Here is a 190,056-nt window from a genome sequence, read left to right on the forward strand (position 1 = left end):
GCGAGCCCGACGCCGACTTCACGAAGCGCGTGCAGGCGCGTGCGCTCGAGCGCGGTCTGCTGCTGCTCGTGTGCGGCGTGTACTCGAACGTCGTGCGCTTCCTGTTCCCGCTGACGATTCCGCAGGCCGTGTTCGACGAAGCGCTCACGATCCTCGAGGAAGTGCTGAAGGAAACGGTCGGCGTACCGGCCTGAGTTCCCGTCAACCGAATGCGCCGCTGCCGTCGTACCGACGGCAGCGGCCGTTTCATCTTCAACGCAGGCTATTCAATATGAGCACGGAAAACCTGGCACTGAAAGATCCGTCGCTGCTGCGCCAGCAGGCGTACATCAACGGCGAATGGCAATCCGCGGCGAACGGCGAGTCGTTCGAGGTCCGCAATCCGGCCACCGGCGGCCTGCTCGGCACCGTGCCGGCGATGGGCGCGGCCGAGACGCGTCAGGCGATCGACGCCGCGAACGCCGCCTGGCCGGCGTGGCGCAAGAAGACCGCGAAGGAACGCGCGGCGATCCTGCGCAAGTGGCACGACCTGATGATGGAGAACGCCGACGATCTCGCGCTGATCCTGACGACCGAACAGGGCAAGTCGCTGGCCGAAGCGAAGGGTGAGATCGGCTACGCGGCGTCGTTCCTCGAGTGGTTCGCCGAGGAAGGCAAGCGCGTGTACGGCGACACGATCCCGACGCCGGCGAGCGACAAGCGCATCGTCGTGACGAAGGAAGCGATCGGCGTGTGCGCGGCGATCACGCCGTGGAACTTCCCGGCGGCGATGATCACGCGCAAGGTCGGCCCGGCGCTCGCCGCAGGCTGCCCGATCGTCGTGAAGCCGGCCGAGGCGACGCCGTTCTCGGCGCTCGCGATGGCCGTGCTGGCCGAGCGCGCGGGCGTGCCGGCCGGCGTGTTCAGCGTGGTCACCGGCGACCCGAAGGCGATCGGCGGCGAACTGACGTCGAACCCGATCGTGCGCAAGCTGTCGTTCACCGGCTCGACGCCGGTCGGCCGCCTGCTGATGTCGCAATGCGCGGCGACGGTCAAGAAGGTGTCGCTCGAGCTCGGCGGCAACGCGCCGTTCATCGTGTTCGACGATGCCGATCTCGACGCGGCCGTGCAGGGCGCGATCGCATCGAAGTACCGCAACAGCGGCCAGACCTGCGTCTGCACGAACCGCTTCTACGTGCACGAAGCCGTGTACGACGCGTTCGCGCAGAAGCTCGCGGCGGCGGTCGGCCAGCTGAAGGTCGGGCGCGGCACGGAGCCGGGCGTCACGCAGGGGCCGCTGATCAACGAAGCGGCCGTGCTGAAGGTCGAGGCGCACATCGAGGACGCGCTCGCGAAGGGCGCCACCGTCGTCACGGGCGGCAAGCGCCATGCGCTCGGCCACGGCTTCTTCGAGCCGACCGTGCTGACCGGCGTCACGCCGGCGATGAAGGTCGCGAAGGAAGAAACCTTCGGGCCGCTCGCGCCGCTGTTCAAGTTCGGCAGCGACGACGAGGTGATCCGCCTCGCGAACGACACCGAATTCGGCCTGGCCGCGTACTTCTACAGCCGTGACATCGGCCGCGTGTGGAAGGTCGCCGAAGCGCTCGAATACGGGATGGTCGGCGTGAACACGGGCCTCATCTCGAACGAGGTCGCGCCGTTCGGCGGCGTCAAGCAGTCGGGCCTCGGCCGCGAAGGCTCGCACTACGGCATCGACGACTACGTGGTCATCAAGTACCTCTGCCTGGCCGTCTGACGGTTCGGGCCTGTCGCGCAAGCGGCAGGCCCTGACCGCCCGGCCGGAACCGGGCGGTCACGACGCGGGCCGGCGTCCCCTCTCCGCCGTGCCCGCGTCACCTCCTCGTGCGCGCCTGCGCGCTCAACGAAACACGTTCACCGCATCCACCAGCCGCGTCGCCTGCTGCTTCAGGCTCTCCGACGCCGCCGCGCTCTGCTCCACCAGCGCCGCGTTCTGCTGCGTGATGTTGTCCAGATGCACGACCGCCTGATCGACCTGCGCGACGCCCGTGCTTTGCTCGGCCGTCGACGAGCTGATCTCCGCGATCAGGTCCGACACGCGTTTGACCTGCGCGACGATGTCCTCCATCGTCTTGCCCGCGCCGTCGACGATGCGCGAGCCCGACTCCACCCGCTCGACGCTCGCGCCGATCAGCGCCTTGATCTCCTTCGCCGCGTTCGCGCTGCGCTGCGCAAGCGCGCGCACCTCGCCCGCGACGACCGCGAAGCCGCGGCCCTGATCGCCGGCACGCGCCGCTTCGACGGCCGCGTTCAGCGCGAGGATGTTGGTCTGGAACGCGATCCCGTCGATCACGCCGATGATGTCGGCGATCTTGTGCGAACTCGCGGTGATGTCGTTCATCGTCGCGACCACTTCGTTGACCGCCTGCCCGCCGCGCATGGCCGCCTCGCTCGCCGACACCGACAGCTGGTTGGCCTGCAGCGCCGTCTCCGCGTTGCTCGACACGGTGGCCGTCATCTCGGCCATCGACGCGGCCGTCTGCTGGACGCTGGTCGACGCCTGTTCGGTGCGCGCGCTCAAGTCGTTGTTGCCCTGCGCGATCTCGTTGCTCGCGCGCTGCACGTTGTGCACCTGCTCGCTGACGTCGTCCACCAGCCAGCGGAACATCAGCCCGAGCTGGTTGATCGTGCGCAGCGTCATGCCGATCTCGTCGACGCGGTTCATCGCCACGCCGCTACGGCTCTCGCCGGTCGCCACCCGCAGCGCCTGGTCGCGCAACTGGATCAGCGGACGCGCGATCTGCGCGTCGAGCCACAGCCCGGCGGCCAGCGACGCGCCGGCCGTCACCGCCGCAAACCCGGCCAGCGCGCCGCCGCCGAGGCCGCACGCCCAGCCGGCGCCGACCACGACGGGCGCCAGCACGCCGAGCGTCGCATGCAGCCGCGCGCGCACCGACATCGTCTGGAACAGCGACGCGACGCGCATCAGCCCGGTGCGCACGACCAGGCCCTTATGGAAACGCCGACTGCCGGCCTTGCCTTCGCGGAACGCGCGGTACAGCGCATCGGCAGCCGCGATCTCGTCGCGCGACGCCTTCGTGCGCACCGACATGTAGCCGGTCGCCTGGCCGTTGCGCATCACCGGCACCGTATTCGAACGCACCCAGTAGTGATCGCCGTTCTTGCGGCGGTTCTTCACGAGCGCCGTCCATGGCTCGCCGTTCTTCAGCGTCGCCCACATGTCGGCGAATGCCTCCTTCGGCATGTCCGGATGGCGCACGACGTTGTGCGGCTGACCTTCGATTTCTTCCGGAGAAAATCCGCTGACCTGAATGAACGCCGCGTTCGCGTACTGGATGTAGCTGTTGGCGTCGGTGGTCGACATCAGCGTCGCGTCATCGGGAAACTCGAATTCGCGTTGCGTGACAGGCTGGTTATTGCGCATGGTATGAGGTTCCTGGTGGCGGATCTTGCGTCCGCTCGTGAATAGGATCGAGGCCGGATGCAGCGCGCTCGCGCCGCATTCGGTCAATCAGACTCCTGCGCTTTCGGCAAATCTGGCGAAAACCTTATGCCGCCCAAGGGTAAATTCGCATTAATTCCGCTTCACGCGCCTTTGCCGAATCCTTGATTCATACGTAAATCGAAAAATTCGTCAGGCAAATCGTTCGGAGCCCAATCATCCGATTATTCGATAATCGCCGGTCACGCGAATCGACGAATCGATTCGATATCCAGAATGCGAATCTCTCTCATTTTTCGCACTGGATCGAATCGCATGACCGCGGCCGGAGCGGGCCGACGGCCATACGATGCACATGCACCGGCAAGCGCGCCTGCCCGATCAGCGGAACACGTTCACCGCATCCACCAGCCGCGTCGCCTGCTGCTTCAGGCTCTCCGACGCCGCCGTGCTCTGCTCGACCAGCGCCGCGTTCTGCTGCGTGATGTTGTCCAGATGCACGACCGCCTGATCGACCTGCGCGACGCCCGTGCTTTGCTCGGCCGTCGACGAGCTGATCTCCGCGATCAGGTCCGACACGCGTTTGACCTGCGCGACGATGTCTTCCATCGTCTTGCCCGCGCCGTCTACGATGCGCGAGCCCGACTCGACGCGCTCGACGCTCGCGCCGATCAGCGTCTTGATTTCCTTCGCCGCGTTCGCGCTGCGCTGTGCGAGCGCCCGCACCTCGCCCGCCACCACCGCGAAGCCGCGCCCCTGCTCGCCGGCGCGCGCCGCTTCGACGGCCGCGTTCAGCGCGAGGATGTTGGTCTGGAACGCGATCCCGTCGATCACGCCGATGATGTCGGCGATCTTGCGCGAACTCGCGGTAATGTCGTTCATCGTCATGACGACTTCGCTGACCGCTTGCCCGCCGCGCTCGGCCGCCTCGCTCGCCGACACCGACAGCTGGTTCGCCTGCAGCGCCGTCTCCGCGTTACTCGACACGGTGGCCGTCATCTCGGCCATCGACGCGGCGGTCTCCTGCACGCTCGACGCGGCCTGCTCGGTGCGTGCGCTCAAGTCGTTGTTGCCTTGCGCGATCTCGTTGCTCGCGCGCTGCACGTTGTGCACCTGCTCGCTGACGTCGTCGACCAGCCAGCGGAACATCAGCCCCAACTGGTTGATCGTGCGCAGCGTCATGCCGATCTCGTCGACGCGGTTCATCGCCACGCCGCGGCGGCTTGCGCCGGTCGCGACGTTCAGCGCCTGATCGTGCAGCCGCTTCAGCGGCTGCACGATCTGCGCATCGAGCCACAGCCCGGCGGCCACCGACGCGCCGGCCGTCACGGCCGCAAGCGCCGCCAGCGCGCCGCCACCGAGCCCGCACGCCCAGCCCGTGCCGATCACGACCGGCGCCAGCACGGCCAACGCCGAGTGAACGCGCGCGCGCACCGACATCGTTTGCGGCAGCGAGACGATGCGCATCAGCCCGGTGCGCACGATCAGCCCCTTATGGAAACGGCGGCTGCCGGCCTTGCCTTCGCGGAATGCGCGATACAGCGCCTCGGTGCCCGCGATCTCGTCGCGCGGCGCCTTCGTGCGCACCGACATGTAGCCGTGCGGCGCGCCGTTGCGCATCACCGGCACCGCGTTCGCGCGCACCCAATAGTGGTCGCCGTTGTTGCGGCGATTCTTGACGAGCGCGGTCCACGGCTCGCCGTTCTTCAGCGTCGCCCACATGTCGGCGAACGCTTCCTTCGGCATATCGGGGTGGCGCACGATGTTGTGCGGCTGGCCGACGAGTTCGTCGGTGGAGAAACCGCTCACATACGCAAACGTTGTGTTCGCATATGTGATGATGCTGTCGGCATCGGTCGTCGACATCAGCGTGACGTCGTCGGGGAAATCGAATTCTTGTTGGGTGACGGGCTGGTTGTTGCGCATGGAAGGCTCCGAAGAGCGGGTCCGGGTTGGGGGCCCGCGCGGGCGCGGAATCGCGCTCAGTAGCCGGAAAACGGTTGATCGCTTTACGACGGTATCGTCCCCTGCTGACGGCAACTAGCGGCAAAACCTTAGGCCTGATCGACACAAAATATCGAATTCGACGCTAAATATGATTTCAATCAAACAATCTGGAAATAACCGGCGCCGAGGCGATGCCTAAACGGTGTGCACGCAGCGCCGTCAATGCAGCGGTCCCATCGACCATTGCAAACCGCAAAACGATGCGGACGTGCGCGCAGCGCTCGACGCGAACCTGGAGAACGACCGTGCAGCACACGGAGCAACAAGCGGCCACGCCGAAGATCCTCGTCAGCATGTGCCTGCTCGGGCATCCCGTCCGCTACGACGGCGCAGCCAAGCGCAGCGCGCATGACGCGCTCGCGCGCTGGCAGCGCGACGGGCGGCTGGTGCTCGTCTGCCCGGAGCTCGCCGGCGGGCTGGGCGTGCCGCGGCCGCCCGCCGAGATCGCCGACGGCGCATCGGGCCAGCGCGTGCTCGCCGGCGCCGCACGGATCGTCGACGTGCATGGGACCGATCTGACCGCGCAGTTCGTCTGCGGCGCGCAAGCCGCGCTCGCGCTGGCCCGCGCGCACGATTGCCGCTTCGCGCTGCTCGCGGACGGCAGTCCGTCGTGCGGCAGCCGCTTCATTCATGACGGGAATTTTGCGGGGCGTCGGCATCCGGGCGCCGGCGTGACGGCGGCCTTGCTGCGCGAGCATGGCTTCGAGGTATTCGCGGACACCGAGATCGACGCGCTCACCGCGCGCATCGCGCAGCATTCGCCGGCCGAATGACGATGTGGCCGGCACGCGCGCGTCGTGCCGGCCACATCGTCGAGGAAAGGCTACGCGCGCGGCGGGCCGCGCCGCGCCGCATTGCGCGCTTAGACGCGCTCGATCGCGATCGCGATGCCCTGGCCGACGCCGATGCACATCGTGCACAGCGCGAAGCGGCCGTTGGTGCGATGCAGCTGGTACATCGCGGTCGTCACGAGGCGCGCGCCCGATGCGCCGAGCGGATGGCCGAGCGCGATCGCGCCGCCGTTCGGATTCACGCGCGGATCGTCGTCGGAGACGCCGAGCATGCGCAGCACCGCGAGCCCCTGCGACGCGAACGCCTCGTTCAGCTCGATCACGTCGAACTGGCCGATCGTCATCCCGAGTCGCGCGAGCAGCTTCTGCGTGGCGGGCGCCGGGCCGATGCCCATCACGCGCGGCGCCACGCCGGCCGTCGCGATGCCGAGCACGCGGGCGCGCGGCGTCAGCCCGAAGCGCTTCGCGCTCGCTTCGTTGGCGAGCAGCAGCGCGGCCGCGCCGTCGTTGACGCCCGACGCGTTGCCGGCCGTCACCGAGCCGTCGGGACGCACGACGCCCTTCAGCTTGGCGAGCACGTCGAGCGACGTTTCGCGCGGATGCTCGTCGCGCGAAAACACGACCGGATCGCCCTTCTTCTGCGGAATCGTCACCGGGACGATTTCCGCGGCGAGCGTGCCGTCCTGCTGCGCACGCGCGGCCTTCTGCTGGCTGCGCAGCGCGAACAGATCCTGGTCGGCGCGGCTGACGTTGTAATCGACCGCGACGTTCTCGGCCGTCTCCGGCATCGAATCGACACCGTGCAGCTGCTTCATCAGCGGATTGACGAAGCGCCACCCGATCGTCGTGTCGTAGATGTCGGCCTGGCGCGCGAACGCGCTGGCGGCCTTGCCCATCACGAACGGCGCACGCGTCATGCTTTCGACGCCGCCCGCCACCATCAGCGCGGCCTCGCCCGACTTGATCGCGCGCGCAGCCACGCCGACCGCGTCCATGCCCGATCCGCACAGCCGGTTGATCGTCGAACCGGGCACGCCGTCGGGCAGGCCGGCCAGCAGCGCCGACATGCGCGCGACGTTGCGGTTGTCCTCGCCGGCCTGGTTCGCGCAGCCGTAGATCACGTCGTCGAGCGCCGTCCAGTCGACGTCGCGGTTGCGCTCGACGAGCGCCTTCAGCGGCACCGCGCCGAGGTCGTCGGCACGCACGCCCGACAGCGCGCCGCCGTAACGGCCGATCGGGGTACGGATCGCATCACACAAAAAAGCTTCGGTCATCGGTGTCTCCGGTCTCATGCAACGCTGGGAAATAACTGCAACGCGCCCCTTGCCTTGCCCGCCGGGATGCGCTTAAATGTTCTTTATACGAACATAAGATCGTGTATCGAACGATTTCCGCATCATAGGGAGTGCGGGGATGCGCTGTCAAGCGCGCGCGCCGCGGTGCGGTTGGCGTGCCGGGCCCCATGCGCTATCTTCTCGGCTGCACGACAATCCGACCGTTCATGACCACCGAAGACATCCAGACGAAACCCGGCGACTCCTATGTGCAGTCGTTTGCGCGCGGCCTCGCGGTGATCCGCGCCTTCGATGCGCAGCGCCCCGAGCAGACGCTCACCGAGGTCGCGGCGGCCGCCGGGCTCACGCGCGCGGGCGCGCGCCGCATCCTGCTGACGCTGCAGACGCTCGGTTACGTCGAGGCCGACGGCCGGCTGTTCCGGCTCACGCCGAAGATCCTCGAGCTAGGCTTCGCGTACCTGACGTCGATGCCGTTCTGGAATCTCGCCGATCCGGTGATGGAGCAGTTGTCCGCACAGATCCACGAGAGCTGCTCGGCAGCGGTGCTCGATCGCACCGAGATCGTCTACGTGCTGCGCGTGCCGACCCACAAGATCATGACCATCAACCTGTCGATCGGCAGCCGCCTGCCCGCGTACTGCACGTCGATGGGCCGCGTGCTGTTGTCCGCGCTCGACGATGCGACGCTCGACGACACGCTCGCGCAGAGCAACATTCGCGCGCACACGCCGCGCACACTCACCGACCTCGGCGAACTGAAGGCCGCGATCGCGCAGGTGCGCCAGCAGGGCTGGGCCGTGGTCGACCAGGAGCTCGAGGTCGGGCTGATGTCGATTTCCGCGCCGATCCGCAACCGCCGCGGGCAGGTGATCGCCGCGATGAACATCAGCGGCAACGCGCAGCGGCATACCGCGAAGCAGATGGTGAAGGAGTTTCTGGGGCCGCTGCAGCAGGCGGCGCAGACGGTGTCGGAACTCGTCGCGAGGCGCGGTTAGACGCAATGCGCGCACCTCACGCGCGATGCCGTCCGAACCGAAGACCATCGCACGACATGGCGCGACATCGCGCGGCCCGAGCGGCCGCGCGCCGCCTCAGTCCATCGACTCGCGCGCGGTTTCGCGCAGCATCGCGACCGCGATCAGCGACAGCACCACACAAGCGGCCACATAGCCGGCCGGCGCGAGCTTGCTGCCGGTCGTCTTCACGAGCCAGGTCGCGACCAGTTGCGCGGTGCCGCCGAAAATCGTCACCGCCAGCGCATACGCGATCGAAATGCCGGTCGCGCGCACATGGCGCGGCAGCGATTCGCACATCAGCGCCATTTCCGATGCCGAGCCCAGCGAATAGAACAGCAGCATCAGCGCGGTCAGCGGCAGGATCACCGACAGCGTCGGATGGTGGTTCATCAGCCAGAACGCGGGGAACAGCAGCAGCACCAGCACGCCGCGCCCGACGAAGATCGGCATGCGCCGGCTGCCGAGGCGGTCCGACAGCCAACCGAACAGCGGGCACGTGACGAGCATCACGCAGCCCGACGCGACGCCGACGAACATCGACAGCTTCATCGGCACGCCGAGCGTATGGATCGCATAGGTCGGCATGTAGAAGGTCAGGATGTAGGTCGACACCGTGCCGCCCATCACCGTCAGCATCAGCAGCAGCACCGTGCGCGCGTGCTTCGAGAACAGCTCGCGCAGCACGCCGCGCTCGATCGCGTGGTGGTGGTCGCCCGGCGCGTCGTCGGCGAGGCGGCGGCGCAGGTACATCCCCACCGGCGCGATCAGCAAGCCGGCGAAGAACGGCAGACGCCAGCCCCAGCCTTCGAGCGCGTCCTTCGTCAGCGTGTTCGACAGCAGCGCCGCGAAGCCCGAGCCCATCAGCGCCGCGCCGCCTTGCGTCGCGAGCTGCCAGCTGGCGCGAAACGCGCGGCGCGACGTGCCGCCGTGCTCGATCAGCGTCGACGTCGCCGCGCCGAACTCGCCGCCCTGCGAGAAGCCCTGCATCAGCCGCGCGACGACGATCAGCAGCGGCGCGGCGACGCCGGCCTGCGCGTAGGTCGGCGCGATCGCGATCAGGCCGGTGCCGAGCGCCATCAGCATGATCGTCAGGTTCAGTGCGGCCTTACGGCCCTTGCGGTCCGCATAGACGCCGAGCACGACGCTGCCCAGCGGCCGCGTGAAGAAGCCGGCGGCGAACGTCGCGACCGACAGCAGCAGCGACGTGGTCGGATCGCTCGACGGGAAGAACAGCCTGCCGATCAGCACCGCGAAGAAGCCGTACACGGTGAAGTCGAAGAATTCGAGCCAGTTGCCGATCACCGCCGCCGCGATCGCGCCGCGCTGCGTGACGGCCGGTGCATCGTGCGTGTGGACCGCGGCGGCGCCGGCCGCTCCGGCGTGCAGCGCGAGAGGATCTTTCTGCATCGTTCAATCTCCTGACAATGCGGCCGAAAGCGCCGCGCGGCCACCGCGGCCGGGATCACTGCGCGAGGTAACGCTCGACGAGGCGCGTCCAGAAGGCCGCGCCGATCGGCAGGTTGCGATCGTTGAAGTCGTACTTCGGGTTGTGCACCATGCAGCCGTCTTCGCCTTCGCCGTTGCCGAGCCGCACGAACGAGCCCGGCCGCTGCTGCAGCATGAACGCGAAGTCCTCGCTGCCCATCAGCAGGTCGGCCTGCTCGACGACGTGCGCGTCGCCGACCAGCTCGCGCGCGACCTGCGCCGCGAAGTCCGTTTCGGCGTCCGTATTGACGACGACCGGATAGCCTTCGATGTACTCGACGTCGGCCGTCGCGCCGTAGCTCGCCGCCTGCGTCTCGGCCAGCTCGACGATGCGGCGCTTGAGCAGCGCGCGCACGTCGGGGCTGAACGAACGCACGCTCAGTTCGAGCCGCGCGCCGCTCGGAATCACGTTGTTGGCGGTGCCCGCGTGCATCGAGCCGACCGTGACGACCGCCGGCTGCGACGGATCGACGTTGCGCGCGACGATCGTCTGCAGCGCCATCACGATGCTCGCCGCGACCACCACCGGGTCGACCGTCAGATGCGGGCGCGCCGCATGGCCGCCGACGCCCTCGATCTTGATGATCGCCTTGTCGCCGGCCGACATGAACGGGCCGCGCCGCGTGAGGAACACGCCGGGCGCAGCGCCCGGATGGTTGTGCATGCCGAACACCGCATCGCACGGAAAGCGCTCGAACAGGCCGTCGTCGATCATCTTCTTCGCGCCGCTGTCGACGCCGTGCTCCTCCGCCGGCTGGAAATACAGATGCACCGTGCCGCGGAAGTTGCGCGTCTTCGCGAGCTGCTGCGCGGCGCCGAGCAGCATCGTCGTGTGGCCGTCATGGCCGCATGCGTGCATCTTGCCGTGCGTGCCGCTCGCATACGGCAGGCCGGTGGCCTCGACGATCGGCAGCGCGTCCATGTCCGCGCGGATGCCGATGCTGCGCGCGCCGTCGCCGACGCGCAGCGTGCCGACCACACCCGTCCCGCCGACGCCGCGCGTCACTTGCCAGCCCCACTGCTCGAGCTTGTGCGCGACCAGCGCGGCCGTCTCGTGCTCCTCGTAAGCAAGCTCGGGATGATGGTGGATGTGATGGCGGATCTCGCGCAGCGCGGCGGCTGCGGGCATCAGGTCGTCGATTTCGGTGAAGCGGACATCGGTGGTCATCAAGCGGGCTCCTGCTGAGCGTCTGCGTGTCAGCCCGCACGCGGCGAGCGGCATGCGGGAAAGCGAGCCACTATAACGAGCCGATATCGGTTCAATAAGATGCGGAATTTTTCACCCCGATAAAGTTTATTAATCAGGGTAAACACGGCTCTCGGCGGCCGACACGTGCACGCCGTTGACGCCGCGGCCCAACGGTTTATCGTTCACGTTCCGGCCGGCGGCACGCGCAGCGCGCCCGACCGCGCCACTATCAAGGAGACCCCATGACCGCTGCCGACCACGCGCCCATCAGCCGCTTCCCCGTGCCCGCGCTCGACGATCTGCCCGACGACATTCGCGCACGCATCGCCGCCGTTCAGGAGAAGTCGGGCTTCATCCCGAACGTGTTCGTCACGCTCGCGCATCGCCCGGACGAGTTTCGCGCGTTCTTCGCGTACCACGACGCACTGATGGACAAGCCCGGCAATCTCAGCAAGGCCGAACGGGAGATGATCGTCGTCGCGACCAGCAGCGCGAACCAGTGCCAGTATTGCGTGATCGCGCACGGCGCGATCCTGCGCATCCGCGCGAAGGATCCGCTGATCGCCGACCAGATCGCGACGAACTACCGCAAGGCCGACATCACCGCGCGGCAGAAGGCGATGCTCGACTTCGCGATGAAGGTCTCGCAGGCCGCGCATGAAGTGGGCGAAGCGGACTTCGACACGCTGAAGTCGCACGGCTTCAGCGACGACGACGCGTGGGACATCGCGGCGATCGCCGCGTTCTTCGGCATGTCGAACCGCCTCGCGAACGTGACCAACATGCGCCCGAACGCGCAGTTCTACGCGCTCGGGCGTTGACGGCGCGGGCCGTCGCGGGCGCAGCCTGCCTCGTGCTGCCGCGCCGTTCGCCGCATGCGCCGGCCGGCAGCGGCGCAGCCGCAGAACGCGCGGCCGAAACCCGCGCTTGCCCGCCTACCCGACCTGCTTCAACGTGTGCAGCCCCTCTGGCAGCTTCGCGTCGGGGAACATCGTCGACAACGTCGTATCGCGCCACCGCGCCGCCTCCTGTGCGCGCTGCGTTTCGGCCTGCTCGCAGACGAACAGCGCGTCGGCGCCGAGCAGCAGGCGCAACGGCACGTCGTCGCGGCGCGACAACTCGACGATCAGCGCCGCGATCCGGGCCGGGTCGCCGACTTCGCGGCCGCCATACGAGCCCAGCATGTCCAGCATTTTCCCGACCGACGGCTGATAGTCGGGCAGCAGCGCGTCGACTTCGCGCTTCGCCTGCGCGGCCCACTCGGTTCGCATCCCGCCCGGCTCCAGCGTGCACACGCGCACGCCGAACGGCGCAACTTCCTTCGCGAGCACATCGCTGAACCCGCCGACCGCCCACTTGGCGGCCTGATACGCCGAGAGGCCCGGCGTGGCCGTCCGCCCGCCCACCGACGACACCTGGAAGATGTGGCCCGAACGCTGCGCGCGCATCGTCGGCAGCACCGCGCGCGTGAGGTTGATCACGCCGAACAGGTTCGTGTCGATCTGGTCGCGGAACCGCTCGGCGCTCATCTGCTCGAACGGCGCCGTATGGCCGTAGCCCGCGTTGTTCACCAGCACGTCGATACGACCGAACGCGTCGCGCGCGACAGCGGCCGCATGCGCGGCCGCGGCTTCGTCCGTCACGTCGAGCTCGACCGTTCGCAAGCGGTCGCCGTAACGTTCCGCCAAATCGGCAAGCCGCGCGGGATCGCGCGCCCCGGCCACCAATCGATCGCCCGCCGCCAGCACCGCGCCCGCGATCGAGCGCCCCAGGCCGCGCGCGGCCCCCGTCACAATCCAGACCTTCGACATATTCGACTCCCGTCCAACGTTGAACCGCTCACAATGAATGATTACTCACTCATTAATATCGACGCTACATCGGGCGCTTGCATCCTGTGTCACGCTGCTTGAGCCCGTGTTCGTCCCTGCGGCGGCGTCCGGTCCGAACCGAACCGGGCGCGCCGTATTGCTTCACCCGCACGTTGCGCACGCCGATCCGGCGCGCCGCGCGAGCGCTCACACCGCGTGCAATACCGCCCAGAGCGCGCGAAACCCGGCCTCCCGGTACGCATCGGCCGCGGCCGGCTCGCGCGCGATCGACTCCATCGCCGTTTCGGCGATGGCCGTAAACAACGACGCGCGAAACGCATGCGCATGCTCGGCCTGCAAGCCACCCGACGCGGCGGCGTGCTCGTGCAACAGCGCATGCACCGCGCCGAAGCCTTCGGCGCCTGCCGCACGATGAGCGTCGTCGATACGCCCGCTCACGATCAACTGCTGCAGCGCGCGCCGCCCGTCCGGGTTCGCGACGCCCCACGACACATAGCCGTTCCAGGCATGGCGCATCGCCTGCTCGGCCGATGCCTGCTCCGGAAAGCCGGTCATCATCGCGTCGCGCATGCCGGCCTTCAGGTCGAGATACAGCGCGTTCAGCAATGCATCCTTGCTGTCGAAATAGGTGAACACCGTGCCTTCCGCGACGCCGGCGAGCCGGGCGATGCGCGCCGTCGTCGCACTCGCGCCGTCCTCCGCGAGCGCGCGCGCCGCGGCGGCAAGGATGGCCTCCTGTTTGTCGGGACTGCGGGGACGGGCCACGTTCGGATCCTTTAATGAGTGAGCACTCAATCATAATCAAGACGACGAATGAAACGCAAGCGCTGTTACAAGCGCGCCCACTGCAGACATCCCGCAGCAAAAACGTGCACTATTAGCGTTTCCACGTATCGGCGTGCCAACCCACCGGCGCCGGTGCTTCGATGTCCGTTCCAACGCTCACCCGTTTCAGACCGCGAATCCTCCATGACGAACAAGCCCAACCAGACCGAAGCCGAGCAGCCCGTCGACATGATCATCTTCGGCGGCGGCGGCGACCTGGCCGCCCGCAAACTGCTGCCCGCGCTCTACATGGCGCATCTGCACTGCAACCTGCCGCCGGACACGCGCATCATCGCGGTCGGCCGCCGCGACTGGGGCATCGACGGCTACCGCCAGTTCATGGACGAGCAGTCGCGCCCGTTCATCGACGCGAAGGCGTTCGACGCCGATGCCTGGGCGCGTTTCCTGGACCTCTTCAAGTACGTGCTGATCGACGTGAACGCGCCGCAGGACTACGCGCGGCTCGGCGAAGCGGCGCGTAGCGACGCGATCCGCGTGTTCTACCTGTCGACGTCGCCGGAGCTGTTCACGACGATCTGCGACAACCTGTCGGCCGCGCATCTGGTCGATGCGCGCTCGCGCGTCGTCCTCGAAAAGCCGCTCGGCCACGACCTCGCATCGGCGCAGGCGATCAACGATGCAGTCGGCAAGCATTTCGCGGAATCGCAGATCTACCGGATCGACCATTACCTCGGCAAGGAGACGGTGCAGAACCTGATGGTGCTGCGCTTCGGCAATCCGATCTTCGGGCCGCTGTGGCAGGCGCCGAGCATCCGCAGCGTGCAGATCACGGTCGCGGAAACGGTCGGCGTGGGCAGCCGCGCGGGCTTCTACGACCACACCGGCGCGCTGCGCGACATGGTGCAGAACCACCTGCTGCAGCTGCTGTGCATCGTCGCGATGGAGCCGCCCGTGTCGCTCGACCCGGACGCGGTGCGCGACGAGAAGCTCAAGGTGCTGCGCTCGCTGCGGCCGATGGCGCTGTCGGACGTCGCGCGCGACACGGTGCGCGGCCAGTACACGGCCGGCGCCGTCGACGGCCAGCCGGTCAAGGGCTATCTCGAGGAAGACAACGTGCCGGCCGACAGCCACGCCGAGACGTTCGTGGCGCTGCGCGCGTACGTCAACAACTGGCGCTGGGCGAACGTGCCGTTCTTCCTGCGCACCGGCAAGCGGCTGCAGCGCCGCCAGTCGGAGATCGTGATCGAATTCGCGGACATGCCGTTCTCGATCATCCCGAGCGGCCCGCGCCACTACAGCAACCGCCTCGTGATCCAGCTGCAGCCGGAGGAATCGATCCAGCTGCAGATGCTCGCGAAGGAACCGGGCAGCGGAATGAAGATGGTGCCCGTGAGCCTGAACCTCGACCTGCAGCAGGCGATTCCGGAACGGCGCGCGGAAGCATACGAGCGGCTGCTGATCGACGTGATCCGCGGCCGCCTCACGCACTTCATGCGCCGCGACGAGCTCGAAGCCGCGTGGTCGTGGGTCGAGCCCATCCTCGACGGCTGGAAGCAGCTCGGCGACCGCCCGCGCCTCTATACGGCCGGCACGTTCGGGCCGGCCGCGTCGTCGGCGCTGCTCGCGCGCGACAACATGTCGTGGTCCGAAGAGGCGTAAGCCGCCCGCCGGCAGGCCCGCCGCGCACGCGCGCGGCGCGCCGTCACAGCGGCCCCATCCAGGCGGCCTTGCGCCGCGCGGGCGCTTCGCTGCCGGTGCCGCTGCCGCCGCGCAGCGCATCGATCAGGTAATCGACGAACGACGCGATCCGCGACGAAATCGCGGTGTTGCGGTAATACACCGCATTGATCGGCTGGTCGACGTCGAGCGTGTGGCGCGTCAGCACCTGCACGAGCCGCCCGGCCTCGCGATCCTGCGCGGTCATGAAGTCCGACAGGCAGACGATGCCCGCGCCGTCGAGCGCGAGCTGTCGCAGCGTCTCGCCGCTCGACGACCAGATCGCCGGCTCGATGCGGGCCGGCTCGCCGTCCGCGCCGAGGATCGGCCACACGTTCAGCGATTCCGGCTGCGTGAAGCCGAGCAGCGTGTGCTTGCGCAGCTCGTCGGCCTTGCGCGGCTGCCCATGCGCGTCGAGGTACGCGGGGCTCGCGAGCATCCGCAGCCGGCTGTTGCCGATGCGCCGGCTGTGCAGCGTCGAATCCTTGAGCCGGCCGATCCGGATCGCGACGTCGGTGCGCCGCTCGAGCAGGTCGATGATCCCCTCGTTGCTGTTCAACTCCAGTTCGACCTTCGGAAAGCGTTCGCGGTAGCCGCGCACGAGCGGCACGATCACGTGCAGCATGAACGGCGTCGCCGCGTCGACGCGTAAGCGCCCCGACGGCATCTCGCGCCGCGCGAGCATCTGCTCCTCGGCATTCTCGACGGACTCGATGATCGCGCGCGCGTCCTGCAGGAACGCCCGCCCTTCCTCGGTCAGTTCGAGCCGGCGCGTGGTCCGGCGCAGCAGCGTGGTCTTGAGCTTCTCCTCGAGCCGCGCGAGCGTACGGCTCGCGGCCGACACGGTCAGGTCGAGCCGCTGCGCGGCAGCGGTGATCGAGCCGGTGTCGACCATGGCAGCAAAGGCCTGGAGTTCGTCGAGCGTGATCTTCATTATTGATCTCAAATCAAAACAATTTGGTTTATAGACGAGTTTTTCCGCAAAAGTAAAGCCGGCACACTGCGATCCGTCCTCACCGGAACCAGGATCCCGTCATGCCACTCGCCCTACTTGCGCTGACCATCAGCGCGTTTGCCATCGGCACCACCGAGTTCGTGATCGTCGGGCTGATCCCGACCATCGGCGCCGATCTCGGCGTCAGCCTGCCGTCGGCCGGCCTGCTCGTCAGCCTCTATGCCTTGAGCGTCGCGATCGGCGCGCCGCTGCTCACCGCGCTCACCGCCCGCGTGCCGCGCAAGACGCTGCTCGCCGCGCTGATGGCGCTGTTCACGATCGGCAATCTCGTCGCGTGGCAGGCGCCCGGCTACGAATCGCTGATCGTCGCGCGCATCCTCACCGGCCTCGCGCACGGCGTGTTCTTCTCGGTCGGCTCGATCATCGCGACCACGCTGGTGCCGAAGGAGAAGGCCGCCAGCGCGATCGCGACGATGTTCAGCGGGATGACCGTCGCGTTCGTCGCGGGCATTCCGCTCGGCACCTTCATCGGCCAGCACTTCGGCTGGCGCGCGACGTTCCTGATCGTCGCGCTGTTCGGCGTCGTCGCGTTCGCGGGCGCGGTGGCGTTCGTGCCGCGCGGCCTGCCGCAGACGGCGCCCGCGCCGCTCGCCCGCCAGTTCCGCGTGCTCGCGCAGCCGCGCCTGCTGCTCGTCTATGCGATGACGGCGGTCGGCTACGGCGGTTCGCTGATCGCATTCACCTACATGGCGCCGCTGCTCGAACGGATCGCCGGCTTCACGCCGTCGCAGATCAGCCTCGTGCTGGTCGGCTACGGCGTGTCGGTCGCGTTCGGCAACGTGTGGGGCGGCAAGCTCGCCGACCGCGTCGGCCCCGTCGGCGCGCTCAAGCGGATCTTCCTGCTGCTCGCCGTCGTGCTGCTCGCGCTGACCTTCACCGTGCACGTGAAATGGCTCGCGGTGCTGACGATGCTCGCGTGGGGCGCGGTCGCGTTCGGCAACGTGCCGGGCCTGCAGGTGTACGTCGTCAAGCAGGCGCGCCACTTCGCGCCGGACGCCACCGACGTCGCCTCGGGCTTCAACATCGCCGCGTTCAACCTCGGCGTCGCGGGCGGCTCGTCGCTCGGCGGGCTGATCGTCGCGAACGTGGGCCTCGGCCATACGCCGTGGATCGCCGCGCTGGTCACGCTCGGCGCGTTCGCGCTGACCGCGCTCAGCGGCCGCCTCGACCGCAGCGCCGGGCTGCCGGAACGCACGGCCGAACCCGTCGAACTCGCCCATTGAACGTCACCCTTTTTGCAGGAGCGACCCAGCATGAATGCATCGACCCGACGGCCGCCGTTCGCCGGCAAGACGTTCGAAGTCCGTTACGACGGCCTGACCGCCCTCAACGCCTATGACGAAGACGGCCGCCACATGCGCTACGCGATCACCGAAGGCCCGTACGCGGGTGCGACGGGCGAAGTCGAATACACGTGGCAGCCCGTCGCCGCCGACACCTGCGCGATCGCGTGGCAGGAAGCCGATCGCGCGACCGTCGTGCACATCGACGATTTCGCGGCCGGCACGTCGCGCACGTTCTTCACCGCGGCGTCGCTCGATTTCCACCGGCTCGACGGCAGCCTGCGCGCGGTCTGAACGGAGACGTCCATCATGTCCACGTCACTTCAAGCGCTCGCCGCCGGCTGCTTCAGCATCGGCATCGAGCTGCCGCTCGACAACGACTGGTCGCCGGCCGGCGACGCGAAGCGCCAGCACGACGGCCGCCGCCCCGGCGTGCCGGATCTGGCCAGGCACGCGGAACTCGCGCGACTGGCCGACACGCTCGGCTTCCGCGCGCTCTGGGTGCGCGACGTGCCGGTGTACGACCCGTCGTTCGGCGATGCCGCGCAGGTGTTCGAGGCGTTCTCGTATCTCGGCTACCTCGCGGGCATCACGCGCGACATCCTGCTCGGCACGGCGGCCGTCGTGCTGCCGCTGCGCGAGCCGCTGCTGACGCTCAAATCGGCCGCGACGATCGACGCGCTGAGCGGCGGCCGCCTGCTGCTCGGCGTCGCGAGCGGCGACCGGCCGGTCGAATATCCGCTGTTCGGCCGCGATTTCGCGTCGCGCGGCGCGAATTTCCGCGCACAGATCGCGTTGCTGCGCGACGGCGCGCGCGGCCACCTGCCGCCGGGGCTCGAGGTCCTGCCGCACGTCGCCGCGCCGCTGCCGCTGCTCGTCGCGGGCCTCGCGCAGCAGACCCCCGCGTGGATCGGCGAACACCTGGACGGCTGCCTCGCGTACCCCGGCACGCCGGACGACCACCGGCAGCGCGCCGCGAACTGGCGCGCGGTGGCCGGCAACAAGCCGTACGTGAGCTTCATCCACCTCGATCTCGCCGAGGACCCGCACGAACCGCTGCAGCGCCACCGCTTCGGCGCGCGCGCCGGGCGCATCGCGCTGGCCGAGGAACTCGCGGCGATGCGCGACGCAGGCGTGCAGCACATCGGGCTGCACTTCCGGCGCAACCGCCGGCCGCTCGACGAGACAATGTCCGAGATCGCGACGCACGTGCTGCCCGCGTTCCATGCGCCCGCAACGACCCGCGCCGCATAGCGCCGCACGATCCTTGATCTGAAATCAAATATTTTTGACCTCTGACGGCGTTTATCTCATCAGTTGCACCCGCCAGAATGACCCCATACCGCAACCGTTCCACCTCTTCCAGGAGCACACGATGAGCAAGATTCCCGCATTCGGCCTCGGCACGTTCCGACTGCAGGGCCAGGTCGTCATCGACTCGGTCCGCAACGGCCTCGAGCTCGGCTATCGCGCGATCGACACCGCGCAGATCTACGGCAACGAAGCGGAAGTCGGCGCGGCGATCGCGGCATCGGGCGTGCGTCGCGAGGACCTGTTCGTCACGACCAAGATCTGGGTCGACAACTACGCGCCGGACAAGCTCGCGGCGAGCCTCGAGGACAGCCTGCGCAAGCTGCGCACCGACTACGTCGACCTGACATTGATCCACTGGCCGGCGCCCGACAACGGCGTGTCGGTCGACGCGTTCATGACCGCGCTGGCCGACGCGAAGGCGAAGGGCCTCACGCGCGAGATCGGCGTGTCGAACTTCAACATCGCGCTGACGAAGGAAGCGATCGCGGCCGTCGGCAGCGACGCGATCGCGACGAACCAGATCGAGCTGAGCCCGTATCTGCAGAACCGCAAGCTCGTCGAGTTTCTGCAGAGCGAAGGCATCCACGTGACGTCGTACATGACGCTCGCCTACGGCAAGGTGCTCGGCGACCCGGTGCTCGACGCGATCGCGCGACGCCACCGCGCGACGCCGGCGCAGGTCGCGCTCGCGTGGGCGCTGCAGCTCGGCTACTCCGTCATTCCGTCGTCGACCAAGCGCGAGCATCTCGCGAGCAACCTGCTCGCGCAGACGCTGCGCCTGACCGACGAAGACCTCGCGCAGATCGCCACGCTCGAGCGCAACGGCCGCGAAGTGGATCCGGCCGGCCTCGCGCCGCAGTGGGACTGAGCGCGCCCATCCGTCGATCGACCCATCCGCGGCCAGCCGGCCGCGGCACTCAAAGGACACCAGCATGAACCACGACCCGCTGTTCCAACCGCTGCAATTCGGCGCGCTGACGCTGCCGAACCGTATCGTGATGCCGCCGATGACGCGCTCACGCGCGACCCAGCCCGGCGACGAAGCGAACGAACTGATGGCCGAGTATTACGCGCAACGCGCGAGCGCCGGCCTGATCGTCAGCGAAGGCACCTACATCGCGCCGCTCGGCAAGGGCTACGCGTGGACGCCCGGCATTCATACGCGCTCGCAGGTCGCCGGCTGGCGCAAGGTGACCGACGCCGTGCATGCCGCGCACGGCCGCATCTTCGCGCAGCTGTGGCACGTCGGCCGCCTGAGCCACACGAGCCTGCTCGGCGGCGCGCAGCCGGTGTCGTCGTCGCCGCTCCAGGCGAAAGGCGTGAACGTGTTCATCGCCGGCGACGACGGCAGCACGCCGGGCTTCGTGCAGGCGTCCGAGCCGCGCGCGCTGACGGTCGCCGAGATCGGCGAGATCGTCGCGCAATACCGCGCCGCCGCGCGCAACGCGATGGAAGCCGGCTTCGACGGCGTCGAGCTGCACGGCGCGAACGGCTACCTCGTGAACCAGTTCATCGACTCGAACGCGAACACGCGCACCGACGCGTACGGCGGCTCGCTGGAGAACCGTCTGCGCTTCCTGCGCGAGGTCGCGCAGGCGCTGATCGAAGGCACCGGCGACGCGTCGCGCGTCGGCATCCGCCTCGCGCCGCTGACCACGCTGAACGGTTGCGTCGACGACGATCCCGAAACGACCTACCTCGCGGCCGCGACGCTGCTCGGCGAACTGGGCGTCGGCTATCTGCACATCGCCGAAGCCGACTGGGACGACGCGCCGCTGATGCCGCCGGCATTCAAGCAGAAGCTGCGCGCAGCGTTCGGCGGCGTGCTGATCTATGCGGGCAAGTACACCGCCGAGCGCGCACGCGAAGCGATCGCCGCCGGCTGGGCCGACCTCATCGCCTTCGGCCGCCCGTTCGTCGCGAACCCCGACCTGCCCGAACGCCTGCGCAGCGGCGCCGCGCTCGCGCCGCACGATCGCAACACGCTGTTCGGCGGCGGCGCCAAGGGCCTCACCGACTACCCGGCGCTCGCGCAGGCTTGCGCGTGAACGTGAAAGTGAGCGCCCGCGCGATGGCGCGCCGATGTCAGACGAGCCGCATCGACAGCTCGACGTCGGCGCCGAACGGCACCGACAGGTAGCCGTTCGCCGGCGCGCGCACGTAGTCGAGGTAGTCGGGGCTGTGCTCGGCGTTGTCGGCGACGATGAATGCGCCGCGCCGCAGCCGCGGCTCGACGCGCGCGAGTATCTCCGGATACAGCGCCTTCGCGCCGTCGAGCAGCAGCAGGTCGACGGTGGCCGGCAGGTCGGTCGCGAGCGTCTGCAGCGCATCGCCTGCGCGGATCTCGACCAGATCCGCGAGCCCGGCCGCCGCGAGGTTCGCGCTCGCGCGCGCCACCTTCGACGCCTCGAATTCGCTCGTGATCACGCGGCCGCCGCCGTTGTCGCGCAGCGCGGCCGCCAGATGCAGCGTCGAGATGCCGAACGACGTGCCGAACTCGACGATCGAGCGCGCGCCGCAACCGCGCGCGAGCATGTACAGCAGCGTGCCCGTCTCGCGCGACACCGCGAGCGGATAGTCCTTCAGACCTGCATAGAAATCGGCGTAATCGGTCTTGCTGCGCATCAGCCGCGCCAGCTCGTCGCGCGACACGCCGGCGAACGCCGGGTCCGACGCGGGCGACGACGCGTCGGCTTCGTCGAACAGGCGCGCGAGCAGCGATGCGAGCGGATCTTGAATCAGGGTGGTCATGCAAATCTCCGGGTCAGGTTGAGCGCGTCAGGGCGCCCGACTAGAATATGACGAACTATTCACGTTTTACTATTCGCATTCCCGGAGCCGCCATGACCGACCGCCGCACCACCCGGATCGCCTCACGCAGACTGCCTCGGCAGGCCCGCTCGACCCAACTCGTCGACGCCGTGCTGCAGGCCGCTGTTCAGGTTCTGGCGGCCGAAGGCGCGCAGCGCTTCACGATGGCGCGCGTCGCCGAGCGGGCCGGCGTGAGCGTCGGCTCGCTGTATCAGTACTTCCCGAACAAGGCCGCCGTGCTGTTCCGCCTGCAGCACGACGAATGGCGGCAAACCTCCGGCATGCTGTGCGCGATGCTGCAGGACGGCGCGAAGACGCCGCTCGAGCGCCTGCGCACTGCCGTCCATGCGTTCGTGCGCTCGGAGTGCGACGAGGCGCCGATGCGCACCGCACTCGACGACGCCGCGCCGCTCTATCGCGATGCGCCCGAGGCGCGCGAACTGAAAGCCGAAAGCGAGCGCGTGTTCGGCGCGTTCATGCGCGAAGCGCTGCCGGACGTGCCGGACGCCGCGCGCACGCTCGCGGGCGACCTGATCGTGACCACGCTCACGGCGGGCGGCAAGGCGTTTTCCGAGACCGAACGCAGCGCGGCCGAGATCGACGCGTACTCGAACGCGATGGCCGACATGTTCTGCGCATATCTCGAGCATCTGGTCCGTGGCGCGCATCCCGCGCGCGACTGAGGCAGCGCGGCCGCGCTGCGCTGCCGCTGCAGTGCCACTGCCGCCCATCCCGCCTACGAATAGTCGCCTTAACGGATTCGAACTAGGCGTATACGCGCGTTTCTCGTCGACGAAGCCCCGCGGCACGCGGATATAAGCGCGCCGACATGCGCTGCATGCCGTTCCTCCAATGGGACGCGCCGGGCCGTTCGCCTAACCTTCGCTACGGCAAAGCACGCGGACCGGGTCCACCTCGCCGCGCGTGGTGCGACGCGACGCACGCGCGCCGGTTGGCGCGCGGCCGGCGACACCCGCCGCGCATCATGCGTGCGCACGACGATGCCGATCATTCCAACCAGATTCGAGACACCCTGACGACGGTCCGCCGCGGCCGTTTCAGCATGCTGATAAAGGAGCAAGCTCATGAGTGATACCCCGGTGCAGCCGACGGTCGGCGTCGGCGCGGAAGAAACGGACTTCGGCACCAAGGGAGTCATCGACCGGTACTTCGACATCTCGTCGCGCGGCAGCACGCAGCGCCGCGAAATCGTCGCGGGCGTGACCACGTTCCTCGCGATGGTCTATTCGGTGTTCGTCGTGCCCGGCATGTTGGGCAAGGCCGGTTTCGACACGAGCGCCGTGTTCGTCGCGGTCTGCCTGACCACGGCGTTCGGCTCGCTGCTGATGGGCCTGTGGGCGAAGCTGCCGATCGCCATCGGCTGCGCGATCTCGCTGACCGCATTCACAGCGTTCGGCCTCGTGCTCGGCAAGGGCCTGCACCCGAGCGTCGCGCTCGGCGCCGTGTTCGTGATGGGCGTCGTGTTCACCGGCATCTCGGTCACCGGCGTGCGCTCGTGGATCCTGCGCAATCTGCCCGCGGGCGTCGCGCACGGCACCGGGATCGGCATCGGCCTGTTCCTGCTGCTGATCGCGTCGAACGACGTCGGCCTCGTCGTGAAGAATCCGGGCGCGGGGCTGCCGGTGTCGCTCGGCCAGATCACCGCGTTCCCGGCGATCATGTCGATCGTCGGGCTCGCCGCGATCTTCGGGCTCGAGAAGCGGCGCGTGCCGGGCGGCATCCTGCTCGTGGTGGTGGCCGTGTCGGCGATTGGCCTCGCGTTCGATCCCGCGGTGAAGTACCGCGGCATCTTCGCGCTGCCGTCGCTCAGTGCGCCGGGCCACGCGTCGCTGATCGGCGCGATGGACATCAAGGGCGCGCTGTCGATGGCCGTGCTGCCGAGCGTGCTGGCGCTCGTGATGACCGCCGTGTTCGACGCGACGGGCACGATTCGCGCGGTGGCGGGACAAGCCGGCCAGCTCGATGCGCACGGCCGCATCGTCAACGGCGGCCGCGCGCTGACCGCCGATTCGGTCAGCTCGATCTTCTCCGGCTTCCTCGGCGGCGCACCGGCGGCGGCCTACATCGAGTCGAGCGTCGGCGTGGCCGCCGGCGCGAAGACGGGCCTCGCGGCAGCGGTGGTCGGCGTGCTGTTTCTCGTCGTGATGTTCTTCTCGCCGCTCGCGGCGCTCGTGCCGTCGTATGCGACGGCGCCCGCGCTGATGTACGTCGGCCTGCTGATGCTCGGCAGCGTGAACAAGCTGCACATGGACGACGTCGTCGACGCGATGTCGGGCCTCGTGTGCGCCGTCTTCATCGTGCTGACCGCGAACATCGTGACGGGCATCATGCTCGGCTTTTCGACGCTCGTGATCGGCCGCGTCGCGAGCGGCGAATGGCGCAAGCTGAACGTCGGCACCGTGCTGATCGCGGCCGTGCTCGTGACGTTCTATCTCGGCGGCTGGGCGATCTGAAGCCGGTGCGCAGCGGGACGGGAATGTTTGCGTTCACGCTCACCGGCGAGCGCTCTGCAGGCCCGGAAGCGGATGTTTCCAGGCTTTTTTGCCCGTACGGGCGTGGTGCTTCGCAGATGCGGCGAGCGCGTGCTGGCGCGTCGAATCACGATTGCGCACGCGGTGCTACGATCGCGCTTTGTGTTCCGGAACCGTCATGAATCCGTTCGGTATCGTCTCCGAATCAGATACGCGGACCGCGCCGCGCAAGCCGCCGTTCATCCCGTCGTTCGGCTTCGTCGAAACGCACGAATCGCAGCCGATCGACGCGCCGTCGGCTCGCATCATCGATGCCGTCGCCGCGCTCGACATGCGCGCCGATCCGGTGATCGATGCGCTGCTCGCCGTGCGCGAAGCGCCGGCGGCCGTCGCTCGTTTGGTGGGCCGCCGCAGCGGCGGCGCTGCGCGTGAACGCTTCGGCTTCGATACGTTCACGCTGCTGCATCGCGACGATACGTCGCTGTCGCTTGGCCTCGTCGGCCGCTTCTGGCGTCCGACGCCCGACGTCCGGCCAATCGACGACGCCGCGGCGTTCGTGCGGCACGCCGATCCCCACGACGCGAAGCTGGTGCTCAGGTTCGAGGTCGTCGGGCTGCCGAGCGGCGCGCGGTTCTTGCGCACGGAAACCTTCGTTCATTGCCCGAGCAAGCGCACGCGCGCGCTGTTCGTGCCGTACTGGCTCGCGATCCGGCTCGCGAGCGGCTGGATTCGGCGGCGGACGCTCGCGGCTGTGGAGCTTGCGGTGGGGTGAGGTGGATAGATAGCGTTGGATCAAGGGGGGCGGTTGGGCCGCCACCCGTCATCGGCAGGCTGCTTCTGCTTCTCTCACTCCGGTTGCCCAGCGGAAACGAACCATAGGCACCGAAACCATCGGGTATTGAGATTACTGACTGAACGGCTGAACCGGCGCGCTATCCGACCTACCGAGATCGGCAAAATTGAGCGTCCTGGCACCGCAGCCTTCTACCAGCTTGGGATCGTGGCTCGAAAAGAACACGACTCGATCTTTCGCCAGCGTGCGGAACAAGTCCATCAGGACACCGCGCGCAGCGGCGTCGAGCCCGTCGCCAGGTTCGTCCGCCACTACGACTGAGGATTCCCCTAGCGTGATGGCGCTCAAATAAATCTTCTTGCGGGTGCCGAGTGACATCTGTTCAAAACGCTTTTCCAGGTGCGACGCCAACCCGAAGCGATGTGCCAGATCGAGAGTGTCGCGACCGACTACCGTCCTTTTGATCGAGGCGACGAATTCGAGAAACTCGCGTCCAGTCTGGAACGGATACGCCATGCAGTCGTCCGGCACGTATGCTAGTGAAGACTTTGCCTTGAGCGGCGCGTCACGTAGTGAATGACCATTGATCCACACGTTACCTTCGTCGGCATCGATGGTCCCGGCGAGGATGCCAAGCAGCGTCGACTTGCCGCTGCCGTTCTCATCACAAAGCGCCACGCACCCTGCCCCGGTCACGTGGTGCAGCCCTTGGAATACGACGTACTCACCATAGCGCTTGCTGATGTTTTCGATTCGAAGCATTGTGAAGTCCATCAGATGAAGATTTGCCATGCGGCGACGATCCAGCTCACGGCGAGTGTTACGCCGAGCAAAACGGATTCTCTCGGAGCATAGCGTTGTGGCAAGCGCAGCAGCGCAAGCAGAGGCGCGCCTGCCGATACGATCGCAACGGCGACGTGGACCGACAGGGCTCCGTGCGCTACCAGAAGCACCGGCGCGACGGCGGCAAATGGCAGTGCGAGCATGACGACCGTCAGTACATCCGCACGAACCTGCACCATCGAGCCTAGCGGGAGCGATCGCACAAAATGGGCCGCCCGAACGTGACTCGCACGCAAATCGCGATAGGTCGTTGACGCGATCAGCGCGATCACGGCCTGTGCGATCAGCGTCAACGGCACGGCGCGCGTGTCGAAACCCCAAAGGTCAACCATGTAACAGGTAGAAGCGGCGACCGCGCCCATGACTGCGCAGCGGCTGACGGTCTCTGCGAAGTGACGCCCTAGAATACCGAGCTGCAGGTTGACGAAAACCGGAAGCCGATGTGCCGTATTTGCGGACATGCGACCGACTACTCGACGCCACGTCGGACCAAACTGCCTCGCACGCGGAGAGGATGCCGCAGGCGCATGGGCCAACGCGAACGCAGCAAGGATCAGCGACGCTGCTAGCAGTAGCGTCCGCACGGCGTTATCCGTCTGCAGCGCGCCGATCAGAACGAGATTGGCAACCACCAACGGAATTCCGTTACTGATATTGCGCGACAACGCGGCCAATTGCCATCCAAGCGTAATCATCGTCAGAGCGATAACGTACAGATAGTTCGAGGCCTTATCCGGCAAATAAGCGAACGCGATCGCTGCGGAAATGACGGGGAACAGCAGCGGCGTACTGGCAATCAGCACGACGGCTGCATCGAGGGCACGGCGATGCCGATCAGAAACAGGCAACGATTTGACGAAGACGGCAAACGGGCCGCCGCTAATGGCCGTACGTTGGATTAGCACCCAAAGCATGCCGATGGCTTCGAGCATATGCACCCAGACGAACCGCCATTCGAAGCCATGCTCCGGGGCCAAAGGTGCGAGTACCGGCGCACCCAGGAGGCGGGACTGTGCGAATACGGGCATTGTGGGCAGCAGCAGCAGGACAGTAAGGGATAGCGCCTGCCAGTGCCTATGCAGCACCCGGGCCGTCGCCAGTACGTACCAACGCAATCGCCACGAAAGCATCATTCTTATTCCCGTAATGCGCCACGCGGCCCCGCATGATCGAAGCGGTATCCTGCCATGTCGGCCGGCACGGCACAACTCGTACGCCACTGCCGCGCAGGCTGGATGAGCGTCGGGCAACTGTGTCGAAGGAAGCATATGGGGCGTTTGTCGGAATAGCGCATATAGGTTGGATCCGCAGCCACTTTGAGCATTCACCGATGTCCGCGCGGGTGTCGCGGATGAGAGCGGATAACGCCCTATACCGGGCTGTTAAACTGGCCGGCACCGGCGAACTCTCACTCCATGACTACTCTCGAACGAAACCGCCCATTGGCCGCATCCGAGATGTCTCTCGCTCGTTGGATGCTTGAGCACGGTGAGCCGAAGGCGCGAGATTTTTTGGAACAACTCGCAGAGGCCGAGGTTACGCCATGGCGCTGTCCTTGCGGCTGTGGGTCCATCAATTTCCAGATCAAGGGCCGCGACCCTGCGCCTCCCGGCGTACACGTCCTCGGCGATTTTATTTTCGGTCCACACGATGAAGCAGCCGGGATATTCATATTCGAGAGCGGCGGTTTGCTGAGTGGTATCGAGGTCTACGGGCTGGCAGGCAATGCTCCTGCAGAACTCCCCCGAGAAGATGCGCTTCGGCCTTTCTCTCCCAGTGGCGGCGAGTCATCGTAGATGCTGGGCCGAAGGATAGCTACACAAGTGGCGCGGGCCGCCTCGGCTGGCCGCGCCGCCGCCGCGAGCCTCGTATGGTCTACGCCCGCTCCAGGTCGGCTACAGCCGAACGCATCGGGTGCCGCCGACCACGAGCGGCTATTCAGCAGCGGGATCGCGATTGTCCACGATGTCGGTCCGGTATCGGATCATTCGCTACTGGACCTCTAAAGAACGTCGTTTCCAAGCCGATAATCGACATATCGCCGCAATCGATTCCGTATCTACGATGCCGTCAACCTTAATCATCCATCCGATAATGCCGGAGCGGCGCGTGAAGCTCGGTTTCAACTGGTCTGCCCTGATATTCGGCACAATCTGGGCATACTCGGAAGGGTTGGTTGTTCAAGGAGGGCGGATGGCCGCTGTCGATGCTGGCTCCGGTCTTCTCAGTTCCTCCGACCGTCCGGCCCTTTTGATTGCGGCGTTGATACCCTTCGTGGCAAAGAACATCTACAGTGCTCGCAATGGCGCCGTCTGGGTATGTCAGCGATTGCTGAATCAAGGCTACCGAGCGCTTTAGTAGTCGTACATGCGATGTGCGGCGACGAGCACCCTCGACCAGAAGCGGACACTCAAGTTGCCCTATATAACCCACGACGAACGTGGTCGCCATCGCCTGCGACATTAACTCGTTGGGCGCGGACGAAACGAACGGAAAGAAGAACGATTTAATTTAACGCCCCAATCTTGACCATATAGATAGCAAGCGATCGATGAAAAAGAAGAACTACCTATTCCCCCCGCAGCTCCACTGGCTTGGAAATGAGCACGGCTGCCCACCCTTCGATACGCTGAATACAATGCTATATTCAGCCGTGAAAGCTCACCCTAGCAATACCGATAAATCACAAATCATCGGAAAGCTAATGTTAATCGGACGCACCTACTCTGCTTCGGTGGAGCGGAGAAAGACCAAAGGGCTTGGCAAGGATGAAAGACGCGCGCTTGAAGTCGTCATCGAGGCCGCCACTGCTATTGCCGGGTCAAAATGTGCCACGCTATTAGATGCTATCGGATTGGACGACAAGCTCACCCTTGACCGCGTGCCCGAAGCCGCTGCTATTCATCTTGAACTTTGTCAGGCATTGGCGACCGCCAACAATCGCGAAAACAGCAGCCTAGCATCTAAATACCTGCACTTTCATCGGCCAACCTTTTTCCCCATTGTGGACTCGATTGTCCGTGAAGGTTGGTCGTGGGTTATGGACGATTTGGAAGGCAGCTATAAGGGTTGGCGCGACTTCGGAAAAGTCGCTCGCTATAAGGACTGGTGTGCGCGTGTTCTGGAACTCCGCGATTTGATGGAGGACAACCTTCGGCACGCCGTCAGTCTCCGGCAAATCGATAGCTATTTGTTGTCGATAATGTCTGTCGATGGGCAAGGTGGTTTGGGGTTACCACAGTAGACGTCGCGCTCAGTGAGAGACGGCGATCGCAAAGGGCAAGTCCGAGCGGCGCAGGTGGTTCGACCCGGAGCCCCTCGCTGCCGTGCTGTGATCCGCCAAGACTCAGGCTCCGGCAGGGCGTGATAGCGACGCCTGATGCCATCGAGCGTCCGATTCCGCTGAGATTGAACGTTTCTCGTGGGGCGATCTGCGACAGTCACCCGCCGCAGGACGGTAGCCGCCCGACGAGAGCACAAACGACGCCTCTTCCCCACGACGAACCGCACGACGCGATTCGAGGGTTTTCTATAAACTAAGCCCTCCCTTGAATCTTCGACCACCGACTTCGTCATGCATCGAATTGGATTTTTCGTTTGCCGCGGCCATGATGCTCTCGATCTCGGTGGCCCACTTTCCGCCTTTAATCAAGTAGCCACAGCCGCTGGCCATACTCCGTACGATCTCCATGTCGTCTCGCAGTCTGGAGGTCCGGTTCCCGGTAATACGGGCATTGCGATCGAGACAAAGCCGATCGGAAAGCGCACATTCGATACCGTCGTTTTCGTGGGCGGCGATTTAGATCCGATGCAGACACCGGAGAACATCGCAGCTGCCACGAAATTGGCCGCCCGGGCCTCGCGAGTGGCAAGCGTGTGCACAGGAGCGTTTCTGCTGGCGGAAACCGGCTTGCTGGACGGATTGAAAGCAACGACACACTGGCGATACGCTGCTCTATTGCAGTCGCGCTTCCCCCGCACCAGGGTCGAGGGCAATAGCATCTATGTCGTGGACGGCCGTATTTGGACGTCGGCGGGAATCGCCTCCGGAATAGATCTGGCGCTCGGCATGATCGATAGAGATCTGGGTTCGAATGTTGCGCGCGCTGTCTCCAGGCTTTTGGTCGTTCCGTATCGTCGACCAGGCGGGCAGTCCCAGTTTTCCGCCATGTCGCAAATGGAGCCGGAATCGGATCGTATCCGCATCGCCCTGAACTTTGCCCGGGAACATCTGGCTGAAGCGTTACCTGTGGAACGACTCGCCGATGCAGCGAGATTAAGCCTGCGACAGTTCGGACGAGCATTTCGCCGGGAAACGGGTGAAACGCCTGCCAAGGCCGTCGAACGTTTGCGGGTCGAAGCTGCGAGGCTGCGCCTGCAGGAGGGCAGCGAACCGATCGAACAAATTGCTCTGGCGGTAGGGTTCACTGATCCGGAAAGAATGCGGAGGGCCTTCATCAAACTGCATGGCCACCCTCCGCAGGCGATCCGACGCGAGAGCAGATTGAATAAAGCGCGCTGATCGAGCGCCGGCCGGATGGCGCTTGCGGTCGGTGTTTGCCTATATCACCCGCGCTCAACGGCTATCGGATTTCCGGGTAGCGTAATCATTCCAGATATCGCGATGCAATTTCCACGCACCGCCCTCCTTCAGAAAAAGGAGGATCTGCTTGCCACGGTATTTAACGGCTCCAGCATGGTCACGGATTTCCGCATCCGAAACCTCCGTCACGGCCCGGTCGTTACCGTAGAGCTCGTAATTGCTGAACGATACGGTGTCGGGCTTTGCCCCGGCATACTGCTTGGCGAAGTATGCGGCAATCGCGCTGCCACCCGTCACCCTGTTGCCGCCGGGCGGCAGCAGTGCGCCGTCGTGCGTATACAAGCGGCCTATCGCCTCGTAATCCCCTCGCGCAAAGGCATCGGCCCACCGCGCGTTTTCGGTATTGATGGCCGCTTCGATTCGAGGCTGCGGGCCACTGGCAACTGCCGGCACGGCAAAGGCGAAAAAAGCAAAGCAGGCCGCAACGGGGGCGGCAAGACGACGAATCTGTTGCATTTGAGATTTTTCCGATCAGATTTCAAATAGACGGGCCTGCGCCAGATCGCGCAGGTGAGGCAAGCAATGTTGGTTGCGGCTTCATCGAGAGCCGTGCGAGTCCTCGCAGACATTGCCCGCGGGAATTTCAGCGAACGCCCGGGATTCGTGCGAGTCCCTTGGATGCACCGGGCAGTTCTTTGTCGACCATCGCGATGACTTCTTGCCGTGCGTCTCTGGGGTGGCCGGAATGGAACGGCGGAGCGGGATCGTATTCGATTACGAGTTGCGTGAATTCGGCAGCCTGTTGACCGCGCAGCTTCGCCGCGACGCGAAGTGCGAAATCGATGCCGGCCGTCACGCCGCCGCCGCTCATGAAGCGGCCGTTGTCGTCTTCGACGAATCGATCCGGCACGGGGATGGCGCCATATTCGGACAGCTTGTTGACGAACGCCCAATGGCAGGCGCTACGCTTGCCATTGAGAATGCCCGTCGCAGCGAGCACCAACGATCCGTTGCAAACCGAGGTCACATGTTTGGCACTTTGGGCCAAACGCCGGATCTGCGCCTGATACTCGGGCCGCATCGGCGCCGTCAAATCGGAGCCACCGGGCACCAGAATCAGATCGGTTCGCTCGATATCGGCCAGCCGTTCGGTCTTGCCGTACACGACTCCGAATTCGAGCGTCACGTTGCCCCCATTGAGGCTCGCATAGCGAACGTTCGTATTCGGTAATCGGTGGAAAATCTCGCTGGGGCCGGCGAAGTCGAGCAGTGTCCCGCCGTCGTAATTGACAATCAAAATGTCGAGCGGGTCATTCGGAGCGAGTTCTCCTTTGCTGGCTGCCTGCGCAAGAGCAGGCGCGGTATGGCCAAGCAGTGCTCCGCCACCCAGTACGGCGCCGAGCGTGGCGATGCTTCCGAATTTGAGAATATCGCGGCGCGAACGACCGGCTTCGGTGAGTGGCTTCCCGGTGCGATTGTTTTCGCTAGTGTCGGTCAAGATCGTTTCTCCTTGCGCTTCGGCCGCTCCACTTTTGCAACGAGGCTGGGCCGGATTGAACACCACCGCGCGAATAACGCGCAGTGGACATGTGATCAGGTATGGATGAATCGGAAGGTCGTGCCGGGCTCGTGAACCCGAGTGCTCTGGCTTAAAGCTGCGAGGCGCCGCCATCGACAACCAGTTCGCTGCCGACCACGTAGGAGGATTCGTCGCTGGCGAGATAGAGCGCTGCGTAGGCAATGTCCTCTGCCTTTGCCAGACGGCCAACCGGGATGGTCTTCGCGAACTCGCTTTTGAAGTTGCGGACGTCCTCGTCCGACATCCCCCACTTGCTGAGCAGGGGCGTGTCCGTGCCACCGGGCGCGATCGCGTTGAACCGGATCTTGCGATCGAGAAACTCGTAGGACCAACTACGGGCAAGCGATCGCACGGCGGCCTTGGCTGCCGCGGTCAACGATATGCCGTGCTTGCCGGTCTGGGCGACGAACGAGGTGTTGAGGATGACCGAGGCGCCCTCTCGCAACTCCGGCAGCATCGCCTGAAGCGTGTAGACCACGCCCTTGACGTTGATGTCCATGATCTCGTTGTAGAGGTCATCGTCGATGTCATTCACTGCGGACGGGAAAGCCCAGCCAGCGTTGGCGAATACGACATCCAGGCCGCCGAACCGTTCTTTTAACTGGGCGGCAACGGCACGCATGTCGTCGATCGAACGCACATCGGCCCTGAAAACCAATGCATCGTCGCCAAGCTCGGCCTTCACACGCTCGAATGCAGCGACATCGCGACCGGTCACCGCGACCCGAGCGCCTTCTGCAATAAAGAGCTTCGCGGTCGCGAGACCGATTCCGCTAGTGCCGCCGGTAATCAAAGCCGATTTGTTCTTAAGCCTCATTCTCTGTTCCTTTCGTTTGCGCGAAATTGATCAAACCGGGAGCTCAATGGGCAATCGCATTTGTGCTCTTGATCCGGCTTGATTGCTGCGCAAATTATGGAACTGGAGCCGAATGGCTCAAAGGTCGTATAACCCTCACAATACGCCACACGACCCAGCTTGATGAATGACGCATTTCGGCGCTTACTGGCGGGCCGCGCGCAAGGAAGACGCGCTCGCGGCTAACCCTCGGCTCACGAGGCAGCGTGCTCGTACCAGTTGCTGGCTAAAACGGATGAATCACGGGCCTCGATGAAGTAACGGCGAGCAAACGAAGCCACCCCCGCGCTACCCTATCGATCCCCGCGTCAACGCCACCGCGCCACCGCGCCGCCGCGCCGCCGCCAGCCTCGAACCGATCGATGACCCGCATCCGCAACCACCTGAACACCGCGCAGCTCCACGCGTTCGTCTGCGTCGCGCATCACAAGAGCCTGCGCGCCGCCGCGCGCGAGCTCGGCGTCACGCAGCCCGCCATCACGCATACGATCCGCGAACTCGAAACCGCGCTGAACGCCGAGCTGCTCGTGCGCAGCGTGCGCGGCGTCGACCTGACCGCGTGCGGCCATGCGCTGCTGCCGCGCGCCGAGCAGCTGCTCGGCGACATGCGCCGCACCGTCGAAGCCGTCGAGCAGGTAAAAGGCGAGATGTCGGGCCGCGTCGCCGTCGGCACGATGCCGTCGATCGCGCTGACCGCGCTGCCGCACGCGGTCACCGCGTTCCGCCGCGCGATGCCGAACGTCAGCCTTCATCTCGAGGAAGTGACGGTGCCCGACGCGCTCGCGCAGCTGCACAACGGCACGCTCGACATCGCTGCGATGCACCATGTGCCCGCGCTCGACCGCGAATTCACGCAGACGCCGCTGCTGTCCACCGAGTTCACCGTGGTGATGCGCGACGGCCACCCGCTCGCGCACGCGCGCCGTTTAGAGGATTTACTCGACGCGGAATGGATCGTCACCGTCGGCGCCGAGCAGTTCCCGCACAGCGTGATGATGGCGATGTTCGAGGCGCGCGGCCTGCCGCTGCCGAAGCGCCTGCTGCGTTCGCCGATGTCGTTCGCGGTGACGCTCGGCCTGGTCGCACGCTCCGACGTGATCGGCTGCTTCACGCGCCCGCTGGCCGCCATGGTCGCGCCGCTCGGCATCCGCACGGCCGATCTCGACGAAACCATGCCGCGCTTCGACCTGTCGATCATCGCCCGCCGCGACCTGCTGCCGACGCCCGCCGTGTCGCAATTCGTCACATGCCTGCAGCGCGCGGTCAACGAAACGCTAGGCTGAATCGTTCCTTGCTTTGAAACGGCCGCATCGCGCGAGCGCGGCCGTCCGGGCCGGTATCGGGGCATGTCCTAGGCGCCCTGCCGGTATTTTGTCTTGATAATCTTGCGCACGTCGCGCGCCCGCATCGGGCATGCGAAACGGACCGTCCGACGCGAAGCCGCGCCGGGGCGAACGCTTACGGCGCGGCACAACCGCGCACCCATCGAACAAAACGAGGAGTCACCGAGTGAAAAAGATTCTTGCGGCTGTGACCGTGGCCCTGCTGGCCGTATCGGCCGGCACTGCATACGCGAAGGACTGGTCGACCGTACGCTTCGGCGTCGACGCAAGCTACCCGCCTTTCGAATCGAAAGGCGCCGACGGCAAGGTGGTCGGCTTCGACGTCGACCTCGGCAACGAGATCTGCCGCCGCATCGCCGCGAAATGCGTGTGGATCGAGAACGACTTCGACGGGATGATCCCGGCGCTGAAGGCCCGCAAGTTCGACGGCGTGCTGTCGTCGATGTCGATGACCCCGGCCCGCGAAGAACAGATCGCCTTCTCGGCGAAGCTGTTCAACACGCCGACGCGCCTCGTCACGAAGAAGGGCGCGGGCCTGCTGCCGACGGCCGAATCGCTGAAGGGCAAGACGATCGGCGTCGAGCAAGGCACGATCCAGGAAACCTACGCGAAGACGTACTGGGCGCCGAAGGGCGTCACCGTCGTCCCGTACCAGAACCAGGACCAGGTCTACGCCGACCTGATCTCGGGCCGCCTGAACGGCGCACTGCAGGACGCCGTGCAAGCCGAGATCGGCTTCCTGAAGACGCCGCGCGGCGCCGGCTTCGATTTCGCAGGCAAGGACCTCGACGATCCGAAGACGCTCGGCAACGGCGCGGGCATCGGCCTGCGCAAGGAAGACACCGACCTGAAGACGAAGATCGACGGCGCGATCGCCGCGATGCGCAAGGACGGCACGTACGACAAGATTGCGAAGAAGTACTTCGATTTCGACGTGTACGGCAAGTAACAGCGCGCAACGCGCGCTTTGCAGCCGCACTAACGGGCTCCGCAAGGAGCCCGTTTTTTTTGCGCCGGCGCGGCGCAAGGCTGCGCGAACGCTCGCGCGGGACGCGCCCCGCGGGCGATTGTTTTCGCGCCAAGCCGATGATTCGCAACGGAAAACGCGATACCGCCGACGCGGTTTGATAGCTTCGCGCAAGGCAACGTACAATCGACCTTCCACGCATACCGGATCATTCGCGGCTGCGCCGCCTTCCCCCATCATGCAAACGCAGACCCATCCGCTGATTTCCCCCGCCATCGGCACCGAACGTCAGATCACGAGCTTCCACTACGGCCCGCGCGGCGGCAAGAAGGTCTACATCCAGTCGTCGCTGCATGCGGACGAACTGCCCGGCATGCTGGTCGCCACGCTGCTGCGCCGCAAGATCGCCGCGCTCGAGACGGCGGGCAAGCTGCGCGGCGAAGTCGTGATCGTGCCGGTGCCGAACCCGATCGGCCTCGCGCAACACGTGTTCGGCGATCACCTGGGCCGCTTCGAGCTCGGCTCGATGCAGAACTTCAACCGCAATTTCCACGATCTCGCCGCGCTCGTGCTGCCGCGCATCGAAGGCCGGCTGACGGGCGACGCGCAGCGCAACGTCGCCGCGGTGCGCACCGCGATGCGCGAAGCGCTCGACGAGCAGAAGCCGCGCACCGAGCTGGAGTCGCAGCGGCTCGCGCTGCAGAAGCTGTCGTTCGACGCCGACATCGTGCTCGACCTGCACTGCGACAACGACGCGGTCATGCACCTGTACACGAACCCCGACCTCTGGCAGGACGTCGAGCCGCTGGCGCGCTATCTGAATGCGCAGGCGTCGCTGCTGGCGCTGAATTCGGTCGGCAATCCGTTCGATGAAATCCACAGCTTCTGCTGGTCGGATCTGCGCGACCGGTTCGGCGATCGCTTCCCGATCCCGAACGGCGCGATCTCGGTCACGGTCGAGTTGCGCAGCGAACGCGACGTGTCGTACGAGTTGGCCGAGCATGACGCGCAAGCGATCGTCGACTATCTGACCGAACGCGACTTGATCGACGGCACGCCGGCGCCGCTGCCGCCGCTCGCGCACCCGGCCACGCCGCTCGCGGGCACCGATCCGCTGGTCGCGCCGGTGTCGGGCGTGATCGTGTTCCGCACACCGGTCGGCGCGTGGATCGAGGCCGGCCAGGAAGTGGCCGACATCGTCGATCCGCTGACCGATCGCGTGATCACGCTGAAGAGCAGCGTGTCGGGCGTGCTGTACGCGCGGCAGGTCGTGCGGTTCGCCACCGCCGGAATGGAAGTCGCGCGCATCGCCGGCGCGACGCCGATCCGCAGCGGCTCGCTGCTGTCTGCCTGAGCGAACGGCCCGCGGCGCTATCGCCGCGTGCATCAACGAAATCGCCCGCTTGCGCGGGCGATTTGCTTTTCGGCTCAGGGGAATGCGACCGATGCGCCGGCGCAGCGGCCGGGCAGCGGCCCGGCAGCGGCCGACGTGCTGTCGACGCTCAGAACGCCGGCACGATCGCGCCGCCGAAGGTCCGGTCGATGAACTTGCGCACGTCGTCCGATTCATAGGCCGCGACGAGCTTCTTCACCCACGGCTTGTCCTTGTCCTGCGCGCGCACCGCGATCAGGTTCGCATACGGGCCGCGCAGGTCCTCGATCGCGATCGCGTCCTTCACCGGCGTGAGCCCGGCCTTCACTGCATAGTCGGTGTTGATCGACGCGGCATCGAGGTCGGGCAGCGCGCGCGGCAGTTGCGCGGCATCGAGCTCGACGATCCTGATTTTCTTCGGATTCTCGGCGACGTCGAGCGGCGTCGCGTTGACGCCGTTCGTGCCGACGCCCGGCTTCAGCTTGATCACCCCGTACTTCTGCAGCAACAGCAACGCGCGGTTGCCGTTCGACGGATCGTTCTGGATGCCGACCTTCCCACCTGCCGGCAAGTCCTTCAGCGCTTTCAGCTTCTTCGAATAGAAGCCCATCGGCGCGGTGTAGGTGAGCCCGACGTTGACGATCCGGTAGCCGCGCTGCTTGATCTGGCTGTCGAGAAACGGCTGGTGCTGGAAGCCGTTCGCGTCGAGGTCGCCGGCGTCGAGCGCCGCGTTCGGCTGCACGTAGTCGTTGAACTCGATCACCTTGATCGCGAGGCCCTCGCGTGCGGCGACTTTGGTCACCTCGCTCCAGATCTGCGCATCGGGGCCGCTCATCGTGCCGATCTTCAAGGTCTGCGAATCGGCGTGCGCGCCGGATGAGGCAAAGGCCAGCGCCGCGGCAAGCGCGCCGAGGCCGGTCAGGATCGAACGTCGCATGGTGTGCTCTTGTCCCGTTTCGTGATGGAGCGCGCATCGTGGCACGCCCGCTCAGCGGCACCAACCAAGCTTATTTCATGTGCATATTCCGGACAGCGATGGAATGACGCGCGCGTTCGGCATAACCCGTGGCGCGATCGCGCGGGAGCGACTGTGGCATCAGAACCACATATTCGTCAGATGACAACGCTGTCACATTCATTAAGTGGTCCGTCGATAAAGTTGCCGCCGGTCCGTGAGAGCGCCCATAGAGAGCGCCGGAGCCGCAACTGTAAAAGCCCTTTACTCGCTCGGAGAATCCTTTGAACAAGAAACTGTTGACCATCGCCATCCTGGCAGCAACGGCCGGTACCGCCCACGCGCAAAGCAGCGTCACGCTGTACGGCGTGATCGACGCCGGCATCAGCTACGTGAACCACAGCACCAAGAGCTCGACCGCGGCCGGCAGCAAGCTGTTCAAGTTCGACGACGGCATCGCGCAAGGCAGCCGCTGGGGCCTGCGCGGTACGGAAGACCTGGGCGGCGGCCTGAAGGCGATCTTCGTGCTCGAAAACGGCTTCAGCGTCGGCACCGGCGCGGCCGGTCAGGGCGGCGCGATGTTCGGCCGCCAGGCTTACGTCGGTCTGAGCCAGACGCAGTACGGCACGCTGACGTTCGGCCGTCAGTATTCGTTCTCGACCGACATCCTCGGCTCGTCCTACTCGACGGGCGGCAACACGGTCGCGGGCAACTACGCATACCACGTCAACGACGTCGACCAGCTCACGTCGAGCCGCATCAACAACGCCGTGAAGTTCCAGAGTGCGAACTACTCGGGCTTCACGTTCGGCGCGTTGTACGGCTTCTCGAACTCGACCGACTTCGCGGGCGCACCGGGCACGGGCACCACGAACACGGGCGGCTCGTCGCGTGCCTACAGCTTCGGCATGAACTATGCGAACGGCCCGTTCGCGATCGGTGCGGCGTACACGGACATCCGTTACCCGAGCCAGTCGGCGCCGGCGTTCTCGACGACGATCGCGAACCTCGCGCTGTCGAACATCCGCGACCTGCGCACCTACGGCGTGGGCGGCCGCTACGTGTGGGGCCCGGCAACGGCATGGCTGCTGTGGACGCGTACGCAGTTCTCGACGATCTCGGGCGCGGGCGGCACGTTCTTCAACGCATATGAAGGCGGCCTGAAGTATGCATTCACGCCGGCGCTGTCGGCAGCGGCGGGCTATACGTACACGAACGCGACGCGCAACGGCGGCTCGGCTCACTGGAACCAGGGCAACCTCGCGCTCGACTACGCGCTCAGCAAGCGTACGGACGTGTATGGCCTGGTGATCTACCAGGACGCGTCGGGCGACGGCGCGCAAGCGGCGATCGGCTCGAGCACGAGCAGCTACTTCGGCACGTCGGGCACGAACTCGCAGAACCAGCTCGCGGTGCGCGTCGGTATCCGCCACAAGTTCTAAGGCACCCGGCCGACGGTCCGCGCGGTTCGCGGACCCCGCCGGCAAGCAGCGCCCCGCGTGCGGGGCGCTTTTTTATGCGCTTTTAAGTTTCGCTTAATTCTGGGCTGAGAGGATGCTCTCACCCCCCCTGTTGGCCGCCTGAGCATCGGCGGCTTCTTTTTTTTGAGAACCACTACGGCACCGCCAGCAACTGCTCACAAGACAGGATCGGAGGCCATGATGATCGAAGATACCGTTTTCAGCCATCTGCACGCGATTCTGACGCGCCAGCATTCGCTCCCGGTCCAGAGCTGCCGCGTGTCGGTGGAAATGCTGCGGCCGTGGGGTCGCCCGTACCGGCTCGTCGAATGGACGATGCACCTCGACGCGCCCGCGCGGCGCCAGATCGTGCCGGCCGAATCGACCGACGAACAGATCGCCGAAGTCGTCGCGTCGCACGTGCCGGGCCGCCTGTACGGCGACGGCCGGCTGCAGTTCTGACGCCCGCCGAGGCCGGTTGCGCCGCGCGCTTGGGTCGTGCGGCACTCGGTCCCGTTTGACGGGGCAGCGAAGTCTGCTACGCTGCGCGTTTTCGTCCACGCAACACACGATGGAAAACGCATTCAACGAACGCGGCGTGACGATCACGCGCAACGGCCTGTCGGCCGCCGGGCAGGTCTTTCCGCTGCGTGACATTCGCAACGTCGACGTCGTCAAGATTCCGAAAAATCGTCTCGTACCGTGGCTGATCTCGCTGATCGGCGCGGCCGTCGCCGTGGCCGGCGGTATCGGCGCATCGAGCGCCGCGCTGGTGGTCGGCGTGATGCTGGTCGTGGTCGGCTATCTCGCCTGGACCACGCAGGACGTCACGTACCGGCTGATGGTCGAGACGCCCGACGGCAAGCGCGAAGCGCTGTCGAGCGTCGATGTCGAATTCGTCGAGCGCGTCGCCCGCACGGTGCGCGACGCACGCGCCGCCACGGCCGCCGGCTGATTTCCGTTGGGCGCGCCGAGCGCCTACTATGAAACGAGCGGCACGCCGCCGCATCGTTCGAGGAGGTCGGCATGAACGCCCAATCGCTGTCCGGCATGTTGCGCGCGCAGGAGCTGCTGCTCGTGTCGATGATCCGCGCGCTGCCGCCGGATACACGCAGCGCCGTCGTCGATCTCTATGCGGAGCAGCTCGCGTTCGCCGAGCAAGGCGGGTTCGAAGGTCATGGGGATCGTGCGACGCACGAGGCGTTCATCGCGCATGCGCGCAACCTGTTGATTCGGATCGAATCGTTGGCGTAGTGGGGCGGGCGGATGGTGGGGCAGGCTTCGTGCGGGGCGGTTGGGCCGTGGGGGCGGGTTCGCCCGGTTCGCCCGGTTCGCCCGGTTCGCCCGGTTCGCCCGGTTCGCCCGGTTCGCCTCGTTCGCCTCGTTCGCCTCGTTCGCCTCGTTCGCCTCGTTCGCCTCGTTCGCCTCGTTCGCCTCGTTCGCCTCGTTCGCCTCGTTCGCCTCGTTCGCCTCGTTCGCCTCGTTCGCCTCGTTCGCCTCGTTCGCCTCGTTCGCCTCGTTCGCCTCGTTCTCCCCGTTCTCCCCGTTCTCCCGGTTTGCCGGCCCCCGGTCCGCCGGGTTGCCGGGTTGCCGGGTTGCCGGGTTGCCGGGTTGCCGGGTTGCCGGGTTGCCGGGTTGCCGGGTTGCCGGGTTGCCGGGTTGCCGGTGCGAGCCAAGCGAACCCCGCCGCCTATGCAGCACGCCGGCGAATCGGCCGTTTTCCGTCCATTTGTCGTGAACGCTCCTCATCTGTAGCGATGTAGGCCATCGTTCGCCGCCTGTTGCGTCGATGACCGCATGTCCAGGGCGCTCGCCATGCCCTCCCCGTATTCAGGCTCCGGCGTGTAATCGGCACGACCGGCACCACCAGCGCGCCGCATCTCCGCATGTCAGCCCCGCTGCCCGAGCAGCGCGCCAAGGTTCGCGCCGGCACGATTGCTCAGCGCTCGACATCCGCGACGGCGAAAGTCCGCAATTTCCATCCGAGTCGCACGGCGAGCATCCGCGTCGCGAAGCCTGCCACGAGCGCGACGATCGTCGCCGGCCCCGCGCCGATACCCAGATACTGCATGCCGACGTACAACCCGCCCGTGAACAATGCGACGCTCGCGTACAGTTCGTCGCGCAGGACCAGCGGCATCTCGTTGCACAGCAGGTCGCGCAGCATCCCGCCGCACACGCCGGTGATCGCACCTGCCAGCACGACGATGATCGGCGCCGCGCCGGTCGACGCGCCGATGTCGCAGCCGATGATCGTGAACGCCGCGAGGCCGATCGCGTCGACGGTCACGAACAGCGTCTTCATCCGTGACAGGTGCCGCGCAGCCCACGACGCGGCGGTCGCGGCCGCGAGCGTGATCAGCAGATAGGCCGGATGCGCGATCCAGCCGAGCGGATAGTGTCCGAGCAGCACATCGCGCACGGTGCCGCCGCCGAGCGCCGTCACCGCGCCGACCAGCGCGAGGCCGAACCGGTCCATCCCGCGCCGCATGCCCATCAGCGCGCCCGACATCGCTTCCGCAACGATCGCAATCAGATATAGCGTATGCATCGTGCGCGCCTCAGCTTTCGATACGAAACAGGCCGCGCACACGCGCGCGCCCGGCTGCGTCGATCGCGGGCAGCGGCGTTGCCGGCTTGCGTTGCGCGTGGCGCTCGATGGTTCCCGAAGCGCCGAGCGCGACGACGCGGCGGATCAAAGGCGCGAAGTCGTCGCTGCGCGTACTGCGCGCGGATCGCGCATGTGCGAAATCGCGTCGGCCGACGCGCGCCACGTACGGCGGCTTCACGGCCACCGATAGGGTTCCGTCGTCGGTAGTCTTCATGTAGTCGGGCGAGACGGTCACCGCGAGCGGGATGCGCCGAACACAGCGGCGCGGCAATGCCGCACACACGGGTGGTCGCGACGATGGGTCGGCGGTGCGATGGATCATGCAGGCTCCTGATTCGATGTGGCGACCGCGCGCGCCGCAGCGGCGTTCGTCGATTGCGAAACGCGCGCATTGTCGAAGGGATGCCGCGATACCGGAACATTCTTTAGCCAAACTTTGACTGGCTAAATTTTATTTAGGAAAGGCCGATGCACGGGCCTCAGCCCCGGGCGCCGCGCCCTGCGCGCGGGCGGCTTCGCCTGTACCATCGTCTGCATGTTCGACACTTATCTGCGCCGATGGGATCTCGTTCCCGACGGCGGCCCGATCCTCAGCGCGAGCGGCGGCGTGCTGCCGGTCACCCGGCATGCGCAGCCCGCGATGCTGAAGGTCGCGACCTGCGACGAAGAGCGGCGCGGCAACGCGCTGATGACGTGGTGGAACGGCAACGGCGCCGCGCGGGTATGGCTGCACGATCGCGACGCGGTGCTGCTCGAACGCGCATGCGCGACGCCGACGCTGGGCGAGCTGTCGGCCGCCGGCCATGACGACGATGCGATCCGCATCGCGTGCGACGCCGTCGCGCGGCTGCATGCGCATCGCGCGCCGCAGCCGCCCGCGACGGTGCCGCTGCGCAACTGGTTCCACGCATTGCTCGCGCACGCGCGCGACGACGGCCACGACGAAGTGCTGCGCGTGTCGGCCGAGATAGCCCAGCGGCTGCTGGCCGCCCCCGTCGACGAAGCCGTGCTGCACGGCGACATCCATCACGGCAACGTGCTGAACTTCGGCGATCGCGGCTGGCTCGCGATCGACCCGAAGGGCCTGCACGGCGAGCGCGCATTCGACTATGCGAACCTGTTCTGCAATCCCGCGCACGACCTCGCGGTCGATCGCGCGCGCTTCGAGCGCCGTGTGGCGCTCGTCGCCGACGCCGCCAGATCGACCGGCAACGGCTGTTGCAATGGATCGTCGCGTGGGCCGGGCTGTCCGCGGTGTGGTCGATCGACGACGGACGGACGGCCGATACGCCGCTGCAGGTCGCGATGCTGGCCGCGCGTTCGCTCGGGCTGAAGTAGCACGGGGCGTCGCGCGGCCACGCGACGCACACGCCCCGTATCACCCAAAAAGACGCCGGCATGCGCCGGCGTTTCCTCCGATCCAACGCGCGATGCTCAGCGCGCGGGATTCAGCGTCAGGTTCATGTGGCGGTTCACGTCCTTGTACAGCAGATAGCGGAAGCGGCCGGGCCCGCCCGAATAGCACGCCTGCGGGCAGAACGCGCGCAGCCACATGAAGTCGCCCGCCTCCACCTCGACCCAGTCCTGGTTCAGGCGATAGACGGCCTTGCCTTCGAGCACGTACAAACCGTGCTCCATCACGTGCGTCTCGGCGAACGGAATCACGCCGCCCGGCTCGAACGTCACGATGTTCACGTGCATGTCGTGACGCATGTCGCTCATGTCGACGAAACGCGTCGTCACCCATGCGCCGTTGGTGCCCGGCATCGGAATCGGCTCGACCTCCTGCTCGTTGGTCACGAACGCGTCCGGCAGTGCGATGCCGTCGACGGCCTGATAGTGCTTGCGAATCCAGTGGAAACGCACCGCGGCATCGCTGACGTTGTGCAGCGTCCAGTCGGCGCCCGGCGGAATGAACGCATAGCCGCCCGGCTTCAGCGTGTGCTGCTTGCCCTGCAGCGTCAGCTCGGCCTCGCCCTCGACGACGAACAGCACGGCTTCGGCGTTGCGGTCCTGCTCGGGCTTGTCGCTGCCGCCGCCCGGATTCACTTCGACGATGTACTGCGAGAAGGTCTCGGCGAAACCCGACAGCGGGCGCGCGATCACCCACAGGCGCGTGTGGGTCCAGAACGGCAGCCAGCTCGTCACGATGTCGCGCATCACTCCCTTCGGAATGACCGCGTACGCCTCGGTGAACATCGCGCGATCGGTCAGCAGATCGGTCTGCGGCGGGTGGCCGCCGTGCGGCGCGTAATACGTAGTCTTCGACATAAGGCATCCAGGCAATGGGTTGGTCCGACGTCCGCTGCGCAACGCGGCCGCGTCGCACGACAGCGCCTTCGTTCGGTCGGACAGGCTTCGCGACGGGGCCGTGCGCGGATCCGGGCGCGCGCCGATGCTTGCCGCTCCGCACACGCTCGGCGTCACGCGGGACGGGATCGGGACGGCAACGCTCGATTCCGTACGCGGGCAGCGCTGACGATAGCGAAGTCGATTGCGATCGACCAATTAAATGTTGCGATGCCTTTCATTCGATTCCGCACTACCGGTGCCGAGGCTCGGCGAGCGCGAGTTGTGCGCGTCGGGGGGAATCGTGACGGTGTCGGCGGACATCGGGCTCTGTGCCGAGCAGCTGCATGGATCTACGCGCGTATGCCGAACGGCTACAAGGGAACGTAGCGCGCGATGTCGTCGAAGAGGAGAAGGTACGGCAGGAGGGAATGCGCCGGCCAATCGAGCGTTGGCGGGGAAGGACTGCGGAGGAACGACAAGACTGCAGGTTTCGTCGGCGACGGCGGCCTCTGCGAGGCCGCCGCGCCTGCCGGATCGGGCGCGCCGGTGCGCGCGTCGCGCACCGTGCGAGGCCCGTCGCGATCAGTCCCAGTCGCGGTGATGACGGTGCTTGCGATGGCGATAGCCGCGATCGCCATGGTCGCGGTCGTACGAGCTGCGCGACAGGTTGCCGCCGAGCGCCGCGCCGGCGCCGCCGCCGACCGCCGCGCCCAGCAGGCCGCCCGTGCGGCCGCCCATTGCGTTGCCCGCCGCGGTGCCTGCGCCGCCGCCGAGCGCGCCGCCGATGATCGCGCCGGTGCGCTCGCGACGGTTCGACGTCACCGCGCCACCCGCGCCGCCGCCGATCGCGCCGCCGATCACGGAACCCGTGCTGCCGCCGACTGCGCCGCCGACCGCTGCGCCGGCAACCCCGCCGAGCGCGCCGCCAAGCGCATTGTTCAGGTCACCGGCCATTGCCGGCACTGCAGTCGCGCCGGTCAGCACGGCGACGACGAGAGCGGGGGCGATTTTCTTCCACATTCCCGTATTCTTCCTTGTTCGCAATCTGGTTATTGAAGGTCCGCTCGCTACCACGATCCGAACCGGTCGGCGTCGACTCCGGCATTGTGCGGAACCGCGACCAATTCATTTCAATGAGCTTGCGGCGAAGAATAGCACCGCTCGCAGGTCCTTGCCGCCGTCATTCGGTAACAAGTTGTTCGCCGAAACGGAACCGGAAAAGCTTGCCGGAAATCGGCCGCGAAGGCCCGTCGGCCGGGGCTCCGCCGGCGGCCGCCCACGGTTTCCGCGCGGGCCGGAACGGGCGCGAGGCATCGCTTCGGACACACGTGGCAACACATCGGCGCAGCCGCACGCGGCGGCAACGATCGCGCGACACGCGGAGTCCGATCGACGCGCGCGATGCGCTACGCATGCATTGCGGGTTCGTCGCAGCGGCTGCCTGCGGCGGGCGGAATCCACGTGAAGAATAGGACGAGGCGCAGCCGGCTCGATGAACGAGCAAGCCGTCGATGGCTCGGGCGACAGAGTTGGGATGGATGGCGCGACGTACGGAGAACGCGGCGTCACGACGCGCAGCAATGCGGCAACGCCGGCTCGACACGGCCGCGCGGCGCGCATGCTGCACGCGCCGCGCGTACCGCGCGATCAGCGGATGCGGAAGTGGCCGCCGATGCCGACGCTGACCGCCGGCGCGTAATAGGCCGGCGCATAACCGTAGTAGGCGGGCGCATAGCCGTACGCGGGCGCGGGCGCGTAGCCGTAAGGCGGCGCGACATAGCAGCCGGACAGGCCGGCGATCAGCGCAAACGAGATGAGGACTTTGTACATGGCTCGACTCCGGCGAAAAGAACGCATCGCACCGCGCGAGCGCCGTGCCGTCGCGGCGTGCGACCGTACGGCCGCATGCGGCGATCCGCGTTGCCGTCGCCCGGTGTAGCGATGCGCGGAGTCTAGCGCCGGCCTCCGCGGGAGGCGTTTCGCTGGCCGTTACAGGTGTTACCGGGCGTCACCGCGGAAACAGTCGCGGCGGGCGCCGCGGCGCGCGCGTGCTCGCGCGCTGGCCGGAGCGAGCCGCGCGGCCGTTACACGAAACGTGCGCGGATGCGCTGCGCGAGGGCTTCCAGCGTCGCCGCATCGGCGAAGTCGCGCGCGTGCATCCGCAACTCGACGCCTTCCCAGCGCGGAATCACGTGGAAATGCACGTGCGGGACCGTCTGGCCCGCAGCAGCACCGTTGAACTGGCCGATGAACATGCCGTCCGGGCCGAGCGCGTCACGCACGGCCGCCGCGACGCGCTGCGTCATGCGGATGCTCGCCGCGGCCGCGTCGCCGGACAGCTCGAAGAGCTGCGCGGCCGGCTCCTTCGGGATCACGAGCACGTGCCCGTCGGCCTGCGGCATGACGTCCATGATCGCGACGGTGGCGTCGTCTTCGGCGATCTTCACGCACGGCAATTCGCCGCGCAGGATCCTGGCAAACGGGTTGTTGTTGTCGTAGGACATGGCGTTTTCCGGTTTCTGGATTGGGTTCGAGGGGTAACGATGCCGGTCGATTATCGACCGGCCGCCGTCCGCAGTTCAACCCGCGCATCTCCGGCGCGCGTTTGCCGGCTTGCCGGTCGCGCCGTCGCACGGGCAGCGACGCGCGATGCACGCTGCCGCCGTTCGTCACGCGAGCGCGATTGCGCCGCGTCGCCCGAACCTGCGACACTGCCGGATCGTTGCCGGCCGGCACGCCACCGAGGACGCTCGCGCATGACGCTCCCGTTCAAATCGCTGATCCTGCGCGGCGCCGCCGTCGCAGTCGCCGTCACGCTCGGCTATGCGGGCTACATGCTGTCGCGGCTCGCGCCGATCGCCACCGGCTATGCGGCCAAGGCGCTGTGTTCGGGCGTGTTCGTGTCGGGCCGTCCGGCCGCATCGGTGATCGACGTCGACATCATGGCCGGCGTTCATCCGCTGCTGAAGCTCGTGCGTCCGTCGCTCGATCCGGAGCATCGGCGCGCGGTCGCGACGTTCGCCGGTTTCGCGCGACGCGAGGCCGACTTCCGGCCAGGGCTCGGCTGCACGCTCGCGCTCGGGCCGGCGCACGATGTACTGCCGGCCGCGCTGCCGCCCGTTGCCGATCCGCCGCACGCCGTGGCCGTAGCCGCGCCGGCCGCCCTATCGGGCATCGACACCGGCAAGCTGCAGCACGCGCTCGACCGCGCCTTCGACGAACCCGATCCGGCCCGGCCGCGGCGCACGCGCGCGGTCGTCGTGATGTGGCGCGGCCAGGTGATCGCCGAACGTTATGCGCCCGGCTTCACCGCCGACACGCCGCTGCCCGGCTGGTCGATGACGAAAACCGTGACGGCCGCGCTGGTCGGCATGCTGGTCGCGCAGCACCGGCTGTCGCCGCAGGCGGCGGCGCTGCTGCCCGAATGGCGCGGCAGCGGCGACCCGCGCGCGGCGATCACGCTCGACGAGCTGCTGCGCATGACGAGCGGCCTGCGATTCAACGAGGACTACGACGACCCGCTGTCCGACGTCGCGGTGATGCTGTTCACGCAGCCCGACACCGCGCGCTTCGCATCCGCGATGCCGCTCGCCGCGCGACCGGGCACGCAGTGGCAGTACTCGAGCGGCACGAGCGCGATCGTCGCGCGCGTGATGCGCGAAGCGATGGGCGGCAGCGACGCCGATTACCTCGCCTTTCCGCGCCGCGCGCTGTTCGCGCCGCTCGGGATGCGCAGCGCAGTGTTCGAGCCCGATGCGGCCGGCACGCTCGGCAGCGCGTCGTTCATGTATGCGAGCGCGCGCGACTGGGCGCGCTTCGGCCAGCTGCTGCTGCAGGACGGCGTATGGGACGGCCGGCGGCTGTTGCCGGAAGGCTGGGTGCGCTACCTGACGCGCCCGACGCCGCTGTCGACGCGCGGCGAATTCGGCGCGCACCTGTGGGTCAAGGTGCCGGAGCCGTTCGACGCTCACGATGGAGCCGCGCGCGCGCTGCCGGCCGACGCGTTTCATGCGGTCGGCCATGAAGGCCAGTTCGTGAGCGTGGTGCCGAGCCGCCAGCTGGTGGTCGTGCGGCTCGGGCTGTCGCGGCCGGAATCGGCGTGGAATCACGACGCGTTTCTCGCGCGCGTGCTGGAGGCGGTGCCGGCGGCGGCCCGGTGACGATGCAATGCCGCAGCGCCGGCCGCGCATGCGCGCGACGCCGCGTGCGTCGTTACGGGTTCGCGCTGCCCGCGTACTTCTTGAAGCCCTCGCGCGTCGCCAGACGCTCGACGTAGCGCTGCACCGCCGGCAGATCGGGACGCTCGAACGGCGTGCCGAACCAGCGGTTCACCGACAGGCCGATCGGAATGTCGGCGAGCGTGAAGTGCTCGCCGGCAACGAACGCATCGGTCGCGTCGAGGTGCGCGTTCAGCACCTGCATGTGGTTGGTCCAGCCGGCGATCGACTGCGCGATCGCGGCCGGGTCCTGATGCTGCGGCGACTTGCGCACGAGGCCGAGGAACGCGCCGACCCACGAACGGTTCAGGTCCGACGCCTGCCAGTCGATCCACTGATCGACCCGCGCGCGGGCGCGCGGGTCGGCCGGATACAGCGCGTCGTCGCCGTAGCGGTTCGCCAGATAGCGGATGATCGCGTTCGATTCCCACAGCACGAAATCGTCGTCCTTGATGACCGGGACGAGGCCGTTCGGATTCAGCGCCAGATAGGCCGGGTCGTTGGTCGAGCGAAAGCCCGAGCCCCAGTCTTCCTGCTCGAACGGCAGGTCGAGTTCGGTGCACAGCCACAGCACCTTGCGCACGTTGATGGACGGAATCTTGCCGAGGATCTGCAGCATGCGGGCTCCTTGTGAGGGTCGAGAGCGGAGCGTTCGGCCGGCACGGCGCGGCCGAACGCGGTCACGTCGGATTTATACACGAGCGCGCGGAAATCGACAGCGCGCGCTCGTGAAATCGGCGTTCCCGCCGCCGTCGCGCCGCCCGCATCGGCCCGGCCACGCGCCGCGGCACGCACGCGCCGCGGCGGTCCGACCCGACGCTCGCAAGCGCCGCCCTGCTCCCACCGCGCCCGCCGCGCCCGCCGCTTCCATTACAATGCGCGGGATTTTTCCGTTTTCAGGCCGTCCCTGCCTTTCTGACAAGAGGATTTCATGATCATCAAACCGCGCGTGCGTGGCTTCATCTGCGTGACCACTCATCCGGTCGGCTGCGAGGCCAACGTCAAGGAACAGATCGACTACGTGACTTCGCACGGCCCGATCGCCAACGGCCCGAAGAAGGTGCTCGTGATCGGCGCGTCGACCGGCTACGGCCTCGCGGCCCGGATCTCGGCCGCCTTCGGCTCGGGCGCGGACACGCTCGGCGTGTTCTTCGAGCGCGCCGGCAGCGACACCAAGCCGGGCACCGCCGGCTGGTACAACAGCGCCGCGTTCGAGAAATTCGCCGCCGAAAAGGGGCTCTATGCGCGCAGCATCAACGGCGACGCGTTCTCCGACAAGGTCAAGCAGATCACGATCGACACCATCAAGCAGGACCTCGGCAAGGTCGATCTGGTCGTCTACAGCCTGGCCGCGCCGCGCCGCACGCATCCGAAGACGGGCGAGACGATCAGCTCGACGCTGAAGCCGGTCGGCAAGTCGGTGACGTTCCGCGGCCTCGACACCGACAAGGAAACGATCCGCGAGGTGACGCTCGAGCCGGCGACGCAGGAAGAGATCGACGGCACCGTCGCCGTGATGGGCGGCGAGGACTGGCAGATGTGGATCGACGCGCTCGCCGACGCCGGCGTGCTGGCCGACGGCGCGAAGACCACCGCGTTCACGTATCTCGGCGAGCAGATCACGCACGACATCTACTGGAACGGCTCGATCGGCGAGGCGAAAAAGGATCTCGACAAGAAGGTCGTGTCGATCCGCGAGAAGCTCGCCGTGCATGGCGGCGACGCGCGCGTGTCGGTGCTGAAGGCCGTCGTCACGCAGGCGAGCTCGGCGATCCCGATGATGCCGCTGTACCTGTCGCTGCTGTTCAAGGTGATGAAGGAAAAGGGCACGCACGAAGGCTGCATCGAGCAGGTGTACGGGCTGCTGAAGGACAGCATGTACGGCGCGACGCCGCACATCGACGACGAAGGCCGGCTGCGCGCGGACTACAAGGAGCTCGATCCGCAGGTGCAGGCGCAGGTCGTCGCGATGTGGGACAAGGTCACGAACGACAACCTGTACGAGATGACCGACTTCGCCGGTTACAAGACCGAGTTCCTGCGTCTGTTCGGCTTCGAGATCGCCGGCGTCGACTACGACGCGGACGTGAACCCGGACGTGAAGATCCCCGGCATCATCGACACGACGGCCTGACGGCCGATGCCCGCCGCGTGCGCATGCGTGCGGCGGGCCGTGTCGGCGCGGACGTCATCGCGTTCGCCGCCGCAGCGCGGTCGCTTCACTGGACGGCCGCTGCGGCATCCCACAGCGGCTGCCGGCCGAGCGCCGCATGCCATGCATCGAAACGCGTGCGCCACGATTCGAACGGCTCGGTCAGCGGGTGACGCGGATCGCCGCTGAGCGAATACGCCATTCCCTCGATCAGCCAGCGCGGCTTGGTCGCGACCGCCAGATTGCCGAGCGCTTCCGCCTGCCGATGGTGGATCAGCTCGTGCGCCACGAAGTAGGTCTGCCAGCCGCGCGGCGCGAAGACCACGCCGAAGTCTCCCAGCGTCAATGCCGCGCGTTCGCCGAGGCCGAACCGGTCGGCACACGCGCGCGTCGAGCAGAACACGACGCGCGGCGCCGAGCGGAATGCGCCGGTCACCGCCGCCGCGCGCGCGTAACCGTCGCGATAGAGCTGCCGCGCCTCGCCGAGCTTCGCGGGATCGTCGATGCAGATGTCGGCGCCCGCGCACGACACGCCGGGAACCAGCGCGGGCGCGATCACGCGCAACGGCTTGACGAGCGCCCATGCGGCGACGGGCAACGCGACGAGCAGGCCCGCGAGGGCAACGGCGATGGGGGTGCGTTTCATCGGGGCGGGGTTCCTTGGTGGGAAGGGGAATGTTCTCTGCATCACGAAACAAGCTGCTTGTGAAAATACGTGGTCGCGCACGGCGTGCCGTCGGGCATCAGCGCGTAGTTCGGCACGACGCCGACGCGCTGCCAGCCGGCTCGCTCGTACAGGCGTTCGGCATCGCCGCCCGTCACCGTGTCGAGCACGAGCACGGTCTTGCCGGCTTCGCGTGCGGCGTGGTCGGCGGCGGCCAGCAGCTTCGCGGCGATGCCCTGCCGACGCGCGCGGCGGGACACGAGCATCTTCGCGACGTCGGCGCGATGCGGCTGGTTCTCCGCTTGCGCGGTCACGATCTGCACGGTGCCGACGATGCGCGCGGCCGCGTCCTCGGCGACGAGCAGGATGCGCTCGCCGCGCGCCACGCCTTCGGCAACCTGCTTCCAGAATGCAACGGCCGTCGCGCGCGCGATCGGCAGCATGAAGCTCACGGACGCGCCGCCCTCGACGCAGTCGATCAGCACGTCGGCCAGCGCATCGACGCACGCATGTGCTTCGCGCGCGTCGACGCGACGCACGGTGACAGGTTCGGTCATTCCTTCTCTCTCCGGAAGTCAGGCGGGCGGCATGCGCCCGATCGAAGCCGACGACGGCATGCGCGCGAAGGCGCGCACGGGACGGCCCGCGTCCGCCAATACGGCGCCGAGCCGGGCCGCCGAGTGATGCCGCCCCGTCATGCTACGCGAACCGACGATGCATCGCCTATGCTCGCTGCACGGCCCACTTTCAGCGATGTATCGCAGGCGCTGGCCGCACCGTTCGATATGACGCGACCGTCGTCCTGACGCGTGTCGTCGCGCCGCCGCCCTGGCGGGATCCGCGAATCGGAACGCTCGCGGCCTTGGGAGCGGCTCGTCATTGCGAGACGCCTGCCGCGCGCCTACGATGCGTGAAAGAAGCACGACGACACGCCGTCGCCGGCGTGCACCGTCACGCGCTTCGCAGGAGGCGACATGCTGCACATGCACACGCATTCGACCCGGGTCAGCCGGCACCTGAACGCACCGCGCGGACGCGTCTACCGCGCATTGCTCGATCCGCACGCGGTCGAACGATGGAAGGTGCCCGACGGCATGACGTGCCGCGTGCACGCCTACGACGCGCGCGAAGGCGGTGCGCTGCGCGTGTCGCTCAGCTACGACGCGCCGTCGGACGGCACCGGCAAGACCACCGCGCACACCGACACTTATCACGGCCGCTTCGTGACGCTCGTGCCCGACGAGCGGATCGTCGAGATCGACGTGTTCGAAACCGACGATCCGCTGCTGCGCGGCGCGATGACGGTCACGATCACGCTGTCCGACGAAGCGGGCGGCACGCGCGTCGAGGCCGTGCACGACGGCGTGCCGCCCGGCGTGCCGGCCGCCGACAACGAGATCGGCTGGCGGATGGCGCTCGCGAAGCTCGCGGCGCTCGTCGAGCACGGTTGAGCCGGCCCGCAGCGCACACACTGCCAGCCGGCAGCGCGAAAGCCCGCCGCATGCGACACTGGCCGCCGCTGCGTGCAGCGCGCCGCCCGCCGGCGCGCTGCACGTGCCCGCCTTCCGACTCCGCACAAGGGACCGACGATGAACGCCACGCGCACCGCCACCTGGTATTTCGATTTCGTTTCGCCGTTCGCCTATCTGCAGCAGGAACGCTTCGACACGTTGCCGCCCGACATCGCCTTCGAGCCCAAGCCGATCGTGCTCGGCGCGCTGCTCGCGCACTGGGGACAGAAAGCGCCGGCCGAGATTGCGGCGAAGCGCGTGTTCACCTACCGCCACGCGCAATACCGCGCGGACAAGCTCGGCATTGCGTTCCGGATGCCGCCCGCGCATCCGTTCAACCCGATCCGGCCGCTGCGGCTCGCGATCGCGATGGGCGGCTCGCCCGACGCGATCCGGCGCATCTTCCGGCACATCTGGCGCGACGGCAACGACGTGTCGACACCGGACGGCTTCGCCGCGCTGTGCGAGGCGGTCGGCTTCCCGGACGGCGTGACGGCCGTCGACGCGCAACCGGTGAAGGACGCGCTGCGCGCGAACACCGACCGGGCGATCGCGCACGGCGTGTTCGGCGTGCCGACCTTCGAACTCGACGGCGACCTGTTCTGGGGCGAGGACGCGACCGACATGTTCGTCGACTGCGCGACGTCGCGCGCGTGGCTCGACTCGCCCGAAGTGCGCCGCATCAGCACGCTGCCGGAAGGCCTCCGGCGCGGCTGACGGCGCGCCCGGCGCCTACGCGCCGCGGTCTTCGACGAGCGGCGGCACCGCGTCGCGCATCATCGCGACGAAGCGCACGAGCCGCGACGGATAGAACTGCGCATGCGGATAGGTCAGGTACACCGGCAGCGGCGACGCCTGCCAGTCGGGCGCGAGATGCACGAGTTCGCCGCGTGCGAGATGATCGGCGAGCAGCCACGACGAGCCGACGCATGCGCCGACGCCGAGCAGCGCAGCGCTGCGCAGCGCGTACAGGTTCTCGGTCGTGACGCGCGGACGGATCGCGATGCGTCGCGTGTCGCCGGTGACGGCGTGCGTCAGCGTGAGTTCGTTCCGGTAATAGGTGCGCAGCGCGAGCCACGGCAACGCGGCGAGCGCGTCGGGATCGGCCGGCACGGCCGCGCGATCGAGCACCGACGGCGCGGCCACCACGAAGCGCGGCACCTTCGTCAGCCGGATCGCGACGACGCCCGGGTCGCTCGGCTCACCCACCTGGATCGCGCAGTCGATGCCGCTGCCGACGAAGTCGCGCACCTCGTCCTGCAGCAACCATTCCACCGAGACGCGCGGATAGTCGCGCAGGAACTGCGCTAGCGGCGCGACGAAGCGCTCCTGCCCGAACGCATGCGGCACCGCGACCCGCAGCAGCCCGTCCGGCTCCTCCTGCGCGCCGCGCAGGTCGGCCTCGAAGGCGGCCCAGCCGGCCAGCAGCTCCTTTGCGCGCGTGAAGCAGCGTTCGCCGTCGACGGTCAGCCGCATCGCATGCGTCGTGCGCTGCAGCAGCCGCATGCCGAGCGAGCGCTCGAGCGCCTGCAGCCGCCGGCTGACGGTCGGCTGCGTCGTGTGCAACTGCGCGGCGGCCGCCGACAGGCTGCCGGCTTCGACTATGCGCACGAACGTTTCCATCAGCTCGAAACGGTAGCCTGCGCCGTCGACCGGAACCGTCTCGAGGCGCGGAGACCGGCCAGCAGCGGGCGAATCGGAGATTTCGTCTGTCATTCGCGCAGCGTATAACAAATGTGCGCCGCGCGGTACTACCCACGCCTGGCGGCAATCGGCACACTGCGTTCCATCCGTTACCCGAACCAGGATGCACGCGATGTCCACCCCCACCCATCTCGCCGCCGCGCCCCGCGCGGCTCACGCGCCGGCCCATGCGGCCGCTGCGTCTCTGCCCGACCGCCGGCTCGTGATGCTGCTGGCCGCGGCGGCCGGCCTCGGCGTTGCGCCGCTCTATTACGCTCAGCCGATGCTCGCCGCGCTCGGCGCCGACGTCGGCGCATCGGCCCGCGCGATCGGCTTCGTGCCGACGCTGACGCAGCTCGGCTATGCGCTCGGCATCCTGCTGCTCGCGCCGCTCGGCGACCGCTTCGACCGGCGCCGCGTGATCGTGTCGAAGGCCGCCGCGCTGGTCGTCGCCCTGTTGCTCGCCGCGTTCGCGCCGTCGCTCGGGCTGCTGCTGGCCGCCAGCTTCGCGATCGGCCTGACCGCGACGATGGCGCAGGACGTCGTGCCGGCCGCCGCGACGCTAGCGCACGACGCCCATCGCGGCCGCATCGTCGGCACGGTGATGACGGGGCTGCTGCTCGGCATCCTGCTGTCGCGCGTCGTCGCCGGCTTCGTCGCCGAAACGATCGGCTGGCGCGCGATGTTCGCGCTCGCGGCCGCGAGCGTCGCCGCGATCGGCGTGATCGCCGCACGCGGGTTGCCGCGCTTCGAGCCAGCCACGCAGCTGTCCTACCGCGCGCTGATCGCGTCGCTCGGCGAACTGTGGCGCCGTCATCCCGCGCTGCGCCGTGCGGCGCTCGCGCAAGGGCTGCTGGCCGTCGGCTTCAGCGCGTTCTGGTCGACGCTCGCGGTGATGCTGCACGGCGCGCCGTTCCATCTCGGCAGCGCGGCCGCCGGCGCATTCGGCCTCGCCGGCGCGGCGGGCGCACTGGCCGCGCCGATCGCCGGACGCCTGGCCGATCATCATGGCCCCGAGCGCGTCACGCGGATCGGCATCGCGATCGCGACGGTGTCGTTCGCCGCGATGGGCGCCGCGCCGCTGATGACGCCGCATGCACAGCTCGCGCTGCTCGCCGCGGCGACGATCGGCTTCGACCTCGGCGTGCAGGCCACGCTGATCGCGCATCAGGCGATCGTCTACCGGATCGATCCCGCGTCGCGCAGCCGCCTGAACGCCGTGCTGTTCGTCGGCATGTTCATCGGGATGGCGGCCGGCGCCGCGGCGGGCAGCGCGTTGCTCGCACAGTTCGGCTGGAATGCGGTGATCGTGCTGGCCGTCGCGACGTCGGTCGCGGCGCTCGCCGTGCGGATGTGGCGCCGGTAATTCTTCCGCCCAGCGCGGATATGAAGCGGGCAGGCTCGACGGCCTGCCCGCTTTTTTTTATTTTCTTTCGCGGATCGCACGGGGCGCCGCCGCGCGACAGCCGGGCGCGGCCGGCGCGACCGGTCCGCTCATCCGGTGCAAGGTCGACGGCACGTCGCCCGCTCGGCAGTCCGGCCGATTATTTTTCCGCACGCCCCGATGGTTGCTCCTGCAACCGTATGACGATTTCGCGGAGCCGCGCCGCACGGCGTCGAGCAATCCGGCCCCATCGAAAAACCGCATTTTCTCCGGGAATTCCCGGTATTTTTTCCCATTTTCTTCAACATTACCGATGACATACTTGCCCCCCGTCGTGCTCCGTTGCGAGCGCGCTTTCTGATTCCGCCGGTCGCAGCCGATGGGTTGCCGTGCCGTCGGGCCGCATGACATGAATGATTTCGACACCACGATCCAGGTCTTCCTCACGCACATCACGTTCGGGCCGCTGATGAATCACGCGATCCGCGTGATCGCCGGCCTCTATACGTTCAAGGGCTTCGTCCTGATCCCCGTGCTGTGCTGGCTATGGTTTCAGCCGGGGCCGCGGCGCGAACGGCAACGCGAGCTGGTCGTCGCGACGGTGGCGAGCGGGCTCGTCGCGCTCGCGGTCGGGCGGCTGCTCGCGAAAACGCTGCCGTTCCGCGTGCGGCCGATCTACAACCCCGAGCTGCATCTGCACTTCCCGTCCGACACGCTGCGCGCGGCCACGCTGCAAGCGTGGAGCTCGTTCCCGAGCGACCACGCGATGCTGTGGATGGCGATCGCGACGGGCATCTTCATCATCGCGCGGCGCGCCGGCGTGTTCGCGCTGCTGTATGCGGTCGTGTTCATCTGCGTGCCGCGCGCGTATCTCGGCTATCACTATCCGACCGACCTGATCGCCGGCGCCGCGATCGGCATCGCGATCGCGTGGCTGCTCACGCGCGATGCGGTCCGCTCGCGCTTCGCGCCGCACGCGCTCGCCGCGATCCGGCGCTTTCCCGCGCCGGCCTATACGCTCGCGTTCCTGCTGTGCTTCGAGCTGATCACGCAGTTCGACGAACTGCTCACGCTCGCGCAGTCGGTCACGCATACGACGTTGTAACGGCGTGGTCGGCGGATGCGTTCGGTGCGGTCGTCGCGACGCGCGCGCATACGCCGTGGGCCGCGGGCGATCGCATCGCGCAGCTCGCATGGAGGTGGATGCGGTGCCGATGCCGAGCCGGTGCCGGCGCGAGTAAGGCTGCGTCCACGTGCGTCAGTCGCGATCGGACGCGCCGAGCGGAAAGGACGCACGATACGATCGTGCTTCATCAACCGCGCATGCAAACGACGAACGCGCAAGCAACCGCGTGCGCGTCCGGCCAATTCGACATCGGCCCGCGATGTTTTTACGCTCGCCCGTCCGCCACGATGCGCCCTTCGCTGCGCCAGCGCAGCATCCCGCCGCCGAGGTTCGCCACCGCGTCGAAGCCGGCCTTTCGCAGGATCACGGTCGCCTGCGCGGAGCGGCCGCCCGCGCGGCACACGGTCACGATCGGCCGCGTGTGCTCGAGCTCGCCGGTGCGCGCGGCGAGTTCGCCGAGCGGAATCGGCGTCGCGCCGGGCAGATGGCCGAGCGGGCCGGTGAATTCGTCCGGTTCGCGCACGTCGACGACCTGCACCGTGCGCAGATGATCTTCGAGCCACTGCGGATCGATTTCCCAGAACCCGGCGAACGTGTAGACGAGCGGCGCCCAATCCGGCGCGGCCTGCACATCGGGCGCGTTCGCGGCGACGCCGCACTGCAGGTTCGCGGGCACCGCGACGTCGATCTGCCGCGGATGCGCGAGCCCGAGGTTGCGCATGTAGCCGGCGAAATCGTCTTCGCTGAGATCGCCGCCGAGGCGCGGGTTGAAGCGCCGCTCCTCGCCGACGCTCGTCACCGTCAGTCCGCGGTAGTCGTGCGCCGGATACAGCAGGCACGCGGCCGGCAGCGTGAACAGCCGGCCGTGCACCGCGCGATACAGCGCACGCGGGTCGCCCTGCTGGAAATCGGTGCGGCCGGTGCCGCGAATCAGCAGGCAATCGCCGGTGAAGGCCATCGATTCGTCGTCGAGCACGAGGCTGATGCAGCCGCTCGTATGGCCGGGCGTCGCTCGCACGGTCAGGTAGCGGCCGCCGAACCGGCAGCGCTCGCCGTCGTTCAGATAGCGGTCGGCGCCTTGCGCGCCGCTCGCGGCCGAGATCGCGATCGTGCTGCCGGCGCGCTGCTTGAGCAGCCACGCGCCCGTCACGTGATCGGCGTGCACGTGCGTATCGATCGTCGCGACGAGCCGCAGCCCGAGCTCGTCGACGAGCGCCGCGTCGCGACGCACCTGTTCGAACACGGGATCGATCAGCAGCGCTTCGCGCGATGCCGGGTCGGCGAGCAGATAGGTGTAGGTCGACGATTGCGGGTCGAACAGTTGGCGGAAGATCATGGCGATGTTGCTCCGTCGGCGGAGTGTGGCGGTCGCGCGGAAGGCGGCATGGATGCCGCCGATGCGGGGCGATATGCGCACGTGTACCCACAAGCGTAGTGCAAAACGCGGCGGCCATTGGCGGCTTCGTACGGGAGACGCGTGACGCTGCGGGCAGTCGCATGCGGCCTTACACTGGCGGGCCTCATCTCACGTCACCGGAGTTGCGTCGCATGTCTCTGACGATCGACCCCAAGCAGGCCGCCGCGCTGCTCGCCGTCGCCGACACCGGCAGCTTCGAGCAGGCCGCCGTCCGGCTGCACGTGACCGCATCGGCCGTCACGCAGCGCGTGCGCGCGCTCGAGGCGAGCCTCGGCACGCCGCTCGTGCTGCGCACGCGGCCATGCCGACCGACGATCGCGGGCCAGCGCGTGCTGCAGCATCTGCGCCGCGTGGCGCTGCTGCAAGCCGACCTGCAAAGCACGCTCGCGGCCGAGCGTGCATCGCCGATCTCGGTCACGATCGCGCTGAACTCCGACAGCCTCGGCACGTGGTTCCTGCCCGCGCTGACGTCGGTGCTGGCCGGCGAGCGCATCCTGTTCGAGCTGATCGTCGAGGATCAGGACCACACGTTCGCGCTGCTCGAAAGCGGCATGGCCGTCGGCTGCGTGACGACCGAGTCGAAGCCGATGCGCGGCTGCGTCGCGACGCCGCTCGGCACGATGCGCTATCGGCTGCTCGCGGCGGCCGCGTTCGCCGCGCGGTGGTTTCCGCGCGGGCTGAACCGCGCGAGCGCGCGCGCGGCGCCCGTCGTCGCGTATTCGCGCCGCGACACGCTGCAGTCCACGTTTTTGAGGGAGAAGCTCGGGCTGCCCGACGGCGCGTATCCGTGCCACTACGTGCCGGGCACGCATGCCCACTTCGCGGCAGTCAGGCACGCGCTCGGCTATGCGATGGTGCCCGAGCCGCTGCTCGGCGATGTGCCGCTCGACGCCCAGGGTCTCGTCGACCTCGCGCCCGCGCATCCGACCGACATCACGCTGTACTGGCACGCGTGGACGGTGCAGTCGCCGACGATGGCGTCGCTGTCCGCGCGGGTCGTCGAAGCGGCGCGCCGTTTGCTCGCGCCGCTGGCGGATTGAGAGCAGGTGGGGCCATGTGCGCATCGCGCCGCGTAGCGCACCGTCCGCGGCGCACTCTGCACCGCGTGATCCGTGTAATCGGCCCAACCGACGCAACCAACGCAATCGGCCGAACTGCCCCACCCATCCGGTTACCCGCGACGCTTCGCGAAATACGCGCGCACTGCGTCAACGAAGGTACCGATATCCGCCCGCGACACGTCGCAGTGCGTGACGAAGCGCGACGCGTACAGCATCTGCGTCAGAATCCCGTGCTCCTTGAGCCACGCCTCGAGCGGCGCGCAGTCGGCTTCGGGGAATTGCGCGAACACCATGTTGGTCGCCTGCGACGTCACCTTCACCGGCTCGATGCGCGCGAGGCCCTCGGCGAGGTGCGCGGCATTCGCGTGATCGTCGGCGAGCCGCTCGACGTTGTGATCGAGCGCGTACAGGCACGCGGCCGCGAGGATGCCCGACTGCCGCATCCCGCCGCCCAGCACCTTGCGCCAGCGCTGCGCGCGCTCGAGCAGCGCGCGGCTGCCGACCAGCACCGACCCGACCGGCGCGCCGAGCCCTTTCGAGAAACAGATCGACACGGTATCGAAGCCCTCGCACAGCTCGGCGAGCGAGCGCCCCGACGCGACGGCCGCATTGCACACGCGCGCGCCGTCGAGGTGGGTGGCGAGCCCGTGGCTGCGCGCGAGCGCGACGGCTTCGCGCACATAGCCTTCCGGCAGCACCTTGCCGCCGATCGTGTTCTCGAGCGCGAGCAGGCGCGTGCGCGCGAAGTGATTGTCGAGCGGCTTGATCGCCGCGGCGATCTTCTCGAGCGGCAGCGTGCCGTCGGGCGCGTTCTCGAGCGGTTGCGGCTGGATGCTGCCGAGCACCGCCGCGCCGCCGCCCTCGTACTTGTAGGTGTGCGCGAGCTGACCGACGATGTATTCGTCGCCGCGCTCGCAATGCGCCATCAAGGCAGCGAGGTTGCTCTGCGTGCCGCTCGGGAAGAACAGGCCGGCTTCCTTGCCCGCGCGCTCGGCCGTGACGGCCTGCAGGCGCAGCACGGTCGGGTCGTCGCCCCACACGTCGTCGCCGACTTCGGCGGCAGTCATGGCGGCCAGCATCGGCTGGCTCGGACGCGTCACGGTATCGCTGCGTAAATCGATCATCTTCGTGCCCTGTGTGAAAGCGGACCGGAACCGAGACGCCCGGCCCTGCCGAAACGAGACTCAGAGTGTACGCAATTCATGCGACGCACGCCGCAGCCGCGCACGCAGCGGCGTGTTGACGCACGACAGGCGATCCGCATGATGCGTCGCGCCATATTGCCGCACGTGCGACCGACCGCCGCGCAGCCGTCGCATGCGCCGCGCATCGCGTTGTTGATACGAATCAACGATTTATCTCGAAAACGGGCGCGACGCGCTGGACATCTGCGACGAGTTGGCACATTTCGCGGCGCAGCATCGGGGCAGATACTCCAGCCAACCCCGCCGCCCTCGACGGTTCGGGGGCCGCCGGCACCCGCCGGCGGGTATCGTCAGCCTCGGTCAACTGGTATGAACACCGCATTTTCGGCCTTCGATCTGGCCCGCCTGCAATTCGCGTTCACCGTCTCCTTCCACATCGTGTTCCCGGCGCTGAGCATCGGCCTCGCCAGCTTCATCGCCGTGCTCGAATATCGCTGGCTGAAGACGGGCAAGTCTTACTACAAAACCCTGTGTCTGTTCTGGTCGAAGATCTTCGCGGTCGCGTTCGGGATGGGCGTCGTCTCCGGCGTCGTGATGAGCTACCAGTTCGGCACGAACTGGTCGGGCTTCTCGAGCTTCGCCGGCTCCGTCACCGGCCCGCTGCTGATGTACGAGGTCATGACCGCGTTCTTCCTCGAAGCGGGCTTCCTCGGCATCATGCTGTTCGGCTGGAATCGCGTCAGCCCGCGCGCGCACTTCGGCGCGACGCTGATGGTCGCGATCGGCACGCTGATCTCCACCTTCTGGATCCTCGCGTCGAACAGCTGGATGCAGACGCCGCAGGGCTTCGAGATCGTCGACGGCCGCATCGTGCCGACCGACTGGCTCGCGATCATCTTCAACCCGTCGTTCCCGTACCGCCTGCTGCACATGGCGATCGCCGCGTTCATCGTCGCGGCGCTGGTCGTGGCCGCGACGGGCGCATGGCATCTGCTGAAGGGCCGTCGCGACCGCGGCGTGAAGAAGATGTTCTCGATGGCGCTGTGGCTGCTGCTCGTGCTCGCGCCGCTGCAAGCCGTGATCGGCGACCAGCACGGGATCAACACGCTGAAGCACCAGCCCGCGAAGATCGCCGCGATCGAAGGGCTGTGGGACACCGAAAAGGGCGGCACGGCGCTCAACCTGTTCGGCATTCCGGACATGAAGGCCGAAACGACGCGCTACGCGGTGAAGGTTCCGCATCTCGGCAGCCTGATCCTCACGCATAGCTGGGACGGCGAAATCCGCGGGTTGAAGGACTTCCCGCCGCAAGACCGCCCGAATTCGACGATCGTGTTCTGGAGCTTCCGGATCATGGTCGGCATCGGCTTCGCGATGATCGGCCTCGCCGTGCTCGCGTGGCTGCTGCGCCGCCGCGGCAGCCTGTACGAATCGAAGTGGTTCCACCGCTTCGCGCTGGCGATGGGCCCGACCGGCTTCGTGTCGCTGCTCGCCGGCTGGGTGACGACCGAAGCGGGCCGCCAGCCCTGGGTCGTGTACGGCGTGATGCGCACCGCGCAGGCCGTGTCGCCGCTGACGCTGCAGCAGGTCAGCCTGTCGATGATGACCTTCGTGATCGTCTACTTCCTGGTGTTCGGCACCGGCATGTACTACATCCTGAAGCTGATGAAGGCCGGCCCCGCGCTGCCCGACGCGACGCACGACGCGAACCACGACGCGCCCGGCTCGCGCCGCGATCACACCGCGCGCCGCCCGATGTCGGCGGTCGACGAACTGATCGAGACCGTCTGAGCCCTCTTCTGAGCAAACGAGAAAACCTATGGACGTCACCGTAATCTGGGCCGCGATCATCGCATTGGGGCTCTTCATGTACGTCGTGCTCGACGGCTTCGACCTCGGCATCGGCATCGTCTTCCCGTTCTTCCCGGACGAGAAGGAACGCGACCTGATGATGAACACCGTCGCGCCCGTGTGGGACGGCAACGAAACGTGGCTGGTGCTCGGCGGCGCCGGGCTGTTCGCGGTGTTCCCGGTCGTGTATGCGACGGTGCTGTCGGCGCTCTACCTGCCGCTGATCTTCATGCTGGTGTGCCTGATCTTCCGCGGCGTGTCGTTCGAGATCCGCGCGAAGGCGCGCCGCACGAAGCATCTGTGGGACCTCGCGTTCATCGGCGGCTCGGCCGGTGCGACGCTGTTCCAGGGGATCGCGCTCGGCGCGTTCCTGCAGGGCATCAACGTGAAGAACGGCGTATTCGCCGGCGACGCGTTCGACTGGCTCACGCCGTTCAGCCTGCTGACGGGCCTCGGCCTCGTCGTCACGTATGCGCTGCTCGGCTGCTGCTGGCTCGTCGCGAAGACGGAAGGCGACCTGCAACGCCGCCTGCATCGCGTCGTGTGGCCGCTGACGGTCGTGCTGCTCGGCTTCATCGCGGTCGTCAGCCTGTGGACGCCGCTGCAGGACCCGGCGATCGCGCAGCGCTGGTTCGACACGGGGCTGTTCTGGCGCCTGCTGCCGGTGCCGTTCCTGGTCGCCGGATGCGCGGTGTGGATGCGTCGCGCGGTGCGCGACCGGCACGACATGACGCCGTTCGTGCTGGCGCTGGCGCTCGTGCTGCTCGGCTACGTCGGGCTGCTCGTCACGATGTTCCCGTATGCGATCCCGCCGACGATGACGATCTGGGAAGCCGCCGCGCCGCGTTCGAGCCAGACCTTCACGCTGGTCGGCGCAGCGATCATCCTGCCGATCATCATCGCGTACACGACGATGGGCTACTGGGTATTCCGAGGCAAGGTGCGTCATGAAGACCAGCATTACTACCACCACTGATTGCCGCGCGCGCCCGGCCGGCGCGCCGCGGCCCCGGATGCGCGGCTGGATGTGGTTCGTCGTGCTGTGGGCGGGCGGCGTGCTCGGCGCGGTCACGCTCGGCTACGCGTTCAAGCTGTTCATGAACCTGACGCTGTTTGCGGTGAAGTAAGCGGCGCGGCCCATACCGCCTCCTCGCGCATCCGTCGATCAACCGGCGGATGCGCGCTCCCCCCGCAACGGTACGGACCGTGCGCACCCATCGCACGATGCCGGGCTTCGATCCCGCCATGCAGAACCTGCGGCGGATGGTCTGAACCGTTGGCCCGCTGCATCCCGGCCGTGCGGCGCTACGCCGAATCGGCCAGCCACTGCGCCACCCGCGCGACGAGCCGGTCGGCGTCGTCGAAGCACTCGACGCCCGCCACCTGCGGCGCGTCGCAAATCGTGAACACCGGCTTGCCCCACTGCAAGCCGAGCGCGATTTCGGACAGCGTGCCGAGACCGCCGCCGACCGCGATCAGGCAAAGCGACGCGCGCGCCACCAGCGCGTTCCGCGTGATGCCGAGCCCGGTCGGCAGCGCGACGCTCAGATACGGATTCGCGAGCGTCGCGTCGTCTTCGGGCAGCAGCCCGATCGCACAGCCACCGGCCGCATGCGCGCCGCGCGCGGCGGCTTCCATCACGCCCTGCTTGCCGCCGCCGACGAGTGCGACGCCCGCCGTCGCCAACGCATGGGCGAGCCGCTCCGCGACGCGCATCTGCTCGTCCGTCGCGTCGCGCGGGCCGATCACGCCCACCGGCATCCGATGCCGGCGCAAGCCGTTCTGCCGCTGCGCCAGCCGCGCGAGCTGATCCCGCGCCGCCCCCGACCATTCAATGCCGCCGTTGCCGAACAAGGCCTTCCCCCAGTGCAAGAACGCAGGTGCAGATGGCGGTCAGCACGATCGACAGCACGGCCGCCTGCGAAAAATCGGTTTGCCCGTCCGACAGCTTCAGATACATCAGCAGCGGCAGGATGTTGATCTGCGTGCCGGCCAGCGCGAGCGCCGTGCCGTACGTGCCGAGCGCGATCGCGGTCACGAGGCACCAGGCGGACATGATCGACGGCCACAGCTCGCGCCACGCGACGTCGAGCCACGCGCGCCACGGCCGCGCACCGAGCGTCAGCGCCGCTTCGAGCGGCCGCCGGTCGAAATTCGCGAGGGCCGGATAGATCATCAGCGCGACCCGCGGAATCAGGTAATACGCATAGGCGAAGGCGAGCCCCGGCATCGTGTAGATCGCGCCGCCGATCGCGTTCGGATCGGCGCCCAGCGCCGCCAGCAGCATGGTGACGAAGCCCGCGCGGCCGAACGCGAGGATGAAGCCGTACGCGATCACGAGGCCGGAGAACGCGAGCGGCACGCCGAGCAGCGCCAGCGACCAGTGGCGGCGGGCCGGCGACTGGCCCGCCAGCACGAAGGCGAGCGGCACGCCCACGCCGACCGACAACGTCCCGGCGCCGACGCCCAGCGCGAGCGAGCGGGCGATCGCAGCGGCGACGAGCGGGTCGCGCAGCACCGCCGCGAACGCCCGCCCGCCGTCCGCACAGGCGGCGTCGACCAGCGCGGCGAGCGGCAGCACGAAGCACACCGCGAGCAACGCGGCCGCGGGAAGCGCGCCAAAGCGGCGCAGCACGCCGCGTTCCGGTAACGAAGCCTGCATCGCGAGCCCCTTAGTTGCCGAGCGTGGCCTGCGACCACAGCTGGTCGACCTCGGCCTTGCGCGCGGCCGCCTTCGCGACATCGAGCGGGCGAACCTGCGGCGCATTCGGCAGCTTCGCCGCGACGTCCGGCGCCACCGGCGTGCCGGGCACGGCCGGACGCACGTAACCCTGCGCGAACAGCGCCTGGCCGACGTCGCTCATCACGAGGTTGAGCCACAGCTGCGCGGCGGACGGATTCGGCCCGTTCTTCACGAGACTCATCGCATACGGCGCCGACACGCTGCCGTCCTGCGGAATCACGACGTCGGCCGCGTCGCCCATCCCGTCCGCATACTTCGCCTTCAGGCCGTCGTTCTCGTAGCCGATCAGGATCGGGATCTCGCCCTTCACGAATTTCGCATACGGCGTCGTGCCTTCGACGCGCAGCACGTTGCCCGCGCGCTTGAGCTTGCCGAAAAATTCGGCGCCCGGTTTCGGATTGTCGACGCCGCCGCCGTTCGCATACGCGGCCGCGAACACCGCGACCTGGCCCTGCCCGGTCGAACGCGGGTCGAGATAGACCACGGCGTTGCGGTACTCGGGCTTCAGCAGATCGGACCAGCGCTGCGGCACGTCCTTCACGAGCTTCCGGTTGACGAGGAACGCGATGTTCAGCGAATGCACGGCGAACCAGCGGCCGTCGGCCGCGCGGAACACGCCCGGCAGCTTGTCGAAGTTGATCGGCCGGAACGGCGCGACGACGTCCTTGCTCGCGGCGTCGAGCGCCGACGCCGCGAAGTAGTACGCGGTATCGGCCTGCGGACGGCGGCGCGACTTGTCCAGCGCGACGACGGTGGCCGCGGAGCCGATGTCGTTGTACGTGATTTCGACCTTCGGGTAGCGCTTGCGGAATTCGGCGAACAGCGCCTTCCAGTTCGCCCATTCGGGGCCGGTGTCGAACGACACGACGAGCCCTTCGTCGGCGGCCTTCGCGTACAGCGCGTCCTCGCCCGGATACAGCGGCGCCGCATGCGCAGCCGCGCAGGAAAGCGCCGCGAGCGCGCACAGTGCGAGCACGCGCGCGCGCATGCCTTTCACGAAAAGGGAACCTGCAGACATGGTGAATCTCCGTTGAACGAAAGGGGTCATGGCGCGTCCGGTGACGCCGGCAGCACGGGAAGCACGAGCAGATGGCGCGGATCGATCGCGATGCTGCGGGCGGCGGGCTCGCGCCCCTCGAACAGCAACGGGTCGGACGCTCCGTGCGGATGAAAGTCGTAGCGCTGCGTCGCGCCGAGATAGCGCACGTGGCCGGGACGGCCGTCGAGCCGGTTCACCGTGTGCGTCGGCGGATCCGCCTGCACGTGCTCGGGCCGCACCAGCACCGCGATTTCGGCGCCGGGCCGGTGCGCGCCCGTGTCCGCATGCAGCGTCGCGAAGCGCACGTCGACGGCGCCGTGCGCGAGCACACGGCCGGGCAGCAGCGTCGAATGCCCGACGAAGCGCGCGACCTGCGCGCTCGCGGGACGCTCGTACAGGTCGCGCGGCGTGCCGGCCTGCAGCACGCGGCCGCCGTCGACGATCGCGACGCGATCCGCCATGCTCAGCGCCTCGTCCTGGTCGTGCGTGACGAACAGCGTCGTCGCGCCGCACGCGCGCTGCAGCATGCGGATCTCGTCGCGCAGCTGGTGGCGGATGCCGGCATCGAGCGCGGCGAGCGGCTCGTCGAGCAACAGCAGCTTCGGCTCGATCACGAGCGCGCGCGCCAGCGCGACGCGCTGCTGCTGCCCGCCCGAAAGCATCGCCACGCCGCGCGTCGCATGCGCGGCCAGGCCGACCCGCTCGAGCATGTCGAGCGCGCGCTGGCGCCGCGCGCCGGCCGCGACGCCGCGCATCCGCAGCCCGTACGCGACGTTGTCGACGACCGACAGGTTCGGAAACAACGCGTAGTGCTGAAACACCATCCCGACTTCGCGCCGCCATACGGGCACGCCGGCCACGTCGGCGCCGCCGATCGCAATGCGGCCGCGCCAGCCGTCGAGCAGGCCGGCGGCGAGCCGCAGCAGCGTCGACTTGCCGGAGCCGCTGCGCCCCATCACCGCGAGCAGTTCGCCCTGGGCGGCGGACAGCGTGACGCCGTCGATGCCGTGACGCGCACCGGGATACTGGAAACTGACGTGTTCGAATTCGAGGCTCATGGCTGATTCACTTCAGGCGTTGCATGGTGCTGGTGGACACGAGCGTCGCGAGCACGGCGAGGACGAGCAGCACGACGGTCGCCGCGCAGGCCATCCCCGTCGCGCCGTAGAACGCCTGCAGCAGCACGATGGGATAGTTCCGGTAGCGAAAACCGGCGATCAGGTTCGAGATCTGGAATTCGCCGATCGACAGCGCGGCCACCATCACCAGACCGGAAAACAGGCTGTGCCGCAGGTTCGGCAGCACGATCGTGAAGAACTGGCGCAGCGGCGTCGCGCCGAGCGTCGCCGCGCAGGCCTCGAGACGCGCAAGCCCGAGATGCCGCAAATCGCTCAGCAGCGTCTGCAGCAGATACGGCAGCGTCAATACCGCATGCGCGGCGATCATCAGCGGCAGCGTGCCGAGCCAGGGCAGCGTGTCGCCGCTGAAGATCGCGATGTAGCCGAAACCGAGCGTGAGCGCCGGCACGGCGATCGGCATCAGCATCACGATGCGCGTCGCAAGCCCGCCGCCGGCCTGCGCGCGATGATGCAGCGAATACGCGAGCGGCAGCCCGATCGTCGCGTTGAGCGCGCAGCAGGCCAGCGCGACCATCAGGCTGACGCCGAACGCTCGCGTGAAGCCCCGGTTCGCGGCCAGATCGGTGAACCAGTGCGCGGTGAAGCCGGCGGGCAGCAGCGTATTGGTCCACGACTGCCCGACCGAGCCGACCAGCAGCAGCGCGATCGGCAACAGCAGGTAGAGGCCGAACGCGGCGACGAGTGCCTGCAGCAACAGCCGGCCGATGCGGGGGCGCGCTGCTTTGCTACGACGAATCGGAACACCGTCGGCCAATGCCGGGACGGATGACGGATGCATGACACACTCGCTGACGATGGGGGAGGACCGCGCGCAATGCCCGTCGGAACGGGCTCGTGGGCGTTGTCGGAACCCGCGCAGTGTGCGGATTCGACATGGCACCGTCATGAAAAAAACGTACAAAGACGGCATCGATCCATGCGAGAACGGAACAGCAGCCGATGAAACACCTGTATCCGAACGTCGCGGAACTGCACGCATTCGTCGCGTCGGCGAAATACCTGAACTTCTCGTACGCGGCACGCGAGCTGGGCCTGACGCCCAGCGCGGTCAGCCGGCAGATCGCCAGCCTCGAGGCGCTGTTCGGCGTGAAGCTGTTCGTGCGCGAAGGACGCGGCCTCACGCTCACCCGCGCGGGCGAGGTGTATCACGCACGCGTCGTCGCGCCGCTGCGCGAGATCGGCAATGCGTCGATCGAGCTGCTGAGCGCCCGCGAGAACCGCGACCTGCTGACGATCGCGAGCGTCCCGACGTTTACGACCAAGTGGCTGCTGCCGCGGCTCACGCGCTTTCTCGCCGCCGCGCCGGGCGTCACGCTCGGCTTTCGCCGCCATCTCGCGCCGGGCGACCCGTTTCCGTTCGGGCTCGACGCGGCGATCCGCTATGGCGACGGCGCATGGGAAGGCATACGAAGCGACTATCTCGACGGCCGGACCTTCGTGCCGGTCTGCACGCGCGAATTCGCGGAGCGGCACGCGCTGCGCGGCCCCGCCGACGTCGCGTCGGCGCCGCGCCTGGTGCACGAACAGGCGGAGATCGCATGGTCCGAATGGGCGCAGCGCCACCACGCGACGCGGATGAATGCGCTGGCCGGCGCCCGCTTCGAACAGTATTCGGTGCTGATCCAGGCCGTCCAGGCCGGGCTCGGGATCGCCCTGGTGCCGCGCTTCCTGATTCTCGACAATCTCGCGGCCGGCACGCTGATCGAGCCGTTCGACGCCCCGGTCGACCTCGACGCGCAGGGGCACTATCTCTGCTACGCGCCCGAACGCCTCGCGACCAGCGACGCGCTGCGGCGTTTCCGCGAGTGGATGCTCGACGAAGCGACGCAGGGTTGATCGACGGCGAGCGCCGGAGCGGTCGCCATCGGCGTCCGGGCGACCGGACGCGGGCCGGCGTATCCGGTGCCGGACGCCGCGCGACGGCGGCATCCGGCCCGCGCAAGGTCAGCGATCGATACCGAGCCCCGGCAGCACGCGCGTATTCTCGGCGACGACCGCGTGCAGCAGCTTCGGATCGGCGCCGAGCAGCCCTAGGATCGTCGGCGCGACCTGCTTCGTGCCGACCAGATCGCTCACGCTGCGCGCGCGCTGCAGGCCCGGATACGACACCAGCAGCGCGAGATGGCTGTCGTCCGGCGCGTTGCCGCCATGCTCCTCGTCCTTCTTCGTGCTCGACGTGTAGATCACGCCCGGATTCGGCTGCACGATGAGGTCCGGCGTGCGGCCGTTGGCCGGGTCGCCGAACCGCTCGGCCAGCGCCGCGCCGTACAGGATGTACGCCTGCGGGCCGTCCGCGCAGATGCCCGGCGCGTTGCAGCCGAGGTTGGCCTGCAGCGTGCGCACCACGGCCGTGCGCTGGCCGCGGTCGCGCAGCCAGATCAGGCCGACGTCGTCGGTCTGCACGAAGCCCGTGCCGGCGAGGCCCGAACCGTCGTTCGGGTTGCCCGTCGTCGTGTTGTTCTGGCCGAAGTTGCCGTTCGGATCGAGGTAATCGTTCGCTTCGAGCAGCTTCGTCAGCGTGTCGCCGTTCTTCACGAGCTTGGTGCGATCGGTCGGCGACTGGCCGTGCTTCGCGGTGACGATCACGGCCGTCGACGTGTACAGGTTGCGCTGCTTCAGCTCGGCGACGATGTGGCCGATCGCGCCGTCGACGTAGGTGATCGCATTCGCGACCTGGCCGTTCGGCGTGAAGTTCGCATCGAGATAGCCGCCGCCCTTCGCGACCGGCGCCTTCTGCGCGACGCTGAGCGTCTGGAAGTTCGCGCCAAACAGCGTCGGCACCGGCGCCGTCCTGGCGCCGGTCGAATCGCGGCCGTCGATCTGGTTGATCAGCGCCTGCACGTGCAGGTTGTCGAAGCGCGCGGTGTGCGAATAGACGTCGGTGTACGCGGTGTTGGTGGCCGGGTCGATCGAGTTGATCTCGGTGCGCATCAGATCGTCGACGCCCGTGCCGGACGGGCCGTTCAGCCAGTCGTAGCCCCACGCGTGCTTGTCGGCCCACGCGGTGTACGCGTTCGGCACGCCGGCCTTGACGGCCTCGAACACCGTGTTGGTCTTCAGGTAATCGTGCGGGTAGACCGGCACGCAGCGGCCGCCGACCTTCGCGTGCGGAATGGCCTGCGGGTTGAACGCGCCGCCGCCGTCGAGGTGCACGAGCGCGCCGCCGTTCATCGCGTCGATGCCGGTCGTCTCGTCGAACACCACGTTCCAGCCCTGCTTGCCCGAGCAGGTCGTGTCGCTCGGCGCGTACAGGTTGCGGTCGTAGGACACGTCGTAGAACAGGCCGGCCGTCTTCGGCGAGCCGCCCGTCACGAGCGCGGCGAGGCCCGGGAACGAGTCCGACAGGCCGGGCGTGTACGCATTCGTATACGTGACGCCGCTTTGCGCGAGCACCGCGAGGTTCGGACACGTGTTCGCGCCGATGCAGCGCGCGAGATCCTGCTCGTGCAGGCCGTCGACGCTGATCAGCAGCACGTGCTTCGCGACGCGCCGGCCATGGCTGCCGTCGTCCTGCTGCGCTGCCTGGGCGCTGGCGCTCGCGAGCGCCAGCGCGCCCGCCACCATCACCGCGACGTTTCGTTGCTTGGCGAATCTGGAAATCATCACCCCACCTCATCGATTGACGTTGAACCGCATGACTTGCCGGAAGGCGCGCAAAATATGGCCGGCTCGTGCGGCGGTCCGATGAAGCGGGGCTTTCTGTTGTCTGTCAAACGTAACCAATCGCAAGCGGCATCGGACGGTCGCGATGCGCCGCGTCGGCCGCCGCGCGTGCACGCGGCCGGATTTTTGTCGGACTTGGCGCGCGACTATTGGCGTGTAATAAAGGGTTTTCCCTGACCCGGAGCACGAGTATGTCGACCCTGGAAGCGCTCAGGTTCGTGCTGGACGATGCACGCACCCCCGAAATCATTCGCCATCACGTCGTCGACGCGCTGCAGTACGCGTTGCGCAATTACGGCCAGGTGTTCACGGCCAAGGAAGTCGAATGGCTGACGCAGTGGGACGATGCGCGCCTGCCGCTCGCCGCGAGGAAGGAACTGGACAAGCGCGAACCGGCGCTCGACGGGCGCTGACGCCGCACGGGCCGCGCCGCGCGATCGTGCGCGGCGCGGCCGCGTCGAACGACGCGCGGCCGCTTGCTTGCCGCGTTACTGCAGGCCGAAATCGACGCGCGTCGTCGCGCCCTTGTCCTCGATGCCCTTCGCATCGAGCTTCGGCGCGACGACGAACATCCGGCTCGAATCGATCTTGCCGTCGAGATACTGGCGCACCGCCTGCGCACGCTGCTGCGCGAGCGCGCGCAGCGCGTTGTCGTCGGCCGGCGCGTGATCGGCAAGCGCCTTCTTCATGTCCGCATCCGGCAACGTCTTCTGCAGGCCGACCAGGTTGCGCGGCTTCTTGAAATCGGCCGCCTTGTACGCGCGCGTCAGGTATTTGTCGTACTCGGCCGGCGCGACCTTCACCGTCATCGGGTCGACGCTCTCGCCCTGCCCGATCACGTCCTTGAGCTTCTGCTGACGAACCAGCCGGTCGACATACACGTCGCGCAGCCCCGGCGTGTCGACGGCCGGATCGACGCGGCCGATCAGGTCGAGCCGGATCGACGGCTTCTCGGTCAGCATCTTCGCGACGGTGTCGAGCTTCTTCTGCTGCGCGTCGCTGAGCGCGTACGAGCCCGGCGCGAACTCGACGTAGCCGAGATCCTCGCCGCCGCTGCCGCCGAACGCATGCGACAGCAGCGTGAACGGCGACGTCACCGCCTTCGCGATCAGGTTCAGCACCGCGCGCCAGATCAGCCCGCCGATGCTGAACTCCGGATTCGACAGCGAGCCCGACACCGGCAGGTTCACGTCGATCTCGCCGCGCGTGTTCTTCAGCAGCGAGATCGCGAGCTTCACCGGCAGCTTGGTCGCCGTGTCGTTCTCGACGTGATCGCCGAACGTCAGCTGGTCGATGAAGATATGGTTGTTCGCCTGCAGCTGGTCGTTGGCGAGCTGGTAATGCAGGTCGACGTTGAGCTTGCCCTTCGTGATCGGGTAGCCGGCGTACTTCGCCGAATACGGCGTCAGGTTCGTCAACTCGACGCCGTGCGCGGTGGCGGTGAGGTCCAGCGCCGGCTTGTCGATCAGCGGGTTCACCGAGCCCCTGATCGAGATCGGCCCGTTGCCGGCCAGGTTCGCGGCGACGTCGACCGGAGCCGACGTCGTCGAATCCGTGCCGAACGCGCCGACCGTGCCCTTGATCGCGACGAGGTTCGCCGTGTAGTTCGGCTTGATGAAGTTGTCGGTGTAGGTCACGCGGCCGTTTTGCAGCACCAGCTCGCCGAAATGCATACGCACCGGATTCTGCGGCGGCGGCGCGGCCTTCACGATCACCGTCGCCGCTGCGGCGGACGGCGCCGATGCCTGCCGCGCGGCCGCGGCCGACGCCGCCTGCGCGGCGGCCGGCGGCGTCACGCCGGGCGACAGCGGCACCGGTTCGCTCTTGCTCGCGTCGCGCGTGAGCGACTGCGCGGGGCCGGTTTCCTTCGCGACGACGTCCTTCAGGTTCAGCCGCCCCTGCGCGTCGAGCAGCACGCGGCCATAGAAGTTCGAGAACGTCACACGCGCGGCGTCGACGTCGGTGCCCTTCTCGTCGTAGTTCACTTTCAGGCTCGACAGCGCGAGCGAGCGCCAGCCGGCGAACGGGTCGGACGTCGCCTTGTCGAGCATCCGCACGTCGACCAGCGCGGCGTCGCCGTGGTAGGTCGCGCGCGGCGCGCCCTTCACTTGCGCGAACGTCAGGTTGCCCTGCGCATTGAGCAGCGCGCTCGCGATGGTCGCGTTCAGCGCGCTGCCGAAGTACGGCTCGAACGCGGCTGCGTCGAGCCGGTTGCCGTCGATCTTCAGGCCGACTTTCAGCGGCATCGCGGTGACGTCGCCCGACGCGGCGAGCGAGCCCTTGCGGTTCAGCGTCGCCTTCAGGCGCACCGGCAGCGGCTTCGTCAGGTCGTCGCTGATCTGCTGCACCGACAGCTCGAGCGGCTTGATCGCGAGCTTCACCGGGCGCGGCGTCGTCAGGTCCGTGAAGTTCGCGGACGCGTCCTTCACGTTCAGCGCGTCGATCCGGTAATGCCACGCCGGCGCGCTCGCGGCGGCCTTGCGCGCGACCGTGCGCGCCGGCACAGGCGCCGCCGGCCGGGCCGGCTCGCCGAGCGCCGCGAGGTCGATGCTGCCGTCCTTCAGACGCTGCACGTCGAGCGCGAGGCCCGTCGTGTCGACGCTCGTGATGTCGGCCGTGCGCGCGCCGACGTCGATCTTCGCGATCTTCGCGCTGGCGTCGCCGAGCGCGATCGCGGGCGCCTTCGCGTCGGGCGTCGCGAGCTTCAGCGCTGTCAGGCTGACCGTGCTGTCGACGACCTGCGCGTCGAGCGGCGTCTTGCCCCAGTCGGCCTTCGCGTTGAGGTTCGCGCCCAGCGTGCCGTCGAGCACGCGCGCGCGGGTCGCATCGGCGAGGTACGGCTGCAGCGCCGGCAGCGCGAGCGCAGCGACGCTCAGCTTCGTGTCGGCCTGCTTCGCCGCGACGCTCACCGCGCCTTCGGCCTTCAGGTCGCCGCCGCGCGACAGCGACGTCGACAGCGTGTATTTCGCCGGCGTCTTGCCCTGCAGCGTGAAGCCGTCGAGCGTCGCGGCGAGCTTCGTCAGCGAGATCGCGGCCGGGGTCGCTGGCGCGCGGTCGTCGAAGTTGAGCGTGCCGCCGTCGATCGCGAAATGGCGGATCGTCAGGTCGAGCGGCGGCGCTTGCTTCGCGGTGGTGTCGGCGTTGGGGGCGGTCGGCGTGCTGGCGGCGGTGACGTTCGCGGCGGCAACGCTCGCCGTGGCGACGCTCGCGGCACCCGATGCGGCCGCGCCCGAGGCTGCGGGCTTTTCTGCTGCCGTCTTTTCTGCTGCGGTCTTGTCCGCTGCCGGCTTCGCCACGGCGGCCGGCTGGCCGCCGAGCTTCTCGACGTTCAGCACGCCCTGCCGGTCGCGCGACAGATCGACGACCGGCTGGTCGATGCGGATCTCGTCGAAATGCAGCACGTTGCGCAGCGGCTCGAGGCCCGCGGCCGCGACGTGCACGCCGCGCGCGGCGAACAGCGGCTCGGACGCGAGGCCGGTCACCTTCGCGTCGTTCAGATCGACGGTGCCCGCGACGCGCAGCGACGGCGTGTCGCCGCTCATCACGAACTTCAGCGTCAGATTGCTGCTCAGCAGGCCGCTCGTGACGACGACCGGCAGCTTCGTCGACGCATACGAAATCAGCTTCGGCACGTCGAGCCGGTCGAACGTCAGCGTGACTTCGGATTCGCGCGACTGCGCGAACGGCTTCGTGCGGCCGTCGATCGCGATCGGGCTGCCGTCGAACCGCGCGCGCAGCTTCGGCTGCACGAAGATGTCGGTCTTCGACGGCAGCGTCGCGATGAACGGGATGCCGAGCGTCCAGTTGTCGACCACGTGCCGCTCGTTCAGCAGGCGGTCGTCGAAATCGATGCGGCCGTCGTTGACCTGGATGTTCGACACCGAGAACAGCGTCGGCTTGCTGGCCGGCTGCGACGGCGTCGAGAACTTCTCGATCAGGTCGGTGAAGTTCAGGCGCTGCGCGTCGTAGCGGACGATGTGAAAGCGCGGCGAGTCGACGCGCAGTTCGTTGACGATCGGCGCGCCGCGCAGCAGCGACGTCCACGACGGCCGTACCACCAGCTTGCCGATGTCGATGAAGTCGCCGCGGCCGCCGCGCTCGCCGATATGCACGCCATCGGCTTCGAGGTTCAGCGTGTACGGGTTCAGCGCGATGCGCCGAATCGTCGACGGCCGGTCGAGTTGCTTGCTCAGTTGCTGTTCGGCGAGATGGCGAATCAGCGGCGGCGCGGCGAAGAAACCCAGCAGCCCGAACACGATGACGAAGATCAGCACGCCGATGCCGATGCGCCGGGTCCGACGCGAGCGTGCAATGCCGCCGAGGGCATGGAGGGTCGAGGTTACGGTTTTCTTGTCTGCGCTTGCCATGCTTGAATGCCTCGGGAACACGAGCAAGGCCGCGCCGGTTTTCCGGCGCGGCCTTGCAAGCTATCCCGAAAGTATAGGCCGAGGTGGTGACGGAGCGTCGTTGGGGTGCGGCCGCCACGCCCGCGCATCGGACAGCGGCGGCGCGTGTCCGTTCATTTCCGGACGACGGCGGGCGGCAACCAGGAGCCGTCGGTCGCTTGCGGCTTCGGCGCGTACAGGCGCAGCGCGAGCGCGAAATCGGTGCGCGGCGCCGGCAGCCAGTTGGCCCCGCGCGCGCCGCTCGACGTCGCCGACACGACCACGTCGATCGAGCCGTCGCGGTTGCGGCGCAGCCGCTCGCGATCGCCGAGCGAGCGGCGTGCCGCACCGACGTCGGGCAGCGCGCCGTTGGTCGCATACGGCGTGAGCGTCCAGAAGCCGCGCACCGGCGGCACCGCGCCCGGCGCGAAATGCAGCATGTAGCGGTTCGCGCCGTTCAGCGGCTGGCCGTCGCTGTCGACGCGCACGAGCGCGAGCGTTTCGTCGTCGCGCGTCGCGGTGCCGAACTGCGTGTAGGCCGCGTACGCGCGCAGCGCGTAGTCCTGCCCGTACTTGCCGGCCGTGTCGCCGATCCAGCTCCAGCCGTTCGCGCCCAGCAGGTTCGACGGCGGCGTCGCGAGGCGAGCGCGCGCTTCGGCGACGCCGGCCGTCGCCGCGCTCAGGCGGTCGCCCGTCCACTGCACCGGGTAGCCGGCCGACACGCCGATATCGCTGAGCAGTTCCTGCGCGTGCGCGTCGTCGGCGGGCGGCGGGTTGTCCTGCAGCGCCTGGGCGAAGCGCGTGAAGAACGCCTTCGGATCGAGCGCCGCGACCTGTTCGGCCGGCGTGCCGCCGCTCGCGGCTTCCGACGGCGCGCTGCCCGCATGGACGGCCACCGACGCGCCGCGCGCGGCGCCCGTATACACCGACAGCGGCACCACGCGGATCGCCCGCTGCAATTTCCTCACGTTCGTCAGGTCGCGGCCGCCGCTCGTCTGCAGCCGCACTTCGAGCCACGCGTTGGCCGACGGCACGTCGACGCGCACCGCGCCCTTCGGCAGCGTGCCCTGCCAGTCTTTCGCGACGAAGGCGATCGTTTGCGAGCGCATGGCGCCGCGCGCACCGTGCAAGGCCACGCTCGACGACGACCACAGCACGTTCGTCCACATGTCGAGTGCGCGCGCGTCCCAGTAGCGGCCGCGCGTGTCGGGCAGCGTGACGATCACCGGCTCGGCGCCGACGTCGAGCCAGCCGGTCGAGTCGAGCGTATCGACGCCCGGCAGCGGCGGATTCAGCGCGCCGACCGGCGGCAGCGCCTGCGCGTGGCGCAGCGTGTTGAGCGGCGCCTGGCCCGGCTGCGCGCCGTCCCCGCCGGTCGCGGCTTCCTTCGCGACGTCCATCAGCACGAGCGGATACGCATATATATAGGAGTCGGCGACTTCGGCGCGCATCCAGCCGGTTTTGCGCTGGATCGCATCGGGTTGCGACGCGCATCCCGCCAACAGCGCCGCGATGGCGAGCGACGCGGCGGCGGCGCGTCGCAGAGAAACGGTTTCTCGTCGATTTTCAATCATTGATCACTGGCCGAATATCTTTTTTGTCAGTCAACGCCTTGTTCGACGCATGCTCGGCGCAAGCAAGGCACTTCAGCGGCCCTGATTGCCGTCTCGTCGCGGCGGGCGCTGATGTCAGGCCGGTATCATAGCGCCTAAGGGCATCCCCCAATATGCCGAATAGCAGGCTAAGGTCATTGCGGGGCCGAGGGTCGATCGCGAACCATTATTTTGATATCTCGCTCCGGATCGACATCGCCGCTTGACCTTCCCATCATGGGAATGTCGATACTGATGTCATTCGCGGCACGAACCGTGCCTTTGGGGAATCCGACATGACTGAATCACTCGCGTCCACGGCAACGCACACGATCGAACTCGACATCGACGGAATGACCTGCGCATCATGCGCCGGCCGCGTCGAGAAGGCGCTCGCCAAGGTGCCGGGCGTCACACGGGCATCCGTCAATCTGGCCACCGAACGTGCGAGCGTCGACGCCGCGCCGGACGTTTCCGCGTCGCGGCTCGTCGACGCGGTCCGGCAGGCCGGTTACGGCGCGACACCGGTTGCGGCAAAGCCAGCCGCCAGCGCGCAGCCCGTCCCAGCTCCGGCACCGGCACCGGCACCGGCACCGGCCAACATCGAGCTCGACATCGACGGGATGACCTGCGCATCGTGCGCCGGCCGCGTCGAGAAGGCGCTCGCCAAGGTGCCGGGCGTCACACGGGCATCCGTCAATCTGGCCACCGAACGTGCGAGCGTCGACACCGCGCCGGACGTATCCGCGTCGCGGCTCGTCGACGCGGTCCGGCAGGCCGGCTACGGCGCGACGCCGGTCGCCGCCACACCCACGGCCGACCGCGCCGGACCGGCCAGTTTCGAGCTGGACATCGGCGGCATGACCTGCGCGTCCTGCGCGGGCCGCGTCGAGAAGGCGCTGGCCGCGGTGCCGGGCGTCGCGCGCGCGTCGGTCAATCTCGCGACCGAGCGCGCGTCGGTGCAGGCGGCCGGCACGCTCGACGCCGCCGCGCTGATCGCGGCGGTCACGTCGGCCGGTTATCAGGCGTCGCTCGCCGCCGAGGCGCAGGCCGCGGCCGCCGCTCCCGCCGCACCCGACCCGGCGCAGGCCACCGACGCGCGCAAGCGCCGCGACGCGATCCGCGAACGCAATCTCGTGATCGGCGCGGCCGTGCTGAGCACACCGCTCATCGTGCCAATGCTCGTCGCGCCGCTCGGCATCGACGCGATGCTGCCCGGCTGGCTGCAGCTGGTGCTCGCGTCGATCGTCCAGTTCGGTTTCGGCGCGCGCTTCTATCGGGCCGCGTGGCACGCGGTAAAGGCGCGCACCGGCAACATGGACCTGCTCGTCGCGCTCGGCACGTCGGCCGCCTTCGGCCTGAGCCTGTGGATGCTGCTGCGCGAGCCCGCGCATCCGGGCCACCTGTATTTCGAGGCATCGGCCGTGATCGTCACGCTGGTGCGGTTCGGCAAATGGCTCGAAGCCCGTGCGAAGCGCCAGACCACCGACGCGATCCGCGCGCTGAACGCGCTGCGCCCCGATCGCGCGCGCATCGTCGAGCACGGCGTAGAGCGCGACGTGCCGCTCGCGCAGGTGCGCGTCGGCACGACCGTGGCGATCCGTCCGGGCGAGCGCGTGCCGGTCGACGGGCGCATCGTGTCGGGCCGCTCGCACGTCGACGAATCGCTGATCACCGGCGAAAGCCTGCCGGTGCCGAAGGACGACGGCGATCCCGTCACGGCCGGCTCGATCAACGGCGAAGGCGCGCTCGTCGTCGCCACCACCGCGATCGGCGCGGAGACGACGCTCGCGCGCATCATCCGCCTCGTCGAATCCGCGCAGGCCGAGAAGGCGCCGATCCAGCGGCTCGTCGACCGCGTCAGCGAAGTGTTCGTGCCGTCGATTCTCGGCATCGCCGTGCTGACGCTGATCGGCTGGCTGATCGCCGGCGCCGGCGCCGAAACGGCGATCCTGAACGCCGTCGCGGTGCTCGTCATCGCATGCCCGTGCGCGCTCGGTCTCGCGACGCCCGCCGCGATCATGGCCGGCACCGGCGTCGCGGCGCGCCGCGGCGTGCTGATCAAGGACGCGCAGGCGCTCGAGCTCGCCCAGCGCGCGACCGTCATCGCGTTCGACAAGACCGGCACGTTGACCGAAGGCAAGCCGTCCGTGACGGCCTTCGACGCCGTCGACATCCCGCGTGAGCAAGCGCTTGCTGTGGCAGCAGCCGTGCAGCGCCACAGCAATCATCCGCTCGCGCGCGCGGTGGTCGCCGCGTACGACGCGGACGTCGCCGCGCGCGGCGGCGCAGCCGTGGCGGCCGATGCTGCGGCGGCAACCGACGCGCGGGCGGTCGCCGGACGCGGTGTCGAAGCGCGTGTGAACGGCCGGCTGGTCGCGCTCGGCAGCAGCCGCTGGCGCGACGAGCTGGGCATCGCGGTTCCGCCCGAACTCGGGGCGCGCGCGGCCGAGCTCGAACGCGCGGGCAACACGATTTCGTGGCTGATGCGCGCCGACGCGCCGCGCGCGCTGCTCGCGCTGATCGCCTTCGGCGACACGGTGAAGCCGGGCGCGCGCGACGCGATCGCGGCGCTGTCGGCGCGCGGCGTCGCGAGCGTGCTGGTGACGGGCGACAACCGCGGCAGCGCGGCGGCCGTCGCGGCGGCGCTCGGGATCGATGAAGTGCATGCGCAGGTGCTGCCCGACGACAAGGCGCGCGTGGTCGCCGAGCTGAAGCGCACGCATGGCGGCGTGGTGGCGATGGTCGGCGACGGGATCAACGACGCGCCGGCGCTCGCCGCGGCCGACGTCGGCATCGCGATGGCGACCGGCACCGACGTCGCGATGCATACGGCCGGGATCACGCTGATGCGCGGCGATCCGACGCTCGTCGCCGACGCGATCGACATCTCGAAGCGCACCTACCGGAAGATCCAGCAGAACCTGTTCTGGGCGTTCGTGTACAACCTGATCGGCGTGCCGCTGGCGGCGCTCGGTTGGCTGAATCCGGTGATCGCGGGCGCGGCGATGGCGTTTTCGAGCGTCAGCGTCGTGACCAACGCGTTGCTGTTGAGGAGATGGAAAGGCAAGGCGCGGTGATGTGGCGCGGGGCGAACACGGGGGCCTTCATCCGCCCGCTTCGCACCGCGCAGGGTTCAACGGCTTCGACGAAGCCACGAACGATACGCGGCGATCACGACCAACATCGCGCCGTCGACCATACCCGGCAACGGAAGCGGGTTCGTCCACTTGGCCATGTTGGCGCTGCGCGCGCAGTACAGCGGACCATCGCCGTACGCCTCATTGAGACTGATCGCGTTGGACGCACCAGTGAGCAGGACGGCAATCGGCAGCGTCACACCGATCGAGATGCGCAACGGGCGTTTTCGCATATCAGTATTGAACCGTCCGTGGGACGTGGCATTCCGGGGCGTCTTTCGTTGCGGCCACGATTTCTCGAACGCATGGCCGATGCATCACGCTTCCTTCCGGAATGGAATGGAATGCGAACGCCGAGCCGTCGTTGGGGGAATCCCCGCCGCTACTCCTGAACGACCGGCTTGAGCAATGTGGTCGTGATCGGTACGAAGCCGCACGCCCGATAAAGCGCACGTGCAGCCGTGTTGTGATTGAACACCGACAGTCCGATCTCCGTGACGCCATGACGGCGCGCCTCGGCCTCGAGCGCATCGAGCGCGCGCGTCGCCCAGCGCTGACGGCGCCGGGACGGGACGATGTCGAGGTCGTAGATGAACAGCGTGCGGTTCGGCCCTTCGGCCACGATCGCATACCAGAGATCGCCGACCGTATCGCCGGTGGCGGTGTCGATCAGTTGGACGAGCGTCTGGCCGGGGGTGAGCAGGCCGTCGGGCAGCAGCGTATCGAAGCAGGCGCGGGCGCGGCTGGCCGCATCGTCGATCGCGTTCTGGCCGGAGGACACGAGGTCGCGCGCGTAGCCGTCGACGGCGCGCGTGCGGTATGCATGGAATTCGCCGGCCGTCATCGGCCGCATCTGCAGCATGGCTCGGAGGTCGCGAAGCAAGTCGGACTTCCAGTGTAGCGGGACGGTCGCACCGGCGCGCGATGCGGCGGCGGAAAACGGGCAGGCAGGTGCGGCGAGCGCCGCGCCGAATCAGCGAATCAGCGAATCAGCGACGGTACAGGACGATCGGCGCGAGGTTCGCACGGCGCATACGCTCGACTTCGGCGTGACGCGCGGCGTACGAATAATCGGTGTCGAGCGGGAGGTGCGGGGAGACGAACAGGTCGTCGATCTTTTGCAGCAGGGCGAGAATGAAGCTCATTTGAGACTCCTGACAAAGTGCGCTAGGGTTTTCCCTTAGACGGCTTCCATTCTAAGGGTTTTCCCTGAACTCCGCCAGCGTTACGCATCAATTCGTCGCACCGCTGTAGTCGTCTCACGACGCCGTAATACGGCGATCGTTGCCCGGCGTGGCGTTGCAGGTAGGGTCGGACCGCTTAGCGGGTTCGACGCACGCGCTTCGCGGCCGCGGCCTCGCGATTCGCATTGCGCTGGAGCCGGTCGACTTGCGACAGCAGCGCCTCGTGGCGGTCCGCGAGGGTCATCAACGTCGCCTGCTGCGCCGACAGATCGGCCGCCAGCCGATCGATTCGCTGTTGCCTGATATCGAGGTCCTGTTTCAACTGCGCGATTTGCCGGGTTTGCAACACCAGCGCGACGAGCCCCGCGCACACGACGACCGCCAGCGTCAGCAGCAGCCGGTTGACACGGCGCATCTCGCGATCGGCAACCTGCTTGATGCCGGCCGTGTCGGCCTGCAACGCGGCGAGCCGCTCGGACAGCGGACGCAGATGAACGTCGGGATCGAAGGCCGACGAATTCTGCACGGCCGGTTGCACGCGATCGGCCGACGGCTTCGTCACGAACGACGCCGCGGACGCCACCGGCGGCGCGGCCGGCTGCGTCGGCGCGGCAGTGCGCGGCGCATTTCCGGCGCTCGTGGCAATCGCTACGGCGGCGGGAGCGGCCGGTTTGGCTGGCTCGACCGACGCCTGCCGTTCAGCGGATGGCGCAACGTACTCGGGCGTCGTTGAAGACGGGACCGAAGCCGAGGCCGGCTCCGCGGTCGCAACAGACGCCTGCGCTTCCGGCGTGTCGCTCGCTGCTGTCGTTTCGCGCGCACCGCTCGCTGCGCGCCGCTTGCCGCCCGACGACGCGCGGCGCGCCCTGCTGCTCTGGCCGCGCGTCCGCCCTGCTTCGTCGCGTTTGTCCGGCCTGCCCGCAAGTTCCGCATCGTTAGCGGATTTCACGGGCGGTTCAGCGGCGGCCGCATCGGCAACTGCGCTCGCAGTCTCGGTCGCAAGCCCGGCATCCGTTACGGCCTCGTCGGCGGTTTCCGGCACGCCGCCGGCCGGAGCTTGCGCGCCGTCGATCGCCGGCTCGCCAATCGCAATCGCACCGACGTCAGCGGGTTGCCGTACGTCGGCTGCCTTCGTTGTGTGGGAATCGACCGTGTGCACGACATCCGCGTCGCGCGTATCGCCATGTCCCGCCGCAGGCGACGATCCCGGTTCCGATTCCGCCGACGCGGCAACGTCTCCATCACGCATCGCGGTCGCACCGATCGCGCTGGTGGCACCAAACCCGTCCAGCGTCGCCTGCCGCCCGGCGTCCTCGCTGTCCGCCGTGGTCGCTGCCGCTCGTGCGTCCGCCGACGTATCGTCACGCGCAGCGCCCGCCCCACGCGCAGCCGGCTCGAGCACCGGATCGCCGAACAGGTCGAGCGTAACTTCGTCCCGCGAAGCATCGCCAACCGGCGCGTTGGCCGGCCGCGCGGATGCCTTGGCGGCGCTATCCGCAGCAGCCGCGGCCGAGCGCGAACGAGTCGAAGAACGGCTGGAGTCTGACGCATCGCCAGCCGGCGCGTTGGCCGGCCGCGCAGAGGCATTAGCGGCGCTATCCGCAGCAGCCGCGGCCGACCGCGAACGCGAACGAGTCGAAGAACGGCTGGACCGGGAACGGGAACGCGGCACGGAAACGGATTCGGTCATGGAGTCGGATGACGGGTCGCGCCAGCGGCGCCGGATGTCGAACGGAATCGGTGACGGCCATTGTCGCATGACCAAATGTCGATCCGGCCGCTGCGCCGACGCGCTCGGCCGACGTTCATTCGTCGCCCGCCAACCCGTTGCCTTCGTCGAATCGCGTCACGCACGGCAACCCGCGCAGCTTGTCGCAGATCGCGCGGAATTCGAGGTCCGACACGCGCGCGAGCGCGATGCGGACTTCGTCGTGCTCGCCCGTTTCGTCCGCGCGCTGCACGATGAACTGCTTCACGCGCGCGCTGTCGGGGCCGAGCGCCGCGTGCAGCGAATCGAACGTCAGCGCGCCGCTCACGACCGTCAGCGCGAGCTGCCGGCGCTGCCGCACCGTGAAGTAGCGCCGCTCCAGCGGCTTGATGCCGGCGAGGATGATCAGAATGATGATCGTCGCGGAAATCGACGCGACGTACAGACCGCCGCCGACCGCGAGCCCGATCGCCGCGACCGACCACAGGCTCGCGGCCGTGGTCAGCCCGCGCACGATCTCGCCGCGCAGCAGGATCGAGCCGGCGCCGAGAAAGCCGATGCCCGACACGACCTGCGCGGCGATCCGCGACGGGTCGAGCACGACGTGCTCGCGACCGAGCACGTCCGCAAACCCGAACGCCGACACGATCATGATCAGCGTCGAGCCCACGCACACCAGCATGTGCGTGCGCAGGCCGGCGGCCCACGACAGCCGCTCGCGTTCGAAGCCGATCACACTGCCGAGGGCGGCCGCGAGCACCAGCCGCATCACGAGTTCCAGATTGCCGAGCATCGGATTTATCTCCTTTTTTTGCTGCCGGCGCCGCGGAATGTTTTATCCTTGGCCTCGGTCGCGCCGGTCCACCGGGCCGCGCCGACACGTTTCGATCCCAGCGCACAACCCCGTCATGTCCGTTTCCGACTCCGCTTCCGCCCAGGCCGCCCAGTTGCGCGACCATTTTGCGCACGTCATCTTGCCGATCTGGCAGGGTCCAGGGTTCGACCGCACGTTGCGGCTGCCGTTCGAGGCCGTCGATCCGGCCACCCATGCGCCGCTGCCCGTCACGCGGTATCGCGCGATGGCCTGTGCGCGGCAACTGTTCGTGTTCGCGCAAGCCGGTCACACCGCGCACGCGGCCACGCTGTTCGATTCGCTCTGCAGCCGCTTTCGCGACCCGCAGCACGGCGGCTGGTTCTACAGCGTCGACGCGCAGGGCGCGCCGCTCGACACGACCAAGGATCTCTACACCCATGCGTTCGTCGTGTTCGCATGCGCGGCATGGCATGCGGCGTCGGGCGACGCCGTGGCACGCACGGTCGCCCAGCAGACCGCCGCGCTGATCCAGGACCGCTTCGCGCCGCAGCCGCGCGCCGCGCTGCTCGATGCCGCGCGCCACGCCGATTTCTCGTCGTCGGGCAGCGGCGCGCTGCAGAATCCGCTGATGCATCTGACCGAAGCGTGGCTCGCGGCCGCCGATGCGTTCGGCGACGCGGCGTTCGACGATGCGCTGGCGCGCACCGCGCAGGCGGTCGAGCGCACGTTCGTCGATCCCGCGACCGGCTGCGTCGCCGAGCTGCCGCTCGGTGCGTCCAGCAACCGTTTCGAGCCCGGCCATCAGTTCGAATGGTTCTATCTGGTCGATGCGGCCGGCGCGCGGCTCGCGCATACGGGGCTGCGCGACGCGCTCGGGCGCGCGTTCGCGTTCGCGCAACGGCACGGCGTCGATGCGCAGACGGGCGCCGTGTGCGCGGCGCTCGACGCGCACGGCGCATGCATCGACGGCACCCAGCGGATCTGGGCGCAGACCGAATACCTGCGCGCACTCGCGACGCACGGCGACACGCCGGCCGGCGCGCCGCTCGCGCAGCAGATCGCGCGCTTCGCCGCGCGCTTCCTGCTGCCGCGCGGCTGGATCGAATGCAAGTCGGCCGACGGGCAGGTGTCGCGCGCCGACATGCCGTCGACCACGCCCTACCACCTCGCGACCGCCTACGCGGCGCTGCCCGCCGCTTCGTAAGCGGCGTCGGCCGGCGACGGCGACACCGCGGCGCGCTCGTCGCGCACCGCACGCTGCGCACGCGCGTCGCCCAGTTCGAACACCGACACCGCGCGCATCAGCTGCGCGGTCTGGTCGTTCAGCGACGACGCCGCCGCCGCGACCTGCTCGACCAGCGCCGCGTTCTGCTGCGTCAGCTGATCCATCTGCGTGACGGCCTGGTTCACCTGCTCGATGCCGACGCTCTGCTCGACCGATGCGGACGTGATTTCCGTCATCGTCTGCGCGACGCGCGTGATCGACGTCGATACCGTGCGCATCGCCGCGCCCGCGCGCTCGACGAGCTCCGAGCCGCCGTCGATCTGCGCGACCGATTCCTCGATCAGCGCCTTGATCTCCTTCGCCGATTGCGCGCTGCGCTGCGCGAGCGAGCGCACTTCGCCCGCGACCACCGCGAAGCCGCGGCCCTGCTCGCCCGCGCGCGCCGCTTCGACCGCCGCGTTCAGCGCGAGGATGTTGGTCTGGAATGCGATGCCGTCGATCACCGAGATGATTTCCGCGATGCGCCCCGAACTGTGCGCGATCCCGCGCATCCGGTCGATCACGCTGTCGACCACGCTGCCGCCCTGGCGCGTCGCGTCGAGCGCCGCGTCGGCCAGCGCGCTGGCCGCGCGTGCGCTGTCCGTGTTCTGACGGACGGTCGCGGTCAACTCCTCCATGCTCGCCGCGGTTTCCTCGAGCGACGCGGCCTGCGTGCCGGTGCGCGCGGACAGGTCCGCGTTGCCGCCGGCGATCTCGCCCGCGCCGACGTGGATCGCATCCGACGCGTGGCGCACGGTGCGCACGGTGTCGGCGATGCTCGCCTGCATCGCGGCGAGGCCGCGCAGCATCCGGTCGATCTCGAACACGCCGCCCGCGCGCACGGTTTCGTCGAGCCGCCCTTGCGCAATCCGCTCGAAATGGCGGCCGGCTTCGTCGAGCGGCGCGACCACCGCGCGCCGCGCGCCCCCGTAGATGGCGGCACTCGCCGCGAGCATCGCGACCAGCAACACGATGCCGACCCACTTGAACCATTGCATCCCGCCATCGATCGTGGCGAGCGCCGTGCGGCTCGACGCGCCGCCGTAGTCCGCGAAACGATGTAGTTCCGCGATGTAGGCGTCCTGGAAGCCTTGCGTCGGCTGGTCGAGAAACGCCTGGATGTTGCCGGCGTCGAGGAACTGCACGAGTTCGCCGAGCGCGCCGCGCAGCGCGCGATAGCGCTCGGTGAGCGCCGCGACGCGCGCGCGGTTGGTGTCGTCGACCGGCGGCGCGGCCGCCAGACGCGCGAATGCGCTGTCCGCTTCGGCGAGCGACGCGCTGGCATGACCGATGATGTCGTCGGGCTTGGGGCCGCCGCGCACCATCCGCGTGCCCGCACGCGACAGGTTCACGCGCGCGTCGAGCAGCCGCTCGGTCGCCTGGCTCGCCGCGTCGACCTGCGCGATCGCGACGTTCGACAGATCGTCGACGCCGCTGCGCGTCGACGTGAGCGCCCAGAACCCGAGCGCCTCGATCGCGAATAGAAAGAGGCAAAACACGGTCAGCACGCCGAGCAGACCCGACGCGAGCTTGATTTTTCCGAACATGGGGGAAGATTCCTGGAAGCGGAGGATGGAGCAATGCCCCGGCATTAGCGGCATTTCCGCGTCGGACTTTAGGCCGCCGCGCAGCGCCGCGCACGATTTCCGTCGAATCGGCCGCCGCCGACGGCTTCGCATGCATTCGACGCAATAATCGCGTCGCATCGCACCGGTATTTGCGCGCAATGCGGACGAATTTCCTTGCTTATCGGCAGCCCCCTTCCTAGAGTTCAGCGCAAGCGGACACGCATTGCGAGGCAAGTCGATGACGGACATCACGGACCACGCGCGCGGCGCATTGCGCGCGCAACCGTTCAGCATGCTGCTGGGCACGGAGCTGATGCATATCGGCGACAACGAGGTGTCGCTGTGCCTGCCCGTGCGCGACGAGCTGCGGCAGCAGCACGGTTTCGTGCACGGCGGCGTGATGGGCTATCTGGCCGACAATGCGCTGACGTTCGCCGGCGCACTCGTGCTCGGGCCCCGCGTGATCACCGCCGAGTACAAGATCAATTACCTGCGGCCGGCCGTGAACGGCACGCTCGTCGCGCGCGCGCAGGTCGTCTACGCGGGCCGGCATCAGGCGACCTGCCAGTGTCACGTGTACGTCATCGACGGCGATCACGAGCGGCTCGTCGCGATCGCGCAAGGCACGATCAATCGTGTCGGCGACGGGAAGATGCCCGAGGCGGTGGCGGAAACGGCTTGAATTGGTTCGGGGTGCGGTTGCTTGCGTGGTCGGCCGCCGGAGACGTGCGCAGTCAACGTTTATCGCTTCGTCGCGGCAAGGTCGACGGCATCGCGCATTTCGCAGATCAGTCGATCGCCCACGCTGCGCAACATGATGTTGTAGCGGTGCGGATAGACATGCAGCGTAGCCGGAGGAATACGGCGAGGCTCGCCGAACCGCTCGACGAATCGAGTTCAAAGCTCAACCAGCTCGGCCTTGACGCCCCGCGTTGCCTACCGCGCATCGGTGCTTATACGGGCCCGTTCGCTTGATCGTCCGTCAACGGCAGAAACCGCGGCGCGACGCGTGCGCGAATGTCGCCGTTCGAATCGGTGCGATAGATTGCCCGCGCCACGTTGTGCGGATGCGTCGCGGCTTCGGCCACGCTGAGCACCGGCGCGAAGCACGCGTCCGTCCCTTCGAGCAGCGCGCGCCAGTGCGCGGACGGCTCGCGTGCGAACACCTCCGCGAAACGCGCCTTCAGCGCAGGCCAGCGCGCGCGATCGTATTGCGACGCCGGATCGACGTCCGTCAGCCCCAGGCGCTCCACGAGCAATGCGTAGAACGGCGGCTCGAGCGCGCCGATCGTCACGCATGCGCCGTCCGCGCAGCGATAGACGTCGTAGAACGGCGCGTCGTGGAACAGGCTCGGCTGCGCGCCGTCGAGCTGCCCGTTCGCCCGCGCCCACAGCGCGAGCGAGCCGAGCATCGAGACGATGTCGACGATCGCACCGTCGACCACGCGCCCCGCGCCGCCGGCGCGCACGTCGAGCAGCGCGCAGACGATGCCGAACGCAAGGCCGAGCGCACCGCCCGCGTCGCCGACCACCGTCGGCGGCACGCCCGGCCTGCCTTCGCGCGGCGCGGACAACGACAGCAGGCCCGTCAGCGCCACGTAGTTCAGATCGTGTCCGGCCGCGGTCGCGAGCGGCCCGTCCTGGCCCCAGCCGGTCATGCGTCCATACACGAGCGCGGGGTTGCGGTGCGCGCAGTCGTCGGGCCCGAGGCCGAGGCGCTCCATCACGCCCGGCCGCAGCCCTTCGATGAGCGCGTCGGCCTGCGCAATCAGTGCGAGCGCCGCGTCGCGGCCCGCCGCGCTCTTCAGATCGAGTTCGACGATCGTCTTGCCTTCGCGCAGCAAGTCGCCGTCGCGCGCCCGCAGTGCATCGGGCGCGCTGCTGCGTCCGGCCGGGCGCGCGATCAGCGTGATGCGCGCGCCCATCCCCGCGAGCATCCAGCCGGCGAGCGGGCCGGGGCCGAGACCTTCGAATTCGACGATATGGATGCCGGCAAGCGGCGCGTTCAATGGCATGGCGACCTCGTGGGGATGGGCTCGAAGCAAATGGAGGCGCGCGCGGCAGGCAGACGTGTGCGCCGGGTATGCGTATTCTGACGCGCTTTCGTGCGTGGAAGGCGTCCGATGCGAACGCGCGGCGCGATACGGCGCAGCGAACCACAAACGAAAAGGCCGGCGCCACGACGCCGGCCTGTGCCGTCAGGGAACGATCCAGCACTGCCCCTGGTAGATGCGTGCCGCCGTCGACACGTCGGACATATCGATCTCGACGTAACGGCTGACGACGCGTCCGCTCACGGCAGCATCACGGCGTTTTCCATTGCCCGCCTTCGTAGACTCGCCCCGTCGAATTGGTATTCGTGAGGTCGATCTCGATGCTGCGCGACCGCGCCCGCGAGAAGATCGTCGACGTCTCGATGTTCTGCTCGAACCACACGAGCACCTTCTCGATCGGGGTGAACGACGCTTCGCCGGAGACCATCACTTCGGGCGCGGCGTAGATCGGCGTGCTGACGGCCTCGCCGTCGATACCCGTACTCAGCTGGCAAATGCCCGGATGGATCTCGCCGTAGTCGTTCTCCATGTTGATCGCGGTCGGGTCGCCGCCGGTCGACGGCGAGCCGAACTGGCCGTACTTGTCGAGCGTGACGATCTCGCCGAGGCCGATGGAGACCTTCTTGGTCGACGCCTTGACGGTAATGCCGTCCTGATAGCGGTTCGTGCCGAAGATCTGGTAGATCGGCGTCCAGGAGAACTCGTTGTCCTCGAGGTACTCGAACGATGCGCGCCACACGACGTTGTACGCCGCGTCGCCGACCTTCTTCGCGAAGCACAGGTTGTAGCCAGCCTGCTTGAGCGTCGCGAAGTCCTTCGGACCGATGCCGATCGCGACGGTCTTGGTCACGGCAGCCAGCACGTTCTGGAACGACTGGGCCAGCACGGCGTACTCCTCCGCCTGGAACAGCTGCGCCTGCACCTGGAACTCCGCCACGTTGCCGGTCGAGCTGAGGCTCTTGCACACGACCTTCTGCCCCTGGTCGACATGGCTGCCCTGGTACACGTAGTACGTGTTTTCGGTTCTCAGGCTTTCCTTTTTCACGCCGGTCACGGAGAACGTATCCCCGACCTTCTTCTTCAGCTCCCCGGTCCCCTCGGTAATGACGTCCCAGGCGCTACCCACTTTCGGCCAACGGCAAACTTTCAGGATGCTCATTTTGTAATTCCCTCGGATAAGCTCGCTAAAAATGAATCTTCCGCACGCGGCGAGCGTCACGCACAAAAACAAACGCCTTATTTATTGACGAATCGAACAATTTACAATTTAAAAATTATTGACAGATCAATTCATCTATTTGTATCTGCAGCGCATGGATGCAGATTAGGATTCTCCCGAGGAATTCGCCATGCCACATTTCGCGTATTGACCGGCGATCCACGCGACCAGTTGACGCGTCGATTTGCACGAAAATTTATCGAGTAAATGCTCGCGATGCTTGTCGACGGTACGGGGGCTGATTTGCAGCAAGCGCGCGATGTCCTTGCTGCCGCGTCCATGACACAGCAGTCGCAGCACGCGGGATTCGGCCGGGCTCAGATGGACGCCGCCCAGATCCAGGCGCTCGAGCCATCCGGGGTGGTCGGGCAAATCGCCGCCCGGCAACGCGATGACGGATCGGACGCCAGTCTTCTGCTTGACGCGGCTCACGTGGCGCCGCGCGGTATCGAGTCCGACGCCGAGATGAGCGGCAATGGCCTTGTTGCTGAATCCGCGACGCAGCAGATCCACGACTTCTTTCTCTCGCGGCGTGAGAGCAGAATTCGATTCCATCGCCCCGGTCGGCTGGTTTTCGCCGCCGGGTAGGTGTGGTCAATCGAATGCGAAGGCGTCGGCCGCGGTATTTGTGATCGAAATTTCCGGCAGAGCGTCGCATATAACGCGGTTCACGGCCCACAATTTCAATACGCATTGATCCGGATCATTCGATACCCGGAAAACCGAAATTGCAGCACATATCCGGCGCATGAATTCGAATCGTTTCCACGATCTGGATATTTTTATTATCCAGCCATCGACGACCGGAATTTTCTTTCGAATCGAAACATCGTGGAATATCGCGATTGCGCGCCGCGCCGCATCGCGCAATGGCCTGCCCATGACGGGCAGGCGGCCCGCTTCGCCCGGCATACCGCCGGGCAAAGCGGGCAAGTCGCAGTTCGCCCGCCCCTCGCGGGGCGCAGCGACGACGCTTAAAACGCGTCGCCCGGCACGCGCACCCAGCCTTCCATCAGCACGCGCGCGCTGCGGCTCATGATCGCCTTGGTGACGGTCCATTCGCCGTTCTCGAAGCGCGCCTCCGCGCCGACGCGCAGCGTGCCCGACGGATGCCCGAAGCGCACCGCGGTGCGTTCGCCGCCGCCTGCGGCGAGGTTCACGAGCGTGCCCGGAATCGCCGCGGCCGTGCCGATCGCGACCGCCGCCGTGCCCATCATCGCGTGATGCAGCTTGCCCATCGACATCGCGCGCACCAGCAGGTCGACATCGCCCGCATTCACGCGCTTGCCGCTCGATGCGACGTAGTCGGCCGGCTTCGCGACGAAGGCGATCTTCGGCGTGTGCTGGCGCGTCGCGATCTCGTCGAGTGTGTCGATCAGGCCCATGCGCAACGCGCCGTGCGCACGGATCGTCTCGAACTTCTCGAGCGCCTTCGGATCGCCGTTGATCGCGTCCTGCAGCTCGGTGCCCGTATAGCCGATCGCTGCGGCGTCGACGAAGATCGTCGGAATGCCCGCGTTGATCATCGTCGCCTTCAGCGTGCCGATGCCCGGCACGACCAGATCGTCGACGAGATTGCCGGTCGGGAACATCGACCCGCCCGCGCCGTCTTCCTCGGCAGCCGGGTCCATGAACTCCAGCTGCACCTCGGCGGCCGGGAACGTGACGCCGTCCAGCTCGAAGTCGCCGGTCTCCTGCACCGCGCCGTTCGTGATCGGCACATGCGCGACGATCGTCTTGCCGATGTTCGCCTGCCAGATCCGCACGGTCGCGATGCCGTCGCGCGGCACGCGCGCCGCATCGACGAGCCCGCCGCTGATCGCGAACGGGCCGACGGCCGCGGACAGGTTGCCGCAGTTGCCGGTCCAGTCGACGAACGCCTTGTCGATCGAGACCTGCCCGAACAGATAGTCGACGTCGTGGCCGGGCCGCGTGCTCTTCGACACGATCACCGTCTTGCTGGTGGACGACGTCGCGCCGCCCATCCCGTCGATCTGCTTGCCGTACGGATCGGGGCTGCCGATCACGCGCAGCAGCAGCGCGTCGCGCGCGGCGCCGGGCGCCTGCGCGGCCTCCGGCAGGTCCTGCAGCCGGAAGAACACGCCCTTGCTCGTGCCGCCGCGAAGATAGGTCGCGGGAATCCTGATTTGTGGAATGTGAGCCATGTTTCGGTTATCCCTGTGTGTCCGGCTCAAGCCGCCTGCGACGATTCGAGGAAGTCCTGCGCGAAACGCTGCAGCACGCCGCCCGCGTCGTAGATCGACACCTCTTCCGCCGTGTCGAGCCGGCACGTGACCGGCACCTCGACGCGCTCGCCGTCGCGACGATGAATCACGAGCGTCAGGTCGGCGCGCGGCGTGCGTGCGCCGATCACGTCGAACGTTTCGGTGCCGTCGATGCCGAGCGTCTTGCGGTTCGTGCCGGGCTTGAACTCCAGCGGCAGCACGCCCATCCCGATCAGGTTCGTGCGGTGAATCCGCTCGAACCCTTCGGCGACGATCGCCTCGACGCCCGCGAGCCGCACGCCCTTGGCCGCCCAGTCGCGCGACGAGCCCTGGCCGTAGTCGGCGCCCGCGATCACGATCAGCGGCTGCTTGCGGTTCATGTACGTCTCGATCGCTTCCCACATCCGCATGACCTTGCCGTCGGGTTCAACGCGGGCGAGCGAGCCTTTCTTCACCGCGCCGTCGACGACCGCCATCTCGTTGACGAGCGTCGGGTTCGCGAAGGTCGCGCGCTGCGCGGTCAGGTGGTCTCCCCGGTGCGTCGCGTAGGAATTGAAGTCTTCTTCCGGCAGGCCCATCTTGGTGAGGTACTCGCCGGCCGCGCTGGTCGCGAGAATCGCGTTCGACGGCGACAGGTGGTCGGTCGTGATGTTGTCGCCGAGCACCGCGAGCGGCCGCATGCCCTTGAGCGTACGCTCGCCGGCCAGCGCCCCTTCCCAGTACGGCGGACGACGAATGTAGGTGCTCTGCGGCCGCCACTCGTACAGCGGCGCGGCACGCTCGCCTGCGTCGGCCGTGCGCGCGAACATCGGCTCGTAGACCTTACGGAACTGCTCGGGCTTCACGCTCGATGCGACGATCGCGTCGATCTCCTCGTCGGTCGGCCAGATGTCCTTCAGCGTGACGGGCTTGCCGTGCGCGTCGTGGCCGAGCGCGTCCTTCTCGATGTCGAAGCGGATCGTGCCGGCGATCGCATACGCGACGACGAGCGGCGGCGACGCGAGGAACGCCTGCTTCGCATACGGATGGATGCGGCCGTCGAAATTGCGGTTGCCGGACAGCACGGCGGTCGCGTACAGGTCGCGATCGACGATCTCCTGCTGGATCTTCGGATCGAGCGCGCCCGACATCCCGTTGCAGGTCGTGCATGCGAACGCGACGATGCCGAAGCCGAGCTTCTCGAGTTCCGGCAGCAGGTTCGCTTCCTTCAGATACAGCTCGACCGCCTTCGAGCCGGGCGCGAGCGAGCTCTTCACCCACGGCTTGCGCGTGAGGCCGCGCGCGTTCGCATTGCGCGCGAGCAGCGCGGCCGCGATCACGTTGCGCGGGTTGCTGGTGTTCGTGCAGCTCGTGATGGCCGCGATGATGACCGCGCCGTCCGGCATCTCGCCCGGCTTCTCTTCCCACTGGCCGGCGATGCCGCGCGCGGCGAGGTCGGAGGTCGGCAGACGCTTGTGCGGGTTCGACGGGCCGGCCATGTTGCGCACGACGCTCGACAGATCGAACGTCAGCGTGCGCTCGTACTGCGCATGCGCGAGCGTGTCGGCCCACAGCCCGGCCGCCTTCGCGTACGTCTCGACCAGCTTGACCTGTTCGTCGCTGCGGCCGGTGAGGCGCAGATAGTCGGTGGTCTGACCGTCGATGAAGAACATCGCGGCCGTCGCGCCGTATTCCGGCGCCATGTTCGAGATCGTCGCGCGATCGCCGAGCGTGAGGCTCGCCGCGCCAGCGCCACGGAATTCCAGATAGGCGCCCACCACCTTTTCCTTGCGCAGGAACTCGGTCAGCGCGAGCACGACGTCGGTCGCGGTGATGCCGGGCTGACGCTTGCCGGTCAGCTCGACGCCGACGATGTCGGGCAGGCGCATCCACGACGCGCGGCCCAGCATCACGTTCTCCGCCTCGAGGCCGCCCACGCCGATCGCGATCACGCCGAGCGCGTCGACGTGCGGCGTGTGGCTGTCGGTGCCGACGCAGGTGTCCGGATAGGCGATGCCGTCCTGCACCTGGATCACCGGCGACATCTTCTCCAGGTTGATCTGGTGCATGATGCCGTTGCCCGGCGGGATCACGTCGACGTTCTCGAACGACTTCTTGGTCCACTCGATGAAGTGGAAGCGGTCCTCGTTGCGACGATCCTCGATCGCGCGGTTCTTCGCGAACGCGTCGGGATCGAAGCCCCCGCATTCGACGGCGAGCGAGTGGTCGACGATCAGCTGCACGGGCACGACCGGGTTCACCTTCGCCGGGTCGCCGCCGCGCTCGGCGATCGCGTCGCGCAGGCCCGCGAGGTCGACGAGCGCCGTCTGGCCGAGGATGTCATGGCACACCACGCGCGCCGGGAACCACGGGAAGTCGCGCTCGCGCTTGCGCTCGATGATCTGCTTCAGCGAATCGGCGAGGATCGCCGGGTCGCAGCGGCGCACGAGGTTTTCGGCGAGCACGCGCGACGTGTACGGCAGCGTGTCGTAGGCGCCGGGGGCGATCGCGTCGATCGCGGCGCGCGCGTCGAAGTAGTCGAGCGACGTGCCGGGCAGAGGTTTGCGGTAGGCGGTATTCATGATGTGGGGCGGAATTCGGGATGAAACGTTGCGCGCGCGCCGGACGCCCGCATCGCGGACGCCGGCGCGCGCGGCGGCATGTCAGCGCTTGTCGATCGGCACGAACTGCAGATCTTCCGGACCGGTGTAGTTCGCGCTCGGGCGGATGATCTTGTTGTCGATGCGCTGCTCGATGATGTGCGCGCTCCAGCCGGACGTGCGCGAGATCACGAACAGCGGCGTGAACATCGCGGTCGGCACACCCATCAGGTGATACGACACGGCGCTGAACCAGTCGAGGTTCGGGAACATCTTCTTCGCGTCCCACATCACGGACTCGAGGCGCTCGGCGATGTTGTACAGCTTCAGGTCGCCCGCTTCCTTCGACAGCTTGTGCGCGACGCCCTTGATCACCTTGTTGCGCGGATCGGAGATCGTGTAGACCGGATGGCCGAAGCCGATCACGACTTCCTTGTTCTCGACGCGGCGGCGGATGTCCAGTTCGGCTTCGTCAGGCGAGTCGTAGCGGCTCTGGATGTCGTATGCGACCTCGTTCGCGCCGCCGTGCTTCGGGCCGCGCAGCGCGCCGATCGCGCCGGTGATCGCCGAGTAGATGTCCGAGCCGGTGCCCGCGATCACGCGGCCGGTGAACGTCGATGCGTTGAACTCGTGCTCCGCGTACAGGATCAGCGACGTGTGCATCGCTTCGACCCACGACTTCGACGGCGCCTTGCCGTGCAGCAGGTGCAGGAAGTGGCCGCCGATCGAGTCGTCGTCGGTTTCCGTCTCGATGCGCTTGCCGTTGTGCGAGAAGTGATACCAGTACAGCAGCATCGAGCCGAGCGACGCCATCAGGCGATCGGCGATGTCGCGCGCGCCCGGCAGGTTGTGATCGTCCTTCTCCGGCAGCACGGTGCCGAGCACCGATACGCCGGTGCGCATCACGTCCATCGGGTGCGCCGACGCCGGAATCTGCTCGAGCGCGGCCTTCAGCGCGTTCGGCAGCCCGCGCAGCGCGCGCAGCTTGGTCTTGTACGCAGCCAGCTCGGTCAGGTTCGGCAGCGTGCCGTGTACCAGCAGGTGCGCGATTTCCTCGAAGTCGCACGATTCGGCGACATCGAGAATGTCGTAGCCGCGGTAGTGCAGGTCGTTGCCGGTCCGGCCGACCGTGCACAGCGCGGTGTTGCCGGCCGTCACGCCGGACAGCGCCACCGACTTCTTCGGCTTGAATCCGCCTGCTGCGGCCGGTGCTGCTGCGTCTTTCGTCTCACTCATGTTTACATTCTCCAATGGGGATGCGTGTGTCGGGTCGCGCGGGCCGCGTTACTTCTTGCCCTGCGCGAACAATTGGTCGAGCTTCTGCTCGTATTCGTGATAGCCGAGGAAGTCGTACAGCTCGGCGCGCGTCTGCATCGTCGGCACGGCAGCCTTCTGCGTGCCGTCGCGGCGCAGCGTCTCGTAGAAGTTCAGCGCCGCCTTGTTCATCGCGCGATACGCGCCGCAGCAGTACAGCGCGATGTCGACGTTCGCTTCGCGCAGCTCGTCGAGCGTGAACAGCGGCGTCGAGCCGAATTCGGTCAGGTTCGCGAGGATCGGCACCTTCACGGCGGCCTTGAAGCGGCGATAGTCGTCGAGCGTCTTCATCGCTTCCGGGAAGATCATGTCGGCGCCGGCTTCGACGTACGCAACCGCACGCTCGATCGCCGCGTCGATCCCTTCCGCCGCGGCAGCGTCGGTGCGCGCCATGATCACGAACTGGTCGTCGGTGCGCGCGTCGACTGCGGCCTTCACGCGATCGACCATTTCCTCGACCGGCACGACTTCCTTGCCCGGACGGTGGCCGCAGCGCTTCTGGCCGACCTGGTCCTCGAGATGCACGGCTGCGACGCCGGCCTTGATGAACGAGCGCACCGTGCGCGCGATGTTGAACGCGCCGCCCCAGCCCGTGTCGATGTCGACGAGCAGCGGCAGGTCGGTCGCGTTGGTGATCCGGTTGGCGTCGATCAGCACGTCTTCCATCGTGCTGATGCCCAGGTCGGGGATCCCGAGCGAATTCGCCGCGACGCCGCCGCCCGACAGGTAGACGGCCTTGAAGCCGACGGCCTGCGCCATCTTGGCCGCGTATGCGGTGATCGCGCCGACCACCTGCAGCGGCTGCTCGGCCGCGACTGCCGCGCGAAACTTCGCGCCGGCGCTTTGAAGATGCGTGTTGCTCATGAACGGCCTCCTGAAGGAATGCCCATTAACAGCAAGGACCGGGCCAGCGCACCACTCCACCGCTAACCCACTGATTCTTAAGCAAGCGGCGCGCGGCACGATTCATCGGTCGATTTCATTTCAGCGCTTTTGTGTTTCAAAAATGAAATGCCACGCGCATAATCGATCGTCATGGACCTCTCCTCGACCACGCCCGCCGGCCCGACCGACCGCGCGGTGCGCCCACGCATCTGGGCGATGGGCATCAGCCGGCTGCGCGACCTGTTCCGCGAGATCGCCGGCGAATTCGACGAACGCGCCGACGTGCGCATCGTCACGCGCGCGTACGAAGACGCGCTGAGCGCGATCGCCGAGGCCGGCACCGCGCGGCCCGACGTGATCGTCGCGGCCGGCTCGAACGGCGGCTTCCTGAAAACGCGCGCGCAGGTGCCGGTGGTGGTCGTGTCGCCGACCGGCTTCGACGTGATGCAGGCGCTCGCGCGCGCGCGTCGGGACGCGACCCGCATTGCGCTCGTCAGCGCCGGCGAGACGCCGCCCGAAGTGCGCCGCTTCGTCGCCGCGTACGGGCTCGACGTGCAGTTTGCGTCATATCAGTCCGCGCAGGAAGCGGAGGCGTGCGTGCACGACCTGCACGACCGCGGCATCGAGACGATCGTCGGCCCCGGCCTCGTCACCGATCTGGCGGCGAGCGCGGGCATGGGCGCGGTATTCCTGTATTCGCACGCGTCGGTGCGCCAGGCGGTCGAGACCGCGCTCGAAGTCGCGTATGCAACCCACGCCGAGGCGTTTCGCCGGCAGCGGCTCGACAACCTGCTGCAGCATCTGCGCGACGGCGTCGTCGCGCTCGATGCGCGCGGGCGGGTGGAGGCGATCAACGAGCGGCTCGCGTCGGCGCTCGGAGTCGAACCCGCGGCGGCCGTCGGCCGCGCGCTCGTCGATCTCAGGCCGGAGCTGCGCACGCTGCGCGGCGAAGACGGCGATGCGCTCGCGACCGTGCGCGGCGTGAGATACGTCGTGCATCGCGGGCCGCTCGTCGATCGCGGCGTGACGTCCGGCAGCGTGCTGACGTTCCAGGAGTCGCGCGCGGTGGAGCGGCTCGACCGCGCGCTGCGTTCGCAGCCGAACACGCAGCAGTTCGCGGCGCGCTACACGCTCGACGACGTGATCGGCGCGTCCGCGCCGATGGCGCGCGTGCGCGACCTCGTGCGCCGCTACGCGAAATCCGACGCGACCGTGCTGGTGCTCGGCGAAAGCGGCACCGGCAAGGAGATGATCGCGCAGAGCCTGCATGCGCTGTCGGCGCGGCGCAATTACCCATTCGTCGCGGTCAACTGCGGCGCGTTTCCGGAGGCGCTGCTCGAAAGCGAGCTGTTCGGTTACGAGGAAGGCGCGTTCACCGGCGCGCGGCGCGGCGGCAAGACGGGGCTGTTCGAGGCCGCGCACCGCGGCACGCTGTTTCTGGACGAAATCGGCGAGATGCCGCCGTCGCTGCAAAGCCGGCTGCTGCGGGTGCTGCAGGAGCGCGAGGTGATCCGCCTCGGCTCGACCGAGCCGATCCGGATCGACGTGCGCGTGATCGCCGCGACGCACCGGCCGTTGCTGGCGGCCGTCGAAGCCGGCACGTTCCGCGCGGATCTGTATTACCGGCTCAACATCCTGAACGTGGGCCTGCCGCCGCTGCGCGAGCGCGCGGCCGACATCCCGGCGCTTGCGGCGACGCTGCTCGTACAGGCCGCGCAGCGCGAGCCGCGGCTCGCCGAGCGCATGCGCGAGCCCGGCGACGCGCTGCGCGTGCTCGGCGCGACGCAATCGACGCTCGCGCGCTATCGATGGCCCGGCAACGTGCGCGAGCTGCAGAACGTGATCGAGCGGATCGCGGTGGAACTAGCCGAGGAAGCCGACGAGAACGATCTGACCGCCGCGTGCCCGGCGCTCGCGCCGGACGCGCTGCGGGCGATCGCGCCCGAGCTGTTCGCGGCGCCGGTCGAGGCCGCGGACGACGACGATGCGCGCACCCTGCACGCGCGCCGCCGTCGCGCGGAAGCCGACGAGATTCGCGCGGTGCTGGATGCGTGCGGCGGCGATCGCGATCGCGCGTGCGCGATGCTCGGGATCAGCAAGACGACGCTGTGGCGCAAGCTCTCGGGTAAGTGAGGCGGGGATGTGGGGAATTGCGGTGCTGTAGCGGCCGGATGCGGGCGCGGGTTGTGGGGTCGGGGCGTTGAAGCGCGATGCGTTCCGGCCGGGGCGGCTGTTCTGTTCTTCAGGGCGCCGATGAATTGATGTCGGCGGGCGGCGTTCTGCAACCGTGTTCTGCAGTCGGTGGCCAGCGGTCGAGGTTGAGCGGCAACCGTCAGCGGCCGGCATTCGACGATCGACGTTCAGTCCTCGATATTCGACGCTTCGCGGACGGCACGCGGCGGTAGACGTTCAGCGGGCAATGGGCGCTGGGCACTGCGAATTCGGCATTCGCCGTTCACGCAGCGCCCCACGCGCCGACCGCTACCGTGCGTTGCGCGTGTGCTGCAGTTGCTCGCCGAGCCCTTCGATGCCGAGGCGCAGCGTCTGGCCGGCCTTCAGGAACACCGGCGACGGCTTGATGCCCATTCCGACGCCCGGCGGCGTGCCGGTCGTGATCACGTCGCCCGGCTGCAGCGTCATGCAGGTCGACAGATACGCGACCAGTTGCGCGACGGTGAACACCATCGTGCGCGTGTTGCCGTTCTGATAGCGGTGTCCGTCGACCTCCAACCACAGGTCGAGGCGTTGCGGATCGGGCACTTCGTCGCGCGTGACGAGCCACGGCCCGATCGGCCCGAACGTGTCGAAGCCTTTGCCCTTGTCCCACTGACCGCCGCGCTCGAGTTGCCACTCGCGCTCGGATACGTCGTTGACCACGCAATAGCCGGCGACGTAGTCGAGCGCGCGCGCTTCGTCGACGTCCTTGCAGGTTGCGCCGATCACGACGCCCAGTTCGACTTCCCAGTCAGTCTTGACCGAACCCTTCGGGATTTCGATGTCGTCGTTCGGGCCGCAGATCGAACTCGTCCACTTGCCGAACACCACCGGCTCCTTCGGGACGGCCATGCCGGCTTCGGCCGCATGATCCGCATAGTTCAGCCCGATCGCGATGAACTTGCCGACGCGCGCGACGCACGCCCCGATGCGCGGCTCGCCCGCGACGAGCGGCAGCGCGGCCGGGTCCAGCGCACGCAGGCGCGCGAGCGCGGCGTCGGACAGCGCGTCGCCGGCCAGATCCGGCACATGCGCGGACAGGTCGCGAATCCGGCCTTGCGCGTCGAGAATACCGGGCTTTTCCTGGCCGGGCGGGCCGTAGCGAAGCAGTTTCATCGTGCTGAACCTCTTGGTGGCGAATGTGACAGGATACCGGCCGCCGACGACGCGCGTGCGCACCATCGATGACCCGCCGCTCTTTGTACCATCGGCGGCTGGCGGTGGAATGGCGCGCGACGGATACCGACTATTGGTGCGACCGCAGAGATTACGTTGCAGCGGCGGATACGCCGACGCGGTCGGCATGGCGGCCGCCTCTCGCGTCCTTCGACGCTGAAAAATGAATATCCAGTATTTCTTATGACCCTGTCATCGGGAACGGCACCTGAGCCGTTCATGCCCGATGACGATCGGTAAAAAACACGCTGCATCGCACACTGAATGTTGTCGGGCTCGCGCGGATGGCAGTCATATCCGCGCGCGGCTTCGCGACGCCGCGTGCACGTCCGACAGCGTGCGTCGCCCACCGATCGGCAACTCCCTGACTTCCTACACATGACGCTAACTACTGACAACCCGCTCTCCAACAGCGACGCACTGGAGTCGACGGGCGCAGCCGACCGCTATCGCGCGCCTGCGCTCGACAAGGGCCTCGACATTCTCGAGCTCCTGTCGGAACAAAAGGAAGGATTGACCCGCACCGAAATCACGAGGGAACTTGGCCGCAACGCGAGCGAGATCTACCGGATGCTCGAGCGGCTCGTCGCGCGCCGCTACGTGATGCGCTCGAGCGGCGGCGACCGCTACACGCTGAGTCTGAAGCTGTTCGCACTTGCACACCGGCATCCACCTATGAGTCGGCTGATCGCGGAGGCGTTGCCGCTGATGCATCGATTCGCTGACGCAGCCGAACAGTCGTGCCATCTGACCGTCTACGATCACGGCAACCTGCTCGTGATCGCGCAGGTCGACGGCCCCGGGCCGTGGTGTGTGTCGGTGCGGCTCGGCTCGCGCATCGCGCTGGCCGATACGGCGTCGGGACGCGTGATGCTGTCGTTCCAGAGCACCGAGCAGCGCGCGCACATGCTGGCCGAGCATCGCAAGGTCAAGGGCGAAGCGCCGATCGACGAACAGGAGCTCGCGCAGGTATGTCATGCCATTCGGCAGTCCGGCTACTTGCGGCAGGACAGCCGCCAGGCGTATGGCGTCACCGATCTGAGCGCACCGATCGTCGGCCCGTCGGGTCATTCGATCGCCGTGCTGACCTGCCCGTACATGCGCCGGATCGATGCGCACACGGCGCCGTCGGCTGACGCGGTCGCGGCAAGGCTGCGGGAGACGGCCGGTCAGTTGTCGATGTGGCGGGCGGGGAGTCGGTGAATGGGGGGGACGGCGTAAAGGGCGGTGGGTGGGTTGAGCGGTTGAGCGGTTGAGCGGTCGTTCGGGCGTTCGGGCGTTCGGGCGTTCGGGCGTTCGCCGGTTCGCCGGTTCGACCGGGCGAGCCGCGCCGATACGATGCACGGCGATACGGCGCCTGTTCCCGCCAGCATTCGGACGATCGTTCCCGGACGCGCAAGTACTGCGCGTCCGGCGCTACGCTAGAATAACGGCCCTCTCAAAAACGACGGCGGCCGGCAGTTGCGGCCTCCGTATCCGATGAATGTCATGGCCAAACTTCTGAACGATCAAGAATTCCAGCGTTTCTCCGAACTTCAGCAGAAGCAGGCAAGCTTCACGATCACGCCCGACGAAGCGGACGAACTGCGCGACATCGTCGCGCGCGCGCAGAAGAAGCGCGACGATCGCGCCGCGGCGATGCTGGCGATCGAAAGCTATATCGAGCAGTTCGACATCACGCCCGACGAACTCTTCTCGCCCGAGCAGATCGGCGAGGCCGCGCGCACCTACGGCCTCATCACGGCCACCAAGAAGGAACGGACGCTGCCGCCGTCGATCACGTTCAACGGCAAGCCGTACCAATGGACCAAGACGCTCCCCGACGACGTGCGAGCCGCGCTGTTCGACGCGTTCACGTCCGGCGAGTCGGTCAAGCGCTTCATCGCGATGCCGAAGGACACTGCGCGCTGCGCGCTGACGATTGCTCGCCTCGAGCGCGAAACCGGCGGCGTCTATGCGGACGCCCACCTCGACGAACTCGCGATCACGCGCGACCAGGTGAGCGACGCGGCGACCAAGCTCGCCGTGTAAGGGCAGTCGCCCGCCCGCTGCGTGCAATCGCGGAAGCGCGCAGCGCATTGGCACGCTTCGCGGCGCATGCGACGCACACATCGCACGCGGCCGCATCGGTGCGGCACCGGTACCTGCCGGCGCCGCGTCAGCCCGAGCGCTGGTCGCTCAAGGTCCCGAAAAGACTCACTTCAGCCTCCCGAAAACGCTCACCTCAAGCCACTGGCGGCACCAATCCGGCGGTCCGAACGTCCTCTCCGGCACCTCGCACAGACGCTCTCCATTCACTCCCGAAAAGCCTCACCAGGCCTTCCTGAAAGGGCTCACCGACAGTTCCCGGGAAGGCTCACCGACAGCTCCCGTATCGACTCACCAAGCGTCTCCCGGAAAAGCTCACGTGAAGGCTCCCGTAAAGCCTCACCTTTGAGTTTTTTCAGGCTGGCGATGCATGCGACATACAGCACGTGCACACCGATACGCCGCGAAATTGACCGGGATACGGCACGCGCCTATAGATTCGGCACACACCATCGTGGAAACGAAAACCCCGCTGCGTTCTGCCTTGTTTTGGAGGCGAGCCGCCGAAACGGCTCCCATGCTCGTTCCGATCGCCACAGCCGAGAACATTCGCCCAGACGAACCGCCGCACCGACGACGCACGCATGGCCGACATCGCACGCGCCGGTGCCAACTGCACGCGATACCCACATACTTTTCGACACTCGACGCCTCGCGACTACGGTTGCAGCTTCATCTTGAATCCGACCACGCCAGGCTCCTCCGTCGGCGACACCGCGAACCCGCACGACTTCGCGAGCGAGATCATCGCCGTGTTCTCGCGCAGCGCCTCGCCCACCATCCACGCGGTGCCGCGCGACCGTGCGTATTCGATGATGCGCATCATCATCAGCCGCCCGAGCCCCTTGCCCTTCTGATCGGGCCGCACCGCGATCGCGAACTCGGCCGTCTCGTTGTCGGGATCGGCAACCGCGCGCGCCACCGCGAGCGTATGCGACCGGCCTGATGCGTCGGTGAGCGCCACGATGAAGGCCATCTCACGGTCGTAGTCGATCTGTGTCATGCGCGCGACCTGCGAATGGTCGAAGCTGCGTACCGCGCCGAAGAAGCGCATCCGCAGATCGTCCGGCGTCATCGCGCCGAGGAGCTCCTTGTGCGCATCCTCGTCTTCAGGACGAATCGGACGGATGGTCACCGTTTCGCCGCGCCATTCGAGCGTCTGCTCAAGGTGACGCGGATACGGCATGATCGCGAGCCTGCTGCGCCCGGCCGCGAGCGTGATGCGCGGCGCAACCACATACGTGCGGTCGGACAGCACGCGCAGCGTGACCGACATCGCGACGACCTCGCGCACGTCGCACACGGCCTGCGACAGCGCCGTCAGCGCGCCCAGCGTGGGCTCGACCGGAGCGCGGCGGGCATACGGCGAACGCTCCATCACCGCGCGCGCAAGCACCGTATTCAGCGGCGGCAACCCGTACACAACGAGCGGCGCCGATACGCCGTCGGCCGGCGGCACCGCATAGCGGAACACCGGGCCGAAATTCGAATCGTCGTACATCTCGATCGTCACGTCGACGACCTTCGCGCCGGCCGACGGCTCGTCCGGCTCGCCATGCAAGCCGAAGCGTGACAGCCAGTGCAGCGCCGCTTCGCCGGCCAGCTCGTGTTCGCCGGCTTCGACCATGCGGCGTGCGTCAGCCTGCGCGGACGCGACACGCTCGGCCGGTTGCAGTGGCGTACCTTCGGGCGTCTGCATCAGCAGTTCACGGCCGAGGTTGTAGTCGACCAGCCGCGCATAGGCGCGCGCGAGCCGCTGCGGCGTCGTGTGCACCGGAATGCCGTTCGCGTGCAGCGCATCGCGCGTCGCCGCATCGACCGCGCCGAAGAAGCACGCGAGGATGCCGCGATGCGCATGCTGCCGCGCTTCGATCAACGTGCGCGCAACGGCCTCGGCCGGCGCGCTGTGAGACGTCGAATGGACGACGAACAGCGTGCCCGTTTGCGAGTAGGGTGCGAGCGCCTTGACGGCCGCGCCGAAATGCTCGGGACGCGCGTCGTCGCCCAGCGTGAGCGGGTTGCCGGGCACCGCAACGTGCGGCAGCGCGGCCGACACCGCCGACGTCACCGCTTCCGGCCAGTTGGCCAGCACGTCGCGCACCTGCGCGACCGCATCGACCGCGAGTTTCGCGACGCCCGCATCGCTGGTCACGAGGGTTGCCGCGCCGCGCGCGGTGACGCGCCCGACGCCGAGCGTCTCGATCTCGTCGAGCAGATCGTCGAGCGCATCGACGCGGACCATCCCAGCGCGCTGGAAAGCCGCCGTATACAGTGCGTCGCCCGGATCGCCGCGCCCGGTACGCAGCGCGAGCACCGGCTTGTTGCGCGCGGCCGCGCGCGCCGCCGACATGAACTTGCGCGCGGCGCACACGGTATCGAGTTCGAGCAGGATGGCGCGCGTGCCGGGATCGCTGGCGAGGTAGTCGAGCACGTCGCCGGCATCGACGTCGGCCTCGCTGCCGAGCGCGACGACATGCGAGAAGCCGAGCCCGCGCGCGTTGGCCCAACCGAGCACCGCATTGGTCAGCGCGTTCGATTGCGACACCCACGCGACGCCGCCCGAGCGCGCCGTATAGGCCGGTGCGCCGAAATGTGCATGCCGCGCGGGCGACAGCACGCCGAGACTGCCGGGCCCGACGATACGGAGCACGAACGGCTTCGCGGCCTTGAGCGCCCGGTCGAGTGCGGCGCGATCGGCGTCGGTTCGTGCATCGCCGACGATCACCGCCGCACGTGTACCCAGTTCGCCGAGCTTATGCACGATGCCGGCCCACGTGGCGGGCGGCGTGCAGATCACGGCGACCGACGGCGGCGCGGGGAGCCGCTCGACATCGCCGATCACAGTGTGCCCGCCGAGCTCTCGGTACTTCGGATTGACGGGCCACACGGGCCCTTCGAACCCGCCGTCGAGCACGCGCGCCCATACCATCGCGCCGACACTGCCCGCGCGCGACGATGCGCCGACGACCGCAACGGACTTGGGCTGAAACAACGCATCGAGATGGCGAACGGTCACATCGACTCCATACGGTAACGAAAGACGGCCCGGCCGGTGCACGGCCCGAATGGCCACGCGCCGGGCGACGCGAACTCCAAGCATAGGCGAACCGGATGCGGCTGCCTATATGCCGATCGGCCGACTGTGCGATGCGCATCAAGGCCGGCAACATGCGCTTGCACTCGACGCATTCACACATTGCAACGAGCGCAGTGGGCGACACGCGACGGCGCGGCGCATCCGTCAGAGGTGAGGATTTACAGGAGCCATGGTGAGCAGATTCGGGAGCCCTATCGCGAGGCGGCGCAATGCGCGAGCGGTGATGCGTGCGCGCTGCACGTCAGCACCGCGAAGATCGCAAATGGCCGTGCGCCTTGCGACGCGAATTACGCGCTCGTTTACCGCAATTCGCCGCCAAATCCACGGCAATCGCGACGAATGTGTGAAACGCGCTCTTTTAATCGCGGGGAGTTGCCGTTCGATACGCGATGCCGAATCGCGCGTCGGCGGCCCAAAAACAAAACGGTGCGAGGGCCGTGGGGCCGCTCGCACCGTCAGTGACCGCACGAAAGGTGAGGATTTCCGGGAATCAGTCCTTGATCAGGAAACGCGCGCGGTTCTTGCCGAGCCAAGCCGGCGCACGGCCGCGGCCGCTCCACGTTTCGCCCGTCTTCGGATTCAGGTACTTCGGCGGCAACGCGCGCTTCGGCTTCGCGGCGGCGCGCTTGCCGGCCGGGAGGAAACCGAGCTCTTCCGGCGTAATGTCGAATTCCTCGATTTTCGCCCGAATGGCGGCAATTGCATCGGCAATCGCCTTTTCGCGTTCCTTGTCGATCTTTTGCTGAAGTCTTTCGAGTTGCGCAGTCAGTTGCCTGTAGGTCGCCATATGGATGGGACTCCGTGAGTGTTATTCATGAAAAATAGCCGACTCCAAGCGAATAGAAAAGCGCTTTACCCGATTACGTCCCATCGTGCGGTCGTATCGGGCTCAATAATCGCCTTTCTTCTTGCATGCGAAGAGAAGATTTCGCACAGCGTCATCGGTCGATTGCTGGAGAACGTCGAATTCCCCGCTGCAGATGGCTCGGGCATTGTCCGTGCAATTGCTCCAGTCGCTGCCGGTGCATTGCACCTGCGTAGTCGGACGTCCGTCCGCCGTAAACAACGGCGCCCCGCCTCCGCACCCGCCGAGCCCCGCAACCAGGACCAACAATCCGGCCTGACGCCAATGCGTTCCGGGCCACCGACAGACCGACGCAAGCATGTGTTTCATTGTTCTTTCCGTCAACCAATTTTTTAATGCCGCGAGTATGCCATGCGTCGTTACCCCGCGTTCAGTCGGGCGTCCGGTCCGGCGCCCGGTCGGGACGGGCGCGCGTCCTGTACGGCAAAGCCCGGTGCGGATCGTCGGCGATGCGAACGAACACCTGCTCGACGTCGGGAAGCGCACCGAGTTCGCGTGCCAGCGCTTGCCGGTCGAAGGCGGCTTCGGCACATCCTTCGACATATATGAAGCGCCGCTGCACGGTGATCCACAGGCTCGTGCCGCGCAGGCGCTCGCTGCCCGAAAAATGCGCTTTCGCCGCCGCGGCAATCGGCTCGTCGTACATATAGGAGTTCGGCTTCGTGCAGCGATGGGCGAGCCAGCAGGTGGTGCCGCGCTCGACGCGATAATGCGCGTCGTCCTCCATCTCGGCGTGCGTCATCCACGGGCCGAGCGGCAGCGGACATTCCGCGTAGTCCTGCGACAGTGCAACGAACGGATCGTTGTACCAGTTGCGCCGCGCGGCCGGTATTTCCGCATCGGACTGCGCGAAGGAAGACGCCGTCACCAATGCGGCGAGCCATGCTGCGATACGGATTCGCTTCATCGTTGCCTCCTGCCCGGCGCGTCACGGGCGCCGCGCTGCCAGCCCGTTCGCTTCAGGCTTACGTCGTCACCGGTCGATTCCGAGCGCCGTCATCTTCTTGTACAGCGTCGCGCGGCCGATGCCGATTCGTGCAGCGGCTTCGGTTACCTTCCCGTCGCACGCCGCAAGGGCGTCGGTCAGGAACTGGCGCTCCCAGGCGGCCAATGCGTCGGCGTACGAAGCCAACGGCGCAGCGTCGGCGCCCGCGGCATCGGTGGTGCTCCGGCCCGCCAGCAGCGCAACCCGCGTGCCCGCCGGCACGCCGTCCGCCGTCATGCGCACCGGACCGAGGAACGACGCGAGCGCGGCCGCATCGATCACCGAACGGTCCGACAGCATCAGTGCGCGCTCGAGCGTGTTGCGCAGCTCGCGCACGTTGCCCGGCCACGGATACGCGCACAGCATCCGCAGCGCGTCGTCGGTCAGTTCGCAATGCGCGGCGCGGCCATGCTGCGCAGCCAGTTCCTCGAGCGTCGCGTAGACGAGCGCCGCGATGTCGGATGCGCGCTCGCGCAGCGGCGGCGCATGAATCGTCAGCACATTGAGGCGGTAATAGAGGTCGGCGCGAAAGCGGCCGGCCTCGACGAGCGCCGGCAGATCGGCGGAGGTCGCGGCGATGATCCGCACATCGGCGCGCACGATCCGGTTCGAGCCGACCGGTTCGAACTCCTTGTCCTGCAACACCCGCAGCAGCTTCCCCTGCAGCGGCAACGGCATGTCGCCGATCTCGTCGAGAAACAGCGTGCCGCGATCGGCCAGCTCGAACTTGCCGACGCGCCCCTTGCGATCGGCGCCCGTATACGCACCGGGCGCCGCGCCGAAGAACTCGGTTTCGAGCAGCGTGTCGGGGATCGCCGCGACGTTCACCGTCACGAGCGGTTGCAACGCACGCGCCGACGCCGCGTGGATCGCATGCGCGAGCAGTTCCTTGCCGGTGCCCGTCTCGCCGAGCAGCAGCACCGGCGAATCGACCTGCGCCGCGCGCCGTGCCTGCCTCTTGGTCTCGAGGCTCGCCGCGCTCGTGCCGACGAAGCTCGCAAACGTGTACTTGGCACGGCGCGCCTGCGCGAGCGAACGCTGCGTCGCGATCAGCTGCTGTTGAAGCTGCGCGTAGCGCGAAAAGATCGGCGTGAGCGTCTTCAGTTGATCGAACAGCGCAAAGCCGATCGCGCCGACCGTCTCGCCCGCCTCGTTCTTCAACGGCAGGCGCGTGACGACGAGCGGCTCGCGGCCGGTCTCCATGATGTCAAGCAGAATCGGCTGGCCAGTCGACACCACCTCGCGCATCAAACTATTCGGAATCACGGCTTCGCAGTCGAGGCCGATCGCCTGCTGCGGATCCGCGAAGCCGAAGCGCGCCGCATACCGCTCGTTCATCCAGACGACGCGCGCGTCGCGATCGACCACCACCGTGCCCGCACTGGAATCCTCGAACGTGCGGAACAGCGACTCGGCGGCGCGGCGCAGCACGTCGCCGAAATTGATGGGCAGGCGGGCCAGGTCGTTCATCATCGTGTCGTCGTCTCCATGTATCGTTGGCCGGCTGTCTCCAAAGCGAGACGCAGTATCTCATTTCGGAGACCTGCCGGAATGCGTTGTCCGGGAAAGCCCTGCCCCGTTTGGCGCGCGTCGGCGGGCAGGACATCGTCTCCGGAGCGAGACGTTTTATGTAGAATCTTCAGACATTGGCCGGCGCGGGCCCGCCGGCCTGCGCCGGGCGCCCGCCCGGCGGCGCACTCCGGCCGATGGCACGAAACCTGCACGACCCCGAGCCGGTCCGCGGCGCGTCCCGCGATCGAAAACAAACCAAAGCCATTAGGAGACTCCCTTGTCTTTCGTGATCGTCCTCGCCGCGCTGGCGTTCCTGATGTTCGCCGCCTATCGCGGCTACAGCGTGATCCTGTTCGCGCCGATCGCCGCGCTCGGCGCGGTCCTGCTGACCGAACCGGCCGCCGTCGCCCCGGTCTTCTCCGGCATATTCATGGAGAAGATGGTCGGCTTCGTCAAACTCTATTTCCCGGTGTTCATGCTCGGCGCCGTATTCGGCAAGGTGATCGAACTGTCCGGGTTCTCCGAGTCGATCGTCCATGCGGCGATCCGCTACATCGGCCGCTCGCGTGCCAATGCGGTGATCGTCGTGGTGTGTGCGCTGCTCACCTATGGCGGCGTGTCGCTGTTCGTCGTGGTGTTCGCCGTCTATCCGTTCGCGGCCGAGCTCTATCGCCAGAGCAACATTCCGAAACGGCTGATGCCCGGCGCGATCGCGCTCGGCGCGTTCTCGTTCACGATGGATTCGCTGCCCGGCACGCCGCAAATCCAGAACATCATCCCGACCACGTTCTTCAAGACGACCGCGTGGGCCGCGCCTGCGCTCGGCACGATCGGCTCGCTGTTCATCATCGTCGTGGGCCTCACGTATCTCGAATGGCGCCGCCGCTCGGCGATGGCGAAGGGCGAAGGCTACGGCACGTCGCTCGTGAACGAGCCGGAACGCGTCGAAGCAACTGCGCTGCCGCATCCGGCGCTGGCGATCCTGCCGCTGATCCTCGTCGGCGTTTCGAACTTCGCGTTCACGAAGCTGATCCCGCAGTGGTATGGCGCCGCGTCGTACACGGTCGCGCCGGACGTGCTGCCCGGCGTGCATGCGCCGGTCACGACGTCGATCAAGACGGTCGTCGCGATCTGGTCGGTCGAAGCCGCATTGCTGCTCGGCATCGTGCTGGTGATCCTGACCGCGTTCAAGCGCGTGAGCGGGCGCTTTGCGGTCGGATCGAAGGCCGCCGTCGGCGGCGCGCTGCTCGCGGCGATGAACACCGCGTCCGAATACGGCTTCGGGGGCGTGATTGCGGCGCTGCCGGGCTTCCTGGTGGTCAGCGATGCGCTCAAGAGCATCCCGAACCCGCTCGTCAACGCGGCCGTGTCGGTCAGCTCGCTCGCCGGCATCACCGGTTCGGCGTCGGGCGGCATGAGCATCGCGCTCGCCGCGATGTCGGACCTGTTCATCAAGGGCGCACAGGCCGCCAACATTCCGCTGGAAGTGCTGCACCGGGTCGTCGCGATGGCAAGCGGCGGCATGGACACGCTGCCGCACAACGGCGCGGTCATCACGCTGCTGGCCGTCACGGGCCTCACGCACCGCGAATCGTATCGCGACATCTTCGCGGTCACGGTGATCAAGACACTCGCGGTGTTCTTCGTGATCGCCGTGTACTACACCACGGGCCTCGTGTAAGCGTCAGCATCGGGCGGCGGCGTTCAGACGCGCGCCGCCCGGCTCGTGTCGGCCGTGGCGACGCGGCCGGCAAGCTCGGCGTCGCGCATGATCGGGGGCTTGATGGCGCCGCCGATGCCGGCCGTGCGGACTGCGCTGCCCCCCCGCTTTCCTACGTTTCCGCCTTACGTTCCCGCCTTCCGCCGTCTTCGCGGCCATTGCCCGGTGTGCCGGGCACCGCTGTCATCATCAGCACGACGCAAACGATCATCCCGCCCGTCCCGCATGCCCACCAAGCACACCACCACCCGCTTTCGTCCGAACTAACCCGCCCATTGTTGTCGCCAGCAAAAAACTGCATTGGGAGCAATCGCATTTTTCCCACGAGCAGCGCGGCCTACACTGGGTTCACCCGCTGCCGCCATATCAGACGAAATCGTTTGCAGGCTTGGCAGCCAGCCGCACACATCGAGGTTCACGATCATGAAGCGCCTGTTTCCCGCAATCGTCATCGCGGTAGCCGCATCCGCGCCGCTCGCAGCACAAGCGCAGGCCGAAGTCCAAGCCCAGGCGCAAGCTCAATCGAACCCGCCGCTCACGCGCGCGCAGGTCCGGTCCGAAGTGAAAGCGCTGAAGCAAGCCGGCTTCCAGCCGAGCGACTGGTTCTATCCGGCCAGCATCGTTTCAGCAGAAGCGAAGATCGCGCGCGAGCAGCATGCCGGGTACGGCAGCGACGGCAGCCCGTCGTCCGAAACCAGCCACTAAGCAATCGCGGCGACCACGCGGCCGGCACGCCCAGCCGCGCGTCATCGCGGCCTCAGGCCCGCAGCCTCAGGCCTTCACCGGCTGAAGCAGTTTCGCGCACGCCGCCGCCTGCGGATCACCTGCCGGCAGCTTTGCGCATACGCCGTCGAACTGCTTCACGACCGACCGGACCGATGCATCGTGCGCGCCGTCGCTACGCCAGCGCTTCAGCTGCGTGACGACCTTGGTCAGCGCCCGCAGGTTCGCACCGTAAAACGCATCGCGCGTGCCGGACGCCTGCGCGAGCACGCTCGCGGCGATCCCTTCGATCCGCGCCGAATCGTCCGGCGCCAGCGCGACCGCATTCGCGAAATAGGTCGCGCCCCAGCGCAATTTCGTCGCCGATCCGCTCGCCGCGTCGTACGCCTTTCGATACCAGTCCAGCGCCGCCGCCTTGTCGCCGCGCGCCTTCGCGTTCGCGGCCAGTCCCGACATGAAGTAATACGGCGTCGACGAACGCGGCAGCTCGGCCTTCAGCAGCGCGTCCGATTCGTCGTACAGCCCGGCGTCGGTCAACGTGTCGGCCGCTTCGCTGACGAGCGCCTGCCGCTCGTACGCGTTCGCCGCGCCCTGCACCGACGCCGCGATCTGCTTGCGCGCAGCGGCGAGCAGCGCGGGCGCGGTCGCGTCGAGCCGCGTGCCGTCGCGTGCGTCGCCGCGCGCGAGCAGCACGCGGCCATGCAGCGCCATCAGCCGGTCGATCGACGACAGCGTGGCGTCCGTCGACAGCCGTGCGAGCGCAGCGTCGTAAGCGCCGCGCAGCTTCGTGCGCTGCGCGGGCTCGCCGCCGAGGTACGCGACCACGCGGGCCGGCGCCGCGACGAGTACGTCGGAATCCGCACGCGCGAGCGGCGGATCGCGCAGCACGTCGCGCAGCGCATCGGCGAGCGCGGCCTTGTCGAGCGCGCCGGCCTGCGCGGGATCGTCCGACGCCGCGACCACCGCCGCCTTCAGCGCGAAACGCGCGGCGTCCGCCGTCGCGCCGGCCGCGCGCGCACGCTGCGACAGCGTCTGCAGCGTCACGGCCACACGGTCGGGCGGCACCGGCAGCGCACCGTCGGTATCCCACGAATAATCGGCGAGCAGATGCCATTCGGACGGCGTCAGCGCCGCGCCCTCGTTCAGCGCGGTCGCGAGCGTCTGCCGCACCGGATGGGTGGCCGTCATCCCCAGCGACAGCGCCTGCATGTAGCGGTCGAGATCGGCTTCGCCCGGCAGCCGCGTCACCTCGGTGCCGTCGGGCCGAAACAGGATCATCGTCGGATAGCCGTGCACCTTGAAGCGCTCGCCGAGCTTCTGCGCGCTTTCGGTATCGCCGTCGAGATACACCGGCACGAACAACGACGAGCGCGTCTTGAACGCCTGCTGACTGAAGACGGTCGACTTCACCTGGTTGCACGACGGGCACCACACCGCGCCCCAGTACAGCAGCAGCGGCTTGCCGGTGCGCTTCGCGAGCGCGAAGGCCGCGTCGACGTCGCCCTGCTGCCATGCGATGCCGGGCGGCAGATGCGCATCGCCGCTCGGCGCACCCGCGACGGCCACGCGCTGCGGCGTGTCGACGGCAAGCGCGGCGCCGGCCACGACGATCAGGCAGGCGGCGGTCAGGTTCCGGAGTACGGTTTTCATCGAGTCGGCTTCCATGGAAAGAGACGGTTGCGCAAAGCCACGCAGCGAAAACAAGCACGGCGAAACGACCGAACGCATCGGGCGGCGCCGCACGTGCCGGAACCGGCGGCACATATCGCTACGCCGTCGCTTCACGAAGCGCCGCGGACGATCGCATCCATCGTTCATCGCACGACGATGCCCGTCGCGACGGTCGGCAAATTTGTCGACGATACGATTGCCGCGATCGGTTGAAAACCAACGAATCGTTGAATGCATATGACACGCGCGATCGTCAAAGAAGTGTCACCGAGCAGCAGCCACCACCACGCGCAGCACATCGTCGTTCATGACAGTGAAACATCGACCAAAGGCCATCGCATACGTTGCATGCGCAACGACATCGCGTCAAGAAGCCCGCATCGAATCGGAAATTTCTGCCGTCTCGCGACCGCAGGATCGGTAACTTCCTTCCATCGAGACACCGTAACGCACGTCCGCCATCTCGTTGCACCCGCAACTTCCATCACACGGAGCGTCATGTCATTTCCGCATCATGGCGACGTCATCTGCGCTCCCTAGACTGCTCTCCGCACCGCGCATCACGAGCGCGCGGCAAGCGGAATCGCGGCATGGCCCGATGCGCGCCATCGCACCCGCATCGCGACCCGTCCGCGCCCGGACGACGCCCGCGCGCACCCCACCGACGTCACTCTCGCTCCCGCCATCACAGGACCAGAACGCCATGACCTCACGCCGTAAATTCCTTCAGCAGACGGCCACTGCCGGCCTCGCCGGCGCCGCGCTGACCGCGTTTCCGCCGAGCATTCGCCGCGCGCTCGCGATTCCCGCCTTCCATGAATCGGGGACGATCAACGACGTGAAGCACGTCGTGCTGCTGATGATGGAGAACCGCGGGTTCGACGGTTACTTCGGCACGTTCAAGGGCGTGCGCGGTTACGGCGATCGCTTCGCGGTGCCGTCGCCGAACGGCCGCGACGTGTTCCACCAGACCTACACGAAGGCGACGCCCGCGGCGACCATCACGCCGTACCACCTCGATGCGAGCCAGGGCAACGCGCAGCGCGCGGGCGGCACGCCGCACACGTGGGCCGACGCGCAGGCCGCCTGGGATCACGGCCGCATGAACCGTTGGCCCGACGCGAAGACGCCGCTGTCGATGGGCTATTACGATGCGGCCGAAGTGCCGTTCCAGCGCGCGCTCGCCGATGCGTTCACGCTGTGCGACCACTACCACTGCGGGATGCACACCGGCACGATCGCGAACCGGCTGTTCTACTGGAGCGGCACCAACGGCCCGAACGGCGTCAGCCCGGCCGACGGCAGCCGCGTGAAGGTCGCCGCACTGAACAACCAGTTCAACGGCGGCAACGACATCGGCCCGTCGAGCCAGGGGTGGACGTGGACGACGTACGCGGACCGGCTGCAGCACGCCGGCGTGAGCTGGAAGGTCTACCAGAGCCTGATCGACAACTTCGGCTGCAACGAGATGATGAGCTTTCGCCACTGGCGCGCGGCCATCGAGCAGATGCCGGCCGCACGCCGGCCGGCGTACGTTGCGTCGACGGACATCACGCAGCCGGTGACGGCGGCCGGCGCGTTCTACGATCCGACGATCGACGACGCGTTGAGCCCGCTCGCGAAAGGCTTCGGCAACACGATGCCGTACGGCTTTCTCGAAACGCTGCGCGACGACATCCGCACCGGCAAGCTGCCCGAAGTGTCGTGGATCATTCCGCCGTCGGCGTACAGCGAGCATCCGGGGCCGTCGAGCCCCGCGCAGGGCGCGTGGTACGTGCAGGCCGTGCTCGACGCGCTGACCGCGAACCCGGAGGTGTGGAGCAAGACGGTGCTGCTCGTCAACTACGACGAGAACGACGGCTTCTTCGACCACATGCCGTCGCCGGCCGTGCCGTCGCGCAACGCCGACGGCTCGCTCGCCGGCGGCCATACGCTCGCGGCAGCCGACGTCGCGGTCGAATACCACGACTTCGCACCGGCCACCTCGAGCCAGCCCGCGGCCGACGGCCGCCCGTACGGCCCCGGCCCGCGCGTGCCGATGTGGGTCGTGTCGCCGTGGAGTCGCGGCGGCTGGGTCAACTCGCAGGTGTTCGACCATACGTCGACGCTGCTTTTCCTCGAAAAACGCTTCGGCGTGGTCGAGCCGCAGATCAGCGCCTATCGCCGCGCGGTGTGCGGCGACCTGACCAGCGCGTTCAACTTCCGCACGCCGAACGACGAACCGCTGCCGACGCTCGCGGGCCGCACGACGAAAAGCGCCGCCGATGCGCTGAGCGCAGCCCAACAGGCCGCGCCGAAGATCACGCCGCCCGCCACGCCGTCGCTGCCGGCGCAGGCCGTGGGCGTGCGTCCGTCGCGCGCGTTGCCGTACGAGCTGCATGCGAGCGCGCACGTCGATGGCGGCAACGGCACCGTCACGCTGAAGTTCGCGAATACCGGCCGGGCGGCGGCGGTGTTCCATGTCTACGACAAGCTGCACCTCGACCGCGTGCCGCGCCGCTACGTCGTCGAGCCGGGCAAGGCGCTGCGCGGCGACTGGGCCGCACGCGCCGACGACGCCGGTAAATATGACCTCTGGGTGCTCGGCCCGAACGGCTATCACCGCCGCTTCACCGGCGATCTCGCGCAGCTTGCCGGCGCACGCGCGCCGCACCCGGAGATCCGGGTCGGCTACGCGGGCGCGAGCGGCAACCTGCATCTGCGGCTGCGCAACGACGGCGGCGACACGGTGCGCTTCACGGTGAAATCGAACCGGGCGTACGGCCCGCTGTCCGGCCACGGCGCCAGCGACGACCACGACCGCGGCGCCGACACGGGGACGACGTGGACGGTGGCGGTGCATGGCGGCACGCAGCACGAACTGCACTGGAAGCTCGACTCGACCGGCCACTGGTACGACTTCGTCGTCACCGCCGACAGCGACCCGAGCTTCGCGCGCCGCGTGGCCGGCCGCGTCGAGACGGGTCGTCACTCGGTCAGCGATCCGGCGATGGGGCTGCCCGAGCGCTTCTGACGGCAGCGGTGCGCCCGGCCGCGAACACCGGCCGGGCGCCGCGCGCGGCGGGCCCGGAGCCGGCCGGAACGCCCGCCCCGCGCGGCTCAAACATCAGAGGGATCGGTGGTGCAGCCCTCATTTCACGCCCACGAAAATGCTCCGTGTCGCGGCCCGTTCGCGTTAAACTCCATCAAGCTGCATTCAACAACGACATCTTCGCCAACCACGCACACACGACACGAGGATAGGTTCGATGCGCACTACCGGCTCATCCGGGGCAATGACCCTGCTCACCGAACACGACCCGGCCGACGGCCGCGAATTGCGCTCGCTGCGGCTCGAATCGACTGCCGACGGCAAGAGCGTGCTGCTGATCGAGATCGACGAACGCAAGCCCGGCATTCATCGCGAGGTCCGCTACGAAATCACGCCGGCCGAACTGATCGCGGCGATCCGCTCGCACGGCGCCGAGCTGCCCGGCGAGAATCACGGCGCCGTCTCTCTCGCCCGCACGTCGTCCTGATCTCCACGGTGAGCCGCGTGCCACGCGCCGGCTCACCGCGTCCGTTCCGCCTGTCCGCAGCGCCGTTCGGCGCGCTTCGTCGTTCTCCCGCCGTCGGCTTGAAAATGGCCGATAATCGGCGCATCCGCGCGTCGTCCGCGCGCTCCTTTTCGGGCAGCCGCCATGCTTCGTGACCTCGTCGCCCAGTACGGGCCGCTTCTCGTGTTCGCCAACGTGCTCGCGGCGGCCATCGGTCTGCCGGTGCCGGCGATGCCGACGCTCGTGCTGTTCGGCGCGATGGCCGCCATGCATCCGGCGATGATCGGCTCGCAGGTCGTGACGGTGCTCGCGCTGTCGGTGCTCGGCGCGCTGATCGGCGACACCGTGTGGTACGTCGCCGGCCGCCGCTACGGCGGCGCGACGCTGAAGACGATCTGCCGGCTGTCGCTGTCGCGCGATTCCTGTGTGAGGAAAACCGAACGTTTCTTCGGCCGCTACGGCGTGCGCGTGCTCGCGGTAGCACGCTTCATTCCCGGCCTGTCGCTGGTATCGGTGCCGATGGCCGGCGCGCTCGGCACGCGCTATCGCACGTTCGCCGGCTACGACGCGCTGGGCGCCGCATTGTGGACCATCGTCGCGCTCGGCGCGGGCCTCGTGTTCTACCGCCAGATCGACTGGCTGCTCGCCGGCGCGAGCCGGCTCGGCCGCGCGGTGCTGCTGGTGATCGTCGCGCTGCTCGCGCTCTATGCGGCCGTGCGCTGGATGCGCCGCCGCGCGCTGATCCGGCAGCTCGCGAGCGCGCGCATCGGCGTCGACGAGCTGGAACGGCTGCTGCGCGATCCGTCCGCGCCGGTGGTGCTCGACGTCCGCTCGGCCGAGCACCGCAAGCTCGATCCGTTCACGATCCCGGGCGCGCAGTTCGCGGACGAACGGCACATCGACGACATCGTCGCCCGCTATCCGCTCACGCAGAAGTTCGTCGTGTACTGCTCGTGCCCGAACGAAGTGACGGCCGCGCTGATGGCGCGGCGTCTGCTCGACGCCGGCTTCACCGATGCGCTGCCGCTGCGCGGCGGCCTCGACGCGTGGCGCGACACGGGCCGCGAACTCGCGTCGCTGCTCGAAGAGACACCGGCCGCGAACGATCCGATCGCCGGATTGCACAAGCCCGCCTGATCGTCCTTCGGCGGCAGGCCGCCCTCTCACAAGAGAAACGGCCGCGACGTTCGCCGCGGCCGCCATCCGGTCAGAACGCGTGCAGCGGCAGGTTCACCACGAGGCGATACTCGCGGTTCGTCGCGTCCGAGTAATGGGCCGAACCGTTGTGCCACATCGCGATGAACGTGACCTTCGTGTCCTTCAGCTTGCCGCTCTGGAACGTGTACGACGGGATGAAGCCGAACTCGTGGTGACGGCCCTGCACCGGCGCACCGTTGCTCCAGTAGATGCTCGACTTGCTCGGATCGTTCGCGGCGCCTGCGCTGCCGTCCGCGCCCCAGCCCGTCACGCCCCAGATCATCGCCTTGAAGCCCGGCAGCCCCGCTTCCTTGCCGTAGAACGTGTAGCGCAGCTGCAGCGACTTTTCGTGCGGCGCGTTGTAGTCGACGTCCATCGAGTTGGTCAGGAAGATGCCGTTGGTTTCGTTCAGGTAGTCGAAGAACTGGTCGCCGAGGATCTGCTGATAGCCGAGCAGCAGCTCGTGCGGCCCGTGCTGCGCCGCGAGCGACAGGCTGTACGCGTTGTTGTCGATCTTGCCCTGCAGCGCGTCGCCGGTGTCGTGCGTCGAATAGACGTTGCCGAAGCCCGTCCACTTGATGGTGTCCGCGCTGCCGATGCTGTGCTTCACCGATGCGTAGTACTGATGCCACACGTCGTCGGCCTGGTTCGCGTACAGCGCGACTTCGCCATTCGGCGAGTAGTCCCAAGTACCGCCGACGTAAGTCAGGCGGTTCACGCGCGTGCCGCCGTATTGGGTCGTCAGGTTCGTGAGCGTGGTGTGACCGCGCGCGTCGTTCTTCGTGAAGCTGCCGGCCTCGAGCATCACGTTCTTGAATTCGTTGCTGACGATCGTCGCGCCGAGGAAGGTCGGCGGCAGCGCGCGGTTGTCGTGCTGCTCCATGAACGGGTTGTCGACGGCCTGCAGACCGTACTTGATCACCGTGTTCGAGATGCGCGCCTTCACGTCGTAGATGCCCGGATAGGCCCATGCGAGCTGATTGCCGCCGCCGCCGCCCTTCGCGATGTGCACCATGCTGCCGGCGCCCGCGCCGCCGTCGAGCTTCAGCGCCGCATACACCGATGCGTCCACGCCGAAGCCGATCAGGCCCGTCGTGTAGCCCGACTCGAAGTTCGCCATCACGCCCTGGACCCACGCGTGGCGGTGCGGGCCGCCCTTGCTGTCGAGCACGTCGGAATAGTTGCGGAACAGGAAGTTCAGATGGCTGTCGGCGATGAAGCCGTTCGATTTCGACTGGGCAGACGGTTCGTCGGGCGGCGTGACGGCCTGGGTCGCCTCGGCGTTGACAATGGCGTTCGGCGTCGTTGCCTGCGCAACCGACGCGCCGGCGCCGACCCCTGCGCTCGGCGTGGCCTGGGCGACGGTCAGCGGCGCAGGCGCCGCGTCGTCGGCGCGCGCGACACCGCCCAGCGTGACGCCGGCGAGCGCGGGCAAGCCCCATGCAAGCAGCATCTTCGATGCCGTCCCGATCTTCTTTTGCTTGTTCATCGTCATTCTCGTCTTGTGTTGAAGTCGTCCATGCCGGTTGCGGTCCGCTTCCGGCCCCCCGGCGTGCCCGGCTACGGACGCGCCTGTACCCGCCGCACGAAGATCGTTCGCGCCGCCCTTACCCCTGTTGACCTGCATCGTTGTGTTTGCTGCGTCACATCACGCCGCCGCGACGCCCGCCCGGATGCACGCGACGCGCGCCGCCGAGCCGGGCCGGACTTCCGGCTGCGGCACGTCCTGCGCGCATGCGTCGATCGCGACCGGACAGCGCGTACGAAACGCGCAACCGGACGGCGGATTCAGCGGCGACGGCATCTCGCCCGCCAGCAGCATCGGACGGCGAGCACGCTCGCGCGCCGGCTCCGGCGTCGGCGCCGCGTCCAGCAGCGCCTTCGTGTACGGGTGCTGCGGCACGCCGTACACGTCGTGCCGCGTGCCGAACTCCATCACACGGCCGAGATACATCACGAGCACGCGCCGGCTGATGGCCTTCACCACCGCCAGGTCGTGCGCGACGAACAGATACGACAGCGACAGATCGCGCTGCAGATCGCGCAGCAGGTTCACGATCTGCGCCTGGATCGACACGTCGAGCGCCGACACGGGCTCGTCGCAGATCACGAGCTTCGGCTCGCCGATCAGCGCGCGCGCGATGCCGATGCGCTGGCACTGTCCGCCGGAGAATTCGTGCGGATAGCGCAGCAGGTGATGCGCGTTCAGACCGACGCGCTCGAGCATCGTGATCACGCGCCGGCGCACTTCCGCACGCCCGAGGCCCGCGTGGTGCGTGACGAGCGGCTCCGCGACGATCTGCTCGATCGTCATGCGCGGATCGAGCGACGCGAGCGGATCCTGGAAGATCATCTGCACTTCGCGACGCATCGCGGTGCCGCGCAGGTGATCGGGCGCGACGGCCTGGCCGCGCCAGCGCACGGTGCCGGCCGTCATCGGCACGAGGCCGACCAGCGCGCGCGCGAGCGTCGACTTCCCGCAGCCCGACTCGCCGACGAGCCCGACCGTCTCGCCGCGCTTCACGTCGAACGACACGCCGTCGACCGCGCGCAGCGTGCCCTTCGGCGACCACGGATAGCCGCCCAGCGGCACACGGAAATGCACCTTCAGATCGTCGACGGAGAGCAGCGTGTCGCTCGTCGTCTCCGTTGCGCCGGCATGGCGGCTTTCAGCGGCGCTCATCGCAGACCTCCCGTCAGATCGGCCAGCGGCCGGTGGCACGCGCGCAGCGCACCCGCCGCGCCGTAGGTTTCGAGCGCGGGGCGCGCGGTGGCGCAGCGCTCCTGCGCGTACGTGCAGCGTTGCGCGAAGGCGCAGCCGGCCGGCGCGGTGCCGGGCATCGGCGGATTGCCGGGGATCGCGACGAGCGGCGCGTCGACGGCGTCGGTCAGCCGCGGCAGCGCGTTCAGCAGGCCGATCGTGTACGGATGCGACGGCGCCGCGAAGATCGCATCGGCCGGCGCGTATTCGACGGTGCGGCCCGCATACATCACCATCACGTCGTCCGCGAGGCCGGCGACCACGCCCATGTCATGCGTGATCAGCACGATCGCCGTGCCGCGCTCGCGGTTCAGCTCGCGCAGCAGGTCGATGATCTGCGCCTGCACGGTCACGTCAAGCGCGGTGGTCGGCTCGTCGGCGATCAGGATCTCCGGCTCGGACAGCAGCGCCATCGCGATCATCACGCGCTGACGCATGCCGCCGGAGAACTCGTGCGGATACATGCGGATGCGGCGCGCGGCGTCCGGAATCCGCACCGCTTCGAGCGCGTCGATCGCGCGTCGCGTCGCGTCCTTGCGCGACAGCTTGCGATGCAGCTGCAGCGTCTCGGTCATCTGCCGCTCGATCGTCAGGAACGGGTTCAGCGACGTCATCGGATCCTGGAAGATCATCGCGATGCGGTCGCCGCGCACCGCGTTCAGCGCGCGCGTGTCCATCGCGAGCAGATCGTCGCCGCGGTAACGCGCGGCGCCCGTCGTCGTGCCGTTCGCGGCCAGCAGCCCGAGCAGCGCCATCACGGTCTGGCTCTTGCCCGAGCCCGATTCGCCGACGATGCCGAGCGTCTTGCCGGCTTCCAGCGAGAACGACACGCCGTTCACGGCGTCGATCGGCGCGGCGTCCTTGCGCGAGAAGCGCACGCCGAGGTTTTCTACTTCAAGCAACACTGACATCTCAGCGATCCTTCGGGTCGAGCGCGTCACGCAGGCCGTCGCCAACGAAGTTCACGCAGTAGAGCGTCACGCACAGCATGACGGCCGGGGCCAGCAGCAGCCACGGCATCGATTCCAGTTTCTGCGCGCCGTCCTGGATCAGCACGCCCCAGCTCGTCATCGGCTCCTGGACGCCGAGCCCGAGGAACGACAGCACCGATTCGGTCAGCACGATGCTCGGCACCGACACCGTCGCGTACACGACCACCACGCCGAGCAGGTTCGGCACGATGTGACGCCGCACGATCGAGGTCGGCGACACGCCGATCGCGCGCGCCGCATCGACGAACTCGCGATTGCGCAGCGACAGCGTCTGGCCGCGCACGACGCGCGCCATGTCGATCCACGAGAACGCGCTGATGGTCAGCACGACGAGCAGGAACGAGCGGCCGAACAGCGTCATCATCAGGATCGCGATCAGCAGGTACGGGATCGCATACATCATGTCGACGACGCGCATCATCGCGGAGTCGACCCGGCCGCCCGCGAAGCCGGCCGTCGCGCCCCACGCGACGCCGAACAGGCCGGACACCAGCGTGCCGAGCAGGCCGACCTCGATCGACACGCGGCCGCCGATCAGCGTGCGCACGAGCAGGTCGCGGCCGAGCTCGTCGGTGCCGAACCAGTGCTGGTTCGCCCAGGTCGGCGGCAGGCTGATCGAGCTCCAGTCGCTCGCGGCCGGATCGGCCGCGAGCAGCCACGGGCCGACGAAACAGGCGAGCGTGACGAGCGCGAGCAGCACGAGGCTGAACACCGCCGCGCGGTTGTGGAGGAAGCGCGCGAACGCGAGCGCCAGCGGCGAGCGCGAACGCGGCGGCGAGTCGGTCTGCACGGGCAGGCCGACGGCGGGAGTGGTCGGAGTCATCGCAGTGCCTCGCTCAGTAACGGATGCGCGGATCGAGCCACGCGTACGCGAGGTCGACCAGCAGGTTGAACAGCACGGCGAAGACGGTCGTCAGCACGACGAGGCCGAGCACCAGCGTGTAGTCGCGGTTGATCGCGCCGTTCACGACGAGTTGCCCGAGGCCCGGCAGCGAGAACACCGATTCGGTGACGACGGCCGCCGTGATCGACGTGATGCACACGGTGCCGAACAGCGACACGACCGGCATCAGCGCGGGCTTGAGCGCATGGCGCAGCACGATCGTCGAGCCGGGCAGGCCCTTCGCGCGCGCGGTGCGGATGTAGTTGCTCGACAGCGTCTCGATCATCGAGCCGCGCATCACGCGGGCGAGCAGCGACACGTTGATGAAGGTCAGCAGCACGATCGGCAGCAGCCGGTACTGCCAGCCGCCGTCGCCCCAGCCGCCGGCCGGCAGCCAGCCGTTGCCGGCCGACGTCTTCAGCAGGATCGCGAAGATCCACACCAGCACCGGGCCGAGCACGAACGGCGGCACGACGTTGCCGAAGTTGCCGAGCAGCATCACGAAGCGGTCGATCACGCTGTCGCGGCGCACGGCCGCGACGGTGCCGAGCAGCACGCCGATCACGATCGAGATCGGGATCGACACGCCGCCTACGCCGAGACTCACGGGCAGCGCCTTCTTCACGAGATCGTTCACCGACCAGTCGACGTAACGGAACGACGGGCCGAGATCGCCGTGCAGCAGCGAGCCGAGATACAGCAGGTACTGCTTCCACAGCGGCGCGTCGAGGTGGTACTTCGCATTCAGGTTCGCGAGCGTCGCCGCGGACAGCTGCTTCTCCGTATCGAACGGGCCCCCGGGCGTGAAGTGCAACAGCAGGTAGCAGACGGTGATGACGGCGAGAATCGTCGGCACCGCCCACAACGTGCGTCTCAGTGCATAGGCCAGCATGATCGCTCCGCTCAGTGCTTGATCAGGTACATGTCCTGCGAAGCGCGCATGTCGATCACGTTCTTCAGCGAGTAGCCGCCCACGTACGACTTCACGAGCCGGTCGGCCGAGTACTGGAACAGCGGCACCATCGGCGTGTCGCTCAGCGCCAGGTCGTGCGCCTGCGTGAGCAGCGCGGTGCGCGCGGCGTCGTCGAGCTTCTGGTTGCCTTCGTCGACCAGCGCGTCCACCTGCTTGTTGCAGTAGCCGACGGTGTTCTGCGCGCTGCCGCAGCGGATCAGGTCGAAGAACGTCATCGCGTCGTTGTAGTCGGCGAACCAGCCGTCGCGCGCGATCTGCACCTTGACGTCATGCCGTTGCTTCATCAGCACCTTGAACTCGACGTTCTCGAGCTTCGTGTTGATGCCGAGCTTCGTGCGCCATTCCGACGCGGCGAACAGCGCCACCTTCTTGTGCAGGTCGTTGGTGTTGTAGGTGAGCGTGAACGACAGCGGCTTCGCGTCGGAGTAGCCGGCCTGCTTCAGCAGGTCCCGGGCGGTCGCGACGCGCTTGGCCATCGGCCACGACGCCCAGTCCGGCGTATACGGGCGCACGCCCTTCGTGCCGTTCGGCATCAGCCCGTACATCGGCTTCTCGCCGGCCTGCGTGAGCTTCGACGTGAGCAGGTCGCGATCGATCACCATCGACAGCGCGAGGCGCACGCGCTTGTCCTTCAGCACCGCGTCGCTGTTGTTCAGGTAGTAGTAATACGTCGCCAGCTGCAGGCCCTGGCGCAGCTCGCCGCCGAACTGCTTGTTCACCTGCTGGAAGATGCCCGACGGAATCGAATAGCTGTAGTCGATCTGGCCGGCCTGATACATGCGCATCGCGGTCTCGTCGCTTTCGATCGGCAGGTAGGTGACCTTGTTGATCACGACCTTCGGCGCGTTCCAGTACTTCGCGTCCTTGGTGATCACGATGCGGTTGTTCGGCTGCCAGTCGACGAGCTGGTACGCGCCGTTGCTGACCAGGTTGCCCGGACGCGTCCACGCGTCGCCGAACTTCGCGACGGTGTCCTTGCTCACCGGCGCGAGCGGCGCCATCGCGGTCAGCTCGGGGAAGAACGCGACCGGCACGTCGGTCGTCACCTCGAGCGTGTACGGATCGGCCGCGCGCACGCCGAGCGTCGCCGGCGCAGCCTTGCCGCCGATGATGTCCTTCGCGTTCTTGATGAATTCGACCAGGATCGTGTACTTCGAGCCCGTCTTCGGATCGGCGAGCCGCTGCCACGAATAGACGAAATCCGCCGCCGTCACCGGCTGGCCGTTGCTCCACTTCGCGTCGTGACGCAGCTTGAACAGCCAGGTCTGCGGCGTCCTGCGCTCCCACGACTGCGCGACGCCCGGCACGACCTGGCCGGCGGCGTCGATGCGAGCCAGCCCTTCGAACAGGTCGAGCCCGATCGTGTTGCCGGTCCACGACTCGATGTGCGCCGGGTCGAGCGATTCGACTTCGGCGGGCACCTGGCGCGTCAGGTCCTGTTGAGGAGCGAGCGCGACGTTCGACGGAACGGTCACGGCGTGGGCGGCGGGCACCGTCAGGGCGAGCGCGGCCAGCACGGCCGACATGGCATGCAAGGATTTCATCGTGGCAGTCTTGAGAAAGTTGTTCGGCGAGCGTGGCGCGGCGGATGCCGCGGCTTACGCGTGAGACGCTGACGGGTGCAGCGATCGAGGAGGCCCGTGATTCCCGTTTTGCATTTCAGTATTCCTTAAGTTTCTTTCGACAGGCATCCCGTCGAAGCAACGAAGGAATACCTGTGCGTTAGAACAGCCGCGGCGTACCGACCCAGACCACCACCGACTCCACCTTCGCGGTGTTGACCCAGCTGTGCGGAACCGTCGACTGGTAGTGCGAACTGTCGCCGGCCTGCAGGACGAAGGTCTTGCCTTCCAGCGTCAGCGACACTTCCCCTTCAATCACATACAGGAATTCCTCTCCCGCATGCGTCGTCACTTCCGACCGTTTCTGCCCCGGCGGCATCCGCACGAGGATCGCCTCGAGCTGACGCCCTTCGGTCACGTTGGTCAGCCTCGCGAACAGGTTCGCCGAATCGGCGAATCCGAAGAAGCGCAACTGCTCGCCTCTGCACACCGAGCGCTCCTCGCTCGGCGTATCCACGAAGTACTGCACCGTCACGCCGAGCGCCTGCGCGATACCGGCCAGCGACGTCAGCGACGGCGACGCGAGCCCGCGTTCGACTTGAGACAGGAACGGCTTCGAAATCCCCGCGGCGGTAGCGGTGTCGTCGAGCGTGCGCTTGAGTCGTTGGCGCAACGCGCGAATCTTGCTGCCCAGCGCAGCGGGTGCGTCAACTGACCGCGGGTTTTCAGTGGGGGGAACCATAGCAGGCCGAAAAGTGGTCGTCAAAAATTGTTTGATGGAAAGTAACTAAGTTAGATCGATTTGGCTTAGTCTTCGGGTTCGCACGCGTCTTCGGTGTTGAGCCCGGTGCACTAAACAGGGACCGAAGCGCGCGAAAACAACGCGCTATCTTGCCAGACTCGCCGGCTTCACAGGCAAGCTGCGAGCGGCTCTCCGGGAATTTGCGGAGAACGGGCGCAAGTCTTACAAGTAAATAATGAGACAAATCTTCCTGAAAGCTGCTGCCATATCGGGAGTTTCCCTGAGTGGCGCAGACCCGACGCACCGGACCGGCAAACGTTACAACGCGTGCGCCGGTCGAGGCCGCGCGCCGCCCGCCCGGGCGGCGTCCGGCCCCGGCCCGGGCTGACCCGCCCGGCTGCTTCATCGCCGCTGCACGGCCTACCCGGCCTCGTGCGGCGGCGCCAGTTCGACCCCAGCGACGCGCGATCCGCGTCGTCCGTATCAAAACGAGATTGATCATGCACGCACCTGTTTCACAGACCCGATCGTTCACGACGGTCTTTCTCATCGAAATGTGGGAGCGCTTCGGCTACTACGGGATGGCCGCGCTCCTGGTCCTCTTCATGGTCGACCGGCTCGGCTTCACCGACAGCCACGCGAACCTCACCTGGGGCGCGTTCACCGCGCTCGTCTACGCGTCGCCGTCGATCGGCGGCTGGATCGGCGACAAGGTGCTCGGCGCACGTCGCACGATGATCATCGGCGCGGCCGTGCTGTGCGCCGGCTACCTGATGCTCGCGATGCCGAACGACGCGCTCGCCTACATGTACGCGTCGCTCGGCGTGATCGTCGTCGGCAACGGGCTGTTCAAGGCGAATGCGGCGAACCTCGTGCGCCGCATCTACGAAGGCGACGACGCGCGCATCGACAGCGCGTTCACGATCTACTACATGGCCGTCAACATCGGTTCGACCGTGTCGATGCTCGCGACGCCGTGGATCAAGGATCACTGGGGCTGGCACACCGCATTCGCGGTCTGCGGCGCCGGCATGCTGCTCGCGATCCTGAACTTCATGCTGATGCACCGCACGCTCGCGCACGTCGGCTCGCAGCCCGACGACGCGCCGATCCGCTGGAAGCGCCTCGGCGCGGTGGCGGCCGGCGGCGTCGCGCTCGCGCTGCTCACGCTGTACGTGCTGCAGCACAAGCAGCTCGCGGTGGCGAGCGTGTGGGCGGCGGCGTTCGCGATCCTCGCGATCTTCGCGTACATGATCGCGAAGTCGGAGCGCTCCGAGCGCGCGGGGCTGATCGCCGCGCTCGTGCTGATCGGCCAGGTGATCCTGTTCTTCATCTTCTACGTGCAGATGTCGACGTCGCTGACGCTGTTCGCGCTGCGCAACGTCGATCCGCGTTTCATGCTGTTCGGCACGACGCTGTTCACGTGGAGCGCCGCGCAGTTCCAGGCGCTGAACCCGATCTGGATCATGCTGCTGAGCCCTGTGCTCGTGTGGATCTACAACGCGGTGTCGAAGCGCGGCGGCGACCTGCCGGTGGCGGCGAAGTACGCACTCGGCTTCGGCGCGGTGGCCGCCGGCTATCTGGTGTTCACGATCAGCGGGCGCTACGCGGTGGACGGCCGCGTGTCGTCGTGGTTCATGGTGTGGGGCTACGGCCTCTACTCGCTCGGCGAACTGCTGGTGAGCGGCCTCGGCCTCGCGATGATCGCGCGCTACGTGCCGGCGCGCATGAGCGGCTTCATGATGGGCGCGTATTTCGTCGCGACGGGCGTGTCGCAGTATCTCGGCAGCGTCGTCGCGAACTTCGCGCAGATGCCGTCGCACGAGCTGCCGGCGACCGAATCGCTGCCGCTGTACCTGTCGCTGTTCGAGAAGCTCGGCTGGCTCGCCGCGATCGGCATGCTGCTCGCGCTGCTGCTGCTGCCGATGATGAACCGGCTGTCGCGTCAGCATCAGCGCTGCGCGGACGAACGCCGCGACGAACAGGACGCGCAGGCGATGGCGTCGGCGCAGTAAGTACTATCCCTCGGCGTGCGGCATGCGCGCCACATTCTCCCGCCGGCGCGGCCGGCACGTCCTACACTGGTTGCAACGGCGCGTCGGCTCACACGATGCGCACCGGCGGGAGAGGATCATGAAAGGCAAAACGACTCGGCTGTTGCGGATACTGTCGGACATCCGGCACGCGCAACGCTGCACCGCGCTGCGCGCCGCCCGGGCCGCAGCCGAAGCAGATGCGGTGCTGGCGCAGCAGGACGACCCGAAGTCCGAAGCGCGCGACGACGCCGCGCCTGAAGCCGAAACCGACGACACGCCCGCCGTGCCGCGCTCGCGCATCGGCTCCGCACACTGACCGCATTCGGTGCGCTGCGCCGATTGCGCTCCCGCATTCACCGCAGCGCAGCGCCACGCGCGATCGCGCACTCTACGCCACGGCCCCGCGCCGGCGCGCGAACCACGCCCCCGAACCGGCCACGGCCATCATCAGCCCCACCGCGCACGCGTCGGCCGCGAGGCCCACGCCGAGATGGCGCAGTTGCGCGCCGTTCGCGACCGGATGCAGCAGCGAATCGATGACGAGCGAAATGGCGGCGCCCGCGACGAAGCAGACGAGCCCGCGCCGGCCGACCGCCACTACCGGCCGCACCGCGCGCGCGAGCCGCTCGATCCAGCCGCGCCGCACGCAATCGGCCATCAGCCATGCGATCGCCGCGAAGCTGACGACGCGCGACAACGCGAGGTCGCGCTTGAGCAGCCCTTCCGGTGCGGGCAGCCCCGAGAACAGCTTGTAGCTCGCACAGCCGAGCACGATCGCGCACGCGACGCCGGTCGCCGCGGCGCCCCAGCGTCCGAGCGCGACGCGCCGGTAGAACGGCTGGCAGCGCGCGAGCACGCCGGCCACGAACATCAACTGCCACGCGAACGGGTTGAAGCTCCAGCGAAATGAATCGGTATCCAGCAGTTCGGGGCCGAGCCAGCCGGCCGCGCCCCACGATGCGACGCTGAACGCGACCGTGAGCCACGGATGGCGGCGCGCGAACGGCACCAGCACCGGCGACGCGAGCGCGAACAGCACGTACATCGGCAGCACCGACGCGAGATACGGCTGGCGCTGGAAGGTGAGCAGCTCGGCCGCGCCGGTGAGCGGCGACGCGAGCATCACGCTGACGTCGTCGAGCGCGAGGTTCGGCGCGTCGATCCCGTAATGGTCGAGCACGGCCGAGACGATCAGCATCAGCGTCGAGGTCGCGAGAAACGCCCGGTAGATCTGCATCGCGCGGCGCACGAAGCGGCGCTGCGCGGCGCGCGGGCCGTGCCGGTCCGCAATCGCGCCGTACGCGCTCGCGGTCGCGAAGCCGCCGAGGAACACGAACACTTCGGCCGCATCGCAGAGCGCGAACGCGTGGAGCGTGACGCGCGACAGGACGCTCGCGCCGATATGGTCGACGACGATCATCAGCAGCACGATGCCGCGGAAGAAGTCGACTTCGATCAGGCGGCCGCTGCGCGCCGGCAGCCCCGCGGACACGAGCGGCGCGCTCACCGACATGAGCACACCTGCAACGCGTAGGCGCGGCATGCGCCGGCAGAGGGAACGAGGCGGCTGGTGCGATCGGCGGCGCCGCGCGTATGCCCGCGGCGTGCCAGCCTGGCCGGCGAGGCAAGGAGATGACCGTTCATGGGAAAACCGCATACGAAGAGAAGACGGTGAACCCAGTCTAGTGGCCGTCGCGGGAATACCCTAAGTAACAAAATGCAACGGCATCTTCTGTTCGATTACAGCCGCGACGCAGGCGCTGCGAAGCTGGCGGAGCCGCCAGCTCGATGTCGGCGCGCTGTCAGCTCGCGGACGGCAACGGGCGTCGGAGCAGGTGCGGCGCACGACGCGGGCGCGCGCCGAACGCCCTCAGCCGCGCATCGGCAGACGCCGCATCAGCATCGCGCTGTGCCATGCGGTCAGCGCGACGGCGGCCCAGATCGGCGCGTACGTCGCCAGTTGCGACGCGTTCAGCGTCTCGCCAAGCAGCAGCAGCGACACCGCAACGAGCAGCACGGGCTCGACGTAGCCGAGGATGCCGAACAGCGCCATCGGCAGCATCCGGCTCGCCTTCAGGTAGCTCGCCAGCGCGAGTGTGCTGAGCACGCCGAGCCCCGGCAGCAGCGCGGCCCACACCAGCGGATGGCAGCCGACCGGCGTCGCGCTCGCCGACACCATCGCGAGCGCGACCGGGCACAGCAGCGCGATCTCGAGCGCGAACGCGGCGAGCGAATCGGCGTTGATCCGCCGGCGCAGCACGAAGTACGGCGGATAGCCGAGCGCCACGACGAGCGTCGGCCACGCGAATGCGCGCGTCGCCCACACTTCGTGCGCGACGCCGAGCGCCGCGCATGCGACGGCCGCCCATTGCAGCGGATCGAGCCGCTCGTGATAGTAGAAGCGGCCGACCAGCACCATCGTCAGCGGCAGCAGGAAATAGCCGAGCGACACCTCGAGCATGCGGCCGTGCAACGGCGCCCACAGGAACAGCCACAGCTGCACGCCGAGCAGCGCGGCGCTGACCGGCAGCGCGATCAGCAGGCGCCAGTCGCGCACGCTGCGCCGCGCGAGCTCGACGAGCGCGGGCCAGCGGCCGCGCAGCGCGATCAGCGCGAGCGCACCGGGCGCGGTCCACAGGATCCGCCACGCGAAGATGTCGAGGCCGGTGAGCGGCGCCAGCAGTTTCGCGTAGACGGACATCAGCGCGAACAGCGTCGACGCCGTCACCGACAGCGCAATGCCGCGCCCGGCTTCCGGATACCCCGTCATGTCGGGTTCGCCTTACTGCTGCTGGAAGCGCTCGAAGCGCCGTTCGACGTGGCGCTCCTCGAACGTCACCTCGGTCACGCGCGCGGCCGGCGGCCCGTGGCGCAGCCAGGCGAGCATGCGGTCGATCTGCGCGCCGGGGCCCTGGATCATCGCCTCGACGCTGCCGTCCTCGAGATTCGCGACCCAGCCGCGCAGCTTCAGCGCATGCGCCTCGCGCACCGTCGCGTGACGGAAGCCGACGCCCTGCACGACGCCGCGCACCCGCACGTAGTAGGTCTCGATTCGTTCGTCCAGTTCATTTCGGCTCATCGCGGCGCGCTCCCTTGGTGCATTCAAGCCCGGCATTGTAGTCGCGTCGGGCGCTTCCCACACGCACGCGGCCGGGGTGCGCGGTGCATGCGCGGCGGTCGCGTCGCCGCGCGCGCCGACCACGTACAATCTCGCCGACGCACAACCGCCGCGCGCTCGCGCGGCCCCGAAGGAAACGCATGACTGATACCTCCCGCGATCTCGTTCTCGTCACCGGCGCGTCCGGTTTCGTCGGCTCGGCCGTCGCGCGCATCGCGCAGCAGAAGGGCTATGCGGTGCGCGTGCTGGTGCGCCCGACCAGCCCGCGCACCAACGTCGCGAACCTCGACGCCGAAATCGTCACCGGCGACATGCGCGACGAGGCGTCGATGCGCGCCGCGCTGAGCGGCGTGCGCTACCTGCTGCACGTGGCGGCCGACTACCGGCTGTGGGCGCCCGACCCGCACGAGATCGAACGCGCGAACCTGGAAGGCGCCGTCGCGACGATGCGCGCGGCGCGCGCCGCCGGCGTGGAGCGCATCGTGTACACCAGCAGCGTCGCGACGCTGAAGGTCACGAGCGCCGGCGATCCGTCCGACGAGAACCGGCCGCTCACCGCCGAGCAGGCGATCGGCGTGTACAAGCGCAGCAAGGTGCTGGCCGAGCGCGCGGTCGAGCGGATGATCGCCGACGAAGGGTTGCCGGCCGTGATCGTGAACCCGTCGACGCCGATCGGCCCGCGCGACGTGAAGCCCACGCCGACCGGCCGCATCATCGTCGAAGCGGCGCTCGGCAAGATTCCGGCGTTCGTCGATACGGGCCTGAACCTAGTGCACGTCGACGACGTCGCGCACGGCCACTTCCTCGCGCTCGAGCGCGGCCGGATCGGCGAGCGCTACATCCTCGGCGGCGAGAACCTGCCGCTGCAGCAGATGCTCGCCGACATCGCCGGGATGACCGGCCGCAAGGCGCCGACGATCGCGCTGCCGCGCTGGCCGCTGTACCCGCTCGCGCTCGGCGCGGAGGCCGTCGCGAAGTTCACGAAGAAGGAGCCTTTCGTGACCGTCGACGGGCTGCGGATGTCGAAGAACAAGATGTACTTCACGTCGGCGAAGGCCGAGCGCGAGCTGGGCTACCGCGCGCGGCCGTACCGCGAAGGGCTGCGCGACGCGCTCGACTGGTTCGGCTCGGCCGGCTATCTGAAGTAGCACAAAGCGGCGCGCAACACGCCGCTTTGCGCACTTTGTTACACGCCACCGGCGGACCGGCACCGGCGCAGCGGTTAAAATCGCGGGTCTTACGCAGAGAAGACACGCATGAACCTGAACGATCAGATCGATTCGCTGAACGCCGGCGTCGATCGGCTCCTCCACGATCACCACGCCGCGCAGCAGGCGGCACGCAGCGCCGAAGCGTTCGCGCGCGCCGCGGCGGCCGAGGCGCAGGCCGCGGCCGCACGTCACGCCGCCGCGGAAGCGGAAGCCCAGGCCGCCGCGCAGCGCCACACGACGGCCGCCGCCGATGCGCAAGCCGCACAGCAGCGCCACGCGGCCGCCACCGAAGCGGCGGAAGCCGCCGCCGTGCGTCACACCGAAGCCGCCGCGCAAGCCGACGCGGCGGTCCAGCGGCACGCCGAAGCCACCGCGCTGACCGAAGCGCTCGCCCAGCGCCACGCGGACGCCGAAGCCGCGTCGCAACGCCATGCCGCCGCGATCGCCGAAGCCGAGGCGGCCGCGCAACGTCACCACGCAGCCGCGACCGAAGCCGACGCGGCCGCCCAGCGCCACGCGCTCGCCGCCGCGGAGGCCGAAGCCGCCGCGAAGCGCCATGCGGACGCGACCGCCGAAGCCGAAGCGGCGACGCAGCGTCACGCGGCCGCGATCGCCGAGGCCGAGGCGCTCGCGCGACGTCATACCGAGGCGATCGCGCAAGCGGAAGCCGCCGCCCGGCGCCACACCGAGGCAGCCGCGCAGGCCGACGCGATCACGCAGCGTCACACCGAAGCCATCGCGCAAGCCGAAGCCGCCGCGCAACGCCACGCGGATGCGATTGCGGAAGCCGAAGCGGTCAAGCAGCGCCACGCCGACGCGATCGCGCAGGCCGAAGCGGCCGCCGAGCGGCACGCGAAGGCGGTGGCCGAGGCCGAAGCGCTGGTCGAAGCCGTCGTGAAGGACGCCGCGACGGCGGCAGCGACGGCAGCGGCAACCGAGCCGGCCGCGCAGCCCGATGCCGCCGAAGCGGTCGGCGAGCCGGCCGCCGATGCAGCAAACCCTCCTGCGGACAAGGCGACGCTGCACGTCGCGCGCCCGTCGCAGAACGAGCTGACGTTGACCGTCAACGGCCAGTCGATCACGCTGCACCCGGAGCAGGTCGGCCAGCTGATCGAGGAGCTCGCGCACGCGCGCGCGTCGATGCAGCCGGAACCGCCGGCGGGCATCCCGGCCGGCTGGCGCTTCGTGACGACCAAGAATCCGATGATGGTCGTGCAGAAGCAGTCGAACGGCGACCGCCTGCTGGTCACGCGCCACACCGGCTACGGCTGGGTGCCGTTCACGTTCTCGCCGGACGTCGTGATCCAGATGTACATGCTGCTGACCCAGCGGTAAGCGGGCGCGGCCGCGCCAAATCCCTTCGCGCCAAACGACAAAGCCCGATCGGCTGCACGCCGATCGGGCTTTTTGCTGTGCGACGAACCGGCGACCGGCCGGCGTGCGCGGGCGCCGTTCAGCGCTCCACCGGCGCCTGCACGCGCGCCTTCCACTGCCCGCCCTTGCCGCGCCAGTAACGCCATGCGGATGCGAACGTCGCACCGACGTAGAACAGCGCGACCAGCGGCAGCGCGGGCGCCCACAGCGGCGAGCGCCGGTAGTAGCGCAGCATCGGCGCATACGCGGTGCACATCGACGCCCACGCGAGCCATGCCGGCCATGCGCGCGCGCCGTACGCGAGCGCGACCACGGGCGGCACGAGGTAGATGATCGTCATCCCGAGCAGCGTGCCCGCGAGCAGCAGCGGCGAATAGTGGAGCTGCGTGAACGCCGTGCGCGCGATCATGTTCCAGATGTCGCGCCAGCTGTCGTACGGGCGCAGCGACACGCTGCGCTCGGCCAGATCGAGCCGGATCGGATGCCGGCCGCTGCCGCGATGCTTGATCTGCGCGGCGAGGCTGCAGTCGTCGATCAGCGCGCCGCGGATCGATTCGATGCCGCCCGCCTCCTCCAGCGCGCTGCGCTTGACCAGCATGCAGCCGCCCGCGGCACCGGCCGTCCGGTTGCGCGGATCGTTGATCCACGAGAACGGATAGAGCTTCGCGAAGAAGAACACGAACGCCGGGATCAGCGCCTTCTCCCAGAACGAATCGCAACGCAGCCGCACCATCAGCGACACCAGATCGCGCTGCTCGGCCTGCGCACGCGTGACGAGCTGCGCGACCGCGTCGCGCGGATGGCCGATGTCGGCGTCCGTCAGCAGCAGATAGTCGGCCGGCAGGCCCAGCGTGCGCACCGCGGCGATGCCCTGCGACTGCGCCCAAACCTTGCCCGACCAGCCGGACGGCAGCGGCTTGGCGCTCAACACCGTCAAGCGCTCCGCGCGGTTGATCGCCAGCGCGGCGGCGCGGGCGGCGTCGGCGGTGCCGTCGTCGCTGTGGTCGTCGACGATGATCAGATGGAACTCGCCCGGGTAATCCTGCTCGAGCAGCGACGTCGCCGCCTGCGCGATCACGTCGGCCTCGTTGCGCGCCGGCACCACCGCGACGACGGCCGGCCAGCCGGCGGCCGCGGCCGCGCCGCGCGCCTCGGGCGGCAGCACCCGCGCGGGCCGCGCGCGCCAGAAGCCGCCGCGCGCGACCAGCAGCACGAGCCAGATCACCAGCGACAGCGCGGACACCAGAAAGGCAATTGCAAGCATCATCGGCGGGCCTCCTGCGGCAGGCCCGGGCGGCGGGCCGCCATGCCGGCCCGACCGGGCGCAGCCGGGGCGGGATTTGAACGACCCATGACCGCACCGGCGGCAGGGCAATATGCAAGAGAATCGACGGTCATCGAATGGCCTTGAAATGAGCGCGACGGCGGGCTGCCCGACAGGCCGCCCGCGAAACCGCGCAGTTTACCGGGTTCCGCGCGCGCGAGTGCCGACGCGGCTTCGCGGCCGATGCAACACGGCCGACACGGCACCAGAGCAAGGACGGCGCGATAGGGTTAAAATGCGCGATTAATTCGGGGTTCCGGGGCCTGGCCTGGCCGGTTCGTTTCCTGCCTTCATAACATCAAGCCGGGGCGAGCGAGCTGTGCCAGCTCCTCGAACCCCGGCGTCTGTCGTCGGAGTTCGCTCACTTATGCGAGTCATCCTTGCCCAGCCCCGCGGCTTTTGCGCGGGGGTTGTCCGTGCGATCGAGATCGTCGATCGCGCGCTGCAACAGCACGGCGCGCCGGTCTATGTGCGTCACGAGATCGTGCATAACCGGCATGTCGTCGAAAATCTGCGTAATAAAGGGGCACGGTTCGTTGAGGAACTCGACGAGGTGCCGCACGGCGCTGTGGCGATCTTCAGCGCGCACGGTGTCGCCCAGACCGTCGAACGCGACGCGGAAACGCGCGGCCTCGACGTGCTCGACGCCACCTGCCCGCTCGTCACGAAGGTGCACGTGCAGGGCCGCCAGTACGTCGCGGCGGGCCGTCGTCTGATCCTGATCGGCCATGCGGGCCATCCGGAAGTCGAAGGCACGATCGGCCAGATCCCGGCCGAAGTGGTGCTCGTGCAGAGCGAGGCCGAAGTCGATACGCTGACGCTGCCGGTCGATACGCCGGTCGCGTACGTGACGCAGACCACTCTCTCGGTCGACGACACGCGCGGCATCATCGAAGCGCTGCAGCGCCGGTTCACCGACATCGTCGGCCCGGACACGCGCGACATCTGCTACGCGACGCAGAATCGCCAGGCCGCCGTTCGCGAGTTGAGCACCCAGGTCGACGTGCTGCTGGTGGTCGGGGCGACGAACAGTTCGAACTCGAACCGGCTGCGCGAGATCGGCACCGAAAGCGGCGTGCCGAGCTACCTGGTCGCCGACGGCTCGGAAGTGAAGGCCGAATGGTTCGCGGGCGTGCAGACGGTCGGCCTGACGGCCGGCGCCTCGGCGCCCGAAGAGATGGTCGAGGATGTGATCGGCGCGCTGCGCGCGCTGGGGCCCGTCGATGTCACGACGATGGCGGGCCGTGAAGAAAAAGTCGAGTTCAAGTTGCCGGCGAAGCTCATGCAAGCTGTCGCCCGCGAAGTTTAAGGAGGACAACTCTTGTCTATTCCGCTGCTCCAGCAAGTCCGCGTCGGCGCATACATCATGCGCCAACACCTGTCCGGCAACAAACGCTACCCGCTCGCGCTGATGCTCGAGCCGCTGTTCCGCTGCAACCTCGCCTGTAACGGCTGCGGCAAGATCGACTATCCGGACCCGATCCTGAACCAGCGTCTGTCGGTCGAGGAATGCCTGCACGCCGTCGACGAATGCGGCGCGCCGATCGTGTCGATCGCCGGCGGCGAGCCGCTGCTCCACAAGGAGATGCCGGAAATCGTCAAGGGCATCATGAAGCGCAAGAAATTCGTGTACCTGTGCACGAACGCGCTCCTGATGGAAAAGAAGATGGACGACTACCAGCCGAATCCGTACTTCGTCTGGTCGGTCCACCTCGACGGCGACAAGGAGATGCACGACCATTCCGTGTCGCAGGACGGCGTGTACGAGAAGGCGGTCGCGGCGATCAAGGAAGCGAAGCGCCGCGGCTTCCGCGTGAACATCAACTGCACGCTGTTCAACGACGCGATCCCCGAGCGCGTCGCGAAGTTCTTCGATACGCTGGGGCCGATCGGCGTCGACGGCATCACCGTGTCGCCGGGCTACGCATACGAGCGAGCGCCGGATCAGCAGCACTTCCTGAACCGCGACAAGACGAAGAACCTGTTCCGCGAAATCCTGAAGCGCGGCGAAGGCGGCAAGCGCTGGTCGTTCAGCCAGTCGTCGCTGTTCCTCGACTTCCTGGCCGGCAACCAGACGTACAAGTGCACGCCGTGGGGCAACCCCGCGCGTACCGTGTTCGGCTGGCAGAAGCCGTGCTATCTGGTCGGCGAAGGTTACGTGAAGACCTTCAAGGAACTGATGGAAGACACCAACTGGGACAACTACGGCGTCGGCAACTACGAGAAGTGCGCGGACTGCATGGTCCACTGCGGCTTCGAAGCGACCGCCGTGATGGACACGATCGCGCATCCGCTGAAGGCGCTGCGCGTCAGCCAGAAGGGGATCAAGACGGACGGCCCGTTCGCGCCGGACATCTCGATCGCGAAGCAGCGCCCGGCCGAGTACGTGTTCTCGCGCCACGTCGAGATCAAGCTCGAGGAAATCCAGCGCGCCGGCAAGGGCAAGCTGCAGAAGCCGGCGAAGCCGGCAACGGCGGCCTGACGAGCGGCTCGCAACGACGCGGGCCCGGCCCGCATCGCCCGCACGACGAGGGCGCTCCGGATTGCTCCGGGGCGCCCTCGTTTTTTTTGCATGCTCGCTGCGGCGACACGCCGCTGCGGCACATCACGCTGGCGGCAGCGCCGGCCCGTGCGCCGCGGCGCACGGCGGGCCACTGAATGGCGGTGGGTGCTGAGCGCTCGCCGCACACCGCGCACCGCGCGCGTCAGAACGTGTTCTCGCCCTTCAGGTAGTACGCGGTCTTCACGAAGAACGCCTGCACCGGATGGCCGCTGCGCGCGGCGCTGGCGGCGCGCGCTTCCATCGCCATCTTCTCTTCGCGCGAGCGGTCGGGCACCGGGTTCTTCACGCGTTCGAGCGCGCGCTGCATCGCCTGCGGATAGTTCTGGTTGCCGGCCATCGTTGCCGAAAAGCCAGCGCGCGCCATCTGCTGCAATTGCACGTCGGTCTCGGCACGCGCCGCAGACCACGTCAGCGGCACGACGTTCGGCTGCCACGCGGTGTTGACGGATTGAGCAAAGCTCGCGGCCGGCACCGCGGCAAGCGTGACGGACAGAGCAGCAAGGGAAACGAGGGATCGCATATTGGCCTCCAGATGGTTGCGTACGCATCGATCATCGGTGTCGATGCGGCCCGATAATCGTATTGCGCACGGCCGTGCGCTTGAATAGCCGATTTCGCAATGGACATTTTCGGCGGCGAAATCGAAGCGCGCGCCACGCCGCTTACCGCTGCCGCCCGGCCCTCATTTCCTTAATGCGTTCAATGACATGATCGCGTCTTCGCGGAACTGCGAACCGGCGCGCAGAGCGCTCTTGCAGTTTCCGAAACGATCTATTGCGGTGGAGATTGCCTCCGCCGGTGGGCCGGTGCGGTATGCGACGGCGCGATGCCGGATGCACCGGCACGCCCGCGCAACGCCTCAGCGAGCGAACGCGCCGCGTCTGATGCGCGACAATCTTCCGGGCCGAATCGGCGCGCGGCGACGATACCCGCGCGGCGAGGTCGCGCGATAATTGCGCACCGGTCGCATCCCGCAACCTCTGCGCGCATTCATTTCCCGAGCACTACCATGGCCATCATCGACCCCGCCGCCATCGTCAGCTGGCATGCCCACGTCTACTTCGACGCCGCGAGCCGCGACGCCGCGTGGGCGCTGCGCGCCGTCATCGACGAGCGGTTCGGCGCGAGCGTCGAGCTCGGCCGCTTTCATGAACGTCTCGTCGGCCCGCATCCCGCGTGGTCGTACCAGATCGCGTTCGGTGCCGCGCGCTTCGACGAGATCGTGCCGTGGCTCGTGCTCAATCACGGCAAGCTCGACATCCTGCTGCACCCGAACACCGACGACGAACTGCGCGACCATCGCGACAGCGCGGTGTGGATCGGCAACTCGCATTCGCTGAACCTCGAAGCGCTGGCCGGCTGAGCGCGGCGCATCGACGTTTCGGCTCGCGGTGAAACATCCGGCGGCGGCGGATCGGTACAGTCGCGTCGTTATCCACACCTGAAGCAGCCCGCGATGACCGATACCGATACCCACGCGCAGCGCATCCATCACGACTGGCACGCCGCCGTCGTCGCGCGCGACCTCGACGCGCTGATGGCGCTGTATGCGCCCGACGCGATACTCGAAACGCCGCTGATCGTCGTCACGCTGCCCGAGCACGGGTCAGGCGTGCTCCACGGCAAGACGGCGATCGCCGCATTCTTCGCGGCCGGCCTGCGCGATCCGCGAAGCCGGCTTGGACGCTGGTACCGCACGGGCCAGTTCTTTTCGAACGGACGCCAACTGATCTGGGAATATCCGCGCGCCACGCCGGACGGCGATCAGGTCGATCTCGTCGAAGTGATGGACCTGCGCGACGAGCTGATCGCGCATCATCGCGTCTACTGGGGCTGGGCCGGGTTCAACGCGCTGCGCAGCGCGGCGCCGGCGGACGGGCGCGCGTGACGCACGCCGTCCCGGTTGCGCTCACGCGACATACATCGCGACGCTGACGAACTGGCACAGGCTACCGGCCAGCACGAACAGATGCCAGATGCCGTGCCCGTGACGAATGCGCTCGTCGTTGATGAAGAAGTAGATGCCCACGCTGTAGATGATGCCGCCGGCCACGAGCCACACGGTGCCCACGGGCGGCAGCGCATGAACGAGCGGACGGATCGCGACGAGCGCGAGCCAGCCCATCAGCACGTACAGCACCATCGACACGATGCGCGTGCGCCGCCCCAGCGTCAGTTCCTGCGCGATGCCGAAGGCGGCGAGCCCCCAGCTCACGCCGAACAGCGACCAGCCCCACGGGCCGCGCAGCGTGACGAGCGTGAACGGCGTGTAGCTGCCCGCGATCAGCAGGTAGATGGCCGCGTGATCGCACTTCTGCAGGATCGCCTTGAGCCGCGGCTTGCGTACACTGTGGTACAGCGTCGAAATCGCATAGAGCAGGATCAGCATCGCGCCGTACACGCTGAAGCTCACGATCTTGTACGGGTCGTGGTCGAGGGCGCCCATCGTCACCAGTGCGACGAGCCCTGCGATCGACAGCACCGCGCCGACGAGATGGGAAATACTGTTGAAACGCTCACCGGCATGCACGACGGATTCTCCTGCGCGGATTCATCGGAAAAGGCGGAGCCCTATGATACCGGCCGGCCGCGCGCGCGGCGCCGAACGCGGTCAAACGACGCGGTACGCGCGCGCCGTCCGCACAAAGAAAAAGCGCCGCGAATCGCTTCGCGGCGCTTTCGGATCCGTCGACGGACCGCTACCGGCCGGCTGCGCCGGCCCGGTTCAGCAACACTTCCCTGCCCCGGACCCGTATCGCGCGTTCTGACGCTCGCGGAAGAATTCCTCGTAGGTCATCGGCTCGCGGTCCGGATGGGTGTCGCGCATGTGCGCAACGTAGGTGTCGTAGTCGGGCAGCCCGACCATCAGCCGCAACGCCTGCCCGAGGTAACGGCCCGCGCTGCGCAGGTCGCTGCCGAGATCGGTGAACATCGCGGCCTCCCGTCAGCGTCCGCTGCCGAGCGCCTGCGCGGCCGGCATCGGCTCGTACGGCGTCTCGCGCACGCTCGGCTTCGCCTCGCGGCGCGCGCGCAGCACGGCGAGTAGCCCGTACACCGCGATCGCCACGACGACGAAGATGAACAGCCCGGCCAGCGCAGCATCGACGTAGTCGTTGAAGATGATCCGCTTCATCTGCGCGAGCGACTTCGCCGGCGCGAGCACCTTGCCCTGGTCCACCGACGCCTGCAGCTTGGCCGCATGCGCGAGGAAGCTGACCTTCGGGTTCGCGTCGAAGATCTTCTGCCAGCCGGCCGTGAGCGTGCAGATCAGCAGCCATGCGGTCGGCACGATCGTCACCCATGCGTAGCGCTCGCGCTTCATCTTGAACAGCACGACGGTGCCGAGCACCAGCGCGATCGCGGCGAGCATCTGGTTCGAGATGCCGAACAGCGGCCACAGCGTGTTGATGCCGCCGAGCGGATCGACCACGCCCTGATACAGGAAGTAGCCCCACGCGGCCACGCACAGCGCGGTGGCGACCAGGTTCGCCGGCAGCGATTCCGTGCGCTTGAGCGCCGGGTGGAACGTGCCGAGCAGGTCCTGCAGCATGAAGCGGCCGGCGCGCGTGCCTGCATCGACGGCCGTCAGGATGAACAGCGCCTCGAACAGGATCGCGAAGTGATACCAGAACGCCATCATCGCTTCGCCGCCGATCACCTGATGCAGGATGTGCGCCATGCCGACGGCCAGCGTCGGTGCGCCGCCCGCGCGGGCGATGATCGTCGTTTCGCCGACGGCCTTCGCCGTCTGCGTGAGCATGTCGGGCGTCAGCACGAAGCCCCATTGCGTGACGGTGTTGGCAACCGCTTCCGGCGTCGAGCCGAGCACGGCCGCCGGCGCGTTCATCGCGAAGTAGACGCCCGGCTCGATCACGCATGCGGCGACCAGCGCCATGATCGCGACGAACGATTCCATCAGCATCGCGCCATAGCCGATGAAGCGCGCGTTGGTTTCGTTGTCGATCAGCTTCGGCGTCGTGCCCGACGAGATCAGCGCGTGGAAGCCCGACACCGCGCCGCACGCGATCGTGATGAACAGGAACGGGAACAGATTGCCCGACCAGACGGGGCCGGTGCCGTCGACGAACTTCGTCAGCGCCGGCATCTTCAGTTCCGGCGCGACGACTAGGATGCCGATCGCGAGGCCGAGGATCGTGCCGATCTTCAGGAACGTCGACAGGTAGTCACGCGGCGCGAGCAGCAGCCACACCGGCAGCACCGACGCGATGAAGCCGTAGCCGATCAGGATCCAGGTGAGCTGCGTGCCGCTGAACGTGAACCATGCGGCGAGCGTCGGCGAATCGTGCACGGCCTGACCGAACGCGATCGACGCCATCAGCAGCACGAAGCCGATGATCGACACTTCGCCGATGCGGCCCGGGCGGATGTAGCGCGTGTAGATGCCCATGAACAGCGCGATCGGAATCGTCGCGGCGACGGTGAACGTGCCCCACGGCGAATTCGTCAGCGCCTTCACGACGATCAGCGCGAGCACCGCGAGGATGATCACCATGATCAGGAACGCGCCGAACAGCGCGATCACGCCGGGCACCGTGCCGAGCTCCATCTTGACGAGGTCGCCGAGCGAACGGCCGTCGCGACGCGTCGAGATGAACAGCACGATGAAGTCCTGCACGGCGCCTGCGAACACGACGCCGCCCAGGATCCACAGCATCCCCGGCGTGTAGCCCATCTGCGCGGCGAGCACCGGCCCGACGAGCGGCCCGGCGCCGGCGATCGCGGCGAAGTGATGGCCGAACAGCACGTATTTGTTGGTCGGTACGTAGTCGAGGCCGTCGTTGTATTTGACGGCCGGCGTCATCCGCAGCCCGTCGAGCTGCATCACCTTGCTGGCGATGAAACGGCTGTAGAAGCGATATGCGATCAGATAGACACAGACTGCTGCGATCACGATCCACAGCGCGCTGACGCGTTCGCCGTGCGCAAGTGCGATCGTGCCGAACGCGAAGGCGCCGAGCAGCGCGACCGCGGTCCATAGCAAGGTACTGGAAGCCCGATTCATGGCGGTTCCTCGTCTCCTATGTGGTTTTAAGTGGATTCGGCGAGAGGTGTGACCGAACCCGCGTGACGTCGATGCGTCGCCGCGCACTGTTGTGCGGCGGTGGTCGGTAGTATTCCGTGCAAGGGGGAGGCGTACAAGCGCACAACTACGTATGCAGCGCTACGTAGAATTACGTAGACGCCAGCGGATGCGCGCTGGGCCGACGCGCGCGGCGACATCGCGCGCGCTCGGCCCGGCCCGGCCCGGCACGTTGCGTACCGGGCGCGGAGGGTTAGTGCTTCTCGTCGACCTTGCGCGGCTTCGGCGGCGACGGCACCTTCGTGTACTGGAATGCCGGCGTGGCCTTCAGCGCGGCCTTCGTCGCGCCCGGCAGATAGATGTTGCCGTTGCGCACGTCGAGCGATGCGATCGGCACCGCGACGTCATGCGCGGCAACGCCGAGGAAGCCGCCGGCCGACACGATTGCCGCCGACACCGAGCCGTCCGGTGCGACGATCAGGTCGCGCACCGTGCCGACCTTCTGGTTCGCGTCGTTGTACACGGTCTTGCCGAGCACGCTTTTCTTCACGCTCCAGCCTTCGAGCAGCGCCTGCGATTGCTCGACGGTGACGCTGAGCGGCTGCGAGCCGGCGATCTGCGCGTGCGCGCTGACGCTGGACGCGAGGACGGTTGCTGCGATGAGGGTTTTATAGAACTTCATGCGTATTGCACTCCGGTTCGGTTGTTGTTGATTCCGGGAGCAAAGCGACGCGGGATAACGGCCGATCGGTGAGTACCGCGCGCTTCGTCGGACGCGTGACGGCCACACTCGCCGCCGCCGCGGGTGTGCATGACGAGCCGGCATGACCGGCCCGCAGCGTGCAACACGCGTTCATGGTAGCGGCATTCGCCCGATCGTGCGTTGAGCGTGCGACGCCGATGCGCATCGCGCTCGATGAAGATCAAAAGATCGTGCGCGGCGGCGTGGCGGAATCGCTGCTGCAGCGTCGAATTTGCGCGACGCGGCCTTCGTCGATGCGCTTGCCGCGATGCGAACGGCTCGGCGTCGCTGCGGACGCCGGGCTTGCGAAACGCCGATTCCTCGTGCGCGCCGGACGTCCTCGGGCTGCGGCCGAACTTCGCTGCAAGGTCCGATACGGACAGGTCACGCGTTGCGCGACGCGCCCCGGCGCTGCCGCACGGCTTGCGCGAGCACGTCGAGCACCGGCTCCGTCTGCGACCAGCTCAGACATGCATCGGTGATCGACACGCCGTACTTCAGCGGCACGCCCGGCTTCAGATCCTGACGGCCGGCCTCGAGATGGCTCTCCACCATCACGCCGATGATGCGCTGCTCGCCCTGCGACAGCTGGCGCGCGAGATCCTGCGCGACGTCGATCTGCCGCTCGTGCGACTTGTTCGAATTCGCATGCGAGCAATCGACCATCACCTGCTCGCGCAACCCGCTCTTGCGCAGCACCGCGCAGCTCGCTTCGACGTGCTCGGCGTCGTAGTTCGGACCGTTCTTGCCGCCGCGCAGGATCACGTGCGCGTCGTCGTTGCCGCGCGTCTCGAAGATCGCGGCCATGCCCATCTTCGTCATTCCCATGAACGCATGGCTCGCGCGCGCGGCGACGATCGCGTCGGCCGCGACCTGCACGCCGCCGTCGGTGCCGTTCTTGAAGCCGATCGGGCAGCTCAGGCCCGATGCGAGCTGACGATGGCTCTGGCTCTCGGTGGTGCGCGCGCCGATGGCGCCCCACGCGATCAGATCCGCGATGTACTGCGGGCTCAGCAGGTCGAGGAATTCGGTCGACGCCGGCAGGCCGAGCGCGTTGATGTCGAGCAGCAGCTGTCGTGCCGCGCGCAGCCCTTCGTTGATGCGGAAGCTGCCGTCCAGACGCGGATCGTTGATGTAGCCCTTCCAGCCGACCGTCGTGCGCGGCTTCTCGAAGTACACGCGCATCGTGATCAGCAGATCGTCCTGCAGCGCGTCGGCGGCGGCCTTCAGGCGGCGCGCGTACTCGAGCGCCTGGTCGTGGTCGTGGATCGAGCACGGGCCGACGACGACCAGCAGCCGGTCGTCGCGGCCGTGCAGGATGTCGCCGATCGCGCGCCGCGTGTCCTCGACGAGCGTCTGCGTGCCGGCCGGCACCGGCAGCTCGTCCTGCAGCAGCGCGGGCGAGATCAGCGGGCGCACGGCGCCGATGCGGACGTCGTCGATGCGGGTCGTGTCTTGCGTCGCGTCGGCGCTGCCTACCTCGCGATCGTGGGAGGGATTGTCGAGGTTATGCATGGAAATTCTCCGCGGTACATCCGAAATGATGGGCAAGCGCGATTATGGCATTCGCGCAAGGCCGTCTATGCGTTGCCGTGTCGTCTCGGCGACGCGTGCGCCATGCGCGATGCGCGACGCCGGCGGTTGAAGCGGCTGCGCGCCGGGCGCGCATCCGCGCGCATCGGCATGCTGCGCGCGCGGCCGACGCGTGATGCTCAGCCGGCGTCGCCGGGCGCGTCGACGTCGATGCCGAGCTCGGTCGCCATGCGCTGAACCAGCGCATTCAAGCGCGCCACTTCATCGGCGAGCCGCTTCTGCTCGGCCTTCAGCGCCTCGAACTCGGACGGCGGAACGGCATCCGCGCCGCCGCCCGCGTCCGAACCGGCGAAGTCGGCGAGGTTCACGTCGCCGCACATCAGGTGCATCCAGCGGTTCTCGCGCGCACCGGGCGCGCGCGGCAGCCGCACGACGAGCGGCTGTGCGCGCGCCGCGAGCTCGTCGAGGAATGCCTCGACCGACGAGATGTCGGCGAAGCCGTGCAGGCGCGCGCTGTTCAGGCGCAGCTCGGCGGCCGTCTGCGGACCGCGCAGCAGCAGGATCGTCAGCAGCGCGATCGCCTGGCTCGGAATCCCGAGCACGCGGTTCATGTTGTGCTCGAAACGCGGCACGCGGCTGCTGCTGCCCTCCATCACGAGGCTCAGGTGCTTGAGCCCGTCGAGCGCGGCCGTGACCTCGTCCTCGCCGACGCTCATCACCGGCGAGCGCGCGGTTTTCTGGTTGCAGCCGGCGGTCAGCGCGTTCAGCGACAGCGGATAGGTGTCCGGCACCGTGTGCTGCTTCTCCACGAGCACCCCGAGAATGCGGGCCTCGAGAGGCGTGAGTTCGCGCAGGGCGCGGGGCGTGGGCAGGTCCGGCGTGGTGTTCATGATGGCGTCGCAACGTGCAGCGGGTGAAGGGAATCGGTGGCTCGCCGGTCCGGCGGCGCGGACGGGCGAGCCATATGATAGCTCGCGCGGTGACGCGCGGCGCGCGTGCGGGGCACGGCGCGCCGACTTGCCGCAGCGGGGGCGGTATGGCGGGTGGGGGATGGTGGGATGTTCGTTGCTGTGGATTCTGGCTGCGGGCGGCGCCGTGGCCTTGTGCCCTTGTGCCCTTGTGCCCTTGTGCCCTTGTGCCCTGGCGTCGCTGCGTCTCTGCACTCCGGCGTATTCGCCCTTGCGCCCTTGCGCCCTTGCGCCCTTGCGCCTTTGCGCCTTTGCGCCTTTGCGCCTTTGCGCCTTGCGCCTTGCGCCTTGCGCCTTGCGCCTTGCGCCTTTGCGCGTTGGCGTTGGCGTTGGCGTTGGCGTTGGCGTTGGCGTTGGCGTTGGCGTTGGCGTCGGCGTCGGCGTTGGCGTTGGCGCATTGGCGCATTGGCGCGTTCGTGCGTTCGTGCGTCGGTGCGTTTGCCCGTTTGCCCGTTTGCCCGTTTGCGCGTCGCGCACGCCGGCGCTACGATACGCGTCACGCGTCGCGACGCTGCGCGATCCGCTCGCGCATTCGCGCCGGCGCATCGGCGCATCGCCTGCCGTGCCGCCGCGCCTCCGCTCCGCACGTTCGCTCCCTCATCCGCACACTCGCTCACCCCCATGAATGCAACCGCTTGCGCACCCAGCGTGCGCGCCATCGTCACCGGACATACGCGCGGCCTCGGCGCATCGCTCGCCGAACAATTGCTGCAGCAGGACATCGCCGTGCTCGGCGTATCGCGCAGCCGGCATCCGTCGCTCGCCGCAACAGCCGGCGATCGCCTTGTCGAGACCGAGCTCGACCTGTCCGACACCGCGGCCGTGGCGGCCTGGCTCGCCGGCGGCGCGCTGCGCAGCTTCGTCGACGGCGCATCGCTCGTCCTGCTGTTCAATAACGCAGGCGTCGTCGATCCGATCGGCCCGCTGGCCGCGCAAGACCCGGCGCTGGTCGCGCGCGCGGTCGCGCTGAACGTCGCCGCCCCGCTGATGCTGTCGGCCGCGCTCGTGCAAGCCGCAGCGGCGCCGACCGAATGCCGCGTGCTGCACGTGTCGAGCGGCGCCGCCCGCAACGCATACGCGGGCTGGAGCGTCTACTGCGCGACGAAGGCCGCGCTCGATCACCACGCGCGCGCCGTCGCGCTCGACGCGAACCGCGCGCTGCGGATCTGCAGCGTCGCGCCGGGTGTCGTCGACACCGGCATGCAGGCAACGATCCGCTCGACCAGCGAAGCCAACTTCCCGATGCGAGAAAAATTCGACGCGCTGAAAGCGAGCGGCGCGCTGTCGACGCCCGACGAGGCCGCGCGGCATCTGATCCGCTACGCGCTCAGCGACGCGTTCGGCGCCGAGCCGACGGCCGACGTCCGCAACCTGCCGGCCGGCTGAGCCGCACACCGTCACGCGTGCCGGCGAGCGCACGGCAATGGGAGCGGCCGCCGGCCACGACGCGCATCGCCCCAAAAGCATCGCCGCCGGCCTCGCGCCGAAGAAGACGCTGCCGTTCGTCGTACCGCCGCTGCACGAATTCGTGGCGTCGACGTTTCGCGAGCACGAACGCAGGGAATTCCCGTTCGTCCACAAGGGGCGCGTCGAGATCGAATTTCCCAACGAGACGGTGCAACTCGCGACCGGCGATTCAGTCTATTTCAACGCACTGATCCCGCACCGCACGCGCAGCGTCGGCACCCCGCAGGCGGAGATCCTGGTCATCGTCAGTCACGACGGCTAGCGTCGTCACTTCTACGCGCGAGGATCCACCGATGGTCACGAAGGCCACCGCACCGTTCCAGCAGATCAAGACACTCGTTCGCCGGAACGTCGCGTCGGGCGAATGGCGCACGGGCGAGCGCATTCCATCCGAGCTCGATCTCGCCGCGCGCTTCGGCGTCGCGCGCATGACGGTCAATCGCGCGCTGCGCGAGCTGACCGAGGAAGGCGTGCTCGAGCGGATCTCCGGCGTCGGCACCTTCGTCGCCGAAGCGAAGCCGCAGTCGAACCTGCTGATGATCGCGCACATCCGCGACGAGATTCGCGCGCGCGGCCACGAATACCGCTGTCGCGTACTGAGCCGCGCGCGCGAGCCCGCGTCGTTCGACGTGGCCGCCGCGTTCGGGCTCGACGTCAACACGCCGGTCTTTCACGTGGTGTGCGTGCACGAGGAGAACGGCCGCCCGATCCAGCTCGAGGACCGCTACGTCAATCCGGCCGCCGCGCCCGGTTTCATCGATCAGGATTTCGAAGTCGAGCCGCCGTCCGAATACCTGTTCAACAACGTGTCGCACCACGAACTCGAAATCGAGCACGTCGTCGACGCGTCGCTGCCGACCGGCGAGCAGGCACGGCTGCTCGACATGCCCGCCGACGAGCCGTGCCTGACGCTCACGCGTCGCACCTGGACGAACGGCTTACCCGTCACGTTCGTGCACTTCGTGCATCCGGGCAATCGTTACCGGCTCGGCTCGCGCTTCAAGCCGGGCGCCGGCCGACACCAGACCTGAAGCGGTCACCGCGCCGAGCAACTTATGCCTGGCCGCTAACGCGCGGTTTCCGGGGCGTTCAGTGTCGACCGATCCGTCGTATCCCGCTACATCGACGCACCGCGCGCTTCCGCCAGGGGCGGCCGCAGAGCGCGCTCATCCAGCGCACGCGCCAGCGCTGCGTTGAAGTGCGTAATGGCGTGCAGCCTCCACATCAATCGCGGTTGCCGACACGCACCGGCCATGTTAAAAATCGCCCACCGATAGTTGAAAATGAAATGCGGCGATCCAAACAAGTGCGGAAATGAATAGACCCCTGTTCGACCTCGACCTGCTGCGCGCGCTCGTGATGGTCGCGGATTGCGGCAGTTTCACGACGGCCTCCGCACGGCTGCATTCGACGCAGTCGACCGTCAGCCAGAAGGTGCGGCGGCTCGAGGAGATCGCCGGACACCGGCTGCTCGACCGCGGCACGCGCGACGTCCGGCCGACCGACGCGGGCGTGACCGTGCTGAGCTACGCGCGCCGCATGCTCGCGTTGAACGACGAGATGCTCGAAGCGCTGACGGGCGCCACCGTCGCGCTGACGATCCGGCTCGGCGTGCCCGACGATTTCGCGGCGGGCCGCACGACGCACGCGCTCGCGGCGTTCAAGCGCGATCATCCGCAGGTGAAGCTGGAAGTCACGTGCGGACTGAGCCGCGACGTCAGCGCCGCGTACGATCGCGGCGAACTCGACCTGGTGCTGATCAAGCAGCGGCGCGGTAGCCGCGAGGCGGTCGTACGCTGGCCCGAGAAGCTGCGCTGGATCGACAGCGCGCGGCATCCGTCGATCGATCTCGATCCGTTGCCGATCGTCGCGTTTCCGCCGCGCGGGCTTTATCGCGACGACATGATCGAGGCGATCGAGGCGCGCGGCCGGCGCTGGCGCATCGCGTTCACGACGTCGAGCCTGAGCGGCATCCAGGCGGCCGTCGCGGACGGCCTCGGCATCAGCGTGCTGCCCGCGCGCGCGGTCACTGACGAGCACGTCGTGTTGACCGCGACGCAGGGCTTCGCGCCGATCGAGAACATGGACATCGCGATCCTGCACCGGCCGACCGCCGATCCGGTGGTCAATGAACTGACGAAAGCGCTGGCGACGATGCTCGAGCACGAGCAGCACTAAGCGCGTGCGGCGGCGTTGCGCTCAGAGCAGCACGCCGTCGCGCGCGACGATCTTCCCCGACGACACGACGAGCCGCCGCAGCGGCCGCGCGACTACGGCTTCCGCGAACGTCGCCACATCGACGAGCACGACGTCGGCGCGCTTGCCAGCCTCCAGGCCGTAGTCGACGAAGCCGCAGCCGCGCGCGCCGCCGTGGGTCACGCAGTCGAGGCGACTTCGAGCGCGTCGTCGCGCCGGAAATCGTTGCGCATCGCGATCAGCATCGCGCGCTCCAGCATGTCGGGCGAACCGAACGGCGTCCACGTATCGCGCACGCCGTCGTTGCCGCCGATGACCGTCACGCCCGCCGCGCGGCACGCGGCGACCGACGGCACCGGCACCGCGGCCGGCGCGGTCGTGACGATCGCGACGCGCAGCTCGGCCATCCGCGCGAGCAGCGCGTCGCGCTCGCGTTCGGCGAGGTCGCCGAGGCAGAAGCCGTGGCTGATCGTGACCTTGCCGCGCATGCCGAGCGCGGCCGTGCGTTGCAGGATCAGGTCGAGCTTCGGCTCAGCAGCCAGGCCAATGCCCTCGAGGTATGCATGCATGTACGCTTCGAGCGTGTGATGACACGACATCGTGAGCGCCTTGCCGCGTTTTTCGTACAGATGCACCTACAGCCAGCGCTGTTGCACATAGACGTCGTCGACCCGCATCGTGAGCGCTGCGCCGATCTGCGTGAACGAAAACACCATCAACGCGATCCGTGCGCGGTCACGCAGCCCGACCGGCATCCTCACATCGATACTGTCGAGCAGTTACTCCGCTTCAGTCGCGTCGAGCACTGGCATCTTGCCCTGCTTCGTGGTGTAGCTCGGGCCCTTCACCGGCGCGGCGGGACGTACGGCCCATCTTGGCCGGTGACGAGCCCGTCGAACATGTGACAGATCGCTGCCATGCGCTGCTTGACGGTTGTGATCGACGATACTTTTCGCGCGGGCGAAATCGCACGTTGAATGGCGGATGAGCGCCTCCGATGTGACAACGTCGGTCTGACACCGTCGATCAAACATTGCGTCATATACCACCATCGCCAAATATTCTCCGATCATTTTCTGCCCGCCGATATGGATCACATCCCTTGCACGTGGCAGGTAGCCAATTATTCAAAGACAACTTATTGAGACTGCGGACATCTTTTCTGAGAGACAACACCAGCCCATCGGCCGACGACAACAACCACCCCTCCGTACCGGCAATCGTCAATCCAACTGTACCGGTACTGTACATAAACCCGTCGCTACACTGACTCCATCCCAGCCTCGAACACGAATGGAGAACTTCGCGATGGAATTCCTCACCCTCAGCGCATTGCCGGCCGGCATGCTGTTCGCGCTCGTCACGTCGATCACGCCAGGCCCGAACAACACGATGCTGCTCGCGTCCGGCGTCAACTTCGGTTTCCGCCGCACGATGCCGCACCTGTTCGGCATCAGCAGCGGCGTTGCGATCCTGATGCTCTGCGTCGGCTTCGGCCTCGGCGAAGCGTTCCGCCGCGTGCCGTTCCTGTATACGATTCTCGAAGTCGCGAGCGTCGCCTATCTGCTGTATCTCGCATGGCGAATCGGCACGTCCGGGGAGGTAAAGGCGCACGGCGCGAAGCCGCGGCCGATGACGTTCGTCGAAGCCGCCGCGTTCCAGTGGGTGAACCCGAAAGCGTGGATGATGGTGCTGACCGCCGCGACGACGATCCGCCTGTCAGCCGACTACGGCATGAACGCCGCGTGGATGGCCGTCGTGTTCGTCATGATCGGCTTTCCGTGCATCAGCCTGTGGGCCGCCTTCGGCCAGGGCCTGCGCCGCTTCCTGTCGAACCGCCGCGCGCTGCGCATCTTCAACGTCACGATGGCCGGGCTGCTGGTCCTGTCGCTGTATCCGCTCGTCGTCCACTTGCTACCGCAGTAAGCACTCACAAGTGCGCCCGTTGAGCTTGGTGCGGCGCAGGCGTACCCTTCGCGTACGGGCGCGTGCAGCCGCTTAGGCGGCTGCACCGCTGCTCTGCACGGAGGTTGTCGATGAAGCCACTGCTGAAGGCCGGCGAGCATATCGAAGGCATGCACTGGGTCGCCGAATATCGCCCGCTCACGCACGACATCCGCGTGCTGCGCGAAAACGTCGAAGTGGGCACGTACTGCGCGCCGCCGACACTGTTCGGCGACGAAGCCGAAATAGGCGCCGCCAGCCACATCGATCATCGCAGCCAGGAGGCGGCGCTGCGCGCGTATCTGCGAAATTTCGTCAAGGAACACGACGCCGAGGAATAGCGGCGCACCGGCCGCAATAGCGACGGGCCGCCGAACCGGCCCGATCCGTCGTCGGCCGTCGCTCACCGCGCCGGCCCGCGCCGCACCAACGAACCCGGTGCGTCGCCCGCCACGCTCGCGGTCAATGCCCGAGCGACTCGACCTTCCCGGTCGGTTGCGCGGCGCCGTGCGGCCGCGCCATCTGCTTGATGAGCAGCGCGACGCATGCGAGCAGGCCGGCCACCGCGATCGTCGCGAACACCGACGCGAACGAGAAATGCCGGCGCGTCAGTTCCGCGACGAGGAACGACCCGGCGATCCCGCCGAAGCGTCCCACGCCCAGCATCCATGCGACGCCCGTGCCGCGCCCTTCGGTCGGGTAGAACGCGGCGGCAAGCGCCGGCATCGACGACTGCGCGGTGTTCATCAGCACGCCCGCGACGAACACGACCAGCACCAGCAGCCCCACATTGCCGGCGGCCTGTCCGATCGCGTACACGCTGATCGCGGTCAGCGCGTAGCAGACGGCGATCACGCGGTTCGCGTTGAAGCGGTCCATCAGCACGCCGCACAGCACCGCGCCGACGCCGCCGAGCGGGAACAGCGCGGAAATCAGCGTCGCGCTCTTCGGCGCGAGGCCGGCATCCTTCAGCAGAATCGGCATCCAGTTGATCGACGCGTAGAAGATGACGAGCCCCATGAAGTACGCGACCCACAGCATCACCGAGCCGGCGAGGTACGCGCGCGACATCACGACGCCGAGCCCCTTGCCGCCCGTCTGCGGCGCCGTTTCGGTCAGCGCGAACGAGCCGGCATTCAGCGCATCGCGCGAGATGCGCGCGAGCGTCGCGCGAATACGCTCGACGCTGCGGCCGTGCGCGACCATGAAGCGCACCGACTCGGGCATCTTCAGCAGCAACAGCACGCCGAGCAGCAACGGCGTCACGCCGCCGAGCAGCAGCACGCTGCGCCAGCCGAAATGCGGAATCATCCACGCCGCGAGAAAACCGCCGAACGCGGCGCCGAGCGGAAAACCGCAGAACATCAGATTGATCACGGTCGCGCGGCGCTTGTCCGGGCAGAACTCGCCCATCATCGTGACGGCGTTCGGCATCGCGGCGCCAAGGCCGACGCCGGTGATGAACCGCAGCACCGTCAGGTGCCCGATGGTGGTCGAGAAGGCGGAAGCGAAGCACGCGACGCCGAACAGGAACACCGACCCGAGCAGCAGCGAACGCCGCCCGAGGCGGTCGGACAGCGGACCGGACACGAGCGCGCCGCACGCGAGGCCGAACAGCGCGGCGCTCAGCACCGGCGCGAGATCGGGCTTGCTGAGGTTCCATTCGCCGAGCAGCGACGGCGCAATGAAGCCGATCGCGGCCGTATCGAAGCCGTCGAGCAGCACGATCACGAAACACATGAGGAACACGAGCCACTGAAAACCGCCGAACGGCTGCTCGTTGATGAAGGTCTGAACATCGACCACGGGGGTGCGATTCATCGCTAGTCTCCTTGTCGGCCGACGCTGCGCTTCGGCGCTCGCTTCGGTCCGCTCCTGCATTGATATGGATGCAACCCGCGCGGCCTTCCGACCGCGCCTTTCCTTCGCTCGCGCACCGGTACGCTGCCGGCGCGTTCATTGCTCGTCGTGCTTATCGTACTTATTGTGCTCGTCACGCTGCGCCGGCCTCGGCGCGGCGCGCGAGCGAAGCGGTGCCGGCGCGCGCGCCGGCCTCGCCTATGCGGCGGCGTCCTGCTCCTTGAAGATCTTGTCGGCGAGATGAAACGCCGAGTTCGCGGCCGGCACGCCGCAGTAGATCGCGGTCTGCAGCAGCACTTCCTTGATTTCGTCGCGCGTCACGCCGTTGTTGCGCGCCGCGCGCAGGTGCAGCGCAAGCTCCTCGCCGCGGTTCAGCGCGACCATCATCGCGATGGTCAGCAGGCTGCGCGTATGGCGCGGCAGGCCGTCGCGCGTCCAGATCTCGCCCCACGCGTAGCGCGTGATCAGGTTCTGGAATTCCTCGGTCACTTCGGTGCGGTTTTCGAGCGAGCGATCGACGTGCGCGTCGCCGAGCACCGCGCGACGCACCTTCATCCCCGCTTCGTAGCGTTGCTGGTCGTCCATCGTCGGCGCCTCACGCGGTCAGGAAGTCGAGCAGCGCGCGGTTGAAACCGTCGGCGCACTCGATGTTGGAAATGTGCGCGCCGTCGAATTCGACGTGACGCGCTCCGGGAATCGCGGCGGCCAGCGCACGGCCCTGGTCGGGCGGCGTCGACATGTCCTTCGCGCCGGTCACGACGAGCACCGGCAGCGCAATGCCCTTCACTTCGTCGCGCAGGTCGGCTGCATTCAGCGCGTCGCAGTTCGCCGCATAGCCGTCCTTGTCGGTATGCACGAAGGTGTCGCGGATCGCGTCGAACAGGCGCGGCTCGCGTTCGACGAACGCGTCGGTGAACCAGCGCGGCAGCACCGCATCGGCGAGCGCGGCCATCCCTTCGGCGCGCGCCTTCTGCGCACGCGGCGCCCACACTTCCGGCGAACCGATCTTTGCGGACGTGTTGGCGAGCACGGCGCGCACGATACGCGCCGGAAAGCGCGCGGCGAGCGCGGCGCCGGTCAAGCCGCCCATCGAGATCCCGCAGAAACACGCGCGCTCGATGCCGACATGGTCGAGCAGACCGATCACGTCGCCTGCGAGCTGATCGATCGTGTACGAACCGGCCGGCGCTTCGGAATGGCCGTGGCCGCGGGTGTCGTAGCGCAGCACGTTGAAGTGCTGCGTGAGCGGGCGAATCTGCGGCGCCCACATCTGCAGATCCGCGCCGAGCGAGTTCGAGAAGACGAGCCACGGCGCGTCGGCGCGCGCGGCACGGTCGATCCGGTAATGCAGTTTCACGCCGTTGACAGTGGCGAAAGGCATCTCTTGGTTCTCCTGGTTATTGCGCGCCCGCGTGCAGCGCGAGCACGGCGTCGACGTAGGCGTGCGCCTCGCCGACGTAATGAGCGGGATCGAGCAGCTGCGCGAGCGCGTCGCGCGACAGGTGGGCGGATACGGCCGGATCCGCCGCGAGCACGTCGAACAGCGTCGCGCCGGTGTGCACGGCCTGCTTCGACGCGTGCTCGACGACATGGTGCGCATCGAGCCGGCCGATCCGGTCGCCGAGCGCGAGCATCACGGCTTCGCCGAGGATCAGCCCGTGGGTGACGTCGAGGTTCGCGGCGAGGCGCTCGGTGTTGACGTCGAGGCCCGCGGCGATCTGCGCGATCTGCGCGAGCGCGCCGCCGGTCAGGCGCGCGAGGTCGGGCAGCGCGTCCCATTCGGCCTGCCAGCCGCCGAGCGCGCGCTCATGCTCCTGCACCATCGCCGCGAACACGGTCGCCACGAGGTTCGGCGCGCGCGTCGCGGCGGTGAGCACCGCCGCGCAGCCGACCGGGTTGCGCTTGTGCGGCATCGTCGACGAGCCGCCTTTGCCGGCCGCAGCCGGTTCGCCGAGCTCGCCCACTTCGGTCTGCATCTGCAGCGACACGTCGCGCGCGATCTTGCCGAGCGTGCCGACGAGCATCCCGAAACACGACGCGGCTTCCGCGATGCGATCGCGCTGCGTATGCCACGGCACGGCCGGCAGCGCGAGCTTCAAATCGGCCGCGAGCGCGGCGCTCACGCCGGCCGCGTGTTCCCGCAGGCTCGCGAGCGTGCCGGCCGCCCCGCCGAACTGCAGCACCAGCGCACGTTCGCGCAATTCGGCGAAGCGCGTGCGATGACGCAGCAGCGCATCGAGCCATTGCGCGAACTTGAGGCCGAGCGTGATGGGGAGCGCCTGCTGCAGCCATGTGCGGCCGATCATCGGCGTCGCGCGATGCGCGCGAGCGAGCGTCGCGAGCGACGCGCACGCTTCGTCGAGCAGCGGCTCGAGCACGTCGAGCGTGTCGCGCAGCTGCAGCACGGTCGCGGTGTCGATGATGTCCTGGCTGGTCGCGCCCCAGTGCACGAACTTGGCGGCTTCCGGGTCGTCGGCCTTCACCAGCGCGGTGAGCTGCTTGACGAGCGGAATCGCCAGATTGCCGCCGAGCGCGGCGCCCTGTGCGAGCGCGTCGCCGTCGAGCCGGCCGGCGTCGCAGGCGCGTTCGATCGGCGCGACCGCCGCCGCGGGAATCACCTGCTGCGCGGCGAGCGCACGGGCGAGCGCCGCCTCGACGTCGAGCATCCGCTGGATCGTCGCGCGCGGCGACCAGATCCGGTTGAGCGGCTCGGTGCCGCAGATGAGGGAAGTGAGGCGGGCGCTGTCTTCGAGCATGGCGTCAGAGTGGAAAAACGGCGTGCGGCTATTGTCTACCGAAGCGGGCCGGCGTGCGATCGAACGCGCACGCCGGCCCGCTTGCCGTTCAGGCCGCCGCCTTGCGCGTCGCGTCGATCAGCGGCACGCCGGTCAGCTTGCGCAGTTCGTCGAACGACAGGTCGGTGAAGATCTCGCTCACCGCGAGACCGTCGGCCGTCACGTCGAGCACCGCAAGATCCGTATAGATGCGGCTCACGCACTGCACGCCCGTCACCGGATACGAGCACTGCGCGACGATCTTGCTCTCGCCCTGCTTCGTCAGGTGCTCCATCATCACGAACACCTGCTTCGCGCCGATCGCGAGGTCCATCGCGCCGCCGACGGCCGGAATCGCGTCGGGCGCGCCGGTATGCCAGTTCGCGAGATCGCCGTCCGCCGACACCTGGAACGCGCCGAGCACGCAGTAGTCGAGATGGCCGCCGCGCATCATCGCGAACGAATCCGCGTGGTGAAAATACGCGCCGCCGGTGAGCAGCGTCACGTGCTGCTTGCCGGCGTTGATCAGTTCGTCGTCCTCGGCGCCGGGCGCGGGCGCCGGGCCCATCCCGAGCAGGCCGTTCTCGCTGTGCAGGAAGATCTCCTTGCTCGGATCGAGGTGGTTCGCCACCAGCGTCGGCACGCCGATGCCGAGGTTCACGTACGCGCCTTCGGGGATGTCCTGGGCGACGCGCTTGGCCATTTCATCGCGGGTCAGTCGTTTCATTTCGGTTCTCCTGTCGACCGGCGCGGGCGCTGCCGCGCGAACGCCGGTCCCATACGAGGTTCGGGCCGTCAGGCGGCTTGCGAGGCGCGTTCGGCAGCCAGCTCGGCCGCATGCGCGGCCTGCGGCACTTCGACGACGCGCTGCACGAAAATGCCCGGCGTCACGATGTGTTCCGGGTTCAGCGCGCCGAGCGGCACGACTTCCGACACCTGTACGATCGCGACCTTCGCCGCGCTGGCCATGATCGGCCCGAAGTTGCGCGCCGTCTTGCGATAGACGAGATTGCCCCAGCGGTCGCCCTTGTACGCCTTCACCAGCGCGAAGTCCGCATGGATCGGCGTTTCGAACACGTACGACTTGCCGTCGATCACGCGCGTTTCCTTGCCTTCGGCGAGCTTCGTGCCGAAACCCGTCGGCGTGAAGAAGCCGCCGATGCCGGCGCCGGCCGCGCGGATCCGCTCGGCGAGGTTGCCCTGCGGCACGAGCTCCAGCTCGATCTCGCCCGCACGGTACAGCCCATCGAACACCTGCGAATCGCTCTGGCGCGGAAACGAGCAGATGATCTTGCGAACGCGCTTGGCTTTCAGCAGCGCCGCCAGCCCCGTCTCGCCGTTGCCCGCGTTGTTGTTGACGATCGTCAGGCCGCGCGCGCCCTGCTCGATCAGCGCGTCGATCAGCTCGGACGGCATGCCCGCCGTACCGAAGCCGCCGATCATGATGGTCGCGCCGTCGTGAACGTCCGCCACCGCCGCTTGAAGCGATTCGAAAATCTTGTTGACCATGTCTCTTCCTGATACGAACCCGCGGCACGATGCGCGGCCTGTCGAAGTGACACGCGGAGCGCGTGCCGCGCCGCAGGCCGTCGTCGACCCTCGGCTTTTGTTCGCCTATCGAACCTTGATTCGATTAGCGAACGATTGCCGATCATAGAGTCGCGCACAGCGCGTTGTCAAGGCGGGTTGCATCGGAGGCGAGCTGGTCGTCGAACGGCAGGCCGACGTAGTTTTCGGCGAGCGACTGCGCGGCGGCCCGCGAGCGCGTCACGTACTTCAGCTCGGCGAACTTCAGGCGATTGACGAACGGCGAATCGTCGGGCGACGAATGCAGCATGTTCGTCATGAAGTAGGAGAAATGCTCGGCGCGCCAGATGCGTTCGAGGCAGGTCGCCGAGTAGCGCTCGAGCGGCGCGGCGTCGCCATCGCGGTAGCGCGCGCCGAGCGCGCGGGACAGCACGCGCACGTCGGCGACCGCGAGGTTCATCCCCTTGGCGCCGGTCGGCGGCACGATGTGCGCGGCGTCGCCGGCGAGGAACAGCCGGCCGTGCTGCATGGTCTCCGACACGAAGCTGCGCATCGGCGTCACGCTCTTCTGCGTGATCGGGCCTTCGGTCGGCGTCCAGCCGGTGTCGTTCGAGAAACGCGTGTGCAGCTCGTCCCAGATGCGCGCGTCGGACCATTCGGCGAGGTCTTCGTCGGGCCGGCATTGCAGATAGAGGCGCGTGACCGTCGGCGAGCGCATCGAGAACAGCGCGAAGCCGTTGTCGTGATGCGCGTACACGAGCTCGTCGAGCGACGGCGCGGCATCCGCGAGGATGCCGAGCCACGCGAACGGATAGACGCGTTCGAACGTGTTCAGCTTCTCGGCGGGGATCGTCTGCCGCGCGATGCCGTGAAAGCCGTCGCAGCCGGCGATGTAGTCGCAGTCGATGCGCTCGGCGCGGCCGTCCGCGTGGGTGAACGTGACGAACGGACGGTCGCTCTCCACGTCGTGCAGCGCCACGTCCGAGACGTCGAAGTGCATCTGATGGCCGTGCGTATCGCCGGCCGCGATCAGGTCGCGCACGACCTCGTGCTGGCTGTAGACGGTGATCGCGCGGCCGCCGGTGAGCCCGCTCAGGTCGATCCGGTGACGCTGGCCGGAGAACAGCAGCTCGATGCCGTGATGTTCGAGCCCCTCGCGCCGCATCCGGTCGCCGAGGCCGGCTTCGTTCAGCGTGTCGACCGTTCCCTGCTCGAGCACGCCGGCGCGAATGCGGTTCTCGCAGTATTCCCGCGAGCGGGCTTCGACGAGGATGGAATCGACGCCTTGCAGGCGCAGCAGATGGGAAAGCAAAAGGCCGGAAGGACCGGCGCCGATGATGGCGACCTGGGTGCGCATTGTTCGTCTCCTGAACATTAATTCGAATCGTGGAACACATTTCAGCGCTTTCCCGACTATCCGGCAACGCGATTCAGCGGATATGTTCTATTCATTTTCAAGATATTGGCCCGGCGATGGACGCGCTCGATCTGAACCTGATTCCCTATCTCGTCGCGCTCGACGACACGCGCAACGTGAGCCGCGCCGGCGACCTGCTCGGCGTGAGCCAGCCGCGCGTGAGCACGGCGCTCGGCCGGCTGCGCGCCTACTTCGGCGATCCGCTGTTCGTGCGCACGTCGCGCGGGATGGAGCCGACGCCGCGCGCGCTGGCATTGCTGCCGGCCGCGCGCGATGCGCTCGCGCAGATCGAGCGCGGCCTCGTCGCGCCGCACGACTTCGATCCGGCAGCGAGCACGCATACGTTCTCGATCGCGCTGTCGGACGTCGGCGAGATCGTGTTCCTGCCGAAGCTGCTGCAGGCCTTCGCGAGCCTGGCGCCGCATGCGAACCTGCGTTCGGTATCGCTGTCGCACGACGAAGTGGGCCGCGGGCTCGAAGCCGGCTCGATCGATCTGGCGGTCGGCTATTTCCCCGATCTCGACGGCAACAACTTCTTCCAGCAGCGGCTGTTCACGCACCGGTTCGTCTGCCTGATGCGGCGCGGCCATCCGCTCGAACACGCGCGCCCGCTGACGGTCGAGCAGTTCCTCGGCTGCGGGCACGCGGTGGTGCGGGCCGAAGGACGCAGCCAGGAAGTGCTCGAGAAACACCTCGCGAAGCAGCGCATGCAGCGCCGCGCGGTGCTCGAGACGCCGCACTTCATGAGCCTGCCGTTCATCCTGAGCCGCACCGACCTGATCGCGACCGTGCCGCATGCGATCGGCTACGCGTATGCGGCCGAGCACGCGTTCATCGTGCCGGTCGAGCCGCCGCTGCCGCTGCCGCGCTTCGACCTGAAGCAGCACTGGCATCGCAAGTTCCACAACGATCCGCGCACCGCGTGGCTGCGCGGCGTCGTCGCGTCGCTGTTCAACGACGAGCAGGACGAATGGCCGAAGTAGCGGAGGCGCGCGGCAGGCGGTACGCCCGTACGCACGGGCGGCCAAAGCATGAAACAATGTCCGGATATCCGCGCCGCCGCTGGCGGCCGCATTCGATGGAGCGATCAGAAGATGGGTAAGAAAACCACGCGGCCCGAACCGGCCGCCTCCCGGCCGACCCGGGAAGAAGCCGAGGATGCCGTTCGCGTGCTGCTGCGCTGGGCCGGCGACGATCCGGCCCGCGAAGGCCTGCTCGACACCCCGGCGCGGGTCGTGCGCGCATACGAGCAGTTCTTCGCCGGCTATGCGCTGGAGCCGCGCGACATCCTCGCGCGCACCTTCAGCGAAGTCGACGGCTACGACGAAATGATCGTGCTGAAGGACATCCGCTTCGAGAGCTACTGCGAGCATCACATGGTGCCGATCATCGGCCGTGCGCACGTGGCCTATCTGCCGAACCATCGCGTCGTCGGCATCTCGAAGCTCGCGCGCCTCGTCGATGCCTTCGCCAAGCGCCTGCAGATCCAGGAAAAGATGACCGTGCAGATCGCCGATACGCTGTTCGACGTGCTGCAGCCGAAGGGCGTCGGCGTGATCCTCGAAGCCGCGCACCAGTGCATCTCGACGCGCGGCGTGCACAAGCCCGGCGTGGAAATGGTCACGTCGCGCATGCTTGGCACGTTCCGCACCGATCCGTCGACGCGGCGCGAATTCCTGTCGATCGTCGCGAACCCTTCTTCAGTCAACCTCACCAACACGTAATGCAGCCCCTGAAGCAAGCGGCGAACACGCCCGTCGTGCTCGTGACCGGCGCCGCGCGCCGGGCCGGGCGCGCATTCGCCGAGTATTTCGCCGATCACGGCTACCGCACCGCGATCCACTACGATCGCTCGGCCGACGCCGCCCATACGGCTGCCCGCGCGATCGCCGAACGCGGGCACGATTCAGTCGCGCTGCAGGCCGACCTGTCGGATGCCGCGCAGATCAGCGCGCTGATGGATCAGGTGTATGCGCGCTTCGGCCGCCTCGACGTGCTGGTCAACAATGCGTCGGTGTTCTGGCAGGACCATTTTCCGAGCTTCGAACTCGCGGCGTTCGATCAGGCGTGGGCCGTGAACTGCCGCGCGCCGATCCTCCTCACGCGTGCGTTCTACGAGCGGGCGCGCGCGGCCGGCGCGCAGGGCGTCGTGGTCAACGTGGTCGATCAGAAGATCAAGGAGAACTTCCACCGCGACCACTTCAGCTACACGGTCGCGAAGGCGGCGCTCGGCAACCTCACGCAGATGCTCGCGCTTTCGTCGGCGCCGGTGCTGCGCGTGAACGCGGTGTTCCCGGGGCTGATGCTGCCAAGCGACGATCAAACGCAGGCCGACTTCGAACACGCGAGCCGCGCGTCGACACCGCTCGCGCGCATCGCCGGCCCCGACGACGTGGCGAGCGCGATCCTGCTGCTCACCGGCAGCGCCTACAACGGCGTGGATTTCGTCGTCGATGCGGGGCAGAACCTGATCCGCGTGGATCAGGACGTGCTGTACAAGCACCGATCGCCGGCCGGCAAGCATTGACGCCGGATGAGCGGCGGCGCAGCGCGCTGCCTGCAGCCGCTGGCAGCCGGTATCCAGTATCCGGTATCCGGGATGAAACGCATGTCGCCTCGCTGACCGCGAGGCCGGTCGTCGGCCGCCGCGCCGGCCGCTGCGTCGGATGCCGCGCGACCGCGCGCGGCCCCGCTCGCCCACCGCGTTACGGCTTCTCGGCGCTGCCGCCCTCGCGGACCTTGCCCTGCGCGACGCTCGTGCCGGGCGGCACGCTGTGCGTGAGCCACACGTTGCCGCCGATCACCGAGCCGCGCCCGATCGTCACGCGGCCGAGAATCGTCGCACCCGCGTAGATCACCACGTCGTCCTCGACGATCGGATGGCGTGCGTTGCCCTTCACCAGCGCGCCGTCGCCGTCGGCCGGGAAGCTCTTCGCGCCGAGCGTGACGGCCTGGTACACGCGCACGCGCTCGCCGATGATCGCGGTTTCGCCGATCACGACGCCGGTGCCGTGGTCGATGAAGAAGCTCGGGCCGATCTGCGCACCGGGGTGGATGTCGATGCCGGTGGCCGAATGCGCGATCTCGTTGATGAAGCGCGCGAGCAGCGGCACACCGAGCTGGTGCAGCGCATGGGCGAGCCGGTGGTGCATCATCGCGAGCACGCCGGGATAGCAGAGCAGGATCTCGGTGATGTGCTGCGCGGCCGGATCGCCCGCGTACGCCGCCTGGATGTCGCTCACCAGCAGCGCGCGAATCGACGGCAGCTGCCGCCCGAACTCGCGTGCGATCTCGAACGCGCGTTCGTCGAGTGCCACGAACGGCGTGTCCGCGTGCTCGGGCAGGAACGGCAACGCACGGCGAATTTGTTCGGAGAGGATCCGCAGCGTGCTCTCGAGCGTATGACCCACGTAATAGTCGACGCTTTCGTCGGTGAGATCCGGCGCGCCGTAATGCGTCGGAAACATCGACGCGCGCAGGCCGGTCACGATCTTGCAGATCGCGTCGCGCGACGGCAGTTCACGGATGCCGCGCGGATGGCGGGTGCGATGCAGTTCCTCGCGCGATTCGCGCAAGCCGGCAACGATTTCTTCGAGGCCCCACTGACGGGCGGGTGATGTCGACATATGCCAATGCAGGCGGCCGCGCATCGGCGCGGCCGCTCATGAAGTAACGGGTTCCGCAAGATTACCGCGTTTTCGATCGGCGGCGGCACGCCAGGGTATCGGCCGGATGGCCGACGCGATTGCCGCCCTGCGACGTCAGATCGTGATGCTGCTCGCGTCGATCCAGCGCACGGCCCAGTCGCGCGCGTGCGCGATCGCGTCGCCTTCGTCGTTGAACTGGAGCTCGGTCGGAAAGAAACGGTTAGCGACGAGCTCCCCGTCGCTCGATCGGGAGATCACGACGTAGGGCTTGAATGAACCGTCGCTCGCGCGCGCGGGCGCGCAATTCAACAAATAACCGCGGTGCGTGAAGGCAGTAGTCGCTTGCATGAATCCGCCACCTCTAGTCCCTTGTTTGTTGTTCGCTGCCCGTCGTTAAGGGTGTTGCGGCGCCCCGGTGCGGGCAGAGGCGGCGAGACTGCGTCCCCTGTCGCCGCTTCGCAGGAAAGGAATCATACTCTGTAGGAAACGCGGGTTCTAGCTGAAATAAATCAGGACAAATCAGCGCACGCCGCACGACTGTGGCGACCGCCCGCCCACCGTTTTCCCGTCGTGTCCGGAACGGGATTTGCTTCGATTCGACACACTTCGCCGCGAGGAAAGCGTCGGCGCGAGCGCCCTTCCCGCACCGTCCGGCATCGAATTCAACGACGTCGACACGCCCGGCGGCGCCATCGGCAAGCCCCTCGCGTTTCAATCGAACGTTCGAAACGCTGCCTGTCGCCGCACACGCCACACACGCCCATCCAGCGCCGTGCCGACACATCCAGCAATATCGGCATCGTCCGTGAAGGACACCCCGCCCGTGCCGGTTCCAATGCACCGGAATTGATCGACGTCATATCTGCGCGAGATTATTGCGATTCAATGAACGCTGCGTACTCATGGGCGCGCGCCGCCCGGCACGACGCTGCAGAATCACGGCCGTTGGTTTACGCTGCCCCGCAGCCGTGCACGGTCGGCTCGGCCATCCGGCCGGCTTTCGTCGTTCAACCCGCCACTCGGAGACACCATGTACAAGCGCATCCTCGTTGCCATCGACGGCAGCGACACGTCCCGCCACGCATTCGACGCAGCCCTCGCGCTCGCGAAGGAACACGGCGCCGAACTGCAACCGTTCTACGTCGTCGAAAACGCCGCGATCTATTACAACGTGCCGGGCTACGATCCGTCCGTGCTGCGCGACCAGTTGCTCGCCCAGGGCAACGCGCTCGCGGCGGAGTTCTCGAAGCAGATGGAGGCGGCGGGCGTGAAGGGCGCCACGCGGATCAACGAGGCATCGTCGCTGAACGACGTGTCGGCGCTGATCCTCGACGGTGCGAAGGCGTTCGGCGCCGATCTGCTGGTGCTCGGCACGCACGGGCGCCGCGGGTTCCGCCGGCTGGTGCTCGGCAGCATCGCCGAACAGTGCGTGCGCCATGCGCCCCTGCCCGTGCTGCTGATCCCGGCCGCCGCGCACGCGGACGAACAGCACAGCTGAACGATGTGCGCCCACCGCGTAGCGGCGTCCGTGGCAGGTGCGCGCCATCGCGACGTTTTGTCACCCGACAGCCCGAGCTTGCGGTGGGACAATGATTTCATCAATTCAATGCCGGAGTAAACGATCATGTTGACGCCCGTCGCCACGCGTCCCGCCGCCACGTCTGCTGCGGCCAACTGGGCTCCCCGTCAGGCACCGCACTGCTCGTCGTGCGCGATGCGGCACCTGTGCATGCCGCAGGGCCTGGCGCCCGAAGTGCTCAGCCGTCTCGAGTCGGTGATCTGCGCATCCCGTCCGGTCAAGCGCGGCGAAGCGCTGTTCCGCGAGGGCGACAACTTCGACAACCTGTTCGCCGTGCGCTCCGGTTCGCTGAAAACCGTCGCCACGCGCCACGACGGCCGCGAGCAGGTCACCGGCCTGCATCTGGCCGGCGAAGCGCTCGGCCTCGACGGCATCTGCGACGACACGCACCCGCGTACCGCGGTCGCGCTGGAAGACAGCTCCGTCTGCGTGATTCCGTACAGCGCGCTGAAGTCGCTGTGCTCGGAAGCGGGTTCGGTGCAGTTGCGCATGCACAAGCTGATGAGCGAGCAGATCGTGCGCGAAACGACGCAGACGATGCTGCTCGGTTCGCTGAACGCCGAGGAGCGCGTCGCCGCGTTCCTGCTCGACGTGTCGTCGCGCTACCTGAAGCGCGGCTACTCGCCGTCGGAGTTCAACCTGCGGATGACGCGCGAAGACATCGGCAGCTACCTCGGCATGACGCTCGAAACGGTCAGCCGCACGCTGTCGAAATTCCAGAAGCGCGGCCTGATCGAAATGCGCGGTCGCCTCGTGCAAATCGTCGACTTCGACGGCCTGCATCACGTCTGATCTCGCGGCGGCGCACGACACGCGCGCCGCCCGCAGCCTTGCCGCGCCGCTCAGTCGAGAAACAGAGCGGCGCGCGCCTTCAGCGCCGCACTGAAATCGTCGAGCCAGCCGATCGACAGGCGCCAGCTCTGCCAGTACAGCTCGATATCGACGGTCCGTCCGCGTGACATGTCGACCAGTTCGCCGGCGGCGAGCTGGCGATCGACCATCCGGTCCGGACACATCCCCCATCCCAGCCCCGTTTCGCATGCGCGCAGATAGCCCGCGACGTGCGGTATCCAGTGTTGCGGCGGATCGAGATCCGCGCGCGTCACGCGCCGGATGAAACGCGCCTGCAAACCATCCTTCGAATTGAACATCACGCACGGCGCGCGGCGCAGCGCATCGCGCGTGATGCCCGCGCCGAAGTAGCGGTCGTGGAACGCCGGCGAACACACCGCGCGATAACGGATGCGCCCGAGCCGGATCGACCTGCATCCCTGGATCGGTTCGGCCTGCGCCGTCACCGCACCCTGCACGCTGCCGTCGCGAATGCGTGCGGCCGTATAGTCCTGGTCGTCGATCACCAGATCGAGCAGCGTCTCGCGCTCGGTGCAGAACGGCCCGACCGCATCGATGAACCACGTCGCGACGCTGTCGTCGTTGACGGCCACGCGCAACGTCGGCCATGCGCCCGCAATCTGGCCCGGCAACGCCGGCATCCGGCCGCCCAGCTCGGCTTCGAGCAGTTGCACGCGCTCGGTGTGCCGGCACAGCAGCGCGCCGGACGTCGTCGCGACGCACGGCTGGCCGCGCTTGACCAGCACGCTGCCGACGCGCTCCTCCAGCAGCTTCACGCGCTGCGATACGGCCGATGGCGTGACGTTCAGCTCCTTCGCCGCCCGTTCGAACGAACCGTGCCGAATCACGGCCGCGAGGGCGTCGAGCAACGCGTAGTCGAGCATTAGATTTCCTTAATCCGCATTAGGTGAATTAGCTTCTCTTATCTGGACGCTGCCCGCAGACTAGCGCCAACCGATTCACCCGTCTACTGCCTCGATTCCCCATCATGAACTGGATTGCCTTTTCCCACGGCGCCGCGCTGTGCGGGTCGCTCATCGTCACCATCGGCGCACAGAACGCGTTCGTGCTCCGGCAAGGCATCATGCGCTCGCATGTCGGCAAGATCGTGCTGCTGTGCGCGCTGTCCGACATGATCCTGATCGGTGCGGGCGTCGGCGGCGCGTCGGTGCTCGTCGAGCGCTATCCGACCTTCGTTCACGTGGTGCTGTACGTGGGCCTCGCCTATCTCGCGTGGTTCGGCGTCAATGCGCTGCGCCGTGCGCTCAAGCCGGGGCACGACACGCTCGACGTGCGCGGCGACGCGGTCGCGCCGCCGCCGCAACGCGCGGTGTCGATCGTGCTGATGACGCTGGCGTTCACGTGGCTCAACCCGCACGTCTATCTCGACACGTTCCTGCTGATCGGCACGGCCGGCGCGCGGGAGCCGGAAGGCGCGCGACTCGCCTTCGCGATCGGCGCGATGTCGGTGAGCATCGTCTGGTTCGTGGCGCTCGGATACGGCGCGCGACTGCTCGCGCCGTGGTTCCGCAAGGCCGTCGCGTGGCGCGTGCTGGATGGTGCGATCGGCAGCATGGTGCTGTTTCTGGCGGCCGTGCAACTGCGATAGCGAATGCTCGATCGGCCGCTGCGCGCCGGTGGCGGCTTGCCGGTTTTCGTATCGCCTCGGCCGGGCGCGGCGGCTGGCGTATCTGCCGCAGCAGCAAGTATTGCGTCCATCGTGGACGGATCCTCCGCCATTCACCGCCATTTCTCCGTGTCGACGGCGCTGCACGCGCTGCACGTTCCGAGCCGATCAGCGAGAATGTTCGTGCGCCCCGCGACACCGAGGCAGGCAGTTCGATCGTTCGCCATCGCGTCGGATTCGGTCCGGGCCCATCCCGCAGATTCCGGAGAACAGCATGGCACTACGCACCCTCGGCACGTCTGACATTCAGGTTTCCCCGCTCGCCTTCGGCGGCAACGTATTCGGCTGGACCGTCGACGAGAACGCATCGTTTGCGCTGCTCGATGCACTCGCCGACACCGGCATCACCTTCATCGACACCGCCGACGTCTATTCGGCCTGGGCGCCCGGCAACCGCGGCGGCGAGTCGGAGACCATCATCGGCAAGTGGCTCAAGCGCTCGGGCAAGCGCGAGCGCGTCGTGATCGCGACCAAGGTCGGCATGCTCAAGGGGCGCGAGGGACTGAGCCGGGACAATATCCTGAAGGCCGCCGACGATTCGCTGCGCCGCCTGCAGACCGACTACATCGACCTGTATTTCTCGCACCGCGATCTGGCCGACACGCCCCTCGAAGAAACGCTCGGCGCGTATCAGACGCTGATCGACGCGGGCAAGGTGCGCATCATCGGCGCGTCGAACTACAGCGGCGCGCGGCTGCGCGAAGCCGCCGACATCAGCACGCGCCACGGGCTCCCCGCATATCAGGTGATCCAGCCGGAATACAACCTCGTCGACCGCGCCGAATACGAGCGCGATCTCGAGCCGGTGGTGCGCGAGCTGAAACTCGGCGTCGTGAACTACTACGCGCTCGCGAGCGGCTTCCTGTCCGGCAAGTATCGCAGCGAGGCGGATCTGAAGAAGAGCGTGCGCGGCGATCGCGTCGCCGGTTATCTCGATGCGCGCGGCCTGCGCATCCTCGCGGCGCTCGACGAGGTGTCGGCGAAGCACAGCACCGAGCCGGCCGCGATCGCGCTCGCATGGCAGATCGCGCGCCCGACGATCACCGCGCCGATCGCGAGCGCCACCTCGCTCGCGCAACTCGCGCTGCTCGGCGAAGCGATGCGCGTGACGCTCGACGACGACGATATCCGCAAGATCGACGAGGCCAGCGCGGTTTGATATCGCGCGCTGCGTGCCCGCGTACCGGAACGCATCCGCCATACGCTACGGCAGGCGCGCGCCGCCCCGCCTGAATCCGTAAAACGGCGCGGCCAGATCCTCCACAAACTGCGAGCGGCGTTCGACGCCGCTCCTGTCACGCACCGCATCGATATCGAACCGGCCGCCGCCTTTTCGTCGCAAGCCTGCATTTTTCCGCTCGACTCGGTCGCCACCCGCGCCGGTTGCGCGGCTTCGCGCCCTCGCCTTGCCCGCCATCGTGCAAATCGACCGCACGCCGGGCGAATTCGAAAGCCCTCGCGCACGCGAACCGGCAACATCGGCTCATGAATTCACCGCTCGCCCACGCCGGCTCGCATCGGCGTCCGTTCTGCCCGGAGAGTTGACATGAAGCCGATCGACATCAGGTCCATGAAGCCTTGGCGCGCGGTCGCGCTGGCCGCCGTGGCCGCCGCGCTCACGCACGTCGCCGGATTGCCGACGTTCGACGACGCCGTGCTTTCCGTCGGCGCCGACATGCAGTTGCCGCTGGAACGCATCGCAAGCGATGCGCCGGACGCATCCGCCCCGGCCGAAAGCGCAGCGTATCGCCCCGCAGCGCGCGCCGCCGCGACGCGTGCGACGCAGTTGACCGGTTCGAGCGATGCGCTGCCCCCGCGCGCGACACATCGCGCGTCGCATTCCGCGCCGGCCGACCGGCCCGCGGCCGGCGCTTCGAAAAACTGGATCTGAACCCGCACGGCACGACGCACGCCGACACGCACCGCAACGTGCGAATCCGCAACGCGCAAGGCAACGGCTCAATCGCGCCGAACGCGAAGCGACGACGATCGAAGCTACCGAAACGAGGAATCTGACATGGCTCGCAACAAAGTCGTACGCATCTACAGCGAACCCGCCGGCGGATGGGGTGCGCTCAAGGCAACCGGCGAAGCGCTCGCGGTGCAGGGCATCTCCGTGTCGGGCGCGAAGACGCTGCTGCAGATGAACCAGCCCGAAGGGTTCGACTGCCCCGGCTGCGCCTGGCCCGACCCGAAGCACACGTCGTCGTTCGAGTTTTGCGAGAACGGCGCCAAGGCCGTGGCCTGGGAAGCCACGGCGAAGCGCTGCACGCCGGCGTTCTTCGCCGCGCACAGCGTGGCGGAACTCGAAACCTGGGACGACTACGACCTCGAAATGGCCGGGCGCCTCACGCACCCGATGATCTACGAGCGCGCATCGGACCGCTACGTGCCCATCGAGTGGGACGCGGCGTTCGCGCTGATCGGCAAGCACCTGAATGCGCTCGACCATCCCGACCAGGCCGACTTCTACACGTCGGGCCGCGCTTCCAACGAAGCCGCATTCCTCTATCAGCTGTTCGTGCGCGAATTCGGCACGAACAATTTTCCCGATTGCTCGAACATGTGCCACGAGGCCACGAGCGTCGGGCTGCCGCAGTCGATCGGCGTCGGCAAAGGCACCGTGCTGCTCGAAGACTTCGAGCACGCGGACGCCATCTTCATCTTCGGACAAAACCCCGGCACGAACAGCCCGCGCATGATGAGCGATCTGCATGCGGCGTCGCGGCGCGGCGCGAAGATCGTCTCGTTCAATCCGTTCCGCGAGCGCGCGCTGGAACGCTTCGCCGCGCCGCAAGACCCACTCGAAATGGCGACGCTCGGCTCCACGCCCATCAGCACGTTCCTGTATCAGGTGCGCGTGGGCGGCGACGTGGCCGTGCTCAAGGGCATGATGAAAGCGCTCGTCGAAGCAGACGATGCCGCGCTCGCCGCAGGCGCGCCGCGCATCCTCGACACCACCTTCATCGCCGGCCACACCGTCGGCATCGACGCGTTGCTGGCCGACCTGCGCGCCACGTCGTGGGACGCGATAGAACGCCACGCCGGGCTCTCGCAAGCCGACATCGCGAACGCCGCGCAGGTCTACATGCAGGCGCGCAACGTGATTCTGGTCTACGGCATGGGGCTCACGCAGCATCGGCGCGGCACGGAGAACGTGCAGCAGATCGCGAATCTGGCGCTGTTGCGCGGCAATATCGGCCGTCCGGGCGCGGGCATCTGCCCGGTTCGCGGCCACTCGAACGTGCAGGGCAACCGCACGGTCGGCATCACCGAAAAGCCCACGCCCGCGCTGATGGACGGCATCGAGCGCGCCTTCGGCTTTCGCCCGCCCGCCGCGCACGGCCACGACGTGCTGGCCGCCATCGATTCGATGATGCGCGGCTACGCGCGCGTCTTCATCGCGCTGGGCGGCAACTTCGCGGCGGCCGTGCCCGACTGGGTCCGCGTGCAGGCCGCGATGCGCACGCTCGACCTGACCGTGCACGTGGCGACCAAGCTCAACCGCAGCCATCTCGTGCACGGCAAGGACGCGCTGATCCTGCCGTGTCTCGGCCGCACCGAGATCGACCTGCAGGCCGACGGGCCGCAATCGATCACCGTCGAGGATTCGATGTCGATGGTCCACGCGTCCGCCGGGCGCAATGCGCCGGCCTCGGCCCACCTCCGCAGCGAGCCGGCGATCGTCGCCGGCATCGCCCGCGCGACGCTCGGTCATGCGTCGCGCGTGCCCTGGGAGCAGTTGGTCGCGAACTACGACCGCATTCGCGACGCCATCGAAACCGTGTTGCCGATCTTCCAGGCCTACAACGAACACATTCGCGTGCCGGGCGGTTTCCATCTGGCTTCCACGGCGCGCGAGCGCGTGTGGGCCACGCCGAGCGGACGCGCGAATTTCTTCGTGTTCAGCGGCCTCGATGAAGACCTTCATCACGACGATCCCGATGCGCTGCGGCTCACGACCATGCGCAGCCACGACCAGTACAACACCACGCTCTACTCGCACTCGGACCGCTATCGCGGCGTGTTCGGGCAGCGCGACGTGGTGTTCATGAATCCGCGCGAGCTCGGCAGACGCAACCTGCATCCCGGCGAACGAGTGGATATCGTGGCGCTCGCGGCCGACGGCATCGAACGCATCGTGCGCGGCTTCAAGGTGGTCGAATACTCGCTGCCCGACGGCTGCTGCGGCGCCTACTATCCGGAAGCGAACCCGCTCGTGCCGCTCGACGCCTTCGATCCGCAAAGCCGCACGCCGTCGTACAAGTCGGTGCCGGTCAAAGTGGTGCGCGCGGCCGCGGTCGGGCCGGACTCCGCCGCGTTCGCCGTGGCGCTCAACGCCGGGGAGCACGATCATGCTCAGTGACGTCGTCAGCCTGTCGCGGGCGCAGTTCGCCATGACCGCGATCTTCCACATCCTGTGGCCGATCCTGACCATCAGCCTCTCGGCGTTTCTGCTGCTGGTCGAAGCGCTGTGGATTCGCACCGGCGACGCGCTGTATTACCGCCACGCGCGCTTCTGGAGCCGCCTGCTCGTGCTGAACTTCGCCGTGGGCGTGGTGAGCGGCATTCCGATGGAGTTCCAGTTCGGCACCAACTGGGCCGGGTTCGCGCAGTTCAGCGGGTCGTTCTTCGGCAACATCCTCGGCTTCGAAGGCGCGATGGCGTTCATGCTCGAAGCGGGGTTCGTCGGCGTGATGATGCTCGGCTGGAACCGCGTGTCGCCGAAGGTCCACCTGTTCGCCACGTCGATGGTCGCGCTGGGGTCCACGCTCTCCGCGTTCTGGATCATGGTGGCGAATTCGTGGATGCAAACCCCCGCGGGCGTGAAGCTGGTGGACGGCAAGCTGGTGGTGACGGACTACGTGGCCGCCATCTTCAATCCGGACATGGCATGGGGCGTGTCGCACATGTGGGTGGCCGCGATCGAGACGGGGATGGTCGTGATCGCCGGCATCTCCGCATGGCAGATGCTTCGCCGCCGCGAACCCGCGTTCTTTGCGCGCTCGTTCAAGCTCGCGCTCGTCATGCTCGCCGTGGTGGCACCGCTGCAGATCTGGCTCGGCGATTCGAGCGGCGTCAGCGTATTCGCGACGCAACCGGCGAAAGGCGCGGCCATCGAGGGCCACTGGACCACCAACGCACCCGGCACCGGCGCGCCGTGGTCGCTGCTGGCGTGGCCCGATCGGCAACGACAGCGCAACGACTGGTCGATCGAAATCCCGGGGCTGTTGAGCGTCATCGGCACGCATTCGCTGCACGGGCAGGTGAAAGGCCTCGCCGACTTCCCGCGCGCCGACCAGCCGCCGATGATCCCGCTGATCTACTACGCGTTCCGCGCGATGGCCGGCATCGGCTTCGTGCTGGCGCTGCTCGCCGGGTGGACGGCGTACGCGGTGTATCAGGCGCGCGGCGACCTGGCCCGGCTGCTCGCGAGGCGCAGGCTCCTCATCGCGTGGGTGCTCTGCATTCCGCTGCCGTACGTCGCCGTGGAAGCCGGCTGGATCGTGCGCGAGGTGGGGCGGCAACCGTGGGTGATCTACGGGCTGCTGCGCACGAGCGACGCCGCGTCGGCCGTGGCGGCCGCCCCGGTGGCGGGCAGCCTCGCGATGTTCGCCGCGTTCTACGTGGTGCTGATCGTCACGTTCTTCGCGCTCGCGCGGCGCTGGTTGAAGCGCGGCCCCGACCTCGCCGCGCCGCTGCCCGGCGCCGTCGCGGTCCGCGAGCAGGCGACCGCCGTGACCTATTGATTTCTTATCGACCTCTTATCGACCTCTTTGCGCGCCCCTGCGGGCGAAATGACGATGAACACTTCCGCTCATTCGATGCTGGCCTTCACGTGGTTCGCGCTGATCGGCCTGATGCTCGTCTTCTATGTCGTCACCGACGGCTTCGATCTCGGCGTCGGCATGCTCACGTTGCTCAAACGTACGCGCGACGAACGCGACGTGATGGTCGAGACGATCGGCCACGTGTGGGATGCGAACGAGACCTGGCTCGTCGTGGTGGGCGGCGCACTGTTCGGCGCCTTTCCGGCCGCCTACGCGCTGTTGATGCAGAGCCTCTACGTGCCCGTGATGACGATGATCGCCGGACTCATCATGCGCGGCGCGGCGATCGAATTTCGTCACGGCGACCGGCACGGGCCGGCGTGGGATACGGTATTCGGCGCGGGCAGCCTGGTGGCCGCGATTTCGCAGGGCGTCATGCTCGGCCGCATCGTCACGGGGCTCGCGCCCGGCGCGTTCGGCGTCGCGTTTTCCGGCGTCGCGGCGCTCGGCGTGGTGACGGGTTATGCGTTGCTCGGCGCCACCTACGTCGCGAAGAAGACGGTGGGCGCGCTCGAACAGTGGGCTCGTCGTATCGCGTTGCTGTGCGCCGTGCTCACCGTGGCGGCGGCGGCCGTGCTGACGGCGGCCACCTGGGCCGGCAGCGCGGTGGGACGCGAGCGGTGGCTCGAGCCCGGCGTGTTCCCGGTGCTCGCGGCACTGGCCCTGTGCGCCGCACTGTCGTTCGCGTGGCTGGTCGCGTCGCTCTATCTGGGCAGCGTGCGCGTGCCGTTTCGCGCCGCCGTGGCGCTCTTCGTGGTCTCGTTCACGGGGCTCGCGGTCAGCGTCTATCCCGACTTCGTGCCCGGCAGGCTCGCCATTCTCGCGGCTTCGTCCGATACGGCGACGCTGGTGTTCATGCTGATCGGCATCGGCTTCATCTTTCCGGTGATGATCGGCTACAACCTTTATCAGTACTCGGTCTTTCGCGGCAAGGTGACGGGGACGGCCCGAGCGGGCGACTGACCCGCTCCGCGCGGCACGACGATCGTTCGGCGGGTCTCGACGTCGCCCCACGCGGGGAGGCGGGGATCGTTGCGGTGTACTCAACTCAACCGAAGGAGTCTCATCATGAAAACGCTCGCATGCATCGCGCTCGTCCTCGGCACCCTCGCCGCTCCTGCGTCGGGCTTCGCGCAAAGCAACACGCCGCTCACGCGCGCACAAGTCCGCGCCGATCTGGTCCGCGTCGAACGCGCTGGCTATAATCCGGCACCCGGAAACGATCCTCGGTATCCGTCGGACATCCAGGCAGCCGAAGCGACGGTCGCCGCGCAGCAGCAGGCGGCGAGCGGCTTCGGCGGCGCGCCGGCGGACGGCACCTCGGCAAGCGGCAAGCGCATTCACGCGGCTACGCGCGCAAGCGCGTCGTGCGTCGGCCCGGCGAGCTTCTGCAATCCCTATTTCGGCAGCTGACCGCACGTGCCGTACACCGTCCAGCCGATGCCGCCCGCCGGGCAGCCCGGCCCGGATACGTGGCGCGCGGGGCAGCCGGCACCTGTCCCGCACTCTATGAACTTCACTCACCTTCTCGCCTTTTACGAAGTCGCGCGCGCCGGCAGTATCAGCGCAGGTGCGGAACGACTGCACGTCAGTCAGCCGGCTGTCACCCGCGAGGTCCGCGAACTCGAGGATCGCATCGGCGTCGTGCTGTTCGACCGGTTGCCGCGCGGCGTCGCGCTGACCGAAGGCGGCAAGCTGCTCTACGAGTATGCGAGCCGCATCTTCACGCTCGCCGATACGGCCGAGAAAGAGCTCGCGGAGCTGGCGGGCCTCGGGTCGGGCCACATGAAGATCGGCGCCAGCGGCACGCTCGGCGTGTTTTTCGTCCCCGAAGCGATTGCGCGGTTCAATGCGCTGCATCCCCGTGTCGCGATCGATCTGACCGTCACGAACACCGAACGCGTGGAAGCGGGCCTGCACGACCTGACCTTCACGATCGGTTTCATCGAAGGGCCGTTCGACGAGTCCATTCTCCATGCCCGCCGTATCGGCTCCGACGAAATTGCCGTCATCGCAGCGGCCGGTCACCCGCTTGCGGGCAAGAAAGTACGGGCGCGCGATCTGGCCGAACGCGCCGTCATCATGCGTGAGCCGGGGTCCGGCACGCGCGCGATCGTCGAAGAATCCTATCGTCGCGCCGGCCTCGAAATCGAGCCGCTGATGTCGGTGAGCCATACGGAGGCGATCAAGCGGATGCTGCTGTCGCAGCACGCGCTCGGCTACATTTCGACGCTCAGCGTAACGGACGAATTGCGACGCGGCGAGCTGACCGTCATCGAAGTCGACGACATGAAGATCGTCAGGCCGCTGCACATGGTCTGGGCGAAAGGGCGCTCGCTGTCCCCCAGCGGCCAGGCATTGTTCGACCTCGTGGCGAGCGGCACGCTGAACACCGCGATCGCAGCGGGCGCTGAGTAGCCTGCTGCGTGCCGCCGCGTTGCGCGTTCAGCGCCGCGCGGGGCTCGCACGGCGTTGCGCGCGGCGAGCGGGCGCGCGAGTGTTGCGTTTATCGGGTGCTTGCCGCGTCGCCGCCGACGTCAGCGATCGGTTTCGGCTTCGGCTTCGTGCAGCACCGACTCCAGAATCATCGCCCCGGCATTGAGCGGCTTCGGGCGCGCACGCGGTTGATAGACGGCGTCGCCGATGCGAACGGGTTCGCCGCTGAGCGCACACACTCCGCTGGCGCGGGCGCGTGTCACGTGCCAGGTCTGGTCGCCATACGAGCAGTGCGTCGAATCGCGCCATGCGATCGTGACCGCGGTCGAGCTGACACGATCGACGAAACTCACCGAAACGGCTCGGCGCTCGGCATCGCCCGCTCGCGCGTTGGCCCGATGCGCCGTCCCGCGCGCACGCAGCGGCTCGCGCGCCGGCGCGCGCAATCGCAGATCGTCACGGCACAGTTGGGACAGCAGACTCAGCGTTTGCTGCCACGGATCCAGCGCGATCACATCGGTCGAGACGTTCATCGTCGTCCTCATTGCGTCATGGGTTGAACCGTTGCGGCGAGCGTGCTGCGCGATCGCGCGGGCGTCGCTCGATGCGCCGCGAAGAAATCCATCGCTGACGGCCAGGAAGGCCGTGACCCGTTCATTGATCGACATTCGTCTTCGCCCTCCAGCAAAACGGCGTCTCTCCGACGAAGCGTTTGAACACCGTCGTGAAATGGGCTTGCGAGCGGAAGCCGCAGCCCAGTGCAACGTCGAGCAGCCCGTCGCGTGATTCGAGCAGCAACTGTTGCGCGCGCTCGATGCGCCGCCGCATCAGATACTCGTGCGGCCGCAACCCGGTGGCTCGACGAAACTGGGCGGCAAAGTGCATCCGCGTCAGCCCGACACTCTCGGCCATGTCGGCAAGGCCGATCGGCTCCGCGAGGTTCGCTTCGACGAACTCGACCACGCGACGCATGCGCCACGACGGCAACGCAGCCGCACCGCGCACCTCGCTCCGGTTGGTCGAGAAGTGGCGAAGGACCACGCGCGACACGATCGCGAGGCTGATGCTGTCGGCGAACACCTTGCCCAATGCCGCGTGCTCCGTGTGCGACACGGCAAGCGCCTGACCGAGCCGCTCGAGCGCCGGATCGCGGATCAGCCGCGGATCGTCGATGACGATGTCGCCCGCATGGGGGCGACCGAAGAGGTCGGCGTAGCACTCGGCCAATACCGTCTGGGAGGCGAACAAGTGCAGCACGTCGCTCGGCGCGCCGAACACGGCGCAACACGCGACGCCGGGCGCCGTTATCTGCGCGGTACCGGCCGTCAACCGGCCTTCGACGAGCGTGCGGCCCGCGTGCGAAAAAGTCAGCGACGTGCATTTGAGATTGATGCCGATGCAGTGCCAGTTCTCGCCGCAGTCGTTCGCCACTTCGAGCGTCTGCGCGCCATTGCGTGTCCAGCGCGAAAGGGCGATATCGATATCGCGGCCGACGCCCGGCTCGCGCCAAGCGTGCTCCGCAGCAATAGGGCTGGACGCGCGCGCACCGGCAAGCACGTCGAAACCGGCGGCTGTCTTGCAAGGACTCGACGACGAAAGAATCATGGCTGGCTACCTGACGGGAACATGGAGCGTTACGCACGAGCGGTGCAGTGAATCCACGGTATCGAAACGACACGCGTTGCACCAGTTATACGAAGGGTTGCTCGAACCTCATCGATGGATGAGGCCGGTCATATCGACGTTCAATTCACGATGCGGCGCGGCTGCAAACGAACGCCATCGCGTTCGCGGCCGGAACGCCGGCGGCCGATCTCCCGTCACGGGAGACACCTGCCGAGCGCGGCAACGGCATCGCTCGCGCGTCGTCGCGCCACGAACCGGCGGCCCGAGCCGTGCGGACGTATCGGCAAGCGCGCGAAGCCGGTGCGCTCCTCGCTCCATCGCCGGATGATTCCGCGCGCCGTAGCGTGGCCGTTGGTTCGTGGATCAGGTCGTTCATCGCTGACACCTTGCATAAGCGGTGAGGTGCGCATCCTTGGCGATCACGAGGCACGTCGCCGGATACGGTCGTTGTTCAGTGCTCCCATTGTGATGATCCGACTTGACCTCAGTCGAACACGCGGATGACAAAACTGAAATCTGCGCCGCAGCCACACGCGCGGATGAACCGGGGCTGCTTGTCGGCTACCGGCGTATCCCGGCGTGCGATGGTGCGTACGTAACCGTCCCGAGATGAGGTGAGGTAGTCATCGCGTGTGTTGAAAACGGGCAGTGGCTGCGCGGCCGCCATGCATATCGACTGCGGCAAGACATACGTGTCGCGGGCCGTTCGCCTGGGAACGCACGTTCCGCCGTCGCGCTCCGTCATCCGCTCAACGCACCCAGCCCTCGGTCTTCATGATGGCGGCGCCGCGATCGCTGTTCAGGAAATCGAGGAATTGCTTCGCTTGAGGATCGGCATCGGGGGCGAGCGCAACGTTGACGTCTCGCCAGATCGCCCGGTTCGCGGACAAGCTCACGTAATCGGCTTGGTCGGGATGCGTGATCGGCCAGTCCGGCCAGGTGATCCAGGCATCCGCGTCCTTGTCGACGAACATCCTGAAGCTCGGCCCGCTGCCCTTGCCGAATCCGACGATGTTCCGCCGGAACCGCCTGACGTCGTCGAGACGTCCCATGCGGCCGGCGATGTCCTCCCACGTGCCGGTGCCGGACGTATTCGCCACGCCCGCGCCTTCGGTGACGACGATGCGCATGCCGTCCGCGAGCAGATCGTCGAAGCCGCGGATGTGTTTCGGATTGCCCTTCTTCACGGCGATGACGGCCGGGCGGACATAGATCGGCGTCACGTCGCACCATCGAAACACCGTGTAGGTTTCGAGCAGCCCGGCCATATCCTCTTCGGAGGTGCCCCACAGAATGTCGGCATCGGCCTGCGCCTTGCGGCTCCACGTGGGCTCCGGTCCGCCGGTCACTGCCACCTTGATGCCCGTTTCGTCAGTGAAGACCTTCGCGACTTTCGCGAATGCGGTATCGGGGCCGCCTGCGCCGTACAAGCGCACGACGCCGTCGCGCGCATCGCGCCGTATCGTCGGATCGGCCGTTTCGTGGGTGGACGCACCGCACGCGAACAGCAGTAACGCCAATGACATGGCCATGTTCTTTTTCAATGCGTTCAGCACGATGGATTCCTTTAGGTGGGTCGTTCGAGCGGGAGTCGGCTTCGATGCGCTTCGGATCGCGCTACAGCGCCAGAATCGCGCGCACGGCCTGCATCTCGTCCACGAGTTCCGCAACCGACGCATCGATGCGCGCGCGCGCCAGCGCGTCGATCTCGAGATCCGGGACGACGCGATAGCGGCCTTCGCTGCAGATCGTCGGCATCCCGAACATCAGGCCGCGCGGAATGCCATACTCGCCGCCGGACACGATGCTCATCGACACCCAGCGCCCGCCGCTGCCGCGAATCCAGTCGCGCATCTGGTCGATCGCCGCATTGGCGGCCGACGCCGCCGACGAGGCGCCGCGCGCTTCGATGATCGCCGTGCCGCGGCGCGCGACTTCGGGGATGAACGTGTCGAGATACCAGCGCTCGTCGCCGACACGCATCGGCGCGGGCTGCTGGTCGATCAGCGCGTGACGGTAGTCGGGGAACATGGTCGGCGAATGATTGCCCCACACCGCCATGCGGCTGACGGCATCGACCGTCACGCCGCATCGGGCGGCCAGCTTCGACACGGCGCGATTGTGGTCGAGACGGATCATCGCGGTCATCGCATCCGCCGGCAGGTCGGGCGCGTAGTGGCGGGCCACCCACGCGTTGGTATTGGCCGGGTTGCCGACGACGAGCACCTTCACCCGCCGGTTCGCCACTTCGTTGAGCGCCTCGCCCTGGGAGCGGAAGATGGCGGCGTTCGCGGCCAGCAGATCGCGCCGTTCCATCCCTTTGCCACGCGGGCGCGATCCGACGAGCATCGCGTAATCGGCATCGCGGAACGCGACGCGCGGATCGTCGCTGATTTCGACCGACTGCAGCAGCGGGAAGGCGCAGTCTTCCAGTTCCATCACCACGCCGCGCAGCGCGTCCAGCGCGTGCGGCAATTCCAGGAGCTGAAGGATGACGGGCTGATCGTCGCCGAGCAGATCGCCGCGGGCGATTCGAAACAGCAATGAGTAGGCGATTTGACCGGCGGCTCCGGTCACGGCGACACGGCGGGCAGGTTTGGACATGCTGGATCTCCTTCGAGGTTGGGTTCGGTGACGCGGATGGAAAGCTGCGCTGCAGCCGGCCGCGTGTTGCACGTGCCGCCGGCGGCAGCGGTTCGACGACGGGTTCAACCGAGCGCGGGCTGCGCGCGGACGACGAGACACGGGGCGTGAAACAGTTCGCCGCGGGCGAGGCCGCGCAGCGTGCGGGACAGCACGATCAACCAGAGGCTGCCGAGCAGCGCCGCCAGCGCCATCCCGAGCACGGCGAACGCGGCAAAGCCCGTGTTCCGATAGAGACTGAACGTCACGACGGTGTAGACGCCGAGCGGGAACGTGAAGCCCCACCATCCGAGATTGAACGGCAGCCCGTCGCGGGAATACCGCAGCGTGAACAGCATCGCCGTGGCGAGCCACCACAGGCCGGTGCCCCAGAGCAGCAAGCCGCCGATCACGCCGATCTCGCGCGTGACGAGCGCGGTCGCCTCGAATGCCGTGCCGGCGAACGCGTCGGGCGCGACGTGGCCGAGAGCGAGCAGGCCCAGCGCGCCCGTTCCGATCGGCCCGAGCGTCAGCCAGCTCGACGGACCGAGATCGCGATGCGGCAGCTTGTGGATCACCAACCGGAAGAACACGACCGTCAGCACGGAAAACGCGAGCGGCACCGACACGGCCCACAGCACGTAACCGGCGGCCACCAGGAAGCGCGCGGTGTGTGCGTCGACATGCGGCGCGAGGACGGCGGCGCTCGACGCCGCTACTTCAGGCGCGACGATCGGCAGCAACAACACGGCCGTGATGCGCTCGAACGCATGGTCCTGCGCGGTGAACATCATGTACGGCACGCCGACTGCGACGGCGAGCGCCAGTACCGCATCGACGCACCACAAGCCGTAGGCCAGTTGGCTCGCCGCTTCGCCCGCATGCGAGCCGGCGAACATGACCAGTCCGTTGATGATCGGCGCGAGCCCCATCGGCACGGCGCCGAGGAACATCGACTGCAGCGGGTGATGCAGCATCGGGCGGATCGTTTCCGGATAGAAGATCCAGCGTGCCAACAGCATGCCGGCAAACACCATGTAGAGCGCGCTGTCGGCCACCCACAGCGTGTGGGCTAACGCCATCTGCCCTGCGAAGTGCCACGGCAATCCGGCAAGGACGAGGAATACGATTCCGTTGCCCATCGTCATCGCGAACCAGTTCGGGGTGAACTGCCGAATCTTGTCGGCGAGATTTTGTCGGCTGTGGGCCGCCGTCGTGCCAGGCCTTGTCGGATTCATCGCTGTTCTCTCGAAAGGGATCGAATATCGACAATGTAGGTGCGTGCGAAGCATAGGGAAAATACATACTTCGCATGCTTGGCATGCTTTGTATTTATGGATCGCGGCGGGCTGGGCGAAATAGGCTGGAACGGCCCGATGTGTATCGGCAGAGTTTTGATTGGCTGCCGGGCAGCCGGTAGCCGAGCGGCGACTGGGATTTGCTGCGGTAGACGTCGACGTAGTCGAAAGAAAGCCGGCGTCGGAACGTCGCAAACACGATGGATGCGCGTACCGTCCTCAGTTGCCACGTGCGGAAGTGCGTCGCCGACGTGGGAGGCAAGCCGGCGCTCGCGCTGCGGATAACGAAGAGACCGCTTTCTTCGTCTTCACCACCCGCAGCGCGAGCGACGCGTGCCGCGGTATCCGGCGACCTCAATCGTAGAGAATCTGCACCGTGGCCGTCACGGTAAACGGACCGATCTTCGGTGTCCCCAACGACCTCAGCACCGCGCTCATCGGCACGTCGATACGCGCTTGTGTCGCCGAGAAGTTCGCAAGATCGAACGGCTCGCGCAGCGGCACCTGGCGCCCGTTGCGGTCGAGAATCTCGACGCCGAAGCCGCTGTCGGCTGACGGCAGGACGACGTTGCCCTGCACCGGATTCGGCGTGTCGAAGTACCCCTGAATCTTCACGGGCGTGTCGCATTGCCGCTTGTCCAGCGCAAGCGAGAACGGTTGAGTCGGCGTCTCCGGAGAAAAACCCGTCGGGGTCGCCTTCACTTTCCCGAAATCGACGAGGCCCGGCTCGGGCGTCACGGTCACGTCGACGACGCAGGGTGACGGCTTCAGGTTTTGCATTCCGCTCAGGGTGTACCGGAAGCTCGTGTTGCGCGCATTGATCCCCTTCACGCCGTCGAACTGGAACGCCGCATAGCTGTCCTGCGGAATCCCCACCCACGTCCCCGCCTTCCTGATGACGACCTGATACGTGATGCTGACCGGAATCCTCGGGCATCCCCCCAACTTATTAAAATCCCGACGGCTACAGGGCGGCACGACGATTCCGGTCGGCACCCCCGTGCCCGGTTGGTTGCCCGCCCCGAAATAGTCGACGCCGCGATAGCGGATACCAATCTCGAGCCCCCACGCCAGCGGGCTCTCGCCGTTCGGGTTCGCGTAGAACGAAATCGGATCGTCGAACGTCAGCGACTCGCCGCCAAGATCCTTGTAACAGTAGCCGGTGGTCGTGCGCGTCGGCGAGATCCAGATCACATAGCCGTCGGGTGCGTTGATCGGATAGGTCTGCACGGAGCCGATCGGCTGGACGAACCGGTCGACTCCGTCGCTCGTCACGCACCGGACGGCCCACGCGGATTGCGCGACGACCAGGCAGCCGAGCAGCAACATTGCGCGCGAGAACAGCCCGATGAGACGGGCACGCACGCCGCGGCGCGAAATCGCCGCGCTCATTTCGGTTGGCTCCGGCAAGCGGATGCATCGCACGCGTACCTGACGGCGGTTTCGCCGCCGGAGTCGTTGATGTGCACGACCGACAGCGTTGTCGGCAGCGGGCCTGCCACGTCGGTGGTCGCGGCCGACATCGGCGCCACCATCAGGCCACCGAACTTCAGCGGTGTCTTGCTCTCCCCGGCGAACAGCTTGACCACCGTGACGTGATACGGCGTGGGGTTGTCCAGCACGAGCCTGTGCGTCGACGGATCGAGACGCACCGTCATCGGCAGCGTCGGATCTTCGTCCGCCGCCGGCTGCAGCCCCTTCGGGCGATAGAACAGCTTCAGCTTCGAATGCAGCGCGATCTGTAGCGCGTTAACGGCATCCGTTTTCGGCGGAATCTCGCGGATGTTCAGATAGAACACCGATTCGCGATCCGTCGGCAATGCATCGCCCGGCAACCGGACGATTCGCAGCACGTTGCGCTCCGTCGGCTCGATCCGCTGCAGCGGCGGCAGCACCATGAACGGCGACGTGATCTTCTTGCCGTGCTCGTCCTCGATCCACGACTGGACGACGTACGGGTACTTCTCGCTCTTGTTTGCCACGGTCACGCTCTGCCACTGCGCATCGCCGTCGTAGATCACGCGCGTACGGTCGGGCACGACGGCCGCATGCACGGTCGCAGCCGCGATCAGCATCGTCACGCCGACGGCGGCCGCGAGCCGCATCAACGGGTTCGAATTCATCATTTATCTCCGGGAAAGTGTGTCGGGCTCGGCGCAATCGAGTGGAACCGGATCGGCGCCGAGCGTCATCGATTCAGGAAGGACGGGAAGCCGGCAGATGTCGCGGTCGACCACGCGCACCACCAGCTCGGCGTCCTTGCGTACACCGGTCAGATAGGTCACGCCGTGTTCGCCGACGATGCCGACTTCCTTGCCGGTGCGACGGTCGACCACCGATGCGCCGAACGGCGCGTCCTTGCCTGACGGCAAGCGCAGCACGACGAGCGCGTTCCGGCCGTGCGTCGTATCGAAATGCACGTAGCCGATCGCGCCGTCGGTCAGGACGACGCGCTGCACCGGGTTCGACACGGTCGTCTGCAACGACGCACGATTGGTGTTGACCCGCGCGTCGAACGTGCTGAACGGCGATACCGCGCCGATCACCGCGTAGCCGCGCGCGTCGGAACTCGCCTGCGTGCCCGAGAACGGCACGTCCGGCACGCCGTCGGTGGACAGCAGCAGGCGCGTATCGCCGTTGTAGCTGTTCGCATGCGCGGTCACGCCGTGCTGCGTCGCGACGAACGAGCCATCGAGTTCGATCGACGCGGACGTGTTCGAGCGCGTATTGGCTGCCGCCTGCACGTTCGCGATGATCGAGCTGAACTGCTTGCGCAGATTGCCGCTCGCCGATGCGGCGCCGTTGGTCGTCCCCGCGTACAGCGAATAGGAGAGTCCCTTGTCGGTGCCGCCGAGATAGCCGGCCGTCACGTTCGTGCCGCCGCCGCTGGTCGATGCGACGCTGGTCGTGACCGTCTGGCGCGAACCGAACGGAATCGTCGCCGACACGAACAGCTGGTTGCCGCTGCCGCCGCCACCGCGCGTGCGGTACGCCGACAGGTTCAGCGAGACGTTGCGCAGCGAACCGATCCGCACGGTCGTCGCGGCCGTCACGCCGATCCGCTCGTCCGACGGGCGATTCCAGTAGCTCGTATGGTCGTAGGACACGAACGTCGACACGTCCATCACGCGCTTCGCGAGGCTGATCGAGTAGCGCTGCTTGCCGGGCGCGAGGCCAGCGGCAGTCGGATCGCCGAAATACTGCGGAAACGACGTGTAGGTGCGATCGGAGAACCGATAGCCGAAAAAGCGCACATCCGAATCGATCGAATCGAAGTGCTTCGAATAGTTGAAGCGATACGAGCGGCCGACGCGCGTTTCACCGCTCCACCACAGCCGGGCGCGCACCGCCGTCACGTCGGCCGACACCGCGCCGAACGCGCCGAGATTCTTGCCGACGCCGAACGCGAGCGCCGCATAACCCGACGCACCGAGCGCCCCGCCGTAGATCGTGATCTCGTGCGGCAAGCCATATGCGGCTTCCACGAAACCGAATGCGGGATCGATACCCGCGCCGCCGAACAGCCGCGGCTTGCCGACCGCCGTGCGGTAACGCAATTCACCTGCGCGCGCGAGGAACGGCACGGCCGCGCTCTGCACCGTGAAGCGCTGCTCGCTGCCGTCTTCTTCCTGCACGGTCACGTCGAGCGTGCCCTGCACGCTCGCGGAAAAGTCCTGCAACGCGAACGCACCGGCCGGCACGCGGGTCGCATACAGCACGCGCCCCTGCTGCGACACCGTCACCGTCGCGTTGGAATGCGCGACACCCGTGATCAGCGGCGCATAGCCGCGCATGCCGGGCGGCAGCATGCGGTCGTCGCTCTGCAGCGTCGCGCCGTCGAGCGCGAACGTGTCGAAGATGTCGGAATTCAGATAGCTCTGTCCGAGCGATACCGTCGAGCGAATCTGCGGAAACGCCCGGAACGCGTATAGCCGGTTGAACTGGAACGTCTTGGAGCTGCCGCCGAAGTTTGCGTTGCCGCCGGACGCGAGCTGCGCTTGATAGTCGCCGCGCAAGCGCCATGCGCCGGCATTGGCGCCGATCGTTCCATAGCTTTGCACCGTGCTCGAATGCGTGCCGTGACCGTGCGACGTGTTGCCGATCACGCGATAGTCGAGCAACGCGCCGGGGATCCCGTCGCTCCATGCGGCGGGCGGTATGTAGTCGGGGTCGCTGTATTCGAACGCAATCTGCGGAATCGCGATCCGCAGGCGCGCGGATGCGCGGTCGTGCCGCACCGATGCGCCGTCGATCGCGAGCAGGTCGATGCAGCGGCCGTCGTACGTGCGCGGCAGCGTGGCGAGCAACGTCTGCTTGAGGCCGATCTGCGCGACGAGGTCGGCCGGCACGCAAGCGACGCTGGTGCCGGGCTGGTTGCCCGGGACATAGTCGATGGCACGCGCCGCCAGCAGCCTGCCGTTGACGACCACGTCCAGCAAATAGGTGCCGGGCACCGTGTAGTCGGCGTGCGTGAACTGCGCGAGGTCGACGTCCTTCGCACCGTCGACATCCAGAAAGTCGGCGTTGAATTCGGTGGCGTGCGCGGTTTTGGCGGTCAGCAGGCAGGTGACGAGGATGCCGAGAAGGCGACGGGGGGTGTTCACATTGATCAGCCGGACGAATGCGTGGAACGGGGGGAGCCGAGCTCCCCCCAGGAGCTCCCGGCGATTACTGGTAGCGCACGGTGAAGTTGGCGACCGCGTTCGCGATACCCGGCGTGACCGCTGCGGCCGTCGCCTCATACATCGCGCCGAACGTCACGGTGTTGCCGCTCTTCGACAGCACAACCGGGGACGACTGCTCGGTGCCGTTCTTCAGGTAATCGTTCGCGCCCGCCTGCAGGCGAATGCCGACGTTGCTCGCGCTGCCGGTCGTGGCGATCAAGTCTGCGTTGGTGGCGTCGGACGCGCCCGTGAACGTGAAGAACGCGTTGGTCTGCGTCGACGTATCGCAGTCGGTGAGCACGATGTTGAAATTCTTCGCCTCCGAACGATCGCCGACCTTCTTGAACACGTGCGACGGAACCTGACCGAGCGACACGGTCTGGTCGAGCGTTTCCTGGCTGATGCCGCATGCGCCGGCGACGATCTCGCCCTGGAACCGGATCGTGCCCGGGGTCGCCGCCGCAAACGTCGATGCCGAAACTGCGGCGAGCGCCGCTGCTGCCAAAATCTTTTTCATTTTCCTATCCGTAACTTTTGTCGAATTGAATGCACGCAAAATTGCGTACGGAGCGGATTGTCTCGACCACGGATCGGCGGCGGAATCTTAGTAGTGAGAAATGCGATGGGAGGTATCGCGAACGGTCTGGTGCTCGCGAAATGCGTGCGCTGAGGGCTGCGTTTGGCCGCGTTTTGGACCGTGGCCAACGAGACATCGAATTTGGTCGATCACATCGCGGCCGAGAGAGCCGCACTCGTGTTCGGCGCATGGATTCGTATGGGTCAGACGGGATGAGTATCGGATGCGTCGAACAGTTGGCGACGGCAGTCGGCGAATTATCGACAACCATCGGTATGGCAGTACGGCGGTCAATGCGAACGCCACGATCGCGGCCGAGCGGCTTCGGCGCGATCGCGTCCGGACGATGCGCAATCGCGGTCGGCCAGCACGCGAGCGACACGGCAAGCGACCTCCCTGCACTCGGCACGAATGCGAGGGCAACCGGCACGCGTAAAGTCGCGCGCCGCGGCGCTGCAATTCCTTACATCAATAGGCGAGGAGCAGCCCCATTCGTGGAGCCCCACCCTTCAAACCCATCCAACCCCAAATCCCACCCTTGACACCCTATCTTTCGATATATATCTTTAGATATGTTTTCCGACACATAGGACACGATCATGCGACACACCCCTTTCGATGGCGACGCCCGCTGCCGCGGCCACGGCCATCATCCCGGCCTCGAGTGGTTCGCCAGCCTGCGGCACGCGATCGGCCGTCATCGCCGCGGCCACGATCCCTTCGGCGGCGGCCCGTTCGGCGGCCGTGGCGGACGCGGCGGCTTTGGCGATTTCGGTGACGACGGCATGCCGCGCGGCCGCCAGTTCAGCTCCGACGACCTTCAACTGCTGTTGCTCGCGCTGGTCGCCGAACAACCGAGCCACGGCTACGAACTCATCAAGGCGCTCGACACGCGCTCGAACGGCTTCTACAGCCCGAGCCCCGGCATGGTCTATCCGGCGCTGACCTATCTCGAGGAAGTCGGCTTCGTCGTCTCGCAAGCAGAAGGCAACCGCAAACGCTACGCGCTGACGGACGCCGGCCGCGCGCATCTCGAGGCGCAGCGCGAACGGGTCGACACGTTGTTCGCGCGTCTCACGCACCTCGCCCGCAAGATGGAATTCATGCGGCGTGCGTTCGCCGGCGAATCGGCGGGCAGCGAAGCAGCGGACGATGCACAAGCCGGCTGGCTGCCGGAATTCGTCGCGGCTCGCTTGGCACTGAAGCGCGCGCTGCTGCACAAGAGCGCCGCCGACGCCGACGAGCAGCGTCGCATCGCAGCGATCATGCGCCGCGCGACGGCCGAAATCGAAGGCGGCAGCGGCGCGTAACCCATGCCGCACCACCACAAACCATCAGGAGCACGGATTGATACAGAACACACCGGAGCGCACCGTGACCCGCGTGCGCCATCCGCTCAAACTCCGCTTGCTGCAAGTCGTGCGCGTGCGTGCGATCACGCCGCACCTGCTGCGCGTCACGCTCGGCGGCGCCGACCTCGCGGATTTCGAATCGTCGTCGTTCGACGACCACGTGAAGGTGTTTTTCCCGCCGCCCGGCGCGGAGCGACCGGCGCTGCCGACGCTCGGCGCGAACGGCCCGGAATTCCCGGCAGGCGAGCCGAAACCGGTCGCGCGCGATTTCACGCCGCGCCGCTTCGACCGCGCCGCCTGCGAACTCGACCTGGAGTTCGTGCTGAACCATCCAGGCCCCGCATCGCAATGGGCAGCGCAGGCACGCGTCGGCCAGTGGCTCGGTATCGGCGGGCCGCGCGGCTCGTTCGTCGTGCCGACCGATTTCGACTGGCATCTGCTGATCGGCGACGACACGGCGCTGCCGGCCGTCGCACGCCGCCTCGAGGAGTTGCCGGCCGGCGCGCGCGTGGCGGTGGTGCTGGAAGTGGCCGATCGCACCGCGCAAATCGCGTTCGACACGCGTGCCGACGTGCACGAAATCTGGCGCTTTCGCGCCGAAGCCGACACAACCGACACAACCGACGGCGATGCGCTGCTGAATGCGGTGCGCGAGCTGCCGCTGCCGTCCTCCGGCGATGGATACGTGTGGGCCGCAGGCGAAGCGCAATCGATGCGCGCGGTGCGTCAGCACCTGAGCGGCGAGCGCGGGATCGACAAGTCGCGCATCCGCGCGGCCGCATACTGGAAGCGCGGCGCAGCGGCCGTGCATGAAACGCTGGAAGACTGACGCAACGGGCGCTTTCGCGCGGCGGGCTTGGCATCGGCGCCGCGGCTGGTATATATGTATGTCTGCGACGCCGCTGTCGCGCGACAGCCGCCGCAGTCCGCCCAGGAGCGCCCGGTCATGACAAAAGCAAACCCCGCTTCGCCTTTCCTTCGCCACCTGAAGATCGCCGGCTATTGCGGCCTGGCGGCCGTTGCGCTCGCGCTGTTCGTCGCGATGTGCGCGATCCTCAAGGAAAGTTCGCTCGAACGCGACGCCGCCCGACACACGGGCGAAACGCCCGAACTGCACGAAGCGGGCGGCGGCACGTCGGCGTCGGCCGACACGGCCAGGACGCCCGGTTGACGTCGGCAGCCGGCGCTTCCCGCGCGCCGCAGCCCGCTCACGGCGTGCGCTCGCGCCCCATCATGACCGCGTGCACAGCGTCGCCGATGCGTTCGAGCAGATCGACGGCCCGGTACCCGTACAGGTGCGCAGCCAGCGCGCCGGCGGTGCCCACCAGCACGCCGCCGACCATGTCGTAGGGCCAGTGAACACCCACGTACACGCGCCCCCACGCGATCGCGACGGCCATCGCGGCCATCACGAATCCGGTGAGCCGCGTCGTACCGGCCAGCAGCATGCCGGCCGCGAGGCTCCATGCAAACGTCATGTGATCGCTCGGAAACGAGCTGTCCGGCGCATGCGGAATCAGCTGCGTACCGACGCCGACCATGAACGGCCGCGGCGAAAACCAGAAATGCCCGACCACCTGCGCGAGCGCCAGCGCCACGCACGCGCCGGCGCCGGCTTCGATCGCCTGCCGCCGCGTCGGGCGCTCGCCGAAGATCCACGTCAGCAGCAGCATCGCAGGCACTGCATAAACGAGCCAGTCGGCGGCGAAAAAAGCGACGCGGGCCACCGCGGGGTGCGGCGCGGCGCCGGCATTGATGGCGTCGAACAGGGTGAGATTGAGGTTCTGCATGAATCCGGTCAGGTGTGGGCCGATGGGGAGACCGGCGCGCCGGTCGGATGCGAACGATGCTAGTGCTCACTCGCTTAAGTGATCGTTAACGCGCGGCGACGGCAGCCGAAGCGGTCCCCGCGCGCGAACGCACTTAGAACGTGCACCGCAGCAAGAGTTCACACAATTGACATATTCCCGCGCCACCTTCGCCCGCGAAGGCTCACCTACCTTCCCGTAAATACTCACCTTTTTCATATCGCGGCATCGCTGCGTGCCCCGGAAATGCGGCCATCGCGGGCGATCGCCGTGGTTCAACTCACTCATCTCAACATTTACGCCGCAACGGATCCGAAATCGGCAACAATTAATTCCCGATGCGGCATCGCACAACGGCAACGCACAGGCATACGATTTAGACCCACTCACCCCCGTAGCGCTCGACAACAAGGAGTCCGCATGAAGCCCAGCGATGTCCGATCCAAAGCGTTTGCGATGCCGTTGACCAGCCCGGCCTTTCCGATGGGCCCGTATCGTTTCGTCGACCGTGAGTTCGTGATCATCACGTACCGCACCGATCCCGAGCGCTTGCGCGCGGTCGTCCCGGAGCCGCTACAGATTGCCGAGCCGCTCGTGCATTACGAATTCATCCGCATGGCCGATTCAACCGGCTTCGGCGACTACACCGAAAGCGGCCAGGTGATTCCGGTCGAATACAACGGGCAGGCCGGCGGCTACACGCTCGCGATGTATCTCGACGATCATCCGCCGATCGCCGGCGGCCGCGAACTGTGGGGCTTTCCGAAGAAACTCGCGTCGCCGACGCTGCACGTGAACACCGATCACATCCTGGGCACGCTCGACTACGGCAAGGTGCGCGTCGCGACCGGCACGATGGGCTACAAGCACAAGGAACTCGACCTCGACGAGCAGATGAAGCGTCTCGCCGGCCCGAACTTCCTGCTGAAGATCATCCCGCACGTCGACGGCTCCGCGCGCGTGTGCGAACTGGTGCGCTACTACCTGCAGGACATCAAGATGAAAGGCGCGTGGACCGGCCCCGCGTCGCTCGAGCTGGCGCCGCACGCGCTGGCGCCGGTGGCCGACCTGCCGGTGCTCGAGATCGTCGAGGCCCGCCACATCGTCGCCGATCTGACGCTCGGGCTCGGCGAAGTCGTCTACGATTATCTGGCTCAGTAACCAGCACGTCCCAGGGGCCTCCCCTGTCCATCCTTCACCACGGGAAATTCGAAATGAGCAACCTGAATGGCAAGACCGCAGTCGTCACGGGCGCCGCGAGCGGCATCGGCAAGGAAATCGCGCTGGAGCTGGCGAAGGCCGGCGCGGCCGTCGCGATCGCCGACCTGAACCAGGACGGCGCGAACGCGGTGGCCGATGAGATCAACAAGGCCGGCGGCAAGGCGATCGGCGTCGCGATGGACGTCACCAACGAGGACGCGGTGAACAGCGGCATCGACAAGGTCGCCGAGACGTTCGGCTCGGTCGACATCCTGGTGTCGAACGCGGGCAT

Annotated in this window: 174 protein-coding genes and 3 pseudogenes (1 of these 177 cut by a window edge); 82 read left to right on the plus strand and 95 right to left on the minus strand. The window is 67.6% G+C overall.

Going from position 1 to position 190,056, the window contains the following annotated elements:
- Both EX20_RS09325 and gabD read left to right on the plus strand, forming a co-directional pair.
- Positions 1 to 194 carry the 3' portion of a 4-aminobutyrate--2-oxoglutarate transaminase gene (locus EX20_RS09325; protein WP_011880937.1) on the plus strand. It extends 1,090 nt beyond the left edge of the window, so 194 of the gene's 1,284 nt are visible here — the last part of the coding sequence; its start codon lies off the left edge, out of view; the stop codon is at positions 192 to 194.
- Positions 195 to 271: 77 nt separating this feature from the next.
- Positions 272 to 1,735 carry an NADP-dependent succinate-semialdehyde dehydrogenase gene (gene gabD, locus EX20_RS09330; RefSeq protein ID WP_011880938.1) on the plus strand — a complete coding sequence of 488 codons (1,464 nt, stop codon included), beginning with the start codon at positions 272 to 274 and terminating at the stop codon, positions 1,733 to 1,735.
- A gap of 123 nt (positions 1,736 to 1,858) precedes the next feature.
- On the opposite strand, the gene EX20_RS09335 is transcribed toward gabD, so the two are convergent.
- Both EX20_RS09335 and EX20_RS09340 read right to left on the minus strand, forming a co-directional pair.
- Positions 1,859 to 3,403, minus strand: coding sequence for a methyl-accepting chemotaxis protein (locus EX20_RS09335; RefSeq protein WP_034193438.1), 1,545 nt, complete (start codon positions 3,401 to 3,403; stop codon positions 1,859 to 1,861).
- 399 nt (positions 3,404 to 3,802) lie between these two features.
- Complete coding sequence (locus EX20_RS09340; RefSeq protein ID WP_034193360.1) at positions 3,803 to 5,347, minus strand: methyl-accepting chemotaxis protein; 1,545 nt, start codon at positions 5,345 to 5,347, stop codon at positions 3,803 to 3,805.
- A gap of 374 nt (positions 5,348 to 5,721) precedes the next feature.
- Between EX20_RS09340 and EX20_RS09345 the strand changes: the two genes are divergently transcribed.
- A complete protein-coding gene (locus tag EX20_RS09345) occupies positions 5,722 to 6,201 on the plus strand; it encodes a 2-thiouracil desulfurase family protein (protein WP_051974423.1) in 480 nt (159 codons plus the stop codon).
- A gap of 89 nt (positions 6,202 to 6,290) precedes the next feature.
- On the opposite strand, the gene pcaF is transcribed toward EX20_RS09345, so the two are convergent.
- Positions 6,291 to 7,493, minus strand: coding sequence for a 3-oxoadipyl-CoA thiolase (pcaF, locus tag EX20_RS09350; protein WP_034193361.1), 1,203 nt, complete (start codon positions 7,491 to 7,493; stop codon positions 6,291 to 6,293).
- Between the two features lie 227 nt (positions 7,494 to 7,720).
- Between pcaF and EX20_RS09355 the strand changes: the two genes are divergently transcribed.
- Complete coding sequence (locus EX20_RS09355; protein WP_014724100.1) at positions 7,721 to 8,509, plus strand: IclR family transcriptional regulator; 789 nt, start codon at positions 7,721 to 7,723, stop codon at positions 8,507 to 8,509.
- Between the two features lie 96 nt (positions 8,510 to 8,605).
- Here the strand turns inward: EX20_RS09355 and EX20_RS09360 are convergent, their stop codons facing one another.
- Entirely contained in the window at positions 8,606 to 9,937 is a 1,332-nt protein-coding gene (locus EX20_RS09360) for an MFS transporter (protein WP_034193362.1), read from the minus strand.
- A 55-nt stretch (positions 9,938 to 9,992) separates the two neighbouring features.
- Positions 9,993 to 11,183, minus strand: coding sequence for a M20 aminoacylase family protein (locus EX20_RS09365; protein WP_014724102.1), 1,191 nt, complete (start codon positions 11,181 to 11,183; stop codon positions 9,993 to 9,995).
- A gap of 263 nt (positions 11,184 to 11,446) precedes the next feature.
- Here EX20_RS09365 and EX20_RS09370 point away from each other — a divergent pair, with 263 nt between their 5' ends.
- Positions 11,447 to 12,025: a peroxidase-related enzyme gene (locus EX20_RS09370; protein ID WP_011880946.1), complete on the plus strand. Its 579-nt coding sequence runs from the start codon at positions 11,447 to 11,449 to the stop codon at positions 12,023 to 12,025.
- A 114-nt stretch (positions 12,026 to 12,139) separates the two neighbouring features.
- On the opposite strand, the gene EX20_RS09375 is transcribed toward EX20_RS09370, so the two are convergent.
- Together EX20_RS09375 and EX20_RS09380 are read right to left on the minus strand one after the other, a co-directional pair.
- Entirely contained in the window at positions 12,140 to 13,015 is an 876-nt protein-coding gene (locus EX20_RS09375) for an SDR family NAD(P)-dependent oxidoreductase (RefSeq protein WP_034193363.1), read from the minus strand.
- A 207-nt stretch (positions 13,016 to 13,222) separates the two neighbouring features.
- The gene (locus EX20_RS09380) at positions 13,223 to 13,801 is read right to left on the minus strand and encodes a TetR/AcrR family transcriptional regulator (protein ID WP_034193364.1); all 579 of its coding nucleotides are present in this window, start codon (positions 13,799 to 13,801) and stop codon (positions 13,223 to 13,225) included.
- Positions 13,802 to 14,005: 204 nt separating this feature from the next.
- Here EX20_RS09380 and zwf point away from each other — a divergent pair, with 204 nt between their 5' ends.
- The gene (zwf, locus tag EX20_RS09385) at positions 14,006 to 15,481 is read left to right on the plus strand and encodes a glucose-6-phosphate dehydrogenase (protein WP_011880949.1); all 1,476 of its coding nucleotides are present in this window, start codon (positions 14,006 to 14,008) and stop codon (positions 15,479 to 15,481) included.
- Between the two features lie 43 nt (positions 15,482 to 15,524).
- Here the strand turns inward: zwf and EX20_RS09390 are convergent, their stop codons facing one another.
- Positions 15,525 to 16,472 carry a LysR family transcriptional regulator gene (locus EX20_RS09390; protein ID WP_034193365.1) on the minus strand — a complete coding sequence of 316 codons (948 nt, stop codon included), beginning with the start codon at positions 16,470 to 16,472 and terminating at the stop codon, positions 15,525 to 15,527.
- Between the two features lie 101 nt (positions 16,473 to 16,573).
- On the opposite strand from EX20_RS09390, the gene EX20_RS09395 reads away from it, so the two are divergent.
- The 5 genes from EX20_RS09395 to EX20_RS09415 all read left to right on the plus strand — a co-directional run bounded on the left by EX20_RS09395 (position 16,574) and on the right by EX20_RS09415 (position 21,198).
- A complete protein-coding gene (locus EX20_RS09395; protein WP_034193366.1) occupies positions 16,574 to 17,776 on the plus strand; it encodes an MFS transporter in 1,203 nt (400 codons plus the stop codon).
- 30 nt (positions 17,777 to 17,806) lie between these two features.
- Positions 17,807 to 18,130: a MoaF-related domain-containing protein gene (locus EX20_RS09400; protein WP_034193367.1), complete on the plus strand. Its 324-nt coding sequence runs from the start codon at positions 17,807 to 17,809 to the stop codon at positions 18,128 to 18,130.
- 15 nt (positions 18,131 to 18,145) lie between these two features.
- Entirely contained in the window at positions 18,146 to 19,090 is a 945-nt protein-coding gene (locus EX20_RS09405) for a TIGR03571 family LLM class oxidoreductase (protein ID WP_034193368.1), read from the plus strand.
- A gap of 121 nt (positions 19,091 to 19,211) precedes the next feature.
- On the plus strand, positions 19,212 to 20,018 hold the full coding sequence (gene dkgB / locus EX20_RS09410; RefSeq protein ID WP_034193369.1) for a 2,5-didehydrogluconate reductase DkgB: 807 nt from the start codon (positions 19,212 to 19,214) through the stop codon (positions 20,016 to 20,018).
- A 64-nt stretch (positions 20,019 to 20,082) separates the two neighbouring features.
- The gene (locus EX20_RS09415; RefSeq protein ID WP_034193370.1) at positions 20,083 to 21,198 is read left to right on the plus strand and encodes an alkene reductase; all 1,116 of its coding nucleotides are present in this window, start codon (positions 20,083 to 20,085) and stop codon (positions 21,196 to 21,198) included.
- Positions 21,199 to 21,235: 37 nt separating this feature from the next.
- On the opposite strand, the gene EX20_RS09420 is transcribed toward EX20_RS09415, so the two are convergent.
- Positions 21,236 to 21,901 (minus strand): O-methyltransferase, encoded by a 666-nt coding sequence (locus EX20_RS09420; protein WP_011880956.1) that lies wholly within the window; start codon positions 21,899 to 21,901, stop codon positions 21,236 to 21,238.
- Between the two features lie 92 nt (positions 21,902 to 21,993).
- Between EX20_RS09420 and EX20_RS09425 the strand changes: the two genes are divergently transcribed.
- The 3 genes from EX20_RS09425 to EX20_RS09435 all read left to right on the plus strand — a co-directional run bounded on the left by EX20_RS09425 (position 21,994) and on the right by EX20_RS09435 (position 25,225).
- A complete protein-coding gene (locus EX20_RS09425; RefSeq protein ID WP_014724114.1) occupies positions 21,994 to 22,644 on the plus strand; it encodes a TetR/AcrR family transcriptional regulator in 651 nt (216 codons plus the stop codon).
- Positions 22,645 to 23,046: 402 nt separating this feature from the next.
- Positions 23,047 to 24,435: an NCS2 family permease gene (locus EX20_RS09430; protein WP_034193372.1), complete on the plus strand. Its 1,389-nt coding sequence runs from the start codon at positions 23,047 to 23,049 to the stop codon at positions 24,433 to 24,435.
- 196 nt (positions 24,436 to 24,631) lie between these two features.
- The gene (locus EX20_RS09435; RefSeq protein ID WP_011880959.1) at positions 24,632 to 25,225 is read left to right on the plus strand and encodes a hypothetical protein; all 594 of its coding nucleotides are present in this window, start codon (positions 24,632 to 24,634) and stop codon (positions 25,223 to 25,225) included.
- A 132-nt stretch (positions 25,226 to 25,357) separates the two neighbouring features.
- Here EX20_RS09435 and EX20_RS09440 read toward each other — a convergent pair whose 3' ends face one another.
- Together EX20_RS09440 and EX20_RS09445 are read right to left on the minus strand one after the other, a co-directional pair.
- Positions 25,358 to 26,008: an ABC transporter ATP-binding protein gene (locus EX20_RS09440; RefSeq protein WP_034193440.1), complete on the minus strand. Its 651-nt coding sequence runs from the start codon at positions 26,006 to 26,008 to the stop codon at positions 25,358 to 25,360.
- Between the two features lie 11 nt (positions 26,009 to 26,019).
- Positions 26,020 to 27,222 carry a hypothetical protein gene (locus tag EX20_RS09445; RefSeq protein WP_059695108.1) on the minus strand — a complete coding sequence of 401 codons (1,203 nt, stop codon included), beginning with the start codon at positions 27,220 to 27,222 and terminating at the stop codon, positions 26,020 to 26,022.
- Positions 27,223 to 28,045: 823 nt separating this feature from the next.
- Here EX20_RS09445 and EX20_RS30510 point away from each other — a divergent pair.
- The 3 genes from EX20_RS30510 to EX20_RS30515 all read left to right on the plus strand — a co-directional run bounded on the left by EX20_RS30510 (position 28,046) and on the right by EX20_RS30515 (position 30,611).
- Positions 28,046 to 28,447, plus strand: a complete 402-nt coding sequence (locus EX20_RS30510) for a hypothetical protein (RefSeq protein WP_230948557.1) — start codon at positions 28,046 to 28,048, stop codon at positions 28,445 to 28,447.
- A gap of 193 nt (positions 28,448 to 28,640) precedes the next feature.
- Complete coding sequence (locus tag EX20_RS09450; protein WP_131929037.1) at positions 28,641 to 29,333, plus strand: hypothetical protein; 693 nt, start codon at positions 28,641 to 28,643, stop codon at positions 29,331 to 29,333.
- A gap of 330 nt (positions 29,334 to 29,663) precedes the next feature.
- Positions 29,664 to 30,611 carry a GlxA family transcriptional regulator gene (locus EX20_RS30515; protein ID WP_072465459.1) on the plus strand — a complete coding sequence of 316 codons (948 nt, stop codon included), beginning with the start codon at positions 29,664 to 29,666 and terminating at the stop codon, positions 30,609 to 30,611.
- Between the two features lie 54 nt (positions 30,612 to 30,665).
- On the opposite strand, the gene EX20_RS09460 is transcribed toward EX20_RS30515, so the two are convergent.
- The 3 genes from EX20_RS09460 to EX20_RS09470 form a co-directional block, all read right to left on the minus strand.
- A complete protein-coding gene (locus tag EX20_RS09460; RefSeq protein ID WP_034193376.1) occupies positions 30,666 to 31,148 on the minus strand; it encodes a YybH family protein in 483 nt (160 codons plus the stop codon).
- A gap of 127 nt (positions 31,149 to 31,275) precedes the next feature.
- Positions 31,276 to 32,130 carry a DJ-1/PfpI family protein gene (locus EX20_RS09465; RefSeq protein ID WP_034193377.1) on the minus strand — a complete coding sequence of 285 codons (855 nt, stop codon included), beginning with the start codon at positions 32,128 to 32,130 and terminating at the stop codon, positions 31,276 to 31,278.
- 151 nt (positions 32,131 to 32,281) lie between these two features.
- Positions 32,282 to 33,028 carry an SDR family oxidoreductase gene (locus tag EX20_RS09470; RefSeq protein WP_014724123.1) on the minus strand — a complete coding sequence of 249 codons (747 nt, stop codon included), beginning with the start codon at positions 33,026 to 33,028 and terminating at the stop codon, positions 32,282 to 32,284.
- A 401-nt stretch (positions 33,029 to 33,429) separates the two neighbouring features.
- Between EX20_RS09470 and EX20_RS09475 the strand changes: the two genes are divergently transcribed.
- The 3 genes from EX20_RS09475 (at position 33,430) to EX20_RS09485 (ending at position 36,731) form a co-directional block, all read left to right on the plus strand.
- Complete coding sequence (locus EX20_RS09475) at positions 33,430 to 34,350, plus strand: LysR family transcriptional regulator (protein ID WP_011880969.1); 921 nt, start codon at positions 33,430 to 33,432, stop codon at positions 34,348 to 34,350.
- 226 nt (positions 34,351 to 34,576) lie between these two features.
- On the plus strand, positions 34,577 to 35,359 hold the full coding sequence (locus EX20_RS09480; RefSeq protein WP_011880970.1) for an ABC transporter substrate-binding protein: 783 nt from the start codon (positions 34,577 to 34,579) through the stop codon (positions 35,357 to 35,359).
- A gap of 256 nt (positions 35,360 to 35,615) precedes the next feature.
- Positions 35,616 to 36,731 (plus strand): succinylglutamate desuccinylase/aspartoacylase family protein, encoded by a 1,116-nt coding sequence (locus tag EX20_RS09485; RefSeq protein ID WP_034193378.1) that lies wholly within the window; start codon positions 35,616 to 35,618, stop codon positions 36,729 to 36,731.
- 148 nt (positions 36,732 to 36,879) lie between these two features.
- On the opposite strand, the gene EX20_RS09490 is transcribed toward EX20_RS09485, so the two are convergent.
- On the minus strand, positions 36,880 to 37,686 hold the full coding sequence (locus EX20_RS09490) for a MetQ/NlpA family ABC transporter substrate-binding protein (RefSeq protein ID WP_034193379.1): 807 nt from the start codon (positions 37,684 to 37,686) through the stop codon (positions 36,880 to 36,882).
- Positions 37,687 to 37,988: 302 nt separating this feature from the next.
- Between EX20_RS09490 and EX20_RS09495 the strand changes: the two genes are divergently transcribed.
- From EX20_RS09495 to EX20_RS32820, 4 genes are all read left to right on the plus strand, one after another.
- On the plus strand, positions 37,989 to 39,146 hold the full coding sequence (locus EX20_RS09495; protein WP_011880973.1) for a porin: 1,158 nt from the start codon (positions 37,989 to 37,991) through the stop codon (positions 39,144 to 39,146).
- 219 nt (positions 39,147 to 39,365) lie between these two features.
- The gene (locus EX20_RS09500) at positions 39,366 to 39,626 is read left to right on the plus strand and encodes a DUF2866 domain-containing protein (protein ID WP_011880974.1); all 261 of its coding nucleotides are present in this window, start codon (positions 39,366 to 39,368) and stop codon (positions 39,624 to 39,626) included.
- A gap of 109 nt (positions 39,627 to 39,735) precedes the next feature.
- Complete coding sequence (locus EX20_RS09505; RefSeq protein ID WP_011880975.1) at positions 39,736 to 40,119, plus strand: DUF6232 family protein; 384 nt, start codon at positions 39,736 to 39,738, stop codon at positions 40,117 to 40,119.
- Between the two features lie 71 nt (positions 40,120 to 40,190).
- Positions 40,191 to 40,418: a hypothetical protein gene (locus EX20_RS32820; RefSeq protein WP_011880976.1), complete on the plus strand. Its 228-nt coding sequence runs from the start codon at positions 40,191 to 40,193 to the stop codon at positions 40,416 to 40,418.
- Between the two features lie 685 nt (positions 40,419 to 41,103).
- Here the strand turns inward: EX20_RS32820 and EX20_RS09520 are convergent.
- Positions 41,104 to 41,715 carry a trimeric intracellular cation channel family protein gene (locus EX20_RS09520; protein ID WP_011880977.1) on the minus strand — a complete coding sequence of 204 codons (612 nt, stop codon included), beginning with the start codon at positions 41,713 to 41,715 and terminating at the stop codon, positions 41,104 to 41,106.
- A 10-nt stretch (positions 41,716 to 41,725) separates the two neighbouring features.
- Complete coding sequence (locus tag EX20_RS09525) at positions 41,726 to 42,097, minus strand: hypothetical protein (RefSeq protein WP_051974420.1); 372 nt, start codon at positions 42,095 to 42,097, stop codon at positions 41,726 to 41,728.
- Positions 42,098 to 42,310: 213 nt separating this feature from the next.
- On the opposite strand from EX20_RS09525, the pseudogene EX20_RS09530 reads away from it, so the two are divergent.
- Positions 42,311 to 43,113, plus strand: a pseudogene (locus EX20_RS09530) (aminoglycoside phosphotransferase family protein).
- A 96-nt stretch (positions 43,114 to 43,209) separates the two neighbouring features.
- Here the strand turns inward: EX20_RS09530 and EX20_RS09535 are convergent.
- The 4 genes from EX20_RS09535 to EX20_RS09555 form a co-directional block, all read right to left on the minus strand.
- A complete protein-coding gene (locus EX20_RS09535; RefSeq protein ID WP_034193380.1) occupies positions 43,210 to 44,046 on the minus strand; it encodes a bifunctional allantoicase/(S)-ureidoglycine aminohydrolase in 837 nt (278 codons plus the stop codon).
- A 603-nt stretch (positions 44,047 to 44,649) separates the two neighbouring features.
- A complete protein-coding gene (locus EX20_RS09545; protein WP_011880981.1) occupies positions 44,650 to 45,087 on the minus strand; it encodes a hypothetical protein in 438 nt (145 codons plus the stop codon).
- A 627-nt stretch (positions 45,088 to 45,714) separates the two neighbouring features.
- Positions 45,715 to 45,897: a hypothetical protein gene (locus tag EX20_RS09550; protein WP_011880983.1), complete on the minus strand. Its 183-nt coding sequence runs from the start codon at positions 45,895 to 45,897 to the stop codon at positions 45,715 to 45,717.
- A gap of 254 nt (positions 45,898 to 46,151) precedes the next feature.
- A complete protein-coding gene (locus EX20_RS09555; RefSeq protein WP_011880984.1) occupies positions 46,152 to 46,571 on the minus strand; it encodes an HIT family protein in 420 nt (139 codons plus the stop codon).
- Positions 46,572 to 46,823: 252 nt separating this feature from the next.
- On the opposite strand from EX20_RS09555, the gene EX20_RS09560 reads away from it, so the two are divergent.
- Positions 46,824 to 48,227 carry a serine hydrolase domain-containing protein gene (locus EX20_RS09560; protein WP_034193382.1) on the plus strand — a complete coding sequence of 468 codons (1,404 nt, stop codon included), beginning with the start codon at positions 46,824 to 46,826 and terminating at the stop codon, positions 48,225 to 48,227.
- Positions 48,228 to 48,279: 52 nt separating this feature from the next.
- On the opposite strand, the gene EX20_RS09565 is transcribed toward EX20_RS09560, so the two are convergent.
- Positions 48,280 to 48,903, minus strand: coding sequence for a glutathione S-transferase family protein (locus tag EX20_RS09565; protein ID WP_011880986.1), 624 nt, complete (start codon positions 48,901 to 48,903; stop codon positions 48,280 to 48,282).
- Between the two features lie 312 nt (positions 48,904 to 49,215).
- Between EX20_RS09565 and fabV the strand changes: the two genes are divergently transcribed.
- Positions 49,216 to 50,418 (plus strand): enoyl-ACP reductase FabV, encoded by a 1,203-nt coding sequence (fabV, locus tag EX20_RS09570; RefSeq protein ID WP_014724132.1) that lies wholly within the window; start codon positions 49,216 to 49,218, stop codon positions 50,416 to 50,418.
- An 85-nt stretch (positions 50,419 to 50,503) separates the two neighbouring features.
- Here the strand turns inward: fabV and EX20_RS09575 are convergent, their stop codons facing one another.
- Together EX20_RS09575 and EX20_RS09580 are read right to left on the minus strand one after the other, a co-directional pair.
- Positions 50,504 to 51,082: a membrane protein gene (locus tag EX20_RS09575; protein ID WP_034193383.1), complete on the minus strand. Its 579-nt coding sequence runs from the start codon at positions 51,080 to 51,082 to the stop codon at positions 50,504 to 50,506.
- A 41-nt stretch (positions 51,083 to 51,123) separates the two neighbouring features.
- A complete protein-coding gene (locus EX20_RS09580; RefSeq protein ID WP_011880989.1) occupies positions 51,124 to 51,657 on the minus strand; it encodes a GNAT family N-acetyltransferase in 534 nt (177 codons plus the stop codon).
- A 417-nt stretch (positions 51,658 to 52,074) separates the two neighbouring features.
- Here EX20_RS09580 and EX20_RS09585 point away from each other — a divergent pair, with 417 nt between their 5' ends.
- On the plus strand, positions 52,075 to 52,551 hold the full coding sequence (locus EX20_RS09585; protein WP_034193384.1) for an SRPBCC family protein: 477 nt from the start codon (positions 52,075 to 52,077) through the stop codon (positions 52,549 to 52,551).
- 138 nt (positions 52,552 to 52,689) lie between these two features.
- Entirely contained in the window at positions 52,690 to 53,328 is a 639-nt protein-coding gene (locus EX20_RS09590; protein WP_034193385.1) for a 2-hydroxychromene-2-carboxylate isomerase, read from the plus strand.
- Between the two features lie 15 nt (positions 53,329 to 53,343).
- Here EX20_RS09590 and EX20_RS09595 read toward each other — a convergent pair whose 3' ends face one another.
- Positions 53,344 to 54,327: a LysR family transcriptional regulator gene (locus tag EX20_RS09595; RefSeq protein WP_014724136.1), complete on the minus strand. Its 984-nt coding sequence runs from the start codon at positions 54,325 to 54,327 to the stop codon at positions 53,344 to 53,346.
- 100 nt (positions 54,328 to 54,427) lie between these two features.
- Here EX20_RS09595 and EX20_RS09600 point away from each other — a divergent pair, with 100 nt between their 5' ends.
- Together EX20_RS09600 and EX20_RS09605 are read left to right on the plus strand one after the other, a co-directional pair.
- A complete protein-coding gene (locus EX20_RS09600; RefSeq protein ID WP_034193443.1) occupies positions 54,428 to 55,660 on the plus strand; it encodes an MFS transporter in 1,233 nt (410 codons plus the stop codon).
- A gap of 427 nt (positions 55,661 to 56,087) precedes the next feature.
- Complete coding sequence (locus EX20_RS09605) at positions 56,088 to 56,783, plus strand: phosphatase PAP2 family protein (RefSeq protein ID WP_034193386.1); 696 nt, start codon at positions 56,088 to 56,090, stop codon at positions 56,781 to 56,783.
- 286 nt (positions 56,784 to 57,069) lie between these two features.
- On the opposite strand, the gene EX20_RS09610 is transcribed toward EX20_RS09605, so the two are convergent.
- Positions 57,070 to 58,140, minus strand: coding sequence for a rhodanese-like domain-containing protein (locus EX20_RS09610; RefSeq protein ID WP_011880995.1), 1,071 nt, complete (start codon positions 58,138 to 58,140; stop codon positions 57,070 to 57,072).
- 212 nt (positions 58,141 to 58,352) lie between these two features.
- Here EX20_RS09610 and EX20_RS09615 point away from each other — a divergent pair, with 212 nt between their 5' ends.
- Positions 58,353 to 59,261 (plus strand): HTH-type transcriptional regulator ArgP, encoded by a 909-nt coding sequence (locus tag EX20_RS09615; RefSeq protein WP_034193387.1) that lies wholly within the window; start codon positions 58,353 to 58,355, stop codon positions 59,259 to 59,261.
- Between the two features lie 131 nt (positions 59,262 to 59,392).
- On the opposite strand, the gene ltaE is transcribed toward EX20_RS09615, so the two are convergent.
- The gene (gene ltaE, locus EX20_RS09620; RefSeq protein ID WP_034193388.1) at positions 59,393 to 60,406 is read right to left on the minus strand and encodes a low-specificity L-threonine aldolase; all 1,014 of its coding nucleotides are present in this window, start codon (positions 60,404 to 60,406) and stop codon (positions 59,393 to 59,395) included.
- Positions 60,407 to 60,796: 390 nt separating this feature from the next.
- Here ltaE and EX20_RS09625 point away from each other — a divergent pair, with 390 nt between their 5' ends.
- From EX20_RS09625 to EX20_RS09635, 3 genes are read left to right on the plus strand one after another with little or no spacing between them, the layout of a single operon-like run.
- Complete coding sequence (locus tag EX20_RS09625; protein ID WP_011880998.1) at positions 60,797 to 62,218, plus strand: cytochrome ubiquinol oxidase subunit I; 1,422 nt, start codon at positions 60,797 to 60,799, stop codon at positions 62,216 to 62,218.
- Positions 62,219 to 62,246: 28 nt separating this feature from the next.
- Positions 62,247 to 63,254 (plus strand): cytochrome d ubiquinol oxidase subunit II, encoded by a 1,008-nt coding sequence (gene cydB, locus EX20_RS09630; protein ID WP_011880999.1) that lies wholly within the window; start codon positions 62,247 to 62,249, stop codon positions 63,252 to 63,254.
- Positions 63,226 to 63,405, plus strand: coding sequence for a hypothetical protein (locus EX20_RS09635; RefSeq protein ID WP_011881000.1), 180 nt, complete (start codon positions 63,226 to 63,228; stop codon positions 63,403 to 63,405). Before cydB ends, EX20_RS09635 begins: the two co-directional genes overlap by 29 nt.
- Before the next feature lie 178 nt (positions 63,406 to 63,583).
- Here EX20_RS09635 and EX20_RS09640 read toward each other — a convergent pair whose 3' ends face one another.
- The 5 genes from EX20_RS09640 to EX20_RS09660 form a co-directional block, all read right to left on the minus strand.
- A complete protein-coding gene (locus EX20_RS09640) occupies positions 63,584 to 64,039 on the minus strand; it encodes a TIGR00725 family protein (protein WP_106919422.1) in 456 nt (151 codons plus the stop codon).
- A gap of 70 nt (positions 64,040 to 64,109) precedes the next feature.
- Positions 64,110 to 64,940 carry an ABC transporter permease gene (locus EX20_RS09645; RefSeq protein ID WP_034193389.1) on the minus strand — a complete coding sequence of 277 codons (831 nt, stop codon included), beginning with the start codon at positions 64,938 to 64,940 and terminating at the stop codon, positions 64,110 to 64,112.
- A gap of 10 nt (positions 64,941 to 64,950) precedes the next feature.
- Positions 64,951 to 66,039, minus strand: coding sequence for an extracellular solute-binding protein (locus tag EX20_RS09650; RefSeq protein ID WP_034193390.1), 1,089 nt, complete (start codon positions 66,037 to 66,039; stop codon positions 64,951 to 64,953).
- Positions 66,040 to 66,065: 26 nt separating this feature from the next.
- Positions 66,066 to 67,118, minus strand: a complete 1,053-nt coding sequence (locus EX20_RS09655) for an ABC transporter ATP-binding protein (protein ID WP_034193391.1) — start codon at positions 67,116 to 67,118, stop codon at positions 66,066 to 66,068.
- A gap of 7 nt (positions 67,119 to 67,125) precedes the next feature.
- A complete protein-coding gene (locus tag EX20_RS09660; RefSeq protein WP_034193392.1) occupies positions 67,126 to 67,977 on the minus strand; it encodes an ABC transporter permease in 852 nt (283 codons plus the stop codon).
- A gap of 161 nt (positions 67,978 to 68,138) precedes the next feature.
- Here EX20_RS09660 and EX20_RS09665 point away from each other — a divergent pair, with 161 nt between their 5' ends.
- Positions 68,139 to 69,035 carry a LysR substrate-binding domain-containing protein gene (locus EX20_RS09665; RefSeq protein ID WP_034193393.1) on the plus strand — a complete coding sequence of 299 codons (897 nt, stop codon included), beginning with the start codon at positions 68,139 to 68,141 and terminating at the stop codon, positions 69,033 to 69,035.
- Positions 69,036 to 69,143: 108 nt separating this feature from the next.
- Here the strand turns inward: EX20_RS09665 and EX20_RS09670 are convergent, their stop codons facing one another.
- Positions 69,144 to 70,802 carry an alkaline phosphatase family protein gene (locus EX20_RS09670; RefSeq protein WP_034193394.1) on the minus strand — a complete coding sequence of 553 codons (1,659 nt, stop codon included), beginning with the start codon at positions 70,800 to 70,802 and terminating at the stop codon, positions 69,144 to 69,146.
- A gap of 251 nt (positions 70,803 to 71,053) precedes the next feature.
- On the opposite strand from EX20_RS09670, the gene EX20_RS09675 reads away from it, so the two are divergent.
- Complete coding sequence (locus EX20_RS09675; protein WP_011881008.1) at positions 71,054 to 71,275, plus strand: hypothetical protein; 222 nt, start codon at positions 71,054 to 71,056, stop codon at positions 71,273 to 71,275.
- A 75-nt stretch (positions 71,276 to 71,350) separates the two neighbouring features.
- Here EX20_RS09675 and EX20_RS09680 read toward each other — a convergent pair whose 3' ends face one another.
- Positions 71,351 to 75,229, minus strand: coding sequence for a DUF748 domain-containing protein (locus EX20_RS09680; RefSeq protein ID WP_034193395.1), 3,879 nt, complete (start codon positions 75,227 to 75,229; stop codon positions 71,351 to 71,353).
- A gap of 152 nt (positions 75,230 to 75,381) precedes the next feature.
- Positions 75,382 to 76,821, minus strand: coding sequence for a DUF1254 domain-containing protein (locus EX20_RS09685; RefSeq protein WP_034193396.1), 1,440 nt, complete (start codon positions 76,819 to 76,821; stop codon positions 75,382 to 75,384).
- Between the two features lie 314 nt (positions 76,822 to 77,135).
- Here EX20_RS09685 and EX20_RS09690 point away from each other — a divergent pair, with 314 nt between their 5' ends.
- Positions 77,136 to 79,919 (plus strand): heavy metal translocating P-type ATPase, encoded by a 2,784-nt coding sequence (locus EX20_RS09690; protein WP_072465462.1) that lies wholly within the window; start codon positions 77,136 to 77,138, stop codon positions 79,917 to 79,919.
- 56 nt (positions 79,920 to 79,975) lie between these two features.
- Here EX20_RS09690 and EX20_RS09695 read toward each other — a convergent pair whose 3' ends face one another.
- The 5 genes from EX20_RS09695 to EX20_RS09710 all read right to left on the minus strand — a co-directional run bounded on the left by EX20_RS09695 (position 79,976) and on the right by EX20_RS09710 (position 83,664).
- Positions 79,976 to 80,197, minus strand: coding sequence for a hypothetical protein (locus EX20_RS09695; protein ID WP_371465002.1), 222 nt, complete (start codon positions 80,195 to 80,197; stop codon positions 79,976 to 79,978).
- A 164-nt stretch (positions 80,198 to 80,361) separates the two neighbouring features.
- A complete protein-coding gene (locus tag EX20_RS09700; protein ID WP_034193398.1) occupies positions 80,362 to 80,841 on the minus strand; it encodes a GNAT family N-acetyltransferase in 480 nt (159 codons plus the stop codon).
- 127 nt (positions 80,842 to 80,968) lie between these two features.
- Positions 80,969 to 81,124, minus strand: coding sequence for a hypothetical protein (locus tag EX20_RS32490; protein WP_011881014.1), 156 nt, complete (start codon positions 81,122 to 81,124; stop codon positions 80,969 to 80,971).
- A 175-nt stretch (positions 81,125 to 81,299) separates the two neighbouring features.
- Entirely contained in the window at positions 81,300 to 82,922 is a 1,623-nt protein-coding gene (locus EX20_RS09705; protein ID WP_231572251.1) for a flagellar hook-length control protein FliK, read from the minus strand.
- Between the two features lie 46 nt (positions 82,923 to 82,968).
- Positions 82,969 to 83,664, minus strand: a complete 696-nt coding sequence (locus tag EX20_RS09710) for an MgtC/SapB family protein (protein ID WP_011881016.1) — start codon at positions 83,662 to 83,664, stop codon at positions 82,969 to 82,971.
- Positions 83,665 to 83,779: 115 nt separating this feature from the next.
- Between EX20_RS09710 and EX20_RS09715 the strand changes: the two genes are divergently transcribed.
- A complete protein-coding gene (locus EX20_RS09715; RefSeq protein WP_034193399.1) occupies positions 83,780 to 84,889 on the plus strand; it encodes an AGE family epimerase/isomerase in 1,110 nt (369 codons plus the stop codon).
- On the opposite strand, the gene EX20_RS09720 is transcribed toward EX20_RS09715, so the two are convergent.
- Positions 84,862 to 86,496, minus strand: a complete 1,635-nt coding sequence (locus tag EX20_RS09720) for a methyl-accepting chemotaxis protein (protein WP_034193400.1) — start codon at positions 86,494 to 86,496, stop codon at positions 84,862 to 84,864. The genes EX20_RS09715 and EX20_RS09720 overlap by 28 nt on opposite strands.
- A gap of 259 nt (positions 86,497 to 86,755) precedes the next feature.
- Here EX20_RS09720 and EX20_RS09725 point away from each other — a divergent pair, with 259 nt between their 5' ends.
- Positions 86,756 to 87,199, plus strand: coding sequence for a PaaI family thioesterase (locus EX20_RS09725; protein ID WP_014724157.1), 444 nt, complete (start codon positions 86,756 to 86,758; stop codon positions 87,197 to 87,199).
- Positions 87,196 to 87,492, plus strand: a complete 297-nt coding sequence (locus tag EX20_RS31830; RefSeq protein ID WP_131929035.1) for a hypothetical protein — start codon at positions 87,196 to 87,198, stop codon at positions 87,490 to 87,492. Before EX20_RS09725 ends, EX20_RS31830 begins: the two co-directional genes overlap by 4 nt.
- Here EX20_RS31830 and EX20_RS09730 read toward each other — a convergent pair.
- The 8 genes from EX20_RS09730 to prpB all read right to left on the minus strand — a co-directional run bounded on the left by EX20_RS09730 (position 87,471) and on the right by prpB (position 96,772).
- Positions 87,471 to 88,532 carry a CaiB/BaiF CoA transferase family protein gene (locus tag EX20_RS09730; RefSeq protein ID WP_011881020.1) on the minus strand — a complete coding sequence of 354 codons (1,062 nt, stop codon included), beginning with the start codon at positions 88,530 to 88,532 and terminating at the stop codon, positions 87,471 to 87,473. The two genes, EX20_RS31830 and EX20_RS09730, sit on opposite strands and share 22 nt — an antisense overlap.
- Before the next feature lie 289 nt (positions 88,533 to 88,821).
- Entirely contained in the window at positions 88,822 to 89,730 is a 909-nt protein-coding gene (locus tag EX20_RS09735; RefSeq protein WP_124260151.1) for a hypothetical protein, read from the minus strand.
- A gap of 165 nt (positions 89,731 to 89,895) precedes the next feature.
- On the minus strand, positions 89,896 to 90,345 hold the full coding sequence (locus EX20_RS30530; protein WP_011881022.1) for a response regulator transcription factor: 450 nt from the start codon (positions 90,343 to 90,345) through the stop codon (positions 89,896 to 89,898).
- Between the two features lie 39 nt (positions 90,346 to 90,384).
- Positions 90,385 to 90,849, minus strand: a complete 465-nt coding sequence (locus EX20_RS31835) for a hypothetical protein (RefSeq protein ID WP_131929034.1) — start codon at positions 90,847 to 90,849, stop codon at positions 90,385 to 90,387.
- Complete coding sequence (gene prpF / locus EX20_RS09745) at positions 90,765 to 91,955, minus strand: 2-methylaconitate cis-trans isomerase PrpF (RefSeq protein WP_034193402.1); 1,191 nt, start codon at positions 91,953 to 91,955, stop codon at positions 90,765 to 90,767. Before prpF ends, EX20_RS31835 begins: the two co-directional genes overlap by 85 nt.
- A 26-nt stretch (positions 91,956 to 91,981) precedes the next feature.
- Entirely contained in the window at positions 91,982 to 94,576 is a 2,595-nt protein-coding gene (acnD, locus tag EX20_RS09750; RefSeq protein WP_011881024.1) for a Fe/S-dependent 2-methylisocitrate dehydratase AcnD, read from the minus strand.
- A gap of 81 nt (positions 94,577 to 94,657) precedes the next feature.
- On the minus strand, positions 94,658 to 95,830 hold the full coding sequence (gene prpC / locus EX20_RS09755) for a bifunctional 2-methylcitrate synthase/citrate synthase (RefSeq protein WP_011881025.1): 1,173 nt from the start codon (positions 95,828 to 95,830) through the stop codon (positions 94,658 to 94,660).
- A gap of 48 nt (positions 95,831 to 95,878) precedes the next feature.
- Complete coding sequence (gene prpB, locus EX20_RS09760) at positions 95,879 to 96,772, minus strand: methylisocitrate lyase (protein ID WP_011881026.1); 894 nt, start codon at positions 96,770 to 96,772, stop codon at positions 95,879 to 95,881.
- 171 nt (positions 96,773 to 96,943) lie between these two features.
- Here prpB and prpR point away from each other — a divergent pair, with 171 nt between their 5' ends.
- A complete protein-coding gene (prpR, locus tag EX20_RS09765; RefSeq protein ID WP_011881027.1) occupies positions 96,944 to 98,926 on the plus strand; it encodes a propionate catabolism operon regulatory protein PrpR in 1,983 nt (660 codons plus the stop codon).
- Positions 98,927 to 99,274: 348 nt separating this feature from the next.
- On the opposite strand, the gene EX20_RS09770 is transcribed toward prpR, so the two are convergent.
- Complete coding sequence (locus EX20_RS09770; RefSeq protein ID WP_034193446.1) at positions 99,275 to 100,123, minus strand: ureidoglycolate lyase; 849 nt, start codon at positions 100,121 to 100,123, stop codon at positions 99,275 to 99,277.
- 438 nt (positions 100,124 to 100,561) lie between these two features.
- Here EX20_RS09770 and EX20_RS09775 point away from each other — a divergent pair, with 438 nt between their 5' ends.
- The gene (locus tag EX20_RS09775) at positions 100,562 to 101,386 is read left to right on the plus strand and encodes an IclR family transcriptional regulator (protein ID WP_034193403.1); all 825 of its coding nucleotides are present in this window, start codon (positions 100,562 to 100,564) and stop codon (positions 101,384 to 101,386) included.
- A 276-nt stretch (positions 101,387 to 101,662) separates the two neighbouring features.
- On the plus strand, positions 101,663 to 102,214 hold the full coding sequence (locus tag EX20_RS09780) for a hypothetical protein (protein ID WP_011881030.1): 552 nt from the start codon (positions 101,663 to 101,665) through the stop codon (positions 102,212 to 102,214).
- 715 nt (positions 102,215 to 102,929) lie between these two features.
- On the opposite strand, the gene EX20_RS09785 is transcribed toward EX20_RS09780, so the two are convergent.
- The 5 genes from EX20_RS09785 to EX20_RS09800 all read right to left on the minus strand — a co-directional run bounded on the left by EX20_RS09785 (position 102,930) and on the right by EX20_RS09800 (position 108,691).
- Positions 102,930 to 105,287 (minus strand): GNAT family N-acetyltransferase, encoded by a 2,358-nt coding sequence (locus EX20_RS09785; RefSeq protein ID WP_034193404.1) that lies wholly within the window; start codon positions 105,285 to 105,287, stop codon positions 102,930 to 102,932.
- Between the two features lie 571 nt (positions 105,288 to 105,858).
- Positions 105,859 to 106,155: an H-NS histone family protein gene (locus EX20_RS09790; protein WP_011881034.1), complete on the minus strand. Its 297-nt coding sequence runs from the start codon at positions 106,153 to 106,155 to the stop codon at positions 105,859 to 105,861.
- A gap of 102 nt (positions 106,156 to 106,257) precedes the next feature.
- On the minus strand, positions 106,258 to 106,542 hold the full coding sequence (locus EX20_RS33245; protein ID WP_011881035.1) for a hypothetical protein: 285 nt from the start codon (positions 106,540 to 106,542) through the stop codon (positions 106,258 to 106,260).
- Between the two features lie 61 nt (positions 106,543 to 106,603).
- The gene (locus EX20_RS09795; protein ID WP_034193405.1) at positions 106,604 to 107,140 is read right to left on the minus strand and encodes a BON domain-containing protein; all 537 of its coding nucleotides are present in this window, start codon (positions 107,138 to 107,140) and stop codon (positions 106,604 to 106,606) included.
- 66 nt (positions 107,141 to 107,206) lie between these two features.
- Positions 107,207 to 108,691: a sigma-54 interaction domain-containing protein gene (locus EX20_RS09800; RefSeq protein ID WP_034193406.1), complete on the minus strand. Its 1,485-nt coding sequence runs from the start codon at positions 108,689 to 108,691 to the stop codon at positions 107,207 to 107,209.
- Positions 108,692 to 109,007: 316 nt separating this feature from the next.
- Between EX20_RS09800 and EX20_RS09805 the strand changes: the two genes are divergently transcribed.
- On the plus strand, positions 109,008 to 110,411 hold the full coding sequence (locus tag EX20_RS09805) for a GntP family permease (RefSeq protein WP_011881038.1): 1,404 nt from the start codon (positions 109,008 to 109,010) through the stop codon (positions 110,409 to 110,411).
- A gap of 462 nt (positions 110,412 to 110,873) precedes the next feature.
- Positions 110,874 to 111,155 carry a DUF4148 domain-containing protein gene (locus tag EX20_RS09810; protein ID WP_034193407.1) on the plus strand — a complete coding sequence of 94 codons (282 nt, stop codon included), beginning with the start codon at positions 110,874 to 110,876 and terminating at the stop codon, positions 111,153 to 111,155.
- Between the two features lie 66 nt (positions 111,156 to 111,221).
- Here EX20_RS09810 and EX20_RS09815 read toward each other — a convergent pair whose 3' ends face one another.
- A complete protein-coding gene (locus EX20_RS09815) occupies positions 111,222 to 112,823 on the minus strand; it encodes a thioredoxin family protein (RefSeq protein WP_034193447.1) in 1,602 nt (533 codons plus the stop codon).
- A gap of 27 nt (positions 112,824 to 112,850) precedes the next feature.
- Here EX20_RS09815 and EX20_RS31840 point away from each other — a divergent pair, with 27 nt between their 5' ends.
- The 4 genes from EX20_RS31840 (at position 112,851) to EX20_RS09835 (ending at position 117,517) form a co-directional block, all read left to right on the plus strand.
- Entirely contained in the window at positions 112,851 to 113,057 is a 207-nt protein-coding gene (locus EX20_RS31840; protein ID WP_014724170.1) for a hypothetical protein, read from the plus strand.
- A 490-nt stretch (positions 113,058 to 113,547) separates the two neighbouring features.
- On the plus strand, positions 113,548 to 115,857 hold the full coding sequence (locus EX20_RS09825) for a phosphocholine-specific phospholipase C (protein WP_034193409.1): 2,310 nt from the start codon (positions 113,548 to 113,550) through the stop codon (positions 115,855 to 115,857).
- Between the two features lie 235 nt (positions 115,858 to 116,092).
- Positions 116,093 to 116,362 (plus strand): hypothetical protein, encoded by a 270-nt coding sequence (locus EX20_RS09830; protein ID WP_011881044.1) that lies wholly within the window; start codon positions 116,093 to 116,095, stop codon positions 116,360 to 116,362.
- Positions 116,363 to 116,524: 162 nt separating this feature from the next.
- Positions 116,525 to 117,517, plus strand: a complete 993-nt coding sequence (locus EX20_RS09835; RefSeq protein ID WP_034193410.1) for a DedA family protein/thiosulfate sulfurtransferase GlpE — start codon at positions 116,525 to 116,527, stop codon at positions 117,515 to 117,517.
- A gap of 70 nt (positions 117,518 to 117,587) precedes the next feature.
- Here the strand turns inward: EX20_RS09835 and EX20_RS09840 are convergent, their stop codons facing one another.
- The 7 genes from EX20_RS09840 to EX20_RS09870 all read right to left on the minus strand — a co-directional run bounded on the left by EX20_RS09840 (position 117,588) and on the right by EX20_RS09870 (position 125,490).
- The gene (locus EX20_RS09840; RefSeq protein WP_034193448.1) at positions 117,588 to 119,066 is read right to left on the minus strand and encodes an OprD family porin; all 1,479 of its coding nucleotides are present in this window, start codon (positions 119,064 to 119,066) and stop codon (positions 117,588 to 117,590) included.
- 159 nt (positions 119,067 to 119,225) lie between these two features.
- Entirely contained in the window at positions 119,226 to 120,260 is a 1,035-nt protein-coding gene (locus tag EX20_RS09845; RefSeq protein ID WP_014724174.1) for an ABC transporter ATP-binding protein, read from the minus strand.
- Positions 120,257 to 121,249 (minus strand): ABC transporter ATP-binding protein, encoded by a 993-nt coding sequence (locus EX20_RS09850; RefSeq protein WP_014724175.1) that lies wholly within the window; start codon positions 121,247 to 121,249, stop codon positions 120,257 to 120,259. Before EX20_RS09850 ends, EX20_RS09845 begins: the two co-directional genes overlap by 4 nt.
- 1 nt (position 121,250) lies before the next feature.
- Entirely contained in the window at positions 121,251 to 122,153 is a 903-nt protein-coding gene (locus EX20_RS09855) for an ABC transporter permease (RefSeq protein ID WP_011881049.1), read from the minus strand.
- 13 nt (positions 122,154 to 122,166) lie between these two features.
- Positions 122,167 to 123,105 carry an ABC transporter permease subunit gene (locus tag EX20_RS09860; protein ID WP_011881050.1) on the minus strand — a complete coding sequence of 313 codons (939 nt, stop codon included), beginning with the start codon at positions 123,103 to 123,105 and terminating at the stop codon, positions 122,167 to 122,169.
- Positions 123,106 to 123,116: 11 nt separating this feature from the next.
- A complete protein-coding gene (locus EX20_RS09865) occupies positions 123,117 to 124,730 on the minus strand; it encodes a peptide ABC transporter substrate-binding protein (RefSeq protein WP_034193411.1) in 1,614 nt (537 codons plus the stop codon).
- 178 nt (positions 124,731 to 124,908) lie between these two features.
- The gene (locus EX20_RS09870) at positions 124,909 to 125,490 is read right to left on the minus strand and encodes a cupin domain-containing protein (RefSeq protein WP_011881052.1); all 582 of its coding nucleotides are present in this window, start codon (positions 125,488 to 125,490) and stop codon (positions 124,909 to 124,911) included.
- Positions 125,491 to 125,990: 500 nt separating this feature from the next.
- Here EX20_RS09870 and EX20_RS09875 point away from each other — a divergent pair, with 500 nt between their 5' ends.
- Positions 125,991 to 127,505 carry a peptide MFS transporter gene (locus EX20_RS09875; RefSeq protein ID WP_175464257.1) on the plus strand — a complete coding sequence of 505 codons (1,515 nt, stop codon included), beginning with the start codon at positions 125,991 to 125,993 and terminating at the stop codon, positions 127,503 to 127,505.
- Between the two features lie 118 nt (positions 127,506 to 127,623).
- Positions 127,624 to 127,842 carry a hypothetical protein gene (locus EX20_RS09880; RefSeq protein WP_014724180.1) on the plus strand — a complete coding sequence of 73 codons (219 nt, stop codon included), beginning with the start codon at positions 127,624 to 127,626 and terminating at the stop codon, positions 127,840 to 127,842.
- A gap of 72 nt (positions 127,843 to 127,914) precedes the next feature.
- On the opposite strand, the gene EX20_RS09885 is transcribed toward EX20_RS09880, so the two are convergent.
- The 3 genes from EX20_RS09885 to EX20_RS09895 all read right to left on the minus strand — a co-directional run bounded on the left by EX20_RS09885 (position 127,915) and on the right by EX20_RS09895 (position 130,605).
- A complete protein-coding gene (locus EX20_RS09885; protein ID WP_014724181.1) occupies positions 127,915 to 129,039 on the minus strand; it encodes an OpgC domain-containing protein in 1,125 nt (374 codons plus the stop codon).
- 357 nt (positions 129,040 to 129,396) lie between these two features.
- Positions 129,397 to 130,296, minus strand: a complete 900-nt coding sequence (gene rarD, locus EX20_RS09890; RefSeq protein ID WP_034193412.1) for an EamA family transporter RarD — start codon at positions 130,294 to 130,296, stop codon at positions 129,397 to 129,399.
- A gap of 12 nt (positions 130,297 to 130,308) precedes the next feature.
- A complete protein-coding gene (locus EX20_RS09895) occupies positions 130,309 to 130,605 on the minus strand; it encodes an acylphosphatase (RefSeq protein ID WP_011881057.1) in 297 nt (98 codons plus the stop codon).
- Between the two features lie 179 nt (positions 130,606 to 130,784).
- On the opposite strand from EX20_RS09895, the gene hpnA reads away from it, so the two are divergent.
- Together hpnA and EX20_RS09905 are read left to right on the plus strand one after the other, a co-directional pair.
- Positions 130,785 to 131,792: a hopanoid-associated sugar epimerase gene (gene hpnA / locus EX20_RS09900; RefSeq protein WP_011881058.1), complete on the plus strand. Its 1,008-nt coding sequence runs from the start codon at positions 130,785 to 130,787 to the stop codon at positions 131,790 to 131,792.
- Between the two features lie 108 nt (positions 131,793 to 131,900).
- Positions 131,901 to 133,190, plus strand: coding sequence for a hypothetical protein (locus tag EX20_RS09905; RefSeq protein ID WP_034193413.1), 1,290 nt, complete (start codon positions 131,901 to 131,903; stop codon positions 133,188 to 133,190).
- 118 nt (positions 133,191 to 133,308) lie between these two features.
- On the opposite strand, the gene EX20_RS09910 is transcribed toward EX20_RS09905, so the two are convergent.
- Positions 133,309 to 134,496: a glycosyltransferase gene (locus tag EX20_RS09910; protein WP_011881060.1), complete on the minus strand. Its 1,188-nt coding sequence runs from the start codon at positions 134,494 to 134,496 to the stop codon at positions 133,309 to 133,311.
- Between the two features lie 424 nt (positions 134,497 to 134,920).
- Here EX20_RS09910 and ispH point away from each other — a divergent pair, with 424 nt between their 5' ends.
- Positions 134,921 to 135,862, plus strand: a complete 942-nt coding sequence (gene ispH, locus EX20_RS09915; protein WP_011881061.1) for a 4-hydroxy-3-methylbut-2-enyl diphosphate reductase — start codon at positions 134,921 to 134,923, stop codon at positions 135,860 to 135,862.
- Between the two features lie 12 nt (positions 135,863 to 135,874).
- On the plus strand, positions 135,875 to 137,035 hold the full coding sequence (gene hpnH, locus EX20_RS09920; RefSeq protein WP_011881062.1) for an adenosyl-hopene transferase HpnH: 1,161 nt from the start codon (positions 135,875 to 135,877) through the stop codon (positions 137,033 to 137,035).
- Between the two features lie 223 nt (positions 137,036 to 137,258).
- Here hpnH and EX20_RS09925 read toward each other — a convergent pair whose 3' ends face one another.
- Positions 137,259 to 137,636, minus strand: a complete 378-nt coding sequence (locus EX20_RS09925; RefSeq protein ID WP_011881063.1) for a hypothetical protein — start codon at positions 137,634 to 137,636, stop codon at positions 137,259 to 137,261.
- Positions 137,637 to 138,125: 489 nt separating this feature from the next.
- Here EX20_RS09925 and EX20_RS09930 point away from each other — a divergent pair, with 489 nt between their 5' ends.
- Both EX20_RS09930 and EX20_RS09935 read left to right on the plus strand, forming a co-directional pair.
- The gene (locus tag EX20_RS09930; protein WP_011881064.1) at positions 138,126 to 138,479 is read left to right on the plus strand and encodes a DOPA 4,5-dioxygenase family protein; all 354 of its coding nucleotides are present in this window, start codon (positions 138,126 to 138,128) and stop codon (positions 138,477 to 138,479) included.
- Between the two features lie 93 nt (positions 138,480 to 138,572).
- Positions 138,573 to 139,004: a nuclear transport factor 2 family protein gene (locus tag EX20_RS09935; RefSeq protein WP_011881065.1), complete on the plus strand. Its 432-nt coding sequence runs from the start codon at positions 138,573 to 138,575 to the stop codon at positions 139,002 to 139,004.
- A 21-nt stretch (positions 139,005 to 139,025) separates the two neighbouring features.
- On the opposite strand, the gene trhA is transcribed toward EX20_RS09935, so the two are convergent.
- From trhA to EX20_RS09965, 6 genes are all read right to left on the minus strand, one after another.
- Complete coding sequence (gene trhA / locus EX20_RS09940; protein WP_011881066.1) at positions 139,026 to 139,646, minus strand: PAQR family membrane homeostasis protein TrhA; 621 nt, start codon at positions 139,644 to 139,646, stop codon at positions 139,026 to 139,028.
- A gap of 195 nt (positions 139,647 to 139,841) precedes the next feature.
- Complete coding sequence (locus EX20_RS09945) at positions 139,842 to 140,048, minus strand: YbdD/YjiX family protein (protein ID WP_011881067.1); 207 nt, start codon at positions 140,046 to 140,048, stop codon at positions 139,842 to 139,844.
- A gap of 12 nt (positions 140,049 to 140,060) precedes the next feature.
- The gene (locus tag EX20_RS09950; protein ID WP_011881068.1) at positions 140,061 to 142,139 is read right to left on the minus strand and encodes a carbon starvation CstA family protein; all 2,079 of its coding nucleotides are present in this window, start codon (positions 142,137 to 142,139) and stop codon (positions 140,061 to 140,063) included.
- A 271-nt stretch (positions 142,140 to 142,410) separates the two neighbouring features.
- Positions 142,411 to 142,839: a PRC-barrel domain-containing protein gene (locus EX20_RS09955; RefSeq protein WP_011881069.1), complete on the minus strand. Its 429-nt coding sequence runs from the start codon at positions 142,837 to 142,839 to the stop codon at positions 142,411 to 142,413.
- A gap of 444 nt (positions 142,840 to 143,283) precedes the next feature.
- The gene (locus EX20_RS09960; RefSeq protein ID WP_011881071.1) at positions 143,284 to 144,414 is read right to left on the minus strand and encodes a 3-deoxy-7-phosphoheptulonate synthase; all 1,131 of its coding nucleotides are present in this window, start codon (positions 144,412 to 144,414) and stop codon (positions 143,284 to 143,286) included.
- A 197-nt stretch (positions 144,415 to 144,611) separates the two neighbouring features.
- Positions 144,612 to 145,322, minus strand: a complete 711-nt coding sequence (locus EX20_RS09965) for a YceH family protein (protein ID WP_034193414.1) — start codon at positions 145,320 to 145,322, stop codon at positions 144,612 to 144,614.
- 699 nt (positions 145,323 to 146,021) lie between these two features.
- Between EX20_RS09965 and EX20_RS09970 the strand changes: the two genes are divergently transcribed.
- The 4 genes and pseudogenes from EX20_RS09970 (at position 146,022) to EX20_RS09985 (ending at position 149,045) form a co-directional block, all read left to right on the plus strand.
- Positions 146,022 to 146,786 carry an SDR family oxidoreductase gene (locus tag EX20_RS09970; RefSeq protein ID WP_034193415.1) on the plus strand — a complete coding sequence of 255 codons (765 nt, stop codon included), beginning with the start codon at positions 146,022 to 146,024 and terminating at the stop codon, positions 146,784 to 146,786.
- A 7-nt stretch (positions 146,787 to 146,793) separates the two neighbouring features.
- Positions 146,794 to 147,129 (plus strand): annotated as a pseudogene (locus tag EX20_RS09975) (cupin domain-containing protein); the annotation flags it as partial.
- 31 nt (positions 147,130 to 147,160) lie between these two features.
- Entirely contained in the window at positions 147,161 to 147,898 is a 738-nt protein-coding gene (gene hutC / locus EX20_RS09980; protein WP_011881076.1) for a histidine utilization repressor, read from the plus strand.
- A 283-nt stretch (positions 147,899 to 148,181) separates the two neighbouring features.
- The gene (locus EX20_RS09985) at positions 148,182 to 149,045 is read left to right on the plus strand and encodes a LysR substrate-binding domain-containing protein (protein WP_011881077.1); all 864 of its coding nucleotides are present in this window, start codon (positions 148,182 to 148,184) and stop codon (positions 149,043 to 149,045) included.
- A gap of 21 nt (positions 149,046 to 149,066) precedes the next feature.
- On the opposite strand, the pseudogene EX20_RS09990 reads toward EX20_RS09985, so the two are convergent.
- A pseudogene (locus EX20_RS09990) lies at positions 149,067 to 149,587 on the minus strand (amidohydrolase family protein); the annotation flags it as partial.
- A 784-nt stretch (positions 149,588 to 150,371) separates the two neighbouring features.
- Between EX20_RS09990 and EX20_RS10000 the strand changes: the two are divergent.
- Both EX20_RS10000 and EX20_RS10005 read left to right on the plus strand, forming a co-directional pair.
- Positions 150,372 to 150,989, plus strand: coding sequence for a LysE family translocator (locus EX20_RS10000; protein WP_034193450.1), 618 nt, complete (start codon positions 150,372 to 150,374; stop codon positions 150,987 to 150,989).
- A gap of 110 nt (positions 150,990 to 151,099) precedes the next feature.
- Entirely contained in the window at positions 151,100 to 151,348 is a 249-nt protein-coding gene (locus EX20_RS10005; protein WP_011881080.1) for a hypothetical protein, read from the plus strand.
- A gap of 121 nt (positions 151,349 to 151,469) precedes the next feature.
- Here EX20_RS10005 and EX20_RS10010 read toward each other — a convergent pair whose 3' ends face one another.
- The 7 genes from EX20_RS10010 to pobA form a co-directional block, all read right to left on the minus strand.
- Entirely contained in the window at positions 151,470 to 152,828 is a 1,359-nt protein-coding gene (locus EX20_RS10010; RefSeq protein ID WP_034193417.1) for an MFS transporter, read from the minus strand.
- A 237-nt stretch (positions 152,829 to 153,065) separates the two neighbouring features.
- Complete coding sequence (gene pcaC / locus EX20_RS10015) at positions 153,066 to 153,452, minus strand: 4-carboxymuconolactone decarboxylase (protein WP_011881082.1); 387 nt, start codon at positions 153,450 to 153,452, stop codon at positions 153,066 to 153,068.
- A gap of 10 nt (positions 153,453 to 153,462) precedes the next feature.
- Positions 153,463 to 154,248, minus strand: coding sequence for a 3-oxoadipate enol-lactonase (gene pcaD / locus EX20_RS10020; RefSeq protein ID WP_034193418.1), 786 nt, complete (start codon positions 154,246 to 154,248; stop codon positions 153,463 to 153,465).
- A 16-nt stretch (positions 154,249 to 154,264) separates the two neighbouring features.
- Positions 154,265 to 155,623, minus strand: coding sequence for a 3-carboxy-cis,cis-muconate cycloisomerase (locus EX20_RS10025; protein WP_034193419.1), 1,359 nt, complete (start codon positions 155,621 to 155,623; stop codon positions 154,265 to 154,267).
- An 88-nt stretch (positions 155,624 to 155,711) separates the two neighbouring features.
- Positions 155,712 to 156,368, minus strand: coding sequence for a CoA transferase subunit B (locus EX20_RS10030; RefSeq protein WP_011881085.1), 657 nt, complete (start codon positions 156,366 to 156,368; stop codon positions 155,712 to 155,714).
- Positions 156,369 to 156,436: 68 nt separating this feature from the next.
- Positions 156,437 to 157,150, minus strand: coding sequence for a 3-oxoacid CoA-transferase subunit A (locus EX20_RS10035; protein ID WP_011881086.1), 714 nt, complete (start codon positions 157,148 to 157,150; stop codon positions 156,437 to 156,439).
- A gap of 142 nt (positions 157,151 to 157,292) precedes the next feature.
- Entirely contained in the window at positions 157,293 to 158,525 is a 1,233-nt protein-coding gene (gene pobA / locus EX20_RS10040; RefSeq protein ID WP_034193420.1) for a 4-hydroxybenzoate 3-monooxygenase, read from the minus strand.
- Between the two features lie 116 nt (positions 158,526 to 158,641).
- Between pobA and EX20_RS10045 the strand changes: the two genes are divergently transcribed.
- The 3 genes from EX20_RS10045 to EX20_RS10055 all read left to right on the plus strand — a co-directional run bounded on the left by EX20_RS10045 (position 158,642) and on the right by EX20_RS10055 (position 161,112).
- A complete protein-coding gene (locus EX20_RS10045; protein ID WP_011881088.1) occupies positions 158,642 to 159,568 on the plus strand; it encodes a LysR family transcriptional regulator in 927 nt (308 codons plus the stop codon).
- A 111-nt stretch (positions 159,569 to 159,679) separates the two neighbouring features.
- On the plus strand, positions 159,680 to 160,309 hold the full coding sequence (gene folE / locus EX20_RS10050) for a GTP cyclohydrolase I FolE (protein WP_011881089.1): 630 nt from the start codon (positions 159,680 to 159,682) through the stop codon (positions 160,307 to 160,309).
- A complete protein-coding gene (locus EX20_RS10055; protein WP_034193421.1) occupies positions 160,309 to 161,112 on the plus strand; it encodes an SDR family oxidoreductase in 804 nt (267 codons plus the stop codon). Before folE ends, EX20_RS10055 begins: the two co-directional genes overlap by 1 nt.
- A gap of 178 nt (positions 161,113 to 161,290) precedes the next feature.
- Here the strand turns inward: EX20_RS10055 and epsC are convergent, their stop codons facing one another.
- Together epsC and EX20_RS10065 are read right to left on the minus strand one after the other, a co-directional pair.
- Positions 161,291 to 162,211, minus strand: a complete 921-nt coding sequence (epsC, locus tag EX20_RS10060) for a serine O-acetyltransferase EpsC (protein ID WP_034193451.1) — start codon at positions 162,209 to 162,211, stop codon at positions 161,291 to 161,293.
- A 135-nt stretch (positions 162,212 to 162,346) separates the two neighbouring features.
- Entirely contained in the window at positions 162,347 to 162,580 is a 234-nt protein-coding gene (locus EX20_RS10065; protein ID WP_011659947.1) for a hypothetical protein, read from the minus strand.
- 682 nt (positions 162,581 to 163,262) lie between these two features.
- Between EX20_RS10065 and EX20_RS10070 the strand changes: the two genes are divergently transcribed.
- Together EX20_RS10070 and fnr are read left to right on the plus strand one after the other, a co-directional pair.
- Entirely contained in the window at positions 163,263 to 163,730 is a 468-nt protein-coding gene (locus EX20_RS10070) for a universal stress protein (protein WP_034193422.1), read from the plus strand.
- Positions 163,731 to 163,856: 126 nt separating this feature from the next.
- Positions 163,857 to 164,603, plus strand: coding sequence for a fumarate/nitrate reduction transcriptional regulator Fnr (gene fnr, locus EX20_RS10075; RefSeq protein WP_011881094.1), 747 nt, complete (start codon positions 163,857 to 163,859; stop codon positions 164,601 to 164,603).
- A gap of 50 nt (positions 164,604 to 164,653) precedes the next feature.
- On the opposite strand, the gene EX20_RS10080 is transcribed toward fnr, so the two are convergent.
- Entirely contained in the window at positions 164,654 to 165,547 is an 894-nt protein-coding gene (locus EX20_RS10080) for a LysR family transcriptional regulator ArgP (RefSeq protein ID WP_011881095.1), read from the minus strand.
- A gap of 104 nt (positions 165,548 to 165,651) precedes the next feature.
- Here EX20_RS10080 and EX20_RS10085 point away from each other — a divergent pair, with 104 nt between their 5' ends.
- From EX20_RS10085 to EX20_RS10120, 8 genes are all read left to right on the plus strand, one after another.
- Entirely contained in the window at positions 165,652 to 166,272 is a 621-nt protein-coding gene (locus tag EX20_RS10085) for a LysE/ArgO family amino acid transporter (protein ID WP_034193423.1), read from the plus strand.
- Between the two features lie 292 nt (positions 166,273 to 166,564).
- Positions 166,565 to 167,509: an aldo/keto reductase gene (locus EX20_RS10090; protein ID WP_034193424.1), complete on the plus strand. Its 945-nt coding sequence runs from the start codon at positions 166,565 to 166,567 to the stop codon at positions 167,507 to 167,509.
- Positions 167,510 to 167,896: 387 nt separating this feature from the next.
- The gene (locus EX20_RS10095) at positions 167,897 to 168,241 is read left to right on the plus strand and encodes a hypothetical protein (RefSeq protein ID WP_034193425.1); all 345 of its coding nucleotides are present in this window, start codon (positions 167,897 to 167,899) and stop codon (positions 168,239 to 168,241) included.
- A gap of 126 nt (positions 168,242 to 168,367) precedes the next feature.
- A complete protein-coding gene (locus EX20_RS10100; RefSeq protein WP_034193426.1) occupies positions 168,368 to 170,716 on the plus strand; it encodes an FdhF/YdeP family oxidoreductase in 2,349 nt (782 codons plus the stop codon).
- On the plus strand, positions 170,706 to 172,100 hold the full coding sequence (locus tag EX20_RS10105) for a cytochrome ubiquinol oxidase subunit I (protein WP_034193427.1): 1,395 nt from the start codon (positions 170,706 to 170,708) through the stop codon (positions 172,098 to 172,100). Before EX20_RS10100 ends, EX20_RS10105 begins: the two co-directional genes overlap by 11 nt.
- Before the next feature lie 54 nt (positions 172,101 to 172,154).
- A complete protein-coding gene (locus EX20_RS10110) occupies positions 172,155 to 173,144 on the plus strand; it encodes a cytochrome d ubiquinol oxidase subunit II (RefSeq protein WP_034193452.1) in 990 nt (329 codons plus the stop codon).
- 105 nt (positions 173,145 to 173,249) lie between these two features.
- Positions 173,250 to 173,594, plus strand: a complete 345-nt coding sequence (locus EX20_RS10115) for a DUF4148 domain-containing protein (protein WP_034193428.1) — start codon at positions 173,250 to 173,252, stop codon at positions 173,592 to 173,594.
- Positions 173,595 to 173,690: 96 nt separating this feature from the next.
- Entirely contained in the window at positions 173,691 to 174,599 is a 909-nt protein-coding gene (locus EX20_RS10120; RefSeq protein WP_011881104.1) for a LysR family transcriptional regulator, read from the plus strand.
- 119 nt (positions 174,600 to 174,718) lie between these two features.
- Here EX20_RS10120 and EX20_RS10125 read toward each other — a convergent pair whose 3' ends face one another.
- The 9 genes from EX20_RS10125 to EX20_RS10170 form a co-directional block, all read right to left on the minus strand.
- Positions 174,719 to 175,150, minus strand: coding sequence for a DUF3331 domain-containing protein (locus EX20_RS10125; RefSeq protein ID WP_034193429.1), 432 nt, complete (start codon positions 175,148 to 175,150; stop codon positions 174,719 to 174,721).
- A 121-nt stretch (positions 175,151 to 175,271) separates the two neighbouring features.
- Positions 175,272 to 176,222: a helix-turn-helix domain-containing protein gene (locus EX20_RS10130; protein WP_014724235.1), complete on the minus strand. Its 951-nt coding sequence runs from the start codon at positions 176,220 to 176,222 to the stop codon at positions 175,272 to 175,274.
- A gap of 770 nt (positions 176,223 to 176,992) precedes the next feature.
- A complete protein-coding gene (locus EX20_RS10140) occupies positions 176,993 to 177,799 on the minus strand; it encodes a substrate-binding domain-containing protein (RefSeq protein WP_014724236.1) in 807 nt (268 codons plus the stop codon).
- A gap of 61 nt (positions 177,800 to 177,860) precedes the next feature.
- Positions 177,861 to 178,847: a malate dehydrogenase gene (locus EX20_RS10145; protein ID WP_034193431.1), complete on the minus strand. Its 987-nt coding sequence runs from the start codon at positions 178,845 to 178,847 to the stop codon at positions 177,861 to 177,863.
- A 104-nt stretch (positions 178,848 to 178,951) separates the two neighbouring features.
- Positions 178,952 to 180,103 carry a TDT family transporter gene (locus EX20_RS10150; RefSeq protein WP_034193432.1) on the minus strand — a complete coding sequence of 384 codons (1,152 nt, stop codon included), beginning with the start codon at positions 180,101 to 180,103 and terminating at the stop codon, positions 178,952 to 178,954.
- A gap of 414 nt (positions 180,104 to 180,517) precedes the next feature.
- A complete protein-coding gene (locus EX20_RS10155) occupies positions 180,518 to 181,555 on the minus strand; it encodes a fimbrial protein (RefSeq protein WP_011881111.1) in 1,038 nt (345 codons plus the stop codon).
- Complete coding sequence (locus EX20_RS10160; RefSeq protein WP_051974421.1) at positions 181,552 to 182,289, minus strand: fimbrial biogenesis chaperone; 738 nt, start codon at positions 182,287 to 182,289, stop codon at positions 181,552 to 181,554. The genes EX20_RS10155 and EX20_RS10160 overlap by 4 nt, the downstream gene beginning before the upstream one ends.
- The gene (locus tag EX20_RS10165) at positions 182,290 to 184,767 is read right to left on the minus strand and encodes a fimbria/pilus outer membrane usher protein (protein ID WP_051974422.1); all 2,478 of its coding nucleotides are present in this window, start codon (positions 184,765 to 184,767) and stop codon (positions 182,290 to 182,292) included.
- A gap of 64 nt (positions 184,768 to 184,831) precedes the next feature.
- Positions 184,832 to 185,344 carry a fimbrial protein gene (locus EX20_RS10170; protein ID WP_011881114.1) on the minus strand — a complete coding sequence of 171 codons (513 nt, stop codon included), beginning with the start codon at positions 185,342 to 185,344 and terminating at the stop codon, positions 184,832 to 184,834.
- Positions 185,345 to 186,003: 659 nt separating this feature from the next.
- Between EX20_RS10170 and EX20_RS10175 the strand changes: the two genes are divergently transcribed.
- The 3 genes from EX20_RS10175 to EX20_RS10185 all read left to right on the plus strand — a co-directional run bounded on the left by EX20_RS10175 (position 186,004) and on the right by EX20_RS10185 (position 187,927).
- Positions 186,004 to 186,714, plus strand: a complete 711-nt coding sequence (locus EX20_RS10175; RefSeq protein ID WP_034193433.1) for a PadR family transcriptional regulator — start codon at positions 186,004 to 186,006, stop codon at positions 186,712 to 186,714.
- Positions 186,715 to 186,751: 37 nt separating this feature from the next.
- Positions 186,752 to 187,585 (plus strand): siderophore-interacting protein, encoded by an 834-nt coding sequence (locus tag EX20_RS10180; protein ID WP_011881116.1) that lies wholly within the window; start codon positions 186,752 to 186,754, stop codon positions 187,583 to 187,585.
- A gap of 117 nt (positions 187,586 to 187,702) precedes the next feature.
- Positions 187,703 to 187,927: a hypothetical protein gene (locus EX20_RS10185; protein ID WP_034193434.1), complete on the plus strand. Its 225-nt coding sequence runs from the start codon at positions 187,703 to 187,705 to the stop codon at positions 187,925 to 187,927.
- 37 nt (positions 187,928 to 187,964) lie between these two features.
- Here EX20_RS10185 and EX20_RS10190 read toward each other — a convergent pair whose 3' ends face one another.
- The gene (locus EX20_RS10190) at positions 187,965 to 188,546 is read right to left on the minus strand and encodes an undecaprenyl-diphosphatase (RefSeq protein ID WP_034193435.1); all 582 of its coding nucleotides are present in this window, start codon (positions 188,544 to 188,546) and stop codon (positions 187,965 to 187,967) included.
- A gap of 438 nt (positions 188,547 to 188,984) precedes the next feature.
- On the opposite strand from EX20_RS10190, the gene EX20_RS10195 reads away from it, so the two are divergent.
- Together EX20_RS10195 and EX20_RS10200 are read left to right on the plus strand one after the other, a co-directional pair.
- A complete protein-coding gene (locus tag EX20_RS10195; protein WP_011881119.1) occupies positions 188,985 to 189,725 on the plus strand; it encodes an acetoacetate decarboxylase in 741 nt (246 codons plus the stop codon).
- Between the two features lie 53 nt (positions 189,726 to 189,778).
- The coding region (locus EX20_RS10200; protein WP_034193436.1) for an SDR family NAD(P)-dependent oxidoreductase at positions 189,779 to 190,056 on the plus strand (278 nt) is incomplete at its 3' end.

The sequence above is a fragment of the Burkholderia sp. WP42 genome (assembly GCF_000745665.1).
GTDB classification, from domain to species: domain Bacteria; phylum Pseudomonadota; class Gammaproteobacteria; order Burkholderiales; family Burkholderiaceae; genus Burkholderia; species Burkholderia vietnamiensis.

Bases quoted from the DNA above. Each gene is read 5' to 3' on its own strand.
- gabD (WP_011880938.1), top strand. From the start codon at position 272: ATGAGCACGGAAAACCTGGCACTGAAAGATCCGTCGCTGCTGCGCCAG.
- EX20_RS09335 (WP_034193438.1), bottom strand. From the start codon at position 3,403: ATGCGCAATAACCAGCCTGTCACGCAACGCGAATTCGAGTTTCCCGAT.
- EX20_RS09340 (WP_034193360.1), bottom strand. From the start codon at position 5,347: ATGCGCAACAACCAGCCCGTCACCCAACAAGAATTCGATTTCCCCGAC.
- EX20_RS09345 (WP_051974423.1), top strand. From the start codon at position 5,722: ATGTGCCTGCTCGGGCATCCCGTCCGCTACGACGGCGCAGCCAAGCGC.
- pcaF (WP_034193361.1), bottom strand. From the start codon at position 7,493: ATGACCGAAGCTTTTTTGTGTGATGCGATCCGTACCCCGATCGGCCGT.
- EX20_RS09355 (WP_014724100.1), top strand. From the start codon at position 7,721: ATGACCACCGAAGACATCCAGACGAAACCCGGCGACTCCTATGTGCAG.
- EX20_RS09360 (WP_034193362.1), bottom strand. From the start codon at position 9,937: ATGCAGAAAGATCCTCTCGCGCTGCACGCCGGAGCGGCCGGCGCCGCC.
- EX20_RS09365 (WP_014724102.1), bottom strand. From the start codon at position 11,183: ATGACCACCGATGTCCGCTTCACCGAAATCGACGACCTGATGCCCGCA.
- EX20_RS09370 (WP_011880946.1), top strand. From the start codon at position 11,447: ATGACCGCTGCCGACCACGCGCCCATCAGCCGCTTCCCCGTGCCCGCG.
- EX20_RS09375 (WP_034193363.1), bottom strand. From the start codon at position 13,015: ATGTCGAAGGTCTGGATTGTGACGGGGGCCGCGCGCGGCCTGGGGCGC.
- zwf (WP_011880949.1), top strand. From the start codon at position 14,006: ATGACGAACAAGCCCAACCAGACCGAAGCCGAGCAGCCCGTCGACATG.
- EX20_RS09390 (WP_034193365.1), bottom strand. From the start codon at position 16,472: ATGAAGATCACGCTCGACGAACTCCAGGCCTTTGCTGCCATGGTCGAC.
- EX20_RS09395 (WP_034193366.1), top strand. From the start codon at position 16,574: ATGCCACTCGCCCTACTTGCGCTGACCATCAGCGCGTTTGCCATCGGC.
- EX20_RS09400 (WP_034193367.1), top strand. From the start codon at position 17,807: ATGAATGCATCGACCCGACGGCCGCCGTTCGCCGGCAAGACGTTCGAA.
- EX20_RS09405 (WP_034193368.1), top strand. From the start codon at position 18,146: ATGTCCACGTCACTTCAAGCGCTCGCCGCCGGCTGCTTCAGCATCGGC.
- dkgB (WP_034193369.1), top strand. From the start codon at position 19,212: ATGAGCAAGATTCCCGCATTCGGCCTCGGCACGTTCCGACTGCAGGGC.
- EX20_RS09415 (WP_034193370.1), top strand. From the start codon at position 20,083: ATGAACCACGACCCGCTGTTCCAACCGCTGCAATTCGGCGCGCTGACG.
- EX20_RS09420 (WP_011880956.1), bottom strand. From the start codon at position 21,901: ATGACCACCCTGATTCAAGATCCGCTCGCATCGCTGCTCGCGCGCCTG.
- EX20_RS09425 (WP_014724114.1), top strand. From the start codon at position 21,994: ATGACCGACCGCCGCACCACCCGGATCGCCTCACGCAGACTGCCTCGG.
- EX20_RS09430 (WP_034193372.1), top strand. From the start codon at position 23,047: ATGAGTGATACCCCGGTGCAGCCGACGGTCGGCGTCGGCGCGGAAGAA.
- EX20_RS09435 (WP_011880959.1), top strand. From the start codon at position 24,632: ATGAATCCGTTCGGTATCGTCTCCGAATCAGATACGCGGACCGCGCCG.
- EX20_RS09440 (WP_034193440.1), bottom strand. From the start codon at position 26,008: ATGCTTCGAATCGAAAACATCAGCAAGCGCTATGGTGAGTACGTCGTA.
- EX20_RS09445 (WP_059695108.1), bottom strand. From the start codon at position 27,222: ATGATGCTTTCGTGGCGATTGCGTTGGTACGTACTGGCGACGGCCCGG.
- EX20_RS09450 (WP_131929037.1), top strand. From the start codon at position 28,641: ATGAAAAAGAAGAACTACCTATTCCCCCCGCAGCTCCACTGGCTTGGA.
- EX20_RS30515 (WP_072465459.1), top strand. From the start codon at position 29,664: ATGCATCGAATTGGATTTTTCGTTTGCCGCGGCCATGATGCTCTCGAT.
- EX20_RS09460 (WP_034193376.1), bottom strand. From the start codon at position 31,148: ATGCAACAGATTCGTCGTCTTGCCGCCCCCGTTGCGGCCTGCTTTGCT.
- EX20_RS09470 (WP_014724123.1), bottom strand. From the start codon at position 33,028: ATGAGGCTTAAGAACAAATCGGCTTTGATTACCGGCGGCACTAGCGGA.
- EX20_RS09475 (WP_011880969.1), top strand. From the start codon at position 33,430: ATGACCCGCATCCGCAACCACCTGAACACCGCGCAGCTCCACGCGTTC.
- EX20_RS09485 (WP_034193378.1), top strand. From the start codon at position 35,616: ATGCAAACGCAGACCCATCCGCTGATTTCCCCCGCCATCGGCACCGAA.
- EX20_RS09490 (WP_034193379.1), bottom strand. From the start codon at position 37,686: ATGCGACGTTCGATCCTGACCGGCCTCGGCGCGCTTGCCGCGGCGCTG.
- EX20_RS09500 (WP_011880974.1), top strand. From the start codon at position 39,366: ATGATCGAAGATACCGTTTTCAGCCATCTGCACGCGATTCTGACGCGC.
- EX20_RS09505 (WP_011880975.1), top strand. From the start codon at position 39,736: ATGGAAAACGCATTCAACGAACGCGGCGTGACGATCACGCGCAACGGC.
- EX20_RS32820 (WP_011880976.1), top strand. From the start codon at position 40,191: ATGAACGCCCAATCGCTGTCCGGCATGTTGCGCGCGCAGGAGCTGCTG.
- EX20_RS09520 (WP_011880977.1), bottom strand. From the start codon at position 41,715: ATGCATACGCTATATCTGATTGCGATCGTTGCGGAAGCGATGTCGGGC.
- EX20_RS09525 (WP_051974420.1), bottom strand. From the start codon at position 42,097: ATGATCCATCGCACCGCCGACCCATCGTCGCGACCACCCGTGTGTGCG.
- EX20_RS09535 (WP_034193380.1), bottom strand. From the start codon at position 44,046: ATGTCGAAGACTACGTATTACGCGCCGCACGGCGGCCACCCGCCGCAG.
- EX20_RS09545 (WP_011880981.1), bottom strand. From the start codon at position 45,087: ATGTGGAAGAAAATCGCCCCCGCTCTCGTCGTCGCCGTGCTGACCGGC.
- EX20_RS09550 (WP_011880983.1), bottom strand. From the start codon at position 45,897: ATGTACAAAGTCCTCATCTCGTTTGCGCTGATCGCCGGCCTGTCCGGC.
- EX20_RS09555 (WP_011880984.1), bottom strand. From the start codon at position 46,571: ATGTCCTACGACAACAACAACCCGTTTGCCAGGATCCTGCGCGGCGAA.
- EX20_RS09560 (WP_034193382.1), top strand. From the start codon at position 46,824: ATGACGCTCCCGTTCAAATCGCTGATCCTGCGCGGCGCCGCCGTCGCA.
- EX20_RS09565 (WP_011880986.1), bottom strand. From the start codon at position 48,903: ATGCTGCAGATCCTCGGCAAGATTCCGTCCATCAACGTGCGCAAGGTG.
- fabV (WP_014724132.1), top strand. From the start codon at position 49,216: ATGATCATCAAACCGCGCGTGCGTGGCTTCATCTGCGTGACCACTCAT.
- EX20_RS09575 (WP_034193383.1), bottom strand. From the start codon at position 51,082: ATGAAACGCACCCCCATCGCCGTTGCCCTCGCGGGCCTGCTCGTCGCG.
- EX20_RS09580 (WP_011880989.1), bottom strand. From the start codon at position 51,657: ATGACCGAACCTGTCACCGTGCGTCGCGTCGACGCGCGCGAAGCACAT.
- EX20_RS09585 (WP_034193384.1), top strand. From the start codon at position 52,075: ATGCTGCACATGCACACGCATTCGACCCGGGTCAGCCGGCACCTGAAC.
- EX20_RS09590 (WP_034193385.1), top strand. From the start codon at position 52,690: ATGAACGCCACGCGCACCGCCACCTGGTATTTCGATTTCGTTTCGCCG.
- EX20_RS09595 (WP_014724136.1), bottom strand. From the start codon at position 54,327: ATGACAGACGAAATCTCCGATTCGCCCGCTGCTGGCCGGTCTCCGCGC.
- EX20_RS09600 (WP_034193443.1), top strand. From the start codon at position 54,428: ATGTCCACCCCCACCCATCTCGCCGCCGCGCCCCGCGCGGCTCACGCG.
- EX20_RS09605 (WP_034193386.1), top strand. From the start codon at position 56,088: ATGAATGATTTCGACACCACGATCCAGGTCTTCCTCACGCACATCACG.
- EX20_RS09610 (WP_011880995.1), bottom strand. From the start codon at position 58,140: ATGATCTTCCGCCAACTGTTCGACCCGCAATCGTCGACCTACACCTAT.
- EX20_RS09615 (WP_034193387.1), top strand. From the start codon at position 58,353: ATGTCTCTGACGATCGACCCCAAGCAGGCCGCCGCGCTGCTCGCCGTC.
- ltaE (WP_034193388.1), bottom strand. From the start codon at position 60,406: ATGATCGATTTACGCAGCGATACCGTGACGCGTCCGAGCCAGCCGATG.
- EX20_RS09625 (WP_011880998.1), top strand. From the start codon at position 60,797: ATGAACACCGCATTTTCGGCCTTCGATCTGGCCCGCCTGCAATTCGCG.
- cydB (WP_011880999.1), top strand. From the start codon at position 62,247: ATGGACGTCACCGTAATCTGGGCCGCGATCATCGCATTGGGGCTCTTC.
- EX20_RS09635 (WP_011881000.1), top strand. From the start codon at position 63,226: ATGAAGACCAGCATTACTACCACCACTGATTGCCGCGCGCGCCCGGCC.
- EX20_RS09640 (WP_106919422.1), bottom strand. From the start codon at position 64,039: ATGCCGGTGGGCGTGATCGGCCCGCGCGACGCGACGGACGAGCAGATG.
- EX20_RS09645 (WP_034193389.1), bottom strand. From the start codon at position 64,940: ATGCAGGCTTCGTTACCGGAACGCGGCGTGCTGCGCCGCTTTGGCGCG.
- EX20_RS09650 (WP_034193390.1), bottom strand. From the start codon at position 66,039: ATGTCTGCAGGTTCCCTTTTCGTGAAAGGCATGCGCGCGCGCGTGCTC.
- EX20_RS09655 (WP_034193391.1), bottom strand. From the start codon at position 67,118: ATGAGCCTCGAATTCGAACACGTCAGTTTCCAGTATCCCGGTGCGCGT.
- EX20_RS09660 (WP_034193392.1), bottom strand. From the start codon at position 67,977: ATGCATCCGTCATCCGTCCCGGCATTGGCCGACGGTGTTCCGATTCGT.
- EX20_RS09665 (WP_034193393.1), top strand. From the start codon at position 68,139: ATGAAACACCTGTATCCGAACGTCGCGGAACTGCACGCATTCGTCGCG.
- EX20_RS09670 (WP_034193394.1), bottom strand. From the start codon at position 70,802: ATGATTTCCAGATTCGCCAAGCAACGAAACGTCGCGGTGATGGTGGCG.
- EX20_RS09675 (WP_011881008.1), top strand. From the start codon at position 71,054: ATGTCGACCCTGGAAGCGCTCAGGTTCGTGCTGGACGATGCACGCACC.
- EX20_RS09680 (WP_034193395.1), bottom strand. From the start codon at position 75,229: ATGGCAAGCGCAGACAAGAAAACCGTAACCTCGACCCTCCATGCCCTC.
- EX20_RS09685 (WP_034193396.1), bottom strand. From the start codon at position 76,821: ATGATTGAAAATCGACGAGAAACCGTTTCTCTGCGACGCGCCGCCGCC.
- EX20_RS09690 (WP_072465462.1), top strand. From the start codon at position 77,136: ATGACTGAATCACTCGCGTCCACGGCAACGCACACGATCGAACTCGAC.
- EX20_RS09700 (WP_034193398.1), bottom strand. From the start codon at position 80,841: ATGCTGCAGATGCGGCCGATGACGGCCGGCGAATTCCATGCATACCGC.
- EX20_RS32490 (WP_011881014.1), bottom strand. From the start codon at position 81,124: ATGAGCTTCATTCTCGCCCTGCTGCAAAAGATCGACGACCTGTTCGTC.
- EX20_RS09705 (WP_231572251.1), bottom strand. From the start codon at position 82,922: ATGCGACAATGGCCGTCACCGATTCCGTTCGACATCCGGCGCCGCTGG.
- EX20_RS09710 (WP_011881016.1), bottom strand. From the start codon at position 83,664: ATGCTCGGCAATCTGGAACTCGTGATGCGGCTGGTGCTCGCGGCCGCC.
- EX20_RS09715 (WP_034193399.1), top strand. From the start codon at position 83,780: ATGTCCGTTTCCGACTCCGCTTCCGCCCAGGCCGCCCAGTTGCGCGAC.
- EX20_RS09720 (WP_034193400.1), bottom strand. From the start codon at position 86,496: ATGTTCGGAAAAATCAAGCTCGCGTCGGGTCTGCTCGGCGTGCTGACC.
- EX20_RS09725 (WP_014724157.1), top strand. From the start codon at position 86,756: ATGACGGACATCACGGACCACGCGCGCGGCGCATTGCGCGCGCAACCG.
- EX20_RS09730 (WP_011881020.1), bottom strand. From the start codon at position 88,532: ATGCCATTGAACGCGCCGCTTGCCGGCATCCATATCGTCGAATTCGAA.
- EX20_RS09735 (WP_124260151.1), bottom strand. From the start codon at position 89,730: ATGAGCATCCTGAAAGTTTGCCGTTGGCCGAAAGTGGGTAGCGCCTGG.
- EX20_RS30530 (WP_011881022.1), bottom strand. From the start codon at position 90,345: ATGGAATCGAATTCTGCTCTCACGCCGCGAGAGAAAGAAGTCGTGGAT.
- EX20_RS31835 (WP_131929034.1), bottom strand. From the start codon at position 90,849: ATGGACCGTCACCAAGGCGATCATGAGCCGCAGCGCGCGCGTGCTGAT.
- prpF (WP_034193402.1), bottom strand. From the start codon at position 91,955: ATGGCTCACATTCCACAAATCAGGATTCCCGCGACCTATCTTCGCGGC.
- acnD (WP_011881024.1), bottom strand. From the start codon at position 94,576: ATGAATACCGCCTACCGCAAACCTCTGCCCGGCACGTCGCTCGACTAC.
- prpC (WP_011881025.1), bottom strand. From the start codon at position 95,830: ATGAGTGAGACGAAAGACGCAGCAGCACCGGCCGCAGCAGGCGGATTC.
- prpB (WP_011881026.1), bottom strand. From the start codon at position 96,772: ATGAGCAACACGCATCTTCAAAGCGCCGGCGCGAAGTTTCGCGCGGCA.
- prpR (WP_011881027.1), top strand. From the start codon at position 96,944: ATGGACCTCTCCTCGACCACGCCCGCCGGCCCGACCGACCGCGCGGTG.
- EX20_RS09770 (WP_034193446.1), bottom strand. From the start codon at position 100,123: ATGAAACTGCTTCGCTACGGCCCGCCCGGCCAGGAAAAGCCCGGTATT.
- EX20_RS09775 (WP_034193403.1), top strand. From the start codon at position 100,562: ATGACGCTAACTACTGACAACCCGCTCTCCAACAGCGACGCACTGGAG.
- EX20_RS09780 (WP_011881030.1), top strand. From the start codon at position 101,663: ATGAATGTCATGGCCAAACTTCTGAACGATCAAGAATTCCAGCGTTTC.
- EX20_RS09790 (WP_011881034.1), bottom strand. From the start codon at position 106,155: ATGGCGACCTACAGGCAACTGACTGCGCAACTCGAAAGACTTCAGCAA.
- EX20_RS33245 (WP_011881035.1), bottom strand. From the start codon at position 106,542: ATGAAACACATGCTTGCGTCGGTCTGTCGGTGGCCCGGAACGCATTGG.
- EX20_RS09795 (WP_034193405.1), bottom strand. From the start codon at position 107,140: ATGAAGCGAATCCGTATCGCAGCATGGCTCGCCGCATTGGTGACGGCG.
- EX20_RS09800 (WP_034193406.1), bottom strand. From the start codon at position 108,691: ATGATGAACGACCTGGCCCGCCTGCCCATCAATTTCGGCGACGTGCTG.
- EX20_RS09810 (WP_034193407.1), top strand. From the start codon at position 110,874: ATGAAGCGCCTGTTTCCCGCAATCGTCATCGCGGTAGCCGCATCCGCG.
- EX20_RS09815 (WP_034193447.1), bottom strand. From the start codon at position 112,823: ATGAAAACCGTACTCCGGAACCTGACCGCCGCCTGCCTGATCGTCGTG.
- EX20_RS09825 (WP_034193409.1), top strand. From the start codon at position 113,548: ATGACCTCACGCCGTAAATTCCTTCAGCAGACGGCCACTGCCGGCCTC.
- EX20_RS09830 (WP_011881044.1), top strand. From the start codon at position 116,093: ATGCGCACTACCGGCTCATCCGGGGCAATGACCCTGCTCACCGAACAC.
- EX20_RS09835 (WP_034193410.1), top strand. From the start codon at position 116,525: ATGCTTCGTGACCTCGTCGCCCAGTACGGGCCGCTTCTCGTGTTCGCC.
- EX20_RS09840 (WP_034193448.1), bottom strand. From the start codon at position 119,066: ATGAACAAGCAAAAGAAGATCGGGACGGCATCGAAGATGCTGCTTGCA.
- EX20_RS09845 (WP_014724174.1), bottom strand. From the start codon at position 120,260: ATGAGCGCCGCTGAAAGCCGCCATGCCGGCGCAACGGAGACGACGAGC.
- EX20_RS09850 (WP_014724175.1), bottom strand. From the start codon at position 121,249: ATGTCAGTGTTGCTTGAAGTAGAAAACCTCGGCGTGCGCTTCTCGCGC.
- EX20_RS09855 (WP_011881049.1), bottom strand. From the start codon at position 122,153: ATGACTCCGACCACTCCCGCCGTCGGCCTGCCCGTGCAGACCGACTCG.
- EX20_RS09860 (WP_011881050.1), bottom strand. From the start codon at position 123,105: ATGCTGGCCTATGCACTGAGACGCACGTTGTGGGCGGTGCCGACGATT.
- EX20_RS09865 (WP_034193411.1), bottom strand. From the start codon at position 124,730: ATGAAATCCTTGCATGCCATGTCGGCCGTGCTGGCCGCGCTCGCCCTG.
- EX20_RS09870 (WP_011881052.1), bottom strand. From the start codon at position 125,490: ATGGTTCCCCCCACTGAAAACCCGCGGTCAGTTGACGCACCCGCTGCG.
- EX20_RS09875 (WP_175464257.1), top strand. From the start codon at position 125,991: ATGCACGCACCTGTTTCACAGACCCGATCGTTCACGACGGTCTTTCTC.
- EX20_RS09880 (WP_014724180.1), top strand. From the start codon at position 127,624: ATGAAAGGCAAAACGACTCGGCTGTTGCGGATACTGTCGGACATCCGG.
- EX20_RS09885 (WP_014724181.1), bottom strand. From the start codon at position 129,039: ATGTCGGTGAGCGCGCCGCTCGTGTCCGCGGGGCTGCCGGCGCGCAGC.
- rarD (WP_034193412.1), bottom strand. From the start codon at position 130,296: ATGACGGGGTATCCGGAAGCCGGGCGCGGCATTGCGCTGTCGGTGACG.
- EX20_RS09895 (WP_011881057.1), bottom strand. From the start codon at position 130,605: ATGAGCCGAAATGAACTGGACGAACGAATCGAGACCTACTACGTGCGG.
- hpnA (WP_011881058.1), top strand. From the start codon at position 130,785: ATGACTGATACCTCCCGCGATCTCGTTCTCGTCACCGGCGCGTCCGGT.
- EX20_RS09905 (WP_034193413.1), top strand. From the start codon at position 131,901: ATGAACCTGAACGATCAGATCGATTCGCTGAACGCCGGCGTCGATCGG.
- EX20_RS09910 (WP_011881060.1), bottom strand. From the start codon at position 134,496: ATGATGCTTGCAATTGCCTTTCTGGTGTCCGCGCTGTCGCTGGTGATC.
- ispH (WP_011881061.1), top strand. From the start codon at position 134,921: ATGCGAGTCATCCTTGCCCAGCCCCGCGGCTTTTGCGCGGGGGTTGTC.
- EX20_RS09925 (WP_011881063.1), bottom strand. From the start codon at position 137,636: ATGCGATCCCTCGTTTCCCTTGCTGCTCTGTCCGTCACGCTTGCCGCG.
- EX20_RS09930 (WP_011881064.1), top strand. From the start codon at position 138,126: ATGGCCATCATCGACCCCGCCGCCATCGTCAGCTGGCATGCCCACGTC.
- EX20_RS09935 (WP_011881065.1), top strand. From the start codon at position 138,573: ATGACCGATACCGATACCCACGCGCAGCGCATCCATCACGACTGGCAC.
- EX20_RS09945 (WP_011881067.1), bottom strand. From the start codon at position 140,048: ATGTTCACCGATCTCGGCAGCGACCTGCGCAGCGCGGGCCGTTACCTC.
- EX20_RS09950 (WP_011881068.1), bottom strand. From the start codon at position 142,139: ATGAATCGGGCTTCCAGTACCTTGCTATGGACCGCGGTCGCGCTGCTC.
- EX20_RS09955 (WP_011881069.1), bottom strand. From the start codon at position 142,839: ATGAAGTTCTATAAAACCCTCATCGCAGCAACCGTCCTCGCGTCCAGC.
- EX20_RS09960 (WP_011881071.1), bottom strand. From the start codon at position 144,414: ATGCATAACCTCGACAATCCCTCCCACGATCGCGAGGTAGGCAGCGCC.
- EX20_RS09965 (WP_034193414.1), bottom strand. From the start codon at position 145,322: ATGAACACCACGCCGGACCTGCCCACGCCCCGCGCCCTGCGCGAACTC.
- EX20_RS09970 (WP_034193415.1), top strand. From the start codon at position 146,022: ATGAATGCAACCGCTTGCGCACCCAGCGTGCGCGCCATCGTCACCGGA.
- hutC (WP_011881076.1), top strand. From the start codon at position 147,161: ATGGTCACGAAGGCCACCGCACCGTTCCAGCAGATCAAGACACTCGTT.
- EX20_RS09985 (WP_011881077.1), top strand. From the start codon at position 148,182: ATGAATAGACCCCTGTTCGACCTCGACCTGCTGCGCGCGCTCGTGATG.
- EX20_RS10000 (WP_034193450.1), top strand. From the start codon at position 150,372: ATGGAATTCCTCACCCTCAGCGCATTGCCGGCCGGCATGCTGTTCGCG.
- EX20_RS10005 (WP_011881080.1), top strand. From the start codon at position 151,100: ATGAAGCCACTGCTGAAGGCCGGCGAGCATATCGAAGGCATGCACTGG.
- EX20_RS10010 (WP_034193417.1), bottom strand. From the start codon at position 152,828: ATGAATCGCACCCCCGTGGTCGATGTTCAGACCTTCATCAACGAGCAG.
- pcaC (WP_011881082.1), bottom strand. From the start codon at position 153,452: ATGGACGACCAGCAACGCTACGAAGCGGGGATGAAGGTGCGTCGCGCG.
- pcaD (WP_034193418.1), bottom strand. From the start codon at position 154,248: ATGCCTTTCGCCACTGTCAACGGCGTGAAACTGCATTACCGGATCGAC.
- EX20_RS10025 (WP_034193419.1), bottom strand. From the start codon at position 155,623: ATGCTCGAAGACAGCGCCCGCCTCACTTCCCTCATCTGCGGCACCGAG.
- EX20_RS10030 (WP_011881085.1), bottom strand. From the start codon at position 156,368: ATGAAACGACTGACCCGCGATGAAATGGCCAAGCGCGTCGCCCAGGAC.
- EX20_RS10035 (WP_011881086.1), bottom strand. From the start codon at position 157,150: ATGGTCAACAAGATTTTCGAATCGCTTCAAGCGGCGGTGGCGGACGTT.
- pobA (WP_034193420.1), bottom strand. From the start codon at position 158,525: ATGCGCACCCAGGTCGCCATCATCGGCGCCGGTCCTTCCGGCCTTTTG.
- EX20_RS10045 (WP_011881088.1), top strand. From the start codon at position 158,642: ATGGACGCGCTCGATCTGAACCTGATTCCCTATCTCGTCGCGCTCGAC.
- folE (WP_011881089.1), top strand. From the start codon at position 159,680: ATGGGTAAGAAAACCACGCGGCCCGAACCGGCCGCCTCCCGGCCGACC.
- EX20_RS10055 (WP_034193421.1), top strand. From the start codon at position 160,309: ATGCAGCCCCTGAAGCAAGCGGCGAACACGCCCGTCGTGCTCGTGACC.
- epsC (WP_034193451.1), bottom strand. From the start codon at position 162,211: ATGTCGACATCACCCGCCCGTCAGTGGGGCCTCGAAGAAATCGTTGCC.
- EX20_RS10065 (WP_011659947.1), bottom strand. From the start codon at position 162,580: ATGCAAGCGACTACTGCCTTCACGCACCGCGGTTATTTGTTGAATTGC.
- EX20_RS10070 (WP_034193422.1), top strand. From the start codon at position 163,263: ATGTACAAGCGCATCCTCGTTGCCATCGACGGCAGCGACACGTCCCGC.
- fnr (WP_011881094.1), top strand. From the start codon at position 163,857: ATGTTGACGCCCGTCGCCACGCGTCCCGCCGCCACGTCTGCTGCGGCC.
- EX20_RS10080 (WP_011881095.1), bottom strand. From the start codon at position 165,547: ATGCTCGACTACGCGTTGCTCGACGCCCTCGCGGCCGTGATTCGGCAC.
- EX20_RS10085 (WP_034193423.1), top strand. From the start codon at position 165,652: ATGAACTGGATTGCCTTTTCCCACGGCGCCGCGCTGTGCGGGTCGCTC.
- EX20_RS10090 (WP_034193424.1), top strand. From the start codon at position 166,565: ATGGCACTACGCACCCTCGGCACGTCTGACATTCAGGTTTCCCCGCTC.
- EX20_RS10095 (WP_034193425.1), top strand. From the start codon at position 167,897: ATGAAGCCGATCGACATCAGGTCCATGAAGCCTTGGCGCGCGGTCGCG.
- EX20_RS10100 (WP_034193426.1), top strand. From the start codon at position 168,368: ATGGCTCGCAACAAAGTCGTACGCATCTACAGCGAACCCGCCGGCGGA.
- EX20_RS10105 (WP_034193427.1), top strand. From the start codon at position 170,706: ATGCTCAGTGACGTCGTCAGCCTGTCGCGGGCGCAGTTCGCCATGACC.
- EX20_RS10110 (WP_034193452.1), top strand. From the start codon at position 172,155: ATGAACACTTCCGCTCATTCGATGCTGGCCTTCACGTGGTTCGCGCTG.
- EX20_RS10115 (WP_034193428.1), top strand. From the start codon at position 173,250: ATGAAAACGCTCGCATGCATCGCGCTCGTCCTCGGCACCCTCGCCGCT.
- EX20_RS10120 (WP_011881104.1), top strand. From the start codon at position 173,691: ATGAACTTCACTCACCTTCTCGCCTTTTACGAAGTCGCGCGCGCCGGC.
- EX20_RS10125 (WP_034193429.1), bottom strand. From the start codon at position 175,150: ATGAACGTCTCGACCGATGTGATCGCGCTGGATCCGTGGCAGCAAACG.
- EX20_RS10130 (WP_014724235.1), bottom strand. From the start codon at position 176,222: ATGATTCTTTCGTCGTCGAGTCCTTGCAAGACAGCCGCCGGTTTCGAC.
- EX20_RS10145 (WP_034193431.1), bottom strand. From the start codon at position 178,847: ATGTCCAAACCTGCCCGCCGTGTCGCCGTGACCGGAGCCGCCGGTCAA.
- EX20_RS10150 (WP_034193432.1), bottom strand. From the start codon at position 180,103: ATGAATCCGACAAGGCCTGGCACGACGGCGGCCCACAGCCGACAAAAT.
- EX20_RS10155 (WP_011881111.1), bottom strand. From the start codon at position 181,555: ATGAGCGCGGCGATTTCGCGCCGCGGCGTGCGTGCCCGTCTCATCGGG.
- EX20_RS10160 (WP_051974421.1), bottom strand. From the start codon at position 182,289: ATGATGAATTCGAACCCGTTGATGCGGCTCGCGGCCGCCGTCGGCGTG.
- EX20_RS10170 (WP_011881114.1), bottom strand. From the start codon at position 185,344: ATGAAAAAGATTTTGGCAGCAGCGGCGCTCGCCGCAGTTTCGGCATCG.
- EX20_RS10175 (WP_034193433.1), top strand. From the start codon at position 186,004: ATGCGACACACCCCTTTCGATGGCGACGCCCGCTGCCGCGGCCACGGC.
- EX20_RS10185 (WP_034193434.1), top strand. From the start codon at position 187,703: ATGACAAAAGCAAACCCCGCTTCGCCTTTCCTTCGCCACCTGAAGATC.
- EX20_RS10190 (WP_034193435.1), bottom strand. From the start codon at position 188,546: ATGCAGAACCTCAATCTCACCCTGTTCGACGCCATCAATGCCGGCGCC.
- EX20_RS10195 (WP_011881119.1), top strand. From the start codon at position 188,985: ATGAAGCCCAGCGATGTCCGATCCAAAGCGTTTGCGATGCCGTTGACC.